Raw genomic sequence first — 230,686 nt, 5'->3', positions numbered from 1 at the left:
AAATAAACTTAAAAATCCAACAATCATTGTTATTTTTGGAGGAACCGGAGACTTAGCGAAAAGAAAGCTCTTTCCCGCTTTTCAAAATCTGTACCTTGACGGACGTATGTCTGAAAAGTTTCAGATTATTGCTCTTGGAAGAGCAGAAAAAACCAATGAAGATTTTCGCAGTTATGTCTTGGAAAACCTAAATGAATTTTCAAGAAAAAAAGGTCTTTCTGATCCAGAAACAGAAAAGTTTCTTTCTCATATCACTTATCACAGCCTTGATATTGACAAAGAAGAATCGTATATCGGATTAAACGAAAAAATCAACGGTTTTGATCTGGCTTTTGGCGAACGTGCCAATCGCCTTTTTTACCTGTCGATTACACCTTCTTTCATCTCAACAATTTCTAGTAATATCAAGAAAATTGGCCTTGCGACGAACGCAAAGCAGGATCGTATTATTATTGAAAAACCATTTGGTTACGATAAAGCTTCTGCGATTGAACTGAATGAAATGCTTTCGCAGACTTTCAAAGAAGAACAGATTTACAGAATTGATCATTATTTGGGTAAAGAAACCGTTCAGAATATCTTGGCTTTCCGTTTTGGAAATTCGATGTTTGAACCTTTATGGAGCCGTAATTTTATTGATTTTGTCCAAATTACCGTAGCAGAAGAAGTCGGCGTTGAAGAACGAGGCGGATTTTATGAAGGTGTTGGAGCTTTAAAAGATATGATTCAGAACCATTTGCTTCAAATTTTATGTATGACGGCTATGGAAGCGCCTGCATCATTAGAAGCAGATGATATCCGTAACCGTAAAGCAGACGTTTTAAAATCGATTCGTCGTATTAAACCAGAAGAAGTAGATCATTACATTGTAAGAGGTCAATACGATGCTGGAACGATCAATGGAAAACCAGTTCCGGGATACCGTCAGGATAAAGGAATTGCACCAGATTCTAATACAGAAACTTATGTGGCAATGAAAATATATCTGGACAACTGGAGATGGCAGGGAATTCCGTTTTACCTGCGTTCTGGAAAAAGAATGGAAGAAAAACAATCTTCAATTATTATCCAGTTCAAACCAGTGCCTCATTCTGCATTTTCTTACGGAAAAGAAGGCATGACACCAAACCGATTGATTATCAATATTCAGCCGGCAATGGATATCAAATTGCAGTTTATGACCAAAAAACCAGGTTTATCACTGGCTCTAAGACCAGCAGAAATGGTATTTGATTATTTCGCCTGCTCTACAATGTCACCAGAAGCTTATGAAACCTTGTTAGCAGACGCTTTGGCGGGAGATCCTACCCTATTTATGCGTTGGGATCAAGTAGAAGAAGCTTGGGACGCAATTGACACGATTCAGCAGGTATGGAAGACTACGGCACCAACCAATTTCCCGAATTACAAAGCAGGAAGCTGGGGACCAGAAGAAGCCGACGAACTGTTGGCTCGCCAAGGACACGCTTGGATTCCGAATACACAAAATGTTAAAAAAGAAGAAGTTTTAGATGGTACAGATATACAATAATACAGAAGAAATAAACACTACTGCGGCAGATCTTTTTGTAGAATATGCACAGAAAGAAATTGCAGGAAAAGGTAAATTTACTGTTGTTCTTACAGGAGGTTCTTCTCCTGCAGGAATTTACAAACTTTTAGCTTCAGATATGTACAAAGACAAAATAGACTGGACTAAAGTTTATGTTTTTTGGGGCGACGAGCGCTGGGTGCCTCTTAATAATGATTTGAGCAATGCTAAAATGTCTTATTCAACATTATTAAGCCACGTTCCTATTCCGCAGGAAAACATCTTTGAAATGTACAAAGACGGTGTGACACCAGAAGAATATGCTCGCTACTTACGAACAGACTATCAGAAAGGTTTTAGGCGAAGAAGGAAAATTTGACCTGATCTTATTGGGTATGGGAGACGACGGACACACTGCCTCTCTTTTCCCAGGTGAAGCTGTTTTACAGGAACAAACCAAATGGGTTGACGCTTATTATTTAGCACCTCAAAAAATGCACCGTATCACACTTACTGCTCCATTAATCAACAAAGTCGCAAAAATCATTGTAGTGGCTTTTGGAGAGAAAAAAACGCATGCTTTAAAAGAAGTTACTAGTGGTGAATTCAATCCAACACTATATCCAATGCAATTGATCACACCTGTTTCAGGAGATTTATTGTTTTTGGTAGATAAAGTTGTTGCTGGAACGAATTAAGAAATCATTTCTACGATATATTTATAAGGTTTATACTGAAAAGTGTAAACCTTATTTTTTTGATGCTTTTTTTACGCAGATTTTGCATATAGGCATCTTACTCATCACAGTTGAATTCTGGTGCCTTCTTAACAACTCAAATAGTCCTCAAAGAGATCAAGAATAAACTAGAAAAAAAATAAGTTTGGTGTAATAAAAAACCTCGCGTTTTGCGAGGTTTTACTTTTATATAATTTATAGATTCCCTTTGTTGGGAGGGAAAAAAATTCTTTACTAATATTGAGTATTTCTGAGTGATGGGTTTTTAATCATCTTTTTTGATAAGTGGAAAAATGCTTTTAATTTTTACAATTTCAATTTTTTTAAAATAATTTTCTATAATCTTATCAATTTTGCGGGAATGCAAGCAAGTTATTATAAGTTTCTTACTATTTATTAACTGTAATTCAACATAGTAATAACTTTCAAAAGGAAAACTTCTCACAGCACTATCTTTTAATTTGTTTGGAGTCATGTAAATGGTAACTCTAGTGACATCTTTAATATTATATTTTATATTCTTATTTTTTTCAATTATTATAAGATCTTCCTGATTAATTTCATAAACTATGTGCGCACTTAATAAATAATAATTTAGGTGAATAAAAAGTACAGGTACAACAAAAATTACAATAAAAGGTAGTGCTATATAAATCACAAATTTAAGATTTAAAATTTCTATGTTAAAAATCCAAAATCCAAAATATAAACATGATATCAATATTAAATCAAATAGTGCTTGAATTTGATTCCAAAAAGTCATTTTTAGCTTCATTTTTTAATTTGTTATCTAGTGTTTAAAATTGCCGCATTTGCACATGCTTGCATTTATGTTATTTATAAAATGATTAAAACTACTCTCAACTTGCGGGGCAATAATGTCATAAGATTGTTCCACACCTTGAAAAGATTTATCAATACCTACTCCTAATACAAACCCCGGAGGCCATGCTAAACCAGCCCCTGCACCTAACACAGTTCCTACTGTCCTAAAAATAAATCTTCCAGGAGAAATGTCACCTCGATACATTTCATATCCGCTCTATCGGGTTTATAATTTCGATTTCGCAAGTATAAACTGTTTTTTATTCTTCAAGTAATTGAAGCTTTTATTCTTTTATCAAAAAACATAAAGATAAGGCACTAGATAAAAACTATTTCTAATATTAAAATTGTAATTAAAGCAATTATACCAAATAAAAAATATAGAAGTCCAATATAACTTCAAGTTAAGATAATCTTTGAAATAATAGGAATTACAATCTCTTTTTATCCCAACTATTGGCATTCCATTATCTTTATATTTTATGAATAGCAAAATATTACAACTAATTGTATCATTGTTTTTTGTGAAGTTAATTCTCCACCAACTCAATATCCATCGTCTTTATCAACCCATCCTGAAAAGTATAAACATGCTTTACCAATCCGTCAAAAATCAGAGTGCCTTGAAGGTCTTTCACATTTTGCTTTACTAAAACTTCCAAGCTTCCATTTTCTCTTTCCACAAAACCAGCGGGGTCTACTTTCGGATTTATTTCTGACCATTGTCTCGTCCAATAGTGCCTGATTTCGTCGTGACCGCTTATATAGCCACCCTCCCATGCTTTTGACCATTGAACATCTTCCTGCATCGTGGATAAGCATTTATCAATATTTCTTTCGTTAAACGCATTGTAAGCTTTTCTAATTACATCTTGAAATTGATTGGACATGATTCTAATTTTTTAATTGATTGAACTAAGATAGAAATAACTTCCTAAAAAGAAATCGGAATAAAAATTAAAACTCTAAAAATCAACTTTTAAAATTATCATATTTTTAATTTTAATCCTTTTTAGAAAAAATTTTAAGAATCCTTACTTTTCAAATTGCTATATTTGGCGCACCATCAACAACTATAAGCCTTCTTTTTGAGATAACACTATAATCCTGCTGTGCTGTAAATGAAACCTATTAAGTTCATATATATTGTTTTACTTTCGTCGCTTTCTTTCTTTAGAGGCACCGAAACGTATCAACAGCCGGTACATTTAAGTTCTTGTATTACACATGACAGTGTTACAGCAGACGATTTATTAGTTAATTCTTCCGATTTCTCTTCTACAAAAAACCTAGAAGTTCATTACAAACTCAAAAAGAAAATAAAATCAAGAGCAACTACTTTAGAACAAAGTACGATCAAAGCTCCTTATTTTAGTAATTTAATAAACTTTAAACTTTATAAAAAGAGTTTAATTTATGGTATAGCTTCAATATACCAGATTCAACGGCATACTTACCTTCATTTGTACCAATTGTTCTAGGCCTTCAAATTTGTTTGTTTTTATCTTTTCAGAGTAATCTGAAACAATTTTTCGTGTGCATAAACTGCGTATGAACTGTTATTGGCATAAAAACATTTCGTAAAACGGCGCTTCTATCCAAAAAGGAAGTCAACCGAAAACACTCTTAAATTCAATATTTAAAATCAAATTCAACTCCCTTTTCTCGCATTAGGGAGCCTATATTTTTATATAATTTTTTAAAACCTAATTATGACTATTTATAAAAATCCATTCCTTTTATTCACGTTATCTTTGCTTGTTTTAGTCTCGTGCGGCATGATAAGTCAAAAAAGAATTCCAACAACATAAAAACACTTCCTGTTTATAAAGTCACCTTAAAAGATACCATTATTTCGAGCAAATTTGTTGCCGATGTTCATGCCAAAAACAACGTAGAAATTCATGTACGAATTCCAGGTTTATTGGAAAAAGTATATGTGAGCGAAGGACAAAAAGTAAAAAAAGGACAAATCTTATTTAAAATAAGTGATGTCGAACTTCAAATACAGCTTCTAAAAGCCGAAGCCGTTTACAAAAGCGCAAAAGCCGACTTAAGAATTGCAACGGTAGAATTAGAACAAGCGCAAACCCTTTTCAATAAAAAAGTAATTGCCGACAAAGAATTAGAATTATCTAAAGCAAAAAATGATGCTCGCTTCTGCGAAATTGGCTCACGCAGCTGCGCAGAAAAAAAAGCAATCAACCAGCAAATTAGTTTTACCACAATTCGCGCGCCATATGACGGAACGGTAGATAGAATTCCGTTTAAAGAAGGAAGTTTGGTCGAAAATGGTTCTTTATTGACAACCGTTTCTCAATTGGATGACGTTTACGCTTATTTCTCTATTCCGGAGAATACGTATTTCCAAATGATGGAAGACAAAACCCTTAACACACAAGGCGATATCAAACTGGTACTGCCAAACGGATTGGTTTACGATCAAAAAGGCGAACTAAGAACTGCAGATGGAGATATCGATAAACAAACCGGTTCTATTCAATACAAAGCAAAATTTCATAATCCGCAGGGGTTTATTAAACACGGAACTTCTGGAAAATTGATTATTTCAGAACCTAAAACCAATGCAATATTAATTCCGCAGAAAGCTGTTTTTTCTATCCAGGACAAACAATATGTATTTCTGGTAAAAAAAGATGGAGTAGTTAAAATGACAAATGTTACAATTGGAAGTACTCTTGATGATGTGTATATCCTAAACGACGGTCTAAAAAGCGATGACCTAATTGTTCAGGAAGGTACGCAGTCATTGAGAGACGGCGATAAAATCAACATCAAACAAATGTAGTTTATCGAGTTGTAAAACAGTTATTTAATTATTGATCTAAAAAAAATATAATGATAGAGTTATTTATCAAAAGAAAAATATTGTCATTAATCATCTCGGTTATGATAGTTCTTTTGGGATTATTGGCTTTGTTCCAGCTTCCCATTACCCAATTTCCAGATATTGTACCGCCGTCGGTAACCGTAACGGCCAAATATACAGGAGCCAACGCAGAGGTTTCTGCCAATGCCGTCGCGCTTCCGTTAGAAAGGGCCATAAATGGTGTTCCGGGAATGACGTATATGTCGACCGTAACTTCTAATGATGGTTTAACGTTAATTCAGGTTTTCTTCGAAGTGGGAACCGATCCCGATTTGGCGACTGTAAACGTGCAGAACCGTGTAACCACAATATTGGATGAACTTCCAGAAGAGGTAATTCGAGCCGGAGTTACCACCGAAAAAGAGGTAAACAGTATGTTGATGTACTTAAACATTACGAGTACAGACAAAACTCAGGATGAACAGTTTATCTTCAACTTTACAGATATTAATATCCTTCAGGAATTAAAACGTATTGATGGTGTCGGTCGAGCCGAAATTATGGGACAGAGAGAATATTCGATGCGTGTCTGGCTGGATCCGCAAAAGATGCTTTCCTATAATATTTCGGCAAATGAAGTGATCAATTCCCTTCAAAAACAAAACATTTCTGTCGCACCAGGTAAAGTGGGTGAAGGATCAGGACAGCTTGATAATCAGTTACAATATGTAATTAAGTACGGAGGAAAATTCTTCGAACCGAAACAATATGAAGAAATCCCTTTAAGAGCCAACTCTGACGGAACGATTTTAAGATTAAAAGATATTTCTGTAATCGAATTTGGTTCGATGAGTTACGGAATGGTTTCAAAAACCGACGGAAAGCCTTCAGCATCAATCATGTTGAAACAACGTCCGGGTTCTAACGCTTCTGAAGTTATTGCGAGCGTAAAAGAAAAAATGGCAGAATTAAAAGATCTTCTTTTCCTCCGGGAATGGAATTTAATATTGCGTATGACGTTTCTCGTTTTCTTGATGCTTCTATTCATGAAGTTTTGAGAACATTAATCGAAGCCTTTCTTTTAGTAGCATTTGTAGTTTTTATTTTCCTGCAAGATTGGAGATCAACTTTAATTCCAGTATTGGCAGTACCTGTCGCGCTTATTGGTTCGTTTACTTTTATGTCGATGATGGGATTCTCGATCAACTTATTGACACTTTTTGCATTGGTTCTTTCCATCGGAATTGTCGTGGATAACGCCATTGTTGTCGTCGAAGCCGTTCACGTTAAAATCTCCGAAGAACATATGGCGCCTCTCGAAGCAACTATAAGCGCTATGAAAGAAATTACAGGTGCCGTAATTGCGATTACAATTGTTATGGTCGCCGTATTTATTCCAGTTGCGTTTTTGAGTGGTCCTGTCGGGGTTTTCTACAGGCAGTTCTCCCTGACAATGGCAATTAGTATTGTTATTTCGGGAATCAACGCCCTTACCCTTACTCCTGCCCTTTGTGCTATTATGCTGAAACCGCACGATCCGAACAAAGAAAAGAAATCGTTAATGGATCGTTTCTTCCACAAATTCAACAATTGGTTTGACAATATAACTTCAAAATACATTAAAGTATTGGTGAAATTTGCAGATCGAACTTCGATTACCGTTGGTTTACTAGTTCTTTTCTGCCTTTTAACTTGGGGAACAAGCAAGTTTTTACCATCAGGATTTATTCCGTCAGAAGATCAGGGAATGGTTTATGTGAGCGTTACAACACCTCAGGGAGCAACTGTAGAGCGTACTGAAAAAGTATTGGACGAAGTTACCCGTGTTGCCAAAGGAATTAGAGGTGTCGACAATGTAACCACTCTTGCCGGATACAGTATTGTTACTGAAATCGCTGGTGCTTCATACGGAATGGGAATGATTAACCTAAAAGACTGGAGCGATCGTGATATTTCTGTAACCGAATTTATTGCGCTTTTAAGCGAAAAAACAAAAGGTATTTCTGATGCACAAATTGAAATCTTTGCACCGCCGACCGTTCCTGGTTTTGGTAATACAAGTGGTTTCGAACTTCGATTATTAGATAAATCCGGAGGAAGCATTGCAAATACAGATGAAGTGACCAAAAACTTCATTAAAGAACTTAATGCTTCGCCAGAAATACAAAACTCTTTTACCAGTTTTGATGCCACTTTCCCGCAATATTTAATTCATATTGATTATGATCTTGCGCATGAAAAAAGGAATTTCTGTAGACAATGCGATGGCGACTTTGCAGACGATGCTGGGTTCTTTTTATGCGACCAATTTTATCCGTTTTTCTCAAATGTATAAAGTAATGGTTCAGGCAAGTCCGCAGTTCCGTAAAAATCCGGAAAGTATATTGGATATGTATCTGAAAAATGATGCAGGCGAAATGGTTCCATTCTCTACTTTCATCAAATTAGAAAGAGTTTACGGTCCAGAAGTACTTACGCGATACAATATGTATATGTCGGCGATGATTAACGGAGAACCTGCAGAAGGTTATAGTTCTGGAGAAGCGATTGCGACCGTAGAAAAAATCGTCGCAGAAAAACTCCCAAGCCGCTTTGAACTAGAATGGTCTGGTATGACGCGTGAAGAAATTCTTTCTGGAAACCAAACGATCTACATTTTTGCTTTGTGTATACTATTTGTATACTTATTATTGGCGGCGCAATACGAAAGTTTACTGCTCCCGTTCCCAGTATTATTAAGTCTTCCTGTTGGTGTTTTTGGTTCTTATCTTGCGCTTTTAATGGTCGGATTAGACAATAACATTTACGCGCAGGTGGCACTCGTCATGCTGATTGGTCTGCTCGCCAAAAATGCCATTTTGATTGTAGAATTTGCGATGGCACAAAACAAAATTGGACGAGACATTACCGAAGCTCGCGATTGAAGGAGCAAGACTACGTTTCAGGCCTATTTTGATGACTTCTTTTGCTTTTATTTCAGGGTTGATTCCACTTTGTATCGCTTCTGGCGCGGGTGCCGTGGGTAACCGCTCAATTGGTACAGCAGTAGCGGGCGGTATGTTGATTGGAACTGTGTTTGGTCTGGTGATTATTCCAGGACTTTACATTTTGTTTGCCAAACTTGAAAAAGCAATGAATAAATCTTAATGCGTATTTTTTTTAACACCTATTCCTTATAGCTGTCGGAATCACAAACGTAAAAAGACGTTTCCCTTTTCTAAAAGTTATTTAGCTATGTGTTAGAAACTAGTTTCTTTCAATTCCCTTTCCAGAAAAGAAAATCTATGTTTCTATGTGTTAAATTTTAAAAAATACAAAACGGGATTGAACAAAATAAATTAAACAATGAAAGAGATATTAAATCCATATAAAATAGTAAAAAACAACAAGACAAATGCTTTAGTAGTAATCTCCGTATTACTTCTGACGGCTTGTTCAGCGCCAAAAGTCAGCGATAAATTGACTGCGGCAAAACTTCCTGAGAATTTTGATGCGAAGAGAAAAGACAGTGCAAATAATGTCGCACCGTTTATTCCATTAAAAACAGAAAACTTTTTTAAAGATCCGAAATTAGAGCAATTGCTAAAAAAAGCCGTTGCTCAAAATCCGGATTATCTAATTATGCAGGAAAGAATCCTGATTGCCAATTCGCATTTAAAAGTAGCGAAACTCGCCTTGCTTCCTTCTTTAGATCTAGTGGCAGATGCTTCTGGAACGCGTTACGGAAAATATACAATGGACGGAGTTGGTAATTTTGATACTAATTTTTCGCAGAATATTACCGATAAACAGCGAATCAATGAAGATGTTACTCCCAGCCTATTTTTAGGCGGAAAAGTTTCTTGGGAAGCGGACATCTGGGGGAAATTAAGCAATCGTAAAAAAGCCGCGAAACAACGCTTTTTTGCTTCGCGACAAGGAATGCGTTTGCTACAGACCCGACTTTTAAGCGACGCAGACCGATTTGTATTTCAAACTTATTGCATTAGACAAACAAGTCGCGATTTATAATGACAATTTAAAAACACAGGAAAGAGCCCTTGATATTGTTTCTGCCCAAAGATCGGTTGGAAAAGCTACAGAATTGGCGGTACAACAGTTTAATGCACAAAATAATAACATTCATGCACAAGCTTCTGAATTGAATTTAAGCATTGATCAGACAGAAAAAGCTTTATTGACTCTTTTGGGTGAATACGGCGGAAAAATAGACCGAAGCACCGATTTTTTATCAGGACATTTAGAGGTTCTAAATCAACAAATAAGTGTAGATTCGATTATCCATAAAAGACCTGATGTTGCTCAAGCGTATTTCGAATTACTGGCAAGCAACGCTGACGCGAAATCGGCACGCGCGCCTTTTTTCCAACCGTTAATTTGGGCGGCTATGCAGGTTTTAATTCGTTTTCTTTCAGCACTTTCTTTGATGCGGGATCTTTCGCCTGGCAATTATTAGGCGGAATTACAGCGCCTGTTTTCAATAAAGGACAGATCAAACAGGAATTTTATGTTTCTAACAGAAGACAGGAAATCTCTTTTCTTCAATATCAAAATGCGGTAACAACGGCTTTTAACGAATTAAGCGCTTTACTGCATCGAAATGAAGCTTTTGAAGATGTTTTGAAATACAAATTAAAAGAAATCGATCATCTCGAAATCGCAGTTAATGTTTCCAACGATTTGTATTTGAGCGGATACGCCAACTATCTTGAAATTATCAATGCACAAAAAAACAAATTGCAGGCAGAACTAGATTTTGTTGATATTCAGTTACGAAATGCCAACTCTCAAGTGCTATTGTACAAAGCTTTAGGCGGAGGAATTAATTAGTTTATATATTGGTCAAAAATTGCTCTTTTTTTAGCTCATCAAGATTGCAGTTTTATATCCCATTTGTTTCGGCAGATGGGATTTTTTTTGTTTGAAATTTTCTGTTGGTCGTTACAACTACTATCTTTATTCCCAATTCCTAAAACATATAGATGGATATTACTGCTATTCTTGACCATATTTACCAACTTCCAGAGCAGTCTAAACTGGCTTTGCAAAAAAATGCTATGAAAAAAACTTTTCCAAAAGGTCATATTTTGCTTAAAGCGAATAAAATGGAACCGAATATTTATTTTATCAAAAAAGGATTGGTCAGAGCATTTATCGAAAGGGATAATGAAGTTACTTTTTGGTTTGGAAAAGAAGGCGAAACCGTAATTTCTATGAAAAGTTATATCGAAGAAGAGCCTGGATATGAAACGATTGAACTTTTGGAAGACTGTGAATTGTACCAATTAAAAACAGAAAACTTAAGAAAGCTCTTCAGCGAAGACGTTCACATTGCCAATTGGGGACGAAAATTTGCCGAAAAAGAATTGATCAAAACAGAAGAACGCTTGATTTCTAGACAATTCAAAAACGCTTCGGAACGTTATCTTGAATTAATGAAAGATCATCCTGAACTGCTTCAAAGAGTACAATTGGGACATATCGCTTCTTATCTGGGCATTACACAAGTGAGTTTAAGCCGAATAAGAGCGGAATTAAAATAAATTTATTTTTTATCATTTGTTAAATTTTTTCCGAACTTCATAAAGGAACTTTGCACCTCAAAATTTTAACGATATGAACTGGATTATTTTAATCATTGCGGGCTTATTTGAAGTTGCTTTTGTCGCCTGTCTAGGAAAGGCAAAAGAAACTACAGGAACAGAAATGTATTATTGGTATATTGGATTTTTTATTTCTTTAACGCTAAGTATGCTTTTGCTAATGAAAGCAACCGAAACTCTTCCGCTTGGAACCTCTTATGCCGTATGGACAGGAATTGGCGCTGTCGGAACTGTATTAGTTGGTATTTTTATTTTTAAAGAACCTGCGGCTTTCTGGAGATTGTTCTTTTTGGCAACTTTAGTGGGATCTATTGTTGGTTTAAAAGCGGTTTCTCATTAATCTAAATAATTTACGCAACAACTTTGTCAAAGTTTGAAACTTTGACAAAGTTTTCTACATAACGAAATAAGCGAAATATTGAATTTCGTTTTTTTTATGACTCGATTACAATAATGCGTTTTCAGCATCACATGATAAAAAAATAGCATTTTATATCATTATTCTAGATTTTATCTTTGTCAAAAAATAAGCATTATAATACCTATGAAATTTAGCCATACCATAAAATCATTTGAGGAATTAACCAATCAAGAACTTTACGAATTATTACGTTTACGAAGTGAAGTTTTTGTAGTAGAACAGAATTGTCCGTATTTGGATTTAGACAATAAAGACCAAAAAAGTTTCCACCTTTTGTACTATGTAGATAATGAATTAGCGGGCTGTACACGTTTACTTCCTGCTGGTCTATCTTACAAAGAAACTGCGATTGGAAGAGTAGTAATTGCGAAAACACACCGCGGATTAGGTTTAGGTGTGAAAATTATGGAAGCAACTATTGCTGGATGCGAAGAAAAATTTGGCGAAGGCCCGATCCGAATCAGTGCGCAGTACCATTTGTCTAAATTTTATCAATCTGTTGGATTTATAGAACAAGGCGAAGTTTATGACGAAGACGGAATTCCGCATATCGAAATGCTTGCGAGTTTAATATTTAGGGAATAATCAGTTTCAAAACATTGGCTAAAACTGGATTATGATCTTCGGTTCTCCAATTGATATACAAATCGGTTTCTAAGGGAAGTTTTATAAATCGGATTCCTGAGATTTCATGGAAAAGATAAGAATCTGGCAGAATGGCAATTCCGAGTCCTTTTCGAACCAACGCAATAATCGCTGATCCAAATTCGGAATGAAGGTATACTTCTGGTGCATCTTCAAAAGAATTGAATAAACGTTGTATCAAATCACTGTAACTACTGCCTTCATCGTTAGTTGGCAATATGAACTTTTGAGAAGCAAGCGTTTCTTTCGTAAGATCTTCAGGAGTTCGGTACGGATGATTTTCAGGAACCACAATCGCTAAATTATCGGTATGTATTTTTTCTGATCGGATATCGCGGGAGTTATTTATATCTCTGGTAATTGCTAAGTCGATTTTATAATTTTGAAGATATTCCTGCTGATTTTCATACAGAACCTGAACCAATTTGATTTTAAGTTTTGGAAAAGCATTGGAAATACGAGATAAAATATCGGGCATAAGCGAAGCTGAAATAGAATCGGGATGTGAAATCGTAATGGTACCGCTTTCACCCAGCTGAATCTGGCGAGCCGATTGATGAATAAATTCCAGTTTACTCATTTCGACTTCCCATTTCTCTTTTAGAAACTGTCCGGCGACCGTGAGTTTAACATTGCGCTTGTTGCGTTCAAACAACTGAACACCAAGCTGATTTTCAAGAGACTGGATTTGACGGCTCAATGCAGACTGGGTAATATTCATTTTCCCAGCGGTATTCCAGAAATGAAGTTCGCGTGACAACGCTAGAAAATATTTAATTTGCTGTAAATCCATTGATGCAATTTACGCATTTATCAAGAATAAAAAAGAGGTTTTAATGCATTAAAAAAACAAAGAAGATGAATACTTTAAAAATAAAAAAAGCGTCAATTAATGATATAACAGTACTTCAAGCTATTGGAAGGCAAACTTTTTCAGAAACATTTGCAGACGTAAATTCGGAAGAAAATATGATTAAATATTTGAATGAAAGTTTCGCTTCAGAAAAACTATCATCAGAACTTAGCAATTCAAATTCTCATTTTTATCTGGCAGAGCTTGATGAGAAAGTGATTGGTTATTTAAAATTAAATACAGGCGACGCACAAACCGAAAAACAAGAAAATAGTGCACTCGAAATTGAGCGTATTTATGTCGCAAAAGAATTTCATGGCAAAAAGATCGCTCAGGCACTTTATGCGCAGGCAATGCAAACTGCTTCAGAAGTTAATGCATCCTTTATATGGCTTGGCGTTTGGGAAAAGAATTTTAGAGCGGTAAATTTTTATACTAAAAATGGTTTTGTTCAGTTTAATACTCATATTTTCAAATTGGGTAACGACGAACAAACCGATCTACTGATGAAGAAAGTTTTATAATTTTTAGTTGACACATTAGCGAGCAAAGATTTTGCTGTCGCTAAAGGTTTCACTTTTAAAATAAACATAGCAATAATTGCTTCAACAAAATGGAAAGAAAACAACTTTTACTAATTTTACTAATCATAGGAACTGCATTTTGGGGTGTCTCCTATTCTATTACAAAAATGGCTATTGGAGCGTATTCACCAAACACTTTTTTGTTTTATCGTTTTCTATTGGCTGTAATTGTTTTAACCATTATTTTTTGGAAGTACGTAAGGGATACCAATTTAGAAGCCATTAAAACGGGAGCTATTCTAGCTTTTCCAATGTTTTTAGGCATTCAGTCGCAGACTGTTGGATTGAAATATACAGATGCTTCACAATGTTCTTTTATTGCGGGATTAACCGTTATTATTATTCCGTTGATGAAGTTGACGGTTTACCGCACCAATGCTTCTTTAAAAATCTGGATTGCGTACCTTGACAGCTCTAACGGGTTTATTTATTATAGCGATACAAGATAAGTTTACAATCAACATTGGTGATCTGTTTACTATTGCGGGCGCATTTGCTTTTGCCGTTTATCTGATTGCTGTTGAAAAACATTCGGCTTCAAAAAATCTTTTATATTCCATTGTTCCTATGTTTGCTTTTTGTGCACTTTTCACTTTTTGTCTAGCGATTACAGATTCTCAAGCGGTTTGGTTTCCTAAAAACGATACATTTTGGATGGGTGTAGTTTATTGTGCGCTTTTCTCTACTGCCTATATGTACACCGTTTCGAATATTTCACAGCGTTATTTATCTGCAGAACGCGTGGCAGTAATTTATTTATTTGAACCTGTTTTTGGTGCAATCGGTGCTTTTTTTATTTTGGGAGAAAATCTTTCTTGGCGTCTGCTTTTGGGTGGAAGTTTGATTTTTGTCGCAACAATTATTTCCGAAGTAAATTTTAAAAGTCCGAAATTCAAAGTTTTGGCTAAGAAAAATTAATAATATTATTCATAAAAAGTTTTCTCGCAGATTTAGCAGATAAGGGAGATTTTTTTTTTTATTTGATCTGCTAAATCTGCTAAATCTGCGAGAGAAAACCTTTCGTTTCGTCTACTTTGGGTGGAAGTTTGATTTTTGTCGCAACAATTATTTCCTAGGTAAATTTTAAAAGTCCTAAATTCAAAGTTTTGGCTAAGAAAAATTAAACTCTACACGTAAAAGTGTTTCTCGCAGATTTAGCAGATAAGGGAGATTTTTTTCTCATTTGATCTGCGTAATCTGCTAAATCTGCGAGAGAAAACCTTTCGTGTCGTCTACTTTGGGTGGAAGTTTGATTTTTGCGGCAACAATTATTTCCGAAGTAAATTTTTAAAATCCGAAATTCAAAGTTTTGGCTAAGAAAAATTAAACTCTTCACGTAAAAGTATTTCTCGCAGATTTAGCAGATTTGGGAGATTTTTTTCTCATTTGATCTGCTTAATCTGCTAAATCTGCGAGAGAGAACCTTTCATGTCGTCTGCTTTGGGAGGAAGTTTGATTTTTGCTGTAACAATTATTTCTGAAGTAAATTTTAAAAGTCCGAAATTCAAAGTTTTGGCTAAGAAAAACTAATAATATTATTCATAAAAAACTTTCTCGCAGATTTAGCAGATAAGGGAGTTTTTTTTTTTATTTGATCTGCTAAATCTGCTAAATCTGCGAGAGAAAACCTTTATTGGCTCTGCTTTGGGTGGAAGTTTGATTTTTGCTGTAAAAATTATTTCCGAAGTAAATTTTAAAAGTCCTAAAATCAAAGTTTCACGCAGATTTAGCAGATTTAAGCAGATAAACACAGATTATTCTAATTTGAAATCTGCTTAAATCTGTTTAAATCTGCGTGAAAAAAATATTAACGATCTCTAAAACCTATCTATATAGGCAAAAGCGTGTCTTCAGGATCACAAGGAAAATAAAGTACTATATCTGTACCTTCGCCTGGTCTTCCTTCTGCTCGAATGTCGCCTCCAACGGTCTGCATAATTTTTTTACACAACGCCAGACCAACACCAGAACCGGTATACTGCTCTTGATTGTGAAGTCTTGTAAAAACTTTAAAAATAGATTCGGCGTACTTTTGTTCAAAACCAATTCCGTTATCCGAAAAACGAACCCAATGGCAGTATACTTTAAACCTGTCATGTATTAAAACAGCCTCTTGAGAAGCAGTTATTACAATCTTTGGTATTCTATCTGCGGCAAGATATTTTAATGAATTCTGAAGCAGATTAATAAATAACTGGCGCATTAAAAAACCAATGGCATGCACTTCCGGCAGGTTTTCGTATTCAATTACAGCTTTACTTTCTGCAATACTTTCATGCATTTCCTTAATTGTAGATTTTAAAGCCTTATTTAAATCTACTTCCTGCAATTTATCTCTCGTATTTTTTATTCGCGTGTACTTTAGAATATCTTCTAATAAGTCGCTCATTCTATTGGCAGATTTCGAAACGCGCTGTAAAGAATTTGAAATTGATTCTGTTGAAATAACATCCAGTTCTGAGAGCATTTTAGAAGTAATAAGCTGAATTTTACGCAATGGTTCCTGTAAATCATGCGTACTAATCCAGTTGATATTTTCAAGTTCCGAATTGGTTTCTCTTAAGATTTCGCTTTGATTACGGTACTTTTCCTCTTCTTCACTCAACATAATCAAAATTAGCTGATTATGTAAACTATGTGCATATTGGGCGACGCTGTTAATCTCATACTTTGCCCATTTAATACTTTGGTTTTTAATAATTTGTTTCCAAATTTCAAATGAATTTCTAGGATGAAGTCCATTACTGTCATGGATAATACTCTTCTCTGGATCTCCTCCCCAATTAACCTCTAAAATAGTTTCTGGTCTGTACCAAATTATATTAGAATTAATTCCAAGAGAATGATAAATAATACCAGCGACATTAGAATTTTCTGTCGCTTCTGGAAAATCATCACTAATTTTATTGGTTACAAAAATATCGCTCTCTATTTTATTCTGAATAATTTCCGTTAATGATATAATTTCTTCATCAGACGGTGTTACTCCATTTTTATAGATTTTTCCACGATATAAAAGAGAAACTCCTGATGCGTTGCAAACGTTTAAAAGTTGAGGAGTATTAATTATCATATCTAATGAATGCTGTAGAATTGGCAGTTCAAGGCCTGTCAATTGCTCTACTGCTTCAATTGTTTTTTGAGCATTCACGTTCTCATCATTAGATTGTCTAATATCTATCTGAGAAGTAATAAATTGGCCCTGCAATTTTGTTGCAAGTCTAATTTCTGGAGAAATATTTTTTTCTGAATAGTGATGGCAAGCAATTAATCCCCACAATCTTCCGTGATGAATAAGAGAGATTGTAAGCGTAGCGCCAACACCAATATTCTTTAGATATTCCACGTGAATTGGCGATGTGCTTCGCAATATCGAAAGGCTTAAATCCAGATTTTTGTTTTCTTTATCGTCAACAGTAAAAATTGGAACAGGTTTATAATTAATATCAACAATTAATCTGAGCTGATTTTTAATGTATAATTCTCTTGCCTGTGCCGGAATATCGGTATGCGGATAATGCAGTCCCAGAAATGGTTCTAAATCTTCACGACAGTCTTCGGCATACACTTCCCCATTATACTGTTCATCAAAACGGTAAATCATTACACGATCATAACCTGTAATTTCGCGGGTTCCATGAGCTACAAGTGCGCACAAATCTTTAAGAGATTGTGTTTTATTCATTTGACTGACAAACTGAATCGTTTGTTTGTAAACATCAGCAAGCCCCTCTTTGTCAGTAAATAACAACTCCGCTTCCAGCACATAAATATCACTGCTTTTATGAATATTTATTTGAAATAACCTTCCAAGTAGTTTTATTTCTAACGGAAAAGCGTCCTGAACTTCATCTCCTTTAATATATGCTGAAATTTCTTCTTCAGCAATAGAGCCAAAAATCTCTTTAAAATCTTTACCTAAAACCTGACTATGAAGCAGTTCAAAATAAGAAGAGATGTTTTCTGAACAAAAATCAATTTTCCCCTGTAAATTAATACCAATTAAAAAACCATGAGGCTGAATTTGCCCCGGTATATGTATAGGCTCGTGCTCGCAATTGGTCAAATTAACAATGTCCCGATTAACTATATCTTTAATCTTCATTCTTTTTATCTGCTCTCAAAGTGATTATAAATACTATCAAAAGCAAATACAGCTCCTTCTATAATAGTATCTCCACAATTATGTTGTTGTTCGTATCTCGCTAGAAAATTCAGGAAAGATTTCCAAAAACTTCCAGTTCTATCTCCGTAACCATTAAAATAAGAAACGCCTTTATCTGTAGAAAGTTGCGGCACTCTTGAAACATTCTTTAAAATAAATCTGCCGCCAAGTGTAGAACCTTCAACAACATATAAAATTCCAAGCGCAAAAGGAATAGAAATATTTTCAGTTTTAAAAACTTTTTCAGAATTTGTCACCTCATAATTTAAGAAAGAAAGATCAGCCTCAATAAGCTGTTTTTTTCTTCTTTGTTCCAAATCTTCTAATAGTCCAGAAAATAATGGGAAAACATTTTCTTCAGTATCAGCATGAACATCATGCATTAGATTTAAATATTTGGCGTATTCCTCAATTTTCATATCTGGCGACATAATTGACATGGAAACAGGAAGTTCTTCTAATTTTTTATGTGAGGCGACAGTCTTCGTTTTCAAATCATTAAGAAAACCTGAAGCTACTGTTGTCGAATTTGTATTCATTATTTTGCTATTACTTATTTGGAGGGAGTCTATGGCAACTCTTTCTACAAATTTAGAAAAAAAACATTAGTAATGATTTTAAAAATACAGCTTTGTCAGATCAAAGTATTATTTGTAATTATTCTTCGATAAGACAAATTTCAAAAACAGTTTTTTCCTTCTCATTTTTGTAGAGAATATATCCTCCGTGTGCTTCTATAATGTTTTTTGATAATGTCAACCCTATCCCCGCCCCTTCGTTTCGAGTGGTAAAAAAAGGAAGGAATATTTTGTCTTCGATCTCTTTTTCAATTCCTTTTCCGTTGTCGGCAATTTTGATAAAAACCCGATTCTCTTTGGCTTCTGCCGAAATTATAATTTGCTTTTGAATATTATTTTCTAAAGCATTTATCGAGTTCGTCAATAAGTTAATCAGTACTTGTTCGGTTTGTTGCTGATCGACGTTTATTTGGTATTTAAGAGCAATTGAATTTTCAACCTCAATATTCGCTTTTTTAAATAACGGATTCATGATTTGAAGACAATTTTCAATCAAATCCTGAAGTTCTATTTTTTCCTTTTTTGGAGAAGGCGACATGGCCAGTTTTCGATAACCTTCAACAAACTTCTGCAAATGATCGCTTCGTCGCAAGCATTGTTTCAACACTGGTTTTGATGTCGTCTAAATCTTCTGTAGAAAGCGAATCCTGCTCCACTAAATCCTGCAGATTCTGGCAGATGGAACGAATTGGCGTTATCGAATTAAGAAGTTCATGCGAAATCACTTTCATCAAATTGATCCACGCATCTTTTTCTTTTTTTTCGACCACATTCTGAATCGAATCTATTAAAACAATAAAATAATCCTGTTCAAAAATCTCTGTGCGCGATGCCTGTAAAACAAATGTCTGTTTGTGCTGTTCGTTTATACTGATTTCTATCGCTGTTTTAATTTCGTGGAAATCATCCTCTTCAATGATTTCACATAAAGCTGGTAACTGGTTTTTCAGATATTTCCATTTGGAGACTTTTGGAACATTAAAATGACTCGAAAAATAATCGTTCATTAAAAAAATGTTCCAATCCTGTTCTTGTTTTTGCAGAATGATAACGCCTGTTTCGATATTATTTAAAATCGAACGGTAAATAATATCTTTTGAAATCTGCTCGTTCTGCTTGTTTTTCAGCGTTTCATAAAGGCTGAATAAATCATTGTAGCTTTTATTAAATTTATGTTTGGAAAAATCTGATGTAAAATCGTTCTGCAAAGCATCGAAGCGATTGTTTTATCATAAATCGTTACAAAATTTCGAACGTAAAAATACATTTCACGAACCATTAAAAAAACCATGCAGAGGCCGAATACTCCTGTAAAAAGCAGTTTAATTTTAAAAAAATAAATCGAAAATTCAATTCCAGCCACAATCAAAACTAATCGTAGAAAAAGGAGTTTATAGGTTTGTAAAGTCTTAAACATATTAGTTAATATTGATATTATATTTCTCTAAACGACGGTACAAAGAACCTCTTGAAAGTCCCAATTCTTCTGCCGTTTTACTAATATTATTATTATTTTTAAGAAGTGCTTTTTCTACCGTCGCTTTTTCAACAGATGAAAGCTGAATATCATCTGGATTTTCGTCATAAGGCGTTATGATTTCTAAATCTAAATCGGAAACCGTAATGGTATTATTTTCGCAGAGAATCACTGCGCGCTCGATCTTATTTTCCATTTCGCGGATATTTCCGTTCCAAGCATGTTTTTCAATTTGTTCCAGCACTTTTTTATCAAAAGAAATTTTGTCTCTTCCGTACTTTTCAATCATTTTATCTAAAAGATATTCGGCAAGCGGAATTTTATCTTCGTTTCTTTCGCGGAGCGGAGGCAAGATAATTTCCATCGTATTTATACGATAATACAAGTCTTCACGGAAGTTTTTATCAGCCACTTCCAATTTCAGGTTTAAATTGGTTGCCGTAATAATTCGAACGTTTAAAGGTCTTGGTTTTGTTTCGCCCAATCTCGTCACCGTTTTGGTTTGAATAACCTGCAGAAGTTTCGATTGTAAATGAAGCGGTACATTTCCTATTTCGTCCAAAAAAATAGTTCCGTTCTGCGCCATTTCAAAACGTCCGGGCGTATCTGTTTTCGCATCGGTAAAAGCGCCTTTAGCATAACCGAATAATTCGCTTTCGAAAATATTAGAATTTAAAGAACCTAAATCAACGGCAACAAAAGGCTGGTTTTTTCTTTCTGACTGCGAATAAATATGATGCGCCAAAACGAATTTACCTGTTCCGTTTTCGCCCAAAATCAAAACATTGGCATCTGTTCTTGCAACTTTATCTGCCAAAGAATACGCTTTTTTGATAATCTCAGAATTGCCCTCAAAAAAGTCATTTTTAATTTCGACTTCTTTTACTTTTCGCTGTTCTTTACGAGCTTTATCTACGGCTTGTTTTACAGATTCTAATAGTTTTTTATTTTCCCAAGGTTTCAAAATATAATCAAAAGCACCCGATTTCAAACCTTCAACAGCGGTTTCTACTTTTCCAAAGGCGGTCATTAAAATGACAACAGTTTTTGGCGAAAGCGTTTTGATTTCTTTCAGCAGGTACAAACCTTCTCTCCCATCTTCAAAACCAATTCTATAATTCATGTCTAATAAAACAACATCGATACTATTTTTTGCCAATAATTCGACGATATTTTTTGGATTATTGAGTGTATAAATGGTTTCAAAATACTTTTTCAGATAGACTTTTGACGCAAAAAGTATGTCTTCCTGATCATCGATGATTAAAATTGAAGCGTTTGTCTTTTTCATTATTGTTCGGTTTTGGACGAAAGGTGTCCATTTGTGGACAGTTCAGATTTTTTTCAATAAATAAAACATTAAAAACAAAGCAGTTACAAGGTTTAAATTATTGGCATGAAAATCACATTAGAACTGGTAAATCGTTAATTATTAAAGCCTTTCGGAAGTTAAAATAACAAAATAATTAGGTACAAATTACAATGTAAATTGTCTTAATTTTCAAACTTGTTTCTTTCACTTTTGAAAGCATTAAATTTTAAAAAGAAAATCAATCAAAAACCAAAAACATCAATTATGATTACTATTACAAAGCTTTCAAAAGTATTTAGAACAGAAGAATTAGAAACCAAAGCATTAAGCGAAATTTCATTAACCATCAATCAAGGTGATTTTGTTTCGATTATGGGGCCATCTGGAAGCGGAAAATCGACTTTACTCAATATTGTTGGACTTTTGGACAGCGCTTCCGACGGAAGTTATAAACTATTGGATCAGGAAATGGTTGGTTTAAAAGAAAAAGCAAAATCAAAAGCCAGAAAAGAAAACATCGGATTCATCTTCCAAAACTTCAATTTAATTGACGAATTATCGGTTTATGATAATATCGAATTACCGCTGATTTACAATAACATTCCTTCTGCTGAGAGAAAGAAAAAAGTAAATGCGATTGCAGACAAATTAGGAATTTCACATCGTTTAAAACACTTTCCGCGACGAACTTTCTGGCGGTCAGCGACAACGTGTTGCCGTGGCAAGAGCTTTAATAAATAATCCGAAAATTATTTTGGCCGATGAGCCAACAGGAAACCTTGACAGTAAAAACGGAAATGAAGTAATGGAATTATTAACAGATCTTCATGCCAACGGCGCTACAATCCTCATGGTAACGCACTCTGACTATGATGCTTCTTTCTCGCAGAAAACGATTTTAATGAAAGACGGAATGATTCTTTCCGAAAAATTAAATCATCGAAATGTAGATGTTTTAGTAACTGCTAAAAACTAGAATGATGCTGAAAAACTGGATTAATACTTTTATTTTTCATCTCAAAAACAACAAATTCTTTACTGCTTTAAACATTTTGGGTTTGAGTATTGGAATTGCTGGTTTGATCTTTTCGATTTTATATTGGAATGACGAACAAAGCTACAATGACTGGAATCCTAATAAAGATGTCGTTTTTCAATCTTTAAGTAAAGTAAGTCCGACCAATACATGGGGAACTAATGTTTTGACATTTGAAAGTTATTTTAAAACCGATTTTAAGGAGATTGAAAGTTATTGTTATTTAGATACTTGGTATGCCGAAAAAACAATTCAGTACCAAAACAAAAAAGGCGTTTTTAATACTATAAATGCACAAAAAACTTTCTTTGAGATGTTTCCTTTTGATTTTATTAAAGGAAATAGTCAGACGGCTTTAAAAGATGAAACTTGTATTGCCATTTCTAAAAAAACAGCGCTAAATCTATTTGGAACTGTCAATGCACTCGGCAAAACGGTGACTTTTTATGATAAAAAACTTATCGTAACAGGAATTTATACCGTTCCTGGTAAATCTTCTCTGGCACCAGATGCAATTACCAATTTTACAGCACAGAGAATTCGGGAACATAAAGACAATTGGGGAACTTTTGATATGGGATTGTTACTAAAATTAAAAAATCCTGATGACAAGGATAAAGTGACTGCCAAAATGAACAATTTGTTCTTTAAAAACCGTTCTCTAAAATGGGCAAAAGAAGAAGGAATTTCAATTGCCGATTGGATTAAGAAAAATGGCAAAGATGATATTAAAGTTCAGCTGGAACCGCTAAAAGATGCCAGATTACATTCGGAAATTGACGGTTATGCAGAAGGTCAGGGCAATTATCAATTTTTGATGATTATGATGTCATTGTCTTTTTTAATATTGATTTTGTCTTTGTTCAATTACATCAATTTAGCAACCGCAAATGCCTTAAAAAGAGCCAAAGAAGTTGGTGTTAGAAAAATTGTAGGCGCCTCTAAAAGTAATATTGTCCTGCAATTTGTTTTTGAAACGGTGATTACAACGTCTTTCGCAATTTTGCTCGCTTTAGTCTTGGTAGAATTGTCACTGCCTTTTTATAATAATTTTTTAGAAAAGAATTTAACCATTTCTGGATATCTGTTTGCCCTTGAGCTTGTGATTATTTTTGTTGTTACAATCATTGCGGCTGGAATATTACCTGCAATTTACATTTCGAATTTTGAAACGTTGAAAGTTCTGAAAGGAGATTTCAGCAGAAGCAAAAGCGGCGTCTGGCTCCGAAATGGAATGCTGATTTTACAATTCTCCATTGCTTCTTTCTTCATGATAGGATCTTACATTGTTTACCAGCAGGTTAATTATCTGAATAAACGGGATTTGGGTTTTAAAGGAGATCAGGTTTTAGAAATTAAATATAAAAAACCTTTTTTTGAACCGAATGATGCTAAAGCAGATGAAAAACTCTTTAGAAGATACCAAACCATTAAGCAGGAAATTTCTAAAATTAAAGGCGTTTCGCAGGTTAGTACGGGTGTAATTTCATTTGCGACCGGCGACAGTATATCATCGACTTTTAATTATAAGGATAAAACCATTCTGGGTCAGAATATAGCTGTCGATTATGGAATGCTCGAAATGATGAAAATTAAATTGAGTCAAGGCCGTTATTTAGACCCTGCAATTGCATCTGATAGCATTGATGCGATGCTTGTCAATGAAAAAGCCTTAAAGTTAATGGATGAAAAAAATCCGATTGGCAAAATCGTAAATTGGAATAATAAAAAAGTCAAAATAATTGGTATTGTAAAAGATTTTAATCTTTGGGGACCAAAAGCCGAAATTCCGCCAATGGTATTTTTTCATCTCAGAACAATAGACTGGACGAACCTGAATGTCAATCAAATATTCGTAAAGATCAACCAAAGTGATATTACAAATACGATTGGCGATATGGAGAAGTTTTGGCAGAAAAACATAGATGCCGACACCCCATTTCATTACGATTTTGTCGATAAAGCTTATGCGAGAAATTATAAAGAATACATCAAACAGAGTCGTCTTTTTTCGCTCTTAAACGTAATTGTAATTCTAATTGCCCTGTTCGGACTTTTTGCTTTGGCTTCTTATTCCATACAAAACCGAATGAAGGAAATCGCTATTAGAAAAACGCTGGGTGCCGAAACCGCTGCTTTACTAAAAGAACTTTCTAAACAATACATAATCTTTTGTCTTATTGGTTATTTACTGGCTTTGTTTCCAGTATATTACCTGCTGAACAAATGGCTTGAGGATTTTGTTTTTAGAATAGAGATTTCTGTTTATCCGTTTCTTATTGGTTTCATTGCCCTATTATTTTTAACGCTGGCCGTGGTGCTTTCACGTATGTATCAAGTCGCAAAGGTTGATGTTTTACAATATCTTAAATACTAATAAAATGATCCAAAATTATATACGAATATTTATATACCATATCAAAAACAATAAAATGTTTTCGATTCTAAATGTTTTAGGATTATCCATAGGAATTGCAGGTTTGATTTTTGCTATTCTTTATTGGAACGACGAACATTCTTATGATGATTGGAATTCTTCTAATGATAAAACATTTATCGTTATGAATGATCTTGGAGATGGAAATGTCTTTCCTGCAAACTCTGCTATTATCGCGCCGGCATTAAAAGCAACTACTTCGTATTTAGAAAATTACTGCTATTTTGATACCGAATACACGAAGGAAACAATACAACATAATGGCAAAGTAGAATTAGTAGACAAAATATTTTCTGCCCAAAATAGTTTCTTTTCCTTTTTTCCATTTGAATTCAAATATGGCGATGCAAAAAATGCGCCGCACGATCCGCAAAGCATTGTTTTTTCTGAAGAAACTGCTTTTCGTTTATTTAAAAATGAAAACCCTGTTGGCAGACAAGTAAAATACGCTGATAAAATATTTGTTGTACGCGGTGTTTATCGAATACCCGGAAAATCAGTTGTAATGCCGAATGCAGTAACGAACCTCATCGAAGAAAATCTGGAACATTTAAAAGACCATTGGGGTTTTAATTTTGGTTTAGTTCTAAAATTAAAAAAGAAAAGTAATGCTCCGCTAGTCGTTAAAAGTCTGGAACAATTGTTCCTCGAAAAAAACTACAAGAGGCAAGCGAGAAAAGAAGGCCTGTCACTTGAAGCATTTATAAAAAAGTTCGGAGAACCCTTCAAAGTTAAATTAATCCCATTTGAAAACTCAAGACTTTATAAGGGAAATTATCCATTTCCGGAAGGAACAGGAAATCTCCAGTTTTTACAAATATTAATGGGGTTATCGCTATTAATCTTATTGCTATCAATCGTAAATTATATCAACTTAGCCACGGCAAATGCCATAAAACGGGCAAAAGAAGTTGGCGTTAGAAAAATTGCTGGCGCCGCAAAATTGCAAATCGTTTTTCAGTTTGTATTTGAAACCGCTTTAATTACCTTATTTGCAATATTATTGGCGCTCGTACTTGTTGAAATTACTTTGCCATTTTACAATCACTTTTTAAACAAAGAATTAGTTCTGGCTGGATCACAATTTTACCTGCGACTTGCTATAATCTTTGCCATCGTGATTTTTGTATGCGGCGTTTTTCCAGCAGTTTACATTTCAAATTTTGAAGTTTTAAACGTTTTAAAAGGTAATTATTCTCGCAGTAAAAGCGGAATATGGTCGCGAAACAGTATGCTGGTTATACAATTTTCCATTGCGGCCTTTTTCATCATCGGCTCAGTGATAGTTTACCAGCAGGTTAATTTTATGGTAGAAAAAGATTTGGGTTTTACTGGATCCCAGGTAATGAATATCGCTTTTAGAGAACAAAGAGGTAAAGGTAAATTTGCAGAATACAAAAGCATACAACAGGAAATACAAAAAATCACCGGTGTCGAAGCTGTTTCTGCCGGAGCATTTTCTATTGGAGAAAATGAAGTTTCAAAAGGAGGCTTATATAACAACAATAAAGTTACTGTCGTTCAGCAAATCGGCTTTGATTTTGGAATGCTTGAAATGTTGGGAATAAAAGTTATAAAAGGAAGAGCGCTTACAGAAAAGCTTGCCTCGGATACTATTTCTAACGTTTTGCTGAATGAAGTGGTCGCCAAAGCTTTGCAGGAAAAAGATCTTGTGAATAAGGTAATCGAATGGAACGGCCACAAATATACCGTTGTGGGAATCGTCAAAAACTTTCATTATTCTGGCTTAGACAATGAAATTAATCCTATGATTTTGTTCCATATAAATACTCAGAAATGGACTCAGGGTAATATAGAATACATTTCTGTAAAGCTTGCTACAAAAGATATTTCAACTACCATTTCGTCTCTAAAGACTTTTTGGTCTAAAGAAGTGGATTCTGAATATCCTTTCGAATATAATTTTGTAGATAAAAACTTCGCCAAAACCTACAGAAAGTATGAAGATCAAAGAAATCTATTAGCCTTGCTAAATGTTGTCGTAATTCTAATTGCTGTTTTCGGATTGTTTGCACTTGCCTCTTTTTCTATGGAAAGAAGATTACGCGAAATTGCAATCAGAAAAACGCTTGGTGCTGAAACCAATACTTTACTGAAAGAATTATCTAAACAGTATGTAATCTTCTGTATAATCGGTTTTATCATCGGAATTATTCCAGCGTACTTATTATTGCAAAAATGGCTCGAAAATTTTGCTTTCCGTATTGATATTCCCGTACTGCCGTTTATTCTTGCCTTTGTTTCGCTGTTGTTTCTAACACTGACAATAGTTCTCGCCAAAGCATACCAAGTAACAAAAGTTGATGTTTTAAAATATTTAAAATACGAGTAAGATGCTAAGAAACTGGACAAATATATTTATTTATCAAATAAAGAACAGTAAACTTTTTACTGCTCTCAATATTCTCGGATTATCCATAGGAATTGCAGGTTTGATTTTCGCACTTCTTTACTGGAACGACGAAAAAAATTACAATTCTTGGAATCCAGAGAAAGACAATGTTTATCAGGTTTTGGTGCAATTGAAAGATATGACTTCTTGGTCTGATTGTGCCTTATTTTTAAAACCTGCCCTGGATGCAGATCCAAATATTGAAGCCATAATGTATGGGGATGATTGGTACCAAAAAAATAAAATTATTTACAAAGGGAAAAAGGAATTTGTAGATAAAATCATTAATGTACAACATAACTTTTTTTCCTTTTTCCCTTTTGAAATTTTAAAGGGAGATGCGATATCGTCCATTAAAGACGAATCTAGTATTGCAATTTCAGATAATATTGCAAAAAGAATCTTTGGTAACGAAAATCCAATTGGAAAACAAATTAAATGTTTTGATCAACTATTTTCTGTTCGGGCAGTTTATCGAGTTCCGGGAAACTCATCCATTGCGCCAAATGTCATCATTAATAAAATGGATAAGCTCGTAAACTCCTCGATAATAAATCCGTTTGTTTTTAAATTATTGCTAAAAGTTAAAGATCCATCAAAAGTTGAAAATACAAGAAAAAAACTGGAACGGATCTATAACTATGATTTCATTAAACGTTTAGCAAAACAAGAAGGTTTTACGTTTGAGGACATGGGAAAGAAAGTAGGTTATTTTAATGTTGTACTAGAACCGCTTTCGCAAGCCAGATTACATTCTATAACAGATGGTTATCCTGAAGGCAGAGGCAATTATCAATTTTTAATAATTATGATGGGTTTATCAATTTTGATTCTCATTTTATCAATAATTAATTACATCAATCTCGCCACCGTAAATGCAGTAAAACGAGCGAAGGAAGTTGGGGTGCGTAAAATTACCGGCGCTTCTAAGAGAAATATTATCTGTCAATTTATTTTTGAAACTATTATAACAACTTCTTTTTCAATTTTACTGGCATTAGTGATTGTAGAAATAACCTTGCCTTATTACAATAATTTCTTAAATAAAGACCTTATACTTCTTGGGAATCAATTTTACTGGCAGTGCTTTTAATTTTTATAATTACCGTATTTACTGCAGGACTATTTCCTGCTGTTTATGTTGCAAATTTTGAAACTTTAAAAGTTTTGAAAGGAAATTTTGGAAGAAGTAAAAACGGAATTTGGTCGCGTAACGGAATGCTCATTTTTCAATTTGCAATTGTCGCCTTTTTTATAATTGGATCTTATATTGTTTATGAACAAATTCAATATTTACAAAATAAAGATCTTGGGTTTAAAGGAAATCAGGTAATTTCTGTAACATTAAACTTTCCTTCTTCCGATTATGAGGGAGAAAATGCAGAAAAAAATATCTACAGTAAATACAGTCTTATAAAGGATCAATTAAGCAAAATAAAAGGTGTCGAAGAAATCTCAACCGGTCTTATTTCTTTTGATGGTTCTGACAATTTTATTAATCCTGTGCTATATAAAGATGAACTTTTTAAGGAGAGAACAATAGCCTTAGATTTTGGCATGTTTGAAATGTTGAATATCAAAATTATCAAAGGAAGAAATTTTGACAGAAAACTAGCTTCAGACACTATTAATTCGGTGATTATAAACGAAAGTGCTTTAAAGTTGATGAATATTAAGAATCCGATTGGAGAAGAATTATTGATACGAAATCAAAAATTAAAAATCATTGGTATTGTTAAGGATTTTAATTTATTAAGCCCAGAAATGAAAGTGCCTCCAATTTCATTCTATCACCTAAAGACCTTGGGAGTGTCACATGACATCAACAAAGTTTTTATAAAATTAAAACTTGATGCTTCAGGAAAGACAATTGAAAGTATAGAAAAATTATGGTCAAAAGTAGCTCCCGAATATCCCTTTAAGTATGATTTCGTAAATAAGGAATATGCCAGAACTTACGAATCGTACGTCAAGCAAAAGAATTTATTTTCTTTATTGAATGTTGTAGTCATTCTTATTGCTTTGTTTGGATTATTTGCATTAGCTTCTTATTCTATTCAGAGAAGAATGAAAGAAATTGCAATTCGAAAAACTTTAGGAGCAGAAACCAATATTTTATTGAAAGAATTATCAAAACAATATGTTTTGTATTGTGCAATTGGATTTCTAATCGCCATTTTTCCAGCTTATTTTTTATTGCAAAAATGGCTCAATAATTTCGCTTTTAGAATTGAAATTCCAGTGTCTGCCGTTTTTATTTTCTTTTGTTATTTTACTATTTCTAACGCTATGCATTGTTTTAACAAAAGCCTACCTAGCCACAAAAGTTGATGTTTTAAAATACTTAAAATACGAATAAAGATTTCTGTATAGTAAACCAAAAAGCGTTCGCCAAGGCGAACGCTTTTTTTATATAGTTTTAAAAATCAATTTCAATGTCAATATCAATACCAAAAAATCTAGTTAACAACTCACAATTAACAATTAACAATTAAACTCACTCCTTCTTCGTGAATCCTTTTCTCGTCATTTCTCCCCAGCCTTTGGTTCCCATAATTTTTTCTTTATAACCAACTAATGCGACATAAACAGTAAGCGGATGAAAATACAATGGTTCTATGAAAGCGACCATAAGAAGCTTAAAGAAATCAATTTGTTTTGGATATTTATGATAGGTTCGTTCTTCACTGAATAAAGCGATAACCGAAAAGAAAACAGCAAAAGAATATACAAATAGTAATAGCAAAAAGAAAAAATGCCAGTTTAACAGACCGAAAATAATAAACAAAATAGTTATTAGAAGACCAATAAATTCGATTGCAGGAGCTAAAAATTCAAACAAGGTCCAATATGGTACGCTCAACATTCCTAACAGTTTATATTTCGGATTCAGGAACATTTTTTTGTGAATACCAAGTGTTTCTATTGTTCCTCGCATCCAGCAGTACGCGTTGTTTTTTAAAAATCGTAAAATCTTCTGGAGCTTCTGTCCAACAAAGCGGATCGGGAATGTAACTAACGGCATACGGAAGTTTGTTTTCCAGCATATAACGGCGCATTCTTACGATCAATTCCATGTCTTCGCCAACGGTTTTTGTACTGTAACCTCCGGCTAATATTGCTACTTCTTTGTCAAATGCTCCAAATGCACCGCTTATCAGCAATAAACCATCCAATCTTCCCCATGCCATTCTTCCTAAAAGAAAAGCCCTTAGATATTCTAAAACCTGAATTCTAGGCAACATTCGATCTGGAATATTAACCTCAACCAATCGTCCGTTTTTAATCACGCATTGATTGGCTATTCGAACAACTCCGCCAGTGGCAATAATGCGTTTTCCCTGAGATTCTAAAAATGGTTTTGCGAGTTTTAAAAGTGAATCTTTATCGAGGATACAATCGACATCAATACAAACAACATAAGGATTTTCGGCAATATTAAGTCCAACATTCAACGCGTCGGCTTTACCCCCATTTTCTTTGTCAACTACAATCAATTTTTTGTAAGTCGCATTTCTGGATTTATAGATTCCTTTAATCTTTTTTGTTTCTATTTTAGGATGAATATCCAGTTCCGTCAAAACCAAATCGTAGGTTTTAATCAGGATTTCCATCGAATTATCCTTGCTCCCGTCATTCACTAAAATGGCCTCATAATTATTGTAATTAAGAGACAATAGTGATTTTACATTTTCTTGAATAGTTAAACCCTCATTGTATGCAGGCGCAATAAGTGACAATTTTGGTGCAAATTCGCTGGTAAGAAGTACGTTATAATCTACAAAGCTATTTTTTTTGAGGTAACTTCTAAGCTCTTTTGTAGAGAGATAGGCTAAAATTAGATACGAAGACATGATCAATATCGCATATCCCAAAATCAGCAGGATATACACATCTAAGAACCATGTTATTTCAGTATTAAAAAAAGTCATTTGTTTTTATAAATTTATACTGTTAATGTCTGCAGAATACTTTGGGCTTCGTATTTTATCATTGTATTTGGCGCTTTTTCAGCCAGTTGTGCTACAAAAGGAATTTTCTGTGTGAGCTTTAATTCTTTTATCAGCTTTAATCCAAGCGCTATTACAGTTGTATTTTGTGATTCCAATAAATGCTCAATTCCTTCGGTGTCGCCAACATCGTGTCTTTTAAAAGCGTCGATAATATTCAGCTGGGTCCACTCATCGATTGGGTCTGGATGTTCTACGAGATATATAATGCTGTTTGTTCCTGCAAGTTTAATACAAGCATTTATAGCAGTAATTTTTAAGGTTTTATTTCTCGCTTTAGAATGGATTATAATCTTATCGAAAGCATCATTTATATTGAATTCTGCCAATTCTGTAATTCCTTTGCATTTTACTTCCCATTTCAGGCTTTTAAGCTTTTTAAATGACCCTTTTATGAGGTTAGAATCTTTGTAAAACTGTTCCAATTTCTGTGCATAAACGCCTTCGTAATTTTTGTGCAGGTTGATAATTGACTCCGTCAGTACTTCTCTAAAAAAGGAAGTGTCCAAAAGCACTAAAAAGTTTTTATTTTCTTTAATAGCCGCAAAGGAAGCATCCTCAAAAATCACCGAAGTCATCAGCTGATTAATCTCTTTGTCATATTCGGTGCGAAGTCTTTCTTGTTTTATTTTTGTATTTCGGCTTGCCACAATAAACAAATACAAAATAAATGATGCACATACAAATATGTATATGGCGAAAGTTAGAAAAGGCACCTCCCAATTCCCATTTTTATATGATTCCCAGATTTCTGTCATATTAAAAACGTTTGGTTACAATTAACTGTACATTAAACCTGTTTCTATATTCTCCCGGAACATATTCTTCGCGCTCATACAGGAAAATTGGGCGAACAAAAAAGGATTCTCCAAAACGATGCTGGTACTGAATTCCTGCTCTATATGCTTTTAACGGCTGTGTAAAGCTATTATAAAGATACAAATACGGCACATTTCCGTATTGCAGTTCGAATCTAATCAAACGTTCTTTTTCTTCATTTACTTTTTGTAAACTTAAAACGTGAGAAAACAATTCGTTTGTTGTATCATAATACGGTCTATAAGCGACAGTGTAAACTCCTGCAGTATAAGCCAATTGACCTGTAAGCAAAGTAATATCATCTGTTTCAAAATGCATAAATCTTGCTCCCAAAGAGTAATCAAACTTTTTGTGTGGTGCAAAGTAATATTCTAAACCCGCTTTTGCGACAGGAAATATCGTTTCGCCTGTAGAAACGCCTCCATTTGCATATAAATAGCTTTTATTGGAAAAGGTTTGATAATAATCGGCTTCAAATAACATTTGGGTATCATCACCAATATTTCCTACATTGGCACGGCCGACAATTGCCGATTTGCTGAATTTATGTGAATATTCTACATATCCGTAATGAAATGGAGAAAGTCCTGGTTCTGATGTCGAAATATTTAAATAGGAAGCAGATACAGCATTTTTTGCTTTACGTCCGATCAATGTTCGAATTCCTCTAAAAACCTGTGTGCTATTATCTATAGATGAGAATTTTTCGATTAAATCTAATGCTTCTTGGTCGCGGTTCAGTTTTTCGAGACAAGTTGCTTTTATCTTTAAAACATCAATCGATTTTGGATCAATTGCTAGATATTTATCGCAGTATGCAATACACTTTTCATAATCTTCCGACCAAAAATAAATAGTAACAAGTGCCTGTAAAGCTTCTGCATTCGGATTTGCTCGGTCTGCCATTGGAGACAAAATCTTTACTGCCGTTTTATAGTCTTTTTTCCAGCTGTAAATACGTCCAGTATAAACTTGGATATCTTCATTTTCAGGAAATTTGGCACGTAAAGGCTCAATTAATGCTAATGCTTTATCGTAGTTTTCTTTTTCAACCTCCCGTTTTACATTCGCCAGCGTTTCATCAATAGACAATTCTTGTCCAATTGCAATAGACGAAATAAAAAGCATTAAAATTGAATAATATATAAACTTCATTAGAAACGTTTATTTAGTAATTTATTAATTCTCACCAAAAGCACGGCCGGACTCACAGGTTTAGCAATAAATTCGTTTGCACCAATATCAAAAGAATCTAGTTCGGTTTGTTCTACACCAGAAGATGTCAGTATAATTATGGGAGTATCTGCGCTAATATGCTCTCTAACGTATTGCGTAATTTCCATGCCGCTTTTACCGGGCATATTAATATCTGTCAGGATTAGATCGTATGGATTGTTTTGTATAGCTTGTAATGCTTCTTCTCCATCAGAAAACTGGTCAACACTAAATCCTTTAGATTCTAAGAAAAAAGATAATGATTTGCGTAGGATGTCATTATCTTCTGCTAAAATAATTCTCATTTTTTTATATTTTTTCTTGGGGCAAACTTTTATTATAACATCATTATTGTAAAGCTAGAGCTTATTTCTGTTTTATCATAGCTCTTTCAGAATTTTTACGACTTCGATAATACCGCAATGTAAAATATTGACTTTATCCAAAGTTTCACTGGTAAATTGACCTGCAGAAGCTTCTTCTTCAATTATAGTCGCACAATTGCTAAGGTCTGTAAGCATAAAAATATCTAAGCTGGATTTCATATTATGCGCCAATTTTTTCACAGTATCGTGATCGGAATTGTGAAATGCTTCTTCGAGCTGCGCTGTTTGATTTGGAATTTTCTCTATAAAAAGATCAATCATATCTTTTCTGAAATCGGTATCGTCGCAAGCCATTTCGTCTAGAAAAGAAAGATCTACAGTCCTTTTGTTATGAACTTCTTTATCTGGATTCATTACCGTTTTTATCGCTTTTAAAAGAACCGCCTGTTTAAAAGGTTTCGGTACATAAGCATTCATTCCTACTTTATAGCATCGTTCCTGTTCTCCAACCAAAGAGTGCGCGGTCATGGCAATAATAGGAATAGAAGAATTCATTTCATTACGAATGTATTCTGTTGTCTGATACCCATCTTTAAGAGGCATTTGAAGGTCCATTAGAACCAAATCATATTTATTTTGAGACAAAAGTTCAATTCCTTCCTCGCCATTATGTGCAATATCCAGATCAAAACCAAAATTATTGATTACACTTTTTGCCAGTTTCTGATTCAAAACATTGTCTTCGCAAAGCAGTATTTTCAAATGACCAAGATCATTTTTAGAAATTAGTTTAGGTGCTGTTTCTCTATCCTGAGCCTTTTTATAAGTAAGTATAAATGAAAATTCAGAACCGCGGTTTAGTTCACTTTTAACATAGATTTCGCCATTTTGCAATTCTATCAACTGCTTTACAATATTAAGACCAAGTCCCGTACCTCCGTAAGTACGTGTGGTACTATCTTCACCTTGTGTAAAACGTTCAAAAATAGTCGTAAGTTTATTTTTTTGTATCCCAATTCCGGTATCTTTTACAGAAAACTTCAGTGTGTAGTTATCTTCTGTTTCCTCCATTTTTTTTACAGAAACGGTCACTTCGCCTTCATTTGTAAATTTAAGTGAGTTTCCTATAAGATTAACCAAAATCTGGTTCAGTCTTCCTTGGTCACCAACTACAACATCGGGCATTTCTGCATCTAAAAAGAGATTAAAATCTACTTCTTTCTGAACTTTTACTTTTAATAAATTATAAGCGTGTTTAAGTGTCTTTTTTAAATTAAAAGGCTCTGAATCGATTGCTAAATTTCCGGATTCAATTTTAGAAAGATCCAGAATATCGTTTACAATCAAAAGCAGATTTTCTCCTGCAATTTGTACACTTTCGATATAATCACGCTGTACTTCGTCCAGTTCTGTCTGCGCTAAAAGATCGGTAAAACCAATTACGGCATTTAAAGGCGTTCTAATTTCGTGGCTCATATTGGCTACAAAACTGTCTCTTGCGAGTACTGCTTTTTCTGCAATTTTCTTTTGAGCGTCTAATTGAATATTTTTTGTCCCTAATTCTAATTGAGCCATCACGTGTTTGGCAACAATTGAAAGTGCATTTCGCTGATTTTCATTTAGTTCTTTTGCAATATGATCTACAGCGCACAGCGTTCCAATATTATATCCATCAGGTGTTGTAATTGGAACTCCAGCATAGAATCTCACATTGAATCCGCCTGTAACATTAGGATCTTCCTTAAACTGATCGTTTAAATGAGTATCCTTTATTTCTACCATTTTGGTATCTAAAATGGTATAACGGCAAAAAGAAATTTCACGAGGTACTTCTGAAACACCAACGCCTATTTCAGATTTAAACCATTGTCTGCTCTCGTCTATAAAGGAAATATGAGCAATAGGGACACCGCAGATGTACGACACAAGTTTTGTGGCATCATCAAAAGCATGATCAGGAAGTGTATCTAATATATTGTAACGTTTTAAAGCGGCTAAACGTTGTAGTTCGTTTTCTGGGATGGGGAAATTGTTATTCATGGTATTATGTAGGTAATGCGTACAAAGATAAATTTAAAATAAGAGATTTGTCTCCTTTTTTTGGGGTTCAAATCTCCTTTTTATTGATTTACAAGCTCTAATCTAATTTTGTACAGGTATATATTGCTATATATACGAAATTTTTACAGGAATGTTTTCTAATTCCTATAAAAAAATTACAATTCGATAATTTGATCCAGTTCCAGTGTTACAGTATCTTTAGGAAGTACTTTTGGAGCTTTGGCTAATTTCTGTGCTAAAAATGCTGTTGAAATTGGTTTCAGATTTTTAAAAAGACCAATTGCGTTTAGTGCTTTCAGAATTTTTACTGAAATTTTTTCGCCAAAACGATCTGTGTTTTGACGGATTAATGGTCCTGGCCTGAAAATTATATATTGAGGGAATTGAAGGTCACGTATATGTTCTTCTAGCTTTCCTTTCATTTTAGAATAAAAAACACTGCTTTTTGATGAAGCTCCGTAAGTTGAAACTAATACAAAAGAATTTACTTGATTTTTTTTAGCGGAAGTCGCAAATCGTCGCTGGAATTTCAAAATCAATTTTCCACTGATTGTCTTTTGAACCTGCATCTTTTAAGGTTGTTCCGAGACAAGAAAAAAGAACATCTCCAGTAATTAAATCCTGAAAGGAATTCACATCTGAAAAATCAACAATATGTTCCGTAAGTTTTGGATTTGATTTCCCAAAGGAACGCCTTACGAAAATAGAAACCGAAGTATAACTACTATCTTCTAAAAGCTGTTCGACCAATTCTTTTCCCGTTGCGCCTGTTGCTCCAATTATTAATGCTTTCATAATTAAATCGTTTTACAAGTAAATATAATACTCTTTAATCGAAAAACCCCTTTACCAAATAAGTAAAGGGGTTTGTTTAATAAATTTATGATGGTCTAAATTTAGTCAACTCTTTTTACAGAAAGTTTATCTAAACAAAAATAAGTCGCCGTATTCATACCATAAATTGGATCTGAATCTGATGAAGCCATTTGGAAAACCAAATACTGAACTTCTCCTAACTCTTCAAGATCAGAAGCATCAACATTTACCCAGCCTGTTGGCATTACCAGCGATGAGCCAGTATAGTCTGCTAAAGAATGTGTGATTGGATTTGTAATTTGTCCATTTGCTTTCACACCGTAAATTAATAATTCAAAATGATCTCCAGTTCCAAAAGCCTGTGCAAATCCGTCTCCATACAAACACCCATAATAAGGCCAAGGATGAATATTGATTTTTAGTCCCAGAACTTCATATAATCCCGTGTTTCCAATTTTAATCCAGTTAGAAAAATCTGATTCTGAAAAAGTAGTTCCTTCTGGAGATACAGGATCTAAATAACTAGACCAATATGCCACAATGTAAGGATCTCCCGAAGTTCCAGGTTTCCCCGGCGTAGTTGTAGAAGAAGTTCCAAAACCGCTTCCTGCCATAGTTCCCCATTGATGAGCTACCCATCCATCTGATCCGCCCGGCGCCGCACCAGAGCCATAATCTGTAATATCATTTACGTTTGAAACAATAAATCCGTCCCAATAATTATAACCAGCAGATGTTGCTGTGTGCGAAAATGTAAAAATATCTACATTTAAATTAGTGTTTGAAACATACGTATTCTGCCAGTACTTCCCTCCTGTTGTTGTAATACCACTGCTTAATAAAGCACTTGTAAGATTAAGGGTCGTCGTGGTTCCTATTGATGGATCTGTAACGGCTGTTTTTGCTGTCGTTGATGTAGTTTTTAGTACTGCATCAGCACTTGAACTATTTAAAACATCGTCATCACTGCTCTGCAGGATGAAAATCCCAGCATAAGACCTAAGGTCAAAAAATAAACTACTTTTTTCATGATTTATAAAATTTAGGGTTAATAGTCAGGTTTATTGTTTATTGTTACTGGTCACATTCACTAATCACTAATCACTATTCACTATTCACTTTCCACTAATCACTATTCACTAATCACTATTCACTATTCACCATTCACTATTCACTTTCCACTAATCACTAATCACTACTTATTGTTTCGGAAAATTTAAATCTGAAACCTCTTCAAAAATGCTCGTCAATAAATCGTTAGCGCCCAATGTCGTAAACGTTGGCACATAGACTTTTACGAAATCTACTCCTGGCAAATGCACTTTCTTTCCGTCTTTGTCCACAGCCCAAGAAATATCTATAGAAGGATCTTTAATACCGCCGTAACCCCAGTCAAAAGTTCCAACATTGTAGGTTGTTCCAGCACCGTCGCTTACATCTTTTGTTGGTATAAATACTTTTGTTCCTTTTAAAGTATAGCTATCTCCTACCCACGCTGGGAAATAATTATTTCGTCTGCGGTTGTATGTTCTTGTAATTGTACCCGAAACATTTTTATTATCCGTCCACGGAAGATAAGCCGTATCGTACTGCCAAGTTGCTTTTGCGCCCGCTACTGGACTTGCGTATCGCGTTAGGTTTCTTATAAGTAACTTCATAATTCTTAACTGTTGTCGATTTATGGTATTCACTTCCTGCGATTTCATACCATTCATTTTCATCTGCAACACCATTTTTATTCGCATCATAAGCTACTGCGATACTTACTGGAGAATATTTAGTGGCGGTAGTTCCTGTTGCCATCTGAACAATAAAATCACGTTTTCCAAAAGCATTGATAACCGTATGGTCAAAAGCGGTTACAATATATCCCCCAAATGTCCCCAAATTAACAGAACCACCTTCTTTTAAAGTCGCTTGAGTTTGCGTAAAAGATTCTTCTTTTGTAGTGTAAGCACCTACATTATAAACTGGTGCAGGCAAAAAGTCGATAAGCGTTAATGCTTTTGCCGTATATGTTTTTCCAGTTTCTGAAACGGTAACTTTAGCGACAACCTGTTTTACAATTTTATCAACTGTAACTTTAAAATCTACTACATAATCAGCGACTTTTGGAGTAATAAATAATAACGTTTTACTGTCGCCAATAATCGAATCTTTGACTGCTCCGTCTTTATCAATCACTTTAATAGACCATTGGTATGCTGTAGTTTTTCCTTCTCCATTTTCGATTGTAACTTCTGGAGTTATTGCTGCAGAGCATTATATTGCTGCACTGCAAACTCTGAAGCTAGTTTTATGGCAATCGTTGGATCTTTAGCCGGTTCTTCTATAATTACTTCTGGTTTTGAATCGTCGTTACTGCAGGAATAAAAAGAAACAAGAGCAATTAGCAATAAACTATACTTTAAATACTTTTTCATGGTCTTATTTATTTACTTGTTTTAAATTGTATTTTTTTAATATATGAAGGTCACCCGCTCCTGCAAACACAGTCGCCATTGAAGATTGCTTGCTGGCAGAGTCCCATTGGTTCGCTCACACAGTTCACTACTTTTATAAAATCGATACCAGGAAGATTTGCTTTGTTTCCGTTTTTATCAACTGCCCAGTCAATATCGATATCTGGGTTTACGGCATTTACATATCCCCATTCTGGAGGTGTAGAATACCATAATGTAGTTTGGTTTGGACGTAAAGGCGTAAAATCAACATCGAGTTTCAAACCTTCATAACTAACTGAAGTCTGAGAAGCCCACAATGGATAAAATTCTTTTCTACTTCTTGGTCTTGCCAAATAGAAAGTTTCACCTTGATTATTTTCGCAGAATACGTGTTCATAATCTAAGAAAAGTGCACTGGAGGTAACTAAAGGTTCTCCTGTCGCTTTTTTATGATATGTAACTTTAAAATTCTTAACGGTATTTGATTTCGCATGCTGACTTCCAACAATTTCATACCATTCGTCTGCATCTGGCTTTCCGTTTTTATTTTTATCGTAAGCGACATAAATCAATCCAGGTGCTGGCGGATTTGCTTTGGCAACTGCAGAATTGGTAACATCTCCTCCATACACTCTAAAATCGCTTGTTCCAGGAACATTCACTACAGTGTGATCGAATCCCACAACAATAGAGCCTCCAAAACCTCCTAAGTCTAATAAATAGCCTACATTGGTTTCGCTGATTCTTCCTAAAGCTGTTTTCATTACATCTTCCTTAGAATTGCCTTCTTTGTAAATATCATTGGCAAACATTCCCGGCGCTGGGTCAAAATCGAAAATGCGGGTGATATACGGATTAAAATTCGCGGTTTCGTTTGTTACATTGACTATTGTATTCTTAGTTCCTTTTTTATTAGTCGCCGTTACATTTAAGGTAAATTCATAAGAACCTGCGTAAATAGCTGTAAATCGTAAGTCTTTAGTGTTTCCTACAATAGAATCGGTGACTTGGTTTACTGGATTTTTAGTCATAATCCATTCGTAGTTAGCGACCGCACCAGCATCAGAAGCTGTTATATCTAAAACCGTAAAAGTTGGTGTTTCAAACTTCTCCTGAAGTGTAATTTCAATGGTATTCGCATTTTCATCTGCTTTGTCATCACTCTTTGCGGCCAATAAAGGCGAAAGCAAATGCGAGTACTAAAAATCGGGTAACATTTTTTTCATAATTTGGATATAATAATTTGATTTGATACTAGTTAAATTATCTCGTAGGAATATTTTCTCCTAAGAGATGTAAGTCTGAAGCGCCCATAATTTCTGTCGAAGTTTCTCCAAGCCAGCCCGCCTGCTGATTCAATCCGTTGTAGACTTTTACAAAATCGATTGCCGGAAGCTGTACTTTTTTTCCGTTTTGATCCATTGCCCAGTCGATATCTATGGCAGAATCGTCGTCATTGTTAGGGGCATTATCGGCATAACCGTATAGAAAAGCATATTGGACAAAATAACTTCCGTTACCACTTTCGTCTACTGCATTATCTGGTAATCTTGTCCCTTTAAAAGTAATTGCGGCCTGATCTTTCAGCCATTTTGGCCAATATTCTAAGGAATGATTGTAGGCATTGTTTTGCGCCAGAAATCCCTCTTTTCCCTGATTGTCTTTCCAATAGATATATTCCATATCTGTAAAAAGAACAGTTCCGGTTCCATGCCTGGAACAGGTATTTTATTGGGATCTGGTCTATGATACGTAATCTCATAATTGCGAATCGTCTTTTCCATTTTATGACCACCGCCTTCAATTTCAAACCATTCATCATCTGGAAGTCCGTTTTTATTTTTATCGTATGAAACCATGATTACGCCTGCTTCACTGCTTCCGCCTCTTAATTCCGAATTCGGATTCGGATTGGCTTCTGCCCAAAAAGCATTTCCTAAAACCCTAAAATCACGCTTGCCTTTTAAGTTTACAATGCTGTGATCGAAACCAAAAACCACATAGCCGCCAAAAGCGCCTAGCGAAATAAGATCTCCGTTTTTCTTCGCCAAGTAGGAATTGGCTCTTGTCAAAATTCTTTCGGCTGTGTCGCCATCATTAGCTACCGGAAGATCATTTACAAATTGTCCCGGAGCGGGTTTAAATTCAAATACTTTAGCGATATAACTTTTTAATTCTTTCGTCTCGGCAGTTACAGCAATGGTAACTTTTTGGGTCTGAGTAATTCCTTTGTCCGTTATAACGACTTTAAATTCATAAGTTCCTTCTGCTGTTGCTTGCAAATAAGGCTTCTTTTGATGTTGTATTTACCAGCGAATAATTTTCAGAAGAAACACTTTCAATCTCCCAATTGTAAACGGCATCTGCACTTGCACTTGTTTTGGGACTGATCGCCGTTATTGTAAAACGCTGTGCTTTATATTCGTTTGTCTGCGGTTCTTCTACACCTGTTTCACTTCCGTTATCACCGCCAGAGCAGTTTGTGAGCGCAATTGATGCAAAAGCAAATACCAGTGTTCTAAAACATTTTAAAAGTCTTTTATCCATATTTTTATTTTTTAGTTATAAAGGCAATGTGCCCGGGAATATTTCCTGCCGTAGTTTTCCATTTTAATTTTCCATCGGGCGTAAAACAGTAGATATATCCCGTTACAACATAGTTTTGCGCATCTGTAATGTATATTTCTTTGGTTTCTGGATTTACCTGAAGTCCGTACGGAATCATGATTTTTTTGTCTGTACCGTCAGTAATAATTTTATCGCTTATTATTTTTTTGGTTTTAGTGTCGAGAATACCGTACGTAATCTTATTACTGTTAGTGAGATAACTCCACGAAACACTATAATAATAAAGCAGATCATCGACCAGACACATTCCTAAAACAGGAATATCGAGTCGCATTTTCTTCTCGTCTGTCTGCGTGTCAATTACAAAAAGATTAGAGGGTGTGTTGTAATAATCGCCTCTCGAACTCACATAAATATCACCTCGGCTGTCAATTTCCATACTGTATAAATTGATGCCGACATCTATTTTTTTAATTTCTGTAAAAGTTTCAAGATCAATAACAGAGATTGTTCTATCGTAATTTGGAACTCTGTAACCGCCAGAATTGGCTACGTATAATTTACCGTTATGGACCACCATTTGCTCGGGCTGATAACCAACCGTAACTTTTCTTTTATTTCTAATGAAGTCGTGTCGATTTCTGCAACAAAACCAATTTCTGCATTTGGATTTATCGCTACAGGTCCAGAATACGAACTCACATACGCCTTGTCTTTGTAAAAAGTCACATAACGGCAATTTGGAATATCAATTTTCTTGATGCGTTTGGCTGTCCATTTTTCTAAAACTTCAACTTTGTTTGAAACATTTATAACCGCATAAACCTTGTTGCCGTAGATTTGAATATCGTTTCCAACATCGCCAAGTTCTTTTACAACTGCTGGGTTTCGTTCAGAATAAACATCTGTCGTATAGTTTCCTGTTCGGTAATTGAACACGTCAATACTCGCCCTGTTCATTCCCATATTTCCTTCGTTAAGAAGATAAAAACCTTCAATCTTGCCGTCACTTCTCGGAGGTGCAACACTTACATCTGAGGAAAGAAATATCGTTTCGTCTTCCCTGCACGAGTAAAGCGAAAAGGCTATTAAAAAACTAAAAACTATTTTTATAATTCTCTTTTTCATAACTCAAAACTGATTATAAATTTGAATGTTCGGCCTGGCATTGGATAATTGTAAATCACTTCATACTGCTGATTAAAAGCATTGTTCATTTCTACAGTTCCATTAAATTTGTATGTATTGAAAGTAAAAGACTTTTGAACTGCCAAATCGTGTGTGTACCAAGGCTGTACTTCATTGACTTTAATATTATTGACATTTCCGTTATAGCGTTTTCCAACATATATAAAACTGTAATTGAAATTCCACGATTTATAGCCGGCGTTTAAAATTCCAGAGTCGCTGTGCCACGGCGTATACGGAATCTGATCGCCGTAAGAAGACATTTCTAAACCTGAAAATTTGGTAAAATCCTGACTTTGAGAATAGGTATAAGTCAAGTTTGCATTTAGATTTACTAGATCAATATGCGCGACCATGTTTACAACCGTTTCAATTCCTTTTCCTTTTACCTGTCCAATGTTGGTCATCATCCAGCGGAATAGATTTCCTGTCGGCGCGGCTACAATTTTGTCTTTTGTATTGGTGTAATATCCATCTGCCTGAATAGAAAATTTATCGAAAAAGCTTTCCCTTACGGGGAAATTATATGTAAAACCAATATCATATTGGTTCATATATTCTGGGCGTAACGTACTCGATCCAACCATTGTATAATACAAATCATTAAAAGTGGGCATTCTGAAAATTCGTTTGGCAAATGCGCGCAAATTGAAATCGTATTTCTTAAAAGGAGTATAACCGAGAAACAAAGCAGGTGTCATTTCGGTTTTATTTGGCGCTTTGGCGTTGAACTTTACCTCTTCGATAACGCGGGTGGCAAGGACATTTCCTAAAACTTTAAAACCTTCATATCGGTACGAACTTGCCAAAGAAACAAGCGCTGTATAACGCTGTGGAAAAGAAAATTGCGTCTGAATTCCTCTTCGTGTTGCATTTAATTTATTGTATTGAAAATCGGTTGACAGCGAAACATCCCAAGTGGGTAAAATGCTGTACATATTAACCGCAGAGAAATAAGTTTCCTGTTGGAAATAGCTGTCATCAGACTGTGCGCCTTCGGTTACGGTTTCACCTAAAACGTTTGTCGTATCTCTGGCAATGTAATGCGTGTAATCGTACGCAAATTTTCCTTTTACTTGAAATTTATATTTTTCAGAAACATCTTTAGTTAGAAAAGCCTGCCCAAAAAAATTCTTGTCGAACTGCCTGAAACCATCTGAAAATTTATTTTCTACGATTGCACCTGGAGCACCTCTTTCAGAATCGTAATAATATACTTTGGCGTCCCAAGATCCTTTATTTATTTTTCCATAAACACCAGATTCAAATCGGAGCGCTTCAATATCACTGTTCCATCTTATGGCTGTTGTATCGTAAGCTGTAGTGCCGTCCTGATTTTTTCTTTTGTATCGAAATTTATACTGTCCATTGGACTTTATATATTCTGAACTGACACTCATACTTACTTTGTCGCTCAGTTTTTGTTCCCATCTAAAAGAAGGATCATGATAATTGATTGACATTGTTTTGTAGCGAACCAGCAAATTTGTCTTTTTTAGAACCAGCAAAAACAGGACGTTTTGTTTTCATATAAATGGCAGAAGCCGAAGCAAAATCCTTTGCCGATTGAAAAATTTCGCTCTTTTGTCCATTATACATGGTGAGCGATTCCATATCGTCAAGCGAATATTTTCCAAGATCTGTCACGCCGTTTTGAGCATTTCCAAGTTGAATTCCGTCATAGAAAACACCAACATGATGCGTTCCCATATTACGCACATCAACGGTTTTTAGACCGCCCACACCACCATAATCTTTGATTTGAGTTCCAGCAAAATAGCGAAGCGCATCAGCCACAGTATGACCTGCCAGATTCTCGAGCAGAACGCCCGAAAGACTTTGTACCGGAATAACTTCCTGATACGGTTTTCCTTTTAAAATTACTTCTTTTAAAACCCGTGAACTATCAGTCACAACCTGCGAATGAAGCCAAAAGGGAAAAAATAAAATAAAAGTCTGCGAAAAAAGTTTTCTTTAAATTATACATCACTATTTAATTAAATAAACTTTAGTGATGCAGTAATTACATAAACGTAGAATTAGCCTCGTGCAAAACAGCTGGCTATTATCTTTGTTATCAACTTCATACCACGAAAGTTTTAAACTATGTGATCGTGGCAGGTCTCCTGACTTGTTCTATCTTTAAACGGCCTTCTCATCCCGCAAAGCGGGGCAATGGCATTAGTAAATGTTTAAAGACTTTGTGTAGAACTTACAGTAGCGGGTCTGTTCAGGATTTGCACCTGATTCCCTTTTAACTATTTTTTCTGATGAAAAAACAGACCAAAATCAGGCGCAAAGATATAACTATCTTTATAAAAATGATTTTTAATTTTTTCTAAGTGTGGTTGAAGCCGATTTTGAAAAAGCCAAAAGCCTTTAAAAAGCAGGCTCTTAAAAGTTTATTTTCTGGATTTTTTCGAATTAACGGCATTAAAAGAATACGAAACCATTACATAACTCCAAAGCGCTAATTTAGTATTTTCCTGCACTTTTGGAAGATATTGCATCGTATCTGTAGATTTATAAAAAGAAAAAGCACCGTTGATTTCTAATTGTTTTATAGGAATATATTTTAGTGAAAAATCATTCTCAAATCCGAGAAATTTAGAAACTTCCTGATTGTTACTATCTAACAAAGGATATTGGGTGTAAAAAAGGTGAAAATCTGACCGAATCGATAATTTTGAACTTAACGGGAACAATGCAAACAAATACGGATTTACAAGACCTCTGCCTCCAACATCCGCAGGGAAACGAGTAAAAATATTCATGTTGCCGTTGAATTTCCAAGTAACGCCATACAGAACGTCAAAATCTCTAGAATCTTCAATAGTAGTTTGAGAACTGCCGCCACTAATGATTTCCGCCCCTAAGCGCCATGTCGCTTTTGGAAGAGACAACTTAATTTCGGGTCGCAGATAATACGCCAGCAAATCCTGTCCTTTTTGATTTTGTCCAAACTGCAGATAAGTGTTTAAAGTGTAATACCAGTTCTTCTTTTTAAACTCAATTCTTCCGCCTGCAGTTGCACGGGCGTACAAAGTTTCTGAATTAGTCTTTTCTAAAAAATCAACTGTATTTAGTGAATTAAAAGTGAAGCTTTTATTCCAATTGTAACTAAAATTATACACCAGCATATATTTGTATCTATTAGATGTTACGGGCGAATAAGCAGTTTCAAAACTTGTATTATAGTTTCGTGTAAATAAGAAGAAAAAATCATTAGCAAAATGTTGAGAATATTTCATAATTCGAATTCCTTCATGCGATCTTCCCTGCTGTGCCCAAGGAGCATCAGAAAATAACCTTCCATTATCTAATAAAATACTTTGTCTTCCTAAACGAAAATTTATGTTTCTAAATTTAGTTTCAAAAAACAATTGATAAAAATTTATACTGCCGACTTTTGAATTAGAATTTTCTTTGTCCCAAACGTGAATTTCCTGTAAGTCAGATTTTACAAACCATTTTTCACTAGTAAATTGCATTGAAATTCTATTTCGCTGTGTAATATAAAAGTAGGGATCGATTGAGTCATTTGGCGGAAGAATATAATTTGAAGTGTATTCTGCTCGTGGACGTATTTCAATATTCATTTGAAACTTCTTTGCAATAAACTGCTTTTTTCCTGCGCCTTTACTTTACCTGTAATGGCTAAACAGAAGAATAAGACGAAAAAAGTTTTAAATAAGTCGTTGAATTTCATTTAAATATTGACCCGATAGAATTACTATACAAATATAATAGTATAGTAATCTCTATGATCAGATTTTTTTTATTTCTAAATAATTATGCTTCACTTTTAATTTTATTATCGTAATATTGCAATATTAAATAATAAATTATGGGAGCGACTAAAACAGAACACTTTACAGATGCACAAAATCAAATTGCTGTAATTGCTAAGGCATTGGGACATCCTGCCAGAATCGCCATACTAGAATATTTATTAAAAGTGAATGAATGTATCTGCGGCGATATTGTAAACGAACTGCCCCTTGCACAGCCTACGGTTTCCCAGCATTTGAAAGAACTAAAAAATGCAGGTATCATTAAAGGAAATATTTCTGGAAATTCTATCTGCTATTGTATTGATGAAAAAACAATCGAAATTTTAAATACTTATTTTTTAAATATCACTCAGACTATTTCAAAATCAAAATGCTGTTAAGCATTTTTTTGACTAGATATATCGCAATATTGCATTAAAACGATTAAATAAAAACAACATGAAATTATCAGAAGTAAAACAAATTTTACCAACATTAGAAAATGTTGAATTTCAATTAGAAGACGGCACTTTTGTTCCTGAACATTTCCACGTAACAGAAGTTGGAATTATTAAAAAGAACTTTATAGACTGTGGAGGTGTGATCAGAAATGAAGAAGTGGTAAACTTTCAGCTTTGGAATGCAGACGATTTTGAGCATCGCCTGAAACCAAATAAATTATTGCATATTATTACACTTTCCGAAGATAAGCTTCATATTCAAGATCTTGAAATAGAAGTAGAATATCAAAACGTAACTATTGGCAAGTATGATCTGGATTTTAATGGCAAAAACTTTGTCCTTAAAAACAAAACAACGGCTTGTTTGGCACAAGATGCATGCGGTATTCCAACAGAAAAGCAAAAAATAATTCTAAGAGAAGCAACCGATAATGCTTCTTGCTGTACACCAAATTCTGGATGCTGTTAAGCAATGAAAGAGCTGATCATTAAATATAAAAAACCAATTATCATTACCACTTCTGTTATTGTGCTACAACTTTTTTTGGGTTTGAACCCAAATTTTGTATCATCAACATCATTTGGTTATTCGTTTAAATATGGAAAAGAACATACTAATACTTTGTACGGGAAATAGCTGTAGAAGCCAGATTGCAGAAGGTTATATGAGGCATTTTGCCGGAGATAAAGCAGTTGTATACAGCGCTGGCGTTGAAACTCACGGCGTAAATCCGAAAGCTGTTGCGGCAATGCTGGAAGACGGAATTGACATTTCGAATCACACTTCTAATAATATTGTTGAATACAAGACGATCGACTTTGATTTTGTAATTACGGTTTGCGATAATGCTAAAGAACGCTGTCCGTTTTTTCCAACGAAGGCGCATAAATTTCATTACAATTTCCCAGATCCTGCGAAAGCAACAGGAACAGATTTAGAAATAATGGAACAATTTAGAAGCGTTCGACAATTAATAAAAGACTATTGCGAGGCTTTTGCTAATAATAATTTAAACTGAAAAGAGCTATAATTTCTATTTTTACAAGCTTCGAAGAAGCGAAATATTTATAGAATAAATACCTACAATCTCAAGCTCAAGCGGAGCGACATATAAATTAAAAAAAATGTGTCGCTCCGCTGGAGCTTTTTTTCTTTTGTCGAATTTAAGTTCTATAAATATTTTACCCCGCTGGGGCTTTTGGTTAAAAAATATTTCAATTAATCATGATTTACCATTTGTCTATAAAGCATTAATTGTCCGTTACTATTTCTTTTCCAAACATTTATACTTTTTCCTTTTACATTGCTGCTTTTATCTCCATCACTCCAATCGACGCTGTAATAACCAAATTCGACTATTGCTTTTTTAGTCACAATAACTCCAGAAGTCTTAATTGAAATTTGATCGATGCTTACTGTACCTGGTTTCTCGTGTTCTGTAAAATAGGCTGTAATATCTTTTTCGCCCGATAAAATTGGAGTATAATAGGTTAAATACATCGCATCTGGCATAAACATTTTGGCATGTTCACCACCTAACCTATTCTTTACCAACTGTTTTATTGAAGCGTTTCTTTCTATTACTTCCAAAGTTAATTTATCAGATGAAACAAATTCTTTTGTAACAGAAACTACCGAATCATCTATTTCGGGAATAAATCTGTCATCAAAATAACTGTCTGAGCCCCATATTTCTGCAAAGCAATTGTCATGGGCTTATTTTTGGAAACTTTTTTCCACAAAACCATATATTTTCCTGCATACGTGTATGGTTTTAAGTTTTCGCGTTCCAAATTTTCAGTAAAATTTCCGATTTCCAAAACATAATCTCCGAAATCCTGCAATTCTAAAATGGTTCTTTGGTACGAAGTAACTTTAGCCTGCTTTAGCCATTGTTTGTAGAAATCAGAAATACTTTTGTTTCCTGTTCTCTGCCTGCTGTGTTCTGGCATAAAAATAGTTTGGTCTGTATATGCTTTTGCCAAAGCATCGGCATTGCCTCCAACTAAAGCGGTTGCAAAAGACGAATTATACAATTCAATCTGCTTCTGAATAGTGGCATTTATTTTATTTTCTTGTGCAAAAACACCGAGTGCAAAAAGAAAAAAGGTAAAACTAAATTTGATCATATCGATTTGTATTTAATTCAAAACACAAATATAAAACATTAACAATCAGCAATATAAAAATATTTAGATTTTAGATTGTAGAATTTAGATTGTAGACTTTAGATTGTAGACTTTAGATTGTAGATTGTAGATTGTAGATTTTAGATTGTAGACTTTAGATTTTAGATTGTAGATTTTAGACTTTAGATTTTAGGTAGTAGACGTTAGACTTTTGACTTTTGACTTTTGACTTTTGACTTTTGACTTTTGACTTTAAACTTTTGACTTTAGACTTTAGACTTTAGACTTTAGACTAAACCGCTCCGTTTCTTCAATCAAGTTTTTAATAAGAGTTCCAGTTGAAATTTCGCTGTAACCATTAATAGATTGTCCTGCCCAAATACCTACAAAATCTGGATTTTTAGCCAATTTAGCCGCTTTTCTCAATTCTGCCGTCAATTTATTTTGATATGGATAAGGAAGAATATTAGTTGTATCTTCTACTTTTTCGATAAAAGCATTTTTAATTCCTCGCGCGTATCTGCCAGAAAAGCTTTTAGTCAGCACAATTTCATTTTCTTTTAAATTTCTAAGACGCTGTTTTTCAAAATCTTGTAAAGCACTTTCGTTTGAACCTAAAAACAGACTTCCAATTTGAAAACCATCTGCGCCAAGCATTTTAGCCGCCAATAACGTTTTGGCATTATAAATCCCGCCCGCATAAATTATAGGCGTTTTTACATTTTCAGTTACTTGCGAAAGCAGTGACAGCCCTCCTATTTGCGGAATAGTTTCTTCGAGAAAACTTCCTCTATGCCCGCCCGCTTCAATTCCCTGAACGCAAATAATATCAATACCGCTGTTTTCGAGCATTATAGCTTCCTGAACAGATGTACATGTTCCAATTAAAAGCACATTATTTTCTTTTAATTTTGAAATACTTGAGTTATCTAAATTCCCAAAAGTAAAACTTACAATGCGACAGTTTTCTTGAATAATTACTTCAATCTGATCGTGATAATCTGTTAATTTAATTTCGCTTAAAAGCGGAAAATCTGCCAATAATCCAGATTTTGCTGTAAAGTCTTTTAAAAATGCCTTGGTTTCTTCATAAGTCTGCTTCCAATTTTGGTGTGATGGCATCAATTTTATTCACAAAAATATTTACCGCAAAAGGCTTACCTGTTAACATTTTTGTCGCTCTTATTAATTCGATGCACTTTTCTGCCGGAAGATCTCCAAGTGCCAGCGATCCCAGAACACCTGCATTTGAAGCCGATGTTGCCATTTCTGGAGTTGTAACGCCCAGCATAGGCGCTTGTATAATTGGATAATTAATTTTGAATAGATCGGTTAGATTATTTTTCCATTCCATAACTTTTGATTTTTAATGCGAAAGCGAATCTGCTGACAGTCCCGTACTTCAATACTACATAACAATATAAAGGTAAGTCAGTTTTTTATAGAAAAAGATAAATTTGAGACTAATAGAAGTTAATTTTTCTACAATTATTCCTAAATAATACAATATTTACCATCATAAAATGTTTATATAGAAAGACATAATTCGTCTAATTTTTAATAATTATACCCCAAGATTAATATTTACAAAGTATGAAAAAAATATTTTTGATAACTGCTCTTGCTTCTTTTTCAGTGCAGATTTACGCTCAAGAATTAAATAATAAATTCAAGGCAATTCCGGCAAAAGATCCTGCCGTTAAAGAAGTGATCCCGCCGAAAGAGGTTTCTCCAAAAGAAAATCCGCCGGCAATTGTAGAGAAACCTGCGCCACTACAGGTTAATCCAGATGAACTTTTTAAAGATACAAACCTGTACAAACAGGAATCAAATGTTGAAGGGATCTTTTATAGAAGAAATCAGTTTTTAGGAAATGTCAATACTAATGCTGTTACTTCTACTGTTATGTATCGAGATCTTGCTTTTGTTGATGGCGATAAAGTAAAAGTATATTTGAATGATAAAGTTATTGAACCTGAAGTTTCTTTGGATGGTGAATTTAAAAGCGTGAAAATAAATTTGGTTAAAGGAATAAACAAAATTGACATTGAAGCCTTAAACGAAGGTTTTGCTTCGCCAAATACAGCCGAATTTAAAGTTATCGATGACAAAGGCGCTGTTATTTCTGCCAGCGAATGGAATGTTGGTACAGGTTATAAAGCTGTCATTGTTTTAGTTAAAGAATAATTTATTTATTTTTTAAACACATAGAATTATATATTTAATCCTCGTAAAAGGCGTTTCACTTGCATTAACAAACATAATATTTGTAATGCCTTTTGAATAAATTGTCATAAAAAATACTTAAAACTGCTGACTTCAGCAGTTTTTTATTTGTTTATATGTAGTTAACTACGTAGTTTTGTACCTATATAAAATTTCAAACAAAAATGCAGATTCAGCCCATACAAAATGAATACGAAAAAGAAATCGTAGACCTGATTTTAAATATTCAGCAAAAAGAGTTTAATGTTCCTATTACTATCGAAGATCAGCCAGATTTACTGGAGATTGAGAATTTTTATTTTAAACCTGGAGGAACTTTTTTAGGTGCTTTTATTGATGAAAAACTAGTGGGAACCATTGCTTTGGTAAAATTCAGTCCTGAAGCCGGAGCTATTAGAAAAATGTTTGTAAAGAAGGAATACCGAGGAAAAGAATTTGCTATTGCCCAGCATTTATTGGAGCAATTAATTGCTTACAGCAAAGAAAATGGGATTAAAAACTTATATTTAGGAACTGTTACGATATTGCAGGCGGCTTTGCGTTTTTACGAAAAGAACAATTTTGTAACAATTCCGAAAGAAGCCCTGCCTGTAGATTTTCCAATCATGAAACCAGATAATGTATTCTGCCAATTGCGACTAAATTCGAAGTAATGAATATAATTGATGAAATAGGCATATTAGCCCTCTCGACCCGATTACAACGCCTGAGCGAGCAATTGCGAAAGGACGGAGCACTTGTTTACAAATCTTATGATATTGATTTTGAACCTAAATGGTTTCCTGTTATTTATACGCTTCATATCAAAGAAATGCTCAGCGTTGTAGAAATAGCGGGAGAAATTGGTTACAGCCATCCTTCAACCATAAGTCTGCTAAAGGAATTGGAAAAAGAAAAAATCATCAGTTCGAAAAAAGACAAACTCGACGAACGAAAAAGATTAATTGTTCTTACTCCAAAAGGAAAAGAATTGGTGGTAAAAATGCGACCGGTTTGGAGCGTTATGAAGAATACCTTAAACGAAATCAGCGATAATCAAAACAATCTCCTGAAAGCCATTGAAGAAGCAGAACAAAAGCTAGCCAATCAAGGATTTTTCCAGAGAATATCTGAACTCAAAAGCTGATATTATTGTTTACCAGTAATTCTTTTTCGGTGGTTATATCCCCATTTCGCCAAAGATTCTATTACTTCTTTTAAAGTATGCCCGTATTCCGTCAATTCATATTCGACTGTTATGGGCTGTGTTTTTAAAACTGTTCGTGTAACCAATTGATTTTCTTCGAGGTTTTTTAATTCCCTGCTCAGCATTTTACCCGAAATCCCTTCGACTTCGCGCAGTAAATCGGTAAATCGTAAAGTATTAAAACATAAGGAGGCTATAATGGAAATTTTCCATCTTCCGTTCAAAATATACATGGCATCATGCACTGACATAATATGCTGTGTGCATTTTTTTTGATCGTGTTCTGGTTCTTTTATCATAAAATGTTAGTGAGTTACCTCGATGTTACAGTTACTTTTGGTAATAAGATGACAAAAATACACTTAAAGTTTTTACATTTGGATAGAATTTTAATCAATTGAAAAAAATGGCCTTAATAGATGCACTAAAGTGGCGTTACGCTACAAAAAAAATGAACGGACAAGCTGTTCCGCAAGAAAAAGTAGATTACATTCTTGAAGCGACACAATTGGCTCCTTCCTCTTCTGGATTACAACCGTACAAAGTTTTTGTAATCACGAACCAAGAATTAAAAGAAAAACTAAGAGCGGTAAGTTTTGACCAAAGTCAAGTTACAGATGCTTCTCACGTATTAATCTGGGTCGCTTGGGACGGTTACAGTTTAGAAAAAATATCTGCTGTATTTGATAGAACTATTGCTGAAAGAGGAATTCCTGCAGATGCGATGGACGAATACAAAGCAAGACTTTGGGGAATGTACGAACCTCTTGGTCAAGAATGGCATGCTAATCACGCGACGAAACAAGCTTATATCTCATTTGGTGTTGCTGTAGGCTGCTGCGGCAGAACAACAAGTTGACACTACACCAATGGAAGGTTTTATTCCTGCTGAAGTGGATAAACTTTTAGGTTTAAGCGAACTTGGTCTTAAAAGTGTTTTAGTTTTACCTCTTGGTTATAGAGACGAAGCTAACGACTGGCTGGTAAACTTGAAAAAAGTGAGAACACCACAAGACGAATTTATTACAGAAATCAAATAAAAAGAATATTTTTTCTTTGTTAAAATTGCTTCTGAAATTGCAGATAATGCTTTTTCTGAAGCAATTTTTTATTTTAAACATTTCATTTCCAGACGAAATAAATTTCAATTCGATAAATCTTTAAAAAGTGTAATTTTTCAACAGTCGCTTTTTTACGCATCAAATAAAAATAGGTACACAAAGCGGATAATTAAATAATATGTTATAATTAATTTTGCTCATCCAAAACAATTCAATCTTATTTACAACACAATAAAATTCTACATTATGTCAGATTTTTTAACCCAATTTGGTGAAGACCTAAAGAAAAACGTCCCTGGTTTTATCGCCGTTTCTGTAGCTGAAATCGCAAGTGGTATGTCATATTATTCTCATTCTGTTCTTGCAGATTTTGATCCTGAATTAGCATCGGCTTACAATCTTGAAGTAGTGAAAGCTAAAATGAATGCAATTAAGGCTTTAAATCTACAAGGTCAAGTAGTTGACAACATTATGATTACCCTTAGTACTCAAATGCACATCATTGATGTATCAGACAATCAGCAGTATTTTATTTATTTAGCAGTAGACTCTACTAAAGCCAATTTAGGAATGACGAAATCTATTTTAAATAAATACAAAAAAGAAATAGCAACGAAACTGTAGTACCTGTAATTTTTTACCCCAAAAAAGGAATATTCAATTTGAATGTTCCTTTTTTTATACAACAGTTTCACACTTCTATAAAAGTTATATATTTAGGAAAAAAAAGAAGCTGTAAATGGAGCTGAGAACCTACTTTGAAAAATATCCAGATGAAGCTACTTGTATTGAAGAGCTTAAAAATAAACGTTTAGAAAATGGTATCACGTGCAGAAAATGCAGTCATGACGCGCATTCTTTTAGAAGAAATGATTTAAAATTTCAATGCAAAAAATGCGGCAGCAGAATCAGCCTTCGTTCCGGAACGGTCATGGAAAACTCCAACTTGCCTATTCGTTACTGGATGATCTGCATCGAATTAATGACATTAACCCATAGAAAAATGTCTATTCTAAAAATTCAATATCTCTTAGGACACAAACGTTACGAGCCCATCTGGCTAATGGTACAAAAAATACGTTTGGTTATGAAAATTAGAGATGAAAAATACAGACTAAGAGCTTATTCTGAATTTGATCCCGAATTCCTTCAAAAAATTGATACTCTCATGATAAAGAAAAAGATAAAAAGTGCCTCTGATTAGAGGCACTTTTTGTCTTTTAATAATCAAAAATTAAAGATTAAAAATTAAAATCATCATTCATAATTAACCTTTAACAATCAACCATTATTTTTTCTTGTTCTTTTTTGCTTTAGATCTTTTTGCTTTTTTCTTAGCAATCTTTTTTGCTTTTGCTTTATCTTTTGCTTTTTTGGCTTTGTCTTTCTTTTTAGCTTTTGCTTTAAGTTTAGCTTTTTTTGCTTTTTCTTTCTTTTTGTCTTTCGCTTTTTCTTTTCTCTTCGCTACGGTCGCTTTTTTCTTTTTTAGTTTATCTTTTTTCTCAGCTACCTGTTTTTTCTCTTTTTCTTTCATCTTTTTATTCTTCTTTTTAGTTTTAGATTTATTTTCACTTTGTTCTGCCGGCTCCTCAGTTTCTAGCAATACCGCGTTCTCGTCTGTATTTGTTTCTTCAGTAGTCACAGTTTCAGCAGTTTCTTTTGCTTTTTTAGGAGCTCTTTTTGTTTTTGCCTTTGGTTCTGGAATTTCTTCAGTTGCAACTGAGTCGTTTTCCGAATTTAGAGCTGGATTTTGCTCGTTTTCATCTCTAGAAATAACTGGATTAGCATCTACCTCTTGATCGAGCTCATTCGTAAGTACGTTTTTCGTCATTATTATCTTAATTTTTAGAATTTATTTTAATCAAATTTGAATTATGCTAATTTTTAATATTACCAAATTGTTAAATTAACATTAAAAAATAATAACCAAAGATAGACGTAAATACACATTCGCCAATGTTAAGTTTTTAATTCCCACTAAAAATCAAACTCAAACAACTAAAAAACAACAAGTTACCCAATGTTAAGTTTTTTACTCCTAAATTTTTAAAAGACAAACAAGCTTTTACGAGCCTTTAAAAAGTCGGTTGATTGTAAAGAAATCAACAGTATTTTGCATAATTTCGTCTTGCTTTCTTAAAAAGTTAGCTCCAATCTATGTTTTTATTAAAATGCACGACAGTTTAGAATACCAATCAATTCAGCCCAGTCCAAATCTTTCCGATTTTGTGGACAGCTTTTGGTTTGTACGAAATATTTCTGATCAAACTTTAGAAACTATTGGTCTTCCTGACGGTCGCATTGATTTATCCTTATTTGAATCATCGGACGAAGCTTTTAGAATTACGCTTTTAGGCTTAGGAACAAAACAGTATGAAAAAGGGAGAATTCCTGCCAACAGCCTTTCATTTGTAATTAGTTTTAAACTTCCTGCGGCTGAATATATTCTTCATGAATCTATCGCGACTCTTGTAAATTCTGCGAAAGCACTGGAAACTGATTTTTGGAACTTCAATAAAAATGATTTAGAAAATTTTGAATTGTTCTGCCAAAAGGCGTCACTCAAACTTGAATCCTTATTAGTAAAAGAGCTAGACAGTCGAAAACAGAAGCTATTCAGCCTCATCTATAAAACCAAAGGAGCGATGAGTGTAAAAGATTTGTCCGAACAATCCAATTGGAGCAGTCGTCAGATTAACCGTTATTTTCAGCAGTATTTCGGAATTTCACTAAAAGAGTATTGCTCCATTCTGCGTTTTAGAGCTTCATTGGAACATATTGCAAAAGGAAAACTTTTTCCAGAAGAAAACTTTTCAGACCAAACGCATTTTATAAAAGAGATCAAAAAAATTTCAGGCTCGCTTCCGAAAGAATTGTTTCAAAACAAAAATGACCGATTTATACTATTATCAGCCCTTTCGTCACAATAATTTTGCTGCATAGATTTTAAAAATTAAACTATGCTTTTACAAAATAAACAAGTTGCCATTGTTGGCGGCGGAATGGGCGGTTTACTCCTTGCCCGACTTTTACAAATGAAAAACATTAATGTGAAAGTTTACGAAAGAGACCTCAATCCGGAAGTTCGCGTACAAGGTTCTCCATTAGATTTGCATGAAGATTCGGGTTTAAAAGCCATGAAACAGGCCAATCTGTTACATGAATTTTACGCTGATATTCGCCCCAATGCTAGTAAAGCGCGTATTTTGGATAAAGATTTTCAACTGCATTTTGACGAACACAATATCGAAAAAGCGGCTCTGAAATCCATTTCAGAAACCAATAAAGATTCGCTGGAAAACATTTCAAAACCGCGTCCAGAAATAGATCGTGCCGTGCTTCGAAACATTTTATTGAATTCGCTTCTGCCTGAAACTATGGTTTGGGACAGCCAGTTTCTTTCTATGGAAAAAGAAAATACGGGCTGGAAATTACATTTAAAAATGGAAATACTGTTTTTGCCGATTTAGTAATTCTCGCAGATGGCGCAAATTCTAAAGTTCGTGCTTATCTAAGTACAGAAAAACCAATTTATTCTGGAATTACGATGATTGAAGGCACGATATATAACGCCCAACAAAATGCTCCAGATCTTTTTGAGTTTTCAAAAGACGGAAAAGTACTGGCCATCAGCAACGAACAAACTATCATGTACGGCACAAAAGGTGATGGATCACTCATGTTTCTGCTAAGCAGTAAAATACCAGAGAAATGGCTGGCAGAAAATGATTTAGATTTTAAAGACAATCAAAAGATTTTTGAATGGTTTAAAGAGATCTATTCTGAATGGAGTCCGAAATGGCATGAACTTTTTAAGAGCAGTGAATTGCATTTTATCCCGCGTCCGCAGTATTATTTTCCTGTAAATCAAACTTGGAAAACCCAACATAATATTACGATGATTGGAGACGTCGCGCATCGCATGCCTCCATTTGCTGGTAAAGGAGCTAATCTTGCCCTGCTTGATGCGACTGAATTGGCTGATTTTCTAACTAGTGATCAATTTAATGACATAAAAACTGCTCTTTCCCATTTTGAAAAACGAATGCTCGATCGAGTCGCAATCGCTACAAAAGATACTCTGGAGAATGGTGAACGTATCCATTCTAAAAATGCTTTAGCCCAGCTAGTTTCCATATTCAAAAGAACAAATTAAACATAATCTATTTTATTTCAATCAATTACATTTATTTTAATTAAATTTACAAGTACCACAAATAGTAAGATTTAAAAATTTTTACAGCCAGAATATAAGTTTCACTACAAAATTTATAACTATGAGGCATTTTCTTTCCCTAGTCTTTTTTGCAGTTTTCATTACATTTTCTTTTGGACAAAACACAAATTATTCTGTTCCCAAAAAAGCGAAAGAAAAGAAAATAGAATTAAGAGTAATGCCTTATTTAAGTTACAATAGGAATCTCGATTTTATGTTTGGTGCCATTCCTATGGCGATGTACAGAGTAAATCATACGGATACCATTGCGCCAAAATCATTATCCGGAATGTCTGCCATTTACACGACAAACAAATCTTATTTCTTGGCTTTCTTTAATAAATGGTATTTGAATGAAGATAAATGGCGTTTGAAATTGTTCTTTTTTACAGGAAATCAGAATTCGCAATTTTTTGTAGATGATATTGATCAGCCCGATTTTTACGATTACGGAACCAAAACCACGATTCTAAGTGTTGGCGGACAACGCAAGGTTTTCGGACAGTTTTACGCGGGCCTCTCCTACACTTACGCACATTACAATACGGTTTATGAAGATGATATTTCGCCATCTTCCATTTCGCACAGTAATGCTTTGGTTGTAAATTTATTATACGATACGAGAGATGCTGTTTATTATCCTACTAAAGGCTATAAAATTAGATTGGACTGGTCCACATATCCGAAATTCCTAGATAATGAGCTGGCCTCCAATCGTGTTTCAGCTGCAGGCCAATAAATACTTTCCCAGCCGAAACGATAAAGACGTGATTGCTGTTCGTTTATACGGCAAATTCGGACTCGGAGATGTGGCTTTTGAACAGCAAAGCACTATTGGTGGTACTGATATTCGAGGCTATTCTGAAGGCAAATACCGTGGTTCTGGTTTAATAGACATCCAAGGAGAATATCGTTACAATTTTGGAGAAAAAATGGGACTGGTTGGTTTTGCAGGTCTTGCCACTATTTACGGATCTGACACTCCAAGCTTTGATTGGAAACTTTACCCAGGCGCTGGAGTTGGATACCGCTACAATCCGTTTAAAAAATCAAAATTTAATGTAGGTTTAGATGGTGCAGTGGGTAAAGGAGACTGGGGCGTTTATTTTAGAATTGGCGAAGCTTTCTAATCTTTTTCTTTTAAATCATTGAAGTTTAACACACATCCATTCACCTTTCATAATCAATTGATCTCCAGAAAAAGCTTCTCCAGATTGCTTTATAATTTTTTCACTTAAGCGGATATTCTTTACTACAAATTTAACCAGTTTATCAAATTCAACACCCGCAAAGAATTCAATTTTATCCATACTCACCAAGCCAAAAACACCATCTGCAATACCTAGTAACTTTACACCGGCGCCTCCGCATTGCGCCATTGCCTCTATCAGAATAGTTCCTGGAACGTAATTAAAATCTGGAGAACTTCCTTGAAGCCAGCTGTCTTCCTGCGTAAAAGTATTTAAACCGATAATTGTTTCGGTGGTATAAGATATAATTTCATCAACAAATAAAAATGGGGCTCTGTGCGGAATTAAATCTTCTATTTTTGGATTCATGTTTTGTAATTTTCAACAATTTACGAATCTGAACCGAAATAGACAATATTTTAAGGCATATCTCGACTAAATACAAATTAAAAACGGGCAGTAAATCCCAAATAAAAGAGATATTTTACACATCGCTTTTCTCGTTATTAACTCTAAAATCATCAGAATCATTATTTTAAGCGAACAAAACTTACCACGTCAGCTTCGATTTTATTGTCTTTGAAATTTTATTGATAATTCCTGCTTTTTCTTTGGCGAAATATCGTTAATAATAAAAATAGATAGACTGTCAATTTAATTCTGTTACAGAAAAATGGTATCAACAAACTACTGGCTGTATTTTAATTACTTTAATCAACGAAAACAATAAAACCGACTTCGGCCTTGTAATTAAATATTAAAGGCTTAAAATGACTTAAAACAATTCAGATAATCTAAAATTAAAGTCCCCCTAACTTTTACACAAAGCATCTTCATTTTTAAACTTAACATTTAAACTTCAATTGAAGCATTCTACTCTTTTAAATCCACCGACTTTCAATCATGAAAACTTCTCAAATCAATATTTTTTTGCGATTTGTATTTAGGGCAAAATAAATTCGATTATTACAGAAAAACTGTGCACTTACCAAAAGTATTTTTAGACTTCATTTTAGCCATTTTTTCTCTTAAAAACAGCAGATTAAAACGTAAAACAGTTTCATGCTATCAAATTTATGTTCAATTTTTATACTTAAACTTTTAATTAAAACAAATAAACATTAATATCTAAAAATCAATTATTTAAACAAACACTATAGATAAAATTTATAGCTAAAAATTAACAAAAAAACATCGAAAACACATCTAATCTTACGCTTGATTAAAGCGAAAGAAAATCAATTTTAGATCTCACTTTAAACTCCTTAAAAAACACACTTAACATTACTTTGGAAGCAGGAAAGTAACCCAAAAAAACTACAACACAACTCCCTTCCTATTTTGAAGCTACTTTGAGTAATTAGAAGCATACGAAAAGCAATTCCTTTTCGTATGATTAGTTATTTTCTCAGTTAAATATTCTGTCAATTAAATTATTTTAAATAGCATATATTAAAAACATATAAACATCTATTCCAATATATTAAATCGAATCATATAAAGCATTAGATTACAATTAATAACTTTAATTATTACTGTATCTATAAAACCATTTTTCATCATTATCTAAAGCCTAGTTATGATAAAAAATTCTGCTTTTAAATTGTAAATACTATTTCGCGATAAGAACTACCTAATTCCTAGTAATTGGTATAGCTCTTCCTTTTTATTGAGTGCGGCAGAAATTATTTTTCCGTCGATTAATTCGACTACATTTCCGTTCAGGCTTCGAACGGCTTCTAGATTTAAACAATTTAATTTTTAATTTTTGAAGATCAAAAAAGCCCTAAACTTTTGGTTCAGGGCTTTATACAAATTGTATATTTTAATTAAAATAATTTAGTCCCATTTAGTAGTGTGGGAAACTGCATATTTACCAGAACCAGTAAAAAACAAGGTCTGCAGCACCTAAAAGATACAGCATCAGTAATTCGTTTGCATAACCTCCGTGTTCGCTGATTGAGAAAATGTCCTGAGCGTGAGCTGTTGCAATTGCCACTACACAAGTTATTGCCAAAAGAACAGCGACAATTCTCGTTCTGAATCCTAATAAAATAGCGATTGGTGCTAAAACTTCACCAATGTAGACAGCATATCCAAATGCGCCCATATTTTCAACCAGAAATGAAATACCATGAATAAGCTTGGCAATACCATGAAAAAGCATCAATCCACCAACGCTTATGCGCAATACTAATAATCCTAAGTCTGTGTTTTTTGAAATCATAACAATTTAAGTTTTGGGTTTAAAATTTACTTACATTTTGACTTGTAAGGCAACGAAAATACAAAAATTTGTTATGTTGTAAAACGTATTATTTAAAATAATTCTAAATAAATATTTTAAGCACTTCTACGCGCTTTTTCAAAAAAGACTTAAAACTTAATGGCAATTTTTCCAATCGTTTTGCCCGATTCCAAAAGCTCGTGTGCTTTCTTTACATTTTCAGCTGTAAATCCTTTTAGGGTTACATTTAGAGTTGTTTTCAAAATCCCTTCATCTAATAAATCGGCAACTTTATTCAAAATGTGATGCTGTTCAATCATGTCTTCTGTTTGATACATGGAACGGGTGTACATCAATTCCCAAGAAAAAGAAACGCTTTTACTTTTCAATTTATTTAAAATAATTGGTTCACTGCTTCCTGTAATGGATGCGATATGGCCTTGAGGTTTAATTAATTCAACCATTATATCCCAATAGGCATTGGTGTCTACAAAATCTAAAATAAAATCAACATGCTCAAAACCAGCTTTGCGAACAGAAGAAATCAAATCTTTATGATCGACTACAAAGTCGGCTCCCTGCTTTTTGCACCAATCAATTGTTTCTGGACGCGACGCTGTTGCAATAACAGTTAACCCAGCGATTTTCTTTGCCAATTGAATAGCAATGGAACCCACTCCGCCTGCGCCGCCAATAATTAAAATTGATTTTCCTTTGTCTTTTTCAGCGCTGATTCTAATTCTGTCAAACAAAATTTCCCAAGCTGTCAAAGCTGTTAACGGAATAACTGCCGCTTCCTGAATACTCAATGATGTTGGTTTTCTGCCTACAATTCGTTCATCTATAATTTGGTATTCGGCATTACTTCCTTGTTTAGTAATATCTCCAGCATAATACACCAAATCTCCAACTTCAAATAAGGTCACTTTTTCTCCAACTGCCTGAACAATCCCAACAGCGTCCCAGCCAATAATTTTTGGTGTTTCTAAAACTGTATCTTTTGCACTGCTCTGACGAACTTTAAAATCGACTGGATTTACTGAAATAGCATCAATTTTTACTAATAAATCGCGAGCGCCAGGTATGGGTTTTGCAGTTTCAAATTCAATAAAACTTTCTGAGTTTTCTATGGGTAGTGATGTTTTGAATCCTATAGCTTTCATATGTTTATGAGTTTTTTAATTTTAATATCATAACAAAGATACGAGCTGTTTAACTCTTAATTGTGGTATATTTCTATACTATATTGGTAAAAATTTGACTTTTTTGTCACGCAGAATTAGCTTTTAAATTTTACACATAGCGTTATCTATTTTGAAGACTGGCGACTTTGTCAAAGTTTTAAACTTTGACAAAGCGCTACACATTTAAATAAGCTTTAAATTTGTTTTATTAAACATCTTAAAAATGCATATCAGAAAAGCCAAAAAATCCGACTCCACGTACCTTGCCCCTATATTATTATTGGCAATGGAAGATATCATTTATAAGTTTATCAAAAAAGAAGAGTACGGCTAGCGCGAAAGACTTTCTGCAATACTTCGTTGAAAGAGAAAACAATCAATACTCGTATGAGAACTGTTATGTCGCAGAAGAAAATAATGAAGTCATTGGTGCAGTAGATATATATAAAGGTGAAGACATCGAAAAATTGCGAAAACCAATAATTGAATACGTTCGAGAACATTATAATCCTGAATTTAATCCTGAATCTGAAACCGAAGCGGGCGAATTCTACATCGATTCTTTGGGCATAAATCCCAATCATCAGGGAAAAGGAATTGGCTCTCAAATACTTCAGTTTCTAATTGCCGAATATGTACACAAAAATAAGCAGACTTTGGGATTATTGGTGGAGGAACAAAATCCGCTGGCAAAAAAACTTTATTTAAAACTCGGATTTAAAGTTGTGGGACAAAAAACTTTAGTTGGAAAGAAGCTTGAGCATCTTCAAATAAGTTAGAATTAAAACTTGGTTCTGCTGTCGATTATGCATTTTATCGGCTATTTTGAACAATTTGGCGTTGATTCTGTCGTTATTAAAAAATAACCAGACGACTTTTCTGTATTTTGAAAGGAGAATTCGTTTAATGATTGAATACAAATTAATACGTTAGAATGAAAAACATAACCATATTAGAAGCAGGTTTAATTTTAAGAATAGTTTTAGGAATCACAATGCTTTCAGCGGTTGCTGATCGATTTGGAATTTGGGGCGCACCAGGCTCAAACGGAGTTGTCTGGGGAAACTGGGAAAACTTTGTAATTTACACCCAAACCCTTAATTCTTTTGCAAGCAAATCTACTGCAGAAGTTCTTGGCGGTATCGCCACTTTCTTTGAAGTTTTACTGAGCCTTTTATTATTATTCGGTTTTAAAACCCGACTTGTCGCTTTAGGAACAACTTTTTTAATGTTTCTTTTTGGTTTTGCCATGGCAGTTTCGGTTTCATTCAAAGCTCCTTTTGATTATTCTGTTTGGACCAGTGCGGCTGACTCTTCTGCTTGCTAATATTGGTAAAACAGCGTATGCTGTTGATAATAGGATTTAGATAATTGTTAATTGTTAATTGTTAATTGTTAATTGTTGATGGCTGATGACTGATGACTGATGACTGATGACTGATGACTGATGACTGATGACTGATGACTGATGACTGACTTTACGCAAACTTTGTCAAAGTTTTAAACTTTGACAAAGTTGACACACGAATTGCAAACAATTAACAATTAACAATTAACAATCAACGACAAACCATCAACAATTAACAACCAGCAATTAACAATTAATTTTTAAGGTATATTTAAGGCCATTATCCTGCTTTGAACAAATTTGTATTCGTAAATTAGCAGATACAAAAACATATCTTAATGACAATACTTACCTTTACGCTTATAATGGTTCTTGGCGCTTTTCTAGCGGGCTTTATCGGTTCATTATCAGGCTTGGGAGGCGGGATTATAATCATTCCGCTTCTTACAATTATTCTCGGAGTCGACATTCATTATGCAATTGGAGCTACTTTGGTTTCTGTTATTGCAACTTCTTCAGGTTCTCTTCGCGGCTTATGTAAAAGAAGGAATTACCAACATGCGTATGGGGATTTTTCTCGAAATCGCTACGACAATTGGTGCTGTCTGCGGTGCGCCGCTTTCGACTATCGCTCCTACTTCTTTCATAGCGGTTTTGTTTGGTTTAACACTGATTTTCTCGGCTATTAATTCGCTTCGAAAAAAAGAAGAACATATTGTATTAGAATCTAGTCCGCTGGCTAAAAAATTAAAATTAGAAGGAACTTATCCTGCGCATGACGGCGAAATCATTAGTTACGGAACCAAAAATGTTTTGGGCGGTTTCAGTATGATGGGAATTGCCGGAATGATGTCTGGTTTACTAGGAATTGGTTCTGGTGCTTTTAAAGTAATTGCAATGGACAACATTATGAGAGTTCCGTTTAAGGTTTCGACCACAACGAGTAACTTTATGATGGGGGTTACAGCAATGGCGAGTTCTGTAATTTATATTCAAAAAGGATATATTGAACCTGGAATTTGTATGCCTGTTGTAATTGGTGTTTTGTTTGGGGCAATGGCTGGAGCGAAAATATTAGTACGAACAAATCCGAAAAAAATTGAGAATCTTTTTTGCCTGCCTGATTTTTGTTTTGGCAGTAAACATGATTTATAGCGGACTTAATGGAAAAATCTAACATGGTACAAGAAGAAAAATTTGGAGAAAAAGATTTCCAGACGATCATAGGAAACTTGCTTCGTTATGGGGTTTGGATTTCATTAGCAGTAGCTTTTATGGGCGGTATCGTGTATTTAATGCACAATGGCACTCAGATAGAAGATTATTCTGTTTTTAAGGAAAACGACCGCAATATATTTGAAGTAATTGCCGATATTTATCAAGGAGCAATTCAGGGAGATGGTGCATCATTAATCTTTACGGGGATTATTTTACTCTTTTTAACACCCGTTTTAAGGGTTTTACTGTCGTTATTTTCCTTTTTATTGGAAAAAGATTATTTATATGTAGGGATTACTTTAATCGTTATTGTAATCATTATTATCAGTATTTCATTCGGCTTCTCACATTGATTGACGCTGTAGGCTTTAGGCTTTCCAATGCTTACAGCTTATAGCTTACAGCCTAAAGCCTACAGCTTAAAGCCTTCAAAAAAAAAACATATATGGAAATAGGAATAGACAGTTTTGCTTCGGCAATGTATGGCGACAACAATACTTTAAGCAGTGTTGACGCAATGGAACAGTTACTGCAGAGAATTGAATTTGCAGATCAAGTCGGACTTGATGTGTTCGGGATTGGAGAACATCATAAAAAAGAGTTTTTAGATTCTGCCACAGCTGTTATTTTAAGTGCGGCATGCAAGAACCAAAAATATAAGATTAGCAAGTGCGGTTTCCGTTTTAAGCGCCGCAGATCCAGTAAGGGTGTATCAAAGTTTTGCTACTTTGGATTTGGTTTCCAAAGGAAGAGCAGAAATTGTAGTCGGGCGTGGTTCTTCTATTGAAGCATATCCCCTTTTCGGTTATAATTTAAATGATTATGATGCACTTTTCAGCGAAAAACTAGATTTACTTTTACAGATTCGTGACAATGAATTTGTGACATGGGAAGGTAAATTTCGTCCCGCTATCCATAATCTTCCTGTTTATCCGAGAGCTACACAAGAAAAATTACCGATTTGGCTTGGAGTCGGCGGAACACCCGAATCTTTTGTTAGAGCGGGTTCTTTGGGACTTCCATTAATGGTTGCCATCATTGGCGGACAAACCCATCGTTTTAAACCTTTAATCGATTTATACCGTCAGGCTGGACAAGCCGCAGGTTATAAACCAGAAGAATTAAAAGTAGGAGTGCATTCGCCAGGATATATCGGTACAACAACAGAAAATGCGATTGCAGATTATTACCCAGGTTATGCCGAATTATGGACCAAATTAGGAAGAGAACGCGGCTGGCCTCCAGTAACAAAAGACAAATTTGACGGATTAATTGATGATCTGGGGGTTTTAATTGTGGGAAGTCCAGAAAGGGTCGCAGAGAAAATTCTACGTCATAGTGAAGCACTTGGAGGTGTTGATCGATTTACATTTCAAATGGACAACGCTGGATTAACCCACAAACAATTAATGAGCGCTATTGAATTAATTGGAACAAAACTGATTCCTTTGATTAAGAAGGGATAGTTTTTTTTTGTCGCAGATTTCACAGAGTAAAATGATTTAGCAGATTATTATTTATGAAATTTAAATCACAATTTCGAAATAATTGGATGTATCAGCTTTAGCTGGATGAGAATATTAAGAAAAGTAAAAGGCTTTAACCAAACCTCAGTAGTTTGGCTAAAGCCTTTTTTATAATCAAAACTTACACCTCCAGTTAAAACTGGAGGCAATTCAAAAGCCTATTAAACTTATAGTCTTAGCATCTCAGAACCTCAGTACCTTAAAATTTATAAGTTACACCAACTCTAACATTTCTTCCGGGCTCAGACTGCCAGTAGTAAGCTTGTAACCACTCATAGTAAGAACCGCTGTATAGATATTTATCGAGAATATTAAATACGTTTGCTGTAACTTTAACTTTTCCTATTTCGTAAGACAAGCCTCCGTCCAATTTAAAATATGACGGTAATTTTTCAAGACCTTCACCCCATGTATCAGTTTGACGACCGTCAAGGAAAGTCCCACCAATAGAAGCGCCAAATCCTTTCATTTTACCAGATTGAATGGTATAATTTAACCAAGCATTTGCAGTATGTTTTGAATATCCAGGAACAACATCGCCTACATTAATACCTTCTACATTAGATTCTGTAACAGTAGATTCTGTAAATGCATAATTTGCTATCAGGTTAAGACCATCAAATAATTTCCCTCTTAAATCAAACTCAAACCCTTGCGCTCTTTTTTCACCTAATACAATTTTTGTTGGATTAGACGGCGTACTTAAAGGATCAGCTGTTAATTCATTTTTCTTCAGAATGTTATAAACAGACAAAGTAGTATTCCAAGAACCATCAAACCAATCTTTTTTAAGACCAAATTCTACGTTATTACCTGTTAAAGGCTTCAACTCTCCATCTCTAACAACTCCAGATTGCGGTGTAAAAGCTTGATCATATAATCCATAAACTGCCAAGTCTTTCGTAACAGAATAACTTACTCCAAAACGCGGCGTTATATGACTATCTTCCTGTGGGTCGTCATAGCTGTTAGTCTGTTTAATCCAGGTATATCTTCTTCGCAAGTGTTACTCTTAATCTATTTTGAAAAAAACCAAGTTCGTCCTGAATATATCCAGTCGCATATTTTGAACCATAAAGTCCACCTGCCCTTTGACTTAGGGGTGTATCGTGATCAAATTGCGGCAAACCATTTGAAGGAGTTCCGTAATTTGGGTTAAAAATATTAAAAGGATTATCAGCGGTATCAAGGTCATGAGCTTGTCCCCAATCTGCCATATAATCTTTGTCTCCTAAATCTACACCTCCCAAAACTTTATGAGAAACACCACCAGTATTGAATTTTCCATTCACAAAAATCTGGCCTAGAAACATATTACTATCTGCATCCCAGATACCAACGTTTCTAATAATCTCACCATTACTAATATCTCCATTTGGAGTTGTTGCTGGTCCTACTGCAGATGGCCAAGAACTGTATCCTTGCCGCATATATTTGAAATAAGAAGTCTGAGCTGTCAATTTCCAGTTATCATCAAACTTATGTTCGAATTGTAAATAACCACTGTGATCTTGAATATTGGTATCTGGTAAACCTGGCGCCGTCATGGTAAAATCACGGGACATAGTAGCATAACCGCCTGCCTTTGGTCCAAAAACATAGTAAGAACCAACTTCTGTCATATTTGCATATTGAAAATTGTATTCAAAAGTTAATTTTGTTCTATCATCAAATTGATATGAAATAACTGGTGCAATAACATAACGGTCATTGTGCTCAAACGGACGATGAGATCCCTTTTTTTGAGCCGCACCATTAAATCTGTATAATAATTTTCCTTTTTTATCGAGTTTACCATCAAGGTCTATACTTACTCTATAGAAATCAAAACTTCCTACTAAAGCACTAACCTCTCCTTTTGTAACTCCAGTAGGTTTTTTTGTTACTACATTATACAAACCGCTTGGATCTCCGCTGGAAAGCATAAATCCCGCTGGTCCTTTTACAAATTCGATATGATCAACAAAACTCATGTCTTCTGTTAAAGGTCCCCAGAAAGAAGAAACCACATTAAAACCGTTTCTAAAAGCCTGAATTTGAGAACCCCTCATTGTGATATTGGTATACAAATCGCCCCAATGTTCCAAGCGAACGGCACCACTCACGTTGCGAATTACTCCGTCGCTCATACTCGTAATCTGTTGATCTTTTAATGTTTGAGCACTTACAATTTGTATGTTTTGCGGAATTTCTAACACTGGAGTTTGAAGACGCAAAGACATTGAAGGTTTGTCTTGCTTGTATTTATTTTTAGTAATGACTACTTCATCAAGATCCTGCTGACTTTCTGAAAGTGAAAAATTCTTTGTTGTAGTTTGTTTTGAACTCACTACAATATTGTCTTCTATACTTTGTATACCGACACCTTTTATAACGATAGTGTAAGGTCCTGGTTTCACATTTTTGATTTCAAAATATCCTGATTCGCTGGTCACATCTGAATACTTAGTTCCTTTTAGGCTTACAGAAATATTTTCTGCTGGTTTATTGCCGCTTAAAGAAACTTTTCCATTTATATTTCCAAGCTGTTGCGCCATCATACTTAATGAGCTGAAAAACAACATAAAAATGTAAATTCTTGGATTAAAAACTATTTTCATTTTGGTTTATTTAAAATTTCGGATCAAAAGTATGTTCTAATCTTAACTTTTCCAAATTATTTTTATTCATTCTAAATAAATATAACATTTTGTAATAAATTAGCAAGAAAATTAAATTGAAACTGCTCAAATTTTAAGTTATTTCCTGATAATAGTAATGTAGATTAAGTATTAAACCGAATTCTATTTTTATCTTTATAATTCCAAAAACTCAACAACAAATTCACTAAAAGCACTGATATGAAACCAGATACAATACGAAAAGTAGCCATTGTAGGCTATAATAGAATTCCTTTTGCAAGAGCCAATACAGCTTATTCTTCTGTTGGAAACAAAGAAATGATGACGGCGTCTCTCAACGGTCTTATCGATAAATACAATTTAAATGGAAAGTTATTAGGCGAAGTTGCCGGCGGTGCAGTTATAAAACATACTTATGATAACAATTTGATTCGTGAATGTGTCATGCAAACTAGTCTAGACCGCGCTACTCCAGCATGCGATTTACAGCAGGCTTGTGATACCGGAATCGAAAGTGCCATTTATATTGCCAACAAAATTGCTCTGGGACAAATTGAATCTGGAATTGCTGGCGGTGTTGATTCTATTAGTGATATGCCAATTGCTGTCAGCGAAAAACTTAGAAAAGTATTATTAGATGCTAGAAAAGCAAAATCTTTAGGCGAAAAAATCAAATTGTTTTTAAAACTTAGGCCGAAAGATTTTAGTCCGTTAGTTCCAAAAAACGAAGAATCACAAACTGGACTTTCTATGGGCGGGCATACTGAAATTACAGCAAAACATTATAAAATATCGCGAGAAGAACAAGATCAATTTGCTTTAAAAAGTCATTTGAATATGGCAAAAGCATACGACGAAGGATTTTTTGATGATATGATTACGCCTTTCAACGGATTAGAAAAAGATAATAATCTTAGAAAAGACAGTACGCTTGAAAAACTAGCCAAATTAAATCCAGCTTTCGATAAAGCAAACGGAACTTTGACAGCTGGAAATTCTACCCCTTTAACAGATGGAGCTTCTTGTATTTTACTTGCAAGCGAAGAATGGGCAAAAGAACAGGGACTTCCTATATTAGCTTATATTTCATTTGCAGAAATTGCAGCGATCGAATATGTCAAAAATCAGCAGAATCTTTTATTAGCACCTTTATTTGCGACCTCGAGAATGCTCGAAAAAGCGGGATTAAATCTTCAGGATTTTGATTATTATGAAATTCACGAAGCTTTTGCCGCACAGGTTTTAGCCACTTTAAAAATTTGGGAAAGTCCAGAACTCAGTCAATCGATTGGTTTGAAGAAAACTTTAGGAGCTATCGACAGGGAAAAGCTAAATGTAAAGGAAGCGACCATGGCAGCAGCGCATCCTTTTGCTCGCAACGGGCGGCAGAATTATTGGCGTAATGGCAAAATTGCTTAACGAAAAAGGTTCTGGCAGGGGTTTTGTCTCTATTTGCGCTGGCAGGCGGACAAGGAGTTACAATGATAATCGAAAAATAAATGAATATTTTACAAAAAACTTTAGGAGCGATTTTTCCTCCGTACAAATACAGTGTAATTAGAAAAGAACAAAGAGCTCTTTTTAATGCTATAATTGAGGCATTACCCGAAGAAAAATTATCTAAAGTAAAAAAACAAACTAAAAACGGTACATTTTATGACTTAACATACTGGGAATTACAACCTGATTTTAAATACGTTGTCATGTGGTATGGTGGAGATACCATTTTTGAATATAAAAAAAGAGGAAATAATTTTAAGATTTCGGGACTTAGAATTTTTTCAAAAAGCAATAATACTTTAGAAAAAATAGAAATCTTAATTCAGGATAATTTGTTAGTTGGTTTGAAGATTACTAATTCAAATTATCAATTAGATGAATTTATTATATCATCTATTGATACTACAAATTTTTCAATGACAAGTTTTGATTTTCCTCCAAACGAAATTGATTTGTTTTATGATAATCTCGATAAAAATATCAGAGATAAACTAAATTATAATGAGTTATTTGATATCGATTATAATGGAAAAACTTTTTATGTCATTTACGATTTAGAAGATAGAAATTATATAGCTGTTGATAAAAAACAAAATGTCTATTCTTTAATTCATGATGCTAAACCTGCCATTTCTAAAATGAAAATTACATTTCTTGAAATCGTAGAACAAATTGCAAATAATGAGTTTAATATAGAACATCATTTTGAAGACAGATACAGTAATTAAATTGTGGCAAATTATATGAAATAAAAAAGTCCAAGCTATATAAAACTTGGACTTTTTTATGGTTCTTAAATATATAAATTCTTAATCTTTCTTATATAATCTTTCCTGCCCATCGCGATAAATCCTTTTAATTGCAGTCACAGCATTATTTTCAGAAACAATTTTGATGCGATAATCATCTGTTCCATCGACCATAAATAAATCGGATTCCAGTGGTGTCAGCAAAAGCGTAATTATATTATTCCATCTAAAATATAATTTGTTAGAGTCTAATACCAATTCATTTTTTCCAAATTTACCTTGATAAGATTTTAAAAGCTCATTATCTACAACAAGGGGCTGTTGTCTGTTTTTAACAACTGGAATAAACCAGTCCAAATTATTACTTGAATCTTTATTTTCCTTTGATAATTGTCGCAATGCCAGCAGATGAGAAATATTTACCGCTTCTTCACTTTTGCATGATACATCTGGTATAACGCCTTTTCCTTCAAAATCCATATTTGTAATCGGATCTTTAACTTCTCCACACGGAATATTTACAGAAAAACCGTCAGCCAATACCGTTCTGGTTATAGGATGCGCACCTCCTGCTGTTTTTTCTCCCACTATAGTTACTCGCTTTAAATTTTGAAGGGAATAGCTCATCCATTCCGCGACAGAAAAAGTGCCTCCGCTTGTTAGAATATAAATAGGAGCTTCATCTAAACGTTTTCCAGGAACAGATGGCAAAAGCCACATTTCACGTTCAATTTTTTTCCTTTTTTCTTCGTAATAATAGTATTTGTAAAGCTGGCAGTTCTTTATTGGAGAAAAAATAACTGCTGATAAACTGTCCCATTTCCATCACCCCGCCGTTGTTTTTGCGTAAATCAATGATTAATGCATCTGTATTAGATAAAAACTGCATTGTCGAGGCGGCTGTTTCGGAGCCAATTGCAGGATCTTCAAAATAATCGAACTCTAAATAACCAATATTTCCTTCTAAAATTTTAGTCTGTACAAATCCAAAATTTTTCTTTTTGGCTTCGATTAATTCTTCTGCCTTAATTTTTTGCGCGTAACTTTTTCCTTAATATGCTTTTGGCTTTCTGCCCACTCTGGATCATACATTACTCTAAAATGTAAATCTTTACTGGCGTCTATTAAATCTGCACTTAATTTTGACGCAAATTCATTACGAACTACAATATTTTTATAAGTTCCTTTTTTTAAATTTTCATTTATTTTTTTACTTATATCTCCAATCACTTTTGGCCGTATGTAAAATTCCTCCAGTTTTTTATAAAGCGAATCGATAATTTGCTTTTTATTGCTTTCAGAAAAATTGCTTTTCTCTGGAGCAGTTTCCTTTTGCGAATAAATACCAATAGAAAACACAAGAAATAGTAACGTAATACATTTTTTCATTTTACGAAATTTTACAATTTGAAATTATTTTATGAAGAATAGTGTCAAGCAATTCGATTTCTTCTGCCGATAAACCATCTAGTGCCGTTTTACGATTTAAATTGAAAATGGGAGCTAATGAAGTAATAGTTTGTAAGCCTTTCTCTGTAATAACAAGCTTTGATTTCCTTTTATCTAATTCATTTACTTCTCTTGTGAGATAATCTTTTTTGACCATTAATTCAATAATTCTAGTAACCGAAGCATTATCTTTAAAAATTAATCTTGCCATCTCTATTTGAGAAATGTTCGAATTATCATTTAAAATAATTAACACCAGACATTGATCTACCGTAATATCACTCACAATCTTTTGAATGTTTTTCTGGCAAATTTTCCTGTATTCTTTTATCGTCTGCTCAATAGTATAGAGGACTGTGCCGGTTGGAGTTTTCTGCTTCATGCTTTTTTACAAATTATTTGATATATCAAATATAATTATTTATTTGATATATCAAGTAAATTTCAAAATTAATTTAAAGAGGTAAAAAAAGACTTAGTGAGTATAGAGACAATCGAGGTTTAAAATAATTTTAACCATATAGAAACAAAATATTAGAAGAAATACTTTATTTATCAAAGAAGCTGAAATGGACTTAACATTCTAATACTGGAAGTAAAATCAGACAAGGTTTTGGAAATCTATAAACAAGCAGTAATTTTTATTGTAATTTTTATAGCAAAGATTAATTTATAAAATAGTAAAGCTTTAGTTTACTTTTAAAAACTAAAGCTTTACTATTTTAAATACTGATTACTTATTTGATTCTCCCGCAGATTTTGGAGATTAAAGAGATTTTTTAATTTTTAATTTTATCAAACCGTAAAGTAAGGCGTCAGAATATCTTCAAAATTATACAAGCCGTTTTCTTTTTCTTTTATGTTTTCGGCAACAAAGATGACACCGTTTCCAAAAGCTTCTCTGGAAATTGATTCATGTATAATCCGAACTGTTTGAAAAGGAAAGCCAAATATAACTTCGTGTTTTCCAACAATTCCTCCCGCTCTAACGGAATTGATATTTTCTTTGTCAACATCCAGAGCTTCAGCAATTTTTATAGCTGTTCCAGAAGTTCCTTCTTTGGCTTTAAAGTGCTCTTCATTTACTTCAATATCAACCCACGGAGCAATTTTCTTTAAAAATTTGGCAGACAAATAATAAGTAATTAACGCCCAAAGTGATATTTGGAGACCAAAAAACAGTTGTTTTCTGTCCCAGTTTTTTTAGAAACTGAAGTTCTTTTTCTTTATAATGTGAAATTGCCGAAATGATTTTCACATTATTTTTCGTCACGCTTCGCCATACGTATAAATTCCCTGATGAGAAGAAAAGTCGATAATTACATCAACCGGATGTTTTTCTAATAATTCATCGATTGAAGTTTTGGAACTAGAATAGATTAGGCCGGGTTCGTCTGACTGCACTCCAAAAAACTCTGGTACCGATCTGTGTTCCAATACTGTACTTTGTCTTAAAACCCATTCTAGGCAGAATTTTTTATTTTCTAATAATATTGAAGCAACTGATTTTCCAGTTTTTCCGAATCCGATTAATCCTATTTTCATAAGCATTTGTTTTTTAAATGAGCGAAGTGCCCGTTAGAAAAATTGATATTGTAAAGTGGTAAATATCAATTCAAATTTTAATTTATAAAAACAGTTTTATAACTGCTATTTTAGTAAAAATAGGAAAATCACAACAGAAATTCTAGTAAAAAATGATTTTTATAACAAAAAACGGCATCATTAATACGTTTTTATTTATTAATTAAAATTTCTATTGAAATATTTCGACTCCAATTATTCACCTTTTAAAATCGTTTTACAGTCGCTTTTTGACATAAAAAAATACCACAAAAAAAAGAATTTGGTAATATATAAGTAAACTTATTTTCAGTAGATTTATCGCCAGAACCCCCAAATAAACAGCAGTAAGTAATGGCCTACAACAACAATGAATTGCTTCGTTTTTTAGATGCTCAGAACAAATTGTATTTGACAGCTTTGGACGAAATTAAAAATGGTAAAAAAGAATCTCCATGGATGTGGTTTGTCTTTCCACAAATTAAAGGAATGGGTTCGAGTGATACTTCGAAATTCTACGAAATCAAAAATGCAGATGAAGCAATTGCTTTTCTAGAACACCCAATTTTAGGAAAACATCTTGTAGAAATCACAGCCGAATTAATCAAAAAAGAAGAAGACACCGTAACCGATATATTCGGAAATACAGATGTTGAAAAACTGCAGTCCTGCATGACGTTATTTGCAAGCGTTCAGAACTCAGAGCCCATTTTTCAAGAAGTCCTGCATAAATATTTTGACGGATCATCTGATTTCCATACCCTGCGACTTTTATACAATAACCTGTGAATTGGTTGTCTTTAAAGGCTTTATATTAAAATTTATTATAAAAAAATATGGCATTTTATAGCATTTAAAAATAAGATAGCTATATTTGCAACACTGTTGCGATTAAATATTTCTGTATTAGATACTTAAATTTTGGCACAGAAATACCACTGAATGAAAAAGAGAATCGTAATTGTAAATTTCTTAGCATCTTTTGCAGTATTGTGCGCAATGCTGTTTCAGACTGTACACTCTTACGAGCATTTTTTCAAACAGCTTTCAGAAAAACCCTGCCAGCATCATACCAGTGCTAATCAGAAAGAAATAACGCATAGTCATACTACTGACAACCAATGTCATGTGTGTCATTTTGCATTTAGTACATTTATTCCAAATGTCGCTGAAGCTGTGCTTTTTCAAAAGATAAAAATCGAAACGAAACCTGAATTTACTTATACCAAATCGGTTTCCCCATTCTTCAAAGGCAGTTTATTTGCTTTAAGGGCACCTCCTGCTCTACTTTAGTCTACAAGTTTATTTTAGCGCGTCAATTTTTTTGCTTTTTAAAATTAAAAGGAAAATATTTTCTTCTGGTTTTTAATTCAAAAAAAAATATAGAATTTCATATTCATTTGATACTTGCGCTTTCGCGAATACAGCTTTGTAAACTTCCATTAATATTTTTAAAGAATTCCAGCTTTTTATAGGCTGAGAAATCTGTTTTCATTCACAAAAATCCAAATCAATATAATTATGCTTACAGCTGAAAATCTAACCAAAAAATATGGTGATTACACTGCTTTGAACGCTTTAAATCTAACTATTAAAGAAGGTGAAATATTTGCTCTTTTAGGACAGAACGGTGCTGGAAAAACCACTACTATCAATTTATTTCTAGGTTTTATTGAACCTTCAGAAGGTTCTTTAACCATCAACAATATTCCCGTTACATTAAATGCAAAAACGACTAAAGAATTTGTCGCTTATATTCCAGAAACAGTAATGCTTTATCCGAATTTAACGGGTCTGGAAAATCTTAAATTTTTCTCTTCGCTGGCAGGATTTAAATATTCAAAAGGTGAATTGGAATATTTCTTAAACAAGGCCGGTTTGCAAACCAAAGCACACGATCAAAATCTTGGCGGTTATTCTAAAGGGATGCGCCAAAAGGTTGGAATTGCCATTGCAATCGCTAAAAAAGCTAAAGTGCTTTTATTGGACGAACCAACAAGTGGTTTAGACCCGAAAGCTTCTAATGAATTTTCTCAAATCTTAAAGGAACTTTCGGCAGATGGAACTGCAATTTTAATGGCAACCCACGATATTTTCAGAGCGCGTGAAGTGGCTTCTCACATCGGAATTATGAAGCAGGGAAACTTGGTTACCGTAATTGAGGCCTCTAAAATCTCTGCAAACGAACTGGAAGATTTGTATTTACAAACGGTTTAAAAGGAAACGTTGATTTCTATTTATAAAATGAAACATATATTTTCTTTGCTATTTATAGTAAGTATTTTCTCGATTCTAAATGCGCAAAATAACGGAAAAGTCAGAGACAGCATTATTAAAGATTCTTTGGAACTGGAAGCCAAGCGAAATGAATTGCAAACGGTTGAAATTATTGGACGTTCGACGCGAAAATACAACAGTGATTACTCTTTTTCTGCAACGAAAACGGCGCCGTTAAATAAAGATATTCCGCAGTCTATTTCGACTATAACCAAAGAATTAATTGCCGATAAAGGCGCTATTTATCTCGCCGATGTCGTAAAAATGGCCAGCGGTGTAATTCCTGCGAGTTATTACAATCAATATACGATTCGCGGGATAAGTCAAAATGAAGAAGGACAGATTATCAACGGAATGCGAACGCGTCAGTATTACTTTTTACAGCCTTTAACGAGTAATATCGAGCGCGTTGAAGTTATAAAAGGACCATCGAGCGCTACCTTTTCTTCTGTTGACCCAGGCGGAAGCATTAATATGGTGACCAAAAAACCTTTGGCAGTAGACCGAAAAGAAGTTAGTCTAACGGTTGGAAGTTTTAGTACATTACGCAGCACATTAGATTTTACAGGCCCTTTAAACGAATCAAAAACACTTTTATATCGTGTAAATGGAGCGTATCAGGAAGCGAAATCATTTCGTGATTTGGTTAATAATAAGTCATTTTTGATTTCTCCTTCTTTCAGTTATATTCCGAATGAAAAAACGGCGATAAATACTGAATTGATTTTAAGTGACATGACTGGAGTTTTAGACCGCGGTCAGCCTATTTTTGGCGCTGTTGCAGGTAAAACTGATTTAAATAAAACCCCAATCAGCCTGAATTTGGGAGCTTCTGGAGATTACTTTAAATCGAAAGAAATGATTTTGATGACTAATTTAGCTCATAAATTCTCATCTAAAATTGGTTTTAATGCTTCTTACATGAAACAAACCTGGACAGAAAACCTGCAGGAGCACCGTACAACAAATGGTTTTGCTGTAGATATGAACAACCAGCCGGTTACAAGTCTGGCCATGATGCAGTTTGTACAACGCCAGCAATATTGGGATGTTGACAATTTGAGTGCTTACTTTAATTTTGATTTTAAAACAGGAAAACTCAATCATAAACTATTAACGGGTTATGATTTAAGCAGTTGGAATAAAAACATTGGCGGCGGGCAAAATGCAGCAAGAGGTTATTTATTAAATGACGGAACTGTTGCTAGTTCTTTTGTTCCTGCAAATGCTTCTAATTATCAAACGGTAACGGTAGACGGCGTTGTACTGCCAAAACCAAATGTCAATTTCTTTGATTTAAACAATCCGTCTTACGCATTAAGAAACACGCAGGATTATGTTATGAATGTTCGTACAGCGCTTCCGTCTGCACTTACAACGACAAATGCAGTTTACATTCAGGATCAAATCCAGTGGGAAAAATTCACTTTTTTATTGGGACTTCGAAACGAATGGTTTGAAGACATTACGAATTATAAAACCAATAATGAAATTACAGTTAAAAAATCGGCTTTACTGCCTCGAATTGGTGTGACATACGCCATCAATAATGAAATTAATGTCTATACCACTTACCTCGAAGGGTATCAGCCACAGTCCAATACGACGACTCTGATGCCTCAAACAGGAAGTTTACCGGCGGGAAGCCTCTTTAAACCGCTGGAAAGTGATTTGAAAGAGTTTGGTATGAAAGCCGTTTTCTTTAATAATACGGTAAGTTTTAATGTCGCGGTTTACGAAATCAAGCGACGAAATATTTTAATGAACGCTAATGATCCTGCAAATCCAGATTTATTAATAACCAGAGGTTCTGAAAGAAGCCGTGGTTTTGAATGTGATCTGGCTGGATATATTACTCCAGACTGGCAGATTAACGCTTCTTACAGTTACATCGATGCGGAAATTACCAATGATGCCAACATTTCATTAATTGGTCAAAGAAAGCAGAATACGCCAAAAAACAGTGCGAATCTGTGGACACGTTACAACTTCGCTTCTGATTCTGCTTTAGATGATTTCGGAATTGGTTTGGGAATGCAGTATCAAAGCAGTAAAGTGCCTTGGTTTACAAGAGATTTTACACTGCCTGATTTTACCATTTTTGATGCCGCTCTTTATTACAAACCTAATAAAAGCAATATGCAGATTGCTGTAAACGCAGGCAATCTTCTTAATAAAACCTATTGGTTAGGCGCGCAGAATTATCTGCGTTTGTTTCCTGGAAGTCCAAGAAACGTAAGCCTTACCGTAACTTATAAATTTTAATTTATATGAAATTATTTCAAACAGAAATCCTAATAGCCAAACATTTTAAGAATTCTATTTTTAAAAATTCGGCTGTTTATATTATTACCATTTTCATTGGTGTTTTACTATTATATGCGGCATTTACGGGCTGGGACAATTACATAAGTCAAAACGAAACGAGCGAAAAATACCAGCACGAATCTAGAGAGGACTGGTTGAAAAATCCAGATAAAAATCCGCATAGAATGGCACATTACGGAAATTTTGCTTTTAGAAAAAGTACCCCATTAAGCGTTTTCGAATTCGGAATGGAACCATTTTTTGGAAATGCTATTTTCCTTGAAGCTCACAAACAAAATACAGCCAATTTTTCTGAAGCTGGTTTTTCTAACAGTATGCTTCGTTTTGGCGAAATCAGTATTGCCATGGTTTTGCAGATTTTGTTACCGCTTCTCATTTTTTTCCTCGGATTTAATGCTGTCGCGTATGAACGTGAAAATGGAACTTTAAAAATCCTTTTAACGCAGGGCATCAATTGGAAACAGCTTTTAATTGGAAAAACGTTGGGAATTGCAAGTGTAATCATGATGCTTTTTATTCCAACAATTATTGTTTTGGTTTTAGTGTGGCTGTTCCTTCAAGATTTTAGCATTACAGCAGACGAAACCGCAAAAATGCTATTGTTTATAATTTTTCATTTGGCTTATCTCCTATTCTTCTGTGTTATTGCAGTTTTAATTTCGGCAGTAAGCAAAACGTCTAAGAAAGCTTTGATCACGCTTATTGGAATTTGGCTTCTTTTTACCATTATTCTGCCAAGAACCACACAGGCAATTGGGGCTTACATTTACGAAGCACCATCTAAGATTCAGTTTAACAGTGATATCGAAAAAGATATTTTGAAACAAGGGGACAGTCACAATCCGAATGATCCGCATTATAAAGCGATAAAAGATTCGCTTCTTCGCGCTTACAAAGTCGATTCGGTACAAAAACTTCCTTTCAATTATTCGGGTTATATCATGACCGAAGGGGAAAGAATCAGCTCCAAAATTTACAACGAACATTTGGCTGAACTTCTAAAAATTTATAAAAAACAGAATAGTTTTTCGAAAACAGTTTCCTTCTTGAATCCCTACATCGCAATGAAAAATTTATCGATGGGATTATCTAACACGGATTACGAATCGTATATCGATTTTCAGAAACAAGCCGAAGATTATCGTTATGCCATGGCACAGAAAATGAATGGACTGCAGATTAAATACATCAGCAATAAAAAGCCCGGACCAAATGATAAACCGCTTACGATTGGTAAAGAACATTGGGCCGATGTAGAAGAATTTCATTATGAGCCTAAAAAAGTCGGAACGGTTCTTAAAAACGAAATTATCTCGATTATTTCAATTATTCTCTGGATTTCACTGCTTTTCATTTTAATCAGAATCGCATCCAAAAAACTTAAAGCCATTTAATATGTTAGCATTACTCTTTAAAAATTTCATTCGATCTAAAGGAACCAAAATTGGGTCGCTTTTCTTGTTGTGCATTGGTTTTATAAGTCTTTTAATTGGAAAACAGTTTCAGGATAAGCAAGAGAATAATATTCGCGAAGCTTCCCTTTATCAGAAAGAACACATTGCCCGAAATGCCTCTTTTCATAAAGACGAAATCGGACTTCTATTGTATTACATCAAGTTTTCATTAGTCAATAAAACATTGCCTATAAACAGTTTAGCAATCGGACAGCGCGATGTTAATCCTTCTATTCAAAGCGTTACGATTCGTGGTCTAGAAGGTCAGAAATACGATGCAGAACTCAATAATCCGAACAACCTTCTGTCAGGAAATATCGATTTTAGTTTTGTACTGATTTATCTTTTTCCGCTTTTAATAATTTCGTTTTCGTATAATCTTATCTCTGAAGAAAAAGAAAGCGGAACTTGGAAAATTGTAGCAACGCAAAGTCAAAACACTTTTCTTTATATTCTAAAGTTATTCTACGTCAGGATTTTAAGTTTAATCGGATTGTTTGCTATTTTACTTTTGGTCGCCGTTTTATTTTTAAATATTCCGTTGGATCAAACTTTTTTCATCTTCTACGGATTGGGAATATTATATATCTTATTTTGGTTTTCAGTATGTTTCTTTATTGTTTCGCCGCAAAAACATTCCAATTTTAATGCTGTTTTATTACTAACGATCTGGTTATTCTTAATTATCATTGTTCCTGCAGGAATTAACGCTTATATTGTAAATCAGTATAAAGTTCCAGAAGCTTTAGAACTGACTTTGAAACAGCGAAATGCGTATCATGAAAAATGGGATATGAATAAACAAGAAACTGTTGATAAATTTTACAAACATTATCCTCAGTTTAGAGAATATAAGATTCCGGCAGACAAAGAATTCAGCTGGCTTTGGTATTACGCGATGCAGCAAATGGGCGACGACGAATCGGCTGTAGAATCTCACGAATTGGAAACCAAATTGCAACAGCGAAACCTTGCCAGCCAGAGAATTGCACAATTTATCCCAACGCTTCATACGCAGTTACAACTAAATGAAATTGCCCACGCCGATTTAGGAAATCAGCTTTTATTTTTAAAAGAAACACAGCATTTCCATGAAAAAATGAGATTGCATTTTTATCCAAAAATCTTCTCAGATGCTCCTGTAAATGCACAAAAATGGGATGATTTTAAAGTTGAAACGTTTAATGATCCAACTCAAATAAGTTTTGCTAAGGCATTTTTGCCATTACTAATTTTCAATTTACTATTGATTGTTTTGGGATGGAGGAATTTAAATAGAAACGCTGTTTAATTTTTGACCGATAATGCTCGCGTTTTTTAACCGCAAAGCACACAAAGGCTTACGCTAAGTTCGCAAAGTTTTATTTAAGCTTTTTGGTTAAATAGAGGCGTTATTTAACCGCAGAGAACGCAAAGGTTTACGCAGAGTTCGCAAAGTTTTATTTAAGCTTTTTGGTTAAATAGAGGCGTTATTTAACCGCAGAGAACACGAAGGTTTACGCAAAGTTCGCAAAGTTTTTTTGACAAGCTTTAGGATAATTTTCTTTACGGTGAAAGTTCGCAAAGATGGCAGACATAGCCAATGGTTTCAACCATTGGAGCGCAATGAATTTATGCATGCCTCCCGAGGTTGAAACCTCGGGCTATGTTTTTCAAAAGGTTTATCGTACACAACCAATGGATTCAATGATTGAACGTCAGCAATTCACCACCAACATGTCTCCCGAGGTTGAAACCTCGGGCTGTGTTTTTCAAAAGGTTTATCGTATACAACCAATGGTTTCAATCATTGAACGTCAGCAATTCACCTCCAACATTTCTCCCGAGGTTAAAACCTCGGGCTATGTTTTTCAAAAGGTTCGCAAGTTTTTTACATAAAGCTTTGCGAACTTTTTGTTTTTATAAAACCCTCCATATCAAAAAAACCTTTGCGCTCTTTGCGGTAAAATTTTAGTATTTTTAATGAAATTTCCATTCTATGAAAAAAGTACTTTTTGCAGGTCTTCTTATTATTATCATTTTATATGCCTTTAAACAATTGGTTTACAATCCGTACAAATGGAAAAAAGCGATTAACACCCCCGAACATAAATTACAGCTTGGCAGTTTTATTTTCAGCAAACAAAGAGGTTCAAACGGAAGCCAAAGCATGCAGACCAATTATTTTATTTTTAAAGTAATTGAAATAAACGGCGATTATGTGAGACTTTCTGTGATTCGTCAGTTATCTGAAAAAGATAAAATACGATCTGGTTTTTCGACTAAAAAAGAGGCCTATAAAGATTTAAAAGAAAGTATTCAGAAAGTTACAATTACACCCATTTTACCTGAAGATTTGTATAAAGGAAGTTCTTCTTTTACCATAAACGATTATTTATTAGATAAATATCCTTCTTTGCAAAAATCCAGATATTATTATGAAGACCTAAAATCTTCTACAGATCCACGAGAATATTTCAGTTTAGTTTATTCTAAGGAAAAAATTATAACCAAAGGAAAACTCGTTCCGTGGATAATAAGTAACAGTGACAAACCTGAATTAGCAGAAAGATTATCTAAAAATATAGAACTGATCGTTAATTGATTTTTTTCTTTGCGACTAATTTAGGAACGTTTTTTTAACCGCAGAGTTCGCAAAGAATTACGCAAAGTTCGCAAAAATTTTACTCAAAGCTTTAAGGATAATTTACTTTGCGGTGAAAGTTCGCAAAGATTCCCAAAAATGGTAAACATAGCCAATGGTTTCAACCATTGGAGCGCATTGAAATTTATCCACACATGTCTCCCGAGGTTGAAACCTCGGGCTATGTTTTGAAAAGGTTTATTATACACAACAAATTGAACGTCATCAATTCACCAACAACATATCTCCCGAGGTTGAAACCTCGGGCTATGTTTTGAAAGGGTTTATTATACACAACCAATTGAACGTCATCAATTCACCACCAACATATCTCCCGAGGTTGAAACCTCGGGCTATGTTTTCAAATGGTTCTCAAAGTTTTTACTCAAAGCTTTGCGTCCCGAGGCTTTGGGATTGTGTTTTTATAAAACCCTCCATATCTAAAAACCTTTGCTCCCTTTGCATTAAAATCCCCCAGCATATCAAAAAAAACCTTTGCGTGCTTTGCGTTAAAATACCCCAGCATATCAAAAAATCTCTGCGTGCTTTGCAGTAAAATAAACCTATTCTGAATAAAATTTCTTCAAACATTTAATAATTATATTTTATTTAGAATTAATATAAATAAACTTTTATATTTGCCGCTTTCAAAGAAATCTTAGTAGATTTTAAAATTTACTTAATATTGCTTTTCCAAAGTAAATTTCGTTTAATGAACTACAATGCCAGTTTCGAATTAGATCTTTTCAAATCCTTTAAAGAAGGAGACGAAACTGCATTTAAGTTTTTTTACGATAAATATTTTAGGAGAATCCAATCTTTCAGCGTTCAGTTTATTTATGATCAGGACGAAGCTGAAAATCTTGCTCAAGAAGCCTTACTACACTTATGGCAGAACAGAGAAAGCGTAGAATCTATTAACGGAATCCAAGCTTTCTTATTTACCTATGCCAAATCAAAATGCTTGAATTTAATTCGCCACAATAAAGTGAAGGATAAATTTAAGAATGACCTGCTTAACCACAAAGAAAGAGAATTGGATATAGAAGTTTTAAATTCGCTTCAGTTCGACACATTAGAATTAACAGAATTGGAGCGCATTATTCAGGAATCCATAAACGAATTACCGCCCAAAACTCGCGAAGTTTTTATAAAAAAACGCTTTGAGAATAAAAAAAATGCAGAGATAGCCCAAGAAATGGAAGTTAGCTTAAAAGCTGTCGAAGCCCACATGACAAAGGCTTTGAAGATTTTAAAGACCAAATTATCGGACTATTTGTTTCTAATCTTTATCCTTATTTATAATAATTAAGAATAAAAGGTAGGGTATTTTAATTCTGAAGTGTACTTACTATAGCGAGAAGTTTAAAAACGCATTTATGACATCGGAACTAATTTATAAATACTTATCTAATGAAGCTTCAGAACAAGAAGTTCATCAACTTTTTGAATGGATTGACGCCTCAGAAGAAAACAAAAAGCAATTTATAACTTTAAAAAAGACTTGGGCCTTAACAGCACTTACTGGAACTATTTCACGTGATACCACTCCGGTAATTTCATTTAAACCAAAAAACAATACCAGAAAGTATTTTAAATACGCGACCATTCTTGTGGTTTTATTTGGTTTAGGAAGGCTTGCTTTTTATTTTAATGAAAGAACAGCAGATTCTAAAGAAGTTGTTCTGGAATTAGGCGATGGACGATTAGAATATTTTACGCATAAAGACGAGAACGCTTTAGTAAACGACAAAGGCGAATTGATCGCCCGAAAATTTTCTGATCGAATTGTATACTTCGGAAAAGTTCTCGATAAGGAGGTTTTATATCACACGCTTAAAGTTCCTTACGGTAAAAGATTCAAACTTAAACTTTCAGATGGTACCCTTGTAAGTTTAAATTCTGGAACTACTTTTCGCTATCCGGAACAATTTGGAATTAACGGCAAAAGAAATGTTTATTTAACCGGTGAAGCCTTTTTTGAGGTTGCCAAAGATAAAAAGCATCCGTTTATTGTACATTCTGATCAAGCGGCTATTGAGGTTCTCGGGACAAGATTTAATGTGAGTGCTTACCCAGAAGACAAAACTGTGAGCAGTGTTTTGGTTGAAGGAAGTATTCAGATGTGTGAAGAAAGCAATTCTATAAACGCTGTTTTGCTAAAGCCGTCCCAAATGGCTGTGTGGCAGAACGAGTCTAAGAAAATCGTCACAAAAACTGTTGATGCTTCTTTTTACGAAGCCTGGACTCAAGGCGAACTTGCATTCAAGGACACCCCATTTTCTGCCATTGCAAAAATTATTGAACGCACCTACGACGTTGAAATTATCAATGAAAATGCTGTTTTGGCCAAACAGAGTTTTACAGGTTCAATAAAAATTAGTGAATCTAGTGTCGCCAATATTTTAGATCTTCTAAAACGTGACACGCCTTTTAATTATTCTATTAAAGAAAACACCATTACTATTACACCAATTTTCCATAACTAAATAAAACATGACATTAACGATACATCCCAATTCAAGAAAAATTCTATTTTTCTTAGGCTTTCTTTTATCCTGTTTTTCAGCTTTTTCCCAAAATAAAACCATTACATTACATGTAAAAAACAAACCTATAAGCCTTATTATCAAATCGATTGAACAGCAGACCGATTTTCGAATTATTTATAATGCCCGAAAAATTGATGCCGAACAATTGGCCGATATTAATGTCGATAATGCATCTTTGGAAACGACTTTAACGAAGTTATTTGAAGGAAAGAATATCTCTTTTTACATTCAGAAGAAACAGGTTCTATTGACGAATTCAAGCTCTAATAATGATTCAGGTTCGGCGCAGGAAAAACAAAGGTTTATAAGCGGAACGGTTTATAATGCAAAAGACAAATTACCGCTTCCAGGAGCAACAATCCGTATTAAAGGTACTGGAATGGGCGCTATTACGGATTTCAACGGAAAATTTGTTTATGAGTTAAAAGGAAATGATATTCCGAATCTAATCCTTGAAGTTGGCTTTTTAGGAATGGAACCTCAGTCACAAAAAGTCGAAGACAAAAAACAGTTTACTTTTTATCTTCAGGAAGCGACTGATGAATTAAATCCGGTTGTGATTACTTCATCTTATGGAACTACTAAATTAAAAGAAGAAATTGTTGGGAGTATTTCTACTTTACAAGCCAAAGATATTCCGGTGCAACAAGCATCAGAGAGTGTGGATAAAATGCTTGAAGGACAAATTGCAGGTGTTTTAATAGAAAATACGTCTGGAGTTGGCGGACCTGTAAAAATCAACATTCGTGGTCAGGGAAGCTTAAAACCTCTCGGAACAACAATTTTTGGTACTTCTACACAACCTTTAATAATTATTGACGGAGTTATTATGTCTGAAGAAAGTTATATTGACAGTTCTTTTTTTAATGGACAGTCGGCATTTTCTGAAGATTTATCTAACCCTCTAGCGCAAATAGCACCAGAAAACATTGAAACTTTTACGGTTCTTAAAGATGCTTGCTGCAGTTGGTCTGTACGGTGCAGACGGAGCCAATGGAGTAATCTTAATTACTACTAAAAAAGGGAAAATTGGTAAAACTAAATTTGGTTTTTCAAATCAGCTGGGAGTTTCGTCTGCTATAAATCAGATAAAATATTTAAATGGCGAGCAATACACTGAAATGAGAAACGAATATTTAAGAAACACTTCTCCTGGCAGTGCGCTTCTTACCTATAACGGAGTAAATACAGATTGGTTTGATTTATTAAATAACTCGGGAATTTATAATAAATATAATTTTAATGTTTCCGGAGCCAATTCTAAATTCTCGTATAGAACCAATATTAGTTACTTAGATATTGATGAGCCGCAATTAGGCAATACAACGAAACAATTAAATGCAGGAATCAATTTAGGTTATAGACAAGATAAATGGGATGTAAATGTATCCTTAAATCCAAGTTACATCAAAAAAGATGCTCCTAACACCTATTATTCGTATGCCTACATTCCAACAACGTCGCCTTATAACGCAGATGGATCTTACTCATTATCTGGAGTAACAGGAGCAACCGGAGGAAATCCGTTGGCAAGCAATTGCTCAAAATACAAATCAAACCAATACTTACGGTGTATTAGGAAGTCTTAATTTAGGTTATGAATTAAATAAAGCTGTAAAATTCCAGACCTTATTTGGAATTGATTACAAAGACAAAGAACAGGATCGTTATTTTTCTGGAGAAAATGAAAGCGGCAGAAACAGCGGTACTTTCCTTTTTAGATGGACAGACTTATCCGAATTGGGGCAGAAGAGCCACAAATGAACGTAAGTCTACCAAATGGAACTGGCAGGGTCAAGTATTATTTGACAAAAAAATAACCGAAAATCATGCCGTAGATGGTGTCTTAGGATTTGAACTAGCAGAAGAAAAAGGAAGATTTAACTATCTCTGCAGCTACCGGTTTTGTTAATCCGAATGTGGTTAATGCAATTTCAGATGCGATACAAGATGATAATCTTTTAACGGTCGCAGACGAAACCTACGCTAAACAGTCTTATCGATATGAGATCAGCAACGGATCAAGAGTTTCTTTGTTTTCTCAGCTTAACTACAACTATAAAAAACGATACTTTTTCTTAGGAAATATTAGACGCGACGAAAGTTCTGTTTTTGGAGACGACACAAATGTAGCTTTAAACAGTGGTGCCGGTTTAGCGTGGATAATCAGCAATGAAGACTTTTTAAAATCGAACTCTTGGGTTAATTTTTTAAAGTTAAAACTAAGCTACGGATCAACTGGTAATTCAAGAATTGGTTCTTACCGTTCAAAAGGTTTGTATAATTTTTCTCAAAATGGATATAATGGCGAAGACTACGCAACTGTAAGTGACGCACCAAATGGAAACTTAAGCTGGGAGAAAAACACGAAATTCAACGCAGGAGTTGACTTTAACATATTTAATAGAATCGAATTATCATTAGAATATTATTACGATGATTTATCTGATTTGATTGTTGCAAGGGATATTCCGGTAGAAAATGGTTATAATACTTTAGAATTAAATGCCGCCAGCATGTATAATAAAGGTTTTGAATTTACTACTAGAATAAAATGGTTACAAGAAGGAAAGTTTAAATGGTCAACTTCTTTCAATATATCAACAGTAGAAAATAAAGTCACCGATTTATTAGGTTTAGGAAGCGATTATTCTCAGGCGAATATTGCTTTGGCACAAAAAATCGGATACAGCACAAGTACAATTTGGGGAGTTAACTGGATTGGTGTTGATCCTGCCACAGGTAGAGACCTTATTAGAAAAAATGGTCAGGTTTACGATTCTGCAACGTATAATCAATTATTTACAAATGCAGACTGGGAACCAATTGGAAATACACAGCCTAAAGCATTTGGAGGTTTTAGCAATAGATTTTCATTAAATAATAGTATCACTTTATCTATAACTGGAGCTTTTCAATGGGGTGGAGACAAATTAGTTACTGATGATATTATTGGTAAATACAGAATTACATCCAATAGAAATATGTCTGTAAACGCCTATGATTATTGGAGAAATCCAGGAGATAATGTTACGCGACCTTCTCCGGGCAATAATACTTTGATCCCTAATATGAGTAAATATATTTTTGATGCTACTTATATTAAAATCAGCAATATCAATCTAAGTTATAATGTTCCTGTAAAAAATACTTTTCTTGACAACTTAACTGTATTTGCAGATGTTTCGAATTTACTGTATTGGTACAAAGAGAAAAGCCCTTCTGGATTGAATGGCATCAGAGAATTTAGTTATACCTATCCACAAGCCAGAACTATTTCATGTGGCATTAACACCAAATTTTAAAATGATGAAATACTTTAAAAATATTACAATATTAAAATTTCCTGCTATTTTAATGCCGCTTTGTGCACTTCAAAGTCGCAGTGACTTTTTAGAACAAGAACCTGGTACACAAACTTCTATTAATGAACAGTTAGGAAGTAAAAAAGGAGTTTTGGTAGCGCTAAACGGACTCTATTTAGATATTAGGGAAATTCATACGAGCCCAACTTTTGTAGTATATTCAGATCTGCAAGGCGGTAACATTAAATTTTCACCCACCTATTCTACTGACAAAAGTAGAAATGGAATAATTACTGTCCCTACTGCTATAGAAGGTTTTTATTCCTTTAATGATCAGGCTTTGGCTTCTAATCTAGCTAGTTTTTACAGCGGTGGTTACGAGGTTATCAATGAAGCAAATTTAATCATAGAATTTGTAGATGCCTTAAAAGATGCAACACAAGCCGAAAAAAATCAGATAAAAGCTGAAGCTTTGACAGCAAGAGCCTATATGCATTTTTTATTAAGCGAATTTTACAGTCAAAATTACAGTTATACTGCAGATGCTTCTCATTTAGGAATTGTTTACAATACGAAATCTATCACTAATGGACTTCAATATGCTACTAGAGAAACTGCCGCAAGTACCTACTCCCATATTGTTGAAGATATTGAAAGTGCCGTAAACCTATATTCTGACAATGTTCTTTTAAACGGACCTTCTTATAGTTATTTCAATAAAAATAACGCAAAAGCTTTATTATCAAGAGTATATTTGTCTAAAAATGACTGGCAGAAAGCTTATGAAACAGCAAATGATGTCATCTCAAATTCTGGTGTAAGTCTAGTTGAATCAGCGAATTATATTGCTCAATGGGATCAGCCGGATCTTCCGATTTCTGAAATTTTAATGGAATTTACATTATCACGAAATGAAGAATCCACAGCAAGCATTTCACCAGCATCCTATTTTGGTTATACCAATAGTACAACTTTTTCAAAGTATGTAGCTTCACAAGATTTAATAGATCTATATGAAACTTCAGATATCCGTAAACAATTATTTCTAATACAGCCATTAACAACCTTGGTTAATCTGCGACCAGTAGAATTAAATTATTATTTCACAAAAAAATTCCAAGGAAATCCGGGATATGTCGCTTTTAGACTAAGTGAGCAATATTTAATTCGAGCAGAAGTCGCCTTAAAGCTTAACAATACAGATCAGGCCAAAAAAGACATCAATACTATTAGAGCCAGAGCAAATGCCAGTGCGGTAAAAGATTCTGAGAATCTGGAAGATGCTGTATTTTTGGAACGAAGAAAAGAACTTTGCTTTGAAGGTCATTCTTTTTTTGATATCGCCAGAAATCATAAAGATGTTTCTAGAAATGACGGCTGTCTATCATCAGTTTGCAGTATCAATTATCCTTCACCAAAATATATTCTGCCAATTCCAAAAAGTAACCTTAACCTTAACCATAATTTAAAACAAAATGAATCGTATTAAATTTATAGCCGCAATCAGCATTATTGTCGCAATATTAGTTTCTTGCTCAAAAGACGATTACAGATTAGATACTACAAATACTGATCCTTTTGTGAGATTTAACTTTTTGGTAAGCACAAGTAACATACCTTTAGAATATCCTTCAAAAAACACCTCTGCACTGCCCATAAGCACTTACGAAAACAAGTCCATCAAAACTTTAAAAGTACCGGTAACTTTGACTTCGACAACTGTAAAATCTCCTGTTAAAGTCAATTTTAGTGCAAGCAACATCTGGAGATGTAAACAGTTTTAGTCTGAATCCTGCAACAGAGTTATTATTTGAAGGAAATAAATTAACGGATACCATTTTTGTTTCTTTTGAAAAAAGATGGGCAGGCCAACAAACCATTTCATTAAAACTGGAAAATGCATCAGATCCGTCAATTCACATTGGAAACTTAAATTCTTATGCATTAAATGATACTTTTACAATTACTTTAGGTGAAATTAGTACCACTTATACTTTTCCAGTAAATCAGTTTGTATTAAAAGGTGAAGTTGGAGAAAAAATTGATTTTAAAGTCAATTTCCCTAACGGATTTATTCCGTCAGAAATTGAAAACAATCCTATTTTTAAATTCCAAAACGGTTTTGAATATTCTTTAACTCATGATGATTACGGTGATAATAGAAGTTCAATAACGTATCATTTCACTCTTTTGGAGGATATTCAAAATGATGATGCCCGTTATGAAACCAAAATCACTTTAGTAAACACTCCTAATTATGTAGCAACTGGAAATATTAGTTTGAACATTGTAAAACCAATTAAATCCCCAAGAGATGTTCAGGCATATCCTGCATCTAAATTTACTGATCCAACCAATGCGTTTTATTTAACCTACGGAGAACATTGGTTCAACAACAACGGAAATTGTACTTGGCAGACTTTTAATGCATTAACTTTCCCTATTATTGTTTCCAAAGACAACGAAAATGCGATTCTTTACAGCGATAAAGGAACCGCAAACCCTAATGATGATGTATATCATGATGCTTTCAAAATTGGATTTAATGTGGCGAGCGGAACTAATACAATAAATTCTTTCGGTCTAAAAAGATGGTTTTCTAACGAAAGTAATTCTGCCGCAGTTTCTCCGGGATTTAATATTACCTCAGCCCTAGAGTTTTTTCCGGCAAACGGAAATAGTAAAACTCAAGGAACAGTTCTGGTAATTCCGCAGGACATTACAATTGGATCCAGCGCGACAAATACCTATCAAATCGCGATTTCTGGTGATGGAACCTATAGAGAAATCAGTAATGGTTTATATGAAATTTCATTTGAACTAAAATTAACAAACGACAAACTGTTTGGAGGAACAGTTTCGACGCAATACAGAATGTATAATAACCGAGTTTACACCAAGCCAACTCCTTTAACTATCGAATGTCCTAAGGAAGTTACGCTTTAGTTTTGTATTCAGTCGCAGTTTTTAGCCGCGATGAGTAAGCTTTGTCAAAGTTTAAAACTTTGACAAAGTTTTTGGTGTCTAAAAAAAGTTTCATGTTTCATGTTTCAGGTTTCAAGTTTCACGTTGCAACAACTTGAAACCTGAAACTTGAAACAAAAAAAACAAAAAACAAAAAAAAGAATTGAAAAAGCTAATTATCCCTCTCCTATTCCTGCTGAGTTTGACGGCCTATAAAAGCATTGAAGAACCAGATTATATTGATATTCAGGAATTACGAAAAATTTATTCTGGTGGCGACGCTTCAAAATGGCCTGCTTGCGGAATTACATGAAAGTATTGATAAATCTAAATTTCAGGATATTGGAGTGCTTCCTGCTGTTCCTTATCCTGCTTACAATCCGTATTCTAAGGAAAAAGAAAGTTTGGGGAAGATTTTGTTTTTTGATCCGAGGTTATCGCGAAGCGGACAAATTGCGTGTGCTTCCTGCCATAATCCAGAATTGGGATGGACTGATAATTTGACGCGCTCGTTTGGACATGACCGCCAGACTGGAAAACGCAATTCTATGACAATTTTGAATTCGGCGTACGCCACTTCTTTGTTTTGGGATGGACGTGCTTCGAGTTTAGAAGATCAGGCGCAGTTTCCTGTTTCGGATCCGTTGGAAATGAATGAAAAACTCACAATTGCCGTTGATAAAATCGCTAAAATTAAAGGCTATAATTCTTTATTTACGGCGACTTTTGGAAATAAAAAAGTGACTTTAGAGCGAATTCAATATGCGATCGCTACGTTTGAAAGATCAATCAATAGTCCGAAAAGTAAGTTTGACCAGTTTGTGAGCGGGAAATCTGAAATTTATACAGATCAGCAGGTTAAAGGAATGCATTTGTTTAGAACCAAAGCGCAATGTATCAATTGTCATAATACGCCTTATTTCAGCGACAATCAATTTCATAACGACGGACAGACTTTATTTGGAACAAAAAATGAAGATTTCGGTCGTTATAATGTGACAAAAGATGTGAAAGATATTGGAAAATTCAGAACGCCGACGCTTCGAGAAGTCGCAAATACAAAACCGTGGATGCATCACGGTCATTTTCCAACTTTGCTGGATGTTGTCGAATTGTATAATTTAGGAAATCCATCGCCGGTTCAGAAAAAATATCTGGGAACTCCAAGAGATTCTCTAATTCCGAAAGTAGATCCTGCACTTAGAAAGTTGAATTTAAGTAAAGAAGAAATAAGCGATCTATTGGCTTTTATTGAAACGTTAAGTACTCCGACCAGAAGAATTATGGTTCCAGAAATGCCGAAATAATTTAGTTAATGATTTGTATTTTGCCCCAACTATTTGCAAATCTATATTTGCCCATTTTCTTTATGAGAGTGGGCTTTTTATTTGATAATTAAATTTCAACTTCATTCAAAACATTATTTAAAGTTTCTATATCTAATTTATCAATTTTAGCAATATCAAGCAATCCGTCCTTTATCAAACCAAAAACAATCCTTTTCTTTTCTACTTCGTTTTTCTTTGGAAAATCCTTGTAATCTTTTAAAACTGCAATACCACAAACATACCAATTTTCGCCTCTTACTGTTTGATACAAAGTATTTTCAAAAGTCTCCGAAACCTGAACATACATATGAGTATAATCTGGTAGTTTGAATTTCTTTTCACGGAGTTTGTCCAAAATCTTATCACAGAAATCATTATCGTATGGATCAAAATAACGATAACCCACATTTTTGAAATGGTAATAAAATCGAATATCACGAATAGATTTTTTATTTTCAATATTACGATTTTTTCTTTCTGTTCTTTCTTCGATTCTTCTTGCTAATGCTTCTTCAAATAAAAGCAAGTCATACTGTTTATTTAATTCCCGCAAATCAGTTTTTTGTAATTCTACTTCTAGAAGAGCTAGTATTTGCTTTATCTTTTCGTTATCATAGATATCATCTTTCTTTTTCTTTGCAAAAAGAATTTCAAATGCTTTACAAACTAATTGAAAAATATCTTCTAAGTTTTTTTCGTTTTCAAATACAGGTAAGGTTATCCTAACCATATTTTTACCTCGATAATAACTTGGTAATTTATTGAACCAATCATCATAAACTTCCTTATCATTTCCTTTTGGTTTATTTGAAAAAAGAGCTAGTCGCACCTCAATTTCTTTAAAAGGAAATTCTATTTCTTCTGCTTTAAATCTATCTGAAATTAATCTTCCAAAATATCTAAAGGGCTCATTAAATGTGCCTCCGTACGAATTATATCCACTTTTTATAAAATAAATTTGCATTTTTATTTAATTAAAAATTATCATTATTCCAAAGAATCTCTACAACTTCCTCAATCGAATATTCAAAATAATTACCTTCTTTATCTTTGTTTCTTTGAAACAATTTATGATTGTAATGTTTGAAGTTTTTTTCTAAGAATTTTTTATAATAACCATTCCCATAAATTGTATTTATATAAAAGGTTGAAATAAAATCACCATCATTTTCATTAGACCCGTCAAAATTTTTTATAAGATCAACGATTTGGTATAATTCTTCTTTAGTCAGATTATCCACTTTTATAGGTTCTGGCAGAGAAATATTAAATGCAAGATTTTCGGCACCATCTTCTTCCCACCATTCCGCAAGATTGAATTGAGTTATATCTTTTCCAGTTAAAATATGTAGTTTTTCTTCAAGATTCTTGTACTCGATAAATTCTGCATCTCCGTTTTCATCACAAAAAGAGGTATAATCCAAAATTAGTTTTAATACTTCTGGATAAAGTTTTTCAGCAATATTAAATTGAGGCTCTATTTGCTTTCTTAATTTCACTTCTTATTAATTTTATATCTATAATCTTTTTTGATAAGTTAAATACAAAATTATAATAATTCAAAATATTTTACTGGCATTAAAAGTTCAATATCTATTATAATAAGGTGAATTTTAATAATAATTTACTATCCTTTCATCAATGCATAAAATACCACATTAATCAAAACTCGTTAAGCATTCTTTAAATTTGTTATAAACGAAAGAAGCTTTTTTTCTTCAATAAAAAATACCATTATGAAATTAGAACAAATCCAAATTCAGACCAACAATATTCTAAAAACTACTGCATTTTATAAAAATGTTTTAGAATTGCCAATCCTCGAAAAAAAGTTCAAATTCAGTACGTATTAAAGTCGGAAATTCTATTTTACAATTCGTTGAAAATCCTCAATTTAATTCTATTTATCACTTTGCTTTTAATATTCCCGAAAATAACCTTGACGAAGCTATAAAATGGTGTAAAAGCAAAATAGAGTTAATTGTCATTGAAGATCAGAATGTAATTGCCAATTTTGAAAATTGGAATGCCAATGCCGTGTATTTCTACGACAATAATGGAAATTTATTAGAGTTTATCGCGAGACACGATCTCAATAATTCGCAGACAGAAGAATTCAGTTCTAAATCCATTTTAAATATCAGCGAGATCGGAATCGTGAATGAAAATCCGCTTGCATTGGGAAATCAGTTAATTGAAAAATACGGATTAGACTTCTTTTCTAAAAATGATAACAGCGAAGTTTTTTCCGCTATTGGAGATGACGAAGGTCTGCTTATTCTGGTAAAACCAAACCGAAACTGGTATCCAACTCAAACTCCTTCTGAAAGTAACGAAATTGCAATTAAATTAGAAAACAAGGGAACAACTATAGATTTAAAACTTTAATATTCCTTATTTTATCAAAATTAAAACTCCTAAAAATGCCATTTGTCCGAATCAGTTTACCGAAGAAACTTTCGCTGGAAACAAAAAATACTATTTCACAATCAGTCCATCAATCTTTAATAGAAGAATTTCATATTCCTGAAGCTGATTATTTCCACGTAATTGAAGAATTAGAAACTCATCAAATAAAATATCCAGAAAGTTATCTCGGAATCTCACATTCTGATGAAATAATATATGTGCAAATAACAGCAGGACAAGGTAGAACACTGGAACAAAAAAAGAAGCTCTATTATCAAATTGGAACGAGAATTTCTTCAACAACCTCGATTCTAATTAATAATGTAATTATCATTCTTTTTGAAAATAATGGGCTTGAAAATTGGTCTTTTGGAAATGGCGAAATTCAGGAACAGAAACATTTGAGAAAGTAAATTCATTAAAAGTAAAAGCCCAATTCAAATAGAATGAATTGGGCTTAATATTTTAAATTTATCATTTAAAACCTCATCTTCTGAATTCTAACCGCATTTAAAATCGCTAGTAAAGCAACACCAACATCGGCAAAAACAGCTTCCCACATTGTTGCAAGCCCGCCTGCGCCAAGAATTAGTACAAAAGCTTTTACGACAAAAGCCAGTGTAATATTCTGCCAGACTATCTTTTTGGTTTGTTTCCCAATATTAATTGCCATGGCAATTTTGCTTGGTTTATCATCCTGAATAACAATATCTGCGGTTTCGATTGCAAGCATCGCTTCCTAGACCTCCCATCGCGATTCCAACGGTACTTAAAGCAATTACAGGCGCATCGTTTACGCCGTCGCCCACAAAAGCTACAGTTTCGTTTTTGGCTTTAATTTCGTTTACTTTATTGACTTTGTCTTCAGGAAGTAAATCACCAAAAGCATTTGAAATTCTTAATTTATCAGCAACAAATTGAACAACGTTCGTTTTATCACCGCTCAGCATGGTTAGCTTCACTCCTAATGATTTTAGTTTTGAAACGGTTTCGTGAGCATCTTCTTTAATTTCATCTGCAATTGTCAGATAACCTGCAAATTTTCCGTCGTAAGCAATCGCAATTGTGGTGTATACTACTGAAGATGGATCAATATCATAACTAATATTAAATTTATCCAGAAGTTTGAAATTGCCAACATACAATGCTTTTCCATTATGAAAAGCTTTTAATCCGTGTCCGGAAATTTCTTCAATATCTTTCAATTCAATTGCAAGCATCGATTGGTCCCACATGATTGTGAATTGCTGTTGCGACGGGATGAGTACTTCTGCTTTCTAGAGCATTTACCAGTTTCAGAATTTCTTCTTTATCAAAATCGGATTTTATACTAACTTCCTGAACTTTAAAAACACCTTCGGTCATTGTTCCCGTTTTATCAACCACAACATTCTGAATCGTCGAAATACTATCTAAGAAATTACTGCCTTTAAAGAGAATTCCGTTTTTACTCGTCGCGCCGATTCCGCCAAAATACCCTAACGGAATACTGATAACCAAAGCACAAGGACAAGAAATTACCAAGAAAACCAAAGCTCTGTACAACCAGTCGCTAAAAACATAATTATCTACAAAAAGCATTGGCACTAAACAAATTGCAATTGCCAGATACACGACAATTGGTGTATATATTTTGGCAAATTTTCTAATAAAAAGTTCTGCAGGCGCTTTCTTGGTTGTAGCATTTTGAACCAATTCTAATATTTTAGATAATTTACTATCGCTATATGCGGTTGTTACTTTGACTTCAGCAATTGTATTCCCGTTTATCATTCCAGCTAGAACGGTTTCCCCTTTCTTTTTCGTATTGGGCTTGCTTTCACCAGTTAAAGCCGCGGTATTAAACGAAGCAGAATCTGATAATAATTCACCGTCTAAACCTAGTTTTTCTCCTGCTTTCAGCTGGATAACAGCTCCAATCTGCACCTCTTTTGCTTTTACTTTTACCGCAGTATTGTTTTCTAAAATATGCACCTCATCTGGACGCTGGTCTAGTAAACTTTTAATACTGGATTTTGCTCTAGTAACCGCCATTCCCTGAAATGTTTCTCCAATTGTATAAAACAACATTACGGCCACTCCTTCTGGATATTCGCCAATTGCAAATGCACCAATCGTCGCAATACACATAAGGAAAAATTCGGAGAAAACGTCTCCTTTTATAATGCTCTCATATGCTTCTCGCAAAACCGGAAGCCCAACTGGAAGATAAGCAATACCGTACCAAATCGTTCTTACATATCCTGTAAACCAAGTTTGAGGAAAATAGTTGTCAAAAGCAATTCCAATCATTAATAAAGCAAAGGAAATTATGGCGGGAAGAAACAACTTAAATAAACTACCTTCTACATTATGCTCGTGATTGTGTCCGTCATGGCCGTGTCCGTCATTCTCAATATGTACAGGTTCATCATGAGAACAGCAAGCAGGATGGTTTGGGTTTGCTTTTTATATTTTTTACTTCTTTATCTTGATGTATCATTTTAAAGTTTCAGTTTTTTTGTTTCAAGCTTCAAGTTTCAAGTTGAAACTTTGTTTAATAATGTTCTAAATTTAAGCAATTTGTGGCAATTAGCATTAAGTGAAAATGTTATAATCTCGCAAAGACGCTAAGGCGCAAAGTTTTTTATTTTGCCACAGATTAAAAGGATAAAAATGATTTTTCTCGTTTTGTGTGATTTCTACGTAAGACATCAATTGAGTCACTTCTATTTGAATTACCTCCTGCTTTAGCTGGAGGTTACTTAAATTTTAAGTGTAATGGCTTTAGCCAAACTTTCACATTTTGGCTAAAGCCTCTCTTTCTTATTCATATTTACACCTCCAGCTAAAGCTGTAGGTAATTCAATTTAATTCTTTAAAAAACCTTTGCGACTCTGCGAGCAAAATTTCACCATAAAAAGACCTCAGAATCTTAGAACCTTAGCCCCTCAGAACCTTAAAAAAATCAATGTTCATGCTCTCCTCCGCCTTTCATTGCTGAAAGCAGATAAAAAGCGCCTTTCGTAACAATTTTAGCATTGGGTGGCATTTTATCAACAAACTTAATTTCTGTAAAACCTAAATCTGTTGTTCCGGGAATTACTTCTAAAGCTTTAAAATGAATTTCATTTTCATGGCTTTCTTCTTTTTCAGTCGCTGTATGTTCGTGTTTTTCTTCGGCATGTTTTTCTTCTTGTACAAAAACAAAATACTTATCTGCATTTCTAACAACGGCATCTTTGGGCAGAGCTGGGACAGTTGCGTTTGTAATATTGATATTGGCAGAAACATACATTCCTGGAATAAGACCTTTTGCATCGGCGGGATCAATTTTAGCGTGTACAGCAACAGTTTTACTTTCGTTAGAAAATGATTTATTGATTCCGAAAATCTTTCCTTTAATTGATTTGTTTGACTGGTTGGTCAATACAAAATCAATTACTTGACCTACCGAAATTGATCCCAGATCTTTCTCATAAACATTCAAATCCAAATGCATCTGACTGTTGTCGACCACTTCAAAAAGCGAAACTCCTGTATTGGCAAAAGCGCCTTTGGCAATATTGATTTTCCCCACATAGCCGTTTATTGGTGCAACAATTGGGACTATAGAAGTACTTCCTTTCGTAGAGACATGCAATGCATCCAGCTTGTTTTTTGTCGCCTGCGCGCGGGCTTTTTCGGTCGCCAATTTGGCTTTTACTTCCTGAAATATTTTTCTCGGATTTACATTTTCGTCACTTAACGTTTTCTGGCGGTTGTATTCTAACTGTAAGTATTCAACATTGGCAATGGCAGAGTGGTAATCTTCCTGCATTTCAATAACTTCCAGATTTTGAATCGTTGCCAAAACTTTTCCTTTATTTACAAATGTTCCTTCTAAAACATAAATATCCTTTACTGTTCCGCCAATTAAAGTCGAAACCTCTGCGGAATTCTGCGGTGGAACTGTAGTATAACCATTGGCTTTTATGATTTTATTGAGGTTTCGGTCTTCTACAAATCCAGTTTCAATTCCGACCGTTTTATATTGGGATTCGGTTAAAGAAACTTCGGTCTGCGATTTTTCTTCTTTAGTAATTTCCTCGGTTTTCTTCTTATTGCATGCGATTAAGGTAACCGCAAGGCACGCAAGGACAAAGCGCAAGGCACGCAAGGAAATTAAACTTTGCGAACTTTGCGTAAATATCTTTGCGAACTTTGCGGTTAAATCTGCTCTTAAATCTATTTTCATTTTTAATTGTTTTTGATGGTTGGAAATTGAAGTTCGATAGCACTTTGGTTGTAGCTGTGGGTTGCTTCTGCATATTGTTTTTTTATATCAATTGCCTGATTTAAAAAACTGATATACGACCAATAACTCATATCGCCATTGGCATAACTTTTCTGTGCCGTTTCGATAATCTGATTGGCATACTGCAATCCTTCATTTTGGTAATACGCTAGGTTTTTCTGCTGTTTCAAGAAGTTATGATGCAATTCTTCTTGCCGCAGGTTTAAGATCATTTTGCTTTTATCTAAAGCCATTTGCGACTGCGAGATGCTAATTTCAGATGCTTTCGCTTTCGTAGTATTCACGCCTCCAAACAGCGGAATCTGCAGTCCGGCGGTAAAACCCTGAAATAAAGATTCTGTGTTTATAGTCTGAGCAAAATAACCTAGACCAACTTTTGGAGTTCTCAGAGCTTTAAAAGTCCCTGCTTCCTTTTGATAAACTGAAATCTGCTCAGCTCATAAAAATCGGTTATTAAAAGTGCGGCTTTCGAATTATCTTTACTTTCTACAAAAGCATATTGAAGCGTTGTGCTTTCATCTGGAATAATTTTTTGAGTAGTCTGAACAAAAAACTGCAGCTGTTTCTGATAAATCGCTAAATCGTATTCTAATTGCGCCTTTTGGGTTTCAATTTCTTTCACTTTCGCTTTAGCGCTTATCACTTCTATTTTCCCGCTTTCCCCAGTTTTAAAACGGAGTTCGGCGTTTTTCAAAAATTTGGTATAAATTTCATTTAATTCTGAGTTTAACTTCTGAATCGAAATTCCGTACAAATATTGATAGTAGGCCAAAGTCACAGCTTTTTCTATTTCATAAGAAGACAATGCCTTTCGTTTTTCGGCCAATTTCGCCAATTCTTCCTGTAATTGTCTATTGGCTTTTGTAACATTTCCTAACGGGAAAAACTGCTGTAACGAAACATTGTGATCGAAATCGGCGCTGTTGAACTGCCCTCCTTGATACTGCACTTGCAGCGGATCGGGCTGGAAAGCTGTTTTCTTTAAAATGGTTTGTTTTTCGATTTCCTTATCGGCAATTTTCAAATCGATGTTGTTTGATTTGGCGAGTTCGATTGCTTTTTCAAGACTGATCGATTTCTGTGAAAATGCTACTGTACTTGCTAATAGAAACACAATTAAACGCAAAGTTCGCGAAAGACTTATCGCAAAGTTCGCAAAGGGAATTGCACTGATTTTATATATTGAATTCATTGTAACTTTTATTAAATTTTTCTTTGTGTTCTTTGCGTAAAACTTAGCGTTCTTTGCGGTTAAAATCTTTGCGGTTAAATCTCTCCAGCATTAAGTACAAAATCGGTAAAACAATTAAGGTCAATAAAGTTGCTGAGAAAAGACCGCCAATTACGACAGTTGCCAAAGGTTTTTGTACTTCTGCCCCACCGCTTGTAGATAATGCCATTGGTAAAAATCCTAAAGAAGCTACGGTCGCTGTCATTAAAACTGGGCGTAATCTGGTTTTGGTTCCGATAAGAATTCTTTGCGGCGGATCTAAAACCCCTTCTGTTTTCAATTGATTGAAATAGGAAATCAATACAATTCCGTTTAAAACTGCAATTCCGAACAAGGCTATAAAACCAATTCCGGCAGAAATACTAAACGGCATTCCTCTCAGCGAAAGCGCAAAAACGCCTCCAATTGCAGATAACGGAATTGCCGTAAAAATCAATAAAGCTTGTTTGACGCTTTTAAAAGTAAAATACAAAAGCACTAAAATGAGCCCCAAAGCAATTGGTAATGCAACCGAAAGTCTTTTAGATGCCTCAATTAAATTCTCAAATTGTCCTCCGTATGTGACATAATAGCCTGCAGGAAGTTTAAAGCTTTTATCGAGTTTTGCCTGAATTTCTTCAACAACACTTTTGATGTCTCTCCCGCGAACATTTAATCCGACAGTAATTCTTCTTTTTCCGTCTTCGCGGATGACCTGCACTGGACCTTGCTCGTATTCTACCGAAGCGACCTGAGAAAGCGGTACCTGCTGTCCGTTTGGAAGCGGAATAAACAAATTGCTGACATCTGTAATATCGGCACGATTGTTCTCGTCCATTCGTACCACGACATCAAACCTTTTGCTTTCATCATATATTTTTCCAGCACTTTCTCCCGCAAATGAAGAACGGATGATCTGGTTTATATCCGAAATATTGAGTCCGTACAATGCAATTTTATCGTAATCGTACTTTACGGTAATTTGAGGAAGACCCGTTACTTTATCTGCTTTTAGATCTCCAATTCCCTCGACGCCTTTTATCTTCGAAATTAATTCTGTCGCTTTAGCGTCTAGAATCTCCAAATCGTCTCCAAAAATTTTAATCGCAATATCAGATCGGCTTCCTGTCATTAATTCGTTAAAACGCATCTGAATAGGCTGTGAAATTTCGATATTTGCGCCGGGAATTATTTCCATTTCCTCTTTCATCGCATTGGCCAATTCTTCCCAATTATGGTATTTTCCTTTCCAATCCTTTTTGTCTTTTAAAACAATAATCAAATCCCCGCTTTCAATGGGCATTGGATCGGTTGGAATTTCACCGCTTCCAATTTTGGTAACAATGGTTTTGATTTCAGGGAATTTAGCTTTTAGAAGCTGTTCGTATTTCGTAGTCGTTTCTACCATTTGCGTCAGCGAACTTCCAGTCATAATGGTGGCATTAATGGCTAAATCTCCTTCTTCGATTGTGGGAATAAATTCGCCTCCCATATTTTGGAAAATCACAAAAGCAAAAACAAATAATCCGATGGCGGTCGAAAGGACAACCTTTTTAAATTTTAGTGCTTTATTTAAAAATGGCATATAACGATTCTCCAGCCAGGCAATCATTCGGTCACTAAAATTGGGTGCATGTTCTGTCTTTTTAGAAAGAAATAAAGCACTCATCATCGGAATATAGGTTAGAGAAAGAATAAAAGCCCCAATAATCGCAAAACTAACCGTCATCGCCATTGGTTTAAACATTTTGCCTTCTGTCCCTATCAAAGCAAGAATTGGCAGATAGACAATTAAAATGATGATTTCTCCAAAGGCGGCGCTATTTCGTATTTTAGAAGCTGAATTGTAAACCTCTTCATCCATTTCATCCTGAGTCAGTTCTTTTTTATTTTTGAATTTCTGAAGATGATGCATCGTGGCTTCTACAATAATTACCGCGCCGTCCACTATAATTCCGAAATCTATGGCGCCTAAGCTCATTAAATTCCCGCTTACGCCAAAGGCATTCATTAAAATAACAGCAAATAACATCGCTAATGGAATAACCGAAGCCACAATTAATCCCGCACGAAGATTTCCTAGAAACAAAATCAATACAAAAATTACGATTAAAGCGCCTTCTAATAAATTTTTCGCGACTGTTTTTATGGAATTATCAACTAGTTTTCCTCTGTCAATAAAGGCTTCTGCAAGAACTCCTTCGGGCAGACTTTTGTTAATCTGAGCCATTTTCTCGTGAATCCTGTTTACAACTGCACTGGAATTTTCACCTTTTAGCATCAATACCAAACCAGAAACGATTTCGCCTTTTCCGTCTTTTGTCGAAGCGCCATAACGTAAAGCAACACCTTCGCGAACCTGAGCCACATTGCGCACTAAGACCGGTGAACCGTTACGATTTTTAACAACTACATTTTCAAGATCTTTTACGCCTTTTGCCATTCCGACTCCGCGGATAAAATAGGTATATTGATCTTTCTCTATATAAGCGCCGCCTGTATTTTGATTGTTTTTTTCTAAAGCATCAAAAATTTCAGTTATTGTAACACCCAGACTATTAAGCATATTGGGGTTTACAGCAATTTCATATTGTTTTAGTTTTCCGCCCCAGGTACTTACGTCTGCAACGCCTCTAATTCCCTGTAGTCGCGGAATAATAATCCAGTCCTGAATGGTCCTTAATTCGACTGCGCTGTATTTATTTTCGTAACCTTTTTTAGCGTAAACATCATATTGGTAGATTTCTCCCAAACCTGTTGTAATGGGCGCTAATTCTGGTGAATCTACATAATCAGGAATGTTTTCTTCGGCTTGTTTTAAACGCTGGAAAATCTGTTCGCGAGCCCAGTAAATATCTACATCGTCTTCAAAAACAACGGTTACAACAGACAATCCGAAACGGGAAATACTGCGCAGTTCTATAATTTCTGGAACTGTTTTTACAGCTCTTTCCAGCGGATAGGTAATTAATTGCTCAACTTCCTGACTTGCCAAAGTAGGCGCCGTAGTAATAATCTGTACCTGATTATTAGTTACGTCGGGCAAGGCATCAAGCGACAGATTTTTAAGCGAATAACTTCCCCACGCTATTAAAACGAGGGTAAATAATAGTATAACGAATTTGTTTCGTATACTAAACTGAATGATTTTATCTAACATTTGAATACTATAATGACGTGAAAAAGGATCGTCTCTAAATGTTGTGGAGAAATAAAATAGTATGTCCTAACTATTTTTTACCGCAGAGTTCACTACGATTTGAGTAGAGTTTGCAAAATTTAAGTCCGCAAAACTTTGTGAACTTTGTTTTTTACTTCAATTAAAATAGTACAAAACTTTGCGTGCTCCGTGGTAATTTTTCTCTTCGTTTTCGAATTGATCCATGAAAAATGAGACAAGAATTTGTCTGATAAATTTGTGGAAAGTCCACAACTCTCTAACTCGGAATTAACCGAGCATCATTATGCTATTTGAGGGGTCGCCAAATACTTCCGTAGAAATTCGAAGTAAAAACAGAATTATAACTTGGTAAAGATTTTAAAATGAGATTGTAAGCTACAGGAAAATCAAAACTTACAGCAGATTGGTAACTTAAAACCTGTGCTCCGCAAGCAATTGCAGGCACAAAATGGAGAACATAAATCGTTGTCTTTATCATGAGAATGGTTTTCTTCTGATGAAAATTGAGCTGTTTTATGCATAGCACTATTCACTTCCATATCTGCGCAGGGCATATTTGAAAGTGCCATCAAGTAAATTGACATTAGTATTGCTATCCATTTCATGACTGCAAAAATAGTACATTATTCCTTTCGTTAGAAAAAATATTATAAATCACTGATTATAAATTACTTTTATTTAAAAATAATTCTCATCAAAAGAATTTTTAGTTAACTTTAACACTAATAAACATATATTCTATACTCCAGTAAGTCAAAAGATAAGCCGAAATTCCCTCAGAATACATTAGTACATCATTATTTCAAGCAGTTTTATTTAATCAATTCAACACTCTAATCAATGAAATGTAAAAAACTAATATCAGCCTTTTTCTTATTATTTAGTGTTCCTTTTTTCGCTCAGGTTTACAGCGACAAAATCGTAGGAGAAAAAAATCAAGTACTTAAAGACAGTTTAAAAATCGAAGATTATCCTTATGCCCTGCCCATCTGGGGAGAAAAAGTTGCCCAAAAAGGCTATAATCTTCCCTATTCTGCCGGATTGTCTATAAATTATTTTTGGCAGGATTCTCAAATAAATATAAATGACTTGGAAGTGGGATTTAATAATGGTCCGCTTTATAATTTAGATGAAATTGTTCGTTTTGATAAATCTTCTGTAGAAGCTGGTGCCTTAACTATCAGACCAGATATTTGGTCGCTTCCATTTTTAAATATCTATGGTATTTTTGGTAAAGCAAATACTGCAACGAAAATTAATGCGGGTATTTGGGTTCCAGATGCTGACAATAATTGGTCTCAGGTAGCTTCATTCAGCACCAAAGCGAATTTTAATGCCACTACTTTTGGATTTGGAATGACTCCCACAATTGGAATTGGCGGGGGCTGGCTGGCATTAGATATGAATATGGCCTGGACCGATATTAGTTCGCTGGACAAACCTGCCTTTTCGTATGTCTTTGGCCCTCGTTTGGGAAAAACGTTTAAATTTCATAAAAAAGATGAAAACATTGCTTTTTGGGTTGGAGGTTTCAGAGTTCATATTTCAGGAGATACCAATGGAAATATTCCTTTATCAGATATATTTGATCTAACTAATGCACAGACAAAAGTGGATGATGGACTGACAAAAGTTTCTGAAAACCAAACAAGTGTCGATAATTGGTGGAATGGGTTAACTCCTGCACAACAGGCAAATCCCGTAAATACGGCCAAACATGATACTGCAAACCGTGCGCTGGAACGAGCTGGAACTTTCCTAACAACTTTAGACGGAGCTTTGAGTACAGCGGAATCTTCATCAGTGCAATACTCTCTTCAGAAAGCTCCAAAAGATATGTGGAACTTTATTATGGGAACTCAATATCAATACAATAAACATATAATGTTTAGGTTTGAAGCTGGTTTTTTAGGAAGCCGTACACAATTTTTGGGTGGTCTTCAATATCGTTTTGGACTTTAATCTGGTACTATGAAAAAGGGTTTATTATTACTTATTATGCTATTGAGCATGGCTTCTGTACGTTCTCAGGTTTTAATCTCCTTAATTTTTGGAGACAAACTTAATTCTCCTTTTTTAGAATTTGGTCTCGAAGGCGGTATTAATCTTTCGGATATATCTGATCTTAATAGTTCAGGAACTAATCCTGGGTTTAATCTTGGGTTTTATTTTGATATTAGATCCAGACAAAATCCCGCGTGGATGATTAATACGGGAGTAATCGTTAAATCGCCAATGGGCGCACGGCATATTCCTGTTTATTCTTTAGAGGATGTAAACTTGGATAATACTTTTGAAGGCGGAAGTGTAAATCGGGAAATCCGTTACTTTAATGTTCCTATTTTAATTAAACACCAATTTAAAAATAGAATATATGTCAAAGCTGGACCTCAATTAGGATTACTGGCTTCTGCTTTTGATGAATTTACAAACAAGATTAATGATAACGATGTTACATATAAGAAAAAAATCAGAGATCAGATTCGGGTTATAGATGCAGGAATCGCTTTAGGAACGGGCTATCATATGAATGTTGGCAACGGATTAAATGTTACCGTTCAATACTATTACGGATTGGTTCCTGTTATGAAAGGTGATGGTCCCAATGTCTACAACCGTTCTTTATACTTAACAGCAGGAATTCCAATTGGAAAAGGAAAAGTCGCACAAAGAAGAGCTGAAAAAGATGCCGAAATGAATAAAGTTATATTGCCAGAAGATGAAAAAAAATAAATTATTTTATTTTCGGAATAGTTAAAGAAAGGCATTTCGAATTAAATATCAAATTTCGCTCCGCTGGAGCTATTGCTGATTTTACAAAATATTTCTATAAATATTTCGTCCCTAAGGGACTAACCTTAATTGGATGATTTTAGTAATTATTAATACAAATACTTCTTCCTTTTCGGAATAACGTTCTAATCCATATAAATAAAAAGTTTTAGATAAATTATATTATATATAATTTATCTAATTATCTCTACAAATATTTGGTTCTTTGAGAATAATTATAGATCGCTATTTCAAAACCGAAAAGCTTTAGAGAAGGTATATTATATATAATTCATCTAATTATCTCTACAAATATTTGGTTCTTTGAGAATAATTATAGATTACTATTTCAAAATCGAAAAGCTTTAGAGAAGGTATATTATATATAATTCATCTAATTATTTCTTATTTTGTTCTTTGAGAATAATTCTAGATCGCTATTAACCGAAAAGCTTCAGAGAAGCGAAATATTTATAGCATAATTTATCTAATTATAAATAAAGTCCCGGAGGGACGACATATCGTTTATTTTTAAAATCTTTTGAGGATTTTTAAAAATCGCCGTGAATGAAATTACTCAGCAGACTTCTTTATTTATCTTAGTTATAAATTCAAGTATTTCTTCCGTATTCAAAACAAAATCGGGATTGGTGTGTAAAATCGCATTATTTGGCATGAAAGACATTTCTGCTGAAAGCGGATTTTGAACCACCGTTTTTCCACCCGCGACCTGAATCGCTTTTAGCCCAACAGTTCCATCAGAATTAGAACCAGAAAGTAATATTCCGATTAGATGCGGGCCGTATATTTCGGTCGCAGATTCGAAAGAAACATCAATACTTGGTCTGCTGTAATTTATTTTTTCTGAAGTATCTAAGGAAAGTGTTTCGTCTTTTTCAAATAGTAAATGGTAATTCGAAGGTGCTATATAAATGAAACCCTTTTGCAGTTTTATCTTATCTTCAACTATTTTAACTTTTACTCCTGATCTTAAATTAATTAAATCTTCCAGCGTTTGTCCGTCCGAATTTTTTCTGTGAACGATAATGACAATAGCAAAAGAAATTGAATTTTCTACGAAAGGCAAAATATGTAATAATACCTGCAAACTTCCAGCTGAACCTCCAATTATGAGTACTTTACAATTTTCTATTATTTTATTTTTCTCCATATTTTCTCTTTTTCAAACTGTTTGTATTTCGATGGAGAGATAGAATATTTGATTGTTTCTTTTGTTCCAAGCGCCAGAAAACCTAAGGTTGCGAGACTGTCATCAAAAAGATTTATAACTCTTTTTTGCAGATTATTATCAAAATAAATCAAAACATTACGGCACAAAATAAGGTCAAACTCATTAAAAGAAGTGTCTGAAACCAAATTGTCTTCGCGAAAAAACCATCTTTTTCAGAAAGGCTTTCATTAAACTTTGCAAAACCGTAATTGGCTATGTAATAATCTGAAAAGTCTTCTTGTCCGCCAGAATCTCTATAATTATCTGCATAATCTTTTATCATTCTAAGTGGAAAAATACCGCTTTTTGCCGTTTCTAAAACCGTTGTATTAATATCTGTTGCATACAATATCGATTTATGCAATAAACCTGCTTCTTGCAGCATTATAGCCATCGAATAGACTTCTTCGCCTGTAGAACATCCTGCATGCCAAATTCGGATAAATGGTTTTGTTCCTAATAAAGGCAGAATTTCTTTTCGAAGTGTCAAATAAAATGACGGATCGCGAAACATTTCTGTAACATTGACCGTTATTTCATCGATCATTCTTTTACAGTATTCGGGATCTCTTCTGACTTTTGATAAAAACTCGTGAAAATGCTTAAATCCATCTAAATAAAAAACTCTATTTACACGTCTTTTAAGTGAGGCTCTGGAATAGCTTCCAAAATCAAAACCGTAATATTCGTAAACTTCATTTATAAGAGTTTCTAATTCAATATCTTCAATCATAATTCATTTAAATTTCACCCAAGATCTGTAATAATTTATCAACATCTACGGGTTTTGAGATATAGGCATCTGCCCCAGCCTCTATACATTTTTCTCTATCTCCTGCCATCGCCTGCGCGGTTACGGCAACTACAAAAGTAGCTTCTTGTGACGGAATTGCTTTTATAAGCGGAATTGCCTCATAACCGTCCATTTCGGGCATCATCATATCCATTAAAACAGCGTCTATTGAACTGTCATTTGCTAAAATTTTTAAAGCTTCTTCAGCACTTAAACAAGATAAACACTCAAAGGATTTTGCTTTTAAAGTATTTACTAAAGCAAAAATATTTCTAGAATCGTCATCTACAATCAATACTTTTTTCTTCTCCATTTACAGTATTTTTAAAGATTAGATTTTATCATATAACCAAACTCGCAATAACGATAACAACTGATCTACATCGACAGGTTTTGTAATGTAATCCGAAGCTCCTGCCTTGATACATTTTTCTCTGTCACCCGTCATTGCTTTGGCTGTTACAGCAATTACTGCTAAGTTAAGAAATTTAGGATTACTTCTGATCTTTTTCTGCTGTTTCGTAACCATCCATATTTGGCATCATCATATCTAACAATACAACATCTGTATCTGGGTTTTCATCTAAAATCTTGATCGCTTCTTTTCCGTCAAAAGCCGTAATAACCGTCATTTTAAATGCTTCTAAAGCTTTAGAAAGCGAATAAATATTACGAACATCGTCATCAACAATTAATACTTTTTTCTCGAATAGAATATTGTTTAATGAATTCAGTTTTTTGTGGCTTTCTTTTTTGCTGTCTCCTTGTTTCTTTTCTTCTACTAAGTGAAGAAAAAGTGAAACTTCATCCAGCATTCTTTGGTAAGAATGTGCCGTTTTTACGATAATGGAATCGGCATATTTTCTAATTTTTAATTCTTCTTTTATCGACAAGCTTTTTCCTGTAAATACAATTACAGGCAGGTTCTCTAATCCCGGGCTTTTCTTAACGCCGTCTAGAATTTGGTAAGCCTGTTTATCTGGAATTCCCATATCTAGAATTACACAGTCTACATCTTTATCATTTAAAACCGTTAATCCTTCAGATACATCGCTTTTTATTTCCGAATTGATATTGTAAGTTTCTAAGAAATAAGCCAATGCTTTTGCGTGCTGCGCATTATCCTCTATAATTAAAACCTTTTGAGATTCTTTATTGATGATATGTTCAATACGCATAAAAACCTCTGGAATTCTATCAAAAGCAACGGGTTTGTCTAAGAAATCTACCGCCCCTTTTAACAAACTTTCTTGTTTCAATTTATGCGAAGACATAATATGAACGGAAATATGTTTGGTATGAGAATGGTTTTTCAATTCTTCTAATACTTCCCAACCGCTCTTAATTGGCAACTCGATGTCAAGTAAAATTCCGACTGGTCTGTAGATTAAAGCAAAATTTAAAGCGTAATCTCCTCTTACCGCAACAACTCCTTTGTATCCTTTTTTCTGCGTAAAAGCCAATAATGATTTTGCAAAATTAATATCGTCTTCTACAATCAGTATTACTTTATCTCCTTCGACAATTGAATCACGGTCGTCTTCGATTTCTGCAGGAATAACTTCGCTGATATATTTTGGTTTTACCTCTTTTTCTTCTGCTTCTTCTTCAACTATTTCTGCTTCTGAAATTTTATTTACAGAAATTTTATTGATCGCAAAACCTAATACTGGAAGACATAACGTAAAAGTACTTCCTTCGTTTACTTTACTATGCGGCGTAATTTCTCCTCGCAATAATTTAGCTAATTCTCGACTGATTGACAATCCTAAACCTGTTCCGCCGTACTTACGTTTAGTTGAACCATCGGCTTGCTGGAAAGCTTCAAAAATCAACGGCTGTTTGTCTAACGGAATTCCGATTCCGGTATCTTTTACAATGAAACAAATAACTTTATCGTCATCTGTATTCACTTTAATTTCAATACTAACGGTTCCTTTTTCAGTAAATTTAATCGCATTTGAAATTAAATTTTTCAGAATCTGCTCTAAACGCATTTTGTCTGTTTTAATGACAATTGGTGCGTCTTTAGTTATAATTTCGAAATTGATTCCTTTTTCTTTAGCAACAAGATAAAATAAATTATGAAGGTTGTCTGTAATTTCTTTAGTCGAAACATCCAAGAATTCTAAATCCATTTTACCAGCTTCAATCTTAGATAAATCAAGAATTTCGTCGATTAATCCTAATAAGCTGTTTCCAGAACTTTGGATTACTTTCGCAAATTCAATTTCTTCATTGATCATTGTTTTGTTGTTATTTTCAGACAACAAACGGCTCAATAGTAAAATCGAATTTAAAGGCGTTCTTAATTCGTGTGACATATTAGCCAAAAACTCCGATTTATAACGTGTAGTTAATTCTAAAGCTTCTGATTTTTTCTGAATTTCTGTATTTTTTTCTTCCAATAAAACACTTCTTTCGGACAGCTCTTCATTGGTTTGTTCCAATTCTTCCTGCTGTACGCGAAGTTCTTCTTCCGAAGCTTGTAATTTTTCAGTTTGTGCTTCTAATTCTGCGTTTATAGCTTCTAGTTCGCTATGTTGAATTTGAAGTTCTTCAGACTGTGATTTGGTTTCTTCCAAGAGTTCCATCACTCTTTTACGGTTCTGAGTTGCTTTTAAGGCAATTCCGATATTATTGGAAACCATGTTCAAAAATTCCAGCTGTAGTAGAGAAAATCCGTAAATGCTGGCTAATTCTACAGCTCCTTCTACTTTAAAATCAAGTAATGGAACCGCAACAATATGCGTTGGTTTAATTTGCCCTAAAGCATAATTTATCTGAATATCATCTGGAGATAATGTTTTTAATTCCAACATTTTCCCAGAAGTTATGGCCTGACCAATCAAGCCTTCGCCTTTTTTGATTCTTTCTCTATTTTTACTTGGAATATAGCTGTAACCACCAGAAACAGTCAATTCTTCTCCATCAATAACATATAATACCCCAGCGTCGCTATTGGTATATTGGCATAAAAATTCTATTACATCTTTTGATAATTTCTGAATCGTTTTTTCACCCAGCATTTTATCATTTAAAGAAGCAATACCGGTTTGGAGCCATTCTTTTTGTGATAATAACTCGAAAGAATCTTTTAACGAATCTTTCATATTATGAATAGAAGCACCCAATGCGCCTAAAGTATCCGATTTTTTATCATCAATCTGAACATCATAATTTCCAGCAGAAATTTGTGTTGCAATTCCGCTGATTACTTCTAATCTCTCGGCAGTTTCAACATCTTTGCGCTCTAATTCTTTTTGTAAAAGCGCTCTTTCATTATGATCTTTTAGAATTCTTGCAAAAAATATAACTGTAATAATCATTGCAATTACAAAAGCAACAATAATTAAGACAAAACTGTAGTTCCCATATCGTTCCGAATTTGCGACACGCTCTTTTAATAGAACTTGTTCGCTTTTTTCGATACTTTTAAATTTGCTTCGAAGTTCGTCCATCATCTTCTTACCTTCTTGAAGATCAAAGGTAACATTCGCGCCTCCAAGCTGTTTTTTCACAACTTGATTATGAAGATATTTGAAAAAATTAGCACGAAGCGGTTTTAACTCATTTAGTCTTTTTTGCTGTGCAGGATTATCAACAGTTAATTCATCCAGTTTTTCAAAATAAGTATTAACTTCTTTTTCTGCGTTGTAATGTTCTTCTAAATACTCTTTATTACCACTAATTAAATACCCCCGCATACTCGTTTGAGCATCTGTGATAATAGATGAAGCAGTATTTAAATTATAAATAACATCCTGCGTATGATTGACCCAGGCATTGCTGTCGAGAAGACTTTTTATACTTAAAAAAGATGCAGTCGAACTAATCATTAAAATCAGCAGGGAAATTGACGAACTGATTAGTAAATTTCTTTTAAAATTACTGTCCATATAAATTCTGTACTATTTTGTTTATTGGTTATTTATGGGTTAACGGAAGTACAATTATAAAACTTGCACCTTCGCCTTGTTTACTTTTAGCGGTAATTAAGCCGTTATGTTTTTCAATAATCTTTTTGGCAATTGCCAATCCGATTCCAGTTCCTTCGTAGGTCATACGGTCGTTTAAGCTTTGAAAGATAATAAAAATTCTATCTAAATAGATTTCATCAAAGCCAATTCCGTTGTCTTTTACCGTAATTCTGCAAAAACTGCCTTCCGGCGAAGTTGGACTTTCAAATGATTTATCTGCGATAATTTCAGAAGTAATTTCGATCAGCGGTTTTTGTTCGCTTCCTGAAAATTTCAATGCGTTTCCAATTAGATTTTGAAAAACCTGACGCATCTGACTTGGAATACTGTCTACTGTTGGAAGTTCATTGGTTTTGATTTCAGCATTTTTATTTTCTATCAGATAATCAAAATCCGAAAGTACTTCCTGAAGCACCTCATTCAAATCTGTTTTTTCTGGTTTTACTTGTGCCGAAAGTCTTGAATACGCTAAAAGATCGGTAATCAAGGTCTGCATTCTTTCTGCCGATTTTATCGTTCGATTGACATAGTCGATTGCTTTGTCATCGGTTTTTAAGTAAAGGTCTTTTATAATTTTAATAAAAATCTGAATCTTCCGTATTGGCTCATTCAAATCATGCGAAACTACCCAGGAAAACTGCTGTAATTCGTGATTTCGAAGTTCGAGTTCTTCATTTTTCTGAACCAGTTCTTTCGTTCTTTCCGCAATTTTAATTTCAAGATTATCCTGTGCTTCTTTCCTGATTTTGATTTCTTTAGAAAGCAGATCTTTAATCGCTTTAAGTTCGTGTTGTTGCTCGTATATTTTTATGAAGGTTTTTACTTTTAAAATCAGCAAATCAGAATCGACTGGTTTGGTGATATACTCCACTGCACCAGTTTCATAGCCTTTAAAAATATACTTTTTTTCGGTATTAAGTGCCGAAAGAAATATAACGGGAATGTCTTTTGTACGTTTGTTTCCAGAAAGGATTTTAACTACTTCAAAGCCGTCAAGTCCCGGCATTTGAACATCCATAATAATCAGACAATAATCTGTTTTTAGAATTTTCTTTAACGCTTCTTCTCCAGATTCGGCACTATCGACTTCGATGTTATGCGGCTCTAATGTTTTTTTCAAGGCAATGATATTGGCCCTTATATCGTCTACAATTAATACCATGCCGTGTTGAAGCTAAATTGGTTGTGAATCAAAATTCCTGAATTTAAAATGAATTTAAAAATTTTCTTATTTTTTTGCTGATTTACATAAGTATCTATTAAAAACAATATGTAAATTCTCAAATGTATAAAAAAAATTAGGAGAAGCTTTTTTATCTAAATCGAAATTCGTTACAAAATTCCCACCTTTGGTTATATTTTGTGAGTTTTACTATGATTATTAAGTCATTAGAATTTTCTTGTTATTTGAATTTCATTAACAATTTACCGTATTTTCATACAATAACATTGGTTTTAGTTTTATTGAGGCAATTAAAATACCTTTTAAAGCAACTGTTCTTAGGGTTATAGGGTAACTTTAAAATCCATAAAACGTACTAAACAGAAAATAATCATGAAAAAAACAAAAACATTCCCTGAGCAAAAACAAAATCTTCCTGGTAATGAACACATGATGAAACCTGAGCCGGAAATTATTAGAGATAATTATGTAGGAAGCGGTAAATTATTAGGCAAAACTGCTTTTATCACTGGCGGCGACAGCGGTATTGGAAGAAGTGTTGCGGTGCATTTTGCTCGAGAAGGCGCTAATATTGCCATTGTATATTTAAAAGAAGATAAGGATGCGCGTGAAACGAAAGAAATGGTAGAAAAAGAAGGACGAGAATGCCTTTTAATAAGTGGTGACTTGAAAGATGAAAAGTTTTGCAAGGTACCAATCAAAAAATGCTATACTACATTTAAGGATATTAATATTATAGTAAACAATCTTTGCGGTACAGTTTCCTCAAAAAGAACTGGAAAAAATTACTGTCTGCTCAGCTTCACAAAACTTTTGAAACCAATATTTACCCTTATTTTTATATTACCAAAGCAGCACTTGATTATTTAAAAGAAGGTGATACAATCATTAATACAACTTCTGTAACTGCTTTTCGTGCAGCGAGCATTTGGCCGATTATGCCAGTACAAAAGGCGCAATTGTGAGTTTTACAAGATCGCTGTCGGGTATGCTGGCGCAGAGGAAAATACGCGTGAATGGTGTAGCGCCTGGTCCGATTTGGACACCGCTTATTGTAGCAAGTTTTGATAAATTATCTGATTTTGGAAAAGATAATCCGATGGAGAGAGCCGGACAGCCCTCTGAAGTTGCGCCTGCTTATGTTTTTCTGGCATCCGAAGACAGCAGTTATATTACTGGCCAGTTTATCCATATTAATGGTGGAGAATTGGTTGGGGCATAATATTGATTTTTTTTAATCTCCCAGAGTTGCAAAGGTTTTTTGTTTCTCGCAGATTTTGGAGATTTTGGATATTTTTTTTTTTACTGAATTGTTTTAATCTCGCAAAGTCGCAGTCCCGAGGCTTCGGGAGCAAAATTTTTATTAAAAGCATTAATTAAGCGCAATGTTTGTCATCCTTAGGAACGAAGGATCACATTCAATATTCTTCAAAGAGAATCGCCAATCTTTGTAGAGTTTCTTGTGTGATCCTTCGTTCCTCAGGATGACAAAATAAGGGAAAATCATTTTAGTCCATATACTTTGTGCCTTAAAAAAACAAAAAACTTTGCGCATTTAGGCAAAAAGTCAAACTATGTCACAAAATAAAATTAATCTCGGCAAAGTCGCAGTCCCGAGGCTTCGGGAGCAAAGTTTTTTTTAAAAGTATTAATGAAGCGCAATGTTTGTCATCCTGAGGAACGAAGGATCACATTCAATATTCTTCAAAGAAAATCGCCAATCTTTGTAGAGTTTCTTGTGTGATCCTTCGTTCCTCAGGATGACAAAAAATAAAAAAAAATCAATTTAATCATTACAATCTGTGGCAATAAAAACTTTGCGACTTTGCGACAACTCAACAAAAAAACCTCAGAACCTCAGCATCTCAGAACCTTAGAACCTTAAAAAAAATGAACTACATAGACATCATAGGACTTTTTGCAGGAGGATGCATAACAATTTCCACTATTCCGCAGATTTTGAAAGTTTGGAAAACTAAAAAAGTAAAAGAAATTTCGCTTAAAATGTTTGCTATACTTACTTTCGGAATTGCGGTGTGGATTGTTTACGGCATTTTGAAAAACGATTTACCCATTATTATCACGAATAGTGTTTCATTTATCTTAAACCTTATCATGGTTTATTTTATTATTTATTACGAAAAAGATAAATCTTAGAAATAAAAAAACAGCTCGATAAAGCTGTTTTTTTGAAAATGAAGAATATGGTATGCTTACTAGCTAGCTAATTTTTGATTGAATGGTTCTAATTCTATATGGTATTTTTCTTTTAAGGCTTTTGATTGTACCATTCGTTTAAAAAATAATGCCGGAGCCATAATGGTAGTTAATTTTACATGTGAAAGTTTTTTGATCTCGCCAATTTGCTTAGATGCAAAATTTACAATAGGATCAAATGTGCTTAAATAATTATAACTATCTTGCGCTATCTCCAGTTCTAAAACTTCACGTAAAATACTTTTCATCAACAAATAACGAACTGTTCCCTCTTTGCGGAATTGTTTTAAGTTCTTGAAACTTCTCTCCTATTTTTTGATTTTCGGCACCTATATAAATGTAATTCCCAGAATCATGGGTAAATATTTTTCTCACTTGAGATGCATAATCCAACCCTGCCTCTTTGCTCTCTACAATCGTAGGCATTCCAATTAATGAAAATTGAATATGCTGATGACTTTGAAAGTATAAAACACTGTTGATAGATGAGGAATTACTCATAATACCAGACTGTCGCTTTTTTTAAAGATTTGATTTCTCCATTTGCACCAAAACTATGTACAACGTTTCCTTTTTCACAATACACAAAAAATACCGGCGAAAATGGATTTGATTCTATACTTAAATTAACGTCTTGATTAAATGTTAAATCAAAATTTAAATAGGTCATTTCTTTTTCAAAACGAACTCCTGAAATGCTTCCAGTTGCCCATCTTGATTTGAATGTTAATTTGTATTCATTAGCTGTAACTAATAAGTCACCGCCAAAACTATCTTTAAGGTTATTAAAAACAGCATCAAAGCCTCCAGTATTTATGTAAAGTTTTTTCATTGTATGGTTTGGTTTATTAAAGGTGTTAGTCGTTACAAACTAACTTTGGTTTTAAACTTAATTTCTTAATTCAAATTTCGTTTATATTGTCAGTCAAACCTTTATACAATTTTCGTGAGATATTTCATAATTATTATTTTATTGAGGGGCAAAGGTTCAGAGGTACATAGGTGCAAAGGTTTTTTACGCTTAAACGTTTGAGCTATCTTTAGTCCTTTGACTCTTTGAACCTTTCTAGCTCGGCACCTCTGTACATTAGGGGCAAAGGTTCAGAGGTACAAAGGGGCAAAGGTTTTTTACGCTGTAAACGTTTGAGTTGCTCTACTCCTTACACCTTGAACCTTTGCCCCTTTGCCTCTCTAAACCTATGAACCTATGAACCTATGAACCTCTGTGCCTCTGTGCCTCTGTGCCTCTGTGCCTTTGTGCCTTTGAACCTCTGAACCTCTGCATCTTTGCCTCTCTGAACCTTTGAACCTCTGAACCTCAAAAAAAAAAAAAAAGCATTGCTCCAAATAAATTTGAAACAACTGCTCATCAGCAAAATAAAAATACCAATCTATTTTTATTCTTAATTCAGTTCATTAACATCAGAGTTTTTAGAATAGTTAGCTTTTGGAATATCTTTAAAAAATTCCGCTTCTTCTAGATCTGCTGTTGGTCCGTATCCTAATAAATGAGTTCCTTTCCCATTATCTTTTGTTTCTATTACATATAAGATCGACATATCATCTGGATCGCTCATCCCTTCATAACGATGATGCGCCACAATAAAAATATCTTCTGGTTTGTAGACTGTTTTTGTTTCAGAATTTATAAGACTGTCGTTTTCGAATAAATAATTCGTCGTGTAGCCATCTTCCTGATATCTTTTTATATAGTCGATTTCGTGTTTTGAATCTTCTCGTTTCATGTCTTTTTGTTTTAATCTGTTTATCAAATTTCCGTATTGATAAGAGATAAAATTAACTCAAATGATTTTTATCTTACCTCATTCAAAAATACACTTTCAATGAAATTTTATTTTTTATTAATTTTAGCAAAGCTTAGATTAAAGCTAGAATCACTACATTTAAATAATTAATAAACAATCGTTTATTATCAGATAATAAATAACACATTAATGATTACTACTAATTATGATTTTTTGGGCAATGGAGGCAAAATGGGAGAACTTACCCGTGCCAAGGATTGGAGTAAAACTGCAGTTGGCCCAGTAGAATCTTGGTCTCAAAGTCTTCGTACGACTTTAGGCATTTTACTAAACTCAAAATTCCCAATGTTTTTGTTTTGGGGACCTGATCATATTTGTTTTTATAATGACGCTTATCGTCCAAGTCTTGGCAACGATGGCAAACATCCTGCAATTCTTGGCGAAAAAGGTGCTGAATTCTGGCCGGAGATTTGGGATTTCATCAAACCTTTAATCGATCAAGTACTTACAACTGGAGAAGCTACCTGGCACGAAGACCAGTTGTCGCCTATTTACAGAAATGGTCAAATGGAAGATGTTTACTGGACATTTAGTTACAGTCCCGTAAGCGGCGATGATGGAAAAATAGCGGGAGTTCTGGTAATTTGCAACGAAACTACGGATAAAATAAATATTCATAAAAAGCTGGAAGAAAGCAATAAACGGTATCTTAATAATATTCTTCAGGCTCCAAATGCGATGTGTATTTTTAGAGGTCCAGAATATATTATAGAAATTGCCAATAAATTCATGCTCGAAATTTGGGAACGAACAGAAGAACAAATTTTGCATAAACCTGTTTTCGCCGCACTGCCAGAAGTAGCCAATCAAGGTTTAGAGGAAATTGTAAAAAATGTTTACACCACTGGCGAGACATTTACCGCAAATGAACTTCCTGTAAAATTAAACCGAAAAGGCAAACCTGTAACCAATTTCATAAATGTTACTTACGAAGCTTTAAAAGAATCTGACGGAACAATCTCTGGTATTCTGGCTGTCGCCAATGATGTGACGCTTCAGGTACTTTCGCGCACTGCCGTTGAAGAAAGTGAAAAGCGATTTAGAAACATCGTAAAACAACTTCTGCTCGGAATTGGTATTTTAAAAGGTCCAGATTTGATTGTCGAAATGGCCAACAGCACCTATCTGCATATCATTGATAAAAATGAAGAAGATGTTTTAGAGAAACCCATTTTTGAATCGGTTCCTGAAGCAAAAGAAACCATATTGCCTTTATTGAAAAACGTTTTTGAAACAGGCGTTCCTTATTATACAGATGAACTTCCTGTCAAATTAAATCGTTACAATAAAGAGGAATTAGGCTATTTTAATCTTGTTTTTTATCCTTTAAAAGAAGAAAGTAATGTTATTACTGGTGTCATCATTGTGGCTTATGAAGTTACAGAAGAAGTAAAAGCAAGGTACTTACTGACTGAAAGTGAAAAAGCATTTCGAAATATCGTAATGGAATCTCCGATTGCAATGGCAATTTTTAGAGGCAAAAACCATATTATCGAAATGGCTAATACCACTATGACCAAAACAATCTGGCAGAAAGAAGAGAAAGATACCATTGGAAAACCTTTATTGGAAGTTTTTCCTGAATTAGAAAATCAAAAATATCCCGAATTATTGAATGAAGTGGTTTCGAACGGAAAGACCATACAGGAAAATGAAGCAATTGCTTACGTCGACATTAAAGGAAAACTGAAAAAATTCTATCTTGATTATGAATATACGGCGCTCTATGAAAAAAATGGGCAGGCTTCTGGCGTTATGGTTACCGTTAATGATGTAACTTCTAAAGTTAAAGCCCGAAAAAAAGTAGAAACTGCCGAAGAAAGAGCACGATTAGCCGCAGAGATTGGAGAAATTGCGACTTGGGACTTGAATCTTCAAAATAAAAAAATAATTTACAGCGATAATATTCTGGATCTTTTTGGTTTTGAAAAAGATCAAAAAATTTCTCATCAAGATCTTAGAGGAAGAGTTCTTCCTGAAGATGAGCCTATTCTGGTAGAGGCTTTTGAAAAAGCATTAGAGACAAGCATTTACAAATACGAGGCGCGTATTCAAAAACTAGACAATACTATAAGCTGGATAAAAGTACACGGCAGAATATTTTTTGATGAAAATAAGGATCCTGTAAAAATGATAGGAACTATAATGGACATTACAGATGAAAAAAATATTCAGCAGATATTGATGAAGAATGAAGCCAAATTCAGGCTTCTTGCCGACTCTATGCCTCAGCTTATCTGGACTAGCGATACGCTGGGGAATTTAAATTATTTTAATGAAACTGTTTTTAAATTCTCTGGCTTGTCTAAAGAGGAAATTGAAAAAAATGGCTGGTCGCAAATTGTTCATCCTGATGATCGCGAGGAAAATGTAAAACTCTGGATGCATTCTGTAAAAACAGGAAACGACTTTTTATTTGTTCACCGTTTTAAACGTTATGACGGCGAATACAGATGGCGACTAAGTCGGGCGATTGCGCAATTAGACGAAAAAAATAATATCCAAATGTGGGTTGGAAGCAGTACTGATATTGAAGATCAAAAAAACTTTACCAATCAATTAGAAGAGCAGATTATCGATCGTACAACACAGCTGGAATTGACCAACAGAGATTTGGTAAATATGAATATTGAACTCCAGTCATTTGCTTATATTTCGAGCCATGACCTTCAGGAACCGGCCGCGAAAAATACAGACTTTTGCCAGCAGACTTTCTGACTTGGATGAGCAGAATATTTCTGAAAGCGCCCGCACCTATTTAACCAGAATTGAAATTTCTGCGAAAAGAATGCAAAATTTAATTCAAGATTTATTAGCGTATTCCAGAGCCAATTCTGCTGACCGCGTTTTTACAGTAGTGAATATTGACGAAATTACAGAGGAAGTAATAAGCGATTTTTCGGATCGAATTGAGGAAAAACAGGCTGTAATTGAATATCATAATTTGGGAGAAGCAACCCTTATTCAGTTTCAATTTAGACAATTACTGCATAATTTGATCGAAAATGGCTTAAAATTTTCACGAAAAGATGTGCCGCCAATAGTAGAAATTACATCAGAATTAGTAAAAGGAAGTTCACTGCCAGATGCTGAATTTAAAGATAGAATGTACCATCATATCAAAGTTTCGGATAACGGAATTGGTTTTGATCTTGCGTACAAAGACAAAATTTTTGAAGTTTTCCAGCGTTTAAATACCGAAAGCGAATATAGAGGAACCGGAATTGGACTGGCAATAGTAAAAAAGATCGTTGAAAACCATAAAGGAATTATTACGGTTTCCAGCGAGCAAAATAAAGGTTCTGAATTCAATATTTATATTCCTGACTTATCGGAATAAATTAATATTTATAAACAAAATTAGATTTATTTGGTACAAATTGATGCCAGTCAATCTGCAAGGCGTGTTCTATTGATTTTATAATATCTTTCATTAGAACAGGCTTTGTAATGAAACGATTAGCGCCTAGGTTTCTGCATTTTTCAATAATTCCAGGTTCGCTGGAAGTTGAATAAATTACTACGGGAATATCTTTTTTATCCCCAGATTTTTTAATTTCTTCCAACACATCAAAACCGTTTTTTCCAGGCATATTTAAATCCAAAAAAACAACATAAGGTGTTGGAGGCGGATTAAAAATTGCGTCTAGTAATTTCTCTCCTCCAGAATAAGTCTGAAGCGTTATTTTTTGTGGTATTGATTCTACTGCGTCCGCAAAAATGCTTAAATCATCTTCGTCGTCATCAGTATAAAATATAGTATAGTTCTTCATGTGTTTTCGAGTGTCATTTTAATAGCCAAATATAAAATATTTTTATCTAACCCAGTCAATATCAGTCTAAATTCTTACAAAAAATACAAATTGAAATCTCATAATTTATAAGTTGAATTATATAAGCTGAAAAGATTTAAAATAACCAATTTTACTTATAGAATAAAAGACAATACTAATTTAAAAATATAACGTTATGGGCGATCATAAAGACCTTACAGATGAATTTGCAGTAGATAAAATAAAAGATCTTGCAGAGAATATTAAAACTTGCATGTTTTGTACGTACAATGAATACAGACTGCAGTCACGACCAATGTCGGTTCAGAAAATTGATGATTTAGGACAGCTTTGGTTTTTATCAGACAGAAACAGCAGTCACAATGCTGAGATTTCTTTAAATCCGACAGTAGAATTATTTTTTGCTGAACCTCATGATAAGTTTTTAACGCTTCACGGAACAGCAACTATTGAGTATGATAGAGAAACGATTAAAGAATTATACGATCCAATTGTAAAAGTCTGGATGCCGGGCGGCGAAGATGATCCAAATTTAAGTGTCATTAAAGTAGTTCCGGAAGACGGATATTACTGGAATAACAAAAACGGAAAAATGGTAGCAATTGCCAAAATGACGGCCGCATATGTTACTGGTAAAACAATGGATGACGGAATTGAAGGTACATTGAAATTGTAACCTTTAATTTAAGCATTTAACCGAAAAGTCCGCAAAGATTTACAAAAGGCTCGCAAAGAAAATAATCTTAGCGAACTCTGCGTAAATCTTTGCGGACTTTTCGGTTAAAAACAAAATCTAAACATTCATTCTTTTTAATTCCAAGGCATTTAATATTCCAGCTTCACTGGCAGTATTATTAAAATAAGCAAATCCTTTTTTCGAATTAATTTTATGGTTCACATCCAATAATTCTTCTGTAGAATAACTAGAATGGAACATCTTCGGAATACCGTGAAATCGAAGATAAAGCAATGGAAAATCTTTGAAAATAGTTTGCGGTAAATCAGGATGGCTTACGCCGCAAAATGTAATATTATTTTCTTTGAAAGAATTCCAAACTTCCTCATTCCACCAGCTTTCATGCCGAAATTCGATTACATTTTGGAAATTGTAATCTAAGCTTGATATAATATCTCCTAATTTTTCTGTGCTAAAAACGTAGCTTGGAGGAAATTGGAATAAAACCGTCGCCAATTTCTCTTTCATGCCGGCAGAACAGACATTATAAAAGTCGTTTAACAGACTTTCGCAATCCTTCAGTTTTTTTATATGGGTAATTTCTTTGGGCACTTTAATCGAAAACAAAAACGATTCGGGTGTTTTATTATACCAATTTTCAAAAATTTTTATCGTTGGAAACTTATAAAAACTGCCATTAAACTCGTACGTGTTAAAATGCTGGCAGTAAAAGTCAAACCAATTCTTGGAAGGCAGATTTTGCGGATAAAAAATATTTTTCCAAAAACTATTATAAAAACTGGAGCACCCTATTAATACTTGATTTTTCATTTATATAATTTTTGACAGTTAGTACAGAAAAAGCTTCTCCGTTTTCGTTCGCCGGTCTGCTTTTTCAAAAACGGAAGATTGCATCGCAGACAAAGTGGTTTGGTATAAGCCTCCCAATGCTGTTTGAGTTCAAATTTCTTTTTCCAGTATAAAAATTCAAAACTGTAGGTAGAACATTCTGCAATAATCTGGCTGATATCATCTCGAGGAATTTCTCCCACAAGTGATTCTGGATGAATATAACAACGGTACAAAACTTCATTTTTAATGATATTCCCTACTCCCGCAAAAACATTTTGATCCAGAATAACATCACAAATCATTTTATCTGACATTTCTTCTAAACTTATTTGCGCTTTTTTCGGATTCCAGTCGTCGTTCATCACATCAACACTCCAATCGTAATGCGAATTGATGTCACCTTCTAATATTTTGACAGAACAGGTATAAAAATTTAATTCACCCGTTTCAAAAACTAAACTTAATCTCGGTTTGGTTTCCTTACGTTCATTAACTCTGTACGTTCCAAACATTAGCAAATGAATTTTAACTGTAAAATCGTCAAAACCGATTAGAAAATGCTTTCCCCAAGTTTTAAAGGCGATGATTGTTTTATCCTTTAGGCGAGAAATATCAATACTGGCAGTTCCAGAAACAGAAATCACTTTTTGTCCTGTAAATTGTTGTACTTCTTCTTTTAATATTACTATGGATGGACCTTCGGGCATAAAATATATATTTAAATTAAAAAGTGCAGTCCGAAAACTGCACTTTTAGTACATTCTAAATTCTTTATTCAATTTCTGTCGCTTCGAGATTTACAGCATTTACAGCAACTTCTGTCAGTACTTTATCTGCTCCCTTTTCTTCATCAAGCGTTTGTTCCAACAATGTAGCCGCTTCCGGCAGTCCAAGAGTTTCGGCAAATTGTCTTAAAGTACCATACGTTGCGATTTCATAATGTTCAATTTTCTGACTTGCGGCAATAATTGCGAGCATCTCTCACTACTCCAACTTCGGTTTCTTCCAGCATTCCTTTTGCTTCTTCGATTAAGCCTTCCATTGCATCGCATTTTTTGGCTGTAGCTTTTTTTCCAATGATTTTAAAAACTTCCTCTAAACGTTTAATTTGTTCTTCTGTTTCGGTTAAATGATTGTCAATTGCATCTTTTAATTCTACGGAAGAAGCATTGTTTACCATTGTTGGAAGAGCTTTGGTAAGCGCTTTCTCAGCCCAGTAAATATCTTTTAATCCATCTTCGAACAATTCTGTTAATCCAGAAGTCGCATTTGATTTAGGCTTTGTAACCCCTTTTTTAATAGTCTCTTTTGAAGACGTGGTCTTTTTACTTTCTGTAGTTTTCATGGTGTGATTTTTTATAATTAATAACATGGTAAAAGTAGCACGTCCAAAATCAGACTGGTTATACTATTTTGCGTTTAAATTGCATTCTAAACATCTGTTAATTATACAATTACCTTAAAAAATCCTATAAGATATTCGACGCTGTTAGGAGTTAGTTTTGTATATATAAATTACTAAAAATTCAATATCATGAATACTACAGATAAAAGAAACGGAACTTTTCCTAGGGATCCTGGAAATCCGAATAATTCAGACAGAAATAATGTGATGAATGAGGAACTTTACGATTTAAACACAAGTGAAACTCAAAAAAGCAGAGCAGAAGATGCAGAACGCGGTTATACCGTTCGAGATAGTCATAATCCAGATCAAGGATATGACGATGATTTAGACGATCTAAACGATGATTTTCATACTGACAGAGACCTTGAAGACAATGACGAAGATGTTATCTATGAGGTGGAATTGGAAGATGAAAATGATCTAGACGATGAAGACGAAGATGAATACATCGAAGAGGATCTTGACGAAGAAGTTGAAAATGACGAATTTGATAATCCTGCAGATACTTTTGAAAACGACTTTAATGAAACTGAAGATGTTTTGGAAGATATAGATGATGAGGAAGAAGATGAAATTGAAAATGATTATATCGAAGACGATGTTCAGGAAAATGATGATAAAGAAGATTATCCTGATACTGACCCGCGTAGATTATAATTTTTCAAAAGCTTTAGAAAGCAAATAAGAGACTGTTTATTTATAGACAGTCTCTTTTTTGTTGATTTTAATTCAAACAAGAATTTAATAAAAGCTGGAGATTAGGCAAAAGATTAGAAAAGAATAGATCTATATTTTTTATTCATAATATTATAAAACATAGCCCGTGGTTTCAACCACGGGAGAGGTAGTTAATATATTCGTTAACGTCGTTTCAACCACGGAGACGTAGTTAATATATTCGTTCGCGTCGTTTCAACCACGGGAGACGTAATTAATATATTCGTTCACGTCGCTTCAACCACGGGCTATGTTTTTATAATATTTAGGTCGCGTCCTTTTCTACCATGTAAAATGTAGTTAATAATATTTCCTTCACGTGGTTTGAACCAATGGAGAATTTATATTGTGTTTTCACGTCGTTTCAACCACAGTGAGAATTTATATTGCGTTCACATGAAAGGCAATTTATATATTGTGTCCCCGTGGTTGAAACCACGGGCTATGTTTGACCTGCGAAATGAGTATTTTATATAAAAATAACCTTTATCAAAATTTGAAATTTTGACAAAGGTTTTAATAGATGAATTATTCATAGTTAAAATACGATAATGCGAGTTAATGCAAAAGTTTCAAGGCATCTCTCCGCTGGGAACCCAGTTATAGTAATTACCTAAAATCAAAAAAGAGCCTGTCTACTATGTAAACAGCCTCTTTTTCTCGAGTTTAAAATTCAACTAATCTCCAATAATTTCCAATACTGGAATATCGTCCATTTTAGCCAGACGTTCTGCAAGTCCGGCCTTCGCTTCACTAAGTTCTTGTTCTGCTTTACTCAATTCTTTATGCCATTTCTCTTTATCTGATGAACTTTCCAGTTTTCGAAGAATTTCATAGATTTCTCCCTCTGCTTCCATCACTTTTAATCTTTTGTAATACGTTAAACTTTCGGTCATGTGTGCCAGTGCAATCATAGCCGTCAAAAATGGATGGTTATTGGTAACATTTACATCTTTTATTTTTCCATGTTCCAATTCCACTTTTAGTGCAAAAGCAAATTCTTCCATATTAAAAGCTTCGTGTTTACTATTTGGATCCAAATAAGCTTTTATCGCATGCACATTATTCATTGTCGAAAGATCAACATCTGTTTCTTTTTTGTCATTTAAGTCTTTAAAAACAACATTTCCTATCACTCTTGCCTCAGCAACTGTTGGATCGTTTGCCGGATCATCAAAATCTCGAACCGACCAATCCCAGTTTTCTGGGTGAACTGGTTTTATATATTTTTCACAAAAATCTGTAACATCATTTTTCAAACTTACCATCGTGTCTTCTCTTTTAATATAGACATCCTGATAAGCGCCGCTCTTTGTTCCCATGACTGTTTTTTTATTATTGAAACTGCAAAAAACGACACATTATCAAAATAAATGTGTCGTTTTTTTGTTCTTTTATTTATTGATATTTTTATTAAACTCTCGTTCTTCCGCTGATTAATGAAATAACGAATAAGACTAAAAATATAAAGAATAAAATTTTAGCTATACCTGCGGCTCCAGCAGCTGATTCCACCAAAACCAAATATTCCCGCCACTATGGCTAGAATAATGAATGTGACTGTCCAACGTAACATAATAATAGTTTTTTAGTTAATAATGATTTTGTTTGTTTTTCAAACTTTTCAGTTTTTTAAAAGATACTGTAACTCTATTTTTTTTATTTTAACACGAAGATTCTAAATTGATCTCATAATTTTGGATCAGTTCAGAAAACGCGATTTCTGATTTTGTAAAATACTTTTTGGTACTTCGGCTTTTTTTAACTTTATCAAAATATTTTTGAATAGAGCCATCTTCATAAGTCGAAATCAAAAGTGGATGAACGTAATAATCTTTACAGACTTTTCGGGTATTTCCTAATGCTTCTGCTGTTAAATCAAATCTCTGCTACGACATTTTTTTTAGCTTCCTTTTCATCATCAGTCACTCCCATTTCCATTAAACTTTCAAAGAAAATAATGGATGCGCCCAAGTTCTAAAATCCTTTGCACTAAAATATTCTCCCGAAATATTGTGAAGATATTCATTTACCATATGACTGTCGAGCACTTTTCTTTCACCATTTTTATCGTAATATTTAAAAACTTCCCAGCCTGGAATTTCTTCACAGCGACTTTACCAGTTTTACCAATTGCTTATTTCGGGTTGTAATGGTGTGCTGTTTTCCTTTTTTACCAATAAATTCAAATCGAAGTGAATTTCTATTGATGTTTATGTGGCGTTTTCTTAAAGTCGAAAGTCCGTACGATTTATTGTCTTTGGCATATTTTTCGTTTCCAATTCTAATATGTGTCTCTTCCATTAATCGAATTACCAAAGCCGTAACTTTGTCCTTAGACCATTCTTTTTGTTCCAAATCGCTGTCAACTTGTTTTCTAATCGCAGGAAGCTTAGCTCCAAACTCTGCAATTTTGTAAAATTTAGTTTGGTTTCGAAGCAGATTCCATTTTGGATGATAACGATATTGCTTTCTATTTTTAAGATCTGTTCCAACTGCCTGTAAGTGTCCGTTTGTAATATCGGTAATTCGGACATTTTCCCATGCGGGCGGTAGTACCAGACTATTTATGCGTTTAATTTCATTTTTGCTTTTTACACTTCGTCCATTTTTTTTATAGACGAAATTTTCTCCTTCACGACAACGAACAATTGTGAGCTGATTATCATTGATGTATTCCAAGTCTAGTTTTTCGATTACTAAATGTGGTGCCTTAATCAGCTGATTCATTAATACTTCTTTTCTGTTCGCCGCATTCATGGTATTTAATTATTTATCACTGAGATCGTTTTGTTCAATTTCTAGTTATTTCTTAATGAGTCAATCAGACTTTTTTTGTTCATATAAGATCTTCCTTTTATGCCTACTATAGCGGCTTGTTTTTGAAGTTCTTCTTTTGTCCATTCTTCATAAGGTTTTGCATTTCCACCTTTTTTTCCTGAATCAGGCGTGTTTGCAATTCGTGCCGATTTTTCTTTACTGTAACCTTTTTTTATAAGCGCCTCATATTGTTCTTCATTCTTAATTTTTGGATCTGGCATGGCTCTAATTTTTAAGGTTAGACATTTCTTAAAATCTGATATGTCAAAGTTCTTCAAAAAGTAAGACGATTCTGTTATAGAATTATGGTTTGAAATTTCATATTTGTGGGATGTGAATTGTGAAAGTGGAAATGTAAAATCTGTTTTACTGAAATATTAAAATATTAGATGCAAAAAAAATCCCAATTCTTGTGAAATTGGGATTTTAAAAATTTTTACATTTATGTTAGTTCAATAAACTATAGAAATATTCTTCTTTACTTACTACTCGAATTTTCATCAATTCAAATAAATTAAAATATAAGTCGGTTATACTGGGACTAATAGCAAATTTACCTTTTAAAATATTTACACTGTTTTTAAGTAATGAATTCACCTCAACGTCATTAAATTGTATTCTACACTTTTGCACATTCTCAAGAATCTTTTTTTCCAATTCTATTATATCTAAAGTTTCAATTTCATCTACATTTTCTAGTGCCAGCCTATAAAATTTATTGGCCTCAATATCCACACTTTTATCTTTCTCTTGTATGAATATCATGAGATATATTATAGTTTCGAAATACAATTGTTTGTTTTTTACATCAGAAACATAATTTGTATAATCAATATGAGTGTGGATTTCCGTTCTAATTTTATTACCTATAATATCTGTCTTATAGTTAACGGTCTTAATTACGCCAAATTCTTCGTTTTTAAGATCTACAGTAATGTTTTGAGGCTCATTATTAATTTGCTGTTTGGAATTTGATACTTCTTCATCTGCAGTTTCATCATCATCCAATTCTAATTCAATCTCCTCATCTTCTTCTTGATTTATAGTACTTTTTATACCCGCAAAAACCGTCTTAATTCCGATTATAAACAAATAAGCAGACACCAGATATTTACCAAATAATTCGCAGGCTACAGACATGGCATTATTATCACCAGTAGCTAATCGGCCAAATAATCTATATGAAAATACTGCTAATCCAGTGATAAAAAATCCCAATAAAAGCTGTGTAATCGGATTGTCCTTTTTATTTTCCATATATATGATTTGGATTATTTAAGCTTGTTTTCAATTTGTTCAACCTTTTTTGCAAAACAAATATTAACATTTATTATGATTTTTCTTTACGGGAAACCGTATACGCTATACTTTAATTTAAATCATATAACAATCCTTAAAAATTCTGTAAAATTTTCTTACATGTTCTGAATAATTTTACATCATAACATTTAAACTATTAAAATCATGAAAAAGTTACTATTAGCCGGAAAAACAATTTTAGGAGCAGGATTACTTATTTTATTCCTTCAATCTTGTAAAAACGAAACAAAACAAGAAGATCCAAAAGAAGTAGCAGAAGATGCAAACGAGGCTAAATTTGATTCTATTGACAGTAAAGAAGATGATTCTGAGTTTTTAGTAGATCAAGCAGAAATTAATCTAGCAGAAATCGAAATAGGGAAACTAGCACAAACTAAAAGTACTAACCCAGAAGTGAAAAAATTTGGTAAAATGCTAGTTGATGAGCACACTAAATCAGCTTCTGAAGTAAGCGCTTTAGCAAAAGCTAAAAACTTTACTTTACCAACTTCTTTAACTGAAGACGGAAAAGAAGAGTACAACAAATTAAACGAAAAAACTGGAGTTGATTTTGATAAAAAATTCGCTGATATGATGATCGATGGTCACGAAAAAGCGATTAAAAAACTTCAAGATGCTTCTAAAGATGCACATGATGAAGATGTAAAAACCTGGGCATCAAACAGTATTGCGGGTTTAACAGCACATTTAGAACATGCTAAATTGCTAAAACAAAACCTAGACAAAAAGTAAAATAAATTTAATTGGTTATTATTTATTTTTAAGAAACCCCTCAAGAGTTGAATTGCTTGAGGGGTTTTATTTTTTTCTTTTGAGTTGCAAAGGTTCAGAGGAACAAAGGGACAAAGATTTTGATAATCTTTGTCCCTTTTTTTAAGTTTCGAATTTCGCAAAATTTTAAACTTGTCTCTTTAAACCTTTTCAACTTTGAGCCTTTGTACCTCTGTACCTTTGTACCTTTACCCCTACTTCAAAGAACCCATATCAATCACAAAACGATATTTGATATCTCCTTTTAGTAATCTTTCGTAAGCATTATTTACCTCATCTACACCGATAATTTCGATGTCTGCTGTGATATTATGTTCTGCACAGAAATCTAACATTTCCTGAGTTTCTGCGATTCCTCCAATATTTGAACCTGAGAAACTTCTTCTTCCCATTAAAAGACTAAATGAAGTTACAGGAAGCGGTTCCATTGGAGCACCAACTAGTGTAAGGGTTCCATCTACTTTAAGTAAATTTAAATAGGCATCGATATCATGTTCTGCCGATACACAGTCTAAAATAAAGTTCAAGCTTTTGGCATATTTAGCCATTTGTTCTGGATCTGTAGATAAAACTACTTCGTCTGCTCCTAAACGTTTTGCATCTTCTGTTTTAGATAATGAAGTGGTAAAAACTACAACATGAGCGCCCATAGCTTTTGCTAATTTGATTCCCATGTGACCTAAACCGCCAATTCCCACAACTCCAACTTTTTGACCAGGACCAACTTTCCAGTGCTTTAACGGAGAATAAGTCGTGATTCCTGCACACAGTAAAGGTGCAACTCCAGCAAGATCCAATTTATCTGAAATATGCAATACATAATTTTCATCTACAACAATACTTTGAGAGTAACCTCCAAAAGTTTGTCCGCCCAAATAAACGTCAGGTGAATTGAACGTCAATGTATTTCCTGGCTCGCAAAATTGCTCTAAACCTTCTTTACAATGCTCACATTCTCTGCAAGAATCAACCATACAGCCTACTCCTGCCAATTGTCCTATTTTAAAGTTTTTTACGTGATCACCCACTTTTACAACTCTTCCAACGATTTCATGCCCAGGAACAATTGGATAAATCGTTCCGTGCCATTCGTTTCTAGCAGAATGCAAATCTGAATGACAGATACCGCAATATAAAATCTCAATTTCTACATCATGTGCTTGTACCGCTCTACGCTTAATATCTAAGGTTTGCAATGGTGCTTCGGCGACTTCGGTACCAAAGGCTTTTATACTTTTTGTTTCCATATTTTAGATTTTTGTTTTTTTTGTTTCAGGTTTCAAGTTTCAGGTTCAAAAACTTACTCCCGAAGCTTCGGGATAGCATCTTAGAACCTTAGAATCTTAGTAGCTTAAAAGAAAATACTCTCCATCGGTTACTGGTTCCAGCCAGGTTCCGTGGCCTTTATCTATTTCTGTGATAATGGCAACGTAAGAGAATTTTTCAAATGGAGTTGCTCCGTACCAATGTTCTACTCCCGGTAAAATGGTAACTACTTCATCTTTATGAAGCATTCGAACTGCGCTTCCTCTTTCTTGGTAATATCCTACTCCTTCTTTTGCAATCAGCATATGCAGACCTGCGTTACTATGCCAATTACTTCTTGCGCAGGCTTCAAAAGTAACTTCCTTAATTACAGTGTTTTCAGGATGAATATCACTGCTCTGTTTTTTATAGGAAACGTCACCCGTCATATATGTGCTAGGGACTTTTCCTTCTTCGATAACGGCTGAATAATTTGTTGACATAAATTTACTTATTTTTTGAGTTCGATTTAATTAAAACTGTGGTATTCTTCATCAGTTACTGGTTCCAGCCAGTCTACAATTCCTTTTTCTGTATTGGTACTGATGGCGATATGTTTAAATTCACTTTCAGGCGAAGCGCCGTGCCAGTGTTTGATTTCAGGTTGAATGTTGACCACATCTCCAACCTGCAGTAACTGAATTGGTTTTCCTATTTCCTGATAATATCCCGTTCCGTGGGTTACAATTAGAATTTGTCCGCCGGGATGTGTGTGCCAATTGTTTCTGGCGCCGGCTTCAAAAACAACATTTCCGACAGCAGTGTTTAAAACGGGATCATTTGGAACAAGCATTTTAACCCAGGCTTTTCCTGTAAAGTATTCTGATGGCGCTAAATCTCCGTTTGGAAAAATGGCATTATTATATTCATTGTCTGATGTTTTCATAAATTTTTCGTTTTGGAATTATCAGGATCAGAAAACTAAATTGGAGAAAGCTAGAAGTCGCTTTATGAAGTATTATTTAGTCTGTTAAAAACTGATAAAAGATTAATACTGTAATTTCAAGGGCAAAATTAGGCTAACTATGTTTCTTAAAAATAACAATATTCAAACAAAAAATTATGAAATTGAAACAATTTACATTCGAAGTGATTTTGGAACTGTTCCTGTAAGTCTCTTAAAATAGTTATTAAAATAACTCGGATATTCAAATCCAAGCGAATAACCAATGTCTGAAATACTCCAGTCCGTATGCTTTGCAATAAAGCTTTGGCTTCGCCAATAATTCGCTCTGTAATATGTGCGGTTGTTGGTTTTCCTGTCACTTCTTTTACCGAACGATTTAAATGATTAACATGCACGGCAAGACTTTGCGCATAATCCTGCGGCGTTTTTAATGCTAAGGGTTCGTTTTTGGTTTCTATTGGAAATTGTCTTTCTAATAATTCTAAGAATAAAGACGTAATTCTCGAAGATGCATTTTTATGTTTGAAGAAATTCTCAGAAGGTCGCATTTTCATCGATTCGTGAATAATCAAATTGACGTAACTGCGCATTAAGTCGTCTTTAAAAACATAATCGGTTTCGTATTCTTTGATCATTTTTTGAAACAAGGAATCTATAAAAACCTTTTGTTCAGCATTTAAAGAAAAAATAGGTGTTCCTCCAATTTTAAACAAAGGCGATTCATGTAAGGTTTCTGAACGGTCTTTTGCTCTTAGAAATTCTTCTGTAAAAACACAGGCATATCCTTCGTAACTCTCTGAAACAGTTTCCCAAGAATACGGAATAATCGGATTACCAAAAAACAGAATTGTTCCGTCGGTTTCTATTCCGCGGTCGGCATACTGTATAACGCTTTTGCTGGTATTAATGCAGATTTTATAAAAATCTCTGCGACTGTAAACGGGAATTTTACTTTGATCTCCATTTATCTGATATACCTTAAAACCTTTCAGCTTTAAATCTGAAGTAAAATCGCAATTCTGGGTTTCTGTCTGATTATTCATTTTGCAAAGTTATGAAAATCAAACAATATTATTTTGTTTTTTGTTTTAGGTTTCAGGTTTGAGGTTTAACCGCAAAGGCACTAAGGTTTACGCTAAGTTCGCTAAGTTTTTTTAAAGCTCGCTGAAATAATCGCGCAAAGTCGCTAAGACGCAAAGTTTTTATTTTCTTTGCTCGCAGATTTTGCAGATTCAGGAGATTTCTATAAATTTTTAAGAATCAGCTCAATCTGCAAAATCTGCGAGAGAATTATTTTACACTCAAACTTACTGCTCGTAAATCTTTCGCGGAAGCGGATAAAATAACTTCTTTGGCATTTTCCTCTTTTTGGATAATGATTTGGGCATAGCCGTTAAAAAGTTTTCTTTTATAAGGTTCTGCGGGAATTATTACTTGAATAATTCCTGGATCTGTATTCATAACATCCCAATCTTTTATTTTTTGTAATGGAGTTGCCGCAATATGAATGGTGTTTTTTCCTTCTTTCAAAATAGCTGTATTCAAAATATATTTTTGAGGATCTTGTGAACTTGGTTCTACTTTATTTCCATTAATAAAAACTACTGTTTCTACTCCTATCTTCTTATAAAAGAAACTCACCACATTTGTAGAAGCGTTATTTTTCAATTCAAATTCTCCTTTATAAATATACGAAGGAGCTTGTTTTTTATAATCGCGATCTTTAAAGGCTTCTGCCCATTTACTTTCAGTATAGATTGGTAGTTTCTCTGGTAAAGATGCAGTTGTTTCTTTTTGTTCCATAAAATTACTGATAGCAGTTAGCGAGATGTTATCAATAAACTGATCGTTTTCTAACGAAGTCGGATCGCCATTTCCTACGCCTAAAATTTTTCCGCCTTTAACTGAAAAAGCAATTTCGTCGTTTGCAGTTGGAACATGTAAACCGTTTTTATCAGTAATCTCAACGGTTACCACCGAAACATCCCCTTTCAAAACATTTTCTTTATCTAATGATAATTTTACATTTACTGCTTTTCCATTGGTTTTCTGAACTTCGGTTAAAACTTTTTTTCCATTTTTATAACCAATGGCCTCTAAAGTTCCCGGCGCATAATTTACCTTCCATTCTAAATGTCCGTTTTGTTCCATTTTCTTTTTGCCAAGACTTTTTTTGTTTAGAAAAAGCTCCACTTCATCACAATTCGAATACGCCCAAACGTCAATTTCCTTGCCTTCCATTCCGCTCCAATTCCAATGTGGTAATAAATGTAAAACAGGCTCTTTTCCCCACCATGATTTCAGGTAAAAAACATTGTCTTTCGGGAAACCGCAAACATCCATCATTCCAAAATACGATGTTACCGATGGCCATCCATAAGGTGTTGGTTCTCCGCGATAATCAAAACCTGTCCAAAAAAATACTCCAGCTAAATAAGGTCTTTCGGCATAAAATTTCCACCCTTCTTCAATTGTATAAAAAGTGGGGCGCGGCTTTTTGTCGTAAGCACTTTGGTAATGTTTGGCGTCATCTGTAAAATAAATACCGCGGGTTGCAAAAGTCGAACCTTCCTCTGTTCCCATTCCCGGCTGTTGCTTAAACTGATTTCTATGCGCATCAATATCGCCGTTTCCGAGATAATTGTAGCCCATAATTTCAACTACAGAAGATATACCGCTTTTAAAACCACTGCTGATTCCTACTGTTACAGGTCTTGTATCATCAATGCTTTTGGCAAAATCCTGCATTACATTTGTTATACGTTCGCCAGCAATTCCGCCTTCGATATTCCATTCTTCATTTCCAACCGACCAGCAGATAATGCTCGGATGGTTGCGGTCACGCTCGATCATTCGTTTTAAATCATTCAAATGATAATCGTTAATTCCCATTAAACGCGTTTCATCAATTACCAGCATTCCTAATTCATCACAAGCTTTCAGCAATTCTGGTGTCGGCGGATGGTGCGAACAGCGATATGCATTCGAACCCATTTCTTTCAGTTTTTTAATTCTATAGTACTGAATTTCATCTGGAAGTGCCGTTCCAATTCCTGCATGATCTTGGTGATTATTTGTTCCTTTTAATTTCAAAGGCTTCCCATTTAAGAAAAAACCATTCTCCGCATTAAACTCAATAGTCCTAATTCCGAATGGCATTTCATAACGATCAATAGTATTTCCGTTCTGCTTAATTTCAGTTACTAAACGATATAAGTTTGGTGCATCAACACTCCATAAAAGCGGTTCTTTGACATATAATTTGGAGCTGTAAGCTGTTTTTTTATAAAATTCTGGAGCCAGTGTATTTTCAGTACTATTTGCAATCTGTTTATTTTTAGCATCAAAAATGGTCTGGATAATTTCGATAGAACCTTTGTAATTTCCCTTATTTTCGATAGTAACATCGGCAGTAACTGATGCATCATTGTTTTTAAGTTCTGTAGTCACGTAAGTTCCATTTGCGAGCAATATGAATCGGATTTGTTTTCTGCAGATAAACATGTCTGTAAATGCCGGCTCCTTCATAAAACCATCCTTCTTCCATTGAAGCATCGGCGCGGACAACAATTGTATTTTCGCCTCCATAATTGACATAAGCCGTTACATCATATTCAAAACCATTATAACCGCTTTGCTCAGTTCCTAAATAAAATCCGTTAAAAAACACTTTTGAATTTCTAAAAACGCCGTCGAATTTTAATGAAATGGTTCTTCCAAGATCGCTTTCGGGAATATTTATTTTTTTTCTATACCAGCCAATGCTTTTTTCAGGGAAGTTTTTACCAGTTGCTTTAAATCCGTGACTGAAACTGGCGCTTTCGCTAAAGGATTGTTCTACTGCCCAGTCGTGTGGCAAATCTAATTTTCTCCAAGCGCGATCATCGAAGTCTTTTGCGGCGGGTCCATCTCCAAATCCCGTTTTAGTTAAATAGGAAAAATAACCTTCTGCATGTCCGAAATCTTTTTTGGTATCATACAAATGACCAAATGAAAACCTCCAGTCCTTATCAATTAAAATTAATTCTCTGGCTGTTTTATTTTGTGCCAGGGCATTAATTGAAAATAATAGAAAAATGTACAAAATAATTTTTTGCGGAGAGGTAGTTTTCATAAATGTGGTCGTTAGTAAAGTTCAATAATGATAAAAATAGTGCTTTTAGAGAAAACACATTAATAGTATTTTATCAAAACATACACAATAAGCTTCTAAAAATAGTGTTTAAAAATTTAGAATCATTCTATTGGCTATACTTTTCGAAATGATTTTGATTTGATGTAATTTTATGTAGAAATTTAAAAAAAACAGAGAATACTATGAGTGTTATAAAAGATGAAAATAAACTTATTAGCACCATTAAACGCGTTGATCAAAAAATTGACAAGCTTAATGATCAAAAGATCATTGCCTTTATGGAAGCTTTAGGTTTAACCGAAAGAGCTGATGTGCCGAAAAATTTTCTAGAATGGGAAACGATTCTTGTCGTTGTACCTGACCGCCATATATCGCATCAATTAAAATATTATAAGTATTCTATTGCAAGACTTTCGTTTGTTACGAATCCGAATGCGAAAGAAATTCATATTTTTGATTTTAAGGAATGGCAGAATTTTAGCCGTAACAAAACACAATTTCAGATTAGGGAATTATTAAAAAGTAATTTTGGAGGGGTCAGAAATCTTGAAGACAGACTGAATTGATTTTAAGGTTTAATTTCAAAAATACTGATAAATTTCCTTCCAATTTTTTCCTTTTCCTTTCTTCTTTCCATCTGGAATAGAAGGCCATAAAAAGTAAAAATAAATTAACGATTGTAGACGCGCGTCTGAGTCCTTTTGCAAAAAAAAAGAAAAAAGATATTAATGGCCAGTATCAGAACTATTGGAGCAAATTTCACCCAAGCGGCTTGGAATTTGCTAATTGGTTCTACACTATAATTTACTTTAAGTCTATTATTAACATCCTCGTAGTTCCCCCTTACAAGAAAAACTGCCGTGGACTTTGCCGAATTTATAGTTAAACTGAAACTTTTATCATCAAAAAATCCATAAAAGGGCTTTATTGGTCCTGATAAAGGAAATATTCTTGACTGTCCTACAAGTACTTTTGGAGAACCAAGTTCTGTACTGTTTTTTAATCTGAATCGGAATTCATCGATGCTTAATTTTGATTCCATTAATTCCGAATTTGAAATTTGATTTGCAAACCTTTATGTTTGTAGCTTAAAATATTCTTTTAGATTTTCCGAATAAGTTCTTTTACTCGAGCAAAAACATAATTGGCTTCTTCGTCATAAATAACCATATCAAAATCTCTGCTTCCTTCGGTAAAAATGCCCTGTTTTTTGGTATCAGCATATATTTGCTGAAAATATTGGTCGCGCTTTTTAAGCCACTCCAACTGCTCTTTTTTCAATTTAGCCTGCTCTTTTGGACTTATTTTAGTTTTTAAATTCTTATAAACGACATTTAGCAAACTATCCGATTGGTTGTAATATGCATGAGAACAATTACTCATAGCGTTCCCTTTATCTAAACATTTTTGATAGTCCAATTTTAATTTTGAAACTGTTTCTAGTGTCTGTGAATTAGATTTCATCGAAATCAAAATAAACGATAATAAAAGTGCTTTTTGAATCATATTTTTTTGTTTCAGGTTTCAGGTTTTTTCTTGTTTCAGGTTTCAGGTTTTTTCTTGTTTCATGTTTCAGGTTTCATGATTGCGTTTAAACTATTTGCATAGAGAACTTGAAACCTGAAACAACTCAATTTATTCCACAATACTTTTTACCATATCTTCTAATGCTTTTCCGTGGATATTTTTGGCTACGATAATTCCGTTTTTATCTACTAAAAAATTCAAAGGAACAGACTGTAACATATAATCACCAACAACTGGAGATGTCCAATATTTAAGGTCGCTTACTTGCGTCCAAGGTAGTTTCCCTTTTGCAATTGTCGCCAGCCAAAGCGGTTTTTTGGTGTCCATAGAAACACTGTAGATTGAGAATTTGCCAGTGTAAGCATTATGTAATTTTAATAATGCAGGCTGTTCTTTAATACAAGGTCCGCACCATGAAGCCCAAAAATCTACTAATACCAATTCTCCTCTAAAAGAAGAAAGTACGACATTATTTCCTTTTGTATCCGGAAGATCAATTTCTGGAGCAATATCACCAATATCAGTTCCTACAACCTGGGCGTTTGAATTGGTTAATATACAACACAAAAATCCTAAAATGAGTAAAGTTTTTTTCATAGTTTGATTAAGTTTTATTTGTTTGTTGGGGCATTTTATCAATTTGTTTTGTCATTCTGAGGGACAAAGAATCACACTAGAAATTCCACAAAGTAATTCTTAAATATTTGACGATTTCCTTACGTAATATTTCGTTTCTAAGGATAATAAGATTGTCTATTAGAATTCACATAAAAGCAAATATAATTTTTCTTTCTTAAATCTTCAAACTTAGCTCCTCTCATCATAAAATTATCCTAAATATTTTTTACTTAATTGGTATATCGGGAAAAGTCGATATATTTGCACCATGGAAAATATAGAAATCTTTAAAGCATTATCTAATAAGTCCAGATTGCAAATGCTTGAATGGCTGAAAGAACCAGAAATCAACTTTCCTGATCAATTGCGAGCATGCTGGATTTGAGCACGGAGTCTGCGTTGGGCAGATTCAAGCTAAGGCTGGTTTAACGCAATCTACAGTTTCAGAATATCTGTCTATTTTACAACGTGCCGGTTTTATAGAATCGAAACGCGTTGGACAATGGACTTACTATAAACGCAACGAAGGTGCCTTTGAAGCACTCAGTAAATTAATTCAATCTAATTTGTAAATTACTATGAGTACAAACAACCTGTTTTCACCATTTAACTTAAAAACGTTAAATCTGAAAAACCGAATCGTAATGGCGCCAATGACGCGCTCTTTTTCTCCAAACGGAGTTCCAACTGATGAAGTAGTCGCTTACTACCAAAAAAGAGCTGAAGGCGAAGTTGGTTTAATATTATCTGAAGGAACTGTTATTGACAGACCTTCATCATCAAATGATGCTAACGTACCGCATTTTCACGGAGATCTAGCTTTAAACGGATGGAAAAAAGTTATAGATGAAGTTCACGGCGCGGGCGGACAAATGGGACCGCAGATATGGCACATGGGAATCATGGATAATCACCATTCTGGATGGGTACCGCCTGTTCCTTTTGAAGGTCCGTCTGGTTTAAACCGTCCTGATTTCAGAAATGGAGTTGCTATGTCTGAAAAAGATATTGAAGATACTATTCTGGCTTTTGGTAAAGTCTACTGCTGATGCTAAAAGATTAGGTTTTGATACTATCGAAATTCACGGTGCACACGGTTATTTGATAGACCAGTTCTTTAGAGCTGAAACGAATTTACGTGAAGATATTTATGGGGGAAAAACATTACCGGAACGTAACCGTTTTGCTATCGAAGTAGTAAAAGAAATTAGAAAACAAGTGGGAAATGATTTCGCTGTTATTATGCGTTTTTCTCAATTTAAACCTTCTGATTACAATTATAAACTAGCTAAAAATCCGCAGGAATTAGAAGCTTGGCTAACGCCTCTTGTAGATGCTGGTGTTGATATGATACACGCTTCGCGACTGCAGATTTTGGGAACCAGAATTTGAAGAATCTGATTTAAACTTTGCAGGATGGGCTAAAAAAGTAACTGGAGCGCCAACAATTACGGTTGGTTCTGTTGGACTTTCTGGAGATTTCTTTGGTGCTTTTGCCGGAGAAAGTTCACAGCCAACTTCTCTAGAAGAATTAAACAGACGTTTCGACAGAGGCGATTTTGATTTGGTTGCTGTTGGAAGACCTCTTTTATCTGATCCAAATTGGGTTGCTAAAATTAAAGCTGGAAAAACAGATCAATTGAAAGGTTTTAGTAAAGAAGCTTTGGGAGAATTGGTTTTGGAATAATAAAAAAAACTATACTGATATATCGTAGAGACGCACAGCAGTGCGCCTACATAAAGTATAATTTAGAATTTTAAAAGGGATGAAACATTATCACATTGTTTTCATCCCTTTTTTAATCATCAACATCAGATTCAAAAAAATATTTACATCAAATGGCTTAAATTCTAGACGGACATACTGTGTGTTAGATACACTGCAGTGCATCTCTACGATTATCAACGTGTGAAATATTATTGTGTGTTTATTTTTTTGGAGAATAATTTTAAAAACATATAAATAACCCCATCGTATATAGTAGAGACGCACAGCAGTGCGTCTACACAAAGTATATCGACAAAGAATAAATTAGAATTAAAAAAAGGATGAAACATTGTGATAATGTTTTATCATAAAAATCCATTTTATTATAATGATGATGTAAATTCTAGCCTGACATACTGTGTGTTAGATGCACTGCAGTGCATCTCTACGATTATCAACGTGTGAAATATTACTGTGTGTTTAATTTTTTGGAGAATAATTTTAAAAACATATAAATAACCCCATCGTATATCGTAGAGACGCACAGCAGTGCGTCTACGCAAAGAATATCCACAAAGAATAATAGTGGAATTTAAAATGGACAACTATAATTTTTAGAATGTTTCATCATAAAAATTCATTTTATTATAATGATGATATAAATTCTAGACGGACATACTGTGCGTAGATACACTGCAGTGCATCTCTACGATTATGAATGTCTATATTTCTAAATTTTAATTTCAATATCAAATTATAAAAATAAAGGGATGAAACAATAACGTTTCATCCCTTTATTTAATATCATAACTAACAAAATTAAGAGATTCAATATTTTTATTTGAGGTTCAAAGAGGCAAAGATTCAGAGAAACAAAGATTTTACCTTTGAACCTTTGTTTCTCTGAACCTTTGAACCTCTAAAGAGAAACTTTTCTTTTTTGAAATTTATTCTGCGACCAATTTCGAACTGGTTCGTCATATAATTTTAAACATACGAATGCCATAATAATGCTGGCGATTAAAACGCCGATTCCTTCGATATATCCGTCTTTCATCGAAACTTTATTATCGACTACCCAAGCTGTAAACCAATAAATTAACGGATAATGTGTAATGTATATTGGATATGAAATATCTCCCAAAAGTTTACATATTTTAAGTGAAAATTCATTTTTAATTTCTCCGCCTGCGCCAATAACGACGATAATTGGAAAAACTAAAATAATACAGAAAGATTCATACAAACCATTGATCCAAAGACTGTTTTCATCTCCAAATCTCGGTAACGCCAATACAATTGTGATTAAGATACTGCAAATCCAAAAAGCATTTTTTACATGTATCAGCTTTCCTAAACGACTCAATAAAACACCAGCAAAAAACGGGAATAACAATCGAGTAAACCCAACATTCATTTGTTCCCAATTCAACGACCATCCGCCGATTACATCTCCTTTTGGTCCAAAAACAGTATAATTAATTAACAGTCCGGCAAATATCAATACAAAAACTGACAGGACTTTATTCGAAAATTTACGAAAGATTAGGGCGTACAGGATATTGGCAATATATTCGAAAAAAAGTGACCAAGCCGGACCATTTAAAGGGTGCATTTCTCCCCATCCTCTAATTTCTAGAGAAGGCGGAATCGGTAATAATGTAAAACCTATTATCATGGTTAAAATAACTTTCCAAACGGCCATATCTCCAATCATTGGAAACAATATGTCAGATGCTTGGAAATAATAGAAAATGGCGCCAATGACCATTCCAATAATTACCATTGGTGCATGACCGAATTAATCTGCGTTTGTAAAATTCCCATTGTGTCATTTTTCCCCAGCGGTCGTCATAAGCATACGCTACAACAAATCCAGATAAGAGGAAAAAGAAATCAACTGCTAAATAGCCGTGATTGATAATTTGTACAAAACAGTTTCCTCCAGCAAAAGCTTCGAAAATATGAAAAGCTACTACTAGTATAGCAACAACACCACGCAGACCGTCTAGAATTTCGTAATGTTTTTTTGGTTTAATATCATTCATAATAATGGTTAATTATTAATTGTTAATGGTTAACTTTATAATTGATAATTAAGAAATATCAATCATTTATAAGTGGTTTTTAAGTCATTCTGCTTTTGGTTGATCTGGCAAGTATTTGATGGAGAAGTTTTCGATTTTGCCATCAATTTTTTTACTTATAGAGATCATATAACTAATATGCCACAAAAGCAAAGCCGCAAATTTTTACACTTGCGACTTTACAAACCAACCAATTTTTAGAAATAAAAAAACTTATTTAAGTGAGAAATTCACTTTAGATTTTATGTCAGTTGAAGATGCTCCAATAATTGCTTCAAAATCACCAGGTTCAGCAACCCAGTCATGTTTTTTATCATCGAAGAAACTTAAAGCTGTTTTATCAATTGTAAAAGTTATTGTTTTTTCTTCTCCCGCTTTAAGCGAAACTTTTTCAAAACCTTTTAACTCTTTAATCGGACGCACTAAAGAAGATTTAACATCTGTAATGTACAATTGCACCACTTCTGCTCCTTCTCTGCTTCCCGTATTTTTTACAGTAACCGAGAATGTAATTTGATCTCCAGCATTAATTTGTTTTTTATCTGATGTTACTTTTCCGTAAGCAAAAGTTGTGTAGCTTAATCCATGTCCAAAAGAGAATAATGGTTTAACTTTCTGTTTGTCAGCCCAACGGTATCCAACAAAAATTCCTTCGTTGTATTTTACTTCATCTCCGCCAGGAAATTCTCCTAAAGCGTGAGCTCCATTATCTGCTAATTTTACCGGGAAAGTAAACGATAATTTTCCAGACGGATTCACATCTCCAACTAAAACATTTGCCAAAGCATTTCCAGCCTCAGTTCCTAAAAACCATCCCTGTACAACTCCAGGAACTTCTTTAATCCAAGGCATTGCCACAGCGTTTCCAGAGATATTGACGAAAACAATGTTTTTATTTACTTTCGCTAATTCGCTGATTAATTTATCTTGACCATAAGGTAATCCTAATTGTTTACGATCGTGTCCTTCGTCATCTTGGTTTTCACTTTTATTTAAACCTCCGATAAAAAGAACAATATCAGCATCTTTAGCAATTTTTAAAGCCTCACCAGTTAACTCTGCCTGCGGGCGCTTTTCTTCTAAACTAACTTTAGCTATAACTCCATTATAATTGCTTGTCGGATCTCCAACATAACCTCTAGCATAAACAATTTCAGCTTGGTTTCCAATTCTTTTCTTTAAACCTTCAAGCGGTGTAATTTCGTATCTTGCTTTAAGTGAAGAACTTCCTCCCCCCACAGTCATCATTTTGATCGCATTTTCTCCAATTACAGCAATCTTTTTTGTTTTAGAAAGATTGATTGGCAGAATATTATTTGTGTTTTGTAATAATACAATTCCTTCTTCAGCGATTTTACGACCAGCTAAAGCATGTTCTTCTGTTCCAAAAGATCCAAAAGGACGATTTCTATCCATTGTAGTTAAGAAAGACAAACGAAGAATACGACGTACTTTTTCGTCTAATTCTTTTGTTCCAATTTCACCTTTTCTGATCATTTCAGAATATGGTTTTGCTAAATAATAGTTATCATAAGCATTGCTTGTTCCCCAAGAAAGTCCGTTTGTCCAAGAACCAAATTCCATATCCAAACCATTGTGGATTGCTTGTTTGGTATCGTTAACTCCACCCCAATCTGAAACTACAACTCCTTTGAAACCCCATTCTCCACGAAGAATATCATTCAATAAATATTCATTATGGCGAGCATTGCTGTCCTTTGTATTTGTTGTAAGATCCCATAATGGACCAAACGTCTCCTTCTTGAACCGCGACTTTAAAAGCTGGAAGATAAATTTCGTATAATGCACGGTCGTCAACAATTACGTTAACCGAATTACGATTGGTTTCTTGATTGTTTAAAGCGAAATGTTTTACGCAGGCGACAACACCATTCGATTGCACTCCTTTAATATAAGGAACAACCATTTTAGAAGCTAAAAACGGGTCTTCGCCCATATATTCGAAGTTACGACCGTTTAATGGACTTCTGTAGATGTTTACACCTGGACCTAATAATACGTTTTTGTTACGGAAACGTGCTTCTTCTCCAATTGATTTACCATATAAAGAGGCCAATTCTTTGTTCCATGTTGACGAAAGTGCCGTAAGGGCCGGGAAAGCAATACAAGAATCGTTTGTCCATCCTGCCTGATCCCATTCGTCCCATTTTACTTCTGTACGAATCCCGTGTGGTCCATCTGTCATCCAGTTTTCTGGAATTCCAAGACGTTGTACACCTGGAGAACTAAATTTAGACTGCGCATGAATCATGGCAATTTTCTCTTCAGTTGTCATTCTTTTAAGTGCATCTTCTACACGCTCATTAATTGGCTTTTTATCATCAAGATAAACGGGCACTTTGTTTTGGGCATTCGCACCCAAAGTACTTAGTAAAAGTAAAACAACAATTGTTTTAACGTTTTTAAACATAACAGTATTTATTAAAGCATTAGGTTTATAATATAAAAGTACGTTTTCGTAAAAAATACTTTTCTATTATATTGTAAAACTAAAACGTTATAGTACATGTTACATTTTTAGACACAAAAAAGTAGTGAATTAAAAATTTAAATAATTGATTTACAATAATATAATAAAAAATATACACTAAAAAAAGTAGTAGTTTTAAAATAAATATCTACACTTTCAATGATATTGAACCGATTTTCATAACCATTTCTTCGAAATCATTTCGCGAAACTGCGAGCTTTATTACGAGCTCGGGTTCTGTAGTTATAAATAGTACTTAAGGAGTAACGAAGAAATGCTGCGATTTTGACACTATCTGTAATTCCGAGTCTGATCAATGCAAAAATTCGAAGTTCGGTATTCAATAGTTCGTTTTGTTTAAGGACAATCTGCTCTTCTGGAATTAAAAGCGCATTGAAATCTTTTACGAATGTTGGATATAGGTTAAGAAAGATAATATCAAAATTCTTGTATAATTCTTCTAACTCGTTGTCAACTAAAGTGGTTGATTTTAAGATTTTGTAAATTTCATCAAACTGTTTTGCAGCTGACTTTTTTGTTTAGAATAATACGGTAATTTTCTAATTTGTTGATATAAGTAGAACAAAGATTGAAAAAATGAGCAATATATTCTTCTTTAACTAAATTAGATTCAGACAATTGCAGGTTACTTTCTTGCAACTGACTGTTTTTTTCGGTGATATCTTTGTTTAATTCGGCTAATTTTTGACTGGTTTCATATAGTTCTGTTCGAATTCTGGAAACCTTTTTCATTTGTTTATAAACGTAAACAATGGCGACCAATAAAAATAAAGAAAGCAGACTTATACAAAGTAAATAGATTTGTAAGTCACTTTTTCGCTGTGCTTCGCGTTCAAGATAGACCGTATTGATAATAGAATAAACTTCTGACATTAATAATGTCCTAAACTGAACATTACAATAAAGTGCATCTTCAATTGCCGATTGTGTCAATTTGTACGCCATATCGACATCGCCGATTTCATAAAAAACCAATGCTAATTCTTGCAGTGAGGCATTGTCTTTATTGGCATTTTTAATGTCGGAAGTTGCAGAAAGTGCGTAGTATTTTTTTCTTGATTCTAATTGATGCGTGGCTTCTGAAATTTTCCCCAGCAAATAAGTAACCATTGCATATTGCGGATTCTCTTCTTTTATTTTGTTCAATAAAGTCAGTAATTCCTTTTGGGATTTTTCATATTTTTTGTGAATGAAAATTTCCTGCTGAATTCTATTAATTTGATATTCTAATGTATTCGGGTTTAGAACACTTAAGAGCGAATCTCGATATTTTCCAATCTGCTTTCGATATTCTGGACTATAACTATTGGCGACATAATGTTCGAAAAATTCACGATAGGCAATGTAGTAATTGGGAAGTAAAGAAACTGCCAATTTGTTCTTATTTATACTTTTTAAAATAGCTTCAGATTCGCGGTATTTGCCGGAAGAAGAATAAAGCGTTACCAATTGCGACTGTGCTAAATTAAAAAGCTCTTTGCTTTCAAGCTGTTCAGCTATTTTTAAATTCTTTTTTACATATTGAATCGCTGAATCTGAGTTTAATTTCTGATATTCCAGATATAATGCTTTATTGTAATTATATTCTTGTTCGGGTGTCAGATTATCTGATTTTATTTTCTTGAAGTTCAGGATTCTCTCCTCTTTTATTTTTACATAATGCTGTTTATTTTTAATAGCATCATTTAGTTCTTTTAAAATAGCATCAGTTTTATCCAATGCAAAAACTGGAAGATTAATTATAGCAATTAAGAAAAATAAAAAATATCTTTTCAAGTCGAGTCAGTATAAAGGGAATTACAAATATAACAAAGTGAAAATAGAAAAAGTCATTTATTTAGCTAGGTAGAAAATGTACTGAAAAGAGGGTGTATTTTTACAATTGATATAAAATAAAAAATCGCATATATCAATTATGCATAAATAATTTTATTCCATCTTCCTTATTTGTGCAAAAATAAAAGCTTTGCCAAGGTTTAAAACTTTGACAAAGCCAGACTTATTTTTTTAAATATTAAATTGCAATTGGTGCGACCAGACAACTCTCTGGAATGTCAAATGCATTGACCAAAGCCACTGCATCTGGACGTATATCCCAGCAAAGCTGATTGACTATTTTACGAACGGCTTTCGTTTTTACCGCTTCCATGTATCCGTCTTCCAAATACCAAGCTTTATTTTTTTCAATTTGCGAAAGCGCATATAATTGATTTAGCTTCGTTAAAATAGCCTTAGATTCTGGATCTTCAATTTCTTTTATCGCAAGTTGAAACTGCTCTAAAACAACGCGTTCCAAATAAGCCTGCGCAACGTCTATCATTTGATGCTGTACGACATTAAATGCATCGTAAGCTTCTAAACCTCCGTCGACTAATTTTTTAATACGTCTTGCTCGCAGACGCTAGAATAGTTTTTTCTCTGTGTACAAAAGCCTGTAAATGAAATTCGCTGTCAAGCAAATGTTCATCATCTGTTCTGCGGGTTGCAATAGGATTTTTTTCTGTAAATGCCGTTTTAGCATTTTCATAAACATAATTTATGATTCCCAAAGAGCCTAATTCACCAAATGTTTTTCTAAATTCTGACAAACGATTTTTAGCCACCAGTCGCATCAAAACGGTATTATCACCTTCAAAAGTGGTGTAAATTTCGGTGTCATTTTTTAAAGCATCAATTCTGTTTTCAGATAAATAGCCTTTTCCACCGCAGGCTTCACGGCATTCTTGCAGAATATCTCTCGTGCTCCATGTTGAATACGATTTCATTCCAGCGGCAAGAGCTTCAATTTCCTGCATTTCAGCCTCCGTTTTATTTAAGAATCTGTTTGTTAGGTACTGAAGTGCAAAGTGAACGGCATATGTTTTAGCCAAAGGCGCGAGCAATCTGCGCTGGTGCATTCTGTAATTTAAAATCGGAACCTCAGATCCGCCTTCTGGTCCAAATTGTCTTCTTTGATCGCTGTAGCGAATGGCAATTGTCAATCCAGATTTAGCAGCTGCCAAAGCCGAACGCGGAATCCCGATTCTTCCTCCAACTAAAGTTCCTAACATCGTAAAAAACCTTCTATTATCACTTGGAATTGGACTTTCGAATTCTCCATTTTCATTTACCGATGCAAAACGATCCAGCATATTTTCTTTCGGAATCACAACATTATCAAAACTAATAGTACCGTTATCTACACCGTTTAATCCCATCTTATGACCGCAGTCACCAATTGTTACACCATTTATCACGTTTCCATTCGGGTCGCGCAATGGTACTACAAATGCATTTACACCATAATCATGATCATTAATAATCAGTTTTGCAAAAACAGTTGCCATTTGCCCATGAACTGCTTGCGTTACCGATATATTCCTTTTGGGCATTTTTATTTGGTGTATGAATGGTAAAAGTCTGCTCGCTATGATTGTATGTTGCTGTAGTTTCTAATCCTTTTACGTTTGATCCGTGATGTGTTTCGGTCATGGCAAAACATCCTGGAAGTTTTAGCGAACCAATATCTTGTAAATATTTAGCATAATGTTTTTCTGTTCCTAAAGACTGAACACTCATTCCCCAAAGTCCAAACTGAACTCCAAATTTTATTACCAAACTTAAATCGTGGTAACTCAGCGTTTCCATAATCGCAAAATAATCGGCTATATTTTCTCCGTCGCCATATCGTTTTGGATAAGCCATATTTCCGAGATTTTCATCGGCTAAAATTTTACACCATTTGTAAACCGTCTCTCTAAATACATTGATATCCGTAGAAGTTTCATAAGCAAATTCAGGTCTCGAAATAACCGATTTTACTTTTTCAATAATTGCGACTTCTTTTCCATCCAGAATTTTGGTAATTTTCTGAATATCAAAAGAGGCGTTGGTATGAGAATCTGCAGTAAAAGAACCAGCTTTCGTTTTGAAGTTTTGAAGTGCTTCTTCGCCTAAAATTCCTAAATCATTTTCTAATTTTATAAAATCAGATTCTATTGGCGATAAGTCTAATTCTGTTCCAGATAATGCATCTGCGATATCGAAAATCGATTTTATAGAAGATTTGTCCTGAATGCTTTTTTCAATATCCAATTTCCATTCTTTGAGTTCATTTCGCGAAGGCGGATTCGAAATATCTGCTTTAGAAAGCAAATATTGTTTTTCTTCGTCTGATAAAACAGTAAGCGAATTGATAAATTCATGCAGTGTAGCAAATTCTTTCTGTGTCAATAAATCATCTGACCACACTAAATAAAACAATGGAGTAAAGGCTTGAAGTTTGGTATTTTTCATATCAATATTAGGATTCGGTTTGTTTTTTATCTTTGCCCCGAATCACACAAATTCTCCACTAATTTTTATTTTAATATTGGAATTAAAAACTAAATATAATTCGTGAAATTTTTTGTAATTCGTGACAACCCTTTTTTTACGCTTTACTGCATAAAAAAACAGGAATGAAAAATAATCATTCCTGTTTAAACATCCTGTTAAGATTCTGGTAATTTTCGATTTTAAACCAATAAAAAATATGAAAACTAATTATTAAGAGCCTTTGGATATTGCGGTCCATTTTTGCTTTATTGCAAAAATATGATGTGAATTAAAAACCAACACTGCAGTAAAAATGATTCCGTATGCTGTAATTTGTAATGGGCTGATACTTTCTTTAAAAACAAAGGTCGCCAATCCGAATGCAATCATCGGATTGATGTTTAATAACATTCCAACTGTTGAAGAATTGATTCCAGAAAGCGCGTACAAATTCAGGAAAAGAGGTACAATTGTAAATAAGACTGCGATTGTTTCAATACAGAAATAAAACTTAAATTCTGTTGGAACCGGTCCTCCATAACTTGGATAAAATGGTACTAAAAATAAGGCGACCAATGTGATATGAAACGTTAAAACAACAAATTTATCAAAACCTTTATTAGCACGCTGGCTCACCAAATACGCGGCATACGTTAACCCAATAATGATGCTGAAAAGCATATCCATTATATCACTATAGGAAAGAATCAAGCATCCCGAAATACTTAATCCGACAGAAAGCCATTGTGTTTTTAGCAGTTTTTCATGCAGTATAAAATAAGCCAGTAAAGTTGTTAGTATTGGACAAACAAGATAAGCCAGAGAAGCCGCTTTTAGGCTGACATGATTTACAACATAAATGAATGTAAACCAGTTCGCCATCAAAAAGGCACTTCCACCAATATTAAGTAAAATCGATTTTCTTTTTTCTGATTTTGACAAGCCTCTAAAGATTTCAATCGTTTCTTTTAGTTGTTTTCTTTTAAATAGGAAAGCAATCAAAAGCATTAAAATCGCGCGACTGAAAACACGAAAGAACAGAATATCCAATGAAGGATAATCGTGAATAGGTCTTAAAACCAAACTAAAAAGTCCCCAAACTATAAAGGCTGAAATTGTCGCTATGTAATACTTTGTTGTTTTCACAAACTTTCTTTTTGAATTGTTTTCTTTTGATGAAGCAAATTTCTAAAAAATAAGACAGCAATACAGATACAGTTTTTGTAAATTGCACCATAACAGTTTTATTTTTTTTATGAAATCGCCATGATTCCAAATAATAAATCAAAATTAAAAATGGCGATACCATATTCGATTAAAAAGCAAATATTAACTTCATATGAAAAACCCAAGCTATTTATATCTTCAATTTGCGGATCGTATCGAAAAACAGATCAAATCAGGTCTTTTGAATGTGGGAGACAAACTTCCTTCCATTCGAGAAGTCTGTGCAGAAACGGGTTACAGCATGAGTACCGTAAGTAAAGCCTATTACGAAGTTGAAAGCCGTTCTTTGATCGAATCAAGACCACAGTCGGGTTATTATGTAAGTAACATTTCGGCAAGGGTTATTGCAGAGCCTTCTTCCAGTTCACCAATTTTAAGCGTCGAAAATATAGAGCGTGAAGATTTAGTTGATCTGGTTTATGGTGATATGCGTAAAAAAGATCTTACGATGCTTTCGCTTGGTTTTCCATCAAATGAATTACTTCCAATTGCAAAACTGAATAAAGGAATGGTTCAGGCAATGCGTCAGCTCCCAAACAGCGGTACGAGTTATGAGGAAATTCAGGGAAATAGTAATTTACGAAAGGAAATTGCACGCTGGTCTTTTACTTGGGGCGGTTCTTTGACGGAAGATGATATTATCACAACTCCAGGCTGTATTTCTGCTATTTCAGATTGTTTATTAACGTTGACAAAACCGGGAGATACAATTATTACAGAAAGTCCTGTTTATTTTGGTATTCTTCAGCTGGCAAGGTCTTTAGGTTTGTATGTCATGGAACTTCCTACTAATATGACAACCGGAATCGAACTAGAGGCGGTAAAAAATACACTTGCTTCTAACAAGGTTAAAGCCTGCGTTTTGATGAGTAATTTTAGTAATCCGTCGGGCGACGATGATGCCCAACGAGCATAAAAAAGGAAATTGTACGTTTAATGGATTTTTATAATGTTCCTTTGATTGAAGATGATATTCACAGTGATTTGTACTTTGGCACCAGCCGTCCATCGAGCTGTAAAACGTATGATGATAGCGGTATTGTACTTTCGTGCAGTTCGGTTTCTAAAACTTTGGCGCCGGGTTATCGCGTGGGATGGGTTGCTCCCGGAAAATTCAAAAAAGAAATTTTAAGAACCAAATTGTATCACACCATCTCTAACCCTACTATTACGCACGAAGTTGTTGGTGATTTTTTGAAAAATGGCCGTTATGAAAATCATCTTCGAAAAATACGTCAGATTTTAAATCGCAACTGTACCAATTATATCAATACTATTTTAGAATCTTTTCCTGCAGGAACAAAGGTCAGCCAGCCTCAAGGCGGTTTTTTTCTGTGGGTCGAATTAGATAAAAAAATAGATACGGTCGCTTTTTATCATTTGGCTTTAAAACACAATATCAGCATTGCACCAGGAAGAATTTTTTCATTTCAAAATCAATTTTCAAATTGTATGCGCTTGAGTTTTGGGCTTCCTTGGTCAAACGAAGTGAGAATGGCAATACAAACGCTAGGAAAACTTGCGAAAAGTCAATTGTAAAAAAATCCAAAGATTAACATCATCTAATTAATATAGCCCGCGGTTAAAACCGCGGGAGCACAATCAAATTCTTCTATGCGTCCCCGCGGTTAAAACCGCGGGCAATGTTTAAGATGTTTGCGTTGGTAATATATTTTTTAATTTCTCCTTTCACTCGAAATAACAGAACTTTGAGTTTTTTATAAATAAAAAACTGGACAGCGCAACTACACACTGTCCAGCCAACAATTAAAAGAAGACCAAAATTAAATTTTTATAAGACGAAATAAGCGCCTTTTTCCACTTTCTTAGGTTCGTCGTTCAATTCAAATTCGTTTAGAATATCAAATTCGCTTTGGTATTCATTCAGCATTTGTTTGATATTTTTTTCTATCGTATTTGCAATAGTCGTAACTGGCGTATCTGTTGGTCTGTTTTCAAATGGATCCTGCAAGTGAATCGCCATTCTTTCGATCAAAAAGAAAGCTCCTCCAATTGCTGTAATCAACGGAATTGCAAACCAGCTCAAAACACTTGTTAATCCGAAAGGAAGTAACAAAATAAACAAACACAATGTTAATCGGATGTACATACTGTATGTTGTTGGAAAAATGGTGTTTTTAATTCTTTCACATTTTCCCATTTCATCACAAAGTCTAGACAACGTATTGTCTATTTCTACCTGCTGGTAAGTATTGATTTTCTTATCATTTTTAGCGTTTCGTAAATCTCTGGCATGCAAGCATTAAAATCGCATTTGGAACGTTTTGATGATTTTTGATGTATTTTATTTCTTCTTCACTCATCAATCCTTCAAGTGGTTTTACAGCATCTTTGTTTCGAAGCGACTGCCCCAAACTATAACACCAGGCAATCTGTCTTTTGGCAAAGTTTTCTTTGAATTCGCTTGCTTCTACAGAAAAATCAGGATCTTTATAAAACGTCAAAACCTGACGGATTAATGTTCTGGAATCGTTTACAACGGCTCCCCAAACGATTCTAGCTTCCCACCATCTGTCGTAAGCCTGATTGGACTTAAACGCTAGTAATAAGGAAATAATGGTTCCAATCATGGTTGGAATCGCAATTGGAATATCTACGGGAAGATTTATAAAATAATGATGAAAAATTTCAAATAGTACGGTATATGCCAATACCAGAACAATTTCTACTTTAATTTTCCCGAGAACGTACTTCATTGGTATTCTTTTCTTTAATAACATATTTTCGGTTTTAAATTAAATATTAGTGCTTTTTTTAGTTCTTTTTTAGTGCTTAGTGATTAGTTCTTAGTTCTTAGTGATTAGTAATTAGTACTTAGTGATTAGTAATTAGTCCTTAGTCCTTAGTCCTTAGTAATTAGTTCCTAGTCTTTAGTGGATAGTTCCTAGTCCTTGGATTTTTTAGTGATTAGTACCTAGTCCTTGGTAATTAGTAATTAGTAATTTGTGATTGGTAAATTTGTTAGTGATTATACTTTCGTAATTTTCTTTATTTCATTAATAGTTCACACTATTTTTTATCTGTTCTAGATTTTAAATTCAGGAATTATAAATATTCCCTCAAGACTAACAACTAAAAACTAATAACTAGGTACTAACCACTAATCACTAATCACTAAGAACTAAGAACTAATCACTAATCACTAATCCAAAAAACTAAACAACCTCTTCGTACAATGAAAGAACTGGAAGTCCCAATTTCTCATTGACATTTTCTTTTTTGACTTTTTTAAATTTGATTTTTTCGCCTTTTCGGGTTTCTACCAGCATATCGATATTATGCTTCGAAATTGCTTCTGATAAAAATGGCGCTACATTTTCGTAATTATCTTCAAAATTGGCCGTCTGACTAACAATTTCGAATGAGAAATTTTCACTTAAATACTGCTGTACATCTTTAACGTGAATACTTTTACTGGAGTTTTCTACGTAAAGTGCTTTACTGAAAACTTCTTTGTTGATTTCTGTACTTAAATGAAGAATCGGACATTTTTGATTTCCTGCCAATTGAACTAAATATTGGTGTATCCTCTTTGTTTCTTGTTTATAAGAATAGGTTAGAATGACCAATTTTACAGAGAAAGCTTCAATAAGTCGCTTAAAAATTGGTGCCGAAAGTCCGTATTGATTGTGAACTTTCAATTTTACATTTGGCGTATGATCGATAATATAACGGCAGGTTTCCAGAACCTCTTCCTGACTTTTAGTTAGTCCGGATCTCATTTCTCTTAAAAAACTTGAAGATGAAAAGGTATCTGGTGCTTCTGAAACTAATACTAAAATAATTTCTGATTCAGTATCTTTTGACTGATTCACCGCAGATTTAACAGCCGAGATTGTATCATCTTTTAAAGTCGTAGGTATAAGAAAGTTTTTCATAAGTATAATCGTTTAGTTTATACATACAAAATAACTATCCGTTAATTAGACCTTTCTTAATCTAAAATTAGAATTTTCTAAGATTAAACATTAGATTTTTTAATCTTCAGTTTTTTAAAGATAATCGTAACAATTGTGCCTTTATCTTGCTCTGACTGGACTTGTAGTTCTCCATCGTGCATTCTGATGATTTTGGAAGCCAGAGGCAGTCCTAAACCATAGCCTATATATTTAGCCGCAATTTTACCTCTAAAGAAAGGTTCGTATAAATGTGGAATATCTTCTGGCGGAATTCCGATTCCGATATCATTTATCGTGATTTTAATCATTTCTTCATTTGCCGAAAGGTTAACGAAGACTTCATTATTATCAGAGTATTTTACACCGTTGGTAATAATATTATTGATTGCCAATTCCAGCAACGGTCTGTTACAAGGAAGCAATAGAAAATTAGAATCTTTTGGTGCAAAATTAAGGATGATGCTCACTCGGTTGCCCGGAAATATTTTATCCAGATCCGATTTTACATCCATTAATAATTCGTCAATTCGAGCAATATCAGAAACTTGTTTTTGACCATCGTAACCAGTCTGAGTTAGTTTCAGCAGACTTTCGGTTAAGTTTCCTAATCTTGATGCCTGACTGTAGATATTTTCTAAAGATTCTACATATTCCTCCACTTGACGCTCTTTCAACAGCATAATTTCTGCCTCAGCAATAATAGTGGTTATTGGCGTTTTTAGTTCATGAGAAGCATTATTAATAAAATTTGCCTGAATTTCAAAAGACGTTTCCAGTCTGTCCAGCATATTATTAAAAGTATTAGTCAAATCGGAGATTTCATCAGAATTTTTAACTTCTGGAAGACGATTATGAAGATTAGAAGCACTAATTCTTTTACTTCTTTTGTAATTCTTGCCACAGGATTAATTACTCGTTTTGCTAAAAATCGTCCTAAAAGGAAAGCCAGAATTACAAAACCGATCCCTCCAAAAAGCATGATTTTGACAATATAAACTGTTGTGTCTTTTCCTTTACGATCTCTCGCGCCAACAATTACAATATATTTTTGGCCGCTTTCTTCAAAAATCTGACCTAAATAATATTTATTATCTTTCTCATAAGAATCTTTTCCTGTGCTTAAAATATTAGTGTAAAAGGCATTGGGAAGGTTAAGATTGGTATTATAATCAAAACTATTATGACTGTTTATTTTTAATACGTATTCTTCTTCTTCAATTAATTCCTCTAAACCATTTTTCTGAAGATTTTTATAATATTTAATCTTCTCTGGATCTTTTTGAAAATGAATTGAAGCTACAATTTTTGACCTGTCATCCAAACGCTTTAAAAAGTGATAACGATTGTTTTCTCTAAATAAGAAAAATACAATAATACACAGCGACTGATGTACTAAAGGTAGAAAGGGCAACGTAGTTAAAAGTAATTTTTTTTCTAATGTCCATTTTATGGTTTTATAACATAGCCCAATCCTTTCATGGTATGAATAAGTTTGCTATCAAAAGGCTTATCGATTTTTCTTCTTAAATAAGTAATATATACGTCGACAACATTGGTATTCATATCAAAATTAATATCCCAGACATTATCTAAAATCTGATCTCTTGAAACAATCCGACCTGTATTTTTTGCCAGATAATACAACAGTTTAAATTCTTTTGCTGTTAAAACAATGTTTTCGTCGCCTCTTTTTTACGGATTTTGCACGTCCGTTTATTTCAAGATCACCAATTGTAATGGTATCAATTTTTTCTGTTTCCTGATGCGATCTTCTGTAAAGTGCATTAACTCTGGCATCTAATTCCCCAAATTTAAAAGGCTTTACCAAATAATCATCGGCACCGGCATTAAGACCCGTTACTATATTTTCTGAAGTTCCTAAAGCTGTAAGAAGTAAAATTGGCACAAAATTCTTGCTCGCACGCAGTCTTCTGCAAATTTCAATTCCGTTGATATCCGGAAGCATTACATCTAAAATTACAACGTCAAAGGTATAATTATGAATCATCTCCAGAGCGGTTTTACCGTCAAGAGCCACACTTACTTCATTATTATTTTCGGCAAATCCTTTACGCAGAATAGATAATAGATTTGGTTCGTCTTCGACTATTAGTAATTTCATGTTGAGAAGGTTGTATATACAACAAAAATAAGAATTGAGTTCAAAAATAGTACTTATTACGGATAGAAATTATGATTTAATTATGAACAATTACGCCAATACATAAAAAAAGCAGACCAAACAGCCTGCTTATTGTTATATATTTTAGATTAAAACTTGTAATTTTTAATTTTTGAAATTAAAACTCACGACTGCTCCAAGGCCAAATTGAAAAGTCGAAATATAATCTTCAACTGCAACTGGCCCAACCCAATAAGACCAATAATAACTTTCACCAACTGCTCGCAGACATCGATTGCAAATACGCATTAATATTTACAGAGACCGATGAAGCAGTTTTAATTTTTACCCCGCCCTTTACATCCCAGGCAAAGTATGTGCCACTTCCGCCCTGAGGCGATTCCACAATTCCAACACCTGCACCTGCACCCAAATAAGGAAGCAGATTTGATCCTGTATCAAAATAATACGTATAACCTGCTAGAATAAAATTAAATGCTCCCTTATCATTCGTGTTTAATTGATTTCCAGCAGGACCATAAAATGGTATTTTAACATCTGATCTTAAATACTTTAATTCAATAGAGTTGTTTGGTATAAAGAAATACTCCAGTCCTGCTCCATATTGAAAACCGTCTTCAATTGTGGCAGAATAACCATCGTAATCCAGCTTGTCTGAAAAATTATAACCGCCATACAAATTAAGCGAAAAAGACCTTGCATCCTGAGCCTGCATTCCTATCACCGACAGAAACGCAACTAATAATAAACTGTACTGTTTCATAATTTTGATTTTGATTTGTTAAATGGATAAATCAAATTTAGCTTTTTTCTTTCAAAATATATAAATTTTTTGAAAGAAAAAAGCCAATTAATAAAACTTAAATAATTGACCGTTAAAATATTATAGCAATTCAGAAGGTTTCTCCGGCATTTAAGTAAAAGGCTTTTGAATTATTTCCCCACGCATAATCTAAAATCAAATTTGTCTTGGTCGCCTTATCAATTAAAAGTCTTAAACCAACACCGGCCGCAGGCTGAATAGATTTAAAAAGCGAAAGATTAGTATCTGAATTACTCGCAGTAACAAAATTGGTAAAAACAGTACCGCTCAATAATTGATTGCAAGTAATAGGAAACCTGAATTCTGTAGATAAATAAACTAGTCCATTTCCTCTAAATAATCCCTGAGTATAACCTTCGCCGCTCCTGCTCCTTTGATCCCAGCCAATTGCCGGTAAATTTAAATACGGAACTTTTCCTCGGGTCACAAATTGTCCATACGTCCAAATGGCTAAAATATAATGCGGATTTTTATGCGAAACTGGAATAAAATGTTTGTATTCTGCAAACAAAACGCCGCTATAATCCTGATTTTTAAACAATACAGGATTAAAGCGATAATTGATGTTAGCAAACCAGCCTCTCGAAGCATTTACCTGATTATCTCGTGAATCATGAACCAGATTTAGACTTACTCCGTTGAGAAAATATTCTAAATTATCAAAGCCGTATTTTTGGCTGTAGTTATAATGATAAGTCAAATTTCCATTTGCAACATCTAATTCCTTGTCATTAATATTCGAATACCAATCGATGTTTATACCGCCTCCGACATAGTAATTCTCCCTAACTTCAAAAGAAACGGTTTGATGAAATTTTAAATAATTGTAATCCATATCTTGAGCGATAGAATCGATACTGAAGTTTTCTTTTTTACTGCGATGCGGTATAATATCGGTTCCTAAACCATAATTGGGTCACGAGAATAGATACAAACGATAATCGCCGCTTAAAAAGATTTTATTATTCTTAAGCAGAATATTATTTTTAATATTCACCAGCCATTGGTTCTTGACAGTATAAGTAATTCCAACATTCGCAATCGAATATTTATCTTTTTCCTCTTTTCCTTTGAAAGTATACTGCGCAACTGCACCAAAAAAAAATCCCGTCGCTGGCTGAGAACCAATTGCTGGAATTACCAAAAAGAAATTGTTTTTTGTGGGTTTAACAACCAAAGCGTCGTCATGCTTTTTAAAAATATCGAAAATGGTTTTGGGAGGACAAATTTCTAGATTTGAAATTTCTTCTTGAGAAAACAGGCTATATGAAATGAAAAACAATAACCCGAAGATTTTATACTTTTTGTATAGAAAGGCATTATTTTTAAAAAATTTCACCATTTAAAAAAGTTTATTTTTAGCAATAATCATCAACCTAACGTAAATATACTTCTAATTTTCAAAACCTTACAACTTAAATTTAATTAAAACCAGATTTTTTAGAAAGAAAAAAGCCGCTAACGAAATTAACGGCTTATAAATATGATTTTAAAAAATATCTTATTTTGTAATAAACTTTGAATGTATTAAATTTTCTAACGAATAAATTTCATCCCATTTTTCCTGAGTAATCAGCTTTCGTTCTAAAACAGCAATTTGATGTACACTTTTGTTTGTTTTTAAAGCTTCGCCGGCAATACTGGCACTTTCTTCATAGCCAATGATGGGGTTCAACTGTGTAACGATTCCAATGCTGTTCATTACCATATTATAGCAATGGTCCACGTTTGCTGTGATTCCGTTAATACATTTATCGATTAAAGTTTGAATAGCATTTGAAAGATAATCTAACGAAGTAAACATAGCAAAAGCAATTACTGGTTCCATTACATTGAGCTGTAATTGTCCTGCTTCTGCCGCCATAGTTACCGTTAAATCCTGACCAATAACATAAAAACATGTCTGGTTTACCACTTCTGGAATAACCGGATTTACTTTACCTGGCATAATAGACGAACCTGGTTGACGAGCAGGCAGATTAATTTCATTTAAACCCGTTCTCGGCCCTGAACTTAACAATCTTAAATCGTTGCAGATTTTAGAAATTTTAACTGCAGAACGTTTTAATGTTCCCATAATCTGAACGTAAGCGCCTGTATCAACCGTTGCTTCAATTAAATCTGGCGAAAGCGTCAAAGGAATTCCAACTTCTTCTGCTAAATATTTTACACAAATTTCAGGATAACCTTCTGGTGCATTTACCTTTGTTCCAATAGCTGTTGCGCCCATATTGATCTCTAATAATAATTCTTGGGCATTTTTCAAACGCTGGATATCTTCACCAATTGTGGTTGCATACGCTTTAAATTCTTGCCCTAAAGTCATAGGAACAGCATCTTGCAATTGCGTTCTTCCCATTTTTAAGACTTCTTTAAATTCTTCGCCTTTTTTAGCGAAAGCAACTTCTAATCCTGCTAAAGTTTTAATGAAATTTTCCATTTTCAAATACAACGCAATTCTAAATGCAGACGGATAAGCATCATTTGTTGACTGCGAACAATTGACATGATTGTTGGGATGCAGAAAATTATATTCTCCTTTTTTATGACCTAAATATTCCAGACCAATATTTGCAATTACTTCATTGGCATTCATGTTTACTGAAGTTCCTGCCCCGCCCTGAATTAAATCGCTTACAAATTCTTTATCAAATTTACCCGAAATAACCTGATCGCTTCCGTAACAAATGGCTTCTGCAATTTTAGCATCTATTGCATTACAATCTTTATTAGCCAATGCGGTGACCTTTTTTACATATCCTAAAGCTTTGATAAACAAAGGTTCTTTTGAAATTGGAATTCCGGTGATATTAAAATTTTCTACCGCTCTAAAAGTCTGGATTCCGTAGTATAAATGATTAGGGATTTCTAGTTCTCCTAAAAAATCATGTTCCTTTCTTGTTGGTTCCATATAATAAAATTGATACGTTTTAACTTAAAAAATAAGCGTAAAGCTACATCAAATTATGGATAAAAAATGCGGATGAAATCAAAATCATTTCCGATTTAGAAAGAATATTTTGTTCTAAATTATTACCTTTTCACCCTCAAATAATTATCAAAGCAGAGTTGAAAAAAGAAAGCGAATATTTTCTTGATAAAGAATACAATACGATTACTTACGCCAAAGAAGATCTTAATTTTAAGGATTTTGAATGCTTGCGTTTTTAATGATTGTAACTTTTCTGCCTGCACTTTTTTAGCCGTTACTTTTATCGATTGTGTTTTTAATGACTGCATTTTTAATGAGTCTAAAATCAATTATGTAGCTTTTAGAACCGTTACTTTCAATCGTCGCGAAATTAAAGAAGTAAATTTCGCTATGTGCGATAAACTGATTTTTGAAGTTCGTTTTAATGACTGTATTTTGGATTTTTCAAAGTTTTATACTTTAAAATTAAAAGGAACCCCTTTTACCAATTGCAGTTTAATTGCCGTCGATTTTATGGTCGCAGATCTTACAGGAGTTGTATTTGATAATTGCGATTTGTATCGTTCCGAGTTTAATAAAGCCATCGCCAATAAAGCCGATTTTAAAACGAGTTATAATTATACTATTGATCCATCGAAGACTAAACTTAAAAAAGCTATTTTTTCTTTGAAAGAGGTAAAAGGTTTATTGTTTAAGCATGATGTGGTTGTGAGTTAGCACAACAGTTTGTCGAAAAACTACTTCAGGATTTCTTTACCCATCACATAATCTTCCATTAAATAACCATTTCCAATTTCTATATCGACTGTTTCTTTAATTTCGAAACCTAGTTTTTTATAAAAATTTAAAGCGGTATTAAAACGGTTTACGTTTAATAAAAGTTCTTTTGATTTTTTTTCTGAAGCCAATTTCTCAATCGAATCAAAAACAATTTTTCCGTAACCTTTTCCCTGCGTTTCGGGCAGAAGGTATATTTTATGGATTTTTGTAATGGCTTCGTTTTTATAATTGTGCTCAATTCCAATAAAACCAATTGTTGATTCTGAATCTGAAACCATGTAAAATAGTTGCTCATTATTCAAAATTTGCTTAGATAGCGCTTCTGTAGAATAAATTAGATCTAACATATAATCTAATTGTGCTTGCAGTTAAAATTTCGCCATACGTAATGGGCCAAGTTATGTTTGCAATCTCTTGAATCTTAGCAATATCTTCAATTGATGCTTCAGTAATTTTAATCATATTATTTTGTAAAAACTTGATTTTCCTGTTCGCTTACGCGGATGAAAGTCGTGCGTTTTGTTAATTCTTTTAATCTTGATGCTCCTACGTAAGTGCAAGTGCTTCTTATTCCTCCTAAAATATCTAAAACAGTGTGAATTACATCTCCTTTAAAAGGCACTTGAACTGTTTTTCCTTCGCTTGCTCTATATTCAGCAACTCCGCCAGAATGTTTATCCATTGCCGTTTTGGAGCTCATCCCATAAAACTGTTTGAATTTTTCTCCCTTTACTTCGATGAGTTCTCCTCCGCTTTCGGTATGTCCAGCGAGCATGCCGCCTAACATTACAAAATCGGCTCCAGCGCCAAAAGCTTTGGCTACATCACCCGGAGTTGTGCGGCCTCCGTCACTTATAATATGTCCGCCTAAACCATGCGCGGCATCGGCACATTCAATAATAGCAGACAGTTGCGGATAACCTACTCCTGTTTTTATACGGGTTGTACACACAGAACCGGGTCCAATTCCCACTTTTACTATATCGGCTCCCGCTAATAATAGTTCTTCAGTCATTTCTCCCGTAACTACATTGCCAGCAATAATTATTTTATCTGGATATTGTTTTCGTGTCTTTTTTAAAAATTGCACAAAATGTTCTGAATAGCCGTTTGCTACATCAATGCAGATGAATTTCAGCGACGGATTTACTGTAATTATTTTTCCGATTTTTTTCAAAATCTTCTTTTCCTGTTCCTGTGCTTACAGCAATATAATTGTAAAAATCTGGAGTTACTTTTTGCAGAAAATTATTCCATTCTTCTAATGAATAATGTTTATGAATTGCTGTAAAAAGCTTTTCTCCTGCCAAAACCTGAGCCATTTCAAAAGTACCAACGGTATCCATATTAGCGCCCATGATCGGAATTCCTGTCCAAGATGTTGTGCTGTGCAAAAATTTAAAGTTTTGTTCTAATGAAACTTCCGACCTGCTTTTGAGCGTTGATCTTTTGGGTCTAAACATTACGTCTTTAAATCCTAATTTTAGGTCGGTTTCTATTCTCATGGTTCAAGATTTTGGTTACTCTCAAATATAAGAATTTTAGAATTTAGATTGAAGATTATAAAAACTTAAAAAATGAACACCGATTAAACTGATTCGCTTTCGCGAAAACGCCGATTTAAACGGATTTTTATTTCTTTAATTTTCGTGAATTTCTCCCGAACCCTCGCTATCACTCAGCCTGACAACTGTAAAACTGAGACTGAAACTGAACACTAAAAACTAAATACTAAAAACTACCCGTGAATCGTTTCTCCTTTTCCGTAGTTGGTAATAATAGATTCCTCAAATGCAAGCCATTCTCTCCAGCGTTTTTCAACATCGATTCCTGTACCGTATTTGCGTGCGTATGTAATGAATGTGGTATAATGTCCCGCTTCACTTTCCATTAATTCTCTATAGAAAACAGCTAATTCTTCGTCTTGAATGTTTTCAGAAAGGACTTTAAAACGTTCACAGCTTCTAGCTTCGATCATTGCTGAGAATAATAATCTTTCAACCAAACCAGAAACACGGCTTCCGTCACCGCTTCTTCTCATATATTGGTATAATTCGTTTACATAGTCATCTTTACGCTCACGTCCTAATTTTAGTCCTCTCTTGATGATGATGTTATGCACCTGCTCAAAATGATCGATTTCTTCTTTGGCTAAAGCCAATAAATCTTTTACCAAATCTTGATGTTCAGAGTTATTGGTAATAATTGTAATCGCGTTGGTAGTCGCTTTTTGCTCGCACCAAGCGTGATCCGTCAAAATTTCTTCTATGTTTTTCTCAACAATATTTACCCATCTTGGGTCGGTTGGCAGTTGTAATCTTAGTACGCCCATAATTTTTTGTTTATTTTGTCTTATTTTGTTTCAGGTTTCAAGTTTTCTATCCTAAACGAAAAAAGTTTAAAGTTTCATAATGTGCTTATTTTCACATTACAAAACTTTAAACTTGAAACTTTAAACTTTAAACTTTTTCTTAATATGCAAAAATTGGTCTTTCGCTCATTAATTCGTTTACTTCTTCAGCAACTTCCTCGATAAGATCTTCATTTGTATGATCTGTAAGAACTTTATCGATTAAAGCTACGATAGTTTCCATATCTTTTTCAACTAAACCACGAGTTGTGATTGCGACTGTTCCAACACGAATTCCAGATGTTACAAATGGTGATTTGTCATCAAAAGGAACCATATTTTTATTTACTGTAATTTCAGCTTTTACTAATGCGTTTTCAGCTTCTTTACCAGAAATATTTTTATTTCGTAAGTCAATAAGCATCATGTGGTTATCAGTTCCGCCAGAGATAATGTTATAACCTCTTTTTACGAAAGCATCAGCCATTGCGTTCGCATTTTTTTGTAATTGCATTGCATAAGTAAAGAACTCATCTTTAAGCGCTTCACCAAAAGCAACCGCTTTAGCGGCGATAATGTGCATTAAAGGTCCACCTTGATTTCCTGGGAAAACAGCTAAATCTAACAAAGAAGACATCATTCTGATTTCTCCTTTTGGAGTTTTTAAACCTTGTGGGTTTTCAAAATCTTTCCCCATTAAAATCAAACCTCCACGTGGTCCTCTCAATGTTTTGTGAGTTGTTGTAGAAACAATATGACAATGAGGAATTGGATCATTTAATAATCCTTTTGCAATAAGACCTGCAGGGTGAGAAATATCAGCAAATAAGATTGCTCCTACGCTGTCAGCAATTTGTCTGAAACGAGCAAAATCCATATCACGAGAGTAAGCCGAAGCTCCAGCGATAATTAATTTTGGCTGTTCTTTAGTTGCTATTTCTTGAATTTTATCATAATCTAAACGACCAGTCTCTGCATCTACTCCGTAAAAAACAGGACGGTATAAACGACCAGAGAAGTTTACAGGAGAACCGTGAGTTAAGTGACCACCGTGAGATAAATCGAAACCTAAAATAGTATCACCAGGATTTAAACACGCATGGTAAACAGCAGTGTTTGCCTGAGAACCTGAGTGAGGCTGTACGTTTGCGTATTCAGCACCAAATAATTCTTTAGCTCTGTCAATAGCAATCTGCTCGATAACGTCAACGACTTCGCAACCGCCGTAGTATCTTTTGCCAGGATAACCCTCAGCATATTTGTTAGTTAAAACAGAACCAGTTGCTTCCATTACTTCATCACTTACAAAATTCTCTGAAGCGATAAGCTCTAGTCCGTGAATTTGTCTTTCTTTTTCCTCTTGGATAAGATCAAAAATTTGTTCGTCGCGTTGCATTTCTATGTTTTTCGTTAATTTCACGCAAAAATACAAAAAAACGTTTGTCAAACTGCTAGATTATGATATATTTGACATACAATTTTTCAACAAATAATTAACATTAAACATGCCTATAACCGCCAACGATACCAGTAGAAAATCATGGTTAGAAGTGCCAGAGACTAGCGACTTCCCTATTCAGAATATCCCTTTCGGTGTGTTTCTTACCAAAGAAAATGTCGTTACTGTAGGTACAAGAATTGGCGATTACGCTATAGATTTAGGGGCTTTACAACAATTAAACTATTTTGAAGGAATAGATTTAACAGATGATATGTTTATGCAGGATACGCTGAATGATTTTATTTCTGACGGAAAAAAAACATGGCGTTTGGTTCGAAATCGTATCGCTGAGATCTTTGACGAAAACAATCCACAGCTAAGAGATTCAACAAAAGACCGAGATATTGTTATATTTAATATCGACGATATAGAGATGCAATTACCTGTTTTAATTGGTGATTACACAGATTTTTATTCTAGTAAAGAACACGCTACCAACGTAGGGAAAATGTTCCGAGACCCAGAAAATGCACTTCTTCCAAACTGGTTACATATTCCAGTTGGTTACCACGGAAGAAGTTCTACGATTGTTCCGTCTGGAATTCCGGTTCACAGACCAATGGGACAAACTTTGCCGGCAGGGGAAAAATATCCTGTTTTTGGTCCGTCTCGTTTAGTAGATTTTGAATTGGAAACGGCTTTTATTACAACCGATGTGAATATTATGGGAGAAAATATCCCTACATATGAAGCTGAAGATTATATTTTCGGAATGGTTTTATTAAATGACTGGAGCGCGCGCGATATCCAAAAATGGGAATATGTGCCTCTAGGACCATTTTTAGCGAAAAACTTTGCAACTTCAATTTCACCTTGGATTGTAACTATGGATGCTTTGGAGCCTTTTAGAACTAAAGGTCCAAAACAAGATCCGTCGCCGCTTCCTTATTTACAGACAAAAGGAAAGAAAGCTTTCGATATTCATTTAGAGGTTTCTTTAAAACCTGAAGATGCAGAAGAAACTGTAATTTCTAAATCTAATTTTAAATATTTATACTGGTCAATGAGTCAGCAATTGGCGCATCATACTTCAAACGGATGCCGCGTAAATTCTGGTGATATGATGGGTTCAGGAACTATTTCTGGTCCAACTCCTGACAGTTTTGGTTCTATGTTAGAATTAACGTGGGGCGGGAAAAATCCGCTGAAATTAAATGACGGAAGTGAACGTAAGTTTATTGAAGATAATGACACGGTAATTATTAGAGGTTTCTGCGAAAATGCCGAAGTAAGAATTGGTTTTGGAGAAGTTGCAAGTCAGCTTTTACCTCCATTTATTAGACCATGAAGAGAAAACTCATTGATTGTTAATGGTTAATTTTTGATGGTTGATGGTTGATGGTATCTATCTATAATATTAAAAAAGCTTGTTAGTTTACTCTAACAAGCTTTTTTATTTGAATATCGCGATAATTTATTCATGTTTCATTTGATATTAAACATACAGAAACCCGACAGGTTTTAAAAACCTGTCGGGTTTAGATTATTCAAATTTTGAGTACAAACTTTGCGTGGGCTTCGACTTCGCTCAGCCTGACAAAAACTAATCAACTTTGCGTCTGAGTGCCTTTGAGAAAATTGTTCCTATAAAGGAATCTGCTGGCTCAAACAATGCAAAGTTCCAAATCCCCAGATGAAATCAATACAACTGATTCCGATTACTTCTCTGTCTGGAAAACATTCTGCCAATATATTTAGAGCTACTCTATCGTTGCTGTCATTGAATGTTGGAACTAAAACGCAATTATTCAGAATTAAGAAATTAGCATAACTTGCTGGTAATCTTAAATCTTCGAAATCAACACGTTTTGGCATTGGAAGCGCTACAATTATAGGCGATTTTCCATCTTCTAATTTAGCATTTTGCAAACGTTTTAAATTATCCTGCAAAGGTTTGTAGTTAGAATCGTTTTTATCCGTTTCTACAATTGTAACGATTGTATCTTCATTTACAAATCGGCATAAATCGTCGATGTGTCCGTGTGTATCATCGCCCTCAATTCCATCTCCAAGCCAGATTACATTTGTCACACCAAGATATTCTTTAAAAACAGCTTCGTAATCCTCTTTTGTAAAGCCTGGATTTCTAACCTGAATTGTTGGATGCATTAAACATTCTTCAGAGGTCAATAAAGTTCCTCTTCCGTTAACATCAATTGCACCGCCTTCAACGATTACAGGTTTTCCTTTATAGGTAACCTGAGTTAATGGCACGTCAATAAAATCAGCAACTTTACCCGGAACAAATTTATCTAATTGATAGTTTTTATATTTTGCCCAACCGTTAAAATTAAAATTCAAAGCTTCTCTTTTTGAACCATTTTTTACGATAATAGGTCCAGAATCACGCATCCAGCTTCTGTTGGTTTTATGAATGATAAAAGAAACGTTTTTAAGATTTACGCGGGCTCTTTCAAGCATTTCGGCTACTTTTTCTTTTAGTTTTTCATCGGCTACGACCAAAAAAACTGTTTCAAAAGTGGCTACTTTTTTTATAAATTCTACAAAAGCCCATTGAACAGCTTCGTATTTTCCCGGCCAGTCATTGCCATTATGCGGAAAACAAAGTACAATTCCTTGTTGTTTTTCCCACTCTGCTGGAAATCTTCTATTATTTGTTGACATAAAGAGGTTCTAATTTTGAAAGTGTACAAAGATAAGCATTCGTTAGGATTATAAAACTATTGAATAAAAATCATATTTAATTTCACAAAAAATATCCTGCAAAAATTAAGTTAAAGATTAAATAATACATCCTTAATATTTGACAAAGGAGCTGTAATTACTTTTGCCGAAACTAAAAACTAACACATGAAAAAATTATCTATTTCCTTATTAGTCGCTCTTTTTATTATGGCAAGCTGTAATAATGACGAAAACACAAACACGGAACCTGAAGTTGTTGTAAACGAGAATCCAGCGACTTTTAAAGAAATTGGTTCTATTACTATTGGTGGAGAAGTCATTGCTGAAATCTCTGCATACTGCGAAAAAACAAAAAGATTATTCACTGTAAATAACAGCGGTGTAAACCAAATTGATGTTATTGATATTACTGATCCAACAAAACCAACAAAAATTGGAAAAATTGATTTAGGCGCTTATGAAGGCGGCGCCAATAGTGTTTCTGTTTTTGATGGAAAACTTGCCGTTGCTTTAGAATCTACTGCAAATAAGCAGGCTAACGGAAAAGTAGTTGTTTTCAATACTTCAGATTATAGTTTAATTAAACAAGTTACGGTTGGAGCGTTGCCAGATATGATTACATTTTCTCCTGACGGAAAATATATTATGACTGCTAATGAAGGGGAACCAAATACAGATTACTCGCAAGATCCAAACGGAACTATTTCTATTATCGAAACAAGTACTTATAGCGTAACTACTCTTGATTTCGCTTCTTTCAGCGGTCAGGCAGTTGCATTAGCAAAAGAGGGATTTAGAATTTCAAAGGTCGCTAAAAGCTTTGCTCAAGACATCGAACCAGAATACATTACTATTTCTGATGATTCTAAAACGGCTTGGGTTACGTCGCAAGAAAATAATGGGGTTGCAAAAGTTGATTTAACTTCAAAAACCATAACGGCTATTTATCCTTTAGGTTTAAAAGATTTTAATACTGCTGAAAATGCTATTGATGTAAGCGACAGTGATGACAAAATTGCTTTTAACCCATGGAAAGTAAAAGGAATGTATATGCCGGATGCTATCAGCCACTTTTCTGCAAATAATGTTCCTTATTTTGTTACTGCAAATGAAGGTGATGCTAGAGAATATACTGCTAATACAGATATTAAGCGTATGAAAAGCTTAAAACTCGATGCAACAGTTTTTCCTGATGCTTGCTACTTTAAAACTTGACGCTAATTTAGGAAGATTGAATCTTGTTGCTGATATGGGAGACACGGACGGCGATGGTGATTTGGACGAAATGTTTAGTTTTGGCGCTCGTTCTTTTTCTATCTGGAACGGAAATACTGGAAAAATCGTTTATGACAGTAAAAATGATATAGATAAAAAAACGAACGAATTAGGAACTTACGATGACAAACGAAGCGACGATAAAGGTTCTGAACCAGAAGCTGTACTGGCTGTTAAAATGGGAACTCAAAATATTTTGTTCGTTGGACTTGAAAGATCTGATGCTTTTATGACTTATGATGTTACGAATCCAAATTCACCTCAATATTTACAAACTGTAAAAACTGGAGATGCTCCAGAGGGGATTTTATTTATTCCAGCATCTAAAAGTCCAACAAAAAGAAGCTTGTTAGTTGTTAGCGGCGAGGGCGATGGAACTGTAAAGATTTTTCAGCCAGATTTGAAATAATTCACGATTTAACAAATACTTAAAAGAACAAAATGTGAATTTTGTTCTTTTTTTTGGTTTCTATTAAGCTAATATTAACGTATTTACATAATTAAAAGCAAAAAGATGGGAATTATGTAAGACCATATAGAACAGATTCTGAAATTCGACCTTTAATTTTGCTCATGAGTTTAAAATAAAAACAATTTAATTTTTGATATCATGAAAAAGAAATTAGTATCAGTATCCTTATTATTACTATCCTTTGCGGCAGGCGCACAAAATATGGCTCCGACTTCTACCACACCAAGTGTAGATCAAGAATACAACAAATGGTCTATCGAACTTAACGGTGGTGTTAACAAACCTACGAGAACAATGACTCCAGGTTATACTACAGAATCTGCAAACTTCTTTCACGGAGATTTAGGTGTAAGATATATGTTTAATCCAAAATTTGGTTTGAAATTAGATGTTGGATACGATCAATTTAAAGAGAAAAAAGATACTCCTGATTTTGAAAGCCGTTATGTTAGAGCGAGTTTACAAGGAGTTGTAAATGTTGGACGTGCTTTAAATTTTGAAACTTGGACAAACACAATTGGTCTTTTGGCGCATGGTGGTTTTGGAGTTGCACAAATTAGTACTGAAACAGGTTTTGGTGGTCAAGATTACATGGCTCACGGAATCGCTGGTTTAACTGGACAAATCAAATTAAGCAACAGAGTGGCTTTAACTGGAGATCTTACAGGAATTGTTAATGGAAGACAAAACTGGAATTTTGACGGAATGGGTAACACAACAACTGGATCTTTTGACGGTGTTCTATTAAATGCTTCTGTTGGTTTAACTTTCTACCTAGGTAAGAACGAAAAACATGCTGACTGGGTTGGTGAAGAAGATAGAATTGGTGAATTGGAAAAAAGAGTGGACTTAATCGAAACTGGTCTTATAGATTCAGACAAAGATGGTGTTGCTGATTTATACGATTTAGAACCAAATTCAATCGCAGGTGTAGCTGTTAACACAAAAGGACAATCTATTGATACTAATCAAAATGGTGTGCCGGATGAGTTAGAAAGCTATTTAGATAAAACTTACGAAAAGAAAGGAAGTGGAAGTGCTACAAACAATACTGTTGAAGAATTAATTAACGGTGGTTATGTAAATGTTTACTTCGATTTCAACTCATCTAAACCAACAAATGCTTCTTTATCTGGTGTTGATTTCTTAGTGAAATACTTGAAAAACAATCCAGGGAAATCTGCTGACATTATTGGTTATGCTGATGAAATTGGAAACACAAACTACAACACAGAATTATCTAGAAAAAGAGCTGAAGCGGTGAAAAAAGTAGCTGAAAACGCTGGAATCGATGCTTCTAGATTAAACGTGATTGCTAACGGAGAAGATACTTCTGTTAACAAAAACTCTAAAGAGGCACGTCAAATCGTGAGAAGAGTTACTTTCCAAGTGAAATAATTCTAAATATTATATATAGAAAAGGCGGTTTCAAAATTTTGAAACCGCCTTTTTGTTATACAAAGAAATTAGTGTAAGAGTTAAAAAAAGACTAGATTTTTAATACTTATTTAAAGTTCCAGCGGAGCAAAATATTTATAGCAATTCTACAACACAATAAAAAAAAGCTCCAGCGGAGCGGACTGCAATTGATTGTAAAAACATGTCACTCCGTTGGAGATTTATCTTTTAAACATTTATTCTTTGCTATAAATTTACTTCTCCGAAGCTAACAAAAAAAAGGGCAAAATGATATTTTGCCCTTTTTATATTTTAAATAAATTAAATTATTTATCGATTGCTCTTTTTGTAATATCACCAAAAGCATCAATTCTTCTGTCTCTGAAGAACGGCCAGTTTTGACGAACATTTTCTTGTAAATCTAAATCAACTTCTGCAATTAAGATTTCTTCTTTATCATGAGAAGCCTGCGCTAAAATTTCACCTTGAGGTCCAGCAATAAAAGAAGCTCCCCAAAACTGAATTCCTTCTGTTCCTTCAATATATTTTTCAAGACCAATTCGGTTTGCGATACAACGAAAACACCATTTGCAACGGCGTGGCCCTTCATTACGTTCATCCAAGCTCCATATTGGTTTTCTCCGTATTGTTCTTTTTCTTTTGGATGCCATCCAATTGCTGTTGGATAAAATAAAACCTCTGCTCCTTTTAAAGCTGTAATACGCGCTGCTTCTGGATACCATTGATCCCAGCAGATTAAAGTTCCAACTGTTCCTTTTTTAGTTTCGATTGCTTGAAAACCTAAATCACCTGGAGTGAAATAGAATTTTTCATAGAAATGCGGATCGTCTGGAATGTGCATTTTACGGTATAAACCTGCTTCTGTACCATCTGTATCGATAATATAAGCGCTGTTATGGTAAATTCCAGCCATTCTTTTTTCGAAGAAAGGAACAATAATTACTACTCCTAACTCTTTTGCCAATTCGCTGAAAGCAATAAATGAAGTGCTGTAAAGTGGTTCTGCTAATGCAAAATTATCTACATCTTCGCTTTGGCAGAAATAATGACTGCTATATAATTCAGGAAGTAAAATAACTTCTGCTCCTTGACTTGCGACGTCTCTTACCCAGCTGATACATTTTTTTAGATTATTTTCGGCAACGTCATTCAGATTTAACTGAATTACTGATATTTTATATTTTCTTTTCGGCATGACATAAAATTTAGAGTGCAAAAATAATACTTTTTAAAGGAATGGCAAAGTATCTTTAAGATTGAAAAACATTTCATTATACAAACTACCAACCCCTAGATTCGCATTCTAATTCTTCTTGACTAACTATGTTTCCATTAATTATTTCCAATTTTGCATTTTTCAACTCTTCCTTATAATCTACTTTATTAATAGGAATACCCAAAATTGAAAAAGCAACAATTTCTTTCTTATAAAATTCCCTAATTTGTTCACGATTTTCTTCTTGTAACTGTACAACCTTCTTAGAGACAGAAATTGTTTTTGCGTTTGGTTCTGTAATTATTGTTTTTTCCATTAAGGATATATATTGGTTATTAAAAATTAAGAATAAGATAAAGACTACAAATAAAAAAACCATTTCACATCAGTTTTAATTAAACTTCTGCAAAATGGTTTTACAACCTAAAAAAATCAACTAAGCAAGTTGTTTTACTCTATGACAACTTTATGAATCAAAAATTCTGTTTCTGTTTTTTTGAATTTAATTTCGAAGGTTCCTTTTACAGACGATTTGAATTTATAAACAGTCTTTTTTGGTGATGGAACTTGTTGCGTACAAACTTCTGATGCGTATTTTACTTCAACCTGTAGTCCTTTAACTTTATCAATTAAGACTTCGCTAATTCTGTCAAATTCTCCACACGCATTATCTGCTACAAAAGTAACATCGTACGAAAGCTCTTCATTTACTTTTCCTGTTGCTGGTCCTGTAATTTCTGTTACTAATGCGGCTTTTGTAGTTGGAGCTGGTGTTTTGTCATCGTCATCACTGCTTGCATGAAATGAATACAATTGATAAAAATAATACTACTAAAACTGATTTTAATCTAAAACTTTTCATATAAAATAATAATTAATTGTTAATTACTATGAAGATGCGGCAAAGTTGCAATGGTTGCTTTGGTAAAAATGTTAAAAAAGATCATTTACAGATTAAACACTTATAAATCAAAACCTTATTGATTAAAAAAGTTTCAAAATGAATCTATATCTTATAAAAATGAAAAGATATTGCATAGCCCCGATAGCGACAGTATCCTTTTTCCTGCTCCTTTAGCAGGGAAAAGATATAGCGGATAGCGGGACAAAAAGTGCTTTTGGAAATGAATGAATGTGCTCCTAAAACAAAAAAACACCAGCGTTAACTGATGTTTCTTTTTATATATTTTGATTTTTTATACTAAGCGGTTTTCTTTTTAAAAAGATTTACAAAAAGCGACACTACAAAGCCAAGAACCAGTCCAACGGTAAATTCTTTAACGATTGACGGGATTTTTATTTCTTCTGATAAATGGTGAAAGTAGGGAATGTAATGTACAAATATTCCTCCTGCAACTAGTATTAAAGCAATTGTACCTATAACGGTTAAACCTTTAATAACCAGCGGTAAAGCTTTTACTAAAATGTTACCAATAAATTTTGAGATACTTTTTTCGTTTTTACTAAATTTAATAAGCTTATAACCAGCTTCGTCCATGCGAACAATTAGAGCTACAATACCATAAACACCAACTGTTGCGATTAAGGCAATTATAGAAGTTACAATTATTTGCTGTGTAAGCGGCTGTCCGATTACAGTTCCTAGAGCAATGATTACAATTTCTACAGAAAGAATAAAATCGGTTACAATTGCAGATTTTATTTTTTCTTTTTCTGCGACTAATATTTGTTCTTCTGTTAAAACTTCGTCGGTAATTCCTTCCGATTCTTCGTGTTTGTGTGGAAATATAAATTCATATATTTTTTCGGCTCCTTCATAAGCTAAAAATAATCCTCCTAAAACTAGAATGACAATAATAGCAACTGGTAAAAAAGCACTCAACAAAAACGCAATTGGAAGAATAATGATTTTATTAAGCAGTGAGCCTTTGCTGATTGCCCATAAAACCGGAAGTTCTCTTGATGAAGCAAATCCTGATGCTTTTTCAGCATTTACTGCTAAATCATCACCTAGAATTCCAGCTGTTTTCTTTGCGGCGACTTTACTCATTACTGCAACATCATCCATAATTGCTTGCGATATCATCTAATAGAACGAAAAAACCTGAAGCCATTTTTTAAATTTATTTTAGTGATGCGAATCTAGACATTTTGATGTAATCTTCCCAACAATTTGACATCAAAAATTTGCTTTTTATTCGTGATTTTCTGTTTGTAATTTTGCAGAAAAATTAACTGCACTGTCCTAAAATTACCCAGATAATTATAAAAACTAAAATAGTTCCGAAACATCCTCCACCTAACTTTTTTGCACCGTATCCTGCGATTAAACCTCTAAATATATTATTCATAGCTTCTTTTTTTTAATTAATAATTGAATTTTGCTTGATTTGTTTGAAGTTATAAAATTCATTTATTTTGATTGAAAAATTGTTACACGAATAAGAAGAAAAGTTTCAGAATTCACGGATAAAAAAAAGCACCAGTACAATTACTGATGCTTTCTTAAGAGTAACAATGAAAAAATTAATTAGCTGTCTGGTTTCTAAAAACCAATTTGCCATCAAAAGCATCTAATAAAATAATGCTTTCTGTTGTTATGTTTCCTGCCAGAATTTCTTTTGACAGTTGATTTAAAACCTCTCTTTGAACCACACGTTTTACGGGTCTTGCACCAAATTGAGGATCATATCCTTTGTCTGACAAGTAAGCAATTGCTTCTGGAGTTGCATCCATTGTAATTCCCTGTAATGCCAGCATTTTGGTAACGCTCTTAAGCTGTAAGCCTACAATTTTTGAAATATTCTCAACTGTAAGCGGCGTAAACATTACGATTTCATCAATACGGTTTATAAATTCCGGACGAACAGTTTGTTTTAATAATCCTAAAACTTCGTTTTTAGTCGCTTCTGTAGCCGCTTCAACACCGCCTTTTAGATTTTCAAACTTCTCTTGTATAATCTGGCTTCCCATGTTAGAAGTCATGATAATAATCGTGTTTTTGAAATCGGCTAGACGACCTTTGTTATCGGTCAAACGTCCTTCATCTAGAACCTGCAATAAGATATTGAATGTATCTGGATGCGCTTTTTCGATCTCGTCTAACAAAATTACTGAATAAGGTTTTCTACGAACCGCTTCTGTCAATTGACCACCTTCATCATAACCTACATATCCTGGAGGCGCACCAACCAAACGGCTCACACTGTGGCGTTCTTGATACTCACTCATATCGATACGCGTCATGGCATTTTCATCATCAAAAAGATATTCTGCCAATGCTTTTGCTAGTTCCGTTTTACCAACTCCGGTTGTCCCTAAGAATAAGAATGTTCCAACTGGTTTTTTCATATCCTGCAAACCGGCGCGCTTCTACGAACGGCATCACTCACGGCTTCAATTGCTTCTTCCTGCCCCACTACACGTTTGTGCAATTCGTCTTCTAAATGCAATAATTTTTCTCTTTCTGTCTGAAGCATTTTCATAACTGGAATTCCAGTCCATTTTGCTACAACTTCTGCAATATCTTCTCTGGTTACTTCTTCTTTGATTAAAGAAGTTCCAGATTGAAACTCTAATAATTGTTTTTGCAAAGCTTCTTGACGTTCCTGCGCTTCTTTTATTTTTCCATAGCGAATTTCAGCTACTTTTCCGTAATCACCTTCACGTTCTGCACGTTCTGCTTCATATTTAAAGTCTTCAATTTCCAGTTTTACAGCCTGAATTCCGTCAACAATATCTTTTTCAGATTTCCATCTAGCGTAGATTTCGTTGCGTTCTTCTTTCAAATTCGCTAAATCCATTCCCAAGATCTTCAGCTTACTTTCTTCTTTCTCACGCTTAATGGCTTCGATCTCGATTTCCAACTGCATGATTTTACGATCCAAAACATCCAGTTCTTCTGGTTTTGAATTGATTTCCATACGAAGTTTAGAAGCCGCTTCATCCATTAAGTCAATTGCTTTATCTGGTAAAAAACGATTGGTAATATATCGTCGCGAAAGTTCAACCGCCGCAATAATTGCTTCGTCTTTAATCTGTACTTTATGGTGCGTTTCGTATTTTTCTTTGATGCCGCGTAAAATTGAAATCGCACTTTCTGTATCTGGTTCGTCAATTAAAACCTTCTGAAAACGTCTTTCAAGTGCTTTATCTTTTTCAAAATATTTTTGATATTCATCTAAAGTCGTTGCACCAATCGCTCTTAATTCACCACGGGCCAAAGCTGGTTTCAGGATATTAGCGGCATCCATTGCGCCTTCTCCCCCACCTGCTCCCACAAGCGTATGAATTTCATCGATAAATAAAACGATATCACCTTCGGCAGAAGTTACTTCTTTTACAACAGATTTTAAACGTTCTTCAAATTCTCCTTTAAATTTCGCTCCGGCAATCAAAGCTCCCATATCTAATGAGAAAACGATTTTATCTTTTAAGTTTTCTGGAACGTCTCCATCAACAATTCTGTGCGCTAAACCTTCTGCAATGGCGGTTTTACCAACTCCAGGTTCACCAATAAGCATTGGGTTGTTTTTTGTTCTACGAGTCAAAATCTGCAATACACGGCGGATTTCTTCGTCACGTCCAATAACTGGATCTAGTTTTCCTGTACGCGCTAATTCGTTTAAGTTTTTAGCATATTTATTCAACGAATTGTATGTTTCTTCTGCTGATGCGGAAGTTACTCTTTCGCCTTTACGTAATTCCTCGATTGTCGCTTTAAGACCTTTTCCTGTAACTCCCTGATCTTTTAAAATCTGAGAAACTTTACTTTTTGAGTCAAAAATGGCTAAAATTAAATGTTCGATCGAAACGTATTCGTCGTTCATTTTTTGTGCGATAATTTCAGCTTCATTCAAAGCTTTATTGGCATCTCTGGAAAGTAAAATATCACCTCCTGAAACTTTTGGAAAACTCTGAATTGTACTGTCTAAAATTTGTAAAAACAAAGGCACGTTTACGTTTAACTTTTTCAAAATAAACGGCGCCACGTTTTCATCAACTTCAAAAATGGCTTTGAAAATGTGTTCATTTTCAATTTGTCGCTGGCCGTTTCGTTGTGCTAATTGTCGCGACAACTGAATGGCTTCCTGCGATTTAATAGTAAACTTGTTAATATTCATATTTTTTAGATTTGATTGATTTATTTGTTTGATATTCAATAAGATTAAAGTTACAATTTATTGAGATACATTTTTAACCCAAATATTCTAACTTTGTACTGGAATAGTCAAATTATATTCCATATCAAAAAAACAGACAAAAAGGCACTAAAACCGATAATTATCTCATTTTTAAATGCCAAAAAGTCATAAAACAAGCCAAATATGAGTTTTTTCAATTCAATCTTCGGAAGTTCAGAGAACTCAGAAGCTCCAAAAAGTAAAGTAAACTGGACAGAATTAACAGATATAATTCAATTAATGGAAGTTCAGGAAATTTCTATCGAAAAACCTGTTGTAATCTTTAAACACAGCACAAGATGCAGTATCAGCCGAATGGCATTAAAACAATTTGAAAGAGATTATGATCTTGAAGGAGTTGTTGATGCTTATTTCTTAGATTTGATCGCGCACCGTGATATTTCAAATGAAATTGCAAGTAGATTCGGCGTGTATCATGAATCTCCGCAATTAATTTTAATCAAAAACGGAAAAGCCGTTTACAATGTTTCGCACAGCGATATTGATGCGCAGGCATTGAAAAGCAAAATATAATTTAGTGTGAAATCTAAAATGATATTTGTAAAATGTGAGATGTAAACTAAACAAAGTTTATGTCCCACATTTTACTTTTACATTTTACTTTTCACAATTAACAATTAATAATTAACAATTAACAATTAACCATTACTTAATAACTTCCTCCAGAACCGCCTCCACTAAAGCCTCCGTCTCCAAATTCCATTGGAGAAGCTTGTGGTTTTACTTCTGGTTTCATTCCAAATGAAGAAGCCACAACTAAAGCTTCAGCATTTAAAAGAGTATCTGAATGATTGATTCGATCTGGTTTAAAGGTTAATCCGCTTTCTTTTTCTTTTAATTTTTTAATAGAAAAGTACGCAATCACAAATAAAACCAAACCGCCGAGAGTCAGCGCTACTTCTGCAGGCAAAACGGCATAGTAGAATCTAATCGTATAAATTGAAAATACAATTGCCAAAAAGCTGATCCAAAGCATTATTCTATCTTTTGTTTTTAAGGCGTGGACCAAATAAACTATTGGAACAATAAAAGTAAATCCGTAAAAGAAAAATGCAAACGGAATATCTGTTCCAGGTTTAACTTCGGTTCCTAAAAGTTCTTCAGAAAGCTCTCTAACTACCAAATAATTACAAGAAAGATAAAACAGCACCAGACAAAAACTATTGGCTAGTAGAAGTCCGTTGTAATAATAACTTTCATTTAGATTATGGATTAATTTCTTTGTTAGAAAATAAAAACCAGCAACAAAAATCATGGTTGCAAAAGGCAGAATCGTTTTTCCTATAGCGCCAAATTCAAACATTCCGAAAAATAAAAAAGCTGTTACGGCGCAACAGAAAACCAACATTGACAGCAAATGAATGTATCTCAAAAACATATAAATTGCTCCAACGGCGACAAAAAAAGCGATCACCATTTCATATCCTTCTGTTGTAATGGCAATAGCTACGCCTAAATTCATAATTGTGCCTAAAATAAACGCATCGTCTAAACCATGATTACGAAAATTTTGTTTTGCCAGCATTTCGCATCCCACAAAACCAATTATCGTAAAAAGATAAAAGCATATTTCAAAATATATACGTTCAGAACTTATTCCAAAAATAGAAAGTGCTCCGCATATTGAGCTGTATAATAAAGAGCCCAGCAAAAAGAAACCTATTCGCACTAAAATATTATCCTGACTTTTAAAAACGGGTAGTTCTTTCTCTATAAATTTTTTTGTTCCTTACTTATAAAACTACCTTTGTATAAAGTTGCGACCTCATCAACCAAAGCTTCATTATTTAATAACTGTTTATTGTGTACTATCATGCTCGCAATTTCTTTGTGAAAGTTTTTAATTAATTTGATGAACATAACAATTGAAGCGATGAAATATAAGGGCAATAGAAAAAGAAATAATTCCCAAATATTAGAAAAATCAACATTTTCAAAAATCCTAAACAAAAGTATATTTGCACCTATATACCCATACACAATCATAAAAACATAAAGAGACATAGCCTTTAATTGGTAGCTGATTTTGTAAAAATAAAATGTAGAACCAGCTAAAATAACCGCAAAAATCATCCAGATTAAACTATAATGATGCAGTAAATTGGCCAAAGAAGCAATACTGATAATATGTAATGCGAAAGTGAGGAAGATCAAACTAAAATGCGTTTTTAATGAAATTCGATTACTATAAATCGTCCACAATATCAGTAAAACTCCCAACATAACAGCAGAATAACTTAAACTTTCATTGGAATAAAAATCATTGTCGTTTAATAAATCTTGAGGTGTTACCGAAAGTCCGATGTAAGCCGCCAAACCAGTTACAGCGATAGTCAAAACACTTTTATTGTCGAAATAATAAGCACAAAAGAAACTGACTATGGTTGGTACTAAAGTCGCTAAACCGTAATGTTCTCCAAAAGGTTTATATTGAAATTGGAGGTAACCAATAAAAATACAAGTTAAAATATTAGCTAATAGTACTAAATATTCTAAAACGGGATGTTCGAAAGTGGTTTCTGTTTTTTGAAAACCTTTGGAATTTTTAAAACAGTAGAAAAAACAGACCGCTATTACAACCAAAAGAAGCGAAAGAATAGCAATATGACCAATGGTATCTATGTTTTCGTAAATCAGGATTCCGATTCCTGAGGTAAATAATAAAACAGATAAATAAAGAAATAGCTTTAGCTCGGCGTTTAAAGAAAAGATATTCAAATTTCGATAAGCCTTGACTTCTTCAAATTGATTTTCGGTAATCAAACCTTTCTCAAAAAGATTTAGAGTCGACTGCTCTTTAAATTTTTTCATTGATACTATTTAAAGTGATTATCAAATATATGTATTTAGCATGAATTTTCTCCTTATAGTCAAACCTTTTATCCATCATAATACAGTTTTGCCCTCATTAGTAGTAATTTAATATAAACCATTAGTGTGAAATAAACACTTATAATTCTTGTAATCAAAACTTTATAGTATAAATATTTGATAAATTAATTTGAAATTATTTTTATTCTTTTACATTTGTGCAATCGATTACATTTACTATTTAAACCACAAAAAACCACACTTAAATGAAAACAAAACTTATAGTATTGGCACTTTTGTCTGCCTTGCTCCTTTCTTTTTGCTCAAAATTATTTTATGAGTTTGCCTGAAGGATTTGGAGCTTCAGCAACTGGCGGAGGAAGTACATCTCCAGTAACAGTGTCTACTTACGCTGATTTAACAGCAAAATTAAAATTAACTACTCCGCAAGTCATTTTGGTTTCGGGAACTATTACTTGTTCATACACGAGTTTATTGGTAAATAATAAAACCCTTATCGGACTTCCTGGCGCTCGACTAGTAAATCTGGATCAGACTGCTTGCAGGCTCTGGGATTTTAAATTTGAAACCTGGTTCCAGTAATATTATCATTAGGAATTTAATTTTTGAAGGACCGGGCGCGTACGATGTTGACGGACATGATAATTTAACCTCTGAAGCCACAAATATCTGGGTTGATCACTGCGAATTTCAAGATGGAATGGATGGTAACTTTGATAATAAAGGCACGGCAGATAATGTAACTATTTCTTGGTGTAAATTTATTTATTTGAAAGCTCCAAAATCTGGCGGATCCGGCGGTGCAGACGATCATCGATTTACAAATCTAGTGGGTTCTTCTAAAACAGATGCTCCTGCTGATGGTCATTACAGCATTACTTTTAAAAATTGTTATTGGGCAGAAGGCTGTCGTGAAAGAATGCCGAGAGCAAGAAATGCAGAACTTCATATTTTAAACTGCTATTATAATACTTCCGTTTCAGGTTCGCTGGCAATTGGATTGGGAGGCGGAAATAATAACACAACTTGTTATGTTGAAGGAACTGACTTTGCTAAAATTGGAACTGCTTTTAAAAATTACGTTAGTACAGATGGCGGAACAATTGGAGTCGCTTTTACAGATTGTCTAAATGCTCCTGCAAATTCTGGAACTGCTGTTACTAAACCGTCTTATACGTATAGTGTTTTACCTATTGCAAATGTTGCGGGATTCGTGTCTAATTCTTCTTGCGGAGCTGGAGCAACGCTTCAGGTTACTGCTCAAGGCGCTTTGTCAACGAGCTGTAACAATTTAGGATTGAATGAAAACACAAACAATCTCGAACTTAAATATTATCCATCGGTTATAAATCGTCTTTTAAATATAGATTTTTCAAGTACTGATAATGGACTGGCTCAGGTTAATTTATTTTCTTCTAATGGTACAAAAGTATATACACATTCTGAAAGTATTTCTCCTGATGAAAAATTAGAATTGAATGTTGGAAATCTCGCTAAAGGTTTTTATGTGTGTAAAGTGCAACTAGAAAACAGAAGCAAAACTTTTAAGCTTGTAAAGAACTAAATTATCCCATAAAAAAAGGTCATTGAAACAAATCAATGACCTTTTTGCATTTTACATCTTACTTTTCACAATTTACAATATTAAAAAGTCGCTTTCATTTTATCTTTAATTGCATCTAAACATAAATTATTGATACTTCCTTCATGTGTGTGTTTTGTTTCTTTTGGAGATTTATATGTTCCTGCCTCCAACTGTTCAGCAACGGCTTTGTAAGCATCTCTAAAAGGCATTCCTTCTACTACCATTTCGTTTAAAGTATCTACCGTGAACAAATAATCGTATTTTTTATCTTCTAAAATATGATCTTTAACCGTAATATCTTTGATAGAAAATATTGCAATATCCAAACAAGCTTTAAGGTTTTGAATTGCAGGAAACAAACCTTCTTTTAAAAGTTGCAAATCTCTGTGGTAACCGCTTGGTAAATTATTGGTAATTAAAGTAATTTCGTAAGGAAGCGCCTGAATTTTATTGCATTTCCCTCTGATTAATTCGAATACATCTGGATTCTTTTTATGAGGCATAATACTTGAACCTGTTGTAAGATGCGCCGGAAGCCCAATAAAATCAAAGTTTTGGCTCATATACAAACAAACGTCCATCGCAAATTTTGATAAAGTTCCTGCAACACTTGTCATCGCAAAAGCAACGGTTTTCTCCGCTTTTCCACGGCTCATTTGTGCCGCAACAGCATTGTATTTCAACGTTTCAAATCCTAATTCTTTTGTTGTAAATGTTCTATTGATTGGAAACGAACTTCCGTAACCTGCGGCAGAGCCCAACGGATTCTGATCTACAATTTTTGAAGCTGCGTTTAACATTGTAACATCATCGATTAAACTTTCAGCGTAAGCAGAAAAACCACATTCCGAATGACGATGGCATTGCGATTTGCAAATGTGTATAACCCGGCAATAAAACATTTTGGTGTTTCTCTGCTGATTCCATTAACAAATCAAACAATGTTTTCACTTGCTCTTTTATAGCTTTTAATTCGTCTTTTAAATACAAATGAACGTCAACTAAAACCTGATCATTACGTGAACGCGCAGTGTGGATTTTCTTTCCTGCATCACCTAGTTTTACTGTTAGAAGATATTCAATTTTAGAATGTACGTCTTCGAAACTGTCTTCGATTTCGAAATTTCCAACTACAATATCAGCGATAATATCGTTTAACGCATCAACTAAAGAAGTTGTTTCTTCCTCAGTTAATAAACCAATCTGACCTAACATTTTGGCGTGTGCAATAGAACCTAAAGCATCGTATTTTGCCAGAACTAAATCCAGTTCACGATCGTTTCCTACTGTGAACTGTTCGATTTGTTTGTCTGTTGGTATTCCTTTTTCCCAAAGTTTCATAACTTAGATTTTATATGTTTTGAAAAAACCTAACAGGTTTTTAAAACCTGTTAGGTTTGATTATAATTTAAAGAAATCTGTTAGTATTTTGATATACAAATCGACTCCCTCTTCTATTTCATTTACAAAAATAAATTCGTCTGCTGAATGTGAACGCAACGTTTCTCCTGGTCCTAATTTTAAAGACTGACAGCTTAAAACCGATTGATCTGAAAGCGTTGGTGAGCCATAAGTTGTCCTTCCTAAAGCGAGTCCGGCTTGAACCAAACCATGCGCGACTGGAATAGACGATGCATTTAAATGCATTGATCTTGGCGTTACTTCGGCATTTACGTTTTCTTTTACTACTTCCAGAATTTCGGCATTGGTGTAGCGATCTGTTACACGAATATCAACAACCAAATCGCATTCTGACGGCACTACATTATGCTGTTTTCCAGCGCTGATCTGCGTTACGGTCATTTTTACGGGACCTAAAACATCTGAGATTTTGTCGAATTTATAGTTTTTAAACCATTCCATTACGGGAATTGATTTGTATAATGAATTATCATCGTTTTGATGTGCTTGCATGACTTGCAGTTCCTTTTACTTTTACATCCAAAACTAATAAACCTTTCTCAGCGACTGCCAGTTGCATTAAAGTTGGTTCTCCAACAATAGCACAATCTAATTCTGGTAAATGTTTTAAAACGCTGTTTAAACCGTTTTTTCCACTGCTTTCTTCTTCGGCGGAAGCCACAATTACAATATTATGAGATAAATTTTGATTTTCGTAAAAATGTACAAACGTTGCTAAAAGTGAAACCAGACAGCCGCCCGCATCATTGCTTCCTAAACCAAATAATTTACCGTCTTTTTCGATCGCTTTGAACGGATCGTTAGTGTAAGCCTGATTCGGTTTTACAGTGTCGTGATGTGAGTTTAGTAAAAGTGTTGGTTTATTCTCGTCGAAATACTTATTGAAAGCCCACACATTATTGTTTTCTCTTTTGAAAGGAATCTCGTTTTGATTGAACCAGTTTTCTATTAAAAGTGCTGTTTGGTCTTCTTCACTTGAAAATGAAGGGGTTTCAATCAAGCTTTTTAATAAACTAATTGCTTCCTGGGTAAGCGTTGCAATATTTTTCATAGTTATGGTTTCTTTGTCGCGAAGGCACGAAGTCACAAAGTTTTTAACTAATCTGTGACAATTTTAATTTGCGCAAATTTCTTAAATTAATATTTAAAATGACTAGCGCATTTCTATTTTTTTGCCACGAATTACACGAATTTGCACTAATTTCTTTATTCAAATTTAATTCGTAAAAATTCGTGTAATTTCTGGCAACCTTTTTATAATGTAATCGTTGTATGCAGAACATCTGGATTTTGCAACATCTTGTGATGCCCAATCTTGATTTTCTGAACACCTCTTGACAAGCTATTGAAGCAATTATCTAATTTTGGAATCATTCCGGAATGGATTACTTTTTCCTCTTTTAATTTATTATATAATGCTTCGTTAATTTCTGTAATTACAGATGAATCATCTTCAGAATCTTGTAAAACACCTTGTTTTTCAAAACAGTAAGTTAATGTAACATCAAAAACTTCAGACAATGCAATTGACAATTCGCTTGCAATCGTATCAGCATTTGTGTTTAACAATTGACCATTTTTGTCGTGTGTAATGGCACAGAAAACGGGAACGATTCCAGTTTCTAACAAAGTGGCTAATAATTTAGTATTGACTTGCTTAACATCGCCCACAAATCCGTAATCGATTGTAGGATGATTTCTTTTTACTGATTGAATCAAATTGCCATCAGCTCCGGAAAATCCCATTGCATTATTGTCTTTCGCCTGCGTATGCGCCACAACATTTTTATTAATTTCTCCTGCATAAATCATCACGACGACATCAAGCATTGGAGCGTCTGTGATTCGGCGTCCGTCAATCATTTGAGGTGTCAAACCAATACTTTGCGCCATTTTAGTCGCCGATTTTCCACCGCCGTGAACTAAAACTTTATAGCCGCTGATTTTAGAAAAATCGGTTAAGAATTGTTCTAATTCTGCTGGATTATCGATGATGTTTCCACCTATTTTTATTACTGATACGTTCATTTCTTTCAAGGTTCAAAGGGACAAAGGTTCAGAGGAACAAAGGTTTTTCTCAAGGCTGTAAAACCTTTGAACCTTTGCCGCTTTGAGCCTTTGCACCTAAATTTACAATTTCTTCAGAATTTTTTGTAAAACTAATTGTGCAGAATACGTTCTGTTATTCGCTTGTTCTATTACGATTGAATTTTCGCCATCTAAAACTTCGTCGCTTACAATTACATTACGACGAACTGGAAGACAGTGCATGAATTTTCCGTTGTTGGTTAAAGCCATTTTTTCGGCAGTAACGGTCCAATTTGAATCGCTGTTGGTTACTTTTCCGTAATCGTTGAAGTTACTCCAGTTTTTTACGTAAACGAAATCGGCATTTTCGAAAGCTTTATCTTGATTGTATTCAATTGTGCAGTCTTTTGTTATTTCTGGACTTAGTTCGTAACCTTCTGGATGCGTGATTACAAAATCCATATTTTTTTGCAATAGCATCATTTCTACAAATGAATTGGCTACGGCCTGAGGCAAAGCTTTTGGATGAGGCGCCCAAGAAAGCACTACTTTTGGTTTATGCTTGGTTTTGAATTCTTCCATCGTAATAGCATCTGCTAAAGACTGTAACGGGTGACGAACAGCACTTTCCATATTTACAATTGGAACTGTAGCATATTTCAGAAATCCTGAAATAACGGTTTCAGCATAATCTTTTTCCTTATCTACTAAACCTGCAAAAGCACGAATTGCGATAATATCACAATATTGAGAGACCACTTCTGCGGCTTCTTTGATATGTTCTGAAGCGCCAGAATTCATAACCGCTCCGTCTTCGAACTCCAAAGTCCAGCCTTCGTTGGTAAAATTCATTACCATAACGTTCATTCCTAAATTTAAAGTCGCTTTTTGAGTACTCAAACGCGTTCTTAAACTCGGATTGAAGAATAACATTCCAAGAGTCTTATTCTTTCCTAAACTTTGATTTTTAAGCGGATTTTTTTTGATTTTTAATGCGCCTTTTACCCATTTTGATAATGAGTTAATGTCTTTTATTGAAATATAGTTCATTTTTTTTTGTTTAATCGTTTATTTGTTTAACTGTTTATTTGATCAATCGATTAACCGAATTAACGATTAAACAAATAAACATTCTACACAATTTTTGTAAAAGGTATTTCGTCTTTTAATGCTTTTAAAATAAAATTATCATTTAGTCCATTTACGATCCAAGTTTCAATATTCGTCGCTTTTGCTATTCCAGTCGCTTCGATTTTGGATTGCATTCCTCCTGTTCCGTGTGAGGATTTTGATTCGCCAATTTCTTTTTCCAAAGTTTTTAAATCATTTACCAATTTGATCGTTTCTGGAATTTCATCGTGAATTGAATCTTTCGTGTAAATTCCGTTTGTATTAGTGGCAATTATCAGAATATCAACATTTAAAAGAACGGCTGTTAAAGCGGCTAATTTATCATTATCTCCAAACCGAATTTCATCTGTGGCAACGGTATCATTTTCATTGATAATCGGAATGTAATTGTTCTCGACCAAAACGTTTATCGTATTAACAATATTTACTTTAGACTGTTGTTTTTCAAAATCTGAATAAGACAATAAACACTGTGATGTCAATAATCCTAAATCGCTGAAATTTTCATGAAAAATCCGCATTAAATGTGGCTGGCCAATTGAAGCTAAGGCTTGTTTCAATGCAATTTCTTTTCCTTTGCTTTCCAGCTTTACAAACTGTTTTGCGTATCGCGATAGCTCCAGAACTTACAATTACAAATTCGTAATCTTTGTTTAAAGCCGCAATCTGCATTCCGAGGTCTTCAATCTTTCCCCGCGAAATATGATTGGTTTCTTTGGTTAAAGTATTACTTCCTATTTTTAATAAAATCCGTTTTTTTGCCATGTCTTTTATTTTTGCCACGAAGGTGCTAAGGCACTAAGTTATTTTTAACGCAAAGGGCGCAAGGTTTTTTTATTGTCTGTGTTTACAAATGATAAGTTCGCAAAGCTTTGTCTTTAAATAAATTCCAAATTTTATCCCGAAGTCTCGAGACCAAATTCCAATAATCTGAAATCAAAAATCGTTAATAATCAATCTAAAATCTACACTCTAAAATCTAAATTATCTTATCTGCCCTTCTCCGTATACATACCATTTGTTTGTAACCAAATGCTGTAAACCTATTGGACCTCGCTGATGCAATTTATCTGTACTTATCGCTAATTCACCTCCTAAACCAAATTGTCCACCGTCTGTAAAACGGGTTGAAGCATTTTGGTAAACTGCCGCTGTATCTACGGCATCCATAAATTCTTGTGCGACTTTATCATCTTTTGTAATAATTACTGCAGAATGTCCACCGCAATATTTATTAATTTTTTCAATTGCATTTTCCTCAGAATCAATTGTTCCGATTACGATTTTATAATCTAAAAACTCTTCATACCAAATATTTTCATTTTGAAGTGTTTCTGTATCTTCAAAATTCTCCAGCGATTTATCTACGATTACTTCAACTTTATGTTCTTTTAATTCTTCAATTAAAATAGCCGTAAATCCTTCAAAATTTGGCAGTTTAGAATCGATTAAAACTTTATCAACTGCATTACAAGCCGAGATTTTAGATGTTTTGGCATTCAAAATTATTTTTAAAGCCAAATCTGTATCGGCATCTTTATGAACGTATACAAAATTATTGCCTCGTCCGCTAACAATTACGGGACAAGTGGCGTGTGCTTTTACAAACTCAATTAGTTTTTCTCCTCCTCTTGGAACAATTAAATCTACTTTTTGATTTGGTTTTTCTAAGAAAGCCTGAGTTTCAGTTCTGTTATAATTCAGATATTCAACCCAGTCTTTTGAAACTCCATTTTCTTCTAAAGCTTTATGCCAAAGACTCACAATCTTTAAATTTGATTGTAAAGATTCTTTTCCACCTTTTAATAAAATCTTATTTCCAGATTTAAAAGCAATTCCGCCCGCTTCAATTGTAACGTCTGGGCGAGATTCGTAAATAATTAAGATCGTTCCGAAAGCGGCAGTTTTATTTATAACTTTTATTCCATTATCGTGTGTAAAATGAAAACGCTCAACGCCAACCGGATCTTCCTGAGAAGCCAATTGATTCAATGATAAAATCATCTCATCGACTTTTTTATCATCTACTTTTAAACGTTCTTCCATTGCTAAATCTGAGCCGACGTAAGTCAATAAATCTTCTTGATTGGTGAGAATTATTTGACTCCGTTCCTGCTCTACCAGCTTTGCCATAGAGCGCAAAACCAGATTGCGTTTTTCAATTGATAATGGATTCATAATTTCTAGTTGGTTGGTTGTTTTTTGGTTGTTTCTTTTTATCGAAACTTATTGATACCTAACAGGTTTTGGAAACCTGTTAGGATATTATACTTTGTGTTTCTAAACCTGACGGGTTTTAAAAACCCGTCAGGTTTACGTAACGAGAATTAGTTTTTTAATTCTTCTAAACTTTCTTTTAAAGCTTTTACAAACGTATCGATATCAGATTTTTTTACTGTTAATGGCGGTAAAATTCTTAATAGATTTTTATTGTTGGCGCTTCCTGTAAAAATGTGTTTTTCGATAATTAATTTCTTTCTCAAAGTCGCTACATCAAAATCGAATTCAACTCCAAGCATTAAGCCTTTTCCTTTTACTTGTTTGATTCCGTCGACTTCTTTGATTTTTTCTAAGAAATATTCATAAACTTCATTTACATTTTTTTGTAAATCAAGCTTTTCCATTACATCTAAAACTGCAATTCCTGCAAGCACAAGACAAATGGCTTCCGCCGAAAGTTGTTCCTAATAATCCGAAACTTGCTTCAAATTTTGGAGAAATTAAAATCGCCCCAACTGGAAATCCATTCCCCATTCCTTTTGCAACCGAAATAATATCAGCATTGATTCCGTGATGCTGGAAAGCAAAAAATTTCCCGCTTCTTCCGTATCCTGATTGTACTTCATCTAAAATCAAAACAACATCGTGTTTTTTACACGCTTTTTCTAAAGCTTGGAAAAATTCGGTTGTTCCTTGATCTAAACCTCCAACTCCCTGAATTCCTTCGATAATTACTGCTGTAACATCTCCTTTAGCCAATTCAGCTTCAACTAATTCAATTTGGTTTAAAGGTAAAAAAGTAACGACTTGCTGTGCATTGATTGGTGCCACAATTTTTTTATTATCTGTAACGGCAACTGCTTGCAGAAGTTCTTCCGTGGAAAGAATTATCAAAAGCTACAACTCTTGATTTTCCGTTGTGGAAAGAAGCTAATTTCAAAGCATTTTCATTGGCTTCAGCACCAGAACTGCATAAAAACAATTCGTAATCTTCTAAACCTGAAAGCTTTCCTAATTTCTGAGCCAATTCTACCTGCAAAGGATTCTGAATTGCATTCGAATAAAATCCTAAATGGTCTAATTGATTTTTTAATTTTGCTACATAATCTGGCTGTGTGTGTCCAATTGAAATCACACCATGTCCGCTGTATAAATCTAAATATTCTACTCCTTTGTCATCGTAAATTGTACAATCGACAGCTTTTACTGGAGTTATGTCATATAATGGGTAAACGTTGAATAAGTTCATTTTTGTTTTTGTTTAATTGTTTAATCGTTGATTTGTTTAATCGATTAACCGAATAAACGATTAACCGCTTAACCAACAATTTAAAATCCGCTTGGTTTCAAATGTAAACCGGTCGTTTCTTCTAATCCGAACATTAGATTCATGTTTTGAATTGCCTGTCCTGAAGCACCTTTGGTTAAGTTATCTATGATTGATGTTATTAAAACCCGGTTTCCTTTTTTCAATAAACTGATGATACATTTATTCGTCTGCACCACTTGTTTCATGTTGATGTTTGTTGTGGTAACTGTCACGAAAGGTTCGTTTTTATAGAAATCTTCGTATTTAGCAACCAATTGTTCCAAACTATCATCTGAAAGAGTATATAATGTTGCAAAAATTCCTCTTGGAAAATCTCCTCTATTTGGAATAAAAAGCAATTCGCTTTCAAAATCATCCTGCAATTGCACTAAACTTTCTCCAATTTCTCCTAAATGCTGGTGTTCAAAAGCTTTGTAATGTGACATGTTGTTATTTCTCCAGCTAAAATGTGAAGTTTCAGATAAACTTACACCTGCGCCCGTACTACCTGTAGTAGCATTAATATGCACATCATTGTTCAATAAATTATGTTTTGCTAAAGGAAACAAAGCCAATTGAATAGCTGTTGCAAAACAACCTGGATTTGCAATATAATTTGCTTTTTTAATTTCTGCTTTATTCAATTCAGGCAATCCGTAAACAAAATCTTTTCCTTCAAAATGAGCATCTTTATTCAATCTGAAATCGTTTCCTAAATCGATAATTTTAGTGTGGCTCGCGAATTTATTTTCTTGTAAAAAAGAAATTGATTTTCCGTGTCCCAAACATAAAAATACCACATTTACTTCTGGATTTATGACATCAGTAAAATTCATTTCGATATCGCCCATCAAATCGTGGTGCGCCACAGAAAGTGGTTTTCCAGCATTTGTAGTACTGTAAACAAAATCGATGTTTACTTTTGGGTGATACATTAAAATTCTGATGAGTTCTCCGGCCGTGTAGCCTGAACCACCAATTATTCCGACATTAATCATGATCTAAATGATTTACTGATGAAAATATGTTTTGAGCATTTCCTAAAATCTTAATAAATCCTTTTGCATCATCAGATGTCCATGCATTGTTCATTTCTCCGTATTGACCAAAACCTGTGTTCATCAAATCATTATCAGATTCGATTCCGTCAAGCGAAAAATGGTATGGTTTTAATGAAACGGTTACAACACCATTTACTGTTTTTTGTGTGTCTTGCAAAAACGTTTCAATGTTACGCATTACAGGATCTAAAAACTGACCTTCGTGAAATAACATTCCGTACCAGTTTCCTAGTTGTTCTTTCCAGTATTGTCGCCATTTACCCAGCGTATGTTTCTCTAATAAATGGTGCGCTTTAATGATGATTAACGGAGTCTCGCTTCAAAACCAACTCTTCCTTTAATTCCGATAATAGTGTCACCTACGTGAATATCTCTACCAATTGCAAATGCATTTGCCAGTTTTTCAAGAGCCACAATATTATTAGAAGGTTTATCCATTATACCGTTTAATCCAACTAATTCTCCCTGTTCAAAATGCAATCTTACTTTCTCTTCTCCTTCTTTTTGTAATTGCGAAGGATAAGCATCACTTGGCAAAGGCTGACTTGAAGTTAAAGTTTCTTTTCCTCCAACACTTGTTCCCCAAAGTCCTTTATTGATCGAATATTGTGCTTTTTCCCAAGAATAGTGAACTCCGTTTTGAGCCAGATAATCTACCTCTTCTTGTCTTGATAATTTTAAATCTCTAATTGGCGTAATGATTTCAATTTCCGGAGCAATAGTTTGGAAAATTAAATCAAAACGAATTTGATCGTTTCCTGCACCCGTACTTCCGTGTGCAATCGCGCTTGCTCCTACTTTTTTAGCATATTTTATAGCTTCAATTGCTTGAAAAACACGCTCTGCACTTACTGATAATGGATAAGTATTGTTTTTTAATACGTTTCCAAAAATCAAATATTTTATAGCTTTATCATAATATTTATCTACGATTGTAAGGTTTGCGTGCTGTGCGCTTCCTAATTCGTAAGCTCTTTTTTCAATAGCTGATAATTCTTCTGCGTCAAATCCTCCTGTATCAACAAGTACAGTATGAACTTCGTATCCTTTTTCATTTTTTAAATATTTCAAACAATACGAGGTATCCAATCCTCCGCTATAAGCTAATACTACTTTTTTCATTTTTTATAATTTAGGCTAATACTTTCGTATGTAGCAGTTTGAGATTTCTTTTTGATTAAATTTTAAATAAAAAAATAAACGACAATATTTTGTTTAAGAATAAAGCCTGCTTAATTTTTTTAAGTCTGCTTAAAACAGCCTCGTTAAAAGGATGTCTTGGCGGTGTTTTTTGTTTTTCTTTTGGGTCGTATAACATTCCGGTACAAAGGCACATTTTGTTTTCTTTGCTTTGCAGAATAGGAAAATTGGTACAGGTTTTACAGCCTGCCCAAAAGCTTGGATCAGTTGTAAGTTCTGAGAACGGAACTGGTTTATAACCCAATTCTGAATTAATTTTCATTACAGCAAGACCCGTTGTAATTCCAAATATTTTAGCATCTGGATATCTCTTCAAAGAATAATCAAAAACTTTTGATTTTATCTTTTTCGCCAAACCTAAACTTCTATAGTCAGGATGTACAATTAATCCCGAATGTGCCACGAATTTTCCGTGCTTGCCAGCTTTCGATATAACAAAAACCAGCAAATTTCCCGTCTGCCAGAGCAATCATTGCATCACCATTCGACATTTTTTTCTGAATGTACTCAGGAGTTCTTTTAGCAATCCCTGTACCTCTCAGCAAGGCAGATGATTCTATCGTATCGCAGATTTCTTGTGCGAATTTGAAGTGTTCTTCCTGGGTAACAACAATAGAGATCTTCATTTCAATAATTGAAGTTAGAGTTAAAAATTAAAGCATGTTGTTTAATTTGAAATCCAGAATTGAATCCAATAAAATTAAGCAAAATAAAAGTAACACCTTCAAAATCAAAAAGTTGATTCAGAAAGTTTACAAAATAAAATATACTTTTAGGATATGTTTGTCCAATGGACAAATTATGTGATTTCAAAATGAAAAATGGATATGAATAAATATACGGCTATAAAACTCAGTGGATACTATAGAGATAGTGTCCGTACTTCGGGAGAAGTAATCGGTGAGTTTGTCCGTGACAAAGAAGTTATATGTAAACTTATTTTATTCATCGGTGCAAAAGTACACTATTTTTTTATTTACAAAACAAAAAATTAAAATTCTAACATTTTTTTTTGGTTTTGTTAATATACACAAAAACAAAACCCGATAATTATTTCTAATTATCGGGTTTTGAATATTTTAAAAGTTTAAATATTATTTCTTAGTAAATTGCATTACTTGCCCATTTCCTAAAATTGTCATATCGAAACCAGTTTTAGCTTCGTTAAATTTAAATCTTAATCCAGCTCTAGGCGATTCAAAAGTATCTTTTTCATTTGGAACAGGATCCAAAGAAAAATTAGGATAGTTTGGAAGTTCAGCAGTTAAAACACTATTTCTATCTACCAAATTGATAGTCAAAGGCGATTTAGCTGTAACATAACTACCTACAAATCCATCAATTATAATAGCTTTCTCTACTTTTCCTTTTCCAGCAGTCCAAACATTATTTGACTCGTTGTTGTCTGGGAAAACGTGATCAGGATCAAGAGTTATACTTTCAATTTCTTCTGTTGAATTATGTTTGAAAGACCAGCTGTTATTGCGCCGCCAAATTTCTACCGGTAGATTTACTCTCGAAACTTTTCCGCTTTTTGTTTTAACATCTAAAACGATTGGCATTGGCATTTTATCAAAATTTTCAACCGTGATTACAACACCTTTTGAAGGATCATTTTTTACATATTTAATTGAGTTGATTCCTTGATCAAATCTCCAGTTATTTACGTACCAGCTTCTCCAGAACCAGCTTAAATCTTCACCTGCAACATTTTCCATAGATCTGAAAAAGTCATCTGGCTGTGGATGTTTGTAAGCCCAACGCTCAATATAAGTTCTAAACGCAGTATCAAAACGCTCTTTTCCTAAAACTTGTTCTCTCAAAAGAATAAGACCAGCACTTGGTTTAAAATAACACAACATACCGATGTTTTTTTCTTTCATATTATCAGGAGAACTCATAATAGTTTCTAAATCAGGACGAGTGAAAGATTCTGCTTCTTGATGTAAATCTGATGCAGGTTCTTTGTATTCTCCATTATTAAATGCGACTGTGCTCAATGAATTGATAAAAGTATTAAATCCTTCATCCATCCATCCGAATAATCTTTCGTTTGAACCAACAATCATTGGGAACCAAATATGACCAAATTCGTGATCTGTAACTCCCCATAAATCTTGTCCTTTAGATTTCCATCCACAGAATACAATTCCAGGATATTCCATTCCGCCCTCATTTCCTGCAACGTTTGTCGCGACTGGATAAGGATATTCAAACCATTGTTTAGAATAATGCTCGATCGATGCTTTTACATATTCTGTAGAACGTCCGTATCTTCGCCTGACCTGCACTTTCAACAGGATAAGCTGATAAGGCTAAAGATTTTTTACCGCTTGGAAGGTTAATTTTTGCTCCATCTAAAATGAAGGCTGGAGAAGATGCCCAAGAAAAATCACGTGCATTTTTTATTTTATAATGCCAAGTTTTTTCTGTTCCAGCGTTTGTATTTGCTGTTGTTGCTACATCTTCTGCCGAACGAATAACTACAGTTTTATCGCTGTCAGACGCTTCTTTATATTTTTTGAACTGATCGCCAGAAAATACTTCCTGACCATTCAATAATTCTCCAGAAGCCACTACGTAATGATTTGAAGGAACAGTTAATTTCACATCAAAATCACCATACTCCAAATAGAACTCAGAAGCTCCTAAATACGGCGCAGTGTTCCAGCCTCTTACGTCATCGTAAACACACATACGAGGGTACCATTGTGCAATAGTGAAGATTTTTCCGTTTTTAGTTTCTAAAACACCCATTCTATCAGAACCTTCGAATGGCGCAGTGAATGAGAATTCGATTTTAATTTTTACAGTCGCTCCTTTTGTCGCCAATTCTTCTGGAAGAAAAATCTGCATTCTTGTGTCTGTAACAATATATTTTGCTTCAACTTCTGTTTTCTTTTTTCCAACAGCCGTTACTTTTACCGATTTAATTTTGTTTCCACCATCAAATACCTGCCCTTGAGCACCGTTACGGCTTCCTGTTAAAGGCACAACAGCATTTCCTCTAGAATCTTCTTTAAATAAATTCTGATCTAAATTCAACCATACAAATGATAATTTATCTGGACTATTATTTGTATAAGTAATCTCATCTGTACCTACAATTTCATTTGTAGTTGCATTTAATTTTGCTGTGATTTGATAATCGGCTCTATTCTGCCAGTATTCTGGCCCGGGCTGACCGCTTGCGGCACGCGTAGTAGTTGCATTTTTTGTATAAAAATGCGGACCAAATGCATCATGATAATTATAATTATTTACCGGATTTGTTGCTGTCGCTGACGGGGTTTGTTGCGCCCAGATTGAAGAAATCCCAAAAAATAAAGCCGCGGTTAAAATGGCTTTTGCACATTGCTTTTTCATATTTTTTAGCTGTTTATGTAGCAAATTAATGAAAAAAAAAGCTATTTACAGAGAAAATTCCAAACATAAATTCAATTTTAGCAAAATTTTATCAATAAAATAATTTCTGTCATTTTATTAGAAAACTAAATTTTATAAAATATATTTACATCAACATAAAAAATATTCATTTTACACTTGCTATTTTGACTACAACTATTTCAAATTCAACACTAAGCGCTTCTATAAAACATTCTGGAGCTGAGTTATTTTCTATAAAAGACAATCAAAACAATGAATACATCTGGGAAGGAAACCGTGATTTTTGGGGAAAGCACTCGCCTGTTCTTTTTCCAATTGTTGGTACTTTAAAAAATAACACCTATAAAATAAACGATACCGAATACAATTTATCCCGTCATGGTTTTGCTCGTGATATGGAATTTGAACTGATCGATAAAAGCGAAAACCAAGCTGTATTTTCTTTACAATCAAACGAAGAAACTTTAAAAAAGTATCCTTTTGAATTTGAGTTACAGCTTATTTATACTTTAAACGAAAATTCTTTAACTATAGAATATAAAGTTAATAATAAAGGAGAAGAAAAAATGCCTTTTTCTATTGGAGCTCATCCTGCAATTGCATTGCCTGGTAATTTTGAAAACTATGCTTTAAAATTCGAAAAAGACGAACCTTTAAAATATAATCTTCTTGAAAATGATTTAATTTCGGATAAAACTGAAATATTAAAAACGACAGAAAATTTAGTTCCGTTAAACTATAAAATTTTTGAAAACGATGCTTTGGTTTTTAAAACATTAGAATCAAATTCACTTACCATTATTAAAGACTCAAAACCTTATGTACAGGTTGACTTTGAAGATTTTCCAAGTTTAGGAATTTGGACAAAAGAAAATGCACCTTTTATTTGCATTGAACCTTGGTTTGGCTATTCTGATACTGCAGATAATTCAGGCGATTTATTTCAAAAAGAAGGTATTTTAGTTTTAGAAGCAACTCAAAGCTTTCATTCAAAATTTAGTATTAAAATAGTATAACAAATGTTAGAATTTAACTTCCATCCCTTTCCAGTAATAGAAACAGAACGTTTAGTTTTAAGAAGAATTACAAACGATGACGTTAATGAAGTTTTCGAATTACGTTCGAATCCAGAAACTATGAAATATATCCCAAGACCATTGGTTAAAAACAATGAAGATGCGCTGGCACACATTGCAATGATCGAAGAAAAAATAGAAACAAATATTGGAATCAACTGGGGAATTACATTACGAGACAATCCTAAACTTTTAGGTATAATTGGCTATTACAGAATGCGACCTGAAAATTATCGTGCCGAAATTGGCTATATGTTATTACCTGAATTTCATGGAAAAGGGATTATTCCCGAAGCTGTAAACGTGTTGATAAAATATGGATTTGAAAATTTAAAATTACACTCGATTGAAGCTGTAATTGATCCTGAAAATTATGCATCTGAAAAAGTATTACAAAAGTGCGGATTCGTAAAAGAAGCTCATTTTAAAGAATCTGAGTTTTATGAAGGGAGATTTTTAGACAAGGTAATATATTCATTATTAGAAAAGTAGAAATTTGTTCTTGTTAAAATAACCTATTACACAATAGTTCCTTGCCATTATACGTTATATTTGCGCTCGAAATTGGCTAAAAAACAGCTGTTTTTGAATCGAAAACATTTTTATGAAAAAAATACCCGCCCTAATTGTTCTTTTGTTTTGTCTGCAATTACAAAGTCAGACTTTTGTAAAATTTAATGGTGCAACCGCTTTAGTTGCAGTCCCTAATATAGGAATTGAAACTAGCATTGGAGAAAAAATGACCTTTAGCGTTGACGTTATGGCTTCTTTTTGGGAATCATTTGATGGAAACAATCCAATGAAATTTGTTACTGTAACTCCAGAAGTTCGTTACCATTTTAAAGAGAAATACAATGGTTTCTATATTGGAGGTCACATAGGTGCAGATAAATACGAGTTACAAAAATGGAATTATTGGGATACTAATAAATACGAAGATGGTTTTGGATATAGATTGGGAGCAACTGTAGGTTACAACCTAAAATTAAGTGATAAATTTTTACTTGACTTTTTTGTTGGCGTGCTGGCACCAAGGGTTCTATCATGGCTATTATAACGACGGAACTCCTGGAAGATATGACAAAGCCCCTAACTATAATAAAAGTGGTGAATGGCTTCCTTATCGTGGAGGAGTTATGATTTCGTATAAATTATAAGAGCTAGAATTTTGGCAGTGATTTTACGTATAAATCTTCTACTTTTTTTTCGAGCCCAATCTGTTTTTCTTAAAAAAGTAAGACTAGATTTTACACTCGGATTGGATTGAAAACACTTAACTGGAATTAACTCTCCCAAAGTCTCAAAACCATAATGAGCTACTAGAGTTTCTAGAATTTTTTGAAGTGTAATTCCGTGTAAAGGATCTTTGGACTGATTTTGCATTTTAATTTTTTAAATTATATAAAAGACCATACTCTAAAAAAGTATGGTCTTTCTTTTTTGCAAAATTACTAAATAGAATTTTACAGCAATCAAATAAAGAATAAATTAGACTAAGAATTTAAATTATGAAACAAACTTAGAAATAAGCTTTTTGGTCTAGAATGATTAAAATCATAAATTAAAAAAAAACTTTAATTATCTTAGCCTTCATAAAGTTTTTCAATTTTGTCTTACATTTGCACTTATGTTAAAATCAGTCAATATATTAAATAAAAGAGCCCGATTTGATTACGAAATAATCGATACCTACACTGCTGGAGTTGTTTTATCAGGTACAGAAATCAAATCGATACGTTTAGGAAAAGCGAATATCACAGAAAGCTTTTGCGAATTTAGCGGTCTGGAGCTTTTTGCTATCAATACTTATATCGAAGAGTATTCATTTGGAAATCAATTCAATCATAAATCAAGAAGCGAGCGAAAATTGCTTTTGAATAAAAAAGAATTAAAAACACTCCATAAAAATGTTCAGGCAAAGGGACTTACTATTGTTCCTCTGAAATTATTTACGAATGAAAAAGGTTTAGCAAAATTACAGATTGGTCTTTGTAAAGGAAAGAAAAACTACGACAAACGTGAATCGCTAAAAGAGCAAGACACGAAACGTGATCTAGATCGAATTAAAAAAGCTTTTAATTAAAAAGCTTTTTTAATTTTACTTAAACACCTATTTATTAATATTTTATAGTTATTTTTACTTGTAAACATTTAACTGTAAAATATGAAAAAGTACTTATTGTTGTTTTCCGCTGTAGTTATATTTTCTAGCTGTGCAAGTAACACTTCTATTGTAAACAGCTGGAGAGATCCAAAAATCACTGTTTCTCAAGAAAATTTCAAAAAAGTTTTAGTTGTCGTTTTAGTTAAAGACGAAGCTTCAAGAAGAGTTGCAGAAAATAGAATTGCTTGCTGGTAACGAAATTTTCAAAACTTCCTATCAATACTTAAACGAAAGCACCAAAGACCTTACAAAGGAGCAGAAGCTGAAAATTCTTCAAGATGAAAATTTTGACGGCGTAATTACAATGCGATTAGTAAGCAAGGAAAAGGAAACAACTTATGTTCCTGGAACTTACACTGGAATGTATTACGGAGGTTTTGACGGAATGTACACAGGAATGTACGGATACGGTTTCGGAAATTGGTACGGAATGTATTCTCCAAACTTTTATGATCCAGGATATTATCAAGAAACAACTTCGTATATGGTTGAGACCAATATTTTTTCATTAAAAGAAAATAAATTAATCTGGACAGGAACTACAGAATCACAGTATGTGACAGATTTAGGCCAAACAGTTGATGCAATCATGCAGGCAGTAGTGAAGGAAATGAGAAAAGACGGATCTTTACCAAAATAAACAAATAGAAAAGCAACAAACAAAATGTTGCTTTTTTTGTAATTACAAAATTGACTAAATTTGTCAAGACTAAATTCTTCATAAATGAAATCGCTTTTAAAAAATGCCAGAGAACAAAAAGGCTTAAAGACCCGCGAATTAGCGCAACTAGCTTCTATTGATCAGGCATTGATTAGTAAATTTGAATCTGGAACAAGAAAACCAACCAAAGATCAAATTTCAAAACTCGCTCAACTTTTAGAAATTGATTATGAAACCTTAATAATTGCCTGGCTTAAAGAAAAAATTCTTTATGAAATTGGTGATGAAGAATTTGCTTTGAAAGCACTGCTTCTGGCTGAACAGGAAATTCAAAACAATAAAAAAGAAATTAACTCCATCATAATATCTTCTGTTCAAACTATTTTAGATGAAATTGAAATCTTAAAAAATAAAATTCAGTCTTTTAATCATTTTGAATTACGTCAAATTTCAAAAACATTAGAGTTAGAATTTATTTTTAAAAGTATCAGCCTAAACGGAAATTCTTTGACATTGGAAGAAACTAAATCTGTTATAAATGATGGATTAACCATTACAGGCAAAAGCATGCAAAATCATCTTGAAGCTATTAATTTTCAAGAAACGACAACTTACATCAAAGATTTAAGTCAGAAGAAAGTATATCTAAATGAAAAAGAATTTCTCACAATTCACAATCTAATTTTTAGGGGAATTGAATCTGAAAATTCAGGAAAATATAAAAATGATTCATTTGTTATACGTGAAATGAATTTATTCTTTAATTGGTATGACACACATAAAAATAATCTTCATCCCATAATTCTGGCAACTGAAGCACATCTAAAAATACTTGAAATTAATCCTTTTGATCATGGAAATCTTCAAATGGCGAATTTAATCTTAAACTGGATTCTACTTCAAAACAATTATCTGTATGCTTCAATTGAGGGAAATCAAAATAGTATCAATGAATATTTTTCTATTTTGAAAGAAAGTCAAAGTAAGAATGATAAATCTATTTTTATTAATTACATTCTTAGAATTGAAAAACAAAATCTACAGCGAGCTATAAGTTTAACAGTTAAATAAAAAAGCCCAATAAATTGGGCTTTATATTAATTTTTATCTTCTAACAAAGGAACAAATCTAAATTCCCCAAACTCATGTTTTTCAAATTGAGTTTCATTTTTTCGGATTAATAAAGTCATTATCTGAACGTCTTCACCGAGCGGAATCACAAGCCTTCCTCCTATTTTCAATTGCGCCATTAATGGCTGTGGAATAAAAGGCGCGCCAGCCGTTACAATAATACTGTCAAACGGAGCATAATTTGGTAACCCTTTGTAACCGTCTCCAAAAGAAACATGCTTTGGACGAATATTTAGTTTTGGAAACAAAATAGAAGTCTGCTTAAATAATTCTTTTTGTCTTTCAACAGTGTAAACTTTGGCACCAAGGTTAAACAAAACAGCAGTTTGATAACCTGAACCCGTTCCTATTTCCAGAATTTTGTGCTCTTTTTTTACTTCTAATAACTGAGATTGAAAAGCAACAGTGTAAGGTCGCGAAATAGTTTGTCCCGCACCTATAGGAAATGCCTTATCTTGATAAGCATAATCTTCAAAACTTGAATTCAAAAAAGGTGTCTTGGGATTTTTTTTATCGCCTCTAAAACCGCTCTATCAGTAATTCCTTTTTGTTCTAAAGTGCTTACTAATTGATTACGAAGTCCTTGATGTTTGGCAGTGTCTTTCAAAATGGGTAGGTTTTATTTTCGCAAAAGTAAAGAATCTAAAAAGGAAATCAAATATTGATTTTTAAATAATAAATTAATAACATCGAAGTCAAAAGCAGAAAGTCAAAAGCTCTAGCTGATAATTTGCAATTCATAATTCACAACTCACAATTAGTTAAATTCATTTTTACATTCAACAAATAAATTCTATTTTTGTTTAAAATACATTCTCATGTTAAAAGTAGGAGTTTTAGGTGCTGGTCATCTTGGTAAAATACATTTACGCTTATTACAACAATCTGACAAATACGAATTAGTTGGATTTTATGATGAAAATCAAGAAAATGCCGAAAGAATCTCAAAAGAATTTGGCTATAAAAACTTCAGCACAATTGCAAAACTCATTCACGCTGTCGACGTGATTGACATTGTAACTCCAACACTTTCGCACTACAAATGTGCAAAAGTAGCAATCAAATCAGGAAAACATATCTTTATAGAAAAACCAATTGCTAACACTGTTGATGAGGCGGAAGAAATTATCGCTTTAGCAAAAGAATACAATGTAAAAGGTCAGGTTGGACATGTCGAGCGTTTTAATCCTGCTTTTATTGCAACAAAAAACATGATCGAAAACCCGATGTTTATAGAAACACATCGTTTGGCCGAATTTAATCCGCGTGGGACAGATGTTCCTGTGGTTCTAGATTTAATGATTCATGATATTGATGCGATTTTGAGTGTTGTCAATTCAAAAGTAAAAGATATTCATGCCAGCGGCGTTTCTGTAATTAGCGACACTCCAGATATTGCCAATGCTCGAATTGAATTCGAAAATGGTCGCGGTAGCAAACTTAACGGCAAGTAGAATCTCAATGAAAAACATGCGTAAATCTCGTTTTTTTCAAAAAGATGCCTACATTTCAGTTGACTTTTTAGAAAAGAAATGCGAAGTAGTTCGTATGAAAGATGCGCCAGAAGTTCCTGGAGATTTTGATATGATTCTCCAAAATGCCGAAGGTATAAAAAAACAAATCTATTTCACGAATCCAGATGTAGAGCAAAATAATGCTATTTTGGACGAATTAGAATCGTTTGCAAACGCAATTAATACCGATACAACTCCTGTTGTAACACTTGAACAAGCCACAGATGCCTTACGTGTTGCTTATCAAATTATTGATTGTTTCGATAAATAAAAGACGTAATTTAAAAATAAATTAGCCACGAATTCACGAAATAATTGGTGAATTCGTGGCTAAATCATAAATATAATACCAATATATAAAATGAAAACTATAGCTGTGATTGGTGCAGGAACAATGGGTAACGGAATTGCTCATACATTTGCACAAAGCGGATTTACCGTAAAACTAATCGACGTTTCAGAAAAATCATTAGATAAAGGAATGGCAACTATTGCGACCAATTTGGACCGTATGCTTGCAAAAGGTACTATTACACAGGAAGATGTTGCCAAAACTATTACCAATATTATTACCTATACTGATATTAAAGATGGTGTTGTTGGTGTTGATTTAGTTGTAGAAGCTGCTACAGAAAACATAGAGCTTAAACTAAACATTTTCAAACAGTTAAACGAAGCTTGTTCTCATAATACCATTTTGGCAACCAATACTTCTTCAATTTCGATTACACAAATTGGTTCTGTTGTTGCGCATCCAGAACGTGTTATCGGAATGCACTTTATGAATCCAGTGCCGATTATGAAATTAGTTGAAATCATTCGCGGTTACAATACCAGCGATGAAGTGACGAAAATCATCATGGATTTATCTCAAAAATTAGGAAAAGTTCCTGTTGAAGTAAACGATTATCCAGGTTTCGTAGCTAACAGAATTTTAATGCCAATGCTAAACGAGGCAATCGAAACGTTATACAATAAAGTTGCAGGAGTTTATGAAATCGATACGGTAATGAAATTAGGAATGGGACACCCAATGGGACCTCTTCAATTAGCTGATTTTATTGGTCTTGACGTTTGTCTTGCTATTTTAAATGTAATGTACGAAGGTTTCAAAAATCCAAAATATGCTCCTTGCCCACTTTTAGTTAATATGGTAAGAGCTGGAAAATTAGGCGTGAAATCTGGTGAAGGTTTTTACGATTACAGCGAAAGTAAAAAAGCAGAGAAAATCTCTAAGCAGTTTTTATAAAAAAGAAATATCATGTCGATTCAATCGAATTTAAATACAATTAAAGAAAGTTTACCTGAACACGTAACATTAGTTGCCGTGTCAAAAACTAAACCTGTTTCAGACTTATTGCAAGCCTACGAAGCTGGCCAGCGCATTTTTGGAGAAAACAAAATCCAAGAAATGACAGAGAAATGGGAAGAAATGCCAAAAGATATTCAATGGCATATGATTGGTCATGTTCAGTCGAATAAAGTCAAATTTATGGCGCCTTATGTGAGTTTAATTCATGGCGTTGATAGTTTGAAATTATTACAGGAAATCAATAAACAAGCTTTAAAACACAATAGAACAATAGATTGTCTTCTTCAAATATACATTGCCGAAGAAGAATCTAAATTTGGTTTAGATGAGAACGAATTAAACGAACTTTTAACTTCTGTGCAGTTTAAAGAGTTAAAAAATATTCGTATCTTAGGTTTAATGGGAATGGCAACTTTCACAGAAAATCAAAACCAAATTAAAAAAGAATTTACCCGTTTAAAATCCATTTTTGATTCGATAAAAGAATTGAAAACTGAAAACTGCAACCTGAGCACCATATCAATGGGAATGTCCGGAGATTACCAATTAGCTATAGAATGCGGAAGCACAATGATACGCATTGGAAGCGACATTTTTGGCGGACGTTAATACCGCTGTAAAGACGCACAACAATGCGTCTCTACGAAAAAACTGAATACTAAAAACTGAGACTGAACACTTAATTTGTACGCAATACTAGACATAGAAACTACTGGAGGCCAGTTTAATGAAGAAGGAATTACCGAAATCGCCATCTATAAATTTGATGGACACGAAGTAGTCGACCAATTCATAAGCCTTGTTAATCCTGAAATTCCGATTCAGCCTTTCGTTGTAAAGCTGACTGGAATCAATAATGCTATGTTACGCTCTGCTCCCAAGTTTTACGAAGTGGCAAAACGCATTATTGAAATAACATCAGACTGCGTTATTGTAGCTCATAACGCTTCATTCGATTACCGAATTTTACGAACAGAGTTCAGACGTTTAGGCTATGATTTTGAAGCCAGAACACTTTGTACCGTAGAATTAGCTAAAAAACTAATTCCAGAACAACCCTCATACAGTTTAGGTAAATTAGTACGTGCACTCGGAATTCCGATGGCCGACAGACATCGCGCCAGCGGAGACGCAATGGCAACCACAAAGCTGTTTAAAATGCTTTTGGAAAAAGATGTCGAAAAAACAATAGTAAAAGATTTTATAAAATTGGAAGTAGAAAAAGGAATCGCACCAAAATTGCTAGACCTTTTAAACTTAATGCCAGCTAAAACAGGCGTTTATTATATTTATAACGAAAGCGGTAAATTAATATACATTGGCAAGAGCCAAAATATAAAAAAGAGAATCAACCAGCATTTTACTGGAATTACAACTAAAAGTAAAAGAATTCAAGCTGAAGTTTTTACTATAACATACGACGAAACTGGAAGTGAATTAATTGCGCTTTTAAAAGAAAGCCAGGAAGTAAAAGTAAATCGTCCTATTCACAATCGTTCGCAGAAAAAATCTTTTTTCCCTTTTGCATTGTACGCCGAAAAAGACGCAAACGGCTATATCAATCTAAAACTAGAAAAAGCAGACGGACGCAAAAAAGAAATCACCTCATTTGTTTCTTTACAGGAAGGTAAAAATGCACTTTTTAAATTCACGGCAAAATATCATTTATGTCAAAAACTGACAGGATTATATCAAACCAAAAAAGAGTGTTTTCAATATAAAATTAAAGAATGCGACGGCGCGTGCGTTGGCGAAATTACTCCTGAAGTTTATAATTTAAGAGTACAGCAATTTATTTCTGAAAATAGTTTCGAAAACAAAAACATGATTTTGATTGACAGAGGCCGAAATGTAAACGAGCGAAGCGCCATCTTAATCGAAAATGGAAATTACAAAGGTTACGCCTATTACGATCTTAATTATCAGATTACTAACATTGAAATTTTAAATAACATTCTAATTCCAATGCGAAGCACAACCGCGATGTAAAAAACATTATTCAAAACTACATCCGCAAGAGCAAATCTCTTAAAATTCTTCATTTTTAACAAAACAAAACTTTCATTATCTTCGTAGATATGAAAAAGAGAAAATCACAGTACGAAATCTTTAGAGAAAAAATCAAGATCATCCTTTATGGCACCAACACCATTTTAGGACGAATGTTCGATTTAGTTCTTTTAGGTTTGATTTTATTGAGCGTTCTATTAATAATGCTCGATACTGTTAAAGGCATAAGCTCAAAATACCACGAACAACTGCTTATTTGCGAATGGGTTATAACAGTATTCTTTACAATCGAATATATTTTACGAATCATATCCATTCAAAAACCAGTTAAATACGTCTTCAGTTTTTACGGAATCATCGATCTTCTCGCCGTATTACCCATGTATTTATCCCTGTTTTTTCCAGGCGCAAGTATTTTATCAATTGTCAGAGCCTTACGTTTCTTTAGATTATTCAAAATATTGCACATCCCGCAGATCTCACATCAATCCGTACAGCTAAAAGAAGCCATCGAAGCCAGCAAAGAAAAAATTCTGGTTTTCATCTATTTCGTTCTAATCAGCACCATAATCATCGGATCCATAATGTACTTGGTTGAAGGCAAGGAATCTGGTTTTACAAGCATCCCGATGGCAATCTATTGGACGATCGTAACACTTACAACAGTTGGTTACGGAGATATTTCACCGCAAACCCCTTTAGGACAATTTATTGCGGCATTAGTAATGATTCTGGGTTACGGAATTATAGCTGTTCCAACGGGAATTGTAACCGCAGAATTCGCCAAAAGCAGTTTGAGAAACAGCGCAGTAAGCACCAAAAAAACATGTAAAAATTGCAATTCGCAAGTCCATTTTGACAGCGCCAAATATTGCTATGAATGTGGAACAGAATTACCAAATAATTAATTTTAGAAGCTAATCCAGCTGTACATTGCAACTCCTCCTTATCTTTGTTGTTTTTTTAAGGCATAAAAGGAGCTTCCGCTGGTCGCTCTTTTACACCAAAAAAACGAACAAATATAAGTCCGGGGTTTCCATTTCCATCTGGGCTAAAAAATATGAAATACCTAATAACCATTGTCGGACCAACAGCCATAGGCAAAACAGCCTTGAGTATTGCTTTGGCACAACATTTTAAATGCGAAATCGTTTCTTGCGACAGCCGTCAGTTTTTCAAAGAAATGACAATTGGAACCGCAGTTCCTAATCAAGAAGAATTAAGTTCTGCCAAACATCATTTCATTCAAAATAAATCAATCTTTGAAAATTATACCGTTGGCGATTACGAAAAAGAAGCTTTATCCAAAATTGAAGAACTATTTCAAATCAATGATTTTGTAATTTTAATAGGCGGTTCAGGCTTATATGTTGACGCCATTTTAAAAGGTTTTGATGAGTTTCCAGAAATTGATCCGCAAGTTCGTTCAGAAGTAAATTCAAATTACGAAAAACTTGGAATTGAATATCTTCAAGAACAATTAAAAACTCTAGATCCAGAATATTATCAAAAAATAACTCTAGAAAATCCACAGACATTACAGAACCCGCAAAGAATGATGCGTTTTGTAGAAGTCTGTATCGGAACACAAAAACCTTATTCCTCCTTTCTAAATCAGAAAAAAAACAACCGAAATTTTAATCCAATTTTAATTGGTTTAGATGCCGAAAGAGAAATTATTTACAACCGAATCAATCAGCGAGTTGACATAATGATGAACGAAGGTTTACTCGAAGAAGCAAAAGCCCTTTATCCTAATAAAGCGTTAAATGCGCTTCAAACCGTCGGTTATAGAGAATTATTTAGTTATTTTGACGAAGATTTCACCTTGCCTTTTGCAATTGAAGAAATCAAAAAAATACCCGAAGATTCTCCAAAAGACAATTAACGTGGTTCAAAAGAAACGAAAACACCAAATGGTTTGATTATGCTACAGATAGAAAAGAAATTATAAATTACATAGAAAATCTTCTAAAGTAAAAGTCTTTTTTCTTTCCTTTTTTTCTATTCTCTAAAAGAAAAATCTAAAATCAACAATCTAAAATCTAAAATAATAAAATGCCAATATCTCCAAATTTCACATCAGTTTTAAGCAAAGACTGGGAAATCAATTTCACACAATGCACGCCAGCGGGTTTCTTAAAATATACCGATTTATGTAACATTTTACAATTGACCGCCGCCGCACATTCTGAAGTTGGAGGAATTAGCTTTTATGATATGCAGGAATTTCACCAAGCTTGGGTTTTAAGCCGAATGCGGGTTGAAGTTCATGCTTTACCAAAATGGCAGGATGTTGTAACCGTAAAAACATGGATCAACAGTTTAGAAAATTCACGTTCAGTTCGTGCTCTTGAAATGTATGTAAACGGCAAGAAAATAGTAGGTCGCGAAACCTATTGGGCTGTTTTCAATACGCAGGCACGTCGTCCAGAACCATTAGCTTTGCCATACGAACATTTTGAATTATTCCCAGAAAATAGAGCAACCGCAGAAGGTTTCTCAAAAAATAAATATCAACCACGAAAAAGAAGCCGTATTTGAAAAAACAGTTTATTTATCAGATTTAGACATTGTAAATCACGTAAATAACGTAAAATATCTAGAATGGTGCCTTGATCACGTTGACCCAAAAAGAATTATGAAACAAGAAGTGAAAAGCTTCGAAATGAATTTCATGAAAGAACTTTCGCTAAAAGATAATGTTGTTATTCACGAAAGTGAAGACGACGATCACACAACAGCAACATTCAGCATAACAAAAGGCGAAAAAACCTGCTTTGCTTTGGAGCCGCACTGGAAATAAACTACTTTGGTTCCTGCAAGGTTTTCAAAACCTTGTAGGTATGTTATTATCGTACTAGATTATAATTTAAATAAAAAGTATGGAAGTGTAACACCTACAAGGTTTTGAAAACCTTGCAAGAACTCATACTAAAATAAAAAACGATGCAAATTGCATCGTTTTTTATTAAAAATCATTTTGATTTCTTCTTAGAATCTTTCTTAGTTTTCTTTTTCTTCTTTTTCTTTAGCAAATCAATTTTACTTTGAATTCTTTTTTCTACTTCCGTAATATCAGAATCAAAAGCAAATTGCAAACTTGTGAGTTTAGCATTTTTAATTTCTGTCAATGCTTTTTTAAATTCTTGACGTGCTTCTAACAGAATCGCTTTCTTGACATAAATATCGGATTTGTTTATTCCCTTTATTTTTAGAGCAAAATCGATTAATTTTTGTGCTTCCTCATAATCTTCATTCAAAATTAAAGTTTGCAAATAATAAGGATATACTTCAAACGCATAAATATTAATCGATAAAGCTTCTTGAAAGTATAATTTTGCTTCTTCATAATTCATTAATTGTTCTGTCTGAATTCTTCCATACAAGCACAAAACCATTGTATTTTTTGGATCATACGATAAAGCATAATCTAAAGATTCTATTGTTCCTTCAAGCCAATACGGATAATTATCCAATGCCTGAAAAACGTATTTATCAATTGTTTTCATTTCGTAAATCTTGTTTTAATTTTTGACGAGTTCCTTTATAACTTTTCGTTACTTTATCTTTTTTGAAATCACTTCCAGTAAAAACTCTAATAGGATTTCCACGCTGAATATTTAGCTGATTTTCCCATTGTTTCCCAACGTGATTCTTAAGTTGCCGCAAAGTTTCGTCTTCTAATTTTTTTAATAATCTTTCTGTTGCCAGTTTTTTATTTTGATGTCGCGAACGGCTGTCCATAGAAACGACTGCAATTCCAGTTGGAATATGCGTAGCCCGAATAGCTGAACTTACTTTATTTACGTGCTGACCACCAGCGCCAGAACTTCGCATCGCCTGATACTGAATATCATTTTCTGAAACTGATGTATTTTTCTGCGGTTCGATCTCAAAAATTCCAATGAACCAATTCTTACGCTTATGCATTTTCCTAAACTGACTTTGTCCAATCCATTGAACGGTTCCAATCCATGAATTCACAAACTGATCTGCATTTTTACCTTTTACAGCAATCGATGCCGTTTCAACAGTTCCGTTTTCCTGACCCGCTTCGCGCTGCAATAAAACAGTTTCTAATTGCTGTTCCTGCGCCTCTTCTAAAACTTTTTTAAGCACTTGGGCAACTACCCAAGTGCATTCTGCAGGTCCGCGACCCGCTGTTATTTGAATTATTTTTTCCATTTTTCTAATATTTTAAGAAGCTTTTCCCTGTTCTTTGCTTCTTTGACAAATTTTGGCAAACGAGTCGCTAAACTTGCTGAATAGTTTATTTTAGAGTTTCTTTCTCGCAAACTTGCTCCAATATATCTTTCCATATAAATAATATGCTCCTGATTATAAGCCCAAAAGACCTTTCTATCTATTTCTTTTTGAAACCAAAGAGGTAAATTATAATGTTGTTCTCGTACTAAACCATCGCCAATTTTAGAACTTTTTAAAATCTCTTTAATTTTTGGTTTCCAATCTTCCTGAAAATTACAATGTGGACATCTCGTCTTATGCTTTCCTGGTTTTTCCTTTAATGATTGTGATTCAAATTCATATTTTTCATAACAATTATTGCAATACGTATTCCCATAAGCTATGTATTGATAAATAGGCTGTTCTAGTTTATAGTAACAATGTTTACATTCAAAAATATTTGAATAGTCGTAACACCTGCCACATTTACAATCTCTATCTATTTTACTACTTTTTACACTTGCCTTAGAATCACATTTAGGACATCTAACGAAAATCTCATTTGAAAAACTTCCCAACCATTTATTTTCATCTTGAAATCTTTTCATCATCTTAATTTTTAACGGTCCATTCTAACAATCTTTGGTGTAAAAGTTCCTAGAACTTCGACCAAATCAGTTTGGTTTGACATCACTTTTGTAATGTCTTTGTATGCCATTGGCGCTTCATCAATATTTCCGCCAATTAAGGTTACATCATTCGCTTTCAAAACTTTTTTGATTTCGCTTTGTGTGAAAGTACTTTTACACTTTGCTCTCGAAAATAAACGTCCCGCACCATGCGAAGCAGAATTTAAACTTTCAGTATTTCCTTTTCCTTTCACAATGTAACCAGGCGCCGTCATCGATCCTGGAATAATTCCAAACTGCCCTTCAGCAACAGGAGTTGCTCCTTTTCTATGCACAATGCATTCCTGACCGTTTACCGTTTCTTTCCAAGCAAAATTGTGATGGTTTTCAATGGTTACCACTACCCTTTTTCCAATCGCTTTAGCAATACGTCTGTGAATATCATCATGACATGCTTTTGCATATTCACCAGCTAAATTCATAGCAAGCCAGTATTCCTGCCCGTCATGCGTATTTAAATCCAACCAAGCCAAATGCCGCACATTTTTTGGTAACGGACATTGTTTTGTCGCCAAATACGTGTAATGTTTCGCAATATTAGCACCTAAACCGCGCGAACCGCTATGCGAAAGCACAGCAAAATATTCTCCTGCTCCTAACTTCCATTCATTCTCTGGATTATCAATTTTAGCGATTCCAAATTCTACGAAATGGTTTCCTCCGCCTGAACTTCCCAATTGTTTATAGGCTTTTGGTAAAAGATTCTTCAACAATGGAATATCTTGAAATTCACTTTTATAAAACACTTCATGATCTACTCGTGAAGCATGAACTTCATTCATTCCAAATTTGGTATTGTCTTTTAAAATTGCTTGCAATTGATGTTCTTTTCCTTTGAAATGCGCCGCTGGTAAATCAAAAATTGAAAGACTCATTCGGCATCCAATATCAACACCAACTCCATATGGAATTACAGCATTATCAGTCGCTAATACGCCCCCAATTGGCAATCCATAACCTGAATGCGCATCTGGCATTAAAGCTCCAGCTACCGAAATTGGCAGTTTCAACGAATCATACAATTGAAATTTTGCCTGCTGATCAATTTCATTTTCTCCAAAAATTGTAAAAGGAGCTCTCGTTGTTTTCAACTGATGCATTCTTACCTGAACAGGTTTTATCAAGCCTTCAGCAACTTTTCCCCAAGTACCATTTCCTTCATACTTTTCAGGATTTAAGAGAACATCTTTTGCCTCTGTTAGAATAGATTCCTTTTTTTCTCTTTTTCTATATCTGTTTATCTGCCCTAAGGCGATGTTTATTGAATTATTTTTTGGAAAGCCTAATTTAATCAGGTCTTTTCCAGATAATTTATTTCCCATAAATCGTTTAATTGTTGGTTGTGCAAGCTCCAATCAAATTGAAACAAAAGTTCAAAATGAATTAAGCATGCAAAATTTTTATCCTTTCGGATAATGTTAAATGTTCTTTCGGGAAAATTTGAAGTGTCTAGAATAAAAAAAGCCCGAAACTAAATGTCTTCGGGCTTTTTTATATATCTAAAAATGTATTTCTAGGATTGAAATAAGCCACGAAGAAGCGCCGCACCAAATCCGTTTGGTGTGAAGCTTTGTGATGTCGATGTAAGTACAAACATTCTCTTCGTTTTTAAAGGGTTATTATTTTTTTCGAGTGCAAATATTCAGAATTGTTTTTTGATTTTCCAAATTTATTTTAAAGAAAATTCATCTAAAAAAATAATTAAGATTATTTAGAGCTTCTAAAAATCATGTTATCTTATTAAATACCAAAACCTTAGCCCTGATAGAAGCGGTATCCTTTTTCTTGCTTCTTTAGCAAGAAAAAGATACAAGCGGATAGCAGGAAATAGCTCTAAATTAAGATTAAATTCAAAATTTAAAAATCCAAACTCCAATTTTACCGTAATTATAAGTAAAAAAATAAGAAGCTATTTATGCGGAATCTTTGTCAAAGTTCAAAACTTTGACAAAGATAAAAAAGGTCTCATAAGTTAAAACAGAAACATAAAAAAAGCCCTGATTTCTCAGGGCTTATATTTTTTTAGTGTGAATTTGTTATTCAGTTACTTTACTTTTCACAACCAAACGGAATCCTTCTCCGTGGATGTTTAAGATTTCAACATCTTCATCTGCTTTTAGATATTTTCTAAGTTTTGCGATGTAAACGTCCATACTTCTTGAAGTAAAATAGTTGTCATCTCTCCAGATTTTTGTTAAGGCTAATTCTCTTGGCATTAAGTCATTTTCATGAAGAATAAGCATTTTAAGCAATTCATTTTCTTTTGGAGATAATTTTATCGGCTCTTCATCTTGGAAAGTCAAGAATCTAAGTTTTGAATTTAAATGGAATTTACCAATATTAAATTCAAATTGTACTTGTTCCGCTTTTGTATCAGCAGATTTTCTTTGAATGATTGCTTTAATTTTCATTAAAAGAACCTCTGAATCAAAAGGTTTATTTAGATAATCATCAGCACCAGCTTTATAACCTTTCAGCACATCTTCTTTCATAGATTTTGCTGTTAAAAATATAATTGGCACTTCACTGTTCTTTTCTCTAATTTCTTTTGCTAAGGTATAACCATCTTTATATGGCATCATTACGTCAAGAATACATAAATCATATACATCTTTCTTGAATTTCTCGAAACCTTCCATACCGTTTTTAGCTAAAGTAACTTCAAAGTCATTTAACATTAGATAATCTTTAAGAACTGCCCCAAAATTTAGGTCATCTTCTACTAAAAGTATTCTTTTGTTATTATTTTCCATATTTTAATTTATTAATGGTATTTTTATTATAAAGGTGCTACCTTTTCCTTTTTCGCTTTCAACATATACTTGACCGTTATGGTCTTCTACAATTCTTTTTACATAAGCCAAACCTAAACCGTGGCCTTTTACATTGTGCAGATCTCCTGTATGCTCTCTATAGAATTTCTCAAAAACTCGCTTTTGAGCTATCTTACTCATTCCTAGACCGTGATCTCTTATTTTTATCAAAATCATATCTTTTACATTTTCTGTAAAGATTTCGATTTCTGGAACATCTGGTGAATATTTAATGGCATTTTCCAAAATATTAACCAAAACATTGGTAAAGTGCACTTCGTTTATTAAACTCGTTGTTCTTGCGAAGCATTAAAGTGCTTTACAACAGTACCTTTTCTATCTTCTAAAATTAGATTTACATGTTCAATTGCATCATCAATAATATCATGAATTGCAGTTGGTTCTTTGGTGATGTCGAGTTCTCTTTTTTCTAATTTAGAAATACGAAGAACGTTTTCAACCTGTGCATGCATTCTTTTATTCTCATCCCGAATCATTTGAAGGTAACGAAACACTTTTTCTTTATCTTCAATAATTCTCGGATTCTTGATAGCATCTAATGCTAAATTTATGGTTGCAATTGGAGTTTTAAACTCGTGTGTCATATTATTAATAAAATCTGTCTTGATCTCAGAAATATGTTTTTGACGCAGTAACTGATTTAATGCACTCGTATAAGCAACGATAATAATTAATGTAAAAACTATCGATAAAATAGTAATACTTAATAATTCAGATAAAAGGAATTTCTTTTTTATGAGGAAAAGTAACTGATAATTCATATTTACTATTTCCTTCATTATCTGTAAAAACTGGAATACTGTAAGTTGCCTCTTTATCTAAAGAATGAAATCCATCAGATTTAATCTTCGTTGGAATTCCGTTACTGTATATAGCGAATTCAAACTTAGTTTTAACCTCGTATTCTCCCAGCTCTTTTTTTAATAACTTATAAAGCTTGTCTCTTGTTATTCTTCCTTCAATTGGAGTTAAGGAGGCAATATCTTTATATTGGATCTGCTGTTGAACTTTATTTAAAATATCTAAACTTCCCGATTTTTCAAATCTCTGATCAGGAATTATACTTTGACCTAAATTATTATTATCAATACCGTTGTCGTTATTGTAAACCTCTGTTACTCTTTTTGAACTGAAATTTTTAAAACGCTCATTACTGAATTTTTTATTAAAAATAGAGTCGCTGATATCATAATCTTCCGATGTCAATGTACTAGAATAAACGATTGTTTTATTCGTTTTAGTGTTTCTTTGTACATAAAGTACTTCCAGTAAATCTTCTTTTTTTGGAATTTTACCCGTACTATCTTTTATACGGTTGTATTTGTCGTAGAAACTGTACTCTTCTTGTTGTTCCAGTTTGTCTGCAACATTTCCAATAACTTGAGTAACGTGGTATTTAAATTGTTCTTCATTATTCTTGAACGAAGAATTGAACCAAAATACCTGTACCAGAATTATCCCGATTAAGGACAAACTCATCAATAAAACAAGTATTCTAAAAAATAATTTATTCATCGAAACAAAATTAATATTTTAACAATATACTAAATAATACATTAACCAAATATTAACATTTAAGACTGATTTTGTTTTATATTCAAAATTTTAAGAATTTTAACAACTTCTTCTTTAGCAACTTTAAGATTATCGTTATTAATCACGAAATTACTCATAGAAATTCGTTTTTCGTCATCCCACTGCATTTTCATCCTGCTTAAAACTTGCTCTCTTGTCGTCTTATCTCTCTCAATAACTCGCTTAATTCTTATTTCTTCCGGAGCCGTAATTGTTATAATTATGTCACATTCTTTATAACGCTCGCTTTCAAATAAAATAGCGACTTCATAGATAACATAATCAAATTTTTTATACTCCTGAATCCACAATTCAAAATCATGTTTTACCGCTGGATGCACAATTGCATTTAACTTTGCTAATCGTTCTTTATCATTAAAAACTATCTCAGCTAATTTTGCCCGATTTAAAATTTCTCCATCGAAAATGTCTTGGCCAAATGCAGTTTTTATTTCATTAATTATAAAAGCTGACTGCATTACTCTCTTGGCTCCATCATCTGCTATATAAACAGGAATTCCCAATTCTGCAAAATAGTTTGCGATAGTTGTTTTACCACTCCCAATTCCGCCTGTAAGACCAATAACTTTTGTCATTCTTATACTTTAAAAAACATACGAGGAAAAGCTTCTTGAGGTTTCTTTTTTAATAAAATTACTTTTATAAAAGATTTTAAAAATCCTGTTCCGTAACCAAAGAATTGTTTCCAGACTGCAATTACAGAAAGATATCCAATTTTAATACTTTTATTTTGAATACTTGCTGTAAGAAAAATTATAACGAAATATACGAAATATAATTGTAATAAAATATCAATATTAAAAATTAACAATAAAAAAGCTAATAATAAACCCAGTATAAAGACCGTTGGAAAGAAGAAAGTAAGCTTATTATGTTCTGGATACCAGCTATTTAAAATTGGTCTTGCGATACCAAATTTTTTCACTTGAATAGAGAATTTTTCCCAGTCAATTCGACGTTTATGATACACATAAGCCTCAGAAAACAGTCTGGTTTGGAATCCTAAATTCCATAAACGGATAGATAAATCGGGATCTTCGCCCGGATGAATGTTTCCAAAACCTTTTGAAGCTTCAAAAGCTTTCTTCGAAATTCCCATATTGAAACTTCTTGGCTGGAATTTATTTATCTTTTCAGAACCACCACGAATTCCTCCTGTTGTAAGAAACGAAGTCATTGCAAAATTAATTGCTTTCTGAATATCAGAGAAACTATCTAAAGCTTTATCTGGACCTCCAAAACAATCTACATATTCTCTGTTCAATTCTTTACGAACTTCTGTCAAATAATTAGAAGGGATAATACAATCTGAATCAAAAATGATAAAATAATCCCCTCTCGCCTTTTGCATTCCAAAATTTCTGGAATCTCCAGGTCCCGAATTTTCTTTAAAATAATAGGATATATTTAATTTCCCCTGATAATTCATCACAACATCTCGGCAAGGAATTGAAGATCCATCTTCGACAAGAACAATTTCAAAAGCTTCATTATAATCAGATTTTGAGAGACTTTCTAAAAGTTCATCAACTTCGTCTGGACGATTATACACGGGTATAATTAAGGAAAAAATCATAGCAGAATGCGCGTTATTAAAGGGTATATTTTTTAAGTTCAAAATTTTAACAAAGATATGGTATATTAACAAAAAAACCATCAACTTTCGATTGATGGTTTTTTGTTTACTAGTAAGTAAATATTGTTATTTGATACTTTCGATTTCAACAACTTCGTTTGCTTCTGCAGTATAATCAACACCTGCAAATTCGAATCCGAATAAATTTAAGAAATCATTTCTATAACCTGCAAGATCACCAAGTTCTGGTAATGTCTCTGTAGTTGCTTCTAACCAAAGTTTTGCTACTTTAGCCTGAACATCATCACGCATTTCCCAGTCGTCAATTCTAATTCTTCCTTTTTCGTCTACTGGAACTTCAGAACCATTGTATAATCTGTCTTGGAATAAACGTTGAATCTGCTCGATACAACCTTCGTGGATTCCTTCTTCTTTCATAATTTTATATAAAAGAGAAATATATAATGGAATTACTGGAATTGCAGAACTAGCTTGCGTTACTAAAGCTTTATTTACAGAAACATAAGCTTTTCCTCCAATAGATTTTAAAGAATCTGCTATAGTAAACGCTGTAGCTTCTAAATGATCTTTTGCGCTGACCAATAGTTCCTTTACGGTAAACTGCCTCTGTTAAAGATGGCCCGATGTAAGAATAAGCAACAGTTGTAGCTCCTTCTGCTAATAAATTTTCATTTTTTAAAGCATCAATCCACATTGTCCAGTCTTCACCACCCATAACAGCAACTGTATTCTCAATATCTTCTTCGTTAGCTGGAGCAATAGAAACTTCAGAAACTTTTCCTGTATGAAAATCAACTGTTTTGTTTGTAAAAGTTTGTCCAATTGGCTTTAAAACTGAACGATGCGTAACACCTGTATTTGGATTTGTACGTACTGGTGAAGCTAAACTATAAATAATAAGATCAACTTGCCCTAAATCAGCTTTGATTAGATCAAGAGTTTCTCTTTTTATTTCGTTAGAAAACGCATCTCCATTAATACTTTTTGCATACAAACCTACTTTATGAGCTTCTTTTTCAAATGCTTGCAGAATTATACCATCCTGGAGAAGCTGTTTTTCCTTCAACCGGTGGTTTTTCAAAGAACACTCCAATTGTTGCCGCACCAGAACCAAAAGCACTAGTAATTCTTGAAGCTAATCCGAAACCTGTTGAAGCACCAATTACTAAGACTTTTTTAGGTCCAGCAATTTCTCCTTTAGATTTTACATATTCGATTTGATTTTTAACATTTTGCTCAGCTCCCTTTGGGTGGGCAGTCAAACAAATAAATCCTCTCATTCTAGGTTCTATAATCATCTTGCAATTATTTTTTTTGTATTATTTCAATTTCAATTTTAATTTTTCAAAAATAGACATTTTATCCTTAACCCTTTTCATATTGGCATTCATATTGTCAATAAAATTTGGGTTCAAAGCATTTTTAGTCGCCGCTTTATAATAATGATAAGCTGTAATATATTCACTTTCATATTCAGCCATTCTTCCTAATTCACTGTTATAAGTAGAATTATCGGCATTTTCTAAATTAGCCAAAGTAAAATTAATATGTTCTTTTGCTTCGTTGTATCGGCCAATATCAATCAATAAATAAGTATAATTTAAATATGGCGTCGCATATTTAGGATCAAACTTCATTGCCAATTTGTAATGATCATAATCACTCAATTTATTATAATATATCCATCCTAAATGATTGTGGGCTTTTCCAAAATCAGGATATTGAGATAAAATTTCTTCTAACAGCTCTTTTCCATCTGCTGAATTTCCTTCAGAAATTAATGCATCTGCTTTTATAAATTGATTTTCGTAAAAACTTAAACTTTCCATTTCTCTGTTTTAATTCAGTAATTGTTTTGCGTGATTCAGAGCCGAATCAGAAATATTTGCTCCAGATAACATTTGGGCAATTTCTAAAATACGATCTTCCTGTGACAAAAGTTTTAACTCAGACTGCGTATCGTCTCCAACCGTAGATTTTGAAACTTTAAAATGAGAATCTCCTTTTGCCGCAATCTGCGGTAAGTGCGTAATGGCAAATATCTGCATAGCAACACTCATTTCTTTCATAATTTCTCCCATTCTAATTGCAATTTCTCCAGAAACTCCAGTGTCAATTTCGTCAAAAATAAGGGTTGGTAATTTTGAATATTTAGCCAAAATTGCTTTTACAGCAAGCATAATACGAGACATTTCTCCACCCGAAGCCACTTTTTTCAACAAACCAAAATCGGTTCCTTTGTTGGCAGAAAACAAAAATTGCAATTCGTCTTTACCATTTTGAAAATAAGTTGCTGATGGCAGTAATTCCATTTTAAAACGAACATTTGGCATTCCTAAAGTCTCTAAAATCGAAATTAGTTGTTCCGACAATTTCGGAATAGCATTTACTCTATTTTCATGAATCTGAACAGCATATTTATCAAGTTCAATAGTTTTTTCCTCTATAATTTTAAACAAAGAAGCTATTTCTTCATCCATATTATCGAGTTCTAATAGACTATTTCCTAAATCGGCCTGAATTTGAAGCAGACCATCAACAGAATCTACCTGATGTTTTTTCTGCAGATTGTAAATCAATTGTAATTTTTGATTTACCAATTCTAACTGTGCCGGATCATTTAATAGTTTCTCTGAAGAATTTTCTATTTCTTTTGAAATATCATCAAATTCAATTGACAGACTTGTGATTCTTTCAAATAAATTTTGATATTCAGCTGAAAACGGAGCCACTTTTTGCAATGCGGTTTTAATTTCATTCAAATTATGAAAAACACCAAATTGCTCTTCATTCGCAAGTACTAATGACTTATCAAGAGATTCTTTGATTATTTCAACGTTGTTTAGTTTTTCATAATCACTTTCTAACTCTTCCTGTTCCCCAGATTTTAATTGTGCTTGCAACCAATTCATTCAACAAAAACGTATGGTATTCTTGTTCTTTTCCAGAATCACTTTGCTTTTTAAGTAAAGCGTTCCATTTTGATTTATCTGATTTATACGATTTAAGCAGTTTTTGATAATCTGCAATAACGTCTACGTTATTTGCAATGGCATCAATAATCTTAAATTGCACATTTTCATCTGATAATTCTTGTGTTTGTCGTCGCGAATGAATATCAATTAAATACAAACTCAAATCTTGCAGTTCTTGAAGATTTACGGGACTATCATTTATAAAAGCACGAGATTTTCCAGAAGGCAAAATTTCACGTCTAATGATTGTTTCGTCTTCATAATCGAGATCATTAGCTTCGAAAAAATCTTTTAAATTGTATTTGGAAATTTCAAAATGTGCTTCAATTACACATTTTTCTTCTTTATTTTTCAAAGAAGTAAGGTCTGCTCTCTTACCTAAAACAAGACCAATTGCACCTAAAATAATTGATTTACCCGCACCTGTCTCACCTGTAATTATAGAAAAACCTTTAGAAAAATCTATTGCTAATTTTTCAATAAGAGCATAATTTTTAATTGACAGTGACGTAATCATAGGGCAATTTTGTAAAAATAAAGATTAAAGTAAGTTTTTTTAATTGATTACAGATTAATATTTAATCTGTGACCATTTAGTAGAATTTAACGGAGAAACTTTATTCAAGACATCTGTTAAATCTGTAATAGTAATACTTGGTCCGCCAGAGAAAATAGAAACAATTTCATCTGATTTTGCATCAAAGAAAACCCGGGTTATAAACGCATTTGGTTTAACCGAATTTAATTTACCGATAAGCAATAATGAAGATTTTATTTTTTCCTTTGAAGTTTTTAAATCCGAGCTCATACCGTCTAATCCTGTATGATAAGCGTACATAGTCTGGCGTAAATCGCTGTAAGTAGGCGCAATCATATCGTTAATTAAGTAGTAACGATTCTGAATTCCATCTGCCTGGCTCCAGCCTTTAAATCCGCCTTGCTGTGCTACATTGGCAATATTTTGCGCTGTTTGTAGATATTGATTACCGGCTCCCATTTGAAAAGTATCTGCATCCATACCTAAAATCAAATAGCAGTAAAAAGATACCACAGAAACTAAATTCGAATCGTAAGTTGTTGGGTTAAACAATAATGGTTCGTATTCTGTATATCTGAAATTAAAATCTTTGTCGTTATAATTTAAAACTGGTGAAGAATAAGTAGAATTAAAAATCAATCTTGAAGACTGAACCTGAATAGTTCCCGTAAATTGATCTGAACTGTTAGACGATAAAGTAATATACATCGAACAGTTAATTCTTTCGTTTTGTTTTAAAATTGATCCCGTCCAATCTGTTTTATTTACAAACTCGGACAAAGAAGTCTGAAGCGTCTTAAAAACCTGATTATTTGGGTTCGTAAGTCGTTCTGTATTAATAGTCACTGTACAGTTTAGCTGTTGTGCTTGTACAAAACCAAAGCTTAAAAACACCAATAACGTAACTATCTTGTTCATAATCTCTAAACATTTAAATTTTATAACACAGATTGTTTTCCAATCTATGTTTCGGCGTATATTTTTAATCTACTATTTTGAAAAATGCAGAATCACTTTATTCAAAATATCAGTCGCAACAGATTCTTTTGATTTTAATTCCATAGGTTCAATTTTAAAATTTTTATCAATAAATGTTACTTTATTGGTTTCTTTTTTAAAACCAGCACCTTTATCTTGTAAGGAATTTAAAACAATCAAATCTAAGTTTTTTTTCTGAATTTTCAACTTAGCATTCTCAATTTCATTTTCAGTTTCTAATGCAAATCCAATTAAAAACTGTTCTTTTTTAATAGCTCCTAAAGAAGACAATATATCTTTTGTCTTTTCAAGTTCTATAGAAAACTCAGTCGCAGTTTTTTTAATTTTTTGATCTGCAACAAATTTTGGTCTGTAATCTGCAACAGCTGTCGCTGCAATAGCGAAGCATCAACATCATTAAAATACAAATGACAAGCATCGTACATTTCCTGAGCAGAAACAACATCTATAACTTTCACCAAAGCATTTTTAGCCTTGTAATGCGTTGGACCAGCAACTAAAAACACTTCTGCACCTAAACTCGTCGCTTCATTAGCAATATCAAACCCCATTTTTCCTGAAGAATGATTTCCTATAAAACGCACGGGATCTATTGCTTCGTATGTTGGCCCCGCAGTAACTAGTATTTTTTTCCTTTTAAAGGCGACTTACTCTCTAAATCAGCTTCTAAGAAAGCAATTATATTTTCAGGTTCTGCCATTCGGCCTTCACCAGACAAACCACTTGCCAATTCTCCATTTTCAGCTGGAATCATAATGTTTCCAAACTGTTTTAAAGAAGCAAAACTGGATAAAGTTGAAGGATGTTTGTACATATCCAAGTCCATTGCAGGTGCAAAATAGACCGGACATTTAGCTGATAAATATGCCGCAATTAAAAGATTATCGCAGTTTCCTGTGGTCATTTTAGATAATGTGTTTGCAGTCGCTGGCGCAATCAGCATAATATCAGCCCATAAGGCCAATTCTACGTGATTATTCCAAACTGCTTCTTCATCATCTTGATTAAAGAAACTTGAATGTACAGGATTTTTTGATAAAGTAGATAATGTAAGAGGGGTTACAAAATCCTTAGAAGCAGGTGTCATTATCACTTGGACATGTGCACCTGCTTTTATAAAAAGTCGTACTAATGTGGCTGTTTTATACGCTGCTATTCCACCGGAAACACCCAGTAAAATATTTTTCCCGTTTAAAACTGACATGGTACTATTATTTGTTTGAACTTCTGTGGTAAGTTTTACCGTCTAACCATTCTTGAACAGCTAAAGCGTGTGGTTTTGGTAATTTTTCGTAAAATTTAGAAACTTCGATTTGTTCTTTATTTTCAAAAACTTCTTCTAGACTATCATTATAAGTAGCAAACTCTTCTAATTTTTCAGTCAATTCTTTTTTAATCTCAGAATTAATTTGATTTGCTCTTTTAGCCATAATGGTAATTGCCTCATACACATTTCCTGTTGGCTCTTCAATAACTGTTTTATTATAAGTTACTGTGTTAACAGGAGCATTCGTCTTTTTTAAATCCATGACTTTATTTTATTTAGTAAATTTTTGTAAATCTGTTTCAACTCTGGCATTCATTTCTTCTGCCTTAACTTTGTATTTTGTATCGCTTTTAAACTTGATTAAGTTTCCGTAAGTCGCTTTAGCAACATTTAGACGCTCTTCCATTTTTGAAGGCACGCTATTGATTGCCAGTTGATATGCTGAATCATATTTATAAAACAACGCATCTTCTTTAAAAGGTGTTCCAGGATAATCAGCGATAAAATTATCAAAAGCTACTAAAGCTGATTTATAATCTGAAATTGTATTGTAACCTTTAGCATTTTCGTATGCTTTTTTCTCTAATTTACCATTTAACAGTTGCACCGTTTCATTTGCCTGAGCAACATATTCGGAATTTGGATAATTATCAATAAAAGCTTGTAATTTTTCTAATGCTTTTAAAGTATCTGTTTGATCCAGACTGTAAACAGGAGCTAATTTTGAATAACTGTAAGCACCTAAAAATGTCGCTTCCTGTACTTTTTCACTTCGTGGGTAACCAGAAACAAAAGATTCAAACTGATAACCAGCTAAATAGTATTGTTTCGTTTTATAATAAGACTGTGAAAACATATAAAACAACTTTTCTGCCTGAGGTTTTCCTCTATAAGATGTCGCTAATTGTTCGAAAAGACGAATCGCTTTTGAATATTTTCCGGCATCATACATTTTTGTTGCCATGTCAAATTTAGTCGCAACATCTTCATTTTTTAATGCTTTTTGATACTCTCCACAAGAACAAAAAAGGGCTACAACAATTAACAGCGATACTATTCTTTTCATTTTCTTACTTTTATTATGATCTCTCAGACAATTATGCCAAAGCAAAATCACACCGAAGTTTCGGTGGCAAATTTAGTTATTAATTTAGCTACTACAAAATATTTTTTAGTATAATAAAATCGCGTAAAACTTACGTTTATTTAATACTGTTTTTAACAAATTCATTTAATCTTTCTGCCAGCGAATCGTCTACAGTTACTAAAGGTAAACGAACGGTATTGTCAGCAATTCCAAGCGCTTGGAAGATTTGTTTAATTCCAGCAGGATTTCCCTGTTCAAAAATCATATCAATACTGTCCGACAAGAAATAATGCGTTTTGAATGCATCGGCGACTTTTTTATTTAATCCTAATCGAATCATTTCTGAAAATTCTTTAGGAAAACCTTGTCCAATTACAGAAATTACGCCGGCGCCTCCCGCCAAAACAATTGGCAGTGCCAGCATATCGTCTCCAGAAATTACAAGAAAATCTTTGGGTGCATTTTTAATAATCTGCATCGCCTGCGCCATATCTCCTGCGACTTCTTTAATTGCTACAACATTCTCAAAATCATTCGCAAGACGAATTACTGTTGAAGGAAGCATATTACTTGCTGTCCTTCCTGGAACATTATATAGGATTACAGGAACTGGAGAAGCCTCGGCAATTGCTTTAAAATGCTGATAAATTCCTTCCTGCGTTGGTTTATTATAATAAGGTGAAACAGATAAGATTGCTTCAAAAGCAGTAAAATCTCTTGTTTTTAATTCCTCAACAATCTGCATAGTATTATTTCCTCCAACTCCTAAAACTAGAGGCAGTCTTCCTTTATTTACATCGATTACTGTCTTTACAACCAACTCTTTCTCTTCTGTTGTAAGGGTAGCATTTTCTGCTGTTGTTCCCATAACCACAAGATACTCCACTCCTCCATCTATAGAGAAGTTCACGATTCGTTGTAAAGCTTCGATGTCAACTGAAAAATCTTTTTTAAATGGCGTTACAAGTGCAACACCAGTTCCTATCAATGATTGCATATTTTAATTATAATTTATTTTAATTTTTTTAAATACCTAAACAATTCCGAAACGAATAGTTTATAGTTGTTCAATTCTGTATTAATCATCCAACGATTTAAATTAGCATCCACACTAGAAAAACCGACTTTAAATTTAGCTTTTGATTTACTTGTGATCATCATTAAAATGATATTTTCGACATCATAATAACTTAACAAAATATCAAATTCTGTATTTATAAAATCGTTTAAGAAATCTGCTGTAATTTCTCCTCTCCAATTGATATCTTTTTTACCAAAAGTAGGTCTTAAATACGTTTCTTTTTTGTCAAATTTTCCTTTGTATGCGACAATTTTTATGTTTTCTGAAGCAATTCCCTGAAGGTTTAATTCCTTTATCAGCGCTTCCGAATGTGTAAAATTACTTTCATCTATCAATAAACCAACTGTTTGAACGTTCTTAGAAAAGACTTCGTTTTTTGCATTACGTAAGTTATTTTTTAATGATTTTTTTACAAAAAATTCCTTTGTATAATTCAAAAACATACTACTTTTACTAGATTACAAAATTAATTATTTAAGTTGCATTTAAAATGGTAAAACTAAAAAAGTATAACGGATTTTTGAAACTTTTTGTTATATTCTTAACACTTTTTTTTATATCTTCCTGTAGTCAGAAAAACTACAATTTAACAAAAATAGAAGGAAAACAACTTCCTATTACTGAAAAAGATGCTGAAACTCCAGCAATTGAAAGCTTTATTAAACCATATCGCGATCACATCAATCAAGATTTGGATAATGTGCTGGCTTATTGTCCTGAAACGCTGGATAAAAGCACAGGGAAATGGCAGACTAGAATTGGCAGTTTATTAGCTGATGTATGTCTGCAGAGAGGCAGACAAGGTTTTTAAAGCTCGTGAAAATAAAGATATTGATATGTGTCTTTTAAATCATGGTGGTATTCGTGCCATTTTGCCTAAAGGAAATGTTACTGCAAGAACAGCTTTTGAAATTATGCCTTTTGAAAATAATCTGGTTGTTTTGGCTTTAAAAGGAGAACAAATTCAAGATATCGTCGCCTATATAATAAAGGAGAAAAAACCACAGCCTTTGTCTGGAATGACTTTTACAATTACAAAAGAAAACACTGCTAAAAATATTCAGATTCAAGGAAAACCACTTGATTTAAATAAAACTTATTATGTTGCCACAAACGATTATTTGGCAAATGGCGGTGACAGCATGACTTTCTTCTCCAAAAGCACTCAGAAATTTGATTTAAATTATAAGCTTAGAAATGTGCTTATTGATTACTTCACAGAGGTTGATACAGTTCTTGCGCCGAAAAACGTTAGAATTACTGAAGAATAAAATTTCGAAAACAATATAGCATTCCTGAAAAAAAATATAAAATGAAAAGAAGAGAGTTTATCGAAAAAACGGCAGCAAGTACCGCACTATTAAGTTTAGGTTTGTCTTTGAGCAGTTTTGATACTAACGATATTAAGCATTTAACTATTCTACATACTAATGATGTGCACAGTCACATCGATCCTTTTCCTGCTGATGATCCGCGTAATCCTAATAAAGGAGGTGTATCTCGCCGTGCGAGCATTAATAGAAACTATTCGCAAAGAAAACCCGAATGTACTTTTGCTTGATGCCGGGGATATTTTTCAAGGAACTCCTTACTTTAATTATTATGGAGGTGAATTGGAGTTTAAGTTGATGAGCATGATGAAGTATGATGCTTCGACTATTGGAAATCACGATTTTGACAATGGTCTTGACGGTTTATATGCACAACTTCCACATGCAAGTTTTGACTTCATTTGTTCTAACTATGATTTTAAAAACACCGTTATGGACGGACATGTGAAACCGTACAAAATTTTCAATAAAAACGGAATTAAAGTTGGTGTTTTTGGACTTGGAATTGAGCTGGAAGGTTTAGTGGACAAGCAATTATACAAGGAAACGGTTTATAATAATCCTGTTGAAATCGCACAGGATATGACACAGCTTTTAAAGAAAGAGCAGAAATGTGATTTGGTCATTTGTCTTTCGCATATTGGTTATAAATATAGAGATGATGCATCGAAGATCTGCGATCTTAAACTGGCGGAATTAACTCAGGATATTGATTTAATTATTGGCGGGCATACACACACTTTCTTAGACAAGCCAACTATTGTAAAAAACAAAGCTGGTAAAGAAGTATTGGTAAATCAAGTAGGTTGTTACGGAATTAATTTAGGCCGTATTGATTTTTACTTTGATAAAGACAAAGCTCATACAAACCAAGGAACAACTATTGTTGTATAGGTTTATTTTGAATTCTAGCTTTTTCTAAAAAGTATTCTACCATAAAGAAATAAGCTAGAATTTGAGTTGTATCTCGGATTAAAACCAAAACAATTGAATACGAAAAGTATTCATTAAAAATATAGAAAATATCAGAGAAGATGTAGCTTACTGCCATTAATGACATTAGTAATGTAATATGCGTTCCTTTTGTGATGTAACTTACAAAACAATAAGAGCCTAATGTACTTAAAACGATTCCATAAAAAGTGTATAAAAAATTATATCTTTTCATGCTGTCGAGCTGTAAACTCAAAACAGAAACAAGAAGATATACAATAAAAATAACTACAATAGAAATAGGCAGAATATCTCTTTTGGTCAATTTTATACGTTCATGCTCTCGAATAAAAATTCTTACTATCAGCAGATAGACAATTAAGAAACTTACTGCACCTCCAATCTCAGAGCTTTCGACATTCATTAAGTCAAACACTTGTCCCACAAAACAAAAAAAGAAAATCACACCTTCTGATTTTCCAATTTTGAATTCACTGCTGATTAAAAAATAAATAAAAATAGCGGGAAGAACAATTGCTTTAGCATAAGTCGCAAAGAATTCCTGCTCTGTATAATCGAAAATGATTGTACATAACAAGGCTAGAAAAAACAAAATTAATGATGGCTTATTCGGTGTCATTTAATTTGTTGATAAAATCTTCTTCTGATAATATAGTAATATTTAATTTGGTTGCTTTTTCTAATTTCGCTGGTCCCATATTATCTCCTGCAACAACAAAATCTGTTTTTGCAGAAATTGAGCTTCCAACTTTTCCTCCATTGTCTTCAATGGCTTTCTTTAATTCGTCTCTTGAAAATTGGCTGAATACTCCAGAAACTACAAATGTTTTGCCGTTAAATTTATCTGTCGCATTTGGATTGATTCGTTCTTCGATTTGAAATTGAACGCCATAATTTTTTAAGCGTTCGATAATCTTTTGATTTTCTTCATTTTCAAAAAATTCAATAACACTTTTGGCTATTCTTTCACCAATTTCATCAACCAAAATTAAATCCATTAAAGAAGCTTGGCTTAATGCATCAATATTTTTATAATGCTTTGCTAATTTTTTGGCTACAGTTTCTCCAACAAAGCGAATTCCTAATGCAAATAACACACTTTCAAACGGGATTTCTTTAGATTTCTGGACTCCATTTACCAGATTCTCAGCAGATTTCTTTGCCATTCTTTCTAAATGCAGAATATCTTCTACTTTCAATTCGTACAAATCAGCGTAATTATGTACTAAATCATTTTTAAAAAGTAATGCAACGGTTTCTCCGCCAAGTCCTTCTATATCCATGGCTTTTCGAGAAATATAATGTTGCACTCTGCCTATAATCTGTGGCGGACAGCCGTAAAAATTTGGGCAATAATGATTGGCTTCGCCTACATTTCTAACCAGTTCAGTGTGACATTCTGGACAATAAGCGATATAGTGCGTTTTTTCTGAATTTTCAGGGCGCTTATCTAAATCTACAGCAATAATTTTTGGAATAATCTCTCCTCCTTTTTCAACAAAAACAGTATCATTTATTCTAATATCTAATTTTTCGATTTGATCGGCATTGTGAAGAGAAGCTCTTTTTACAATAGTTCCTGCAAGCTGTACGGGCTCTAAATTGGCAACAGGAGTTATAGCGCCAGTTCTTCCAACTTGATATGAAATTGATTTTAATTTGGTAGAAACTTGTTCTGATTTGAATTTGTAAGCAATTGCCCAGCGCGGTGATTTGGCTGTATATCCTAATTCTTCCTGATGCTGAATACTGTTTACTTTTATAACAACACCGTCTGTTTCATAAGGCAGATTATGACGATGAACATCCCAATAATCAATAAAATCAAAAACTTCTTGCATGTTGTTGACTAATTTTGCTTCTTTTGGCACTTTGAATCCCCAGTTTCTAGCCGATTCTAATCCTTCAAATTGTGATGAAAAAGGTAAATTATTTCCTGTCACAAAATACAACAAACATTCCAGCGGACGTTTGGCAACCTCAGCGCTGTCTTGTAATTTTAAACTTCCTGAAGCTGTATTTCTTGGGTTTGAATATGGTGTTTCTCCGATTTCGATTAATTCCTGATTCATTTTTTCGAAACCTTTAAATGGCAGAATTATTTCTCCGCGAATATCAAATTTATCCGGATAATTTCCTTTTAAATGAAGCGGGACCGATTTTATAGTTTTGATATTATTGGTTACCTCATCACCTTGAAAACCGTCTCCGCGTGTTAACGCCTGAACTAATTTTCCGTTTTCATAAGTAATACTAATAGAGGCACCATCATATTTTAATTCGCAGGTATATTGCAGATTAACGTTTCCTAGAACTCTTTGAATACGATTTTCCCAATCTAGCAGATCTTCTTTAGAATAGGAATTATCCAAAGAATACATTCTATACTGATGCGCTATTGTTTTAAAATTTTTGGTAATCGCGTCGCCTACTCAGCTGCGTTGGGGAGTTTTCATCAAAAAATTCTGGATGTTTATTTTCTAAATCCTGAAGTTCTTTTAGTTTACTATCAAAATCATAATCTGAGATTGTGGCATTATCCAACACATAGTAGTTGTAATTGTGTTGATTAAGTTCATTTCGTAATGTTTGAATGGTATCTTGAATGCTCATAAAAAAATGCAAATTATAATAATGATAAACTGAGTATCAAAATTAGAATTTATTTTTGTTCAAAAGCATAAAATGTAAAAGTTTTAAAAAATCAAAAATCAGACTGCAAATTCATGCAGTCTGATTTTCTCCTTGTCCATTATTCTTAAAAAAGAATTAATAAAAACCAACTTCCAAATGGTTTCGACGTTATATATTTTAAACTGATAATCAATAAATTACAGCACAAATATAAAACTATTTTTGAATAATGATAAAATCTGAGCGTCTATTTAGTACATGTTCTTCTTCTGTACATTTTACACCATTTTTACATTTATTAATTAATCGGCTTTCTCCATAACCAATAGCACTTTCAATTCGAGAAGGATCAATGTCTTGAGAAACAATATAATCTCTAGTTGATTTCGCTCTATTGTCTGAAAGTTTTAAATTATAAGCATCTTTTCCGCGAGAATCTGTATGTGATTCGATCTTGATTCTGATGTTTGGAAATTTTCGCATAATAAAAACTACTTTAGACAATTCTTCAACTGCTTTTGGTGTAATATCGAATTTGTCATAATCGAAATAAATTGGATTTACATCTACTTTTTCAACACCTTGTTTCTTAACAACCAGGTCATCGTAGTTACTCAATTCAAAATTCACATCTTTGATTTCACCGCCATTGTCATTAGTTGTTTCAACCGTTTTATCATCGCTGCTGTAATTTGGTTTTGCCGCAATCATTTTTACTACTTTATTACAGGGAACCTCTATAGCATATTTACCATCAAAGTTTGTTTTGGTTTCACCCAAAATTTCGCTGAAAGAATTGTATGCCATTATCGTAACGTCTGTTAAAGGCTTTTTACTTTTGTGGTCTATAGCCATTCCAGAAATACTCTGATTACAAACTGGTTTTCCTTTTACGAAAGAATAAATATCATCATCGCCTTTTCCTCCTGCTCTATTAGAAGAAAAATAGCCGTAACCATTTGTTCTGTCAATTATAAAAGAAAAATCATCCTTGTTACTATTTATAGGAGCTCCAAGATTTTTTGGTGATGAAAAACTTCCATCTGCCAGAAAGGTACTTTCGTAAACATCTAAATCTCCCCAGCCATAATGTCCATCAGAAGAAAAATACAAAGTCCCA

The 230,686-nt window shown here is 33.8% G+C and carries 199 protein-coding genes, 46 pseudogenes and 1 riboswitch (2 of these 246 running past the window's edge); of the genes and pseudogenes, 101 read left to right on the top strand and 144 right to left on the bottom strand.

Annotated elements, in window-relative coordinates; all coding sequences use genetic code 11:
- The 3 genes in view from zwf to ACZZ95_RS17190 are tightly spaced (each overlapping or abutting the next) and all read left to right on the top strand, a layout consistent with a single transcriptional unit that may run on beyond the window.
- Positions 1-1,531, top strand: the 3' portion of a protein-coding gene (gene zwf, locus ACZZ95_RS17200) for a glucose-6-phosphate dehydrogenase (RefSeq protein ID WP_463469955.1). It extends 8 nt beyond the left edge of the window; the window shows 1,531 of its 1,539 coding nt (coding positions 9-1,539); its start codon lies off the left edge, out of view; the stop codon is at positions 1,529-1,531.
- On the top strand, positions 1,512-1,910 hold the full coding sequence (locus ACZZ95_RS17195) for a 6-phosphogluconolactonase (RefSeq protein WP_463469954.1): 399 nt from the start codon (positions 1,512-1,514) through the stop codon (positions 1,908-1,910). The genes zwf and ACZZ95_RS17195 overlap by 20 nt, the downstream gene beginning before the upstream one ends.
- Positions 1,852-2,229 carry a 6-phosphogluconolactonase gene (locus ACZZ95_RS17190; protein ID WP_463469953.1) on the top strand — a complete coding sequence of 126 codons (378 nt, stop codon included), beginning with the start codon at positions 1,852-1,854 and terminating at the stop codon, positions 2,227-2,229. The genes ACZZ95_RS17195 and ACZZ95_RS17190 overlap by 59 nt, the downstream gene beginning before the upstream one ends.
- 304 nt (positions 2,230-2,533) lie before the next feature.
- Here the strand turns inward: ACZZ95_RS17190 and ACZZ95_RS17185 are convergent, their stop codons facing one another.
- From ACZZ95_RS17185 to ACZZ95_RS17175, 3 genes are all read right to left on the bottom strand, one after another.
- A complete protein-coding gene (locus ACZZ95_RS17185) occupies positions 2,534-3,043 on the bottom strand; it encodes a hypothetical protein (protein ID WP_463469952.1) in 510 nt (169 codons plus the stop codon).
- Positions 3,044-3,058: 15 nt separating this feature from the next.
- Positions 3,059-3,298 carry a hypothetical protein gene (locus tag ACZZ95_RS17180; protein WP_463469951.1) on the bottom strand — a complete coding sequence of 80 codons (240 nt, stop codon included), beginning with the start codon at positions 3,296-3,298 and terminating at the stop codon, positions 3,059-3,061.
- A gap of 325 nt (positions 3,299-3,623) precedes the next feature.
- Positions 3,624-3,983, bottom strand: coding sequence for a nuclear transport factor 2 family protein (locus ACZZ95_RS17175; RefSeq protein WP_463469950.1), 360 nt, complete (start codon positions 3,981-3,983; stop codon positions 3,624-3,626).
- Positions 3,984-4,214: 231 nt separating this feature from the next.
- Between ACZZ95_RS17175 and ACZZ95_RS17170 the strand changes: the two genes are divergently transcribed.
- The 9 genes and pseudogenes from ACZZ95_RS17170 (at position 4,215) to ACZZ95_RS17130 (ending at position 12,532) form a co-directional block, all read left to right on the top strand.
- Complete coding sequence (locus ACZZ95_RS17170; protein ID WP_463469949.1) at positions 4,215-4,574, top strand: hypothetical protein; 360 nt, start codon at positions 4,215-4,217, stop codon at positions 4,572-4,574.
- A gap of 290 nt (positions 4,575-4,864) precedes the next feature.
- Complete coding sequence (locus ACZZ95_RS17165; RefSeq protein WP_463469948.1) at positions 4,865-5,902, top strand: efflux RND transporter periplasmic adaptor subunit; 1,038 nt, start codon at positions 4,865-4,867, stop codon at positions 5,900-5,902.
- Positions 5,903-5,952: 50 nt separating this feature from the next.
- A pseudogene (locus tag ACZZ95_RS17160) lies at positions 5,953-9,070 on the top strand (efflux RND transporter permease subunit).
- Between the two features lie 198 nt (positions 9,071-9,268).
- A complete protein-coding gene (locus ACZZ95_RS17155; protein ID WP_463469947.1) occupies positions 9,269-9,934 on the top strand; it encodes a TolC family protein in 666 nt (221 codons plus the stop codon).
- A complete protein-coding gene (locus tag ACZZ95_RS17150; protein WP_463469946.1) occupies positions 9,888-10,379 on the top strand; it encodes a TolC family protein in 492 nt (163 codons plus the stop codon). The genes ACZZ95_RS17155 and ACZZ95_RS17150 overlap by 47 nt, the downstream gene beginning before the upstream one ends.
- Positions 10,301-10,753, top strand: coding sequence for a TolC family protein (locus ACZZ95_RS17145; RefSeq protein WP_463469945.1), 453 nt, complete (start codon positions 10,301-10,303; stop codon positions 10,751-10,753). Before ACZZ95_RS17150 ends, ACZZ95_RS17145 begins: the two co-directional genes overlap by 79 nt.
- 152 nt (positions 10,754-10,905) lie before the next feature.
- Positions 10,906-11,466: a Crp/Fnr family transcriptional regulator gene (locus tag ACZZ95_RS17140; protein WP_463469944.1), complete on the top strand. Its 561-nt coding sequence runs from the start codon at positions 10,906-10,908 to the stop codon at positions 11,464-11,466.
- A gap of 73 nt (positions 11,467-11,539) precedes the next feature.
- Positions 11,540-11,866: a DMT family transporter gene (locus ACZZ95_RS17135; RefSeq protein WP_463469943.1), complete on the top strand. Its 327-nt coding sequence runs from the start codon at positions 11,540-11,542 to the stop codon at positions 11,864-11,866.
- 204 nt (positions 11,867-12,070) lie between these two features.
- Positions 12,071-12,532 (top strand): GNAT family N-acetyltransferase, encoded by a 462-nt coding sequence (locus ACZZ95_RS17130; RefSeq protein WP_463469942.1) that lies wholly within the window; start codon positions 12,071-12,073, stop codon positions 12,530-12,532.
- Here ACZZ95_RS17130 and ACZZ95_RS17125 read toward each other — a convergent pair.
- The gene (locus ACZZ95_RS17125; RefSeq protein ID WP_463469941.1) at positions 12,522-13,385 is read right to left on the bottom strand and encodes a LysR family transcriptional regulator; all 864 of its coding nucleotides are present in this window, start codon (positions 13,383-13,385) and stop codon (positions 12,522-12,524) included. The genes ACZZ95_RS17130 and ACZZ95_RS17125 overlap by 11 nt on opposite strands.
- A 65-nt stretch (positions 13,386-13,450) precedes the next feature.
- Here ACZZ95_RS17125 and ACZZ95_RS17120 point away from each other — a divergent pair, with 65 nt between their 5' ends.
- The 3 genes from ACZZ95_RS17120 to ACZZ95_RS17110 all read left to right on the top strand — a co-directional run bounded on the left by ACZZ95_RS17120 (position 13,451) and on the right by ACZZ95_RS17110 (position 14,947).
- Positions 13,451-13,969, top strand: coding sequence for a GNAT family N-acetyltransferase (locus ACZZ95_RS17120; protein WP_463469940.1), 519 nt, complete (start codon positions 13,451-13,453; stop codon positions 13,967-13,969).
- Between the two features lie 89 nt (positions 13,970-14,058).
- Entirely contained in the window at positions 14,059-14,478 is a 420-nt protein-coding gene (locus ACZZ95_RS17115; RefSeq protein WP_463469939.1) for an EamA family transporter, read from the top strand.
- The gene (locus tag ACZZ95_RS17110) at positions 14,426-14,947 is read left to right on the top strand and encodes a DMT family transporter (protein ID WP_463469938.1); all 522 of its coding nucleotides are present in this window, start codon (positions 14,426-14,428) and stop codon (positions 14,945-14,947) included. Before ACZZ95_RS17115 ends, ACZZ95_RS17110 begins: the two co-directional genes overlap by 53 nt.
- Positions 14,948-15,857: 910 nt before the next feature.
- Here ACZZ95_RS17110 and ACZZ95_RS17105 read toward each other — a convergent pair.
- The 5 genes from ACZZ95_RS17105 to ACZZ95_RS17085 form a co-directional block, all read right to left on the bottom strand.
- Entirely contained in the window at positions 15,858-18,134 is a 2,277-nt protein-coding gene (locus ACZZ95_RS17105) for an ATP-binding protein (RefSeq protein ID WP_463469937.1), read from the bottom strand.
- A gap of 5 nt (positions 18,135-18,139) precedes the next feature.
- Entirely contained in the window at positions 18,140-18,733 is a 594-nt protein-coding gene (locus ACZZ95_RS17100) for a biliverdin-producing heme oxygenase (RefSeq protein WP_463469936.1), read from the bottom strand.
- A gap of 118 nt (positions 18,734-18,851) precedes the next feature.
- On the bottom strand, positions 18,852-19,364 hold the full coding sequence (locus ACZZ95_RS17095) for a sensor histidine kinase (protein ID WP_463469935.1): 513 nt from the start codon (positions 19,362-19,364) through the stop codon (positions 18,852-18,854).
- Positions 19,330-19,980, bottom strand: a complete 651-nt coding sequence (locus tag ACZZ95_RS17090) for a hypothetical protein (RefSeq protein WP_463469934.1) — start codon at positions 19,978-19,980, stop codon at positions 19,330-19,332. The genes ACZZ95_RS17095 and ACZZ95_RS17090 overlap by 35 nt, the downstream gene beginning before the upstream one ends.
- A 210-nt stretch (positions 19,981-20,190) precedes the next feature.
- Entirely contained in the window at positions 20,191-21,540 is a 1,350-nt protein-coding gene (locus ACZZ95_RS17085; RefSeq protein ID WP_463469933.1) for a sigma-54-dependent transcriptional regulator, read from the bottom strand.
- Between the two features lie 285 nt (positions 21,541-21,825).
- Here ACZZ95_RS17085 and ACZZ95_RS17080 point away from each other — a divergent pair.
- The 5 genes and pseudogenes from ACZZ95_RS17080 (at position 21,826) to ACZZ95_RS17060 (ending at position 29,778) form a co-directional block, all read left to right on the top strand.
- A pseudogene (locus tag ACZZ95_RS17080) lies at positions 21,826-22,537 on the top strand (ABC transporter ATP-binding protein).
- A 1-nt stretch (position 22,538) separates the two neighbouring features.
- The gene (locus tag ACZZ95_RS17075) at positions 22,539-24,974 is read left to right on the top strand and encodes an ABC transporter permease (RefSeq protein WP_463469932.1); all 2,436 of its coding nucleotides are present in this window, start codon (positions 22,539-22,541) and stop codon (positions 24,972-24,974) included.
- A 55-nt stretch (positions 24,975-25,029) separates the two neighbouring features.
- Complete coding sequence (locus ACZZ95_RS17070) at positions 25,030-27,387, top strand: ABC transporter permease (RefSeq protein WP_463469931.1); 2,358 nt, start codon at positions 25,030-25,032, stop codon at positions 27,385-27,387.
- Position 27,388: 1 nt separating this feature from the next.
- Positions 27,389-28,540, top strand: coding sequence for an ABC transporter permease (locus ACZZ95_RS17065; protein WP_463469930.1), 1,152 nt, complete (start codon positions 27,389-27,391; stop codon positions 28,538-28,540).
- Complete coding sequence (locus ACZZ95_RS17060) at positions 28,531-29,778, top strand: ABC transporter permease (protein ID WP_463469929.1); 1,248 nt, start codon at positions 28,531-28,533, stop codon at positions 29,776-29,778. Before ACZZ95_RS17065 ends, ACZZ95_RS17060 begins: the two co-directional genes overlap by 10 nt.
- Before the next feature lie 166 nt (positions 29,779-29,944).
- Here the strand turns inward: ACZZ95_RS17060 and ACZZ95_RS17055 are convergent.
- The 19 genes and pseudogenes from ACZZ95_RS17055 to ACZZ95_RS16965 form a co-directional block, all read right to left on the bottom strand.
- Positions 29,945-31,379: pseudogene (locus ACZZ95_RS17055) on the bottom strand (glycosyltransferase family 2 protein).
- Between the two features lie 14 nt (positions 31,380-31,393).
- Positions 31,394-32,215, bottom strand: a complete 822-nt coding sequence (locus ACZZ95_RS17050) for a hypothetical protein (RefSeq protein ID WP_463469928.1) — start codon at positions 32,213-32,215, stop codon at positions 31,394-31,396.
- A gap of 1 nt (position 32,216) precedes the next feature.
- Positions 32,217-33,431 (bottom strand): tetratricopeptide repeat protein, encoded by a 1,215-nt coding sequence (locus ACZZ95_RS17045; RefSeq protein ID WP_463469927.1) that lies wholly within the window; start codon positions 33,429-33,431, stop codon positions 32,217-32,219.
- The gene (locus tag ACZZ95_RS17040; RefSeq protein WP_463469926.1) at positions 33,431-33,796 is read right to left on the bottom strand and encodes a response regulator transcription factor; all 366 of its coding nucleotides are present in this window, start codon (positions 33,794-33,796) and stop codon (positions 33,431-33,433) included. The genes ACZZ95_RS17045 and ACZZ95_RS17040 overlap by 1 nt, the downstream gene beginning before the upstream one ends.
- A 75-nt stretch (positions 33,797-33,871) precedes the next feature.
- On the bottom strand, positions 33,872-35,857 hold the full coding sequence (locus tag ACZZ95_RS17035; protein WP_463469925.1) for a GAF domain-containing hybrid sensor histidine kinase/response regulator: 1,986 nt from the start codon (positions 35,855-35,857) through the stop codon (positions 33,872-33,874).
- 176 nt (positions 35,858-36,033) lie between these two features.
- The gene (locus ACZZ95_RS17030; RefSeq protein ID WP_463469924.1) at positions 36,034-36,300 is read right to left on the bottom strand and encodes a Rossmann-fold NAD(P)-binding domain-containing protein; all 267 of its coding nucleotides are present in this window, start codon (positions 36,298-36,300) and stop codon (positions 36,034-36,036) included.
- A gap of 76 nt (positions 36,301-36,376) precedes the next feature.
- A complete protein-coding gene (locus tag ACZZ95_RS17025) occupies positions 36,377-36,673 on the bottom strand; it encodes an NAD-dependent epimerase/dehydratase family protein (protein ID WP_463469923.1) in 297 nt (98 codons plus the stop codon).
- A gap of 101 nt (positions 36,674-36,774) precedes the next feature.
- Positions 36,775-37,455: a DUF4465 domain-containing protein gene (locus ACZZ95_RS17020; RefSeq protein ID WP_463471702.1), complete on the bottom strand. Its 681-nt coding sequence runs from the start codon at positions 37,453-37,455 to the stop codon at positions 36,775-36,777.
- A gap of 438 nt (positions 37,456-37,893) precedes the next feature.
- Positions 37,894-38,352, bottom strand: coding sequence for a hypothetical protein (locus ACZZ95_RS17015; RefSeq protein ID WP_463469922.1), 459 nt, complete (start codon positions 38,350-38,352; stop codon positions 37,894-37,896).
- Positions 38,252-38,878 (bottom strand): hypothetical protein, encoded by a 627-nt coding sequence (locus ACZZ95_RS17010; RefSeq protein ID WP_463469921.1) that lies wholly within the window; start codon positions 38,876-38,878, stop codon positions 38,252-38,254. The genes ACZZ95_RS17015 and ACZZ95_RS17010 overlap by 101 nt, the downstream gene beginning before the upstream one ends.
- A 62-nt stretch (positions 38,879-38,940) precedes the next feature.
- A complete protein-coding gene (locus tag ACZZ95_RS17005) occupies positions 38,941-39,117 on the bottom strand; it encodes a hypothetical protein (protein ID WP_463469920.1) in 177 nt (58 codons plus the stop codon).
- A 50-nt stretch (positions 39,118-39,167) separates the two neighbouring features.
- Entirely contained in the window at positions 39,168-40,313 is a 1,146-nt protein-coding gene (locus ACZZ95_RS17000) for a PKD domain-containing protein (RefSeq protein ID WP_463469919.1), read from the bottom strand.
- 88 nt (positions 40,314-40,401) lie between these two features.
- A complete protein-coding gene (locus tag ACZZ95_RS16995; protein WP_463469918.1) occupies positions 40,402-40,821 on the bottom strand; it encodes a hypothetical protein in 420 nt (139 codons plus the stop codon).
- On the bottom strand, positions 40,743-41,420 hold the full coding sequence (locus tag ACZZ95_RS16990; RefSeq protein WP_463469917.1) for a hypothetical protein: 678 nt from the start codon (positions 41,418-41,420) through the stop codon (positions 40,743-40,745). The genes ACZZ95_RS16995 and ACZZ95_RS16990 overlap by 79 nt, the downstream gene beginning before the upstream one ends.
- On the bottom strand, positions 41,392-41,685 hold the full coding sequence (locus tag ACZZ95_RS16985; protein WP_463469916.1) for a hypothetical protein: 294 nt from the start codon (positions 41,683-41,685) through the stop codon (positions 41,392-41,394). Before ACZZ95_RS16985 ends, ACZZ95_RS16990 begins: the two co-directional genes overlap by 29 nt.
- A 4-nt stretch (positions 41,686-41,689) precedes the next feature.
- Positions 41,690-42,834 (bottom strand): annotated as a pseudogene (locus tag ACZZ95_RS16980) (DUF5074 domain-containing protein).
- On the bottom strand, positions 42,831-44,357 hold the full coding sequence (locus tag ACZZ95_RS16975; RefSeq protein WP_463469915.1) for a TonB-dependent receptor: 1,527 nt from the start codon (positions 44,355-44,357) through the stop codon (positions 42,831-42,833). The pseudogene ACZZ95_RS16980 and the gene ACZZ95_RS16975 overlap by 4 nt, the downstream one beginning before the upstream one ends.
- Positions 44,338-44,808, bottom strand: coding sequence for a TonB-dependent receptor (locus ACZZ95_RS16970; RefSeq protein ID WP_463469914.1), 471 nt, complete (start codon positions 44,806-44,808; stop codon positions 44,338-44,340). The genes ACZZ95_RS16975 and ACZZ95_RS16970 overlap by 20 nt, the downstream gene beginning before the upstream one ends.
- A 185-nt stretch (positions 44,809-44,993) precedes the next feature.
- Positions 44,994-45,197: riboswitch (cobalamin riboswitch) on the bottom strand.
- Positions 45,198-45,296: 99 nt separating this feature from the next.
- The gene (locus ACZZ95_RS16965; protein ID WP_463469913.1) at positions 45,297-46,493 is read right to left on the bottom strand and encodes a hypothetical protein; all 1,197 of its coding nucleotides are present in this window, start codon (positions 46,491-46,493) and stop codon (positions 45,297-45,299) included.
- Positions 46,494-46,741: 248 nt separating this feature from the next.
- Here ACZZ95_RS16965 and ACZZ95_RS16960 point away from each other — a divergent pair, with 248 nt between their 5' ends.
- The 3 genes from ACZZ95_RS16960 to ACZZ95_RS16950 all read left to right on the top strand — a co-directional run bounded on the left by ACZZ95_RS16960 (position 46,742) and on the right by ACZZ95_RS16950 (position 48,147).
- The gene (locus tag ACZZ95_RS16960; protein ID WP_463469912.1) at positions 46,742-47,068 is read left to right on the top strand and encodes an ArsR/SmtB family transcription factor; all 327 of its coding nucleotides are present in this window, start codon (positions 46,742-46,744) and stop codon (positions 47,066-47,068) included.
- Positions 47,069-47,126: 58 nt separating this feature from the next.
- Complete coding sequence (locus ACZZ95_RS16955; protein WP_463469911.1) at positions 47,127-47,597, top strand: DUF6428 family protein; 471 nt, start codon at positions 47,127-47,129, stop codon at positions 47,595-47,597.
- 130 nt (positions 47,598-47,727) lie between these two features.
- Positions 47,728-48,147 (top strand): arsenate reductase ArsC, encoded by a 420-nt coding sequence (locus tag ACZZ95_RS16950; RefSeq protein ID WP_463469910.1) that lies wholly within the window; start codon positions 47,728-47,730, stop codon positions 48,145-48,147.
- Between the two features lie 200 nt (positions 48,148-48,347).
- Here ACZZ95_RS16950 and ACZZ95_RS16945 read toward each other — a convergent pair whose 3' ends face one another.
- The 3 genes and pseudogenes from ACZZ95_RS16945 to ACZZ95_RS16935 form a co-directional block, all read right to left on the bottom strand.
- Positions 48,348-48,719, bottom strand: coding sequence for a nuclear transport factor 2 family protein (locus tag ACZZ95_RS16945; protein ID WP_463469909.1), 372 nt, complete (start codon positions 48,717-48,719; stop codon positions 48,348-48,350).
- A 53-nt stretch (positions 48,720-48,772) separates the two neighbouring features.
- Positions 48,773-49,258: a YybH family protein gene (locus tag ACZZ95_RS16940; RefSeq protein ID WP_463469908.1), complete on the bottom strand. Its 486-nt coding sequence runs from the start codon at positions 49,256-49,258 to the stop codon at positions 48,773-48,775.
- 273 nt (positions 49,259-49,531) lie between these two features.
- Positions 49,532-50,549 (bottom strand): annotated as a pseudogene (locus ACZZ95_RS16935) (NAD(P)H-dependent flavin oxidoreductase).
- A 302-nt stretch (positions 50,550-50,851) separates the two neighbouring features.
- Between ACZZ95_RS16935 and ACZZ95_RS16930 the strand changes: the two are divergent.
- The 3 genes from ACZZ95_RS16930 (at position 50,852) to ACZZ95_RS16920 (ending at position 52,610) form a co-directional block, all read left to right on the top strand.
- On the top strand, positions 50,852-51,445 hold the full coding sequence (locus ACZZ95_RS16930; RefSeq protein WP_463469907.1) for a hypothetical protein: 594 nt from the start codon (positions 50,852-50,854) through the stop codon (positions 51,443-51,445).
- A 203-nt stretch (positions 51,446-51,648) separates the two neighbouring features.
- The gene (locus ACZZ95_RS16925) at positions 51,649-52,137 is read left to right on the top strand and encodes a GNAT family N-acetyltransferase (protein WP_463469906.1); all 489 of its coding nucleotides are present in this window, start codon (positions 51,649-51,651) and stop codon (positions 52,135-52,137) included.
- The gene (locus ACZZ95_RS16920; protein WP_463469905.1) at positions 52,137-52,610 is read left to right on the top strand and encodes a MarR family winged helix-turn-helix transcriptional regulator; all 474 of its coding nucleotides are present in this window, start codon (positions 52,137-52,139) and stop codon (positions 52,608-52,610) included. Before ACZZ95_RS16925 ends, ACZZ95_RS16920 begins: the two co-directional genes overlap by 1 nt.
- Before the next feature lie 2 nt (positions 52,611-52,612).
- Here ACZZ95_RS16920 and ACZZ95_RS16915 read toward each other — a convergent pair whose 3' ends face one another.
- Positions 52,613-52,969, bottom strand: a complete 357-nt coding sequence (locus ACZZ95_RS16915; protein ID WP_463469904.1) for a winged helix-turn-helix transcriptional regulator — start codon at positions 52,967-52,969, stop codon at positions 52,613-52,615.
- Between the two features lie 107 nt (positions 52,970-53,076).
- Between ACZZ95_RS16915 and ACZZ95_RS16910 the strand changes: the two genes are divergently transcribed.
- The 4 genes and pseudogenes from ACZZ95_RS16910 to ACZZ95_RS16895 form a co-directional block, all read left to right on the top strand.
- Positions 53,077-53,529 carry a nitroreductase family protein gene (locus tag ACZZ95_RS16910; RefSeq protein WP_463469903.1) on the top strand — a complete coding sequence of 151 codons (453 nt, stop codon included), beginning with the start codon at positions 53,077-53,079 and terminating at the stop codon, positions 53,527-53,529.
- A 10-nt stretch (positions 53,530-53,539) separates the two neighbouring features.
- On the top strand, positions 53,540-53,710 hold the full coding sequence (locus ACZZ95_RS16905; protein WP_463469902.1) for a hypothetical protein: 171 nt from the start codon (positions 53,540-53,542) through the stop codon (positions 53,708-53,710).
- Positions 53,711-53,977: 267 nt separating this feature from the next.
- Positions 53,978-54,355, top strand: a complete 378-nt coding sequence (locus ACZZ95_RS16900) for a hypothetical protein (protein WP_095951476.1) — start codon at positions 53,978-53,980, stop codon at positions 54,353-54,355.
- A gap of 115 nt (positions 54,356-54,470) precedes the next feature.
- Positions 54,471-54,914: pseudogene (locus tag ACZZ95_RS16895) on the top strand (transposase); the annotation flags it as partial.
- A 105-nt stretch (positions 54,915-55,019) separates the two neighbouring features.
- Here the strand turns inward: ACZZ95_RS16895 and ACZZ95_RS16890 are convergent.
- Entirely contained in the window at positions 55,020-55,562 is a 543-nt protein-coding gene (locus ACZZ95_RS16890) for a hypothetical protein (protein ID WP_463469901.1), read from the bottom strand.
- A gap of 340 nt (positions 55,563-55,902) precedes the next feature.
- On the opposite strand from ACZZ95_RS16890, the gene ACZZ95_RS16885 reads away from it, so the two are divergent.
- The 5 genes from ACZZ95_RS16885 to ACZZ95_RS16865 all read left to right on the top strand — a co-directional run bounded on the left by ACZZ95_RS16885 (position 55,903) and on the right by ACZZ95_RS16865 (position 59,077).
- Positions 55,903-56,661 (top strand): helix-turn-helix domain-containing protein, encoded by a 759-nt coding sequence (locus ACZZ95_RS16885; RefSeq protein WP_463469900.1) that lies wholly within the window; start codon positions 55,903-55,905, stop codon positions 56,659-56,661.
- A 30-nt stretch (positions 56,662-56,691) separates the two neighbouring features.
- The gene (locus ACZZ95_RS16880; RefSeq protein WP_463469899.1) at positions 56,692-57,201 is read left to right on the top strand and encodes an NAD(P)-binding protein; all 510 of its coding nucleotides are present in this window, start codon (positions 56,692-56,694) and stop codon (positions 57,199-57,201) included.
- Positions 57,114-57,887, top strand: coding sequence for an FAD-dependent oxidoreductase (locus ACZZ95_RS16875; RefSeq protein WP_463469898.1), 774 nt, complete (start codon positions 57,114-57,116; stop codon positions 57,885-57,887). Before ACZZ95_RS16880 ends, ACZZ95_RS16875 begins: the two co-directional genes overlap by 88 nt.
- A 121-nt stretch (positions 57,888-58,008) precedes the next feature.
- On the top strand, positions 58,009-58,686 hold the full coding sequence (locus tag ACZZ95_RS16870) for a BamA/TamA family outer membrane protein (RefSeq protein WP_463469897.1): 678 nt from the start codon (positions 58,009-58,011) through the stop codon (positions 58,684-58,686).
- Positions 58,646-59,077, top strand: coding sequence for a hypothetical protein (locus ACZZ95_RS16865; protein ID WP_463469896.1), 432 nt, complete (start codon positions 58,646-58,648; stop codon positions 59,075-59,077). Before ACZZ95_RS16870 ends, ACZZ95_RS16865 begins: the two co-directional genes overlap by 41 nt.
- Before the next feature lie 15 nt (positions 59,078-59,092).
- Here the strand turns inward: ACZZ95_RS16865 and ACZZ95_RS16860 are convergent, their stop codons facing one another.
- The 3 genes from ACZZ95_RS16860 to ACZZ95_RS16850 all read right to left on the bottom strand — a co-directional run bounded on the left by ACZZ95_RS16860 (position 59,093) and on the right by ACZZ95_RS16850 (position 62,527).
- Positions 59,093-59,506 carry a hotdog family protein gene (locus ACZZ95_RS16860; protein ID WP_463469895.1) on the bottom strand — a complete coding sequence of 138 codons (414 nt, stop codon included), beginning with the start codon at positions 59,504-59,506 and terminating at the stop codon, positions 59,093-59,095.
- A gap of 1,504 nt (positions 59,507-61,010) precedes the next feature.
- Positions 61,011-61,364: a DoxX family protein gene (locus ACZZ95_RS16855; protein ID WP_463469894.1), complete on the bottom strand. Its 354-nt coding sequence runs from the start codon at positions 61,362-61,364 to the stop codon at positions 61,011-61,013.
- A gap of 149 nt (positions 61,365-61,513) precedes the next feature.
- Positions 61,514-62,527, bottom strand: coding sequence for a zinc-binding alcohol dehydrogenase family protein (locus ACZZ95_RS16850; protein WP_463469893.1), 1,014 nt, complete (start codon positions 62,525-62,527; stop codon positions 61,514-61,516).
- A 284-nt stretch (positions 62,528-62,811) separates the two neighbouring features.
- Between ACZZ95_RS16850 and ACZZ95_RS16845 the strand changes: the two genes are divergently transcribed.
- The 5 genes and pseudogenes from ACZZ95_RS16845 to ACZZ95_RS16825 all read left to right on the top strand — a co-directional run bounded on the left by ACZZ95_RS16845 (position 62,812) and on the right by ACZZ95_RS16825 (position 66,580).
- Positions 62,812-63,327, top strand: a complete 516-nt coding sequence (locus tag ACZZ95_RS16845) for a GNAT family N-acetyltransferase (RefSeq protein WP_463469892.1) — start codon at positions 62,812-62,814, stop codon at positions 63,325-63,327.
- Between the two features lie 155 nt (positions 63,328-63,482).
- A complete protein-coding gene (locus ACZZ95_RS16840) occupies positions 63,483-63,875 on the top strand; it encodes a DoxX family membrane protein (protein ID WP_463469891.1) in 393 nt (130 codons plus the stop codon).
- Between the two features lie 359 nt (positions 63,876-64,234).
- Positions 64,235-65,073, top strand: a pseudogene (locus ACZZ95_RS16835) (sulfite exporter TauE/SafE family protein).
- Positions 65,060-65,467: a DUF1634 domain-containing protein gene (locus ACZZ95_RS16830; RefSeq protein WP_095951489.1), complete on the top strand. Its 408-nt coding sequence runs from the start codon at positions 65,060-65,062 to the stop codon at positions 65,465-65,467. Before ACZZ95_RS16835 ends, ACZZ95_RS16830 begins: the two are co-directional and overlap by 14 nt.
- Positions 65,468-65,559: 92 nt before the next feature.
- A pseudogene (locus ACZZ95_RS16825) lies at positions 65,560-66,580 on the top strand (LLM class flavin-dependent oxidoreductase).
- A 259-nt stretch (positions 66,581-66,839) separates the two neighbouring features.
- On the opposite strand, the gene ACZZ95_RS16820 reads toward ACZZ95_RS16825, so the two are convergent.
- Both ACZZ95_RS16820 and ACZZ95_RS16815 read right to left on the bottom strand, forming a co-directional pair.
- On the bottom strand, positions 66,840-67,643 hold the full coding sequence (locus ACZZ95_RS16820; RefSeq protein ID WP_463469890.1) for a TonB-dependent siderophore receptor: 804 nt from the start codon (positions 67,641-67,643) through the stop codon (positions 66,840-66,842).
- Positions 67,618-69,240, bottom strand: a complete 1,623-nt coding sequence (locus ACZZ95_RS16815; protein ID WP_463469889.1) for a carboxypeptidase-like regulatory domain-containing protein — start codon at positions 69,238-69,240, stop codon at positions 67,618-67,620. The genes ACZZ95_RS16820 and ACZZ95_RS16815 overlap by 26 nt, the downstream gene beginning before the upstream one ends.
- A 240-nt stretch (positions 69,241-69,480) precedes the next feature.
- Between ACZZ95_RS16815 and ACZZ95_RS16810 the strand changes: the two are divergent.
- Both ACZZ95_RS16810 and ACZZ95_RS16805 read left to right on the top strand, forming a co-directional pair.
- Positions 69,481-70,760, top strand: a pseudogene (locus ACZZ95_RS16810) (acetyl-CoA C-acetyltransferase).
- Positions 70,761-71,489 (top strand): hypothetical protein, encoded by a 729-nt coding sequence (locus ACZZ95_RS16805; RefSeq protein WP_463469888.1) that lies wholly within the window; start codon positions 70,761-70,763, stop codon positions 71,487-71,489.
- Positions 71,490-71,570: 81 nt separating this feature from the next.
- Here the strand turns inward: ACZZ95_RS16805 and ACZZ95_RS16800 are convergent, their stop codons facing one another.
- The 5 genes and pseudogenes from ACZZ95_RS16800 to ACZZ95_RS16780 form a co-directional block, all read right to left on the bottom strand.
- Positions 71,571-72,230 (bottom strand): S41 family peptidase, encoded by a 660-nt coding sequence (locus tag ACZZ95_RS16800; RefSeq protein WP_463469887.1) that lies wholly within the window; start codon positions 72,228-72,230, stop codon positions 71,571-71,573.
- A gap of 7 nt (positions 72,231-72,237) precedes the next feature.
- Entirely contained in the window at positions 72,238-72,465 is a 228-nt protein-coding gene (locus ACZZ95_RS16795; protein WP_463471701.1) for a S41 family peptidase, read from the bottom strand.
- Positions 72,466-72,521: 56 nt separating this feature from the next.
- Positions 72,522-72,899, bottom strand: coding sequence for a hypothetical protein (locus ACZZ95_RS16790; RefSeq protein WP_463469886.1), 378 nt, complete (start codon positions 72,897-72,899; stop codon positions 72,522-72,524).
- Between the two features lies 1 nt (position 72,900).
- Positions 72,901-73,341, bottom strand: coding sequence for a MarR family winged helix-turn-helix transcriptional regulator (locus ACZZ95_RS16785; RefSeq protein WP_463469885.1), 441 nt, complete (start codon positions 73,339-73,341; stop codon positions 72,901-72,903).
- A gap of 413 nt (positions 73,342-73,754) precedes the next feature.
- Positions 73,755-74,504: pseudogene (locus ACZZ95_RS16780) on the bottom strand (4-hydroxy-tetrahydrodipicolinate reductase).
- Positions 74,505-74,876: 372 nt separating this feature from the next.
- Between ACZZ95_RS16780 and ACZZ95_RS16775 the strand changes: the two are divergent.
- The 19 genes from ACZZ95_RS16775 to ACZZ95_RS16685 all read left to right on the top strand — a co-directional run bounded on the left by ACZZ95_RS16775 (position 74,877) and on the right by ACZZ95_RS16685 (position 93,332).
- Complete coding sequence (locus ACZZ95_RS16775) at positions 74,877-75,311, top strand: DUF1810 domain-containing protein (RefSeq protein ID WP_463469884.1); 435 nt, start codon at positions 74,877-74,879, stop codon at positions 75,309-75,311.
- Between the two features lie 153 nt (positions 75,312-75,464).
- Positions 75,465-75,815 carry a hypothetical protein gene (locus ACZZ95_RS16770; RefSeq protein WP_463469883.1) on the top strand — a complete coding sequence of 117 codons (351 nt, stop codon included), beginning with the start codon at positions 75,465-75,467 and terminating at the stop codon, positions 75,813-75,815.
- Positions 75,816-76,043: 228 nt separating this feature from the next.
- Entirely contained in the window at positions 76,044-76,739 is a 696-nt protein-coding gene (locus ACZZ95_RS16765) for an ABC transporter ATP-binding protein (protein ID WP_095951495.1), read from the top strand.
- Positions 76,740-76,766: 27 nt separating this feature from the next.
- Complete coding sequence (locus ACZZ95_RS16760) at positions 76,767-79,064, top strand: TonB-dependent siderophore receptor (protein ID WP_463469882.1); 2,298 nt, start codon at positions 76,767-76,769, stop codon at positions 79,062-79,064.
- A gap of 5 nt (positions 79,065-79,069) precedes the next feature.
- Positions 79,070-80,521, top strand: a complete 1,452-nt coding sequence (locus ACZZ95_RS16755; RefSeq protein WP_463469881.1) for an ABC transporter permease — start codon at positions 79,070-79,072, stop codon at positions 80,519-80,521.
- Between the two features lies 1 nt (position 80,522).
- Positions 80,523-81,872: a DUF3526 domain-containing protein gene (locus tag ACZZ95_RS16750; RefSeq protein ID WP_463469880.1), complete on the top strand. Its 1,350-nt coding sequence runs from the start codon at positions 80,523-80,525 to the stop codon at positions 81,870-81,872.
- A gap of 275 nt (positions 81,873-82,147) precedes the next feature.
- Complete coding sequence (locus tag ACZZ95_RS16745) at positions 82,148-82,459, top strand: hypothetical protein (RefSeq protein WP_463469879.1); 312 nt, start codon at positions 82,148-82,150, stop codon at positions 82,457-82,459.
- Between the two features lie 100 nt (positions 82,460-82,559).
- Positions 82,560-83,165: a hypothetical protein gene (locus ACZZ95_RS16740; RefSeq protein ID WP_463469878.1), complete on the top strand. Its 606-nt coding sequence runs from the start codon at positions 82,560-82,562 to the stop codon at positions 83,163-83,165.
- Between the two features lie 751 nt (positions 83,166-83,916).
- The gene (locus ACZZ95_RS16735; RefSeq protein ID WP_463469877.1) at positions 83,917-84,516 is read left to right on the top strand and encodes an RNA polymerase sigma-70 factor; all 600 of its coding nucleotides are present in this window, start codon (positions 83,917-83,919) and stop codon (positions 84,514-84,516) included.
- Positions 84,517-84,583: 67 nt separating this feature from the next.
- The gene (locus ACZZ95_RS16730) at positions 84,584-85,693 is read left to right on the top strand and encodes a FecR family protein (protein ID WP_463469876.1); all 1,110 of its coding nucleotides are present in this window, start codon (positions 84,584-84,586) and stop codon (positions 85,691-85,693) included.
- 7 nt (positions 85,694-85,700) lie between these two features.
- Entirely contained in the window at positions 85,701-86,774 is a 1,074-nt protein-coding gene (locus tag ACZZ95_RS16725; protein WP_463469875.1) for an STN domain-containing protein, read from the top strand.
- Positions 86,710-87,345, top strand: a complete 636-nt coding sequence (locus ACZZ95_RS16720) for a hypothetical protein (RefSeq protein ID WP_463469874.1) — start codon at positions 86,710-86,712, stop codon at positions 87,343-87,345. The genes ACZZ95_RS16725 and ACZZ95_RS16720 overlap by 65 nt, the downstream gene beginning before the upstream one ends.
- A gap of 95 nt (positions 87,346-87,440) precedes the next feature.
- On the top strand, positions 87,441-87,668 hold the full coding sequence (locus ACZZ95_RS16715) for a hypothetical protein (protein WP_463469873.1): 228 nt from the start codon (positions 87,441-87,443) through the stop codon (positions 87,666-87,668).
- 7 nt (positions 87,669-87,675) lie between these two features.
- Positions 87,676-89,061: a TonB-dependent receptor domain-containing protein gene (locus ACZZ95_RS16710; protein ID WP_463469872.1), complete on the top strand. Its 1,386-nt coding sequence runs from the start codon at positions 87,676-87,678 to the stop codon at positions 89,059-89,061.
- 1 nt (position 89,062) lies between these two features.
- Positions 89,063-90,550, top strand: coding sequence for a RagB/SusD family nutrient uptake outer membrane protein (locus ACZZ95_RS16705; RefSeq protein WP_463469871.1), 1,488 nt, complete (start codon positions 89,063-89,065; stop codon positions 90,548-90,550).
- Complete coding sequence (locus ACZZ95_RS16700) at positions 90,537-90,845, top strand: hypothetical protein (protein WP_463469870.1); 309 nt, start codon at positions 90,537-90,539, stop codon at positions 90,843-90,845. Before ACZZ95_RS16705 ends, ACZZ95_RS16700 begins: the two co-directional genes overlap by 14 nt.
- Positions 90,811-92,007 (top strand): hypothetical protein, encoded by a 1,197-nt coding sequence (locus ACZZ95_RS16695; protein WP_463469869.1) that lies wholly within the window; start codon positions 90,811-90,813, stop codon positions 92,005-92,007. Before ACZZ95_RS16700 ends, ACZZ95_RS16695 begins: the two co-directional genes overlap by 35 nt.
- Before the next feature lie 181 nt (positions 92,008-92,188).
- Positions 92,189-92,338 (top strand): hypothetical protein, encoded by a 150-nt coding sequence (locus ACZZ95_RS16690; RefSeq protein ID WP_463469868.1) that lies wholly within the window; start codon positions 92,189-92,191, stop codon positions 92,336-92,338.
- Positions 92,298-93,332 (top strand): cytochrome-c peroxidase, encoded by a 1,035-nt coding sequence (locus ACZZ95_RS16685; protein WP_463469867.1) that lies wholly within the window; start codon positions 92,298-92,300, stop codon positions 93,330-93,332. Before ACZZ95_RS16690 ends, ACZZ95_RS16685 begins: the two co-directional genes overlap by 41 nt.
- Before the next feature lie 88 nt (positions 93,333-93,420).
- Here ACZZ95_RS16685 and ACZZ95_RS16680 read toward each other — a convergent pair whose 3' ends face one another.
- Positions 93,421-94,317, bottom strand: a complete 897-nt coding sequence (locus ACZZ95_RS16680; RefSeq protein ID WP_463469866.1) for a hypothetical protein — start codon at positions 94,315-94,317, stop codon at positions 93,421-93,423.
- A 10-nt stretch (positions 94,318-94,327) separates the two neighbouring features.
- Positions 94,328-94,852 (bottom strand): hypothetical protein, encoded by a 525-nt coding sequence (locus ACZZ95_RS16675; protein ID WP_463469865.1) that lies wholly within the window; start codon positions 94,850-94,852, stop codon positions 94,328-94,330.
- A 538-nt stretch (positions 94,853-95,390) separates the two neighbouring features.
- Here ACZZ95_RS16675 and ACZZ95_RS16670 point away from each other — a divergent pair.
- Positions 95,391-95,741, top strand: a complete 351-nt coding sequence (locus ACZZ95_RS16670; RefSeq protein ID WP_463469864.1) for a hypothetical protein — start codon at positions 95,391-95,393, stop codon at positions 95,739-95,741.
- Positions 95,742-95,776: 35 nt separating this feature from the next.
- Entirely contained in the window at positions 95,777-96,175 is a 399-nt protein-coding gene (locus ACZZ95_RS16665; protein ID WP_463469863.1) for a tautomerase family protein, read from the top strand.
- A 65-nt stretch (positions 96,176-96,240) separates the two neighbouring features.
- Here ACZZ95_RS16665 and ACZZ95_RS16660 read toward each other — a convergent pair.
- The 7 genes and pseudogenes from ACZZ95_RS16660 to ACZZ95_RS16630 all read right to left on the bottom strand — a co-directional run bounded on the left by ACZZ95_RS16660 (position 96,241) and on the right by ACZZ95_RS16630 (position 105,013).
- Positions 96,241-98,159: pseudogene (locus ACZZ95_RS16660) on the bottom strand (heavy metal translocating P-type ATPase).
- 550 nt (positions 98,160-98,709) lie between these two features.
- On the bottom strand, positions 98,710-99,978 hold the full coding sequence (locus tag ACZZ95_RS16655; protein ID WP_463469862.1) for an efflux RND transporter periplasmic adaptor subunit: 1,269 nt from the start codon (positions 99,976-99,978) through the stop codon (positions 98,710-98,712).
- A 2-nt stretch (positions 99,979-99,980) separates the two neighbouring features.
- On the bottom strand, positions 99,981-100,427 hold the full coding sequence (locus ACZZ95_RS16650; RefSeq protein ID WP_463471700.1) for a TolC family protein: 447 nt from the start codon (positions 100,425-100,427) through the stop codon (positions 99,981-99,983).
- Positions 100,424-101,230, bottom strand: a complete 807-nt coding sequence (locus ACZZ95_RS16645; RefSeq protein WP_463469861.1) for a TolC family protein — start codon at positions 101,228-101,230, stop codon at positions 100,424-100,426. The genes ACZZ95_RS16650 and ACZZ95_RS16645 overlap by 4 nt, the downstream gene beginning before the upstream one ends.
- A gap of 43 nt (positions 101,231-101,273) precedes the next feature.
- Positions 101,274-104,408: an efflux RND transporter permease subunit gene (locus ACZZ95_RS16640; RefSeq protein ID WP_463469860.1), complete on the bottom strand. Its 3,135-nt coding sequence runs from the start codon at positions 104,406-104,408 to the stop codon at positions 101,274-101,276.
- A gap of 307 nt (positions 104,409-104,715) precedes the next feature.
- Positions 104,716-104,907 (bottom strand): hypothetical protein, encoded by a 192-nt coding sequence (locus tag ACZZ95_RS16635; protein WP_463471803.1) that lies wholly within the window; start codon positions 104,905-104,907, stop codon positions 104,716-104,718.
- Positions 104,816-105,013 (bottom strand): DUF6660 family protein, encoded by a 198-nt coding sequence (locus ACZZ95_RS16630; protein WP_463469859.1) that lies wholly within the window; start codon positions 105,011-105,013, stop codon positions 104,816-104,818. Before ACZZ95_RS16630 ends, ACZZ95_RS16635 begins: the two co-directional genes overlap by 92 nt.
- Before the next feature lie 256 nt (positions 105,014-105,269).
- Here ACZZ95_RS16630 and ACZZ95_RS16625 point away from each other — a divergent pair, with 256 nt between their 5' ends.
- On the top strand, positions 105,270-106,391 hold the full coding sequence (locus tag ACZZ95_RS16625; protein ID WP_463469858.1) for a hypothetical protein: 1,122 nt from the start codon (positions 105,270-105,272) through the stop codon (positions 106,389-106,391).
- A gap of 9 nt (positions 106,392-106,400) precedes the next feature.
- The gene (locus ACZZ95_RS16620; RefSeq protein WP_463469857.1) at positions 106,401-107,162 is read left to right on the top strand and encodes a porin family protein; all 762 of its coding nucleotides are present in this window, start codon (positions 106,401-106,403) and stop codon (positions 107,160-107,162) included.
- A 616-nt stretch (positions 107,163-107,778) separates the two neighbouring features.
- On the opposite strand, the gene ACZZ95_RS16615 is transcribed toward ACZZ95_RS16620, so the two are convergent.
- The 7 genes from ACZZ95_RS16615 to ACZZ95_RS16585 are packed head-to-tail and all read right to left on the bottom strand — an operon-like array spanning position 107,779 to position 114,367.
- Positions 107,779-108,372, bottom strand: a complete 594-nt coding sequence (locus tag ACZZ95_RS16615) for a chemotaxis protein CheB (protein WP_463469856.1) — start codon at positions 108,370-108,372, stop codon at positions 107,779-107,781.
- Positions 108,354-108,539: a CheR family methyltransferase gene (locus ACZZ95_RS16610; RefSeq protein ID WP_463469855.1), complete on the bottom strand. Its 186-nt coding sequence runs from the start codon at positions 108,537-108,539 to the stop codon at positions 108,354-108,356. The genes ACZZ95_RS16615 and ACZZ95_RS16610 overlap by 19 nt, the downstream gene beginning before the upstream one ends.
- Positions 108,521-109,165: a CheR family methyltransferase gene (locus ACZZ95_RS16605; protein WP_463469854.1), complete on the bottom strand. Its 645-nt coding sequence runs from the start codon at positions 109,163-109,165 to the stop codon at positions 108,521-108,523. Before ACZZ95_RS16605 ends, ACZZ95_RS16610 begins: the two co-directional genes overlap by 19 nt.
- 7 nt (positions 109,166-109,172) lie before the next feature.
- Entirely contained in the window at positions 109,173-109,538 is a 366-nt protein-coding gene (locus ACZZ95_RS16600; protein ID WP_095951516.1) for a response regulator, read from the bottom strand.
- 18 nt (positions 109,539-109,556) lie between these two features.
- The gene (locus ACZZ95_RS16595; protein WP_463469853.1) at positions 109,557-109,754 is read right to left on the bottom strand and encodes a response regulator; all 198 of its coding nucleotides are present in this window, start codon (positions 109,752-109,754) and stop codon (positions 109,557-109,559) included.
- The gene (locus tag ACZZ95_RS16590) at positions 109,720-113,124 is read right to left on the bottom strand and encodes a response regulator (RefSeq protein ID WP_463469852.1); all 3,405 of its coding nucleotides are present in this window, start codon (positions 113,122-113,124) and stop codon (positions 109,720-109,722) included. The genes ACZZ95_RS16595 and ACZZ95_RS16590 overlap by 35 nt, the downstream gene beginning before the upstream one ends.
- Before the next feature lie 28 nt (positions 113,125-113,152).
- Positions 113,153-114,367: a hybrid sensor histidine kinase/response regulator gene (locus tag ACZZ95_RS16585; RefSeq protein WP_463469851.1), complete on the bottom strand. Its 1,215-nt coding sequence runs from the start codon at positions 114,365-114,367 to the stop codon at positions 113,153-113,155.
- A 393-nt stretch (positions 114,368-114,760) separates the two neighbouring features.
- On the opposite strand from ACZZ95_RS16585, the pseudogene ACZZ95_RS16580 reads away from it, so the two are divergent.
- Both ACZZ95_RS16580 and ACZZ95_RS16575 read left to right on the top strand, forming a co-directional pair.
- Positions 114,761-115,610, top strand: a pseudogene (locus tag ACZZ95_RS16580) (SDR family oxidoreductase).
- A 668-nt stretch (positions 115,611-116,278) separates the two neighbouring features.
- On the top strand, positions 116,279-116,545 hold the full coding sequence (locus ACZZ95_RS16575) for a SemiSWEET family sugar transporter (protein WP_095951520.1): 267 nt from the start codon (positions 116,279-116,281) through the stop codon (positions 116,543-116,545).
- A gap of 59 nt (positions 116,546-116,604) precedes the next feature.
- Here ACZZ95_RS16575 and ACZZ95_RS16570 read toward each other — a convergent pair whose 3' ends face one another.
- The 4 genes from ACZZ95_RS16570 to ACZZ95_RS16555 all read right to left on the bottom strand — a co-directional run bounded on the left by ACZZ95_RS16570 (position 116,605) and on the right by ACZZ95_RS16555 (position 118,350).
- Positions 116,605-116,853, bottom strand: a complete 249-nt coding sequence (locus ACZZ95_RS16570) for a hypothetical protein (RefSeq protein WP_463469850.1) — start codon at positions 116,851-116,853, stop codon at positions 116,605-116,607.
- Positions 116,834-117,106, bottom strand: coding sequence for a hypothetical protein (locus ACZZ95_RS16565; protein ID WP_463469849.1), 273 nt, complete (start codon positions 117,104-117,106; stop codon positions 116,834-116,836). The genes ACZZ95_RS16570 and ACZZ95_RS16565 overlap by 20 nt, the downstream gene beginning before the upstream one ends.
- Entirely contained in the window at positions 117,099-117,437 is a 339-nt protein-coding gene (locus ACZZ95_RS16560; protein ID WP_463469848.1) for a hypothetical protein, read from the bottom strand. Before ACZZ95_RS16560 ends, ACZZ95_RS16565 begins: the two co-directional genes overlap by 8 nt.
- Before the next feature lie 571 nt (positions 117,438-118,008).
- Positions 118,009-118,350: a hypothetical protein gene (locus ACZZ95_RS16555; protein WP_095951522.1), complete on the bottom strand. Its 342-nt coding sequence runs from the start codon at positions 118,348-118,350 to the stop codon at positions 118,009-118,011.
- Between the two features lie 210 nt (positions 118,351-118,560).
- Between ACZZ95_RS16555 and ACZZ95_RS16550 the strand changes: the two genes are divergently transcribed.
- On the top strand, positions 118,561-121,149 hold the full coding sequence (locus ACZZ95_RS16550) for a PAS domain S-box protein (RefSeq protein ID WP_463469847.1): 2,589 nt from the start codon (positions 118,561-118,563) through the stop codon (positions 121,147-121,149).
- Between the two features lie 70 nt (positions 121,150-121,219).
- The gene (locus tag ACZZ95_RS16545; RefSeq protein ID WP_463469846.1) at positions 121,220-121,771 is read left to right on the top strand and encodes a sensor histidine kinase; all 552 of its coding nucleotides are present in this window, start codon (positions 121,220-121,222) and stop codon (positions 121,769-121,771) included.
- A gap of 1 nt (position 121,772) precedes the next feature.
- Here the strand turns inward: ACZZ95_RS16545 and ACZZ95_RS16540 are convergent, their stop codons facing one another.
- Complete coding sequence (locus ACZZ95_RS16540; protein ID WP_095951524.1) at positions 121,773-122,204, bottom strand: response regulator; 432 nt, start codon at positions 122,202-122,204, stop codon at positions 121,773-121,775.
- A 196-nt stretch (positions 122,205-122,400) separates the two neighbouring features.
- Here ACZZ95_RS16540 and ACZZ95_RS16535 point away from each other — a divergent pair, with 196 nt between their 5' ends.
- The gene (locus tag ACZZ95_RS16535; RefSeq protein WP_463469845.1) at positions 122,401-122,901 is read left to right on the top strand and encodes a pyridoxamine 5'-phosphate oxidase family protein; all 501 of its coding nucleotides are present in this window, start codon (positions 122,401-122,403) and stop codon (positions 122,899-122,901) included.
- Between the two features lie 117 nt (positions 122,902-123,018).
- Here ACZZ95_RS16535 and ACZZ95_RS16530 read toward each other — a convergent pair whose 3' ends face one another.
- The 3 genes and pseudogenes from ACZZ95_RS16530 to ACZZ95_RS16520 all read right to left on the bottom strand — a co-directional run bounded on the left by ACZZ95_RS16530 (position 123,019) and on the right by ACZZ95_RS16520 (position 125,098).
- Complete coding sequence (locus tag ACZZ95_RS16530; protein WP_463469844.1) at positions 123,019-123,732, bottom strand: DUF72 domain-containing protein; 714 nt, start codon at positions 123,730-123,732, stop codon at positions 123,019-123,021.
- Positions 123,729-124,460, bottom strand: a complete 732-nt coding sequence (locus ACZZ95_RS16525) for a DNA-formamidopyrimidine glycosylase family protein (protein ID WP_463469843.1) — start codon at positions 124,458-124,460, stop codon at positions 123,729-123,731. Before ACZZ95_RS16525 ends, ACZZ95_RS16530 begins: the two co-directional genes overlap by 4 nt.
- A 64-nt stretch (positions 124,461-124,524) precedes the next feature.
- Positions 124,525-125,098 (bottom strand): annotated as a pseudogene (locus ACZZ95_RS16520) (YciE/YciF ferroxidase family protein).
- Positions 125,099-125,287: 189 nt separating this feature from the next.
- Between ACZZ95_RS16520 and ACZZ95_RS16515 the strand changes: the two are divergent.
- Entirely contained in the window at positions 125,288-125,818 is a 531-nt protein-coding gene (locus ACZZ95_RS16515; protein ID WP_463469842.1) for a hypothetical protein, read from the top strand.
- Between the two features lie 737 nt (positions 125,819-126,555).
- Here the strand turns inward: ACZZ95_RS16515 and ACZZ95_RS16510 are convergent.
- From ACZZ95_RS16510 to ACZZ95_RS16490, 5 genes and pseudogenes are all read right to left on the bottom strand, one after another.
- Positions 126,556-127,200 (bottom strand): DUF5661 family protein, encoded by a 645-nt coding sequence (locus ACZZ95_RS16510; RefSeq protein ID WP_463469841.1) that lies wholly within the window; start codon positions 127,198-127,200, stop codon positions 126,556-126,558.
- A gap of 91 nt (positions 127,201-127,291) precedes the next feature.
- A pseudogene (locus ACZZ95_RS16505) lies at positions 127,292-127,454 on the bottom strand (DUF1328 domain-containing protein).
- 88 nt (positions 127,455-127,542) lie between these two features.
- Positions 127,543-128,638 (bottom strand): annotated as a pseudogene (locus ACZZ95_RS16500) (DNA topoisomerase IB).
- Between the two features lie 41 nt (positions 128,639-128,679).
- Entirely contained in the window at positions 128,680-128,919 is a 240-nt protein-coding gene (locus ACZZ95_RS16495) for a DUF7218 family protein (protein WP_095951532.1), read from the bottom strand.
- A gap of 226 nt (positions 128,920-129,145) precedes the next feature.
- The gene (locus ACZZ95_RS16490; protein WP_463469840.1) at positions 129,146-129,955 is read right to left on the bottom strand and encodes a hypothetical protein; all 810 of its coding nucleotides are present in this window, start codon (positions 129,953-129,955) and stop codon (positions 129,146-129,148) included.
- 207 nt (positions 129,956-130,162) lie between these two features.
- Between ACZZ95_RS16490 and ACZZ95_RS16485 the strand changes: the two genes are divergently transcribed.
- Positions 130,163-130,750: a DUF4142 domain-containing protein gene (locus tag ACZZ95_RS16485; RefSeq protein WP_463469839.1), complete on the top strand. Its 588-nt coding sequence runs from the start codon at positions 130,163-130,165 to the stop codon at positions 130,748-130,750.
- 233 nt (positions 130,751-130,983) lie between these two features.
- Here the strand turns inward: ACZZ95_RS16485 and ACZZ95_RS16480 are convergent, their stop codons facing one another.
- The 6 genes and pseudogenes from ACZZ95_RS16480 to ACZZ95_RS16455 all read right to left on the bottom strand — a co-directional run bounded on the left by ACZZ95_RS16480 (position 130,984) and on the right by ACZZ95_RS16455 (position 137,115).
- Positions 130,984-132,036: an NAD(P)-dependent alcohol dehydrogenase gene (locus tag ACZZ95_RS16480; protein WP_463469838.1), complete on the bottom strand. Its 1,053-nt coding sequence runs from the start codon at positions 132,034-132,036 to the stop codon at positions 130,984-130,986.
- 96 nt (positions 132,037-132,132) lie between these two features.
- Positions 132,133-132,537 (bottom strand): cupin domain-containing protein, encoded by a 405-nt coding sequence (locus tag ACZZ95_RS16475; protein ID WP_095951536.1) that lies wholly within the window; start codon positions 132,535-132,537, stop codon positions 132,133-132,135.
- A gap of 26 nt (positions 132,538-132,563) precedes the next feature.
- Positions 132,564-132,980, bottom strand: coding sequence for a (R)-mandelonitrile lyase (locus ACZZ95_RS16470; RefSeq protein ID WP_463469837.1), 417 nt, complete (start codon positions 132,978-132,980; stop codon positions 132,564-132,566).
- 192 nt (positions 132,981-133,172) lie between these two features.
- Positions 133,173-134,044, bottom strand: a pseudogene (locus tag ACZZ95_RS16465) (helix-turn-helix domain-containing protein).
- A gap of 247 nt (positions 134,045-134,291) precedes the next feature.
- On the bottom strand, positions 134,292-136,472 hold the full coding sequence (locus ACZZ95_RS16460) for a glycoside hydrolase family 2 TIM barrel-domain containing protein (RefSeq protein WP_463469836.1): 2,181 nt from the start codon (positions 136,470-136,472) through the stop codon (positions 134,292-134,294).
- Positions 136,435-137,115, bottom strand: coding sequence for a sugar-binding domain-containing protein (locus ACZZ95_RS16455; RefSeq protein WP_463469835.1), 681 nt, complete (start codon positions 137,113-137,115; stop codon positions 136,435-136,437). Before ACZZ95_RS16455 ends, ACZZ95_RS16460 begins: the two co-directional genes overlap by 38 nt.
- Positions 137,116-137,318: 203 nt before the next feature.
- Between ACZZ95_RS16455 and ACZZ95_RS16450 the strand changes: the two genes are divergently transcribed.
- On the top strand, positions 137,319-137,702 hold the full coding sequence (locus ACZZ95_RS16450) for a hypothetical protein (RefSeq protein WP_095951540.1): 384 nt from the start codon (positions 137,319-137,321) through the stop codon (positions 137,700-137,702).
- 535 nt (positions 137,703-138,237) lie between these two features.
- Here ACZZ95_RS16450 and ACZZ95_RS16445 read toward each other — a convergent pair.
- Together ACZZ95_RS16445 and ACZZ95_RS16440 are read right to left on the bottom strand one after the other, a co-directional pair.
- A complete protein-coding gene (locus ACZZ95_RS16445) occupies positions 138,238-138,642 on the bottom strand; it encodes a lysozyme inhibitor LprI family protein (protein WP_463469834.1) in 405 nt (134 codons plus the stop codon).
- Between the two features lie 129 nt (positions 138,643-138,771).
- Complete coding sequence (locus ACZZ95_RS16440; RefSeq protein ID WP_463469833.1) at positions 138,772-139,260, bottom strand: TlpA family protein disulfide reductase; 489 nt, start codon at positions 139,258-139,260, stop codon at positions 138,772-138,774.
- A 289-nt stretch (positions 139,261-139,549) separates the two neighbouring features.
- Here ACZZ95_RS16440 and ACZZ95_RS16435 point away from each other — a divergent pair.
- Together ACZZ95_RS16435 and ACZZ95_RS16430 are read left to right on the top strand one after the other, a co-directional pair.
- Positions 139,550-139,853, top strand: a pseudogene (locus tag ACZZ95_RS16435) (ArsR/SmtB family transcription factor).
- Between the two features lie 6 nt (positions 139,854-139,859).
- A pseudogene (locus ACZZ95_RS16430) lies at positions 139,860-140,968 on the top strand (NADH:flavin oxidoreductase).
- A 940-nt stretch (positions 140,969-141,908) separates the two neighbouring features.
- Here the strand turns inward: ACZZ95_RS16430 and ACZZ95_RS16425 are convergent.
- The 8 genes and pseudogenes from ACZZ95_RS16425 to ACZZ95_RS16390 form a co-directional block, all read right to left on the bottom strand.
- Positions 141,909-143,037 (bottom strand): annotated as a pseudogene (locus tag ACZZ95_RS16425) (acyltransferase family protein).
- A gap of 252 nt (positions 143,038-143,289) precedes the next feature.
- A pseudogene (locus ACZZ95_RS16420) lies at positions 143,290-145,507 on the bottom strand (glycoside hydrolase family 3 C-terminal domain-containing protein).
- 257 nt (positions 145,508-145,764) lie between these two features.
- Entirely contained in the window at positions 145,765-146,064 is a 300-nt protein-coding gene (locus ACZZ95_RS16415) for a DUF6377 domain-containing protein (protein ID WP_463471699.1), read from the bottom strand.
- Positions 146,065-146,077: 13 nt separating this feature from the next.
- Complete coding sequence (locus tag ACZZ95_RS16410; protein ID WP_463469832.1) at positions 146,078-147,364, bottom strand: DUF6377 domain-containing protein; 1,287 nt, start codon at positions 147,362-147,364, stop codon at positions 146,078-146,080.
- Positions 147,365-147,602: 238 nt separating this feature from the next.
- Entirely contained in the window at positions 147,603-147,971 is a 369-nt protein-coding gene (locus ACZZ95_RS16405; RefSeq protein WP_463471698.1) for an acyl-CoA dehydrogenase, read from the bottom strand.
- Positions 147,967-148,959 carry an acyl-CoA dehydrogenase family protein gene (locus tag ACZZ95_RS16400; protein ID WP_463469831.1) on the bottom strand — a complete coding sequence of 331 codons (993 nt, stop codon included), beginning with the start codon at positions 148,957-148,959 and terminating at the stop codon, positions 147,967-147,969. Before ACZZ95_RS16400 ends, ACZZ95_RS16405 begins: the two co-directional genes overlap by 5 nt.
- Positions 148,883-149,863: an acyl-CoA dehydrogenase family protein gene (locus ACZZ95_RS16395; protein WP_463469830.1), complete on the bottom strand. Its 981-nt coding sequence runs from the start codon at positions 149,861-149,863 to the stop codon at positions 148,883-148,885. Before ACZZ95_RS16395 ends, ACZZ95_RS16400 begins: the two co-directional genes overlap by 77 nt.
- A 252-nt stretch (positions 149,864-150,115) precedes the next feature.
- The gene (locus ACZZ95_RS16390) at positions 150,116-151,030 is read right to left on the bottom strand and encodes an EamA family transporter (protein ID WP_463469829.1); all 915 of its coding nucleotides are present in this window, start codon (positions 151,028-151,030) and stop codon (positions 150,116-150,118) included.
- 193 nt (positions 151,031-151,223) lie between these two features.
- Between ACZZ95_RS16390 and ACZZ95_RS16385 the strand changes: the two genes are divergently transcribed.
- Both ACZZ95_RS16385 and ACZZ95_RS16380 read left to right on the top strand, forming a co-directional pair.
- Entirely contained in the window at positions 151,224-152,027 is an 804-nt protein-coding gene (locus ACZZ95_RS16385) for an aminotransferase-like domain-containing protein (RefSeq protein WP_463469828.1), read from the top strand.
- Positions 152,028-152,047: 20 nt separating this feature from the next.
- Positions 152,048-152,650 (top strand): aminotransferase-like domain-containing protein, encoded by a 603-nt coding sequence (locus tag ACZZ95_RS16380; RefSeq protein WP_463469827.1) that lies wholly within the window; start codon positions 152,048-152,050, stop codon positions 152,648-152,650.
- 253 nt (positions 152,651-152,903) lie between these two features.
- Here the strand turns inward: ACZZ95_RS16380 and ACZZ95_RS16375 are convergent, their stop codons facing one another.
- The 10 genes and pseudogenes from ACZZ95_RS16375 to aspA form a co-directional block, all read right to left on the bottom strand.
- Positions 152,904-153,371 carry a bestrophin family protein gene (locus tag ACZZ95_RS16375; protein ID WP_463469826.1) on the bottom strand — a complete coding sequence of 156 codons (468 nt, stop codon included), beginning with the start codon at positions 153,369-153,371 and terminating at the stop codon, positions 152,904-152,906.
- Positions 153,343-153,828 (bottom strand): bestrophin family protein, encoded by a 486-nt coding sequence (locus tag ACZZ95_RS16370; protein ID WP_463469825.1) that lies wholly within the window; start codon positions 153,826-153,828, stop codon positions 153,343-153,345. The genes ACZZ95_RS16375 and ACZZ95_RS16370 overlap by 29 nt, the downstream gene beginning before the upstream one ends.
- A 459-nt stretch (positions 153,829-154,287) precedes the next feature.
- Entirely contained in the window at positions 154,288-155,010 is a 723-nt protein-coding gene (locus ACZZ95_RS16365; protein WP_095951552.1) for a hypothetical protein, read from the bottom strand.
- An 83-nt stretch (positions 155,011-155,093) separates the two neighbouring features.
- On the bottom strand, positions 155,094-155,903 hold the full coding sequence (locus ACZZ95_RS16360; RefSeq protein ID WP_463471697.1) for a HAMP domain-containing sensor histidine kinase: 810 nt from the start codon (positions 155,901-155,903) through the stop codon (positions 155,094-155,096).
- Positions 155,837-156,352 carry a hypothetical protein gene (locus ACZZ95_RS16355; protein ID WP_463469824.1) on the bottom strand — a complete coding sequence of 172 codons (516 nt, stop codon included), beginning with the start codon at positions 156,350-156,352 and terminating at the stop codon, positions 155,837-155,839. Before ACZZ95_RS16355 ends, ACZZ95_RS16360 begins: the two co-directional genes overlap by 67 nt.
- 125 nt (positions 156,353-156,477) lie before the next feature.
- A pseudogene (locus ACZZ95_RS16350) lies at positions 156,478-157,153 on the bottom strand (response regulator transcription factor).
- Positions 157,154-157,424: 271 nt separating this feature from the next.
- Positions 157,425-157,937, bottom strand: coding sequence for an outer membrane beta-barrel protein (locus ACZZ95_RS16345; RefSeq protein ID WP_463469823.1), 513 nt, complete (start codon positions 157,935-157,937; stop codon positions 157,425-157,427).
- A gap of 130 nt (positions 157,938-158,067) precedes the next feature.
- Complete coding sequence (locus tag ACZZ95_RS16340) at positions 158,068-158,832, bottom strand: BamA/TamA family outer membrane protein (RefSeq protein ID WP_463469822.1); 765 nt, start codon at positions 158,830-158,832, stop codon at positions 158,068-158,070.
- A gap of 81 nt (positions 158,833-158,913) precedes the next feature.
- On the bottom strand, positions 158,914-159,339 hold the full coding sequence (locus tag ACZZ95_RS16335) for a hypothetical protein (protein WP_463469821.1): 426 nt from the start codon (positions 159,337-159,339) through the stop codon (positions 158,914-158,916).
- A gap of 159 nt (positions 159,340-159,498) precedes the next feature.
- Positions 159,499-160,908 carry an aspartate ammonia-lyase gene (gene aspA / locus ACZZ95_RS16330; RefSeq protein WP_463469820.1) on the bottom strand — a complete coding sequence of 470 codons (1,410 nt, stop codon included), beginning with the start codon at positions 160,906-160,908 and terminating at the stop codon, positions 159,499-159,501.
- A 158-nt stretch (positions 160,909-161,066) separates the two neighbouring features.
- Between aspA and ACZZ95_RS16325 the strand changes: the two are divergent.
- Positions 161,067-161,646: pseudogene (locus ACZZ95_RS16325) on the top strand (pentapeptide repeat-containing protein).
- A gap of 20 nt (positions 161,647-161,666) precedes the next feature.
- Here the strand turns inward: ACZZ95_RS16325 and ACZZ95_RS16320 are convergent.
- From ACZZ95_RS16320 to glyA, 5 genes and pseudogenes are all read right to left on the bottom strand, one after another.
- Complete coding sequence (locus tag ACZZ95_RS16320) at positions 161,667-161,987, bottom strand: GNAT family N-acetyltransferase (RefSeq protein WP_463469819.1); 321 nt, start codon at positions 161,985-161,987, stop codon at positions 161,667-161,669.
- Between the two features lie 31 nt (positions 161,988-162,018).
- Positions 162,019-162,171 (bottom strand): hypothetical protein, encoded by a 153-nt coding sequence (locus tag ACZZ95_RS16315; protein WP_463469818.1) that lies wholly within the window; start codon positions 162,169-162,171, stop codon positions 162,019-162,021.
- Position 162,172: 1 nt separating this feature from the next.
- Positions 162,173-163,214 (bottom strand): annotated as a pseudogene (locus tag ACZZ95_RS16310) (GMP reductase).
- Positions 163,215-163,447: 233 nt separating this feature from the next.
- Positions 163,448-164,041: a MiaE family protein gene (locus ACZZ95_RS16305; RefSeq protein WP_463469817.1), complete on the bottom strand. Its 594-nt coding sequence runs from the start codon at positions 164,039-164,041 to the stop codon at positions 163,448-163,450.
- Positions 164,042-164,180: 139 nt separating this feature from the next.
- Positions 164,181-165,455, bottom strand: a complete 1,275-nt coding sequence (glyA, locus tag ACZZ95_RS16300; RefSeq protein WP_463469816.1) for a serine hydroxymethyltransferase — start codon at positions 165,453-165,455, stop codon at positions 164,181-164,183.
- A 109-nt stretch (positions 165,456-165,564) separates the two neighbouring features.
- Here glyA and fahA point away from each other — a divergent pair, with 109 nt between their 5' ends.
- On the top strand, positions 165,565-166,848 hold the full coding sequence (gene fahA / locus ACZZ95_RS16295; RefSeq protein ID WP_095951563.1) for a fumarylacetoacetase: 1,284 nt from the start codon (positions 165,565-165,567) through the stop codon (positions 166,846-166,848).
- Between the two features lie 296 nt (positions 166,849-167,144).
- Here fahA and ACZZ95_RS16290 read toward each other — a convergent pair whose 3' ends face one another.
- The gene (locus ACZZ95_RS16290) at positions 167,145-168,185 is read right to left on the bottom strand and encodes an agmatine deiminase family protein (RefSeq protein WP_463469815.1); all 1,041 of its coding nucleotides are present in this window, start codon (positions 168,183-168,185) and stop codon (positions 167,145-167,147) included.
- Positions 168,186-168,371: 186 nt separating this feature from the next.
- Here ACZZ95_RS16290 and ACZZ95_RS16285 point away from each other — a divergent pair, with 186 nt between their 5' ends.
- The 3 genes from ACZZ95_RS16285 to ACZZ95_RS16275 all read left to right on the top strand — a co-directional run bounded on the left by ACZZ95_RS16285 (position 168,372) and on the right by ACZZ95_RS16275 (position 171,351).
- Positions 168,372-169,421 carry a choice-of-anchor I family protein gene (locus ACZZ95_RS16285; RefSeq protein WP_463469814.1) on the top strand — a complete coding sequence of 350 codons (1,050 nt, stop codon included), beginning with the start codon at positions 168,372-168,374 and terminating at the stop codon, positions 169,419-169,421.
- Positions 169,399-169,890, top strand: a complete 492-nt coding sequence (locus ACZZ95_RS16280; RefSeq protein ID WP_463469813.1) for a choice-of-anchor I domain-containing protein — start codon at positions 169,399-169,401, stop codon at positions 169,888-169,890. Before ACZZ95_RS16285 ends, ACZZ95_RS16280 begins: the two co-directional genes overlap by 23 nt.
- Before the next feature lie 201 nt (positions 169,891-170,091).
- A complete protein-coding gene (locus ACZZ95_RS16275; protein WP_463469812.1) occupies positions 170,092-171,351 on the top strand; it encodes an OmpA family protein in 1,260 nt (419 codons plus the stop codon).
- Between the two features lie 326 nt (positions 171,352-171,677).
- On the opposite strand, the pseudogene ACZZ95_RS16270 reads toward ACZZ95_RS16275, so the two are convergent.
- The 5 genes and pseudogenes from ACZZ95_RS16270 to clpB form a co-directional block, all read right to left on the bottom strand.
- Positions 171,678-172,567 (bottom strand): annotated as a pseudogene (locus ACZZ95_RS16270) (carbon-nitrogen hydrolase).
- An 85-nt stretch (positions 172,568-172,652) separates the two neighbouring features.
- Positions 172,653-172,904 carry a hypothetical protein gene (locus ACZZ95_RS16265; protein ID WP_463469811.1) on the bottom strand — a complete coding sequence of 84 codons (252 nt, stop codon included), beginning with the start codon at positions 172,902-172,904 and terminating at the stop codon, positions 172,653-172,655.
- Positions 172,905-173,038: 134 nt separating this feature from the next.
- Positions 173,039-173,401, bottom strand: coding sequence for a hypothetical protein (locus ACZZ95_RS16260; RefSeq protein WP_463469810.1), 363 nt, complete (start codon positions 173,399-173,401; stop codon positions 173,039-173,041).
- Between the two features lie 388 nt (positions 173,402-173,789).
- A pseudogene (locus tag ACZZ95_RS16255) lies at positions 173,790-174,663 on the bottom strand (DUF808 domain-containing protein).
- A 412-nt stretch (positions 174,664-175,075) separates the two neighbouring features.
- Positions 175,076-177,672 (bottom strand): annotated as a pseudogene (gene clpB, locus ACZZ95_RS16250) (ATP-dependent chaperone ClpB).
- A 204-nt stretch (positions 177,673-177,876) separates the two neighbouring features.
- On the opposite strand from clpB, the gene ytxJ reads away from it, so the two are divergent.
- Positions 177,877-178,266 (top strand): bacillithiol system redox-active protein YtxJ, encoded by a 390-nt coding sequence (ytxJ, locus tag ACZZ95_RS16245; protein ID WP_095951573.1) that lies wholly within the window; start codon positions 177,877-177,879, stop codon positions 178,264-178,266.
- Positions 178,267-178,402: 136 nt separating this feature from the next.
- On the opposite strand, the gene ACZZ95_RS16240 is transcribed toward ytxJ, so the two are convergent.
- Both ACZZ95_RS16240 and ACZZ95_RS16235 read right to left on the bottom strand, forming a co-directional pair.
- Positions 178,403-179,404 carry a hypothetical protein gene (locus tag ACZZ95_RS16240; protein ID WP_463469809.1) on the bottom strand — a complete coding sequence of 334 codons (1,002 nt, stop codon included), beginning with the start codon at positions 179,402-179,404 and terminating at the stop codon, positions 178,403-178,405.
- A 59-nt stretch (positions 179,405-179,463) separates the two neighbouring features.
- Entirely contained in the window at positions 179,464-180,564 is a 1,101-nt protein-coding gene (locus tag ACZZ95_RS16235) for a DUF2157 domain-containing protein (protein ID WP_463469808.1), read from the bottom strand.
- 336 nt (positions 180,565-180,900) lie between these two features.
- Here ACZZ95_RS16235 and ACZZ95_RS16230 point away from each other — a divergent pair, with 336 nt between their 5' ends.
- Positions 180,901-181,167 (top strand): hypothetical protein, encoded by a 267-nt coding sequence (locus ACZZ95_RS16230; protein ID WP_463469807.1) that lies wholly within the window; start codon positions 180,901-180,903, stop codon positions 181,165-181,167.
- A complete protein-coding gene (locus ACZZ95_RS16225) occupies positions 181,148-182,149 on the top strand; it encodes a pectate lyase family protein (RefSeq protein ID WP_463469806.1) in 1,002 nt (333 codons plus the stop codon). Before ACZZ95_RS16230 ends, ACZZ95_RS16225 begins: the two co-directional genes overlap by 20 nt.
- 80 nt (positions 182,150-182,229) lie before the next feature.
- Here ACZZ95_RS16225 and argH read toward each other — a convergent pair.
- The 11 genes and pseudogenes from argH to ACZZ95_RS16170 all read right to left on the bottom strand — a co-directional run bounded on the left by argH (position 182,230) and on the right by ACZZ95_RS16170 (position 195,907).
- Positions 182,230-183,511: pseudogene (gene argH, locus ACZZ95_RS16220) on the bottom strand (argininosuccinate lyase).
- Positions 183,512-183,571: 60 nt separating this feature from the next.
- Positions 183,572-184,643 (bottom strand): annotated as a pseudogene (locus tag ACZZ95_RS16215) (M20 family metallo-hydrolase).
- Positions 184,644-184,846: 203 nt separating this feature from the next.
- Positions 184,847-185,620 carry an acetylglutamate kinase gene (argB, locus tag ACZZ95_RS16210; protein WP_463469805.1) on the bottom strand — a complete coding sequence of 258 codons (774 nt, stop codon included), beginning with the start codon at positions 185,618-185,620 and terminating at the stop codon, positions 184,847-184,849.
- 102 nt (positions 185,621-185,722) lie between these two features.
- Entirely contained in the window at positions 185,723-186,670 is a 948-nt protein-coding gene (locus ACZZ95_RS16205; RefSeq protein ID WP_463469804.1) for an N-acetylornithine carbamoyltransferase, read from the bottom strand.
- A gap of 83 nt (positions 186,671-186,753) precedes the next feature.
- Positions 186,754-187,516 (bottom strand): annotated as a pseudogene (gene proB / locus ACZZ95_RS16200) (glutamate 5-kinase).
- Between the two features lie 219 nt (positions 187,517-187,735).
- Positions 187,736-188,929 (bottom strand): glutamate-5-semialdehyde dehydrogenase, encoded by a 1,194-nt coding sequence (locus ACZZ95_RS16195; protein WP_463469803.1) that lies wholly within the window; start codon positions 188,927-188,929, stop codon positions 187,736-187,738.
- 149 nt (positions 188,930-189,078) lie between these two features.
- Positions 189,079-190,220 (bottom strand): annotated as a pseudogene (locus ACZZ95_RS16190) (aspartate aminotransferase family protein).
- Positions 190,221-190,300: 80 nt separating this feature from the next.
- On the bottom strand, positions 190,301-191,278 hold the full coding sequence (gene argC / locus ACZZ95_RS16185) for an N-acetyl-gamma-glutamyl-phosphate reductase (protein WP_463469802.1): 978 nt from the start codon (positions 191,276-191,278) through the stop codon (positions 190,301-190,303).
- Positions 191,271-192,463, bottom strand: a pseudogene (locus ACZZ95_RS16180) (argininosuccinate synthase). Before ACZZ95_RS16180 ends, argC begins: the two are co-directional and overlap by 8 nt.
- 55 nt (positions 192,464-192,518) lie before the next feature.
- Positions 192,519-193,167: pseudogene (locus ACZZ95_RS16175) on the bottom strand (GNAT family N-acetyltransferase).
- Between the two features lie 468 nt (positions 193,168-193,635).
- Positions 193,636-195,907: pseudogene (locus tag ACZZ95_RS16170) on the bottom strand (M1 family metallopeptidase).
- A gap of 185 nt (positions 195,908-196,092) precedes the next feature.
- Here ACZZ95_RS16170 and ACZZ95_RS16165 point away from each other — a divergent pair.
- The 3 genes from ACZZ95_RS16165 (at position 196,093) to ACZZ95_RS16155 (ending at position 198,061) form a co-directional block, all read left to right on the top strand.
- The gene (locus ACZZ95_RS16165) at positions 196,093-196,944 is read left to right on the top strand and encodes an aldose 1-epimerase family protein (protein WP_463469801.1); all 852 of its coding nucleotides are present in this window, start codon (positions 196,093-196,095) and stop codon (positions 196,942-196,944) included.
- Between the two features lie 3 nt (positions 196,945-196,947).
- A complete protein-coding gene (locus ACZZ95_RS16160) occupies positions 196,948-197,496 on the top strand; it encodes a GNAT family N-acetyltransferase (protein ID WP_463469800.1) in 549 nt (182 codons plus the stop codon).
- A gap of 112 nt (positions 197,497-197,608) precedes the next feature.
- On the top strand, positions 197,609-198,061 hold the full coding sequence (locus ACZZ95_RS16155) for a DUF3575 domain-containing protein (RefSeq protein WP_463469799.1): 453 nt from the start codon (positions 197,609-197,611) through the stop codon (positions 198,059-198,061).
- Between the two features lie 103 nt (positions 198,062-198,164).
- On the opposite strand, the pseudogene ACZZ95_RS16150 reads toward ACZZ95_RS16155, so the two are convergent.
- A pseudogene (locus tag ACZZ95_RS16150) lies at positions 198,165-198,387 on the bottom strand (VF530 family protein).
- A 244-nt stretch (positions 198,388-198,631) separates the two neighbouring features.
- Between ACZZ95_RS16150 and smpB the strand changes: the two are divergent.
- From smpB to ACZZ95_RS16130, 4 genes are all read left to right on the top strand, one after another.
- Complete coding sequence (gene smpB / locus ACZZ95_RS16145) at positions 198,632-199,087, top strand: SsrA-binding protein SmpB (RefSeq protein ID WP_463469798.1); 456 nt, start codon at positions 198,632-198,634, stop codon at positions 199,085-199,087.
- An 81-nt stretch (positions 199,088-199,168) separates the two neighbouring features.
- Entirely contained in the window at positions 199,169-199,363 is a 195-nt protein-coding gene (locus ACZZ95_RS16140; RefSeq protein WP_463469797.1) for a hypothetical protein, read from the top strand.
- Positions 199,350-199,808, top strand: a complete 459-nt coding sequence (locus ACZZ95_RS16135; RefSeq protein ID WP_463469796.1) for a hypothetical protein — start codon at positions 199,350-199,352, stop codon at positions 199,806-199,808. Before ACZZ95_RS16140 ends, ACZZ95_RS16135 begins: the two co-directional genes overlap by 14 nt.
- An 84-nt stretch (positions 199,809-199,892) precedes the next feature.
- Complete coding sequence (locus tag ACZZ95_RS16130) at positions 199,893-200,900, top strand: helix-turn-helix domain-containing protein (protein WP_463469795.1); 1,008 nt, start codon at positions 199,893-199,895, stop codon at positions 200,898-200,900.
- Between the two features lie 26 nt (positions 200,901-200,926).
- Here the strand turns inward: ACZZ95_RS16130 and ACZZ95_RS16125 are convergent.
- Positions 200,927-201,567 (bottom strand): annotated as a pseudogene (locus ACZZ95_RS16125) (protein-L-isoaspartate(D-aspartate) O-methyltransferase).
- A 211-nt stretch (positions 201,568-201,778) separates the two neighbouring features.
- Here ACZZ95_RS16125 and ACZZ95_RS16120 point away from each other — a divergent pair.
- The 7 genes and pseudogenes from ACZZ95_RS16120 to ACZZ95_RS16090 all read left to right on the top strand — a co-directional run bounded on the left by ACZZ95_RS16120 (position 201,779) and on the right by ACZZ95_RS16090 (position 208,602).
- A pseudogene (locus ACZZ95_RS16120) lies at positions 201,779-202,745 on the top strand (Gfo/Idh/MocA family protein).
- Between the two features lie 90 nt (positions 202,746-202,835).
- Complete coding sequence (locus ACZZ95_RS16115; protein WP_463469794.1) at positions 202,836-203,723, top strand: 3-hydroxyacyl-CoA dehydrogenase family protein; 888 nt, start codon at positions 202,836-202,838, stop codon at positions 203,721-203,723.
- A gap of 12 nt (positions 203,724-203,735) precedes the next feature.
- The gene (locus tag ACZZ95_RS16110) at positions 203,736-204,395 is read left to right on the top strand and encodes a YggS family pyridoxal phosphate-dependent enzyme (RefSeq protein ID WP_463469793.1); all 660 of its coding nucleotides are present in this window, start codon (positions 203,736-203,738) and stop codon (positions 204,393-204,395) included.
- A 75-nt stretch (positions 204,396-204,470) separates the two neighbouring features.
- A pseudogene (locus ACZZ95_RS16105) lies at positions 204,471-205,834 on the top strand (exonuclease domain-containing protein).
- Between the two features lie 30 nt (positions 205,835-205,864).
- A complete protein-coding gene (locus ACZZ95_RS16100) occupies positions 205,865-206,704 on the top strand; it encodes an ion transporter (protein WP_095951598.1) in 840 nt (279 codons plus the stop codon).
- Between the two features lie 152 nt (positions 206,705-206,856).
- A pseudogene (gene miaA / locus ACZZ95_RS16095) lies at positions 206,857-207,776 on the top strand (tRNA (adenosine(37)-N6)-dimethylallyltransferase MiaA).
- Between the two features lie 78 nt (positions 207,777-207,854).
- Positions 207,855-208,602: pseudogene (locus ACZZ95_RS16090) on the top strand (acyl-[acyl-carrier-protein] thioesterase).
- Between the two features lie 172 nt (positions 208,603-208,774).
- Here the strand turns inward: ACZZ95_RS16090 and ACZZ95_RS16085 are convergent.
- The 17 genes and pseudogenes from ACZZ95_RS16085 to ACZZ95_RS16005 form a co-directional block, all read right to left on the bottom strand.
- The gene (locus ACZZ95_RS16085) at positions 208,775-209,308 is read right to left on the bottom strand and encodes a tetratricopeptide repeat protein (RefSeq protein WP_463469792.1); all 534 of its coding nucleotides are present in this window, start codon (positions 209,306-209,308) and stop codon (positions 208,775-208,777) included.
- Entirely contained in the window at positions 209,295-209,984 is a 690-nt protein-coding gene (gene prfH, locus ACZZ95_RS16080; RefSeq protein ID WP_463469791.1) for a peptide chain release factor H, read from the bottom strand. The genes ACZZ95_RS16085 and prfH overlap by 14 nt, the downstream gene beginning before the upstream one ends.
- Positions 209,972-210,595: a hypothetical protein gene (locus ACZZ95_RS16075; RefSeq protein WP_463469790.1), complete on the bottom strand. Its 624-nt coding sequence runs from the start codon at positions 210,593-210,595 to the stop codon at positions 209,972-209,974. Before ACZZ95_RS16075 ends, prfH begins: the two co-directional genes overlap by 13 nt.
- Positions 210,596-210,603: 8 nt before the next feature.
- Entirely contained in the window at positions 210,604-211,995 is a 1,392-nt protein-coding gene (locus ACZZ95_RS16070) for an RtcB family protein (RefSeq protein ID WP_463469789.1), read from the bottom strand.
- A 714-nt stretch (positions 211,996-212,709) separates the two neighbouring features.
- Entirely contained in the window at positions 212,710-213,426 is a 717-nt protein-coding gene (locus ACZZ95_RS16065; protein ID WP_017497133.1) for a response regulator transcription factor, read from the bottom strand.
- Positions 213,427-213,429: 3 nt separating this feature from the next.
- Positions 213,430-215,022: pseudogene (locus ACZZ95_RS16060) on the bottom strand (sensor histidine kinase).
- Positions 215,023-215,081: 59 nt separating this feature from the next.
- A complete protein-coding gene (gene coaE, locus ACZZ95_RS16055) occupies positions 215,082-215,678 on the bottom strand; it encodes a dephospho-CoA kinase (protein ID WP_463469788.1) in 597 nt (198 codons plus the stop codon).
- 2 nt (positions 215,679-215,680) lie between these two features.
- Positions 215,681-216,679 carry a glycosyltransferase family 2 protein gene (locus tag ACZZ95_RS16050; RefSeq protein WP_463469787.1) on the bottom strand — a complete coding sequence of 333 codons (999 nt, stop codon included), beginning with the start codon at positions 216,677-216,679 and terminating at the stop codon, positions 215,681-215,683.
- A 126-nt stretch (positions 216,680-216,805) separates the two neighbouring features.
- Positions 216,806-217,998, bottom strand: a pseudogene (gene fabV, locus ACZZ95_RS16045) (enoyl-ACP reductase FabV).
- 21 nt (positions 217,999-218,019) lie between these two features.
- The gene (locus ACZZ95_RS16040) at positions 218,020-218,529 is read right to left on the bottom strand and encodes a hypothetical protein (RefSeq protein ID WP_463469786.1); all 510 of its coding nucleotides are present in this window, start codon (positions 218,527-218,529) and stop codon (positions 218,020-218,022) included.
- A 9-nt stretch (positions 218,530-218,538) separates the two neighbouring features.
- Positions 218,539-220,192: pseudogene (gene recN / locus ACZZ95_RS16035) on the bottom strand (DNA repair protein RecN).
- Positions 220,193-220,246: 54 nt separating this feature from the next.
- Positions 220,247-221,131, bottom strand: coding sequence for a type IX secretion system protein PorD (gene porD / locus ACZZ95_RS16030; protein ID WP_095951611.1), 885 nt, complete (start codon positions 221,129-221,131; stop codon positions 220,247-220,249).
- A 72-nt stretch (positions 221,132-221,203) separates the two neighbouring features.
- Positions 221,204-222,416, bottom strand: a pseudogene (gene coaBC / locus ACZZ95_RS16025) (bifunctional phosphopantothenoylcysteine decarboxylase/phosphopantothenate--cysteine ligase CoaBC).
- A 7-nt stretch (positions 222,417-222,423) separates the two neighbouring features.
- A complete protein-coding gene (locus ACZZ95_RS16020) occupies positions 222,424-222,741 on the bottom strand; it encodes a DNA-directed RNA polymerase subunit omega (RefSeq protein ID WP_095951613.1) in 318 nt (105 codons plus the stop codon).
- Positions 222,742-222,750: 9 nt separating this feature from the next.
- On the bottom strand, positions 222,751-223,545 hold the full coding sequence (locus ACZZ95_RS16015; RefSeq protein ID WP_463469785.1) for an outer membrane protein assembly factor BamD: 795 nt from the start codon (positions 223,543-223,545) through the stop codon (positions 222,751-222,753).
- A 136-nt stretch (positions 223,546-223,681) separates the two neighbouring features.
- A complete protein-coding gene (gene dapA / locus ACZZ95_RS16010) occupies positions 223,682-224,563 on the bottom strand; it encodes a 4-hydroxy-tetrahydrodipicolinate synthase (protein ID WP_463469784.1) in 882 nt (293 codons plus the stop codon).
- A 14-nt stretch (positions 224,564-224,577) separates the two neighbouring features.
- A complete protein-coding gene (locus ACZZ95_RS16005) occupies positions 224,578-225,090 on the bottom strand; it encodes a DUF6913 domain-containing protein (RefSeq protein WP_463469783.1) in 513 nt (170 codons plus the stop codon).
- A gap of 47 nt (positions 225,091-225,137) precedes the next feature.
- Here ACZZ95_RS16005 and ACZZ95_RS16000 point away from each other — a divergent pair.
- Positions 225,138-225,918, top strand: a pseudogene (locus tag ACZZ95_RS16000) (5'-nucleotidase C-terminal domain-containing protein).
- A gap of 41 nt (positions 225,919-225,959) precedes the next feature.
- Positions 225,960-226,872, top strand: a pseudogene (locus tag ACZZ95_RS15995) (bifunctional metallophosphatase/5'-nucleotidase).
- Here the strand turns inward: ACZZ95_RS15995 and ACZZ95_RS15990 are convergent.
- The 3 genes and pseudogenes from ACZZ95_RS15990 to ACZZ95_RS15980 form a co-directional block, all read right to left on the bottom strand.
- Entirely contained in the window at positions 226,859-227,551 is a 693-nt protein-coding gene (locus tag ACZZ95_RS15990) for a lysoplasmalogenase family protein (RefSeq protein ID WP_095951619.1), read from the bottom strand. The pseudogene ACZZ95_RS15995 and the gene ACZZ95_RS15990 overlap by 14 nt on opposite strands.
- Positions 227,538-229,545: pseudogene (gene ligA, locus ACZZ95_RS15985) on the bottom strand (NAD-dependent DNA ligase LigA). The gene ACZZ95_RS15990 and the pseudogene ligA overlap by 14 nt, the downstream one beginning before the upstream one ends.
- A gap of 237 nt (positions 229,546-229,782) precedes the next feature.
- Positions 229,783-230,686: the 3' end of an OmpA family protein gene (locus tag ACZZ95_RS15980; RefSeq protein WP_463469782.1), read on the bottom strand. It continues 1,034 nt past the right edge of the window; 904 of the gene's 1,938 nt are visible here — the last part of the coding sequence; the start codon falls outside the window, past its right edge; its stop codon occupies positions 229,783-229,785.

The organism is Flavobacterium sp. AC267 (assembly GCF_979258715.1).
Note: the sequence above shows the minus strand (reverse complement) of the source record. Positions and strands in the feature narration are given on the sequence as shown.

Bases quoted from the DNA above. Each gene is read 5' to 3' on its own strand.
- fahA (WP_095951563.1), top strand. From the start codon at position 165,565: ATGCCTATAACCGCCAACGATACCAGTAGAAAATCATGGTTAGAAGTG.
- ACZZ95_RS16450 (WP_095951540.1), top strand. From the start codon at position 137,319: ATGAGTGTTATAAAAGATGAAAATAAACTTATTAGCACCATTAAACGC.
- ACZZ95_RS16885 (WP_463469900.1), top strand. From the start codon at position 55,903: ATGCACGACAGTTTAGAATACCAATCAATTCAGCCCAGTCCAAATCTT.
- ACZZ95_RS16285 (WP_463469814.1), top strand. From the start codon at position 168,372: ATGAAAAAATTATCTATTTCCTTATTAGTCGCTCTTTTTATTATGGCA.
- ACZZ95_RS17130 (WP_463469942.1), top strand. From the start codon at position 12,071: ATGAAATTTAGCCATACCATAAAATCATTTGAGGAATTAACCAATCAA.
- ACZZ95_RS16995 (WP_463469918.1), bottom strand. From the start codon at position 40,821: ATGGAATATATCTATTGGAAAGACAATCAGGGAAAAGAGGGATTTCTG.
- ACZZ95_RS16140 (WP_463469797.1), top strand. From the start codon at position 199,169: ATGAAAAAGTACTTATTGTTGTTTTCCGCTGTAGTTATATTTTCTAGC.
- ACZZ95_RS15990 (WP_095951619.1), bottom strand. From the start codon at position 227,551: ATGACACCGAATAAGCCATCATTAATTTTGTTTTTTCTAGCCTTGTTA.
- ACZZ95_RS16745 (WP_463469879.1), top strand. From the start codon at position 82,148: ATGGCAGACATAGCCAATGGTTTCAACCATTGGAGCGCAATGAATTTA.
- ACZZ95_RS16570 (WP_463469850.1), bottom strand. From the start codon at position 116,853: ATGAAAAGTATTTTACGTGAAGTTTTAGAACTGGAGATAGCGCAAGAT.
- ACZZ95_RS16130 (WP_463469795.1), top strand. From the start codon at position 199,893: ATGAAATCGCTTTTAAAAAATGCCAGAGAACAAAAAGGCTTAAAGACC.
- ACZZ95_RS16370 (WP_463469825.1), bottom strand. From the start codon at position 153,828: ATGAAGTACGTTCTCGGGAAAATTAAAGTAGAAATTGTTCTGGTATTG.
- ACZZ95_RS16920 (WP_463469905.1), top strand. From the start codon at position 52,137: ATGAATATAATTGATGAAATAGGCATATTAGCCCTCTCGACCCGATTA.
- ACZZ95_RS16600 (WP_095951516.1), bottom strand. From the start codon at position 109,538: ATGGAGAAGAAAAAAGTATTGATTGTAGATGACGATTCTAGAAATATT.
- ACZZ95_RS16085 (WP_463469792.1), bottom strand. From the start codon at position 209,308: ATGAAAACAATTGATAAATACGTTTTTCAGGCATTGGATAATTATCCG.
- ACZZ95_RS16960 (WP_463469912.1), top strand. From the start codon at position 46,742: ATGGGAGCGACTAAAACAGAACACTTTACAGATGCACAAAATCAAATT.
- ACZZ95_RS16540 (WP_095951524.1), bottom strand. From the start codon at position 122,204: ATGAAGAACTATACTATATTTTATACTGATGACGACGAAGATGATTTA.
- ACZZ95_RS17185 (WP_463469952.1), bottom strand. From the start codon at position 3,043: ATGAAGCTAAAAATGACTTTTTGGAATCAAATTCAAGCACTATTTGAT.
- ACZZ95_RS17005 (WP_463469920.1), bottom strand. From the start codon at position 39,117: ATGAAAAAGTATTTAAAGTATAGTTTATTGCTAATTGCTCTTGTTTCT.
- ACZZ95_RS16235 (WP_463469808.1), bottom strand. From the start codon at position 180,564: ATGAAAAAATTTAAAGAGCAGTCGACTCTAAATCTTTTTGAGAAAGGT.
- ACZZ95_RS16445 (WP_463469834.1), bottom strand. From the start codon at position 138,642: ATGATTCAAAAAGCACTTTTATTATCGTTTATTTTGATTTCGATGAAA.
- ACZZ95_RS16655 (WP_463469862.1), bottom strand. From the start codon at position 99,978: ATGAAAATAGATTTAAGAGCAGATTTAACCGCAAAGTTCGCAAAGATA.
- ACZZ95_RS16075 (WP_463469790.1), bottom strand. From the start codon at position 210,595: ATGATGAAAAGATTTCAAGATGAAAATAAATGGTTGGGAAGTTTTTCA.
- ACZZ95_RS16365 (WP_095951552.1), bottom strand. From the start codon at position 155,010: ATGAAAAACTTTCTTATACCTACGACTTTAAAAGATGATACAATCTCG.
- ACZZ95_RS16070 (WP_463469789.1), bottom strand. From the start codon at position 211,995: ATGGGAAATAAATTATCTGGAAAAGACCTGATTAAATTAGGCTTTCCA.
- ACZZ95_RS16555 (WP_095951522.1), bottom strand. From the start codon at position 118,350: ATGAAACGAGAAGATTCAAAACACGAAATCGACTATATAAAAAGATAT.
- ACZZ95_RS17015 (WP_463469922.1), bottom strand. From the start codon at position 38,352: ATGAAGTTACTTATAAGAAACCTAACGCGATACGCAAGTCCAGTAGCG.
- ACZZ95_RS16605 (WP_463469854.1), bottom strand. From the start codon at position 109,165: ATGATTGAAGATATTGAATTAGAAACTCTTATAAATGAAGTTTACGAA.
- ACZZ95_RS16815 (WP_463469889.1), bottom strand. From the start codon at position 69,240: ATGAAAATAGTTTTTAATCCAAGAATTTACATTTTTATGTTGTTTTTC.
- ACZZ95_RS16160 (WP_463469800.1), top strand. From the start codon at position 196,948: ATGTTAGAATTTAACTTCCATCCCTTTCCAGTAATAGAAACAGAACGT.
- ACZZ95_RS16785 (WP_463469885.1), bottom strand. From the start codon at position 73,341: ATGAAGCAGAAAACTCCAACCGGCACAGTCCTCTATACTATTGAGCAG.
- ACZZ95_RS17190 (WP_463469953.1), top strand. From the start codon at position 1,852: ATGCTCGCTACTTACGAACAGACTATCAGAAAGGTTTTAGGCGAAGAA.
- ACZZ95_RS16640 (WP_463469860.1), bottom strand. From the start codon at position 104,408: ATGTTAGATAAAATCATTCAGTTTAGTATACGAAACAAATTCGTTATA.
- smpB (WP_463469798.1), top strand. From the start codon at position 198,632: ATGTTAAAATCAGTCAATATATTAAATAAAAGAGCCCGATTTGATTAC.
- ACZZ95_RS16860 (WP_463469895.1), bottom strand. From the start codon at position 59,506: ATGAATCCAAAAATAGAAGATTTAATTCCGCACAGAGCCCCATTTTTA.
- ACZZ95_RS16850 (WP_463469893.1), bottom strand. From the start codon at position 62,527: ATGAAAGCTATAGGATTCAAAACATCACTACCCATAGAAAACTCAGAA.
- ACZZ95_RS16940 (WP_463469908.1), bottom strand. From the start codon at position 49,258: ATGATCAAATTTAGTTTTACCTTTTTTCTTTTTGCACTCGGTGTTTTT.
- aspA (WP_463469820.1), bottom strand. From the start codon at position 160,908: ATGGAACCAACAAGAAAGGAACATGATTTTTTAGGAGAACTAGAAATC.
- ACZZ95_RS16530 (WP_463469844.1), bottom strand. From the start codon at position 123,732: ATGAAAAATCAAGTATTAATAGGGTGCTCCAGTTTTTATAATAGTTTT.
- ACZZ95_RS16470 (WP_463469837.1), bottom strand. From the start codon at position 132,980: ATGAAAACATCAGACAATGAATATAATAATGCCATTTTTCCAAACGGA.
- ACZZ95_RS17125 (WP_463469941.1), bottom strand. From the start codon at position 13,385: ATGGATTTACAGCAAATTAAATATTTTCTAGCGTTGTCACGCGAACTT.
- ACZZ95_RS16775 (WP_463469884.1), top strand. From the start codon at position 74,877: ATGGCCTACAACAACAATGAATTGCTTCGTTTTTTAGATGCTCAGAAC.
- ACZZ95_RS16510 (WP_463469841.1), bottom strand. From the start codon at position 127,200: ATGGGAACAAAGAGCGGCGCTTATCAGGATGTCTATATTAAAAGAGAA.
- ACZZ95_RS17135 (WP_463469943.1), top strand. From the start codon at position 11,540: ATGAACTGGATTATTTTAATCATTGCGGGCTTATTTGAAGTTGCTTTT.
- ACZZ95_RS16975 (WP_463469915.1), bottom strand. From the start codon at position 44,357: ATGTCAATCAATTATCATGATCCTTCTTTTAGATGGGAACAAAAACTG.
- ACZZ95_RS16880 (WP_463469899.1), top strand. From the start codon at position 56,692: ATGCTTTTACAAAATAAACAAGTTGCCATTGTTGGCGGCGGAATGGGC.
- ACZZ95_RS16305 (WP_463469817.1), bottom strand. From the start codon at position 164,041: ATGGGCGTACTAAGATTACAACTGCCAACCGACCCAAGATGGGTAAAT.
- ACZZ95_RS17065 (WP_463469930.1), top strand. From the start codon at position 27,389: ATGCTAAGAAACTGGACAAATATATTTATTTATCAAATAAAGAACAGT.
- ACZZ95_RS16665 (WP_463469863.1), top strand. From the start codon at position 95,777: ATGCCATTTGTCCGAATCAGTTTACCGAAGAAACTTTCGCTGGAAACA.
- ACZZ95_RS16930 (WP_463469907.1), top strand. From the start codon at position 50,852: ATGAAAAAAATATTTTTGATAACTGCTCTTGCTTCTTTTTCAGTGCAG.
- ACZZ95_RS16905 (WP_463469902.1), top strand. From the start codon at position 53,540: ATGGAAGGTTTTATTCCTGCTGAAGTGGATAAACTTTTAGGTTTAAGC.
- ACZZ95_RS16565 (WP_463469849.1), bottom strand. From the start codon at position 117,106: ATGAGTAATTCCTCATCTATCAACAGTGTTTTATACTTTCAAAGTCAT.
- ACZZ95_RS16595 (WP_463469853.1), bottom strand. From the start codon at position 109,754: ATGGTTACGAAACAGCAGAAAAAGATCAGAAGTAATCCTAAATTTCTT.
- ACZZ95_RS16525 (WP_463469843.1), bottom strand. From the start codon at position 124,460: ATGCCCGAAGGTCCATCCATAGTAATATTAAAAGAAGAAGTACAACAA.
- ACZZ95_RS16630 (WP_463469859.1), bottom strand. From the start codon at position 105,013: ATGTCAATTTACTTGATGGCACTTTCAAATATGCCCTGCGCAGATATG.
- ACZZ95_RS16900 (WP_095951476.1), top strand. From the start codon at position 53,978: ATGTCAGATTTTTTAACCCAATTTGGTGAAGACCTAAAGAAAAACGTC.
- porD (WP_095951611.1), bottom strand. From the start codon at position 221,131: ATGAACAAGATAGTTACGTTATTGGTGTTTTTAAGCTTTGGTTTTGTA.
- glyA (WP_463469816.1), bottom strand. From the start codon at position 165,455: ATGCAACGCGACGAACAAATTTTTGATCTTATCCAAGAGGAAAAAGAA.
- ACZZ95_RS16280 (WP_463469813.1), top strand. From the start codon at position 169,399: ATGCTTGCTACTTTAAAACTTGACGCTAATTTAGGAAGATTGAATCTT.
- ACZZ95_RS16290 (WP_463469815.1), bottom strand. From the start codon at position 168,185: ATGTCAACAAATAATAGAAGATTTCCAGCAGAGTGGGAAAAACAACAA.
- ACZZ95_RS16515 (WP_463469842.1), top strand. From the start codon at position 125,288: ATGAATACTACAGATAAAAGAAACGGAACTTTTCCTAGGGATCCTGGA.
- ACZZ95_RS16550 (WP_463469847.1), top strand. From the start codon at position 118,561: ATGATTACTACTAATTATGATTTTTTGGGCAATGGAGGCAAAATGGGA.
- argC (WP_463469802.1), bottom strand. From the start codon at position 191,278: ATGATTAATGTCGGAATAATTGGTGGTTCAGGCTACACGGCCGGAGAA.
- ACZZ95_RS16400 (WP_463469831.1), bottom strand. From the start codon at position 148,959: ATGCCCAAAAGGAATATATCGGTAACGCAAGCAGTTCATGGGCAAATG.
- ACZZ95_RS16985 (WP_463469916.1), bottom strand. From the start codon at position 41,685: ATGGATAAAAGACTTTTAAAATGTTTTAGAACACTGGTATTTGCTTTT.
- ACZZ95_RS16865 (WP_463469896.1), top strand. From the start codon at position 58,646: ATGAGCTGGCCTCCAATCGTGTTTCAGCTGCAGGCCAATAAATACTTT.
- ACZZ95_RS16870 (WP_463469897.1), top strand. From the start codon at position 58,009: ATGAGGCATTTTCTTTCCCTAGTCTTTTTTGCAGTTTTCATTACATTT.
- ACZZ95_RS17120 (WP_463469940.1), top strand. From the start codon at position 13,451: ATGAATACTTTAAAAATAAAAAAAGCGTCAATTAATGATATAACAGTA.
- ACZZ95_RS16005 (WP_463469783.1), bottom strand. From the start codon at position 225,090: ATGTTTTTGAATTATACAAAGGAATTTTTTGTAAAAAAATCATTAAAA.
- ACZZ95_RS17175 (WP_463469950.1), bottom strand. From the start codon at position 3,983: ATGTCCAATCAATTTCAAGATGTAATTAGAAAAGCTTACAATGCGTTT.
- ACZZ95_RS16440 (WP_463469833.1), bottom strand. From the start codon at position 139,260: ATGAAAAAAACTTTACTCATTTTAGGATTTTTGTGTTGTATATTAACC.
- ACZZ95_RS16805 (WP_463469888.1), top strand. From the start codon at position 70,761: ATGAATATTTTACAAAAAACTTTAGGAGCGATTTTTCCTCCGTACAAA.
- ACZZ95_RS16380 (WP_463469827.1), top strand. From the start codon at position 152,048: ATGGATTTTTATAATGTTCCTTTGATTGAAGATGATATTCACAGTGAT.
- ACZZ95_RS16050 (WP_463469787.1), bottom strand. From the start codon at position 216,679: ATGATTTTTTCCTTAATTATACCCGTGTATAATCGTCCAGACGAAGTT.
- ACZZ95_RS16345 (WP_463469823.1), bottom strand. From the start codon at position 157,937: ATGAAACAGTACAGTTTATTATTAGTTGCGTTTCTGTCGGTGATAGGA.
- ACZZ95_RS17075 (WP_463469932.1), top strand. From the start codon at position 22,539: ATGATGCTGAAAAACTGGATTAATACTTTTATTTTTCATCTCAAAAAC.
- ACZZ95_RS16770 (WP_463469883.1), top strand. From the start codon at position 75,465: ATGAAAAAGAGAATCGTAATTGTAAATTTCTTAGCATCTTTTGCAGTA.
- ACZZ95_RS16020 (WP_095951613.1), bottom strand. From the start codon at position 222,741: ATGGATTTAAAAAAGACGAATGCTCCTGTTAACACAGTAACTTATAAT.
- ACZZ95_RS16855 (WP_463469894.1), bottom strand. From the start codon at position 61,364: ATGATTTCAAAAAACACAGACTTAGGATTATTAGTATTGCGCATAAGC.
- ACZZ95_RS17100 (WP_463469936.1), bottom strand. From the start codon at position 18,733: ATGAATACAAATTCGACAACAGTAGCTTCAGGTTTTCTTAATGATTTG.
- ACZZ95_RS17040 (WP_463469926.1), bottom strand. From the start codon at position 33,796: ATGAGAATTATTTTAGCAGAAGATAATGACATCCTACGCAAATCATTA.
- ACZZ95_RS16740 (WP_463469878.1), top strand. From the start codon at position 82,560: ATGAAAAAAGTACTTTTTGCAGGTCTTCTTATTATTATCATTTTATAT.
- ACZZ95_RS17030 (WP_463469924.1), bottom strand. From the start codon at position 36,300: ATGAAAGGAAAGCTAGAAGAACATATACGTGACCTTCAATTCCCTCAA.
- ACZZ95_RS16950 (WP_463469910.1), top strand. From the start codon at position 47,728: ATGGAAAAGAACATACTAATACTTTGTACGGGAAATAGCTGTAGAAGC.
- ACZZ95_RS16915 (WP_463469904.1), bottom strand. From the start codon at position 52,969: ATGATAAAAGAACCAGAACACGATCAAAAAAAATGCACACAGCATATT.
- ACZZ95_RS16800 (WP_463469887.1), bottom strand. From the start codon at position 72,230: ATGTGGCTTTTGCCATCTGTTCCTGGAAAACGTTTAGATGAAGCTCCT.
- ACZZ95_RS17035 (WP_463469925.1), bottom strand. From the start codon at position 35,857: ATGAATAACAATTTCCCCATCCCAGAAAACGAACTACAACGTTTAGCC.
- ACZZ95_RS16385 (WP_463469828.1), top strand. From the start codon at position 151,224: ATGAAAAACCCAAGCTATTTATATCTTCAATTTGCGGATCGTATCGAA.
- ACZZ95_RS16840 (WP_463469891.1), top strand. From the start codon at position 63,483: ATGAAAAACATAACCATATTAGAAGCAGGTTTAATTTTAAGAATAGTT.
- ACZZ95_RS16760 (WP_463469882.1), top strand. From the start codon at position 76,767: ATGAAACATATATTTTCTTTGCTATTTATAGTAAGTATTTTCTCGATT.
- ACZZ95_RS16545 (WP_463469846.1), top strand. From the start codon at position 121,220: ATGCAAAATTTAATTCAAGATTTATTAGCGTATTCCAGAGCCAATTCT.
- argB (WP_463469805.1), bottom strand. From the start codon at position 185,620: ATGAACGTATCAGTAATAAAAATAGGTGGAAACATCATCGATAATCCA.
- ACZZ95_RS16395 (WP_463469830.1), bottom strand. From the start codon at position 149,863: ATGAAAAATACCAAACTTCAAGCCTTTACTCCATTGTTTTATTTAGTG.
- ACZZ95_RS16790 (WP_463469886.1), bottom strand. From the start codon at position 72,899: ATGAAAAAATGTATTACGTTACTATTTCTTGTGTTTTCTATTGGTATT.
- ACZZ95_RS16645 (WP_463469861.1), bottom strand. From the start codon at position 101,230: ATGAATTCAATATATAAAATCAGTGCAATTCCCTTTGCGAACTTTGCG.
- ACZZ95_RS16955 (WP_463469911.1), top strand. From the start codon at position 47,127: ATGAAATTATCAGAAGTAAAACAAATTTTACCAACATTAGAAAATGTT.
- ACZZ95_RS16700 (WP_463469870.1), top strand. From the start codon at position 90,537: ATGAATCGTATTAAATTTATAGCCGCAATCAGCATTATTGTCGCAATA.
- ACZZ95_RS16620 (WP_463469857.1), top strand. From the start codon at position 106,401: ATGAAAAAGGGTTTATTATTACTTATTATGCTATTGAGCATGGCTTCT.
- ACZZ95_RS16335 (WP_463469821.1), bottom strand. From the start codon at position 159,339: ATGGTGAAATTTTTTAAAAATAATGCCTTTCTATACAAAAAGTATAAA.
- ACZZ95_RS16635 (WP_463471803.1), bottom strand. From the start codon at position 104,907: ATGATAAAGACAACGATTTATGTTCTCCATTTTGTGCCTGCAATTGCT.
- ACZZ95_RS16705 (WP_463469871.1), top strand. From the start codon at position 89,063: ATGATGAAATACTTTAAAAATATTACAATATTAAAATTTCCTGCTATT.
- ACZZ95_RS16725 (WP_463469875.1), top strand. From the start codon at position 85,701: ATGACATTAACGATACATCCCAATTCAAGAAAAATTCTATTTTTCTTA.
- ACZZ95_RS16830 (WP_095951489.1), top strand. From the start codon at position 65,060: ATGGAAAAATCTAACATGGTACAAGAAGAAAAATTTGGAGAAAAAGAT.
- ACZZ95_RS16015 (WP_463469785.1), bottom strand. From the start codon at position 223,545: ATGAAAAGAATAGTATCGCTGTTAATTGTTGTAGCCCTTTTTTGTTCT.
- ACZZ95_RS16275 (WP_463469812.1), top strand. From the start codon at position 170,092: ATGAAAAAGAAATTAGTATCAGTATCCTTATTATTACTATCCTTTGCG.
- ACZZ95_RS17050 (WP_463469928.1), bottom strand. From the start codon at position 32,215: ATGACAGAAATCTGGGAATCATATAAAAATGGGAATTGGGAGGTGCCT.
- ACZZ95_RS16750 (WP_463469880.1), top strand. From the start codon at position 80,523: ATGTTAGCATTACTCTTTAAAAATTTCATTCGATCTAAAGGAACCAAA.
- ACZZ95_RS16720 (WP_463469874.1), top strand. From the start codon at position 86,710: ATGCTTGCTGCAGTTGGTCTGTACGGTGCAGACGGAGCCAATGGAGTA.
- ACZZ95_RS16730 (WP_463469876.1), top strand. From the start codon at position 84,584: ATGACATCGGAACTAATTTATAAATACTTATCTAATGAAGCTTCAGAA.
- ACZZ95_RS17115 (WP_463469939.1), top strand. From the start codon at position 14,059: ATGGAAAGAAAACAACTTTTACTAATTTTACTAATCATAGGAACTGCA.
- ACZZ95_RS16155 (WP_463469799.1), top strand. From the start codon at position 197,609: ATGAAAAAAATACCCGCCCTAATTGTTCTTTTGTTTTGTCTGCAATTA.
- ACZZ95_RS16455 (WP_463469835.1), bottom strand. From the start codon at position 137,115: ATGAAAACTACCTCTCCGCAAAAAATTATTTTGTACATTTTTCTATTA.
- ACZZ95_RS16315 (WP_463469818.1), bottom strand. From the start codon at position 162,171: ATGATTAAAATTACTGAAGCATCAATTGAAGATATTGCTAAGATTCAA.
- ACZZ95_RS16715 (WP_463469873.1), top strand. From the start codon at position 87,441: ATGAAAGCGGCAGAAACAGCGGTACTTTCCTTTTTAGATGGACAGACT.
- ACZZ95_RS16735 (WP_463469877.1), top strand. From the start codon at position 83,917: ATGAACTACAATGCCAGTTTCGAATTAGATCTTTTCAAATCCTTTAAA.
- ACZZ95_RS16475 (WP_095951536.1), bottom strand. From the start codon at position 132,537: ATGTCAACAAATTATTCAGCCGTTATCGAAGAAGGAAAAGTCCCTAGC.
- ACZZ95_RS17170 (WP_463469949.1), top strand. From the start codon at position 4,215: ATGAAACCTATTAAGTTCATATATATTGTTTTACTTTCGTCGCTTTCT.
- ACZZ95_RS16755 (WP_463469881.1), top strand. From the start codon at position 79,070: ATGAAATTATTTCAAACAGAAATCCTAATAGCCAAACATTTTAAGAAT.
- ACZZ95_RS16040 (WP_463469786.1), bottom strand. From the start codon at position 218,529: ATGGAAAGTTTAAGTTTTTACGAAAATCAATTTATAAAAGCAGATGCA.
- ACZZ95_RS16765 (WP_095951495.1), top strand. From the start codon at position 76,044: ATGCTTACAGCTGAAAATCTAACCAAAAAATATGGTGATTACACTGCT.
- ACZZ95_RS16965 (WP_463469913.1), bottom strand. From the start codon at position 46,493: ATGAATATTGAAATACGTCCACGAGCAGAATACACTTCAAATTATATT.
- ACZZ95_RS16100 (WP_095951598.1), top strand. From the start codon at position 205,865: ATGAAAAAGAGAAAATCACAGTACGAAATCTTTAGAGAAAAAATCAAG.
- ACZZ95_RS16320 (WP_463469819.1), bottom strand. From the start codon at position 161,987: ATGGTTTCAGATTCAGAATCAACAATTGGTTTTATTGGAATTGAGCAC.
- ACZZ95_RS16890 (WP_463469901.1), bottom strand. From the start codon at position 55,562: ATGACGAAAAACGTACTTACGAATGAGCTCGATCAAGAGGTAGATGCT.
- ACZZ95_RS16910 (WP_463469903.1), top strand. From the start codon at position 53,077: ATGGCCTTAATAGATGCACTAAAGTGGCGTTACGCTACAAAAAAAATG.
- dapA (WP_463469784.1), bottom strand. From the start codon at position 224,563: ATGCAATCATTGATAGGAACTGGTGTTGCACTTGTAACGCCATTTAAA.
- ACZZ95_RS16925 (WP_463469906.1), top strand. From the start codon at position 51,649: ATGCAGATTCAGCCCATACAAAATGAATACGAAAAAGAAATCGTAGAC.
- ACZZ95_RS16485 (WP_463469839.1), top strand. From the start codon at position 130,163: ATGAAAAAGTTACTATTAGCCGGAAAAACAATTTTAGGAGCAGGATTA.
- ACZZ95_RS16680 (WP_463469866.1), bottom strand. From the start codon at position 94,317: ATGCAAATTTATTTTATAAAAAGTGGATATAATTCGTACGGAGGCACA.
- ACZZ95_RS17045 (WP_463469927.1), bottom strand. From the start codon at position 33,431: ATGAAGTTTATATATTATTCAATTTTAATGCTTTTTATTTCGTCTATT.
- ACZZ95_RS17070 (WP_463469931.1), top strand. From the start codon at position 25,030: ATGTTTTCGATTCTAAATGTTTTAGGATTATCCATAGGAATTGCAGGT.
- ACZZ95_RS17180 (WP_463469951.1), bottom strand. From the start codon at position 3,298: ATGTATCGAGGTGACATTTCTCCTGGAAGATTTATTTTTAGGACAGTA.
- ACZZ95_RS16625 (WP_463469858.1), top strand. From the start codon at position 105,270: ATGAAATGTAAAAAACTAATATCAGCCTTTTTCTTATTATTTAGTGTT.
- ACZZ95_RS17140 (WP_463469944.1), top strand. From the start codon at position 10,906: ATGGATATTACTGCTATTCTTGACCATATTTACCAACTTCCAGAGCAG.
- ACZZ95_RS17195 (WP_463469954.1), top strand. From the start codon at position 1,512: ATGGTACAGATATACAATAATACAGAAGAAATAAACACTACTGCGGCA.
- ACZZ95_RS16110 (WP_463469793.1), top strand. From the start codon at position 203,736: ATGTCGATTCAATCGAATTTAAATACAATTAAAGAAAGTTTACCTGAA.
- prfH (WP_463469791.1), bottom strand. From the start codon at position 209,984: ATGGAAAAAATAATTCAAATAACAGCGGGTCGCGGACCTGCAGAATGC.
- ACZZ95_RS16065 (WP_017497133.1), bottom strand. From the start codon at position 213,426: ATGGAAAATAATAACAAAAGAATACTTTTAGTAGAAGATGACCTAAAT.
- ACZZ95_RS17105 (WP_463469937.1), bottom strand. From the start codon at position 18,134: ATGAAGATTAAAGATATAGTTAATCGGGACATTGTTAATTTGACCAAT.
- coaE (WP_463469788.1), bottom strand. From the start codon at position 215,678: ATGACAAAAGTTATTGGTCTTACAGGCGGAATTGGGAGTGGTAAAACA.
- ACZZ95_RS16535 (WP_463469845.1), top strand. From the start codon at position 122,401: ATGGGCGATCATAAAGACCTTACAGATGAATTTGCAGTAGATAAAATA.
- ACZZ95_RS16265 (WP_463469811.1), bottom strand. From the start codon at position 172,904: ATGGAAAAAACAATAATTACAGAACCAAACGCAAAAACAATTTCTGTC.
- ACZZ95_RS16480 (WP_463469838.1), bottom strand. From the start codon at position 132,036: ATGGAAACAAAAAGTATAAAAGCCTTTGGTACCGAAGTCGCCGAAGCA.
- ACZZ95_RS16230 (WP_463469807.1), top strand. From the start codon at position 180,901: ATGAGTTTGCCTGAAGGATTTGGAGCTTCAGCAACTGGCGGAGGAAGT.
- ACZZ95_RS17085 (WP_463469933.1), bottom strand. From the start codon at position 21,540: ATGAAAAAGACAAACGCTTCAATTTTAATCATCGATGATCAGGAAGAC.
- ACZZ95_RS16615 (WP_463469856.1), bottom strand. From the start codon at position 108,372: ATGGAGAAAAATAAAATAATAGAAAATTGTAAAGTACTCATAATTGGA.
- ACZZ95_RS16585 (WP_463469851.1), bottom strand. From the start codon at position 114,367: ATGGTATTAATTGTAGACGATATAAGGGCCAATATCATTGCCTTGAAA.
- ACZZ95_RS17155 (WP_463469947.1), top strand. From the start codon at position 9,269: ATGAAAGAGATATTAAATCCATATAAAATAGTAAAAAACAACAAGACA.
- ACZZ95_RS16115 (WP_463469794.1), top strand. From the start codon at position 202,836: ATGAAAACTATAGCTGTGATTGGTGCAGGAACAATGGGTAACGGAATT.
- ACZZ95_RS16560 (WP_463469848.1), bottom strand. From the start codon at position 117,437: ATGAAAAAACTTTACATAAATACTGGAGGCTTTGATGCTGTTTTTAAT.
- ytxJ (WP_095951573.1), top strand. From the start codon at position 177,877: ATGAGTTTTTTCAATTCAATCTTCGGAAGTTCAGAGAACTCAGAAGCT.
- ACZZ95_RS16575 (WP_095951520.1), top strand. From the start codon at position 116,279: ATGAACTACATAGACATCATAGGACTTTTTGCAGGAGGATGCATAACA.
- ACZZ95_RS16495 (WP_095951532.1), bottom strand. From the start codon at position 128,919: ATGCCAGATCCAAAAATTAAGAATGAAGAACAATATGAGGCGCTTATA.
- ACZZ95_RS16205 (WP_463469804.1), bottom strand. From the start codon at position 186,670: ATGAACTATATTTCAATAAAAGACATTAACTCATTATCAAAATGGGTA.
- ACZZ95_RS17025 (WP_463469923.1), bottom strand. From the start codon at position 36,673: ATGAAAGCATTAATAATTGGAGCAACAGGCGCAACGGGAAAAGAATTG.
- ACZZ95_RS16490 (WP_463469840.1), bottom strand. From the start codon at position 129,955: ATGGAAAATAAAAAGGACAATCCGATTACACAGCTTTTATTGGGATTT.
- ACZZ95_RS16590 (WP_463469852.1), bottom strand. From the start codon at position 113,124: ATGGACAGTAATTTTAAAAGAAATTTACTAATCAGTTCGTCAATTTCC.
- ACZZ95_RS16195 (WP_463469803.1), bottom strand. From the start codon at position 188,929: ATGAATCCATTATCAATTGAAAAACGCAATCTGGTTTTGCGCTCTATG.
- ACZZ95_RS16340 (WP_463469822.1), bottom strand. From the start codon at position 158,832: ATGGATTACAATTATTTAAAATTTCATCAAACCGTTTCTTTTGAAGTT.